This is a genomic window from Paraburkholderia sabiae, assembly GCF_030412785.1.
In the GTDB taxonomy this organism is placed as follows: domain Bacteria; phylum Pseudomonadota; class Gammaproteobacteria; order Burkholderiales; family Burkholderiaceae; genus Paraburkholderia; species Paraburkholderia sabiae.
This window is the reverse complement of record NZ_CP125295.1, coordinates 3787501-4018186: the sequence shown is the minus strand read 5'-3', so window position 1 is coordinate 4018186 and position 230686 is coordinate 3787501. Positions and strand designations below refer to the sequence as shown.

Here is a 230686-nt window from a genome sequence, read left to right as displayed (position 1 = left end):
TGGGCGCCAGCGCGACCACCGTGAATCTCGCGCTCGAAGGGTTCGTGCGCGGCGCGGCGATCGAACTGCCGCGCGGCATCCGCATCAACGTCGTCAGTCCGACTGTGCTGACGGAATCGATGGACAGCTACGCGCCGTTCTTCCGCGGCTTCGAGCCCGTCGATGCGAAGAAAGCGGCGCAAGCGTATTTGCGCAGTGTGGAAGGTGCGCAGACGGGGCGCGTGTATCGCGTCGGGGAATAGAAGTTTTGCTGCAAGTCAGTTGGCGAGCGCACGTTTCGCATACGCTCGCCGACCTTTCTTCGTTCAGTGGATTTCCGGCTCTTCTGTCGAAGCGCTCGCGCCGCCTGCGCCGTCGCGTTGCAGGAAATCGAAGTCACAACCCTTGTCCGCCTGCAGCACGTGCACCTGATGCATCGCGCCGTAGCCACGCGAAAACCGCGGCGCGGGCGCGATCCACGCGGCCTTGCGGCGCGCGAGTTCTTCATCCGATACCAGCACGTTCAGCTTGCGCTGCGGCACGTCGAGTTCGATCAGATCGCCGTCGCGCACCAGCGCAAACGGCCCGCCGATAAACGATTCCGGCGCCACGTGCAGCACGCACGCGCCATAGCTCGTGCCGCTCATGCGCGCGTCGGAAATGCGCAGCATGTCGCGCACGCCTTTCTTCAACAGCTTCTGCGGGATCGGCAACTGGCCCCACTCGGGCATGCCCGGCGCACCGACGGGGCCCGCGTGCTGCAACACGATCACGCAGTTTTCATCGATATCGAGTTCGTCGCTATCGATGCGCGCAGCCATGTCGTTGTAGTCGCTGAACACCACCGCGCGGCCCGTATGCACGAGCAGGTGTGGTTCAGCCGCGCCCGGCTTGATCACTGCGCCATCCGGCGCGATGTTGCCTCTCAGCACGGCAAGTCCGTTGTCCGGCATCAGCGGATTGGCGCGGCGACGAATCACGTCGTCGTTGAAAATCTGCGCGCCTTCGAGGTTTTCGCCGATCGTGCGTCCGTTCACCGTCTTCTGCGAGCGGTCGATCAGGTCGCCGAGTTCCGCCAGCATCGCCTGCAAACCGCCTGCGTAGAAAAAGTCTTCCATCAGATACGCGCCCGTCGGCCGGATGTTGGCCAGCACGGGCGTGTGGCGCGAAATGCTGTCGTAACGGTCGAGCGTGAGATGGATGCCGGCGCGACGCGCCAACGCAATCATGTGCACGATCGCATTCGTCGATCCCGACAGCGCGAGGCACGTCGTCACGGCGTTATCGATCGATTTCGCCGTGAGAATGTCCGACGGCTTCAGGTCTTCCCACACCATGTCGACGATACGCATGCCCGTTTTCGCGGACATCTGCGCGTGGCGCGAATCGGGTGCGGGAATCGACGCGAAACCCGGCAGCGTGAAGCCGAGCGCTTCGGCGGCGCTTGTCATCGTCGAGGCCGTGCCCATTGTCATGCAGTGGCCGGGCGAGCGCGCGATGCCGCCTTCCACGCCATGCCAGTCTTCTTCCGTGATCTTGCCCGCGCGCAGATCGGCCCAGTACTTCCACGTGTCGGAACCGGAGCCGAGCGTCGCGCCGTTCCAGTTGCCGCGCAGCATCGGTCCGGCGGGCAGGAAAATGGTGGGCAGATCCATCGAGATCGCGCCCATCAGCAGCGCGGGCGTGGTCTTGTCGCAACCGCCCATCAGCACGACGCCATCGGCAGGATACGAGCGCAGCGTCTCTTCCGCTTCCATCGCGAGGAAGTTGCGGTAGAGCATCGTCGTCGGTTTCTGGAACGGCTCGGACAGCGTCTGCACGGGCAGCTCGATCGGGAAGCCGCCCGCCTGCCAGATGCCGCGCTTCACTTCTTCCACACGCTGCTTGAAATGCGTGTGGCACGGATTCATCTCGCTCCACGTATTGAGGATCGCGATGACCGGCTTGCCCGCGTACTCTTCACGGCTGTAGCCCATCTGCGCAGTCCGCGAGCGATGGCCGAACGACCGCAGATCGTTCACGCCATACCAGCGGTGGCTGCGCAGTTCTTCGGGGGTTTTGCGTTTCTTCGTCTGATCGTTCGACACAACCTCTCCTACCGGCGCTGCTCCTTCACGCGCGACACGATCTGCGTCGGGCTCACGAACTGCAGCGCGATCAATACCCAGATGAGCGTGATCGCCATATAGATCATCGCCATTGCGTCGATCGATTGCGGCGCACGCACGCCCGTTGAAAACACAGCGTAATACAACGCGACGACGAGCGTCTGCGTCGCCGGTCCCGCCGTAAAGAACGTCAGCTCGAACATGCCGATCGTGCGCACCAGCACCAGCAGACCCGCAGCAAGCATGCCCGGCACCAGCAGCGGCAGCAGGATGTAGCGGAAATAGCGGAACGTGTTCGCGCCGAAGATGCGCGCCGCCGATTCGAGATTCGGATCGATCTGCTCGATGAACGGCGTCATCACGAGAATGACGAACGGCAGTGCGGGCACGAGGTTCGCGAGTATCACGCCGCTCAACGTGCCGGCGAGCCCGATCTTGTACATCACGGTCGCCATCGGAATGCCGTACGTGACGGGCGGCACCATCAGCGGCAGCAGGAACGCGAGCATCGCGAAACGCTTGCCGCGGAACTGCACGCGAGCGAGCGCATACGCGGCGGGCACGCCCAGCAGAATGGACAGCAGTACGACCGCGCCGACCACTTCGACCGTCACCCACAGCACGGACGCGAGCTGGAAATCACTCCATGCCTGCGCGTACCAGTGCAGCGTGAAGCCCTGCGGCAGCAGCGTGCCGAACCAGCGCGTCGCAATCGAGTTGACCGCGACCGTCGCGATCAGCAGCACGATATTGAGCAGGAAGAAAATCATCGCGCCCCAGACGAGCGCCTTGTACACGCGATCGCGCAGACTGACGTGCGGTTTCATCGATTTCACCGTTTGCCCTTGCGGCGCAGCGGGCCACGGATGCGCGACTTGATGATCGGATGCCATCAGCCCTTACCTCCCGTCGCCGGTCCAACATAGAAGAAGCGGCGCGCGCCGAGCATCGCGGCGACGATCACCAGTTGCACGAATCCCATCACGATTGCGATCGCCGAAGCCATCGAATAATCGTAGCTTTCGAACGCGGCCTCGGCGGCGGCGATCGATATCACCCGCGTCGGTCCCGCTGGCGCACCCAGCAGCACCGCCGACGGAAACACCGAAAACGCCTGCACGAACGACAGACACGCCGCCATCGTCAGCCCCGGCAATAGCAGCGGCAGATAGATCTGACGGAACTGCTGCCACGGATTCGCGCCGAGCGTCGCGGCAGCGCTTGCGAGTGTCGGATCGATACCCGTCACGTACGAAAGCGTCAGCAGAAACGCGAACGGAAAGCCCGACACGATGAGCGAAATCAACACGCCCCAGAAGTTGTGCGTGAGGCGCACTTCGTCGCTATAAAGATGCAGTCCGAGCACCGTCTGCGAAAACCAGCCGTTCGGACCGAAGTACGTGAGCATGCCGTCGGCGATCAGCACGGTGCCGAGCGTGACGGGAATCACGAGCAAAGTTGTGACGAACTTCTGGTACGGCGACGGACGCCGCAGCGCGAACGCCACGGGCACCGACACACCGACATTGATCAACGTAGCGGGCACGGCGAGCTTCAACGTGACGATGATGGTTGGCCACATCGACGTGTCGCTGAAGAACTTCGCGTAGTTCGCCCACATGCCGCCGCCTTCCATCGGGCTGAAAGACAGCACGAGGCCATAGGCGAACGGATAGACGAACAGCGCAAGAATGAACAGCAAGGCGGGCGACACGAGCCACGCCTTGCCGTCGCGCGGCGCGGCGGGCGCCGACGCGGCAGCGGGCGTCAGCGTGCTCATGACGGCTCTCCGTCGTAGACGAGCGTACGCGCCGGCGGCACGCGCAGCGTGACGCGCTCGCCTTCCGCAAACTCGCCGGCGACGCGCGCCCACAGTTCGCCGAACGCGCTCTTCACGCGGATCAGCGAATCGCGGCCGCCGTATTCGACGGTCGTGACCTGCGCGTCGAACGCATTTTCCGAACCGGGCGCGGCGCGCTCCATATCTTCGGGACGCAGGGCAACGGATACACGCTTGCTATTGAAGCCTTCCATGGCCATGCCGATCAGGCGCACGCCGTTCGCTTCCACAGCAACGCCTTCGCCCTGCGTGCCTTCGAGCGTGAACGGCAGCACATTGCGATAGCCCATGAAGCGCGCGACGTGCAGATTCTTCGGACGTCCGTAGACTTCCTTCGGCGTCGCAACCTGCTGCACGACACCTTCTTTCATCACGACGATGCGATCGGCCATCGACAGCGCTTCGTCCTGGTCGTGCGTCACATAAATGGTCGCGCGATCCAGTTGCGTATGGATACGGCGAATCTCGGCGCGCATTTCGATGCGCAGCTTCGTGTCGAGATTCGACAGCGGCTCGTCCATCAGGATGAGCGGCGGCTCGATCACGATTGCGCGCGCAATTGCGACGCGCTGCTGCTGGCCGCCCGACAGCTGGCCGGGGAGCTTCTTCTCGTGACCGACCAGTTGCACGAGTTGTAGTGCTTCGCGTGCGCGTTTCGCCGTTTCCGCCTTGCCGACGCCGCGCATCTTCAGACCGAAGCCGACGTTGTCGAGCACGGACATATGCGGAAACAGCGCGTAGTTCTGGAACACCATGCCGAAGCCGCGCTTTTCGGGCGGCAGCACGTCGATACGCTTTTCGTCGAGCCAGATGCCACCGCCCGTCAGCGGCTGCAAGCCCGCAATGCAGTTGAGCGCCGTCGATTTGCCGCAGCCCGAAGGCCCCAGCAGCGCGATGAATTCGCCACGGCGGATATTCAGATCGAGGCCCTGCAACGCAGCCACGGAATGCCCTTCGGTATTCACGAAACTGCGGCAGACCGATTCGAGGCGCAACTGTTCAAAGTGATGCTTCATGATCGCTTCCCTACGATGTTGCATGGCCGCGCCGACGTGCGGCCCGTCGATACAAATCCAGTCACAAACCCAGTCACAAGCACCGATGCGCACGCGAGGCGTGGCATCGGCTGATCCGCTTTGCGCGGCGACGGGTACGCGTTGAGATGACCTTACTTGGTCTTTTGCGCGCCCACTTCGCGGTCCCATTTCTGGAACGCGGCCACCATCGCCGCGGCGCTCAGCGGCTGAACGTGCGGACGGTCGGCCAGCAGTTTCGCGTATTCCGGGCGGCCGAATTTCTTCAGCACTTCCTGGCTGTGCTCGGGCGCCTGCGCTTCCGTCACGCCCTTGATGGCCGGCCCCGGATAGAAGTAGCCGTCGTCATAGGTCATGGCCTGCTGCGTCGGCTCGAGCATGAAGTTCATCAGCTTGTAGAGCACGTCGAGCTTTTCTTTCGGCACGCCCTTCGGAATCACCATGTAGTGGGCGTCGTTGACCCACGTCATGTTGTCGAACGATTGCACCTTGAATTCGGCGGGCACGATGCCGAGCGCGCGCGGGTTGATGTCCCAGCCCGTCACGGTCACCGTCATGTCGCGCGTGCCCTCACCCAGTTCCTTCATCACCGCCGACGTGCCGCCCGGATAGTAAGGAATGCAGTCGTTCAGCTGCTTGAGGAACGCCCAGGTCTTGTCCCAGCCGTTGACGGGATCTTTCGGGTCTTTGTCGCCGAGCACGTACGGCAGACCCATCAGGAACGTGCGGCCCGGACCGGAGTTCGCGGGACGCGCATAAATCAGCTTGTTCGGATGCGCCTTGCACCATTGCAGCAGTTGATCCGGCGTCTTGGGCGGATCGCTGACCTTGGCGGGGTTGTATTCGATCAGCGGACCGGCGGGCATATACGCGACTTCAAGACCGAAGCCCTGCGCGAGGTCCTGCATCTTGCGCGGACCGGGCGCGTACTTGTCGAGCACGCCGGGGAACTGCGCGTTGTTCTCGGGCAGCAGCTTGACCCACAGGTTTTGCTCGATACCGGCCGCAAGCGCGTCGGTGCCCGTCAGAACGAGATCGATGTCCGAACGGCCGGCTGCCTGCATTGCCTTGATCTTGCCGGGCAGTTGCGGCGCGGGTGCATTCGTGAAAGTGATGTTGGAAACGAGATTCGGGTACTTGGCCTTGAAGGCTTCGAAGCCCTTTTGCGTCAATTGAAGATCGCCGGCGACGTCGACGATATTGAGCGTGACTGGATCGGCCGCTCGTGCCGTTTGTGCGAAACCTGCGACGGCAGCACCGACTGCCACGCACACTGCCGCTACCCTGACTGACAACTTGCCAGAAAAAGCCATTTCGTCTCCTCGCCTCTTGGTATGGAACGTCCGCCGACGGGATGCGGCGGTGACGCACTACGGGCTGCTAGTGACTGAAACATAACGAACGGGCGCGCATGATGTCAAGCAAATTCTAGCCTGGCGCATATACGGACGAGCAGCCTTTCAGATTCCTCAAGTCCTTTTATGGTAAGGATTTCAGCGGATTTTGCCGACTCGTCCGTTCGACATAGGGAGAACACCGAGAGATCACTTGTTAGGCAACTTTACCGACTACACGTCAGCCGCCCCGGACGCCTTGCGTGTTCACGTAGAGCGAATACAGGCCGTGACTCGCCGCCATGAACAGGCGATTGCGATGCCGGCCGCCGAAGCACACGTTCGCGCAGCGTTCCGGCAACGCGATATGGCCGAGCGCTTCGCCTTGCGGCGAGAACACGCGCACGCCGTCGAGTTCGTCGGTGCCCATGCCCCAGCCGCACCAGAGGTTGCCGTGAATATCGACCCGAAAGCCGTCCGGCGTGCCCTGCTGCGCGTCGATCAGCACGCGGTTGCTGGTAAGCGAGCGCCCATCGCCAGCGACGTCGAACGCGCGGATCGTACGGGGCTTCGAACGCGACTCGACGATATACAACACCGACTCATCCGGTGAAAACGCGAGCCCGTTCGGTCCGATCACTTCGTCGCACACCATCGTCACTTCGCCCGTCTGCCCGTCCACGCGATACACGTTTTGCGGCAACTCAAGCTCCTGCTTCTCGCCCTCGTAGAAACTGTCGATGCCGAACGACGGATCCGTGAACCAGATCGAGCCGTCCGATTTAGCAATTACATCGTTCGGCGAATTGAAGCGCTTGCCTTGGTACGTGTCCGCGAGCACGGTAATCGAGCCATCGTATTCGGTGCGTGTGACACGCCGCGTCAGATGCTCGCAGGTCACGAGCCGCCCTTCGCGATCGCGCGTGTTGCCGTTCGCGTTGTTCGACGGCCGGCGAAACGGCGTCACCGCGCCCGTCTCTTCGTCCCATCTAAGGATGCGGTTGTTCGGGATGTCGCTCCACAGCACATAGCGGCCGTCGCCGAACCAGACGGGCCCTTCGGACCAGCGCGCGCCTTGGTACAGGCATTCGACGGAAGCCGACGCGAGGCGCAATGCATCGAAGCGTGGATCGAAACTGCGGATGGAAGGGTCGGGATAGCGGCGCGTGTTCAGGTGGCTGGGTTCGGTCATGGCGCTGTGAGTGCAAACGCCGGGCGTCGAATCGATCGACGCCCGGCGTGTTGCCGTCGTTACTGGTTGTTGTTGGTTACGTTCTTTTAGACGTTGCTTGCGCTACACGCATCAAGCCTGCGCCGGCTTGCCGTCGCGCAGACGCCAGAGCTTCAGCGGATTCTCGTCGCGCAGCGACTGCGGCAGCAGATCGGCGGGCAAGTCCTGGTAGCAGACGGGACGCAGGAAACGCTCGATCGCCGTCGCGCCGACCGACGTGGCACGCGGATCCGATGTAGCCGGGAACGGCCCGCCGTGCACCATCGCGTACGACACCTCGACGCCCGTCGGAAAGCCGTTTGCCAGAATGCGGCCGGCTTTGCGCTCGAGCGTAGGTAGCAGACGGCGCGCGATGTCGTAGTCTTCAGGCTCGATCTGCAGCGTCGCCGTCAACTGACCTTCGAGGTACTCGGTCACCTTCACCATTTCGTCGATATCGCTGCACGTCACGATCAGCGACGTCGGCCCGAAAATCTCGTCTTCGAGTTCGGCGGATGTCAGGAATTGCATCGCGGAAGTCTGGAACAACGCGGGCAGCGCGGCGCAGGTCGCATCCGACGACGTGCCACGCGCGATGCTCTGCACGCCGCGCTGTTCCGTACGATGCGCAATGCCATCCTGATAAGCGTTGGCGATGCCCGGCGTGAGCATCGTCTGCGCGCTCTTTTGCGCGAGCGCCTTCGCGGCAGCGTCAATGAAAGTCTGCTTGTTCGGCCCGTCGAGAATCAGCACGAGACCAGGATTCGTACAGAACTGTCCGACGCCGAGCGTCACCGATTCGATAAAGCCCGTTGCGATCTGCTCCGCGCGCTTCGCGAGCGCGCCCGGCAGCACGAAGAACGGATTGACGCTGCTCATCTCGGCAAACACGGGAATCGGCTCGCGGCGTTTCTGCGCGAGATTCACGAGCGCGAGGCCGCCCGCGCGCGAACCCGTGAAGCCGACCGACTTGATGGCCGGATGCTGGACGAGCGCTTCGCCGATTTCGTTGCCGGCGCCGACCACGAGCGAAAACACGCCTTCATGCAGGCCGCAATCGGCGACCGCTTTTTGAATGGCGCGGCCAACCAGTTCGGACGTACCGAGATGCGCCGGATGCGCCTTCACGACAACAGGACAACCCGCCGCGAGCGCCGACGCCGTGTCGCCGCCTGCCACAGAAAAAGCCAGCGGGAAATTGCTTGCTCCAAACACGCCGACGGGACCAACGGGAATTTTCTGCAAACGTAGATCGGGACGCGGCAGCGGCTTGCGATCCGGCTGAGCGGTATCGATCGTCGCGGCGAGCCAGCGGCCCTCGCGCACCAGCGACGCGAACAGCTTGAGCTGCCCGACCGTACGCGCGCGTTCGCCTTCGAGTCGCGCCTTCGGCAGCGCGGATTCCGCCTGAGCGCGCTCGATCAGCGTATCGCCGAGGCCGAGAATGTTCTCGGCGACGGTTTCGAGGAAATGCGCACGGATCTCGAGCGACGTTTGACGATAGGTGTCGAACGCGAGCGCGGCCAGCGTGCACGCGCGGTCCACTTCGACCGCGCCGCCCGCACCGAACTCGGGTTCGATTTCCATGTTGTGCGCCGGGTCGAACGCGCGCAGCGTGCCTTTGGTGCCGCGCACCTCGGACGCTCCGATCAGCATGTCTCCGGTAATCTGCATGTCCAGCTCCTGTCGATGGCCGTGCGACGACAACGCATGTCGCGTCGCGCGGCCTGGAATCCAAATAGTGAGTAGTGTGCGACGTCACGAATGGGCGGACGATTCCGCGAGACGGCGCTCGAACCCGAGCAAAGCCGGCGTCGCAACACTGATCTTCGCATGATCTGCCCTTGGTTCGCTGCGGCGCCGTCCGCCTTCGCTCGACGACTCGGGACGAGGACGGGACGCACGCGCGACCGCGTACTTCGCAGCATCCGGTGTGCCCTTTCTCGCGATGCCGTCAGACACACGAACCCCATCGAGACCACTCAGGCAAATTAGCACCGCGCCGCCAATGTTGTCAAACAACCTTAAACGCAGCACGCTACCATGCGTCGCGCATGAAAACGATTTTCTTCATATGAATGAAGGCCGGGCGCGCTGCGATTCGAATCGCGCTTTTAAAAAGGCTCGTATGACAACGACTCGAAAATCGGAGGGTTTGAATCAAACGTTTTGTAATCTGTTCCGATTTTCGAGACTTAGACCGTATTTAATACCGATTCAAAACCGCGCAATAACCTTTCAAAGTGCGGGTTTAATCGATACGCTGACTGGCAGAGCAGGAGCGGATTTGCGGCATTTGATGGAGAATTGCGCGGATGCAATTAAATAGCGGCCCGGCGTGACTCGATTTTGAGCCGAAAATGAAACAGGCTGGAAAATTCTCTATCGCCATTTAGTATTAACCGGCGAATAATAGTGATAAATTGATGCGAAACAAGACGATGAGTAACCGCAGCATCGGCATGGCCACGGCCCCCTCCGCTGCGCACCTCGAGAGATAGCACCTTGCCGCAACATTTCATTGAGCAGATGTCGCCGTTGCTGGAAGCGGAGAACGATGTCACCTGGTTCCGCGAAGTCGCCCGACTGGCAGACAGCTGGGGCTTTGATCGCGTGCTGGTCGGCATTCTGCCGCGGCCGGGCATGCGGCTCGAAGACGCGTTCATCCGCAGCACGTATTCGCCCACCTGGCGGCAGTTCTACAACGAGCAGGGGTTTGCGCACATCGATCCGACCGTCACGCATTGCATGACGAAATCGTCACCGCTGATCTGGTCGCCGGATCTGTTCGACACCAATCCGGCGCAAACCATGTATGAAGAAGCCCGCGCGCACGGCTTGCGCGCAGGCGTGAGCCTGCCCATTCACGGGCCGAGACAGGAATCGGGTCTGATCTGCTTCGTCAACGATCACAACCCGAGCGACGACTTCTGGCGTCATCTCGATGTCGTGTTGCCCAACCTGGTGCTGTTGCGCGACCTCGTCATCGACACGAGCCAGCCTCACCTGAACACGCACACGCAAGCTTTGGTGCCGAAGCTCACGCCGCGAGAGCAGGAGTGTCTGAAATGGACCGCGCGCGGTAAGTCCACCTGGGAAATTTCGCACATTCTCAATTGCTCGGAAGCCGTGGTGAACTTCCACCTCAAGAACATTCGCACGAAATTCGGTGTGAACTCACGGCGCGCAGCCGCCGTGATTGCTACGCAGCTCGGCCTTATTGATCCAGGTTGATGAGCTCACGCGCTTCCGGGTTGTGCAGAACCTTCTCTGCCCTGCCCAGATCGCCGTCAGTGACCGTCTTCGTGAAGTAGAGGCCTAGCAGGATCGAGACGGGTGCCGGAATCTCTGCGCCCGATTCGAAGCGGCTACCGCGCGATTGCGTGACGCCGAAACGCGCCCAGAACTGGCGCTGGCTTTCTTTCTTTTTCTTGCGGTACGCGATGATCAAAACGCGATCCACCCCGGACGAAGCGTCCGGATTGCGGCCCTGTGCGCTCGGTTGAACGTTTGCGTGAACGCCCGCTTGCCAATGATTCTGAAGTTCCATGATGTTTTTCCTGGTGATTGGCTGCCCTCATCTCAATTTTGTAATCTTCAGACCCAATCGCCACCTATCCAGGTGAGTAGGTGTTTTTTTTATCCGAAATGCATACGTTTTCCTGCGTACCTCCACCACGTAAGGAGCACACCATGCATACGGCGATTCGGATTGGCACACGGCAGGAGTTCGACAACAAGCACATCAACGAGATGTACCGACTGCGCGCCCGGGTTTTTCGCGACCGGATGGGATGGGATGTTCCGACCATCGCGGGCATGGAGATCGACGGCTACGACGCGCTGGGACCGTACTACATGCTCATTCAGGACACCGATCGCAACGTGCGCGGCTGCTGGCGGCTGATGCCGACGGAAGGCCCGAACATGCTCAAGGACACGTTCCCGCAACTGCTCGGCGGTCAGGACGCGCCACTCGGGAGGCATATCTGGGAATTGAGCCGCTTTGCTATCGAAACGGATGGCGAGCAAACGTTTGGCTTTGCAGATTTGACGATGCACGCGATCCACGAACTGGTGACGTTCGCCGACCGGATGGGCATCACCCGCTACGTGACGGTGACGACGCTGGCGATCGAACGGATGCTGCGGCGCGCGGGCATCGAGGTGACGCGGCTGGGGCCGCCCGTGAAGATCGGCGTCGAGCGTACGATCGCGCTCGACATCACCGTCGACGCGATCCGCGCGGCGGTATGCAAGCCGATGCCCGTCGCTGCCTGATGTTTCAAACGCCGCGGTTGGCTTGACGCGTTTCAGCCGCGCCGGAACGTGATGTGCGAAATCCGGCGCACGAGGAGCGCGGCTGCCAGCGCGGCGCAGCCCGTCAGCACAACACCGATGTGAATCGACTGCACGAGCACGTGACGCGCCGCGTCGAACAGCGCCGGGCCTTCGAGGCCGGCGCGCTTCAGTTCGATCAGCAGCGAGTCGCGCAGGCTTTCGTCGACGAGAATGCGCGGATCGGCGAGCTTCGGACGCCAGGTCGACTCGACGGATTCGCCGAGCACGCGCAGCGATTCTTCCACGCCCGACGCGTAGCGCCGGTTCACGATCGTCGCGACGATGCTCGTGCCGAGCATGCCGCCGACCATGCGCGTCGATTGAAGCAACGCCGTCGTGATGCCGAAGCGCTCGCGGCCGGCGATCTCCTGTCCGAATATGTTGAGATTGTTGAGGATGAAGCCGAGGCCAATGCCGACGGCCGCCATCGACAGTTCCAGGTACAGATGCGGCGTCGCCGGCGTGGCGAGCGCGATGCCGACCGACGCAGCCACCAGCAGGCTGAAGCCGATCGTCAGAATGGCCGTCGGCCGCGACATGTGGATCACGATGCGCGTGTTGATCAGGCTGCCGAGCGCGATACATGCGGCGATCGGCGTCGCCAGCAGACCGGCCTGCTGCGGCGTCAGCCCGAAGCCTCCCTGCAGCAGCAGCGGCGCGAAAAATATCAGCGAAAACATCACGAAGCCCGACAACACCGACAGCGTGAACAGCGTCACGAGCTGCGGATCCTTGAACAGATCGAGCGGCACGATGGGATGCGTCGCGCGCCGCTCGCAGACCAGCAGCGCCGCCGCGCCGACGATCACCAGCGCGGCGAGGATCAGATTGGCCGTCGTCAGGCCGTCCTTCGGCACGGCTTCGATGAAGGTCTGCAAGCCGCCGAGCACCAGCGCCACCAGCACGGCGCCCGTCCAGTCGATACGCACGTCGCCCGTGCGCTCGCGCCGGTAATACGGCAGATGCGCCCAGATGAAGTACAGCGCGAGCGCGCCGACTGGCAGGTTCACGAGAAACGTCGAGCGCCAGCCGAAGTTCTGGCTCAGCCAGCCGCCCAGCGACGGTCCCGCCGCCGTGCCGATCCCGTAAGCGGCCGCCAGCACGACCTGCCAGCGCACGCGCGTGCGTGGATCGGGGAAAAGATCGGGGATCGACGCGAACGCCGTGCCGACCATCATCCCGCCGCCGACGCCCTGCAGCCCGCGCGCGAACACCAGAAACGGCATGCTGCTCGCCAGACCACACAGCGCGGACGCGACCGTGAAGACGATCACCGCCGTGATCACGAAATACTTGCGGCCGAAGTAGTCGCCGAGCCGCCCGAACACGGGCACCGTGACCACGGACGCCAGCAGATACGCGCTCGCGATCCACGCGTAATACTCGAAACCGTGCAATTCGACGACGATCGACGGCAATGCCGTGCTGACCACCGTCTGATCAAGCGCGACCAGCATGTTGACGAGACCGATGCCGAGCATGGCCAGGAGTGCGTCGCGGAAAGGCAGAGGACGGGAAGGATTCACTTCTTTGCGATGCAACGCATGACGCGCCGCATTTTCAGATGAGGGGAAAAACGAACACGGCCGCGTGTGAAACGACGCGGCCCGGCAAGGCGGGATAAAACGTCAGGAGCCGAACATCCGGTCGCGCGCGTGCTCCAGATGCGAGCGCATGGCCTGTCCGGCAGCCGCGGAATCTTTCCGGCGGATCGCTTCGAGCACGGCGAGATGCTCGGCCTGCACGAGCCGCTGACGTTCGAGCGTCTTCACCAGCGACAGATTGCGCGACAGATTCATGCTGAACACGATCTGCTCTTCGATGAACGACATCATCGTGATGAAGAACTGGTTCTTCGACGCGCGCGCGACGGCAAGGTGGAACGCGAAGTCGTCCTTCGCACCGATGCCCTGCGTTTCGATCACGCGCTCCAGTTCGTCCCACGCGTGCTGGATCGCGGCGATGTCGTCGGCCTCGGCCATCTGCGCGGCCAGCTCGGCGCCGCCCGATTCCGTCACGATGCGGAAGTCGTAGCAGCGGCGAATGTCGGAGAGCGTTTCCAGCGGCGCGAAGCGGCGCACGTCGGGGTCAGGACGGCGCGCGACCGTCGTGCCCGAACCATGCCGCGTGACGATGATGCCGTCCGCGCGAAGCCGCGCGAGCGCCTCGCGCACCGTGGGCCGTGACGTCTCGAAACGTTCGGCGAGCGCGTGCTCGGTCGGCAGGCGTTCGCCTTCCTTGTACTCGCCTTCGAGAATGCGGTTGAGGATGTCGCCGTAGATCTTGTCCGGCAGACCAGTCGGTTTGCGCTCGTTCATCGTCGAGAAAAGCGGCTTGTCAGAATAGATTGGAATTGTAAGGCAAATAATGCGCGCCAACTTACGAAATCTCCGTCTGTCTGGGCGGAAAAGCACGTTGGCGCGCGTGTGCCGCCAGTATGAACGACCCGGCGCGCGACAGCAAAATTTGATAAATCTTTGATTGACATCTGCGCGCCCGCCGTCGAAAACCCGTGTTTTTCGGCGATCATTTAAGCTGCAAGCGGAATCCCGGCGAATTTCCACCGCTCATCATCGGCGGCCCGCGCGCTGAACATGGCGGCGCGCCGCTTTCAACGGCACGGAGGCTTCATGTACACACGCATCCTCGTTGCAGTCGACGGCAGTAACACGTCGCGCCGCGCGTTCGACGGCGCCCTGAATCTGGCCAGCAAGCTCGGCGCGACGCTGCGCGCGTTCTACGCGGTCGAAAACACGCCGATGTACTTCGACGCGCCGGGCTACGATCCGTCCGTCCTGCGCAACCGGCTGGTCGAGCAGGGCAAGGAGTTGACGGCGGAACTGTCGGCGGCGATGCGCGAACGCGGCGTATCGGGCGATATCGCGGTCGGCGAAGCCTCCTCGCTCGACGACGTGCCGACGCTCGTGCTGCGCGCCGCCGCCGATTTCACCGCCGATCTGATCGTGATGGGCACGCATGGCCGGCGCGGCATGCAGCGGCTGATACTCGGCAGCGTGGCCGAGCGCTGCGTGCGCCAGTCGACGCTGCCCGTGCTGCTGATTCCGTCCGCGGCGGGCGGCGACGACGCGGACGAGCCGAAGATCTGACGCGTCGACGCGCGCGAACGAAAGCGTGATATCGCTCAAACGCGACCGGCGCATCGACGCGTCATTTTGCCGCCTGGTTGCATGCGCATCGAGTGGGACAATCGGTTGTCACCCTTTTCAGGCCGGTTGCTACCATGCTCAATCCCACCGCCGTTGCTCCCGTTCGCGCCGCCCGCCGCCCGCCGGCCTCTTCCACGCAGCGCGCCGCGCGCAGCACCGCGCGCTGCTCATCGTGCGCGATGCGGCATCTGTGCATGCCGCAAGGCGTCGCCGCCAATGACATGCCGCAGCTCGAAGCGCTGATCTGCTCGGCGCGTGCAGTGCGTCGCGGCGAGCCGCTCTACCGTGCGGGCGATTCCTTCGACAACCTGTACGCCGTGCGCTCGGGCTCGCTGAAAACGGTGATGGCGCATCGCGACGGCCGCGAGCAGGTCACGGGTCTGCGGCTCGCGGGCGAAGCGCTGGGACTCGACGGCATCAGCAGCGACCAGCACGCGTGCAGCGCGGTGGCGCTCGAAGACAGCTCGGTGTGCATCATTCCTTACGCAGCGCTCAAGCATCTGTGCCGCGAAGTCAGTTCGATGCAGGATCGGCTGCACAAGCTGATGGGCGAACAGATCGTCCGCGAAGCCGCGCAGATGATGGTGCTCGGTTCGCTGAGCGCCGACGAGCGCGTCGCGGCTTTCCTGCTCGACATCTCCGAACGCAACGCGCAGCGCGGCTATTCATCGGCGGAATTCAATCTGCGGATGACGCGCGAAGACATGGGCAGCTACCTCGGCATGACGCTCGAAACCGTGAGCCGCACCTTGTCAAGATTTCAAAAGCGCGGACTGATCGACGCACAAGGGCGCTTCATTCACATCGTCGATCCCGACGGTCTGCGCAAGGTCGGCGCGGTCGCGAACGCCTGATTCTGTCGGGCTCTCACTGATTCTCGCCGGGTCTGACGCTCGGCCTCGCATCGTGCGACGCCGATGCGCATCCGCCTGGCACGTCTCCTGCGGCTGCGGTACAGTTTAAGACTGTCCCGTTCCATGCAAGAAGCTTGCAGCCTCACGAGGAGACCCGGCGAATGAATCGCGACCCCGCTCCGCACCACCCGCTGGTCCAACGGCTCATCGACGCACGCCGCGTTACCGACGCCCTGTTCTCGGTCGTCAAACCCGAATACCTGTATGAACGTCCGATCCGCGAGCGGCACCGGATCGTGTTCTACATCGGCCATCTCGAAGCCTTCGACCGCAATCTGTTCGACGAGCGGCTTTGTCCGCTGCCCGCGTTTTCGCCCGAACTCGACCAGCTGTTCGCGTTCGGCATCGATCCCGTCGACGGCGGCTTTCCGATGGATCAACCTTCCGACTGGCCGTCGCTCGAAGCCGTGCACGACTACGCGACGAGGGCGCGCGAGCAGATCGATGAACGTCTCGCCGAATTCGAATTTGGCAGCGGCGGGATGTCGACGGGCTCGCCCGAGCAGTTGATGCACGTCGCCATCGAACACCGGCTGATGCACGCGGAAACGCTCGCGTACATGCTGCATCAGTTGCCGCTCGAGATGAAGGCTGCGCCTGAGGGCGCGGTATCGAACGCGGTATCGGCGCGCAACGTCGACACATCGCCGATGGTGCGCGTGTCCGCGGGCGAAGCCGTGCTCGGCATGAAGAAGGAAGACGGACGCTTCGGCTGGGACAACGAATTCGGCGAGCAGCGCGTGCAGGTCGACGCATTCGACATGGACCGCTACATGGTGACGAACGCGCAGTTCATGGAGTTCATCGACGCGGGCGGCTACGGCAACCGCGCGTACTGGAACGACAAGGACTGGGCGTGGAAAGAAGCCGAAGGCATCGCGCATCCCGTCACGTGGTCGCAAGGTGCCGAAGGTAGTTGGACCTTGCGCACGATGTTCGAGGATATCGCGCTGCCGCCCGACTGGCCCGTCTACGTGAGCCACGCCGAAGCAGCCGCGTACGCGCGCTGGGCAGGCAAGACGCTGCCCACGGAAGCGCAGTGGCAACGCGCCGCGCAAGGCGTGCCGCACGCGCCATCGGGCAACTACGATTTCCGCAGCTGGGACCCGCAAGCCGTCGATGCCGCGCCCGACAACGTCAGCGCATTCGGCGTCGAAGGACTGTACGGCAATGGCTGGGAATGGACGTCGTCGCTGTTCGACGCGCTGCCGGGCTTCGATGCGTTCCCGTTCTATCTCGGCTACTCGGCGAACTTCTTCGACGGCCAGCATTACGTGCTGAAGGGCGGCTCGGCGCGCACCGCGCAGTGCATGCTGCGGCCGACGTTTCGTAACTGGTTTCAGCCGCGTTATCAGCACGTGTATGCGGGCTTCCGTTGCGTGCAGGCCGTCTGACGAAGCACCGATAACCGAAGTCCACACGAAGCCTGCGCCGCACATCGTCCACGCGGCGCACGCTTCAATCACCTAGCCCGAAGCCAACAGCACCGCGTCTGCACTATCATTTCCGCCAGTCTCACTCGCCGGGAACGGTATGGAACTTCGGCATCTCCGCTACTTCATCGCTGTCGCCGAGTTGCGCAGCGTGCGCGCCGCGTCCGAACAACTACACGTGACCCAGCCAGCCATTTCCCGCCAGGTGCAAGACCTCGAAGATGCGATCGGCGCGGCGCTGTTCGAGCGCACGCCGCGTGGTCTGAAGCTGACGGCGGCAGGCATCGCGTATCTGTCGGAAGCGCGTGAGATTCTCGCGCGCGTCGATGCCGCGAATCGTCTCGCGCGCCGCATTGCGTCGGGCGTGCAAGGTCATCTGCGCATCGGCTTCGTCGAGAACGCCGCGTGGAGCGGCATCGTCTCGCAGGCATTGCGCGCGTTCGAACAGGCAGCGCCCGACGTCGCGCTCGAACTTCAGCCGATGAACACGCCTGAGCAATTCGATTCGCTCGCCGCAGGAAGACTCGACGGCGGTTTCTGCTATCGCGTAGGCGCGCTGCCCGAAGGCATCGCGAGCGTGTCCGTACTCGAGCAGAACGTAGTACTGGCCGTGCCAGACACCTGGCCGCCTGGCGACGCAGGCCCGGTCGCCGCCGCCGAACTCACGGGCAAGCCGTTCATCGCGTTTCCTCGCAACGTGTACCCCGCGTACTACGATCGCCTGATTGCCGCCTGCGCCGAACGTGGCCTCACGCTCGACATCCGCCAGGAAGCATCGACGGAAACGGCTATCCTCTCGCTCGTTTCTGCGGGCATGGGCGCCGCGATCGTCAACGCCGCGAATCGCGACCGGCCGCCCGCGCGCGTGCGCTTCGTCGATCTGCACGACCTCTCGCTGCCGCTGCCGCTCGAATTCTGTTTCGTCGAACACGAAGCCAACCCCGCGCTGAGCCGCTTCATCGAGCAGCTGAAATAGCGGCGATCCACGTCGAAAGCGATGCCTTGAAGGCATCGGCTGCCGCAGAAAACGGCATTGGCCGTAATGCCGTTCAGTTAAGCGACTGAACGGCATTTTTATTGGTAGCTCGAATTGGTTGTAAACGCGGCGTGGCGATGTTAACTTTCATCGCCATGCTGGTCGATGATTTGCGCCTCCTTGTTGAATCACAGCCGCCGCTCGATTGGGACCGGCTAGGCCAGCATCTGCCGTACAAATGGATCGAGTATGCGGTGCAGGCCAGTGGCAGTGCCAGCGTGCGTCGGCGTCGGCTACCCGCACAGCAGGTCGTGTGGCTAGTGATTGCGCTGGCGTTGTATCGGCACCAGTCGATCAGCGAGGTCGTCGATGAACTGGACCTTGCGCTACCCGCACCCGATGCGTCATTTGTCAGCAAGAGCGCCATCGCCCAGGCGCGGCAGCGTATCGGCGCCGCCCCCCTGGCGTGGCTGTTTCATGAATCGGCCCGGAACTGGATCGCGCAGGATCAGGCGAAGTACCTGTTCAAGGGATTCTCGCTATTCGCGATGGATGGCACGACGCTGCGAACCACCGACAGTGTCGCCAACCGCAGGCATTTCGGCGCCTCGGCTGCCGCTCACGGTCGGGTGGGCAGCTATCCCCAACTGCGCGCGGTCACGCTCACCGCCCTGGCGACGCATCTGGTGTGTGATGCCGGGTTCGGCCCTTACGATATCAATGAGATGATCTGGGCGCGTGAGCTCATCCCTCGTGTGCCAGACAACTCCATTACCGTTTTTGATAAGGGGTTCCTGTCGGCCCAGATCCTGTGCAATCTGGCTTCAGGCGGCGAGAACCGGCATTTCATCATCCCGGCCAGATCGAACCTGCGCTGGGAGGTCGTGAGCGGGTGCGACGGTGACCAGATCGTGCGCATGCGTGTGTCGCCGCAGGCCCGCACGAAATGCCCCGAGCTGCCCGAATTCTGGCAGGCGCGCGCCGTGCTGGCCGTCGATGCACGTGGCCGGCAACGGACATTGCTCACGTCCCTGACTGATCGAAGGCGTTTCAAGGCGGCTGACATTGTGTCGTGCTACGAGCGTCGCTGGCAGATCGACACCAGCTACCATGAACTGAAGCAGTCGATGCTGGGCATGGAACTGACCCTTCGCAGCCAGACCGTACAAGGTGTCTATCAGGAGTTCTGGGGGGCTCTGATCGCCTATAACCTGAGTCGCCTGGAGATGGCCAGGGCGGCACTCGACGCCCGGCACGCACCCGACGAGCTGAGCTTCATCCGCGCGTTTCACACCATTCAGTACGAAATGACGTGGGCGGCCGTGACGCGCTCGTACGGCAAACTGCCAGCGCTGCTCAGGCGCCTGCGCGAGCGGCTCAAGCAACTTCCCAACGACAAACGGCCCGGGCGCAGTTGCGCTCGGGCCGTCAAATCCAGACCGTTTCGCTATACCGTTCGGTTCCTCAAAAGAGACCTTAACTGAACGGCATTACGGCATTGGCCGGGCGTTTTATCGTCGGCGATAGTGAAGACAACGAGGCGCCGCCTCGCTCTTTATCGATCGCGCCATGTCCAATCTTCCTTCCCTCATCACCACCGACGTCGAATTCGAACGCACGGGTTTCCAGACAGGCACGCTGCGGCTGCCGTGGTCGCACGACCGCTCCGCTTACGGCCACATTCCGATTCCGCTTGCCGTGCTCAACGCAGGCGCTGGCACAGGCCCGACCGTGCTGCTGACGGGCGGCAATCACGGCGACGAATACGAAGGTCCCGTCGCGCTGTTCAAGCTGATGCAGCGAATGCCGTCGATGTCGATACGCGGCCGCCTCATCGTGATTCCCGCTTTGAACTTCCCGGCCTTCGCCAACGGCACGCGCACGTCGCCGATCGATCGCGGCAATCTGAACCGGCTCTTTCCCGGCGCGCGCAACGGACAGCCAACCGAGATGATCGCGCATTACATCGAAACCGAACTGCTGCCGCGCGCCGACGTCGTGATCGATCTGCACGCGGGCGGCGCTTCGTTCGAGCATGCGCCGACGCTGCTCGCATCGCCGCCCGCGCAAGGCGAACACCGCGCGCTATACGCCGATCTGGTGCGCGCATTCGGCGCGCCGAACACGATGATCATGAATCTGCTCGGCGAGGACCGCACGTTCGCCGCCGCGGCGGAGCGGCACGGCAAGCTCTTTCTGTGCGGCGAATTCGGCGGCCATGCGGGTTGCGATGCAACGAATCTCGCGATCGTCGAAAGCGGCTTGCAGCGCGTGCTGCATCGGCTCGGCGTGACGTCGGACGCGCCGCTCTCGCCTGCGCCCTCGACACGCTACTTCCGTGTCGACGGCGCGCATCACTATGTCTATGCGCCGCACGCGGGCGTGTTCGAGCCGGCCTTCGCACTCGGCGATCAGGTTCGCGAAGGACAACTCGCGGGCCGTCTGTTCGATCCGCATCGTCCGTGGCAAGCGCCTATCGAGATCGCTTTTCGCGGCGACGGCACGGCCATGTGTTTGCGCACGTTCGCACGCGTCGAACCCGGCGATTGCATCGCGCTGCTCGCCGCGGAAACGCACGCCGACTGACGCAGCACACGTCCCGACTCACTCTACGGAGACCGCGCATGAGCGCCCATCTTCCCTTGACGCAGCAAGCCGATGAAGCCGCGCAGACGACTACTCACGACAGCGTGCGCCATCCCGTGTATATCGTGCTGCTGTTCTTCATCTGCTTTGCGTTCTCGTATCTGGACCGGCAGATCGTCAGCATTCTCGTGCAGCCGATCAAGCAGTCGCTGATGCTCACGGATACGCAGATCGGTCTGCTGCAAGGCTTCTCGTTCACTATGTGCTACGCGACGGCGGGCGTGTTCATCGCGCGGCTCGTCGACCGCACGAACCGTGTCAGACTGATCGCGGCATGTATCGCGATCTGGGCGGTCTCGACCACGCTGTGCGGCTTCGCGACGAACTTCTCCGAACTGCTGCTCGCCCGCGCGGGCACGGCCGTCGCCGAAGCCGCGCTGAGTCCTGCTGCGCTGTCTATCTTCAGCGACATGTTCGCGCCGCGTCGCGTGGCGCGCGCGAGCAGCGTGTTCATGCTCGGGCCGTACGTGGGCGGCGGCGTCGCGCTGTTCGGCGGCGGTATGCTGTTGTCGGCGGCGGCGAACGGTCATGGCAACGCGTGGCTCGCTGCGCACGGCATCGCGCCGTGGCAGGCGATCTTCGTGATCGTCGGCCTGCCGGGTCTGGTCCTGGCCGCGCTGGTGGCATTCACGATCCGCGAGCCCGCACGCCTCGACACGTCCGCACATGCAACGCATGCACTGGACGACATGCCTTCGCTGCGCGACGTCGTCCATGAGCTGTTCGTGCGCAACCGCTTCTGTTTGCCCTACTTCGCCGCGTACGTCGCGTTGATCACGCTGTTCTATTCGCATGCCGCGTGGTTTCCGACACTGTTGATGCGCCACTTCCATCTCGCGCCGAAAACAGTCGGACAGATGGCCGCGCCCGCGTACATGATCGGCGGGATACTCGGCGTCGCGTGTGCCGGCATGCTCGCGACGCGCGTCACCGACGACAGTACACTGCGTAAAGTGCTGGCCTTTTCCGCGTGTGCCGTCGCGTTGCTGGTGCCCGCTGCGATCGCGATGCCGCTCGTCGGCGATAGTGCCGTCGCGATCGTGCTCTACGGTATCTGTGCGTTCACGGCGAGCATCGCGATGGGACTCGCACCCGTGCCGTTGCAGATCGCCGTGCCGAACCGCATGCGCGGCCGCTCGCTCGCGCTGCTGGTGTTCATGACGAACGCGATCAGCGGCGGCGTCGGTCCGCTTTCAGTCGGTTACCTGAACGAACGGCTTGGGCAAACGGGCGCGAGTCTCGGCATTGCGCTGGCGATCGTCGGCGGCGTGTCGGCGTTGATCAGCGCCGTGTTGTATGCCGTCGCGACAAGACGCGTATCGACTGCGATCACCGCGTGAATTGACTCGAAGATGAAGCCCCACGACAAGCAAATCATCATGAAAGACACTCCCCTCGTGCATCGCATCGGCGCGGCCACCATTACGCGCGTCGACGAAACCACGTTCGCGCTTGCGCCCGACACCCTCTTCCCAAACTGGGACGAAACGAGCGGACGCATCCTCGAAGAACGCTTCGCAACCGAGAGCCTCGATCTGTCGAACCGGCGCGTGCCGTTGAAGACGCATTTGTGGATTGTCGAGCTAGACGGATTGACGTTCGTCGTCGATACGGGCATCGGCAACGGCAAGCTGCGCCCGTTCAGCGCGCTATTCGACAGGCTCGACAATCCCGTGCTCGAACGGCTCGCAGCGGCGGGCTTCGAGCGCGAGCGGATCGACTACGTGCTCAATACGCATTTGCACGTCGATCATGTCGGGTGGAACACGCACTGGCACGATGGCCGTTGGGCGCCCGTGTTTCCGAACGCGACCTACGTATTCGGCGAGCGCGAACGCGATTTCTTCGCGACGGAACAGGGCGCACCGCGCCGCATGGTCTTCGATGACAGCGTGTTGCCCGTGATCGAAGCGGATCAGGCGCGTGTGGTTCGCGATACGGGCGAAAGCATTCTCGACGGCATCCGTTTTCTGCCCACACCCGGACATAGCATCGGACACATGGCGATCGAAATTCGCTCGCGCGGCGAGACAGCGCTTTTCTCTGGCGACGTGATGCACAGCGCTGTGCAGGTTCATCGGCCCGAATGGAACTCGACGTTCTGTCTCGATCAGGAGCAGGCGCGCGCGTCGCGTCAATGGCTCCTCGCACATGCTGCAGATACGGGAGCGACGGTGTTTGCCGCGCATTTCGCGGAATCTTCGGCGGGTACAGTGCAGCGCACCGGCGATAGTTTCGAATGGCGCTACGCGTAACGCAGACCGCTCACTGCCTGCAACTCACCACGAGCTTGCGCGTGGTGTAGCTTCCATAGTCGGTGTGATTCTTCTTTTCTTCGCGATCCACGACGTCATAGCCGCGCGGGCATGTCTTCCTGGCCGCCCTGTCGCAGATCTTCCAGTTGTAGAGCAGGCCGTCGCAGGAAATCACGGCGCCGTCGCGACCGTTGGTCATCGGCGTCGGCTTTACGGTCGCGCCGCAACCGGCGAGCAACACCGTCAGGAGTATCGCGCTGCGCCGCATGACGTCCCCTCGTCGATGGGTGGATCGTCCGATTATAGGAGCCAGCGAGCGCGCGGAACGGGAGCGAACGCACGCTCCCGTTCACTTCGACGCATTACTGCTGCGGAGTCTTCCCGCCGAGTTCGTCGTCGATAAACGCGCGGACGATGTCCGCAAACGACGCGTCGCCGTGCAGTCCAAGCTGATTCGCGCGCGAGATATCCCAACGCGCCGGCCAGCTGCCGACGATCTTCTCGACGCGCTCGTCCGCTTTCCATTCGATGCGATCCGCGACGGCATCGCCCGCCACTTCGCGCAGCGCGGCGATCATCTCGTCGACCGTCACCGACACGCCCGGCAGATTCACCGTGCGCCTGTTGCCGAGCGCCGCGCCGTCGATCTCGCAGCCCGCGACGAGACATTCGATCGCCTTGCGCGGCGACAGCAGCCAGAGACGCATCGCGCCGTTCACGGGACACACGGCTGCCTCGCCGTTGAGCGGCTCGCGAATGATGCCGCTCGCGAACGACGACGCCGCTGCATTCGGCTTGCCCGGCCGCACGCTGATGGTCGGCAGGCGCAGCACGCGGCCGTCGACGAAACCGCGTCGCGCGTAATCGTTGAGCAGCAATTCCGCGCCCGCCTTTTGCGCGCCATACGACGACTGCGGATTCAGCGCGGTTTCATCGAGCACGATAGCGGGCAGATCGCCGCCATACACTGCGACCGAACTCGTGAACACGACGCGCGGCTTGTGCCCGCGCGCGCGACACACGTCCAGCAGCAGGCGCGACGCGTCGAGATTGATGCGCATGCCAAGCTCGAAATCCGCTTCCGCCTGGCCGCTGACGATCGCCGCGAGATGGAAGATCGCGTCCGTCTTCTCGTCGATCGCACGTTCGAGCACGCTGCGCTCGGCAATATCGCCGACTTCGACGCGCACGCGTTCGTCTTTCGGACCTGGCGCCGCGACGACGTCGAGCAACACCAGTTCTGTGATCGGCTGACGCTGTCCGTCCGCGCCCTTCAGTTCGCCGCGCGCAAGCAGTTCGCGCGCGAGACGCTGGCCGAGAAATCCAGCGCCGCCCGTGATCAGTACTTTCATGTTTCCGTGTTCCTCAGTGAGTCTGTCCTGTCTGTCGAATGCGCCGACGCAATGCTTATCCGCGCGCCTTCACGTATGGCCGGATCCATCCGAGGCCTTCGGATGTGCCCGCGCGCGGCCGGTATTCGCAACCGATCCAGCCGTCGTAACCGAGTTCGTCGATCAGCGCGAACAGATACGGATAGTTCACTTCGCCGATATCCGGTTCGTGCCGCTCCGGCACGCCCGCAATCTGGATATGCCCGATGCCCTTCATGTCGCGCTTGAGCTTCACAGCGAGATCGCCTTCGACGATCTGGCAGTGGTAAAGATCGAACTGAACCTTCAGGTTCGGAGCGCCGACTTCGGCGCAGATCGTCTGCGCGTCGTCCTGACGGTTCAGAAAGAAGCCGGGAATGTCGCGCGTATTGATCGGCTCGATGACGACCGTGATGCCGTCCGCCTGCGCGGTCTTCGCGGCATACGCGAGGTTCTTCAGATACACGTCGCGATGCGCGGCGCGATCCTGCTCGGGCTTGATCAGACCGGCCATCATGTGCAGCTTGTCGTTGCCGAGCACGCGCGCGTACTCGAGTGCCGTGTCGACGCTGCGGCGGAACTCGTCTTCGCGTCCCGGCAACGACGCAATGCCGCGCTCGCCACCCGCCCAGTCGCCCGGCGGCGCATTGAAAAGCGCTTGCGTCAGGGCATTTTCTTGCAGACGCGCCTTCAGTTCCGCGGCGGGAAAGTCATAAGGGAACAGAAACTCCACGGCCTCGAAACCGTCGCGCGCGGCGGCGGCGAAACGGTCGAGGAACGCGTGTTCGTTGTACATCATCGTCAGATTGGCGGCGAAGCGAGGCATCGAAGCTACTCCTTAAAAACGCGTTTAGCGGTTCACGAGCCGTGCGGGCGTCAGCCAGACAGCGAGCGCGCCGATCACGAGCATCGCGGCGAGCACGTACATGCCCGTCTGCGTGCTGTGCGTGAGATCCTTAAGATAGCCGATCATGTACGGGCTTGCGAAGCCCGCCAGATTGCCGATCGAATTGATGATCGCGATACCGGCAGCGGCCGTCGCGCCCGACATGAACGCCGTCGGCAGCGACCAGAAGAGCGGCGCGCAGGTCAGCACGCCCGCAGCCGCAATCGACAGAAACGCGATCGAAACGGCCGTGTTGTTCGCATACGATGCCGCGACGCTAAAGCCAACCGCGCCCGCAAGCGCCGGCCCGATCAGATGCCAGCGACGTTCGCGGCGCTTGTCCGCGCTGTGGCCCATCACGTTCATCACGACGATGGCGACGAGAAACGGAATCGCGCTCAGCAGGCCGATCTGGAATGCGCCCGTTACGCCTGTCGACTTGACGAGCGTCGGCATCCAGAACGTGAGGCCATATTGGCCCGTGACGAACGCGAAGTAAATCAGCGACATCCACCACGTGCGCGGATCGCGAAACACGGCGCCCAGCGAATGCGACTTCGCTTGCTCTTGCGGCTGCGCGGCGATTTCGTCGGCGAGCAGCTTCTTCTCGCGCGGCGTCAGCCACTTTGCGCTCGCGATGCCGTTGTCGAGATACAGAATCGTCGCGATGCCGACGGCGATCGCGGGCACGGCTTCGATCACGAACATCCATTGCCAGCCGGCGAAACCGTGATGAGAATCGAACGTCTGCATGATCCAGCCCGACAGCGGATTGCCGAAAATGCCCGACACCGGAATCGCCGACATGAACACGGCGATGATCTTCGCGCGACGATGCGACGGGAACCAGTACGTGAGATACAGGATCACGCCCGGATAGAAGCCCGCTTCGGCGAGACCGAGCAGAAAGCGCAGCGCATAGAACTGTGTCGGCGTCTGCACGAACACGAACAGCGCCGACATCACGCCCCACGTGATCATGATCCGCGCAATCCAGATACGCGCGCCGAGTCGATGCATCAGGATGTTGCTCGGCAACTCGAACAGAAAGTACCCGACGAAGAACACGCCTGCGCCGAGGCCGAACACGGTCTCGCTGAACGCGAGGTCTTGCGACATCTGCAGCTTTGCAAAACCGACGTTCACGCGATCCAGATACGCGACCACGTAGCACAGCATCAGGAACGGCACGATGCGCCAGAACACCTTGCCGTAGGTGCGTTCAATCTCAGCCGCGCCGGGTTGCCCGGCTGCGTCGGTAGTGGATGCAGGGCGAGCGGATGTCGCCTGATAGCTTGACATGCAGTGTCTCCTTCGATTGGCGCCGGTTATGGACCGTCCGTTCTCTAACAGACGGTGCTCCGGCTTTTTTGCCTGGGTTGGTGATACGGATTGGTTAGCGTCTTACCAGCGTGCGCCGAATACGGTGCGCAGTTCATCGAGCGCGGTGTCGTCGAGCGGTGCGGGACGCGGATTCGTCATCAGCCACAGGCGCGCCGTCTCTTCGAGTTCTTCGATCACATACGAAGCCTGCGATACGGAACGCTCCCACACGACAGGCCCAAGCCGTTCGAGCAGCACGCCGCGCACGCTTTCGGCGAGCGATGCAATCTGTTGCGCGACTTGCGGATCGCCGGGACGTTTGTAGCGAATCAGCGGAATGTGGCCGACTTTCATCACGTAGTACGGCGTGATGGGCGGCAGCACATCGGCGTCGTTCCATACACCCGCGAGCGTCAGCGCGACGAGATGCGTCGAATGCGTATGGACGATGCCGCGCGCTTCACGGTTGCGTTCGTAGACGCCGCGATGCAGCGCGAGCGTCTTCGACGGCTTGCCGCCCGACACCGCGTTGCCGTCGAGATCGACCTTCGCGATTTCTGCGGGATCGAGCCGGCCGAGACACGCGTCCGTCGGCGTGATCAGCCAGCCGTCGTCGAGCCGCGCGCTGATGTTGCCCGCGCTGCCGACCGTGTAGCCGCGCTCATACAGACTCGCGCCCGTCACGCAGATTTCTTCGCGGACTTTCGCTTCCTTGCTGGTGTGAACGGCGAGCGTCATGCGGCGTCTCCGTCGAGATGACGCAGCGCCTTCGCGAAGAAATCGACCGCGCCGAAGTTGCCGGATTTGAGCGCGAGCGCGAGCGGCTCGTCGCCGATGGTCGCGGTCGCGGGCACGCCAGGATCGATCTGTTTACCGATGCGCAGCATGCGGACATCGAGCGCCTGCACGACGGCGCCCGACGTCTCGCCGCCCGCGACGACGAACTTGCGCACGCCCATCTGATGCAGCCCGCGAGCAACCGCAGCGAGCGTGCGTTCGACGAGTTCGCCCGCTTCCGCGACGCCGAGTTCGCGCTGCGTCGACTTCACTTCGTCCGGCGATGCTGTGGCATAGATCAACACCGGTTGCGTTGTTTTCATATGCTCGCGCGCGAACTCCAGCGCCTGTTCAACGACAGGTTCGCCGCGCGCCGCCGCGAGCGGATCGATACGAAACGCCGGACGCGATTCGCGCCACGCGGCAACCTGTGCATTCGTCGCTTTCGATGCGCTGCCCGCCAGCACTGCCGAAGCGCCTTCGATACGCGGCAATTCGCCTGCATCGGCGGCATCGTTCAGCAAGCCGGCGCGGCGAAAATTCGCGGGCAAACCGAGCGCGACACCCGATCCGCCCGTGATCAGCGGCAAGTCGGCGCATGCTTCGCCGAGCGTGTAAAGATCGGCGTCCGACACGGCATCGGCGATCGCCATGCGCACGCCGTCGTGGCGCAACGTATCGATCGAAGCGCGCACGGCCTCAGCACCTTTTGCAACTGCGTCGTATCGCACGAGACCGACTTTCGAACGCGTCTGCCGTTGCAGCACGCGCACGAGGTTCGCATCCGTCATCGGCGTGAGCGGGTGATGCTCCATGCCCGATTCGTTCAGCAGCACATCGCCGACGAACAGATGCCCGCGATAGATCGTGCGGCCATTCTCCGGAAACGCCGGGCACGCGATCGTGAACGGCGTGCCGCCGCCGATCGGCGACAGCGCATCGAGCAGCGCGTCCGTGACGGGGCCGATGTTGCCTTTATCGGTCGAATCGAAAGTCGAGCAGTACTTGAAGAAGAACTGGCGGCAGCCTTGCGCGCGCAGCCATTCGAGCGCGGCGAGCGACTGCTGCACGGCATCGGCGGAATCGATGGTGCGCGACTTCAGCGCGACGACGAGCGCGTCGGCTTCGATGCGCGTGTCGGCAGCGGGCACGCCGATGGTCTGCACGGTGCGCATGCCGCCGCGCACCAGCATGTTCGCGAGGTCGGTTGCGCCTGTGAAGTCGTCGGCGATGCAGCCGAGCAAGGGCTTGCTGGAAGAAGTGGCCATGTCGTCGTGCTCCTCTTTCAGCGCTTTTCCGGCACGTCGATGCCGGGGAAAATCTTGATGACGGCGGAATCGTCTTCGCCGCCGTGCCCGGCCGTCGATGCCATCATGAACATCTGATGCGCGGCCGCCGACAACGGCAGCGGAAACTTCGAGCGTCGTGCGGTATCGAGCACGAGGCCCAGGTCCTTGACGAAGATGTCGACGGCGGACAGCGGCGTGTAATCGCCGTTGAGAATGTGCGGCACGCGGTTCTCGAACATCCACGAATTGCCCGCGCTGTGCGTGATGACGTCGTAGAGCGCGTCGGGGTCGACGCCTTCGCGCAAGCCGAGCGCCATCGCTTCGGCGGCGGCGGCGATGTGCACGCCCGCCAGCAACTGGTTGATGATCTTCACCTTCGAGCCCGCGCCGTGCTGCTCGCCCAAGCGATACACCTTGCCCGCCATCGCCGCGAGCACGTCTTCGCACGCGGCGTAGGCGGCGGCGGGACCGGAGGTCATCATCGTCATTTCACCCGATGCCGCGCGCGCCGCGCCGCCCGACACAGGCGCATCGAGCATCTTCAGGCCGGCTGCTTCCACACGTCGGCCGAGATCGATTGCGAAATCGGGCGCGACGGTCGCGCAGGCGATCACGACGCTGCCCGGCTTCATCGCGCTGATCGCGCCCTGCTCGCCGAACAGCACGGTTTCCGTTTGCGCCGCGTTGACGACGAGCGTGACGACCACGTCGCATTGCGCGCCGAGTTCGGCGGGATTCGCGCAGGCCTTGCCGCCATCGGCGACGAACTGGTCGAGCACTTCGCGACGCACGTCGCACGCATGCACGTTAAGCCCGCCGCGCAGCAACGAGCGCGCGACGCCCATTCCCATCGCACCAAGACCGATCACTCCGACATTTCTGGACATACCTTTCCTCTACGAACAGTGCTTCAGACGATGACGTGCGCGGCGCGGATCAGCAGATCCCCGCTTCGCCGAGGCGCCGCGCCGCGTTGTACATGTGGGTCTGCGCGGCGTTGCGCGCGGCCATCGGATCGCCGGCGCGAATCGCCGCGACGATGGCGGCGTGTTCATCGCGAACCTGGCGCGAGAAGTCTTCGCGCAGCGCCTCGTTGCGGCGCGTGACGACGGTGCCCGCTTCGAGGTACTGGTTGAGGAACGTCAGCGTCTTCAGGAAGTACGGATTACCCGTCACGGAGGCAATCGCGCGATGGAACGCGACATCTTCAGCGACGCCGTCGCGGCCATCGGCGACGGCTTCGTCGATCTTCTTGAGCGCGGCGTCGATCGACATCATGTCGGCGTCGGTGCGGCGCATGGCGGCTTCGGCTGCGACTTCGGCTTCGATGGCGCGGCGCACCGCGAGGATTTGCAGCACCGAGCCGCCTTCCATGGCTTCGGCATAGTCGATGCGCAGCGGGCGAATCGCGCCGTGGGCGGCTACGTAGACGCCGCTGCCCTGGCGAGGTTCGACGACGCCCTCATTCTTCAGACGCGAGATCGCCTCGCGGATGACTGTGCGACTTACGCCGAACTCTTGCGCGAGCACGGCTTCTGTCGGCAGCTTGCCGCCTCTTTCGAAGGTGCCTTTGTCGATTTGCGCTAACAGTTGCTGCGCGACTGTGTCGCTTAGGGCTTTGTTTGGGATCTTTTCGAACATTTTTGCTGTTCGGCAAGGGTGCCGATTTGCCATGTCATCGGGTCATCATACAAATTTGTCTTTGGATGTTGTTATGGGGAATAACCCTGGGCGGGTTGAGCTTGGGTTTGGTTTTTTAGGTTTTTTGGCTTTTTGGTTTTTGGTTTTGGCCTTCGCTGGCGTCCGCGAATTCGTATCCGTACTTCAAACGTTGCCCCTGTGCGGGGCGGCACCTACTTTTCTTTGCAGCGGCAAAGAAAAGTAGGCAAAAGAAAGCCGCTTTTAAACCTCCGGTGCCTGCCAGGATGACGGCACGGCGCGCGTTCTTTGAGCGGTCGCGCAGCGACGCAAACACTCCGTAGAAACCCCGCAGTCAGGCGCGCGCGGCGCGAAAGATGACATCCACTCGGGGCACATTCGGTCGGCTTGTTTTTGTGTATTTGCCGTCGGAGTGATTGCGGTGGTATGTGTTCCGGATTGTGTGTGGATTTTCGCGCCGTGCGCGGTTGACCGCGGGCTCTCTACAGGGTGCGGACGTTGCTGCGCAATGGCTCAACTGCAGCATGCCGATGCGGTATCCTGGCAGGCACCGGAGGTTCAAAAGCGGCTTTCTTTTGCCTACTTTTCTTTGCCGCTGCAAAGAAAAGTAGGTGCCGCCCCGCACAGGGGCAACGCCAGCAAACCGATACGAATTCGCGGATGCCAGCAAAAACCAAAAACCAAAAAACCAAAGCATGACGACTAGCGTCGCAGACAAAAAATCACCCCACCCCATGCTCCTTAAACCAACCAAGAGCCCGCCGCCAGCCATCCTCTGCATCTGCCTGCCGATAACTCGGCCGATAATCGGCAAAAAACGCATGCCCTGCGTCGTCATACACGACAAACTGCGCCCCGCGCCCAGCAAGAGGCCCTTGAGCAATAGCCTGCTTCATCTGCTCGAGCGAATCCTGTGGAATGCTCTGATCCTGCCGCCCATAAAGCCCCAACACAGGCACCTGTAAATCAGAAACACGATCGATCGGATTAGCCGGCGTCATCGGCGTCTGATTTCCGACCACGCGTCCATACCACGCAACCGCAGCCTTGAGCCGCGGATTGTGCTCCGCATATAGCCACGTGATCCGCCCGCCCCAGCAGAAGCCGTTGATACCCACCTTGTTCACGTCGCCGCCATGCTCTCCGGCCCATTTAAACGTTGCGTCGAGATCGGCGAGCACCTGTGAGTCGGGCACCTTGCTCACCAACTGCTCGTTGAGCTGCTGCATCGACTGATATTTGGTCGGATCGCCCTGCCGCACGTAGAGATCCGGCGCGATGGCCAGATAGCCCTGCTTCGCGAAGCGTCGGCAGACATCGGCGATATGCTCGTGCACGCCGAAAATCTCGTGAACCACGATGATCACAGGCAGATGCGTCTTGCCCTTCGGCTGCGCGCGGTAAGCAGGCACCTGCGTGTCGCCCGACTTGATGCTGACCTCGCCCGCCTCCAGGCCGTCGCTGTCCGTGTGGATCGTCTGCGCGGACACGGGCAACACGCATGCCGCAAAGCCGCTGCCGAGCGCCGCCTTGATGAACGTGCGCCGGTCGAAAGGAACGTGGGGAACGAGACTGTCGACTTCAGGCTTCAACATGCGCTGCTCCTTGGAGAGAGGTCAAGGGTGAACGGCAAGGAAGGCCACAGGATACGCGCAAAGCGCATCCCGTTGCAGAAGCATCGAAATCGATCAGTGTGGATCAGTGCAATTTGACGCGCGGAAGCGTCGTGCGCCGCAGCCAGTGTGCAAACGTATCGAGCACCATCCTCGCGTAACCGTGCAGCGCCGCAATATGCAACCGGTACAGCGACATGTACATGAAGCGCGCGAACAGCCCTTCGATCAGCATGTTGCCGCCGATCACGCCGCCCATCAGATTGCCGACCGCACTGAAGTGCCCGAGCGATACCAGCGAGCCGAAGTCGCGATACGTGAACTCAGGCAGCGGCCGGCCTTCGAGGCGGTTGCTGAGCGCACGCAGCAGGAAGCTCGCCTGCTGGTGCGCGGCCTGCGCGCGCGGCGGCACATTGCGCTCGTTGCCAGGCCACGGACACGCGGCGCAATCGCCAAGTGCAAAGACGTTGTCGTCGATGGTGGTTTGCAGCGTGCGGCGCACTTCGAGCTGGCCGAGCCGGTTCACGGGCAAACCGTCGAGCTGGCCAAGCACCGCAGGCGCCTTGATGCCCGCCGCCCACACGGTCAGATCGGCACGCACGGTCTTGCCGCTCGCCGTCCGAACGACGCCCGGCGCGACCTCCGCCACCGTCTCGCCGACCATCAGCTTCACGCCGAGCTTCTGCAGCAACTCGGCCGTCGCCGTCGATACTCGCTCCTGCAACGCCGGCAAAATACGCGGCCCCGCCTCGATCAGCACGATGCCGACGTCGTGGCGCGGATCGAGCTTGTGCAGCCCATACGCGGACAGCACCTGCGCGGTATTGCGCAGTTCAGCCGACAGTTCGACGCCCGTCGCGCCGCCGCCGACAATCGCCACCTGAATGCGCGGCTCCGTCGACGCTACGCCCGGATTCGATTCGACTGGCTCATGCTCCTGATGCTCGGCGCGCATGCACGCCGCGATCAGACGTTTGCGGAAGCGCTCGGCCTGATGCACGGTATCGAGTGCAAGCGAATACTCGGGCGCGCCTTTGACCCCGAAGAAATGCGTCGTACTGCCGATCGCGATAACGAGCGTGTCGTATTCGAGAACACGCTCGGGCAGCAGTTCGGCGCCGTCGTCGTCGAGCACGCGGCCGAGCGTCATCGCTTTCGCCGTGCGGTTCAGACCGATCAGTTCGCCCTGCTGGAATTCGAAGCCATGCCAGCGCGCCTGCGCCGCGTATTCGAGTTCCTGCGTGAACGGGTCCATGCTGCCTGCCGCGACTTCGTGCAGCAGCGGTTTCCAGATATGGGTCGGATTACGATCGACCAGCGTCACCTGCGCGCGCGGCGCGCCGTCGCTCTTCCTGCGCGCGTAACGATCGCCGAGCCGCGTGGCCAGCTCCAGGCCGCCTGCGCCTCCACCTACGACGACAAAACGATGCATCAGAACTCTCCGTATTGACCGATAAAGTTGTGCGTCGATGCGGCCGCGTCGCGCGAGTGCGGCCGCCTAGATTGCGTTCTGTCGATTGTGGCGAGCAAGGGGACAAGTCACAAGTCTGTCAAAACCAAACTGTGACATGCGAGCGACGTTATCCCGTTGACCTGGGGAAGCAACAATGGTGTGTCAGTGTGGCATCAAACGCGCGACTGGCATGCCAGTGTGCCTTCCGCTGAAGTTCGGCTGACACGTCTTGCCGGCTTAGTGCGCCTCCTCCCAGTTCGCGCCCGCGCCCACCTCGGCGACGAGCGGCACCTTCAGTTGCGCAACGCCGCACATCAGTTCCGGCAAGCGCTTACGTACGTCGGAGAGTTCGTCTTCCGGCACTTCGAGAATCAGTTCGTCGTGCACCTGCATGATCATGCGCGTACGAATGCCCGACTCTTCGATCCATTTCTGCACCGCGATCATCGACATCTTGATCAGATCGGCGGCCGTGCCCTGCATCGGCGCGTTGATTGCGGCGCGCTCGGCAGCCTGGCGACGCGGGCCGTTGCCGCCGTTGATCTCGGGCAGCCACAGACGACGGCCGAACACGGTTTCGACGTAGCCCTTCATCTTCGCGCTCGTGCGCGTGTTCTCCATATACGCGGCAACGCCCGGATAACGCGCAAAATAGCGGTCGATATAGAGCTTCGCCGCATCGCGCGTGATGCCGAGGTTCGATGCGAGACCAAACGAACTCATGCCGTAGATCAGCCCGAAGTTGATCACCTTCGCGATGCGCCGCTGATCGTTCGACACTTCGAGCGGCGTCACGCTGAACACTTCCGAAGCCGTGGCGCGGTGAATGTCTTCGCCCTGCTTGAACGCGCGCAGCAGCGCTTCGTCGCCGGAAATGTGCGCCATGATGCGCAACTCGATCTGCGAGTAATCCGCCGACACCAGCTTGTGTCCCGGCGGCGCGATGAACGCCTCGCGGATACGCCGGCCTTCGCCCGTACGCACGGGAATGTTCTGCAGATTCGGATCGTTCGATGCGAGACGCCCCGTTACCGCGACGGCTTGCGCATAGTTCGTATGCACGCGACCCGTGTTCGCGTTGACCATGCGCGGCAGCTTGTCGGTGTAGGTCGACTTCAGCTTCGACAGCCCGCGATGCTCCAGAATCTTCTTCGGCAGCGGATAGTCTTCGGCGAGTTTCTGCAGCACTTCTTCGTCGGTGGAAGGCGCGCCGCTCGGCGTCTTCTTGATGACGGGCAGTTCGAGCTTCTCGAAGAAAATCTGGCCGATCTGCTTCGGCGAGCCGAGATTGAATTCGCCGCCCGCGAGTTCATACGCGTCTTTTTCCAGCTCGACGAGACGCGTCGCGATCTCGTTGCTTTGCACGCGCAGCTTTTCGGTGTCGATCAGCACGCCGTTGCGCTCCATCTTGCGCAGCACGCGCGACGTCGGCACTTCGATGTTGCGGTACACGTGATCGAGCGACACTTCAGAAGCGATCTGCGGATAGAGCGCCTGATGCAGACGCAACGTGATGTCGGCGTCTTCGGCTGCGTATTCGGATGCCTTGTCGAGCGGCACTTCGTCGAAACCGATCTGCGAGGCGCCCTTGCCCGCGACGTCTTCGTACTTGATTGTCTTGAGACCGAGATGACGCAACGCGAGGTTGTCCATGTCGTGCGGACGATGCGATTCGAGTACGTACGACTGCAACAGCGTGTCGTGCTCGATGCCGTCCATAGCAATGCCGTAGTTCGCCAGCACCTGCTCGTCGTACTTCAGATGCTGGCCGACCTTCTTCCTGTCCGCGCTTTCGAGCCACGGCTTGAGCTTCGCGAGCACTTCGTCGCGCGGCAACTGCTCGGGCGCATCCGGCCCGCGATGCGCGACGGGAATGTATGCGGCCTTGCCCGCTTCGACTGCAATGGAAATGCCGACGATCTGCGCGACCATCGGATCGAGCGACGTCGTTTCCGTATCGAACGAGGTGATCTCAGCGGCGTCGAGCTTCGCGAGCCATGCGTCGAACTGTTCCCACGTCTGTACCGTTTCGTACTCGCGCTCGCCGTCCACAGTCGGCGCGGGCGGCACATCCGTTTCCGGACCTTCGACGGCATCGGCGATTTCGACTTCGCGCAGCCACGTCTTGAAGCCATGACGCGTGAACACGTCGCGCAGTTCTTCTCGTGCTTCGGGACGCGTGGCGAGCGTGTCTTCGAACGACGTCACGTGCTCGGTCAGATCGCAATCCGTTTCGACCGTGACGAGCTTTCTCGCCATCGGGAGAAAGTCGAGCGCACGTCGCAGATTGTCTCCTACCGCACCTTTGATCTCGCCAGCATGTGCGACGATGCCATCGAGGGTGTCAAATTGCGTGAGCCATTTGATCGCCGTTTTCGGACCGCATTTCTCGACGCCCGGCACGTTGTCGACGGTATCGCCGATCAACGACAGATAATCGACGATGCGCTCGGGCGTCACACCGAACTTCGCGACGACGCCTTCGCGGTCGAGCTTCTCGTTCGTCATCGTATTGATGAGGGTGACATGATCCGTCACGAGCTGCGCCAGATCCTTGTCCCCGGTGGAGACGATCACGTTCATGCCGCGCTGCTCCGCGCGCTTCGCCAGCGTGCCGATCACGTCGTCGGCTTCGACGCCGTCGATCATCAGCAAGGGCCAGCCAAGCGAGCGCACAGCGACGTGAATCGGCTCGATCTGCTTCGAGAGATCTTCGGGCATCGACGGACGGTTCGCCTTGTATTGCGGATACCAGTCATCACGGAACGTCTTGCCTTTGGCATCGAACACGCACGCGCTATACTCTGCCGTAACCTCCTTGCGCATACGGCGCAGCATGTTGATGATCCCGTAGAGCGCACCTGTTGGCCCTCCATCGGGACCGCGCAAATCAGGCATCGCATGGTAGGCCCGGTACAGATAACTCGAACCGTCAACCAATAGCAGGGTCTTACCTTCCAGGTTCTGTTCTTCAGGCATTATGACTAAGAGAAAAGTGATTCCGAGTCTGCGATCGCTCGCAGATCAAGAGCGCGCAACAGCCAAGAAGGCCCGCGCATCGTGGCAGATGTTCACGATTATGGCAGAGTTTATCGAGGCGACCGAGTACCTGTCGGAGATCCGCCCGGCCGTGAGCATCTATGGTTCGGCGCGTCTGAAACCGAACTCGCCGTACTACAAACTGGCCACAACGATCGCGCGCAAACTCAGCGATGCGGGCTTCGCCGTGATCTCCGGCGGCGGCCCCGGCATCATGGAAGCGGCCAATAAAGGCGCGCATGCGGGCAAGGCCCCGTCCGTCGGCCTGAACATCGAGTTGCCGCACGAGCAGTCGGGCAATCAATGGCAGGACATCTCGCTGCGCTTCCGCCACTTCTTCACGCGCAAGGTCACGTTCGTGAAGAATTCGGATGCCGTGATTGTGATGCCGGGCGGCTTCGGCACGCTCGACGAACTCGCCGAAGTGCTCACGCTCATTCAGACGAAGAAGTCGCGCCATGTGCCCATCATTCTCGTCGGCGCGGAGTTCTGGAAGGGCTTGCTCGCATGGTTCGAATCGCAACTCGTGCCGATGGGCCTCATCAATCCCGGCGACATGAACCTGATGCAGGTCATCGACGAACCGGACCAGGTGCTCGAAGCCGTGCTCGCGTTCTACGAAGAACGTGAAGAGCCGGAAGCGCATCCCTCGAAGTCGGACGAAGACCGGATGTTCTATCTGTGATCGTGTTGTGAGTCTGTTATGAGCCGGTTTCTGCCGCCTGCGCTGCCTGTGATTCCAGCCAGCGGCAGAACTGCTCGACAAGCGGCGCATTCGCGACCTCGCGCCGCGCGACCCACCAGTAGCCGCGCGCATCGATGCGCGGTCCCGCCAGCGGCATGACGAGCCGCCCCGACGCCAGCTCATCATCGAGCAGCGGCATCGGTCCGAGCGCAACGCCCAATCCATCGACAGCCGCCTGCAACGCCAGATAGAAATGGTCGAACGACTGTTTCTTGCGGCACTTCGCCTTGACGCCCGCGGCCTGCAACCAGTGATGCCACGCGTCGGGCCGCGTATCCGAATGCAGCAGCACGTGACGCGCTAGATCGTCGGCGCTGCGAATGGGCATGCGTTGCAGCAGCGCCGGACTGCACACGGGAATCTCGCTCTCTTCCAGGAACTGACCACTCGCGCAATTGGGCCAGTGCGCGGGCCCGCGCCGCACGGCGACATCGAAGCTGTCGAGCGTTTCGACCGGCGCATTCGATGTCGCGAGCCGCAACTCGACGTTCGGCGCCATCCGCTGGAATTGCGACAGCCTCGGTAACAGCCACTTCATCGCGAACGTAGGCAGCGCGTTGACGCGCAGCACATGCACGACGCCCGTGTCGCGAAGCTGGTCAGTCGCGGCGGCGATGCTGTCGAACGCTGCCTGAATCTTCGACAGATAGCGCGCGCCGTCTTCCGTGAGCCGTACACGCTTGCCGTTCCGATGAAACACCTGCACGCCAACCCACGCTTCGAACGCCGCGACCTGCCGGCTGATTGCACCGTGTGTCACATGGAGCTCGTCGGCGGCGGCCGTGAAACTGTTATGCCGCGCCGCGGCTTCGAAGGCGCGCAGCGCCGGAAAAGGAGGAAGCTTGCGGTTCATCCTTGTGATTCTAGATCACAAAGACTTACCCAAGAAATCGTTTTGAGTGCGGCTCGAATAGCGCTAATCTTCACGGCTTGTACTGGATGGTGAACGCAATGGATCAGCACCTTCACGCGCAGGACCCGGCGCCGGAGCATGCGCCCGCTCCGACCACGCGCGAAATCTTCATGGGCTTTCTGGGCCTGGGGCTCACGTCGTTTGGCGGCGCGCTGCCGCTCGCGCGACGCACCATCGTCGATCGGCACCGCTGGCTGAGCGCCGCCGAATTCACCGATCTGCTCGGCCTGTGCCAGTTTCTGCCGGGCGGCAATGTGATCAATCTGTCGGTCGCGCTCGGCATGAAGTTTCGCGGTTTGCGCGGCGCGCTGGCGGGCATTCTCGGACTGATCGCCGGACCGTCGCTGGTCGTGATCGCGCTCGGCGTGCTGTATGAACACACGCAAAACGATCCGCACATCAAGCATCTTTTTGCCGGGCTGGCTGCCGCGGCGGCGGGATTGCTCGTCGCGATGGCCGTCAAGATTCTGATGCCGCTACGTCACGATCCGCGCGCCGCGACGATCGCCGCGCTCGGCTTCGTCGCGATCGCGCTGCTGCGCTTTCCGCTGCTGCCGACGATGCTCGTGCTGACGCCGCTCAGCATCTTCGTCGCGTCGCGCGTGGAGAAGGCGCAGGCGTCAGACGCGAAGACGGACTCGAAGCCGCGCGCAAACGAGGTGTCGAAATGATCGAAACGCTGATCGCGCTCGCTGTCATTTTCAGCCAGCTTTCGCTGCTCGCATTCGGCGGCGGCAACACGATCCTGCCGGAGATGCAGCGGCAGGTCGTCGAAGTGCATCACTGGATGCCCGCCAGCGAGTTCAGCGCGCTCTTCGCGCTCGCGCAGGCCGCGCCCGGACCGAACATGATGGTCGTGACGCTGGTCGGGTGGCACGTGGCCGGCTGGGCGGGGATGCTGGTGACGTCGCTGGCGAAGTTCGGGCCGTCGTCCGTCGTGACGATTCTGGCGATGCACGCGTGGAACCGCTTCAAGGATCGCCCGTGGCGGCGCGTCGCGCAGAAGGGACTCGTGCCTGTGACGGCGGGGCTCGTCGCGGCGAGTGCGCTGCTGATTGCGCAGTCGTCGGATGCGTCGTGGCTTGCGTGGGCGATTACGGGTGCCTGCGCGCTGCTTGCGTTCAAGACGCGCATTCATCCGTTGTGGTTGTTGGGAGGCGGGGCCCTCGTCGGGCTCGTCGCACTCCCGTATGTGTAACGCGCGCGAGCGCGCTTACTGAAACGCCACCTCCGCAAAACTCCGCAGCTTCCGGCTATGCAGCTTATGCAGGCCGTTGGTCCGCAGAATCTCCATCGCCTTCACGCCGATCTGCAGATGCTGATCGACCTGCGCGCGATAGAACTGGTCCGCCATACCCGGCAGTTTCAACTCGCCGTGCAGCGGCTTGTCCGACACGCACAGCAGCGTCCCATACGGCACGCGGAAACGGAAACCGTTCGCGGCAATCGTCGCGCTTTCCATGTCGAGCGCAATCGCACGGCTTTGCGACAGACGCAGCACTGGCTCGCGATGATCGCGCAGTTCCCAGTTACGGTTGTCGACGCTCGCCACCGTGCCCGTGCGCATCACGCGCTTGAGTTCGGCGCCGTCGAGCTGCGTGACCTGCGCGACCGCGCGCTCCAGCGCGACCTGCACTTCGGCGAGCGCCGGAATCGGCACCCACAGCGGCAGATCGTCGTCGAGCACGTGATCCTCGCGCACATAGCCGTGCGCGAGCACGTAGTCGCCGAGGCGCTGCGTATTGCGCAGCCCCGCGCAGTGGCCGAGCATGATCCACGCATGCGGACGCAGCACGGCGATGTGATCGGTGATCGTCTTCGCGTTCGACGGTCCGACGCCGATGTTCACCATCGTGATGCCGCTGCCGTCCGCGCGCTTCAGGTGATACGCGGGCATCTGCGGCAGGCGCGGCGGCGCGTGGCCCTCGTCTTCCTGCTCGCCGAGATTCGCGTTGTACGTGATCACGTCGCCCGGTTCGACGAACGACGTGTACTCGCTGCGGTACGCGCGCAGATCGGCGTCGTCGGTCTTCGTCATCATCGTGCGGCCGAGCTTCACGAATTCGTCGATATAGAACTGGTAGTTCGTGTACAGCACGTAGTTCTGGCAATGCGTCGGCGAAGTCGCCGTGTAGTGCTTCAGCCGATGCAGCGAAAAGTCGACGCGCGCCGCCGTGAACAGCGCGAGCGGATGCGGCTCGCCGGGCAGCGGCTCGTACGTGCCGTTCACGATGCGGTCGTCGAGCAGCGCGAGATCGGGCGCATCGAATACGTCGCGCATCGCGAGCAGGCGTTCGCGGTCGAGATCGCCTTCGAGGTGAATGCCTTCGGCGAATGCGAAGTGAATGGGAATGGGCTGATCGGACACGCCGACTTCCACCGACACATGATGGTTCTTCACCAGCAGCCGCAATTGCTCACGATAGTAATTGCCGAACAGATCGGGCCGCGTGACCGTCGTTTCGAACACGCCCGGACCCGCGACGAAACCGTACGAGCGGCGCGAATCGACATGCGTGTTGGTCTCCGTGCGCACGCGCACGAACGGATAGCACGCGCGCACGCGCCGGTCGAACGGCTCGTTGCGGCGATAGCGCGCGAACGCGTCGCGCAGGAACGACGTGTTCGCTTCATAGATGGCGGACAGGCGCGTGACGGCATCGGCTGCGTCGTCGAAGGCCTCGGTCGGGAACGCGTTGGCGGGCACGTGCACCGCGCGTTGATTGGTCTCGTAGTTCATCTTCGTTCGCCTCGATTGATGCAACGACATTACCACGGAACCCGTGCTTTCCGATGACGTCGTGCCCGCTCACCGGCCGTTTGCGTGGCGTCGCGCACGCAACCGCGCGCTTGCTGCAGGCCGCGCGGGAAGCGCGCAAAATAAGGCGATCGCCCGTTACTCGCGCCCGTGGGCAGCAGTGGATTTGCTAGAATTGGGCCACCTAATCGGAGAAACACCATGAAGCCGCTCTTCCCCGTCGCAGTTGCGCTGATGCTGGCCGTCAGCGGCGTCGCGATGGCTGCCCAGCCTGCCCCGTCCGCGCAAGACAAGGCAGCCGCAGACGCCCAAGCCGAAGCCAACGAACGGGCCGGTCTGCCGGATCTGAGAGCGATCAACCGCCCCGCGGCCGAAGTCAGCTCGAAAGTCGAGATCAACCAGCCGCGCACGCCGAGCTACTACGAACGCAGCGGCAACGGCACCGAAATCACCGAATACCGCGACAAGGGCAAGCCCGTCGAAATCGACGTGCGCTCGAACTTCGGCACGCGCTACCAGATGAGCGCGCCTACCGATACCTCGCCGAAAGTCTACGAATCCGGCAAGCCGCCCGCGCGCCTGCCGTCCGTGAACCTGCATTACTGATCCAGCCGGACCGGCGCGCCGTCGCGAGACGCGCGCCTGTTTTGCTTCAAGCCGAAGCGTCAGCAACGACGCTTTCAACCTGCTTGTTCCGATTTTCCACTGGCATTGCGCCAGCCGACCAACCTGATCCGACGCCCCCACGCATGGCCGTTTTCACCGCTGTCACCGAAGCCCAACTCGCAGACTGGATGCGCCACTACGATCTCGGCGAAGTCGTCGAATTTCGCGGCATTACATCCGGTATCGAGAACAGCAATTTCTTTCTGACGACCACGCGCGGCGAGTACGTCCTCACGATCTTCGAAAAGCTGACGGCTGAACAACTGCCGTTCTATCTCGATCTGATGCGCCATCTGGCGTCGCATCGCGTGCCGGTGCCGGACCCGATGCCGCGCGACGACGGCGCGCTGTTCGGCATGCTCAACGGCAAGCCCGCGACCATCGTCACGAAGCTCGACGGCGCGCCGGAGCTTGCGCCGCACGCCGCGCACTGCGTCGAAGTCGGGCAGATGCTCGCGCGCCTGCATCTGGCGGGGCGCGACTTTGCGCATCATCAGCCGAATCTGCGCAGCCTGCCGTGGTGGCAGGAAACGGTGCCGAGCATCGCGCCGTTTCTGACGGACGCGCAGCGCACGCTGCTCACGGAAGAACTCGCGCATCAGCAGGCGTTCTTCGCGTCGGACGATTACGCGTCGCTGCCCGAAGGCCCGTGCCATTGCGATCTGTTCCGTGACAACGTGCTGTTCGCGCACGCGGCGCCCGGCACGCATCACGAAGTCGAACTGGGCGGCTTCTTCGATTTCTATTTCGCCGGCTGCGACAAGTGGCTCTTCGACGTCGCCGTCACCGTCAACGACTGGTGCGTCGACCTCGCGACGGGCAAGCTCGACGAAGCGCGCGTCGAAGCGCTGTTGCGCGCCTATCAGACGGTGCGCCCGTTCACGCCCGCCGAAACCCGGCACTGGAACGACATGTTGCGCGCGGGCGCGTATCGTTTCTGGGTCTCGCGCCTGTATGATTTCCATATGCCGCGCGCCGCCGAACTGCTCAAGCCACACGATCCCGGTCATTTCGAGCGCATTCTCCGCGAGCGTCTCGCGGGCGCCGCACTCTAAGCACTCATAGCTCATGCAACTGATCGAAGTTCCGGCGAAAACCGGCTACGTGTGGTTCCGGCAAGGCATCTGGCTCTTTCGCAGGAATCCGCTTGCGTTTCTGACGCTGTTCTTTGCGTATCTGCTCGCGATGACGGCGATCTCGCTGATTCCCATCATCGGCGGCGTGCTGCCGCTCATGCTGATTCCGGGCGTCGCCGTCGGCTTCATGGCGGCGTGCCGCGACACGATCGCGGGCAAGCCGGTGCTGCCGACCATACTCGTCGACGGTTTCCGCTCGTATGGCGGCCAGGTCGCGAAACGCCTGCTGCTGCTCGGCGTGCTGTACATCATCGCGATGGCCGTCGTGCTGATGGGCTCCGCGCTCGCGGACGGCGGCATGCTGCTGCATCTGATGATCAGCGGCGAGTCGATGCAGCCCGAAGCCGTCGCCAATAGCGACATTCCGCTGGCCGTGCTGACGGCGCTCGCGTTCTACGTGCCCGTCGCGATGCTGTTCTGGTTCGCGCCCGTGCTCGCCGCGTGGCACGACGTGCCGGCCATCAAGGCGATGTTCTTCAGCATCGTCAGCTGCTGGCGCAATCGCGGCGCGTTCATCGTGTACGGCGCATTGTGGTTCGCTGTCGCGACGACGGTGTCGTTCGGGCTGTCCCAGCTGCTTCAGGCGCTGGGCGCCGGCGAACTCGCGCTGGTCATTCTGATGCCCGCGTCGATCATCGTCACCACGATGCTCTACTGCTCGTTCTACGCCACGTATCGCGGCTGCTTCGGCGTGCAATCGCCCGGTCAGCCGCTGTCGTCGAATTCCTCTTCCTCGTCGTCTTCCTGATCGCTTCCTGAGCGTTTCGTGAGCGGTTTAGCCTGTCGGGTCCACGCTGCGCATGCGGCGCGGGCCTTCGACGCTACGAGGTGAAGCACCGATGCCGCGCGCCGATTTTTTGCGGCACAATAGTTTGCACGCAATCCATTCGCACGCATCGCTTCAAGGGGACGTCCATGACCCAGCGCACCGCCTTTCCCGTCACGCTCGACGAACAGCTCTGCTTCGCGCTCTACTCGACGTCGCTCGCGATGACGAAGGCGTATAAGCCGATTCTCGACCGGCTCGGCCTCACGTATCCGCAGTATCTGACCATGCTGATTCTGTGGGAAACCGACGACGTCACCGTGAAGGACATCGCCGCGCGCCTGAACCTCGATTCGGCGACCGTGACGCCGCTGCTGAAACGGCTCGAAGCGCAAGGGTATATCGAGCGCGTGCGCGGCACGGAAGACGAGCGGCTCGTCTTCATCCGGCTGACGAAAGCAGGCGTCACACTCAAGCGCACCGCGCGCGACGTGCCGGAAGAAATCTTCTGCGCGACCCAGCAGACGCCCGACTTTCTCATGCGGCTGCGCAACGATCTCCAGCAATTGCGCGGCACGCTGAACGACTACCTCGAACGCTACTGAGCAAGCGCACATGCGTGCCTATTGCATCGATAGGCAATTTAGTTTGCACACTAATGATTTGCACGATATATTTCCTCCATGCCAGTTCGACAGCGATCACGCAAAGCACTGGCAAGCATTGACCCAATCACTGGAACCGATCAAGGAGCGTCAAGATGAACGTACTGTACAAGGCAACGGCAACGAGCAATGGCGGTCGCGATGGCCGCGCGGTTTCATCGGATAACGCGCTCGACGTGAAGCTGGCTGCGCCGCGCGAACTCGGCGGCAATGGCGCGCAAGGCACGAATCCGGAACAGCTGTTCGCGGCCGGCTACTCGGCGTGTTTCCTGAGCGCGATGAAGTTCGTCGCGGGACAACGCAAGCAGGCCGTGCCCGCCGAAACGACCGTGACGGCCGATGTCGGTGTCGGTCCGAATGACAAGGGCGGCTTCGCGCTGGACATCGAACTGCGCGTCTCCCTACCCGGCCTGGACGCAGCCGCCGCGCAGGATCTGGTCGACGCGGCGCATCAGGTTTGCCCGTACTCGAACGCGACACGCGGTAATGTCGAAGTGCGCGTGAAGGTCGTTTAAGTCCCTGGGTTTTGTCTTCGAGCAGCGCCCGGCTTTCATGCGAAAGTCGGGCGCTGCTTCATTTTTGCGTCGATTCCCGACGCGCCGGGCATTGGGTTTGCGTCGAACGGACACTATCATCGACGGTCCTTTAATCGCATCGCCATCACATGACCCGCGCCTATCAGATCAACGAACACTTCAGGAACGGACTCGTCTGGTTTCGCCGCGATCTGCGCACAGGCGATAACGCGGCACTGTACTACGCGCTCAAACATTGCGAGCGCGTCTGGTGCGTGTTCGTCTTCGACACGACGATCCTTCAGCCGCTGATCGATTCGGCGCATCAACATGACGCACACAGCGGCAAGGTGCAGGATCGGCGGATCGAGTTCATTCTCGCGTCGGTGGAAGAGCTTGATGGATCGTTGAAAGAAGGCGGCGGCGGACTGATCGTGCTGCACGGCGATCCCGTCGACGCGATCCCGAAGCTCGCCGCACAGCTCGAAGTCGAAGCCGTTTTTACCAACCACGACTACGAGCCTGTTGCGATCGAACGAGATGAGACGATCGCCGATCATCTGCGCGACGACGGACGCCAGTTGCTCACGTTCAAGGACCAGGTGATCTTCGAGCGCGACGAACTGCTCAACGGACAACGCAAGCCCTTCGCCGTATTCAGGCCGTACAAGAACGCGTGGCTCAAGCAGCTGACGCCGTTCGATCTCAAACCGTATCCCGTCGAACGCTATGCGCAAAGTCTTGCGCGGCCGCCGCACAAGCTCGATCACGCATGGCCGACGCTCGCGAAAATGGGCTTCGCGCCTGGCGAGATGGCGGAAACGAAGCTGCTGGCGGGCATGAGCGGCGCGCGAACGCTGCTCGAAGATTTCACGACGCGGATCGACAGCTACGCCAATCGGCGCGACTTTCCCGCCGCGCGCGGCACGAGCCATCTGTCGGTGCATTTGCGCTTCGGCACGGTTTCGATCCGCACGCTCGCACGGCTCGCGCACGAGATGTCGCTGCAACCCGACGGCCAGGGCGCGGCGACGTGGCTATCGGAACTGATCTGGCGGGACTTCTACTTCATGATCCTCACGCATCATCCGCATATCGCGAAGCGCGAGTCATTCAAGCGCGAATTCGATACGCTGCGCTGGGAAACGGGCAAGGACGCCGACGCGCTGTTCGCCGCGTGGTGCGATGGCCGCACGGGCTATCCACTCGTCGATGCCGCGATGCTGCAACTGAACCAGACGGGGTTCATGCACAACCGTCTGCGGATGGTGACGGCGAGTTTTCTAGCTAAGGATCTGGGCATCGACTGGCGACGCGGCGAGCGCTACTTCGAGGAAAAGCTCAATGACTTCGACTTTTCGGCGAACAACGGCGGCTGGCAATGGGCAGCGTCGACGGGCTGCGATGCGCAACCGTGGTTCCGGATTTTCAATCCGGTGACGCAATCGGAGAAATTCGATCCGCAAGGGCTCTTTATCAAGCGATTCTTGCCGGAACTGGAGAAAGTGCCCGCGAAATGGATTCACGCGCCGTGGCAGGCAGATCCCGACGATCTGAAGGATTGGGGCGTGGTGCTGGGGAAAGATTATCCGCAGCCGGTCGTCGATCATGCAAAAGCGCGCCAGCAGACACTGGCGCGCTATGGCGTGCTGCGCTCGCGTTGAGCGACTTTCATGGCCGGCTGGCGCGCCGGCCGCTACTGCTATTTAGTGCTGGCTCATCCACGAAGGCTGACGCAGCTGCGATTCACGGTCGATCTTGCGCATGCGGAACTCGAGGTCGTAAAGATCCGTAGCTTCGGCCAGATAGGCGTCGTTGTGCTCTTTGACGCGTTGGTCGTAGGACTTCGTCAGGAACAGGAAAAGGCGGCTGATCAGATACATGGTGAACCTCGGATTTGGCGTTAGGTGACTGACACCTAGGGATAACCCGTATTATAGGGAAAACCCTAGGTTTGCACCAGCGCTAAATTCGAAGTGTGGCAATTTGTCAACTGGCGCGCTGCCGGGCGCTTTCCGCCGAGCGCGCAGCGGGCCGCGCCGACTCGGTCCGGCGCTGATGCCGGAAAAAGTCCCACAACAAACTGGACGCGTCCGGTCCCTTCGACGAGTGGAACGGCACGGCATCGTCGCCGCCGCTCCACGCATGGCCCAGACCCGCCACGCGACAAAGCCGCACGACGCGCCGTCCGCCGCGCGTGTAATCGCGGGTCGTGACGGTTGCCTTGCGGTCTTCCTTGACGTCGCCGACCCGGCGCAGGCCTTGTGCATCGACGATGCCATTCAGCCGCAGAAACTGCTCGGTCAGCTGCTCGGCGTTGACGGGCGCGACCACGTGATCGGCGTCGCCTTGCAGAATGATCGCGGGCATGCCCGGATAGGAAGTGACGTCCGCGATGGCGTCGACCAGTTCGACGGGCTCCTTCCGCGTGCCGCGCCGCATCACGTCCATCGCGGTGATGCCGGAGTGCGCCTCGCCGAATGCGGGCCCCGAATGCAGCGCGACAGCCGCAAAGTGCTCCGGAAAGTGCAGCGCCAGCAGCGAAGTCAAACCTGCGCCCGCCGAAATGCCCGCCACATACACCCGCTCGCGATCGAAACCATAGGTTTCCACGAGCGCATCGACGAGCGACACCACCGCGCGCGCTTCCGCGCGGCCGGCGCGGTCGGTATCGTCGTACCAATGCCAGCAGCGGTGCGCGTGCGCGTGTTTCGACTGCTCGGGATACACGACCGCGAAGCCATAGCGGTCGGCCAGCAGGTTCATACGCGTACCTTCGGCGAATTCGTCGATCGATTGCGTGCAGCCATGCAGCATCACGATCAGCGGCGCCTGCTTGATGGGCTTGCCTGCGGGCAGATACAGCCCATACTGCAGATGATTGACGAGGCTGCCCGGCGCGGCGGGCGCGGAGTGGAACGAACGCGTCCACGTGCCGCCCGCCCAGGCCGCGGCGCGCGGACGCACCCGCGACTCGCGCGCGCCGCGCTGCGGCACGTCGCGGGTGACGGTCGGACGGACCTTCGCCGACGGCTTCGCGACCGTCGGCGCCGGGCGCGTCGCGTTGCGGGTCGAAGTCCGCTTGGTCTTGCGCTTCAGCGTCGCCTGGGCGTGTTCCGTCTGAATCGCAAAGAGACGTTTCAGGCCGCCTAGCCAGATTTTCGTGAGGCTTTTTGGCATAGGATTTTCTCGCAAATAGGGATCAATGCTCTCTGCCCGATGGCAGACTTGTGCAATGCACAATAACATCAATCTCCATGCGATGCTGACATCGGCAAAGCCCGATTTCGGAGAAAAGCCCGTGCACCGGGCTTTCGATAAGACGATTTCCGAATTGTCCTAGCATCTGTCAGATTTCGCGCTTTTCGGTGGCATCTGCGACAGAACAGCTACCCCTATACTTATAGAATACTCGCGGGTCGAACACGATCGCGCCCTGATACGTCGTCAATCGAATTGCCCATGTCTCATCTGCCATCTCACCTCTGGTATCTGATTACGAACTTCGGCGGCGCCGGACTGACGCTGCCGCTCGCCTTCGCTATCGCGCTGTGGCTGGCCGTCGGCTATTCGTGGCGGCTCGCGGCCGGCTGGCTGTGTCTGCTCGGCGTGGCCGTCGCGCTCGTCACGGCAACGAAGATCGCGTTCCTCGGTTGGGGCATCGGCTTGCGCGTCTGGGATTTCACGGGCTTGAGCGGGCACGCGATGTTCGCCACCGCCGTCTTCCCCGTGGCGGCCTTTCTCGTGCTGCTGTCCGCGCCGCCTGCCGTACGCATTGCCGGCGTAGCGCTCGCGCTGCTGGGCGGCGCGACCGTCAGCCTGTCGCGCGTGATCATCGATGCGCATTCGCCTTCCGAAGCAATCACCGGCTGCATCGTCGGCGCGCTGACTGCGCTCGTGTTCGTGCGCATCGCGTGGAATGCGACGCCGCCGGGACGCCTGCCCGTGGCGCCTGTCGTCGTAAGCCTGATGGTCATCATGCTCGGCCTGCACAAGCTGCATCTGCCTACCCAGCGCTGGGTCACGCATATCGCGCTGAAGGTTTCCGGCCACGACCGGCCGTTCATCCGCGCAAAGTGGAAGACACTGCGCGACATTGAGATCCCGGCTGCACCTGTCGTGCCGTTGCAGAAAACACGCAACGTCGCGATGCCGCTGCCCGATTCCGACGCATAAATCACACGAAACGAGCAATCTTGCGCGCCACATGTTCAACATGTCGACCGCTGTAACCCTACATATATTACGATGGCGTTTTCAACTTCCTTCCGGTCGAACCGGCGCCACCCCATGTCTCTTCCGTCGATGATCCGCTTTCTGAAACCTGCCCTGCTCGTCGCGAGCGCGATTTCGTTTGCCTTCAGCGCGCAGGCACGCGCCGACGAACTCGTCGTGTCCGCAGCCGCCAGCCTGACCAACGCGTTCAAGGCTGTCGGCGACGCCTACGAGAAGGAGCATCCGGGCACCAGGCTGCTCTTCAATTTCGGCGCATCCGACGTGCTGATGCAGCAGATCGTGAAGGGCGCGCCCGCCGACGTCTTCGCGTCCGCCGATCAGAAAGCGATGGACAAGGCCGCCGAGCAAAAAGTGATCGTGCCGTCGACGCGCAAGGACTTCGCCGCGAACTCGCTCGTGCTGATCGTGCCGACGGACAGCAAGCTCGCGCCGTCGAACCTGAACGAGCTGACCTCGGCGAGCGTCAAGCGGATTGCGTACGGCGATCCGGCCTCCGTGCCCGTCGGCCGTTACACGGAAGGCGCGCTGAAGGCAGCGGGCGTGTGGGACGCCGTGAGCGCGAAGGGCGTGCTCGCGTCGAACGTGCGCCAGAGCCTCGATTACGTGTCGCGCGGCGAAGTCGATGCCGGCTTCGTGTTCGGCACCGACGCCGCCGTGATGCCCGACAAGGTCAAGGTCGCGCTGACCGTGCCGACCACGACGCCGATCAGCTATCCGATCGCGCAGGTCGAAGGCAGCAAGCACGCCGCCGACGCGCAATCGTTCATCACCTTCGTGCTGTCGCCGGCAGGCCAGGCTGTGCTGGCCAAGTACGGCTTCAAGCCGGCGCATTAAGCCGCGCACCGTCTTACAAGCGCCAACGCTGACATGGAACAAGCCTGGATTCCGCTGATGCTGTCGCTGAAAGTCGCGGGCTGGGCGACTGCGCTGAACATCGTGTTCGGCGTCGCGCTCGGCTTCGGCCTCGCGCGCTGGCGTTCGGGCGCGCGCGATCTGATCGACTCGCTGCTGACACTGCCGCTCGTCATGCCGCCGACCGTGCTCGGCTATTACCTGCTCGTGCTGCTCGGCCGGCGCGGCGTGTTCGGCGCGTGGCTCGATCGCTTCGATATCCAGCTGGTGTTCACGTGGCAAGGCGCGGTGATCGCGTCGATGGTGGTCGCGTTTCCGCTCGTGCTGAAGTCGGCGCGCGCCGCATTCGAATCCGTCGATCCGCAACTGGAGCGCGCCGCGCGCACGCTCGGCGTGAGCGAAACGGCGATCTTCTTCCGCGTGACGCTGCCGCTCGCGTCGCGTGGCATTCTGGCTGGCGCGTTGCTCGCGTTTGCGCGCGCGCTCGGCGAATTCGGCGCGACGCTGATGATCGCGGGCAATCTCCCCGGCCGCACGCAGACGCTGTCCGTCGCCGTGTACGCCGCCGTGCAGGCCGGCGACGACAGCACGGCCAATTTCCTCGTGCTCGTGACCTCGGTCACCTGCGTCGTGATTCTGGTGCTCGCGGGCCGGCTCGTACCGCAACATTCGCTGATGACGTCCCGCTGACATGCCGCTCACCGTCGATATCCGCAAAACCCTGCGCACAGCCGAACGCGAGTTCCGGCTCGATGTGTCGTTCACGGCGAACTCGCAGCGCATGGTGCTGTTCGGGCCATCGGGCGCGGGCAAGAGCCTGACGCTGCAGGCGATCGCCGGTCTGCTGCGTCCCGACGAAGGCCAGATCGTGCTGCACGGCGACGCGCTGTTCGACAGCGCGCAAGGCATCGACCAGAAGCCGCAGGCTCGCAGGCTCGCGTATCTGTTTCAGGACTACGCGCTGTTTCCGCATCTGAACGTGCGGCAGAACATCGGTTTCGGGATGCACACGGGCTGGCTGAATCCGGGACGGCGTTTTTCGCATCCGCAGATCGATTACTGGCTAGATGCGCTCGATCTGAAGAACGTGGCCGGGCATCATCCTGCGCAACTGTCGGGCGGACAGAAGCAGCGCGTGGCGCTGGCGCGCGCGCTGGTCGCGAAGCCGCGTCTGCTGTTGCTCGACGAGCCGTTTTCCGCGCTCGATCACGCGTTGCGCGCGCGCATGCGGCGCGAGCTGTCGGACCTGCAGACGCGGCTCGATATTCCGATGCTGTTGATCACGCACGATCCCGACGATGTCGCCGCATTCGGCGATCAGGTCGTGCAGGTGTATGACGGCAGCGTGCGTGAGAACGTGCCGTTCAAGGGTTATCCGCGGACGGTTTCCTGACCTGACGATCAGGCCGTCACGCCCAGAATCACGCTCGATGCCTTGAACGCGGCGACGAGCGCCTGTCCTTCGGCAATGCCCAGTGCCGCGACGCTATCGTTCGTGACGACGGATGTCAGAACCGCGCCGCCTTCGAGCGTCAGCGACACCTCCGCATTCACCGCGCCGCGCTGCACGGCCGACACGGTTCCCTTCAGGCGATTGCGAGTCGAGAGCCGGTCCGATGTCCCGTCGTCCGCGACCAGCAGCACCGACGACGCCTTCACGAGCGCCACCGCCTCCGCGCCAACCGCGAGCCCCAGCGTCTCCGTGCTTTCGTGCGTGACGATCGCGACGATGCTCTGCCCGCCCGGCAATGCCAACGAAATCTCGTCGTTGACGGTGCCGCGCTGAACCGCGCTGACCTTGCCGTAAAGCTGGTTGCGCGCGCTCGTTTTCATGCCGATGCGGCCGATCATCTGCCAGTCATCGGAGAAACCGGCGATCGCCGCGCCCGCGCGCTCCAGAAACAGCCGATGCTCGCGATCGACGGCGCGGAACGTGTCGATCAGCGTCAGCGCGCGCGGCGTGAGCGTCGTGCCGCCGCCGCCCTTGCCGCCCGTCGAACGGACGACGAGCGTTTCGCCCGCGAGGTTGTTCATCGCGTCGACGGCATCCCACGCGGCCTTGTAGCTCATGCCGACGGCTTTGGCGCCCGCCGTGATCGAGCCCGTCTCGCCGATCGCCGCCAGCAGCGCGATGCGCTGCGCGCCGCCGAGCGCCTGCTCGCCGGAGCGGAACCAGACGGAGCCGCCAAACTGCAAAGAGTCGTGGGAGGTGTCGTTGTTATCGGAAGTCATGGCTCGCGTGTGCGTCGGATGACGAACGGATGAAGGTGTGGGCCATTATAGCGACGCCCCCCTCGTCCGCCGTCATCCGCGCGGCTCACAGCGCGTACTGCGCAATCCCGTTGCCGAACGACCAGTTTTCCTTCAGCACCTCGACGAGATTGATGAATACGTCCTCGCGCCGCACGCCCGGCGATTCCGCGAGATTGTCGACGATGTGCCTGTACAGCGCCTTCTTCTGCTCCTCCGTGCGCGAGTTGGTCACAGTGAGCTGGATCATCACAAGATCGTCGCTGCGCTGGATGTCGAGGAAGTGGCGTCCATAGAAGAAATTGCTCTCGTCGTGCTCGGTGATGGCCATGAAGATGTCGTCCTCGGGCACGTTGAACTCGGCGATCAGCGCGCGCTGGATGCCTTGCGTGAGCGCCTTGCGATAAGCGGCCGGCTTGCCGGCGCGAAGTGCGATGCGGGTGAAAGGCATGTCGAACTCCTATGAATGAAGAGAAAGTGCATTCAGATTAGTTCGCGTCTATGATGATGAACAGACATAGCTGGATATTTCATCTATTTTCACCTGAAATGAAAGTACTCGATCTCGATGCCGTGCGCGCGTTCGTGCTCGTCGCCGATCTGCGCAGCTTCACGCGCGCCGCCGATGCGCTCGACACCACGCAGTCCGCTGTCAGCCTCAAGCTGAAGCGGCTGGAAGCGCACGTGGGCAAGCAGTTGCTGGAACGCACGCCGCGCGTGGTGCGGCTGTCGGCGGACGGGGAGGCGTTTCTCGAAGGCGCACGCGATCTGCTCCGCGCGCATGACCGGGCGCTCGGCGCGTTATCGGCGGACAGGCGGCGATTCGCGCTCGGTTTGAGCGAGCACGTGGCGGGAAGCGATCTCGCGACGCTGCTTGCGCGCGTGAATGCGCACGATCCGGGGCTCGTGCTGGAACTGCACATGGGATTGTCGGCGACGCTGCTGCAACAGTTCGACGAACGGCGGCTCGACGCCGTGATCGTGCGCTACGAACCGGACGACGTACCGCGCGACGACGGCCAGCTGCTCTTCACGGAACCGCTGTCATGGCTCGCGGCACCCGAATGGCAGCCGCGCGCGGGCGAGCCGTTGTCGCTGGCGCTGCTGGCCGCGCCCTGCAACGTGCGGTCGATTGCGCTGCGCACGCTCGATGGCGCGGGGATCGCGTGGCGCGAGACGTTTGTCGGCGGCGGCGTGCAGGCGGTGGGCGCGGCGGCGGCGGCTGGACTGGCCGTCTCGCCGCTGGCAAGACGTGTCGCGCCGCGTGGACTCGTCGATTCAGGGCCGAGACTCGGCCTGCCTCCGTTGCCGGAATCGCGCGTGACGCTGCATTCGCGTGTTCGCGACGCGCGCTCGATCGAGTCGTTGCGGCTCGTGACGAACGGCTTGAGCGCGCAGTGAGCGCACCCGCGCGGGATTTTTAGTGAAGGATGGGCGGCAGTTCGCGCGGTGTTGCGTGGTTGCCGCTGGTGCCGGGCTGAACGGCTGGACTCGCAGCGACCCGTTGAGGTTTCGCCGCCGCTTCGACAGGCTTTGCATGCGCGACCTTGGCGCTTGCCGTGTGCGGCGTGTGCGTCGCGTGCGTCGCTTTCACTGCGACGCCATGCGGCTTTTTCGCCGTCGGTTTCGCCTTCACGGACGCGACGTGCTTAGCCGGCGCCACCTTCGCCGGATGAGCGTGAGCGTGAGCGTGCGTCGCGCCGCGCGTCGCCTCGGGCGGATTCCACACTTCCTTGTACTCCGCGTGCGCCGCCATCGACGCGCCCAGCAAACCTACCGTCAACCACACCTTCGAACGCAGCGACACCGCAGTCTCCGTGCAAAAACTCGAGGCGCGAATTATACAGGCGTACTTGCAATAATCCACATATAGACTAATATGCATAAAAAGTTCAAAACAGGACTCAGATCATGTCTTCCGCCGCGCACTATTCGAGCGCTGAACGACCGTTGCGACGCCCTTCCGCCGAACCTTCGATGGCGGACATGTCCGCCGCCGGTCTGCGCGCGTTCTTCAACATCGCCCGCGACTGGGAACTGAGCACCGAAGAGCAGATCATCCTGCTCGGCTCGCCTGGCCGTTCCACGTTCTTCAAATGGAAGCAGGAGCCGCAAACGGCACGCCTCGGACGCGACACGCTGGAGCGTCTGTCGCTTCTGCTCGGCATCTATAAGGCACTGCAAATCCTGCTGCCGCAACCCGCCGCCGCAGATACCTGGGTCAAGCGTCCCAACAGCGCGCCGCCGTTCGGCGGCCGCCGCGCGCTCGACCGCATGCTGGCGGGCAACATCAGCGACCTCGTGGCCGTGCGCCAGTATCTCGACGCAATGCGAGGCGGCTGGGCGTGACCGATCCACAATGGCAAGACCGCTGGCGCGCGTGCCCGCTCGTCTGGACGCCGGCGTATCGCGTGATTCCCACGCGTTTTCCCGCCGTCAACCTGTTCGATCGCGTCGCGTCGCCCGAAGATTTCGAGGCGCTCTACGCGCTCGAAGCGATGACCAATGACCGTGTGCGTACCGAAGTCGGCGATCTCGATCTCGTGCCGCGCGAAGAAAGGCGCTTCGGTCCCGGCTACGGACCGATCATGGCCGCGCTCACGCATCTGAACCCGCAGGGCAGCCGTTTCTCGGACGGCACGTACGGCGTGTTTTATTGCGCGCGCTCGCGCGACACCGCGATTGCCGAGACGCGCTATCACTCCGGCCTGTTCCTCGCCGCCACCCAGCAGCCACCGATGCGCCAGCAGATGCGCCTCTACACCGTGATGGCGCAAGGCAACGTGGTGGATCTGCGCGGCGCGGAATCGGTCGATGCATCGGTGCTGTCGCCGAACGACTACGCGCCCGGCCAGGCGCTCGGTCGCGCGGTGCGCGAGGCGGGTGCGCCGGGCATCGTGTATCCGTCGGTGCGGGATGCGGCGGGCGAATGCCTCGCCGCGTTCAAGACGACGCTGCTGCGGGACTGTCATCACGCGGCGTACCTGGAATACAACTGGAACGGCAATGCCGTCGATGTGATCTTCGAGCTGAATCAGGTGGGATGACGGCTGATGATGACGTGAGCCTACGGCAGCGCGAGCGCCGCAGCGCCGACCGAGCGCGCCACGTCGACCGTGACCGACCAGCGATTCGTCGTGTGGGCCTCGACGATCGTCAGCTTGCCGCCGGGACCGAACGCGCCCGTATCGATGAACACCTGCGCGCCGATCTGCTGGACCTCGCGCATCGGCGTGTGACCGCAATAGGTCAGCGACAGGCCGAGTTGGGACATCGGATCGCCCGTGCCCATGGCGAGGCTGCGGCCCCACAGCAGTTGCTGGCGTGTTTCCGCGGAAAAATCGTCGGCGTCGAGGTCGGCGTCCGTGCCGAGAAACTCGGCGTGCAGCACGTTGAAGCGCTGGCTGCCCGAGCCGATCACGCGCACGAGCGGCAGCGCGCGCAGCCGCTGCGCATAGGATTGCAGCTTTTCGGCCGGCAGATGCGCGCTCCACAATCCGCCGATGCCGTACCACCACTGCTTCTTGAGCTTGCCTTCGGCAACCGCGCAGAGCGTGTCCTCGTGATTGCCGAGCACGGCATGGAACCAGGGCTTGTCGAGCAACGCGAGGGCTTCTTCCGACTGCGAACCACGATCGACGAGATCGCCGACCGAAAACAGCCGGTCGCGCGACGGATCGAATTCGATTTCGCGTAGCAGGAAGCGGAGCGCGTCGAGACAACCGTGCAGATCGCCGATGACGAAGTCGCGTCCCGCGCGGTTGAAGGGATGATGTTCGACGACGGTGACAAGTGTGGAATCCATAACAGCATGATAGTGCGGGTGGGGATGCCCTGTATGCGGGGCATCTCGCGTTTCTAGGCCGTTCGTTAGTGTTTTGGGTTTGGTTTTGCTTGCAGCGGCGTTTTGATTTTTGTTCGCAGGTCAGGTTGATGGGGTTCGCGAATTGTCACTTCGCCGGCATCCGCGAATTCGTATCGGTTCGCTAGCGTTGCCCCTGTGCGGGGCGGCAGTTACTTTCTTTGCCGCGGCAAAGAAAGTAACCAAAGAAAGCCGCTTTTGAACCTCCGGTGCCCGCCAGGATGGCGCTGCGGCATGCCGCAGTTGAGCCGTCGCGCAGCGACGTCCGCACTCTGTAGAAAGCCCGCAGTCAAGCGCGCACGGCGCGAAAAGCCCACACAGTCTGGAGCACATACCGCCGCAATCAACCGAGGGCAAATGCAAAAAAAACGTGCCGACCGAATGTGCTCCAGGTGGATGTCATCTTTCGCTCCGCGCGCGGTTAACTGCGGGCTTTCTACGGAGTATTGGCGTCGCTGTGCGACAGCTCAAGGAACCTGTGCCGTGGCGTTATCCTGGCAGGCACCGTAGGTTTAAAAGCGGCTTTCTTTGGTTACTTTCTTTGCCGCGGCAAAGAAAGTAACTGCCGCCCCGCACAGGGGCAACGCTAATAAACCGATACGAATTCGCGGATGCCACAGCAAATCAAACCAAAGCAAAGCAAAGCAAAGCAATAGCCATGACTCAGGGCGTCAAACCCCTCAACCTCCCGACCTCGTCGGCACTAACCCGAGCCCGCGGATTCCCAAACTGCCCGGTCACATAGTTAGCGAGAGCAGCAATTTGCTCATCATTCAAATCACGCTCAAACCCAGGCATCAAAACATCAGCATCCTGAGTCGTACGCCGCACACCGTGCAAAATCACCATCGCGAGATTATTAGCATCACTAGCCCCAACAACACTGTTATGCAGCAGAGCAGGATAAGCACCCGGCGAGCTAGCGCCGACACCTTCCCCAGTCCAGTGATGACAGGAAGCACAATTAGCGAGAAAAAGCTGCGCACCATTGACGCCGCTAACCCGAGTACCCCGCATCGCATCGACATCGCTGGCAGGCGAACCCCATGCAGCACGCATCCTCGATTCACCCCGATCGACAGGCTTGATCGACCGCAAATACGTCGCGATCGAACGCAGATCTTCGCGATTCAAATACTGCGTGCTATCGGAAACGACATCGGCCATCGGTCCGGCCGCATTGGCGCGCCCATGCGCGACGCCCGTCGACAGGTAACTGACGACATCCTGTTCCGACCAGTCGCCGATGCCGCTCGTCTTGTGCGGCGTGATGTTGTACGCATGCCAGCCGGCCTGGATCGCGCCTGAGAATCGTTCGCTGGTTTTCAGGCCCTGCATGAAGTTGCGCGGTGTATGGCACTCCTCGCAATGCGCAAGACCTTCGACGAGATACGCGCCGCGATTCCATTCGGCACTCTGCTTCGGATCGGGCAAGAAACGCCCTTCGTCGAAGTTGAACAGGTTCCACAAGACCATCAGCCAGCGCTGGTTGAACGGGAAGCGCAAGTCGTTCGACGGCGGCGTGTAATGCACGGGCACCACCGTGTTCAGATACGCGCGGATCGCCTGCACGTCCTGATCGGTGACCTTCGTGTACCCGACGTACGGAAACGCCGGATAAAGCCGCTCGCCTTCCTTGCCGATGCCCTCGTGCATCGCGCGCATGAAGTCCGCTTCCGTCCAGCGGCCGATGCCCGTGTCCGGATCGGGTGTGATGTTCGGCGTATAAATCGTGCCGAACGGCGTGGCGATCGCGAGGCCGCCCGCGAATGGACGCCCTTTGTCCGACGTGTGGCAAGCGATGCAGTCGCCCGCGCGCGCCAGATACTCGCCGCGCTTGACGAGATCCGGGCCGCGTCCAGACGCAGCAGGCGCCGTGGCCTGCGCGACGGCTTCGCCGAGCGGCGATTCGTCGTTGCGATGCGGCTCGGCGTCGTACGCTTCGAGCCACGCGAGATACAGCGCGAACACCGAAAACACCGCCGCGAGCGCCGCCATCCTCCAGATGCGCCGGCGGCTCTTGAGCGCCACGCGCCGGCTCGACGAGAAAACCGTTGCGTCGAGATTGCCGCCGTGAACGTCCGACCGTTTCGCGCGGGACAGGTGATCGCTCATCGTCAGATCTCGCTCTTGAGCTTGTCGGCGAGCTTCAGCGACAGCGCCGCAACCGTCAGCGTGCAGTTCACCGACGCCGCGCCCGGCATGACGCTGCTGCTCGCGATGAACAGGTTCGGATGATCGTGCGTGCGGCAGTCGGCATCGACGACGGAATCGGCGGCGTCGTTGCCCATGATCGTCGTGCCCATGATGTGGTTGTTCGGCGCGAAGTTGTCGTCGAACGACACCTCCGTGCCTTCGAACAGACCGGCGATCTGCGCGTAGAGTTCGTGCGTGTGCGCGGCGCTTTTCTTCACGTAGTCGTTGATCGAGTAGTAAATCTCGGGTTGCGGAATGCCGAGCGCGTCCTTGTGATCGGCGGAAGGCACGATGCGGTTCTGCGGTTCGGGCAAATGCTCATGGAAGCTGTTGATCACGACCATGCGCGCGGCGCGATCGCGAATCTGCCGGTCGAGTTCGGCGCCCGTCAGTCCGCTTTTTAGCAGCGAGGCGGCGATCGCCATCGTCGGCACGCCGTTCGATACATGCAGCTTCTTCGACGCGTATTCCGAGCGGAACGCGCCGTCGCGGAAGTTCACGACCGACGTCATCTCCATCGGCCCGCGTCCCGGCCACAGCGATTCGTTCGCGAGAAACGCCACGCCCGTGCCGGGATGATCCATCAGATTGCGGCCCACCTGATCCGAACGATTGCCGATGCCGTGCGGATAGGCATCGGAAGTCGACATCAGCATCAGCTTCGGCGTCTCGATGCCGTTCGCCGCGAGCACGAACAGCTTGGCCGTCACGCGCGTGCTGTTGCCGTTCGGGTCCTTGTAGTGAACGGCCGTGATCAGCCCTTTGTTGTCCGCTTCGATCCGGTAGACGACGGCCTGCGCGATCAGCTTCGCGCCCGCGCGCTCGGCCTTGTCGGCATGCGTGATGCCGTTGTACATCGCGCCGATCGGGCAGATCGGCATGCAGTTGTTGTTGCCGCAACAGGTCGGGCGCGCGTCGTATGGGCGGCTGTTGCGCGCGACGGGCTCGGGCACGACCTTGAAGCCGTTCGCGTTCAGCACGTCGGAAAAGCGCTGATCCATGTACGACAGCGGCAGTCCTTTCATCGGATAAGGCTTCGAGCGCGGCGAACCGAGATCGACGGAGGCATCGGGCCCGGACACGCCCAGTTGCACTTCGGCGGCGAAGTACCACGGCTCGAGCGTCTCGTACGGATACGGCCAGTCGCGGCCCACGCCGTAGCGCTTCTTCAACTCGAAGTCGGACGGCAACAGTCGCCACGTCGCCGCGGCCCAATGCCAGGTCGTGCCGCCAACGAGCCGCAGATACTGCGAGTTATACGGATAGTCGCCCTTCTGGATCAGATAGTTGTTCGCGGGCGAGTACTGCGGATGCGGCGCGTAAGGCGTCGACGGATACGGCGTCGCGAAGTCCGATTTCGCCGGCGAATTGCGGAAGTTCTCGACGATCTGCCCGCGCTGCAGACGCGGCCCCGCTTCGAGCAGGATCACCGACGCGCCCGCAAGCGCCATCTGATGCGCGACGAGACTGCCCGCCACGCCCGAGCCGACTACGACGACGTCGGCGGAATTTGCGTTTGCCATTCTTGCCTCTAGTTTGCCTTCGGCTTTGCGCTCTCTTTCGTTCTGTTCATGCCGTGCGCCACGCAACCATGATGGGCCCGGCGATTACGCGTTCGCGGGCTTCTGCGTCCAGTAAAACGGCACGTCGCGGCAATACGACGGGATCGTGAGAATGTCTTTCACGGGTTCGAACATCAGCGCGCGCTCGTAGGCGATCACCTGCACGTTCGGCATGTCGCCGACGAGCCCGAGATACCACGCGCGCGTGATCGCGCTGACGGTCTTCGCGAGTTGCGGCTGCTCGGCCTGCAAGGCCTGCGTGACGGTATCGGACGGCACGCCGCCGTGCGTCTGGATCCAGCTGTTGAGTGCGGCGACGTTTTGCGCAAACTGCTTGTCGGCGCGTGACAGAGCGTCATAGGCGCGCTTGCCGTGCACGGTGTCGAAGCTGGTGTGCCCCGTGAGCTTGCCCGACAGCGCGAGGAATGCGTCGAAGCCGCCGCCTGCGGGGGCCGGCGTGTCGGCGAATGCGGGCGCGATGCCCGCGAGGCGCGCAACGTCAGGCACAGCGCCATAGCGTGCCGCCGACGCAAACGCGAGACCGGCAGCCGAAGCGAACGCGCCGAGCATCCATGCCCGGCGGCGTGGCGAGCGCACAGCGTGTCGATCAACATCTGTCATGGGGGCTCCAGATGATGTTTGTATTCGCCCGGCGCGCTATGTCCGGCTGTTGGCCGGATCATGCAAGCACACACGGGCGTCCGCCCCAAACCGGTCTTGCGCCGCTGTCTCGCGGTCTCTGATCTTCAGGCGCGGCGCGTGCAACGCCCCGCCGCAGGCGCTCGAATGCGCCGGAATTGCAGCCGCCATTACATGCTCGCGGAGCGCTTCGCGCGAGAACGAAGCAGGCCGTGAAAGCCGCATGCAAGGCCACTGAGTAAAACTGCGGGAAAACTATAACGTCCAGGCACCCATTTCGACAAATCATGCAGCATAGCCACGTAGAATCGCCGCCCTCAAGGGCGCCCCGCGACATACCGTTGTCATATCCCGCTGCCAGGAGCGCTTGCCCATGAGTGTCTATCCGCAGGTACTGCGCAACCGGCCGCGCATGGTCACGGGCCTCGCCGTGGGCGTGGTGATGGGTCTGGTGTTAGCAGGCGCGCACATGCGTCCGATGATCCGCGTGCTTCTCTCATGGGACGTCGCCGTGTGGACCTATCTCGCGCTCATGTGGATCGAGATGGCGCGCGCCGATCACGACCGCGTGCGCGAGATCGCCCAGCGCGAGGACGAGAACGCCGTCGTCGTGCTCGCCATCGTCTGTCTGGCGACGGTGGCGAGCATCGTTGCGATCGTGGCTGAGCTGGCGTCGTCGAAGGGCAGCACGGGCCTGTCACACTACGTCGTCACGGCTGTCACGCTGATCGGCGCGTGGTTCCTGATACCGACCATCTTCACGCTGCACTACGCCCGCCTGCACTTCGCCGCGGGCAAACAGGAAACGGCGCTCAAGTTTCCCGACCACAAGCTCGATCCGAACTACTGGGACTTTCTGTACTTCTCGTTCACGATCGCCGTCGCGTCGCAGACATCGGACGTCGTGCTGCGCTCCAGCGAAGTGCGCCGCGCGACGCTCGCGCAGTCGGTATTGTCGTTCTACTTCAACGTCGCCGTGCTCGGGCTGTGCATCAACATGGCGGCGGGTCTGCTCGGTTCGTAGCGAGTCATCGCGGCGGGCCGGTTGTGCGCAAAGCACTTCATGACCGGCCTCCGCTTTCCGATTCGCTCGACGCATGTATCTCGCGCGCTTCGATGTCGCGCATGCGTGTCTATGGCAACATGCCATGTAACAGCCGCCCGGCGACACGCCCGAATTACACGTCTTCCTTCCGTTTCGCGGCGTCATTCGTATGAACGACGCCGCGTGTGCATCCACTGCATCTTGCCGTACCGGGCTGCGCCAGCCATTGTCGTCCGCATGTCCTCGTTCTTGCTGTGTCCGTCCTGTATCGCTTTCTGGCATAACGCTTGCTCCTAACCCGCCTGTCGACCGGTTTCTGACCGATGACATGCAGCGCGAATCCGCTCGAACCGCCGTCGCTATCGGACAGTTCGCGGCGAGTGTGAACTGACGCGCCGCATGTCGATCAATGCACTACATTGAGCAGTACGCGCCGTCGCAGGACGCATCGCGCGGCATCCGGCTCTGAAGCCTAATAGGCGGTCGTGATCGCACCCATGTGCATCCACGCCGCAAAGCAGGACGAATCTGGAAACGACCGATGGAAGCTCCTCACGCCTATGCGCCGCGGATTTACTTCGTTCATTCTCCCCTTGTCGGACGGCTCGATGCGTGGCCCGCGCAGTTCGAACACGCGGCTGCGCTCGGTTTCGATCATGTGCTGATCGGCGGGCTGTTCCAGCCGGGACAGGCGGGGCATGCGCAGATCGTCAGCGATCACGCGAAACTGCATCCCGCGCTCGCTACCGACCAGCCGGCGCACGAAGTGCTGCAGCGTCTCACCGAAGCAGCGAGTCAGCATGGCCTCACGTTGCTCGTCGATCTCGTGATCGACCGTGCAGCCGCCGACGGCCAGCTTTATCGCGAGCATCGCGACTGGTTTCATCCGTTCGAGCCGGAAGAAGCGCGGCTCGATCCGCGTCATGCGCGTCACGAAGACAACGTCGCGTATGCGGATTTCAGCAACGAGCATGTGGCCGCGCCGTTGATCGACTGGTGGGCGAATACGCTCGATACGCTCGCCGATGCGGGCATCGGCGGATTCCGTTTCGATTCGCCGCATCGCGTGCCCGTGTTCGCATGGCGGCGTCTGCTCGACACCGTGCGTGCGTCGCGCCATCCGTCGACGCGCTTTCTCGCCGCGACGCCTGGCCTGATGCGCTCGGACATCGCCGCGCTCGAAAGCGTGGGCTTCGACGCCGTGTTTTCGTCGTCGCGCTGGTGGGACTTCCGCGCGCCGTGGATGCTCGACGAACACGCCGTTTTGATGCGCGCCGGCTCGCCCATTGCCTTTCCCGAAGCACCGTACGGCACGCGCCTCGCGGCGGATCTCGCACAGGTGCACGACTCCGCCATCGTCGAACGCGCGTATCGCCGCGCGTTGCTGACGGCTGTTTCGACGGGCACCGGCTGGCTGATGCCGATGGGCTTCGAATACGGCATCGCCGAACCGATCTCGCATACGCTCGGCGACGCGGGCCACTACGCGAACCTGCGCAGCGCGGCGCGCTTTGATCTCGCCGAGCGCGTGCGCCATGCAAACGCGATTGCGCGCGATACATGGTCCCTGCAAACGAACGGCGAGTTGCGCTCGCTGTCCGGCCCCGACACGCACGCGGCATTGCTGCTGCGCGGCGATGAGCACGATCTGCGCGATGCCGGCGAAGCCGTGCTGATCGCGATCAATCCCGAACTCGGCACGCCTGTGCGCATCGATCCTGCGCGCTTCCTCGACGGCGTGCCGGGCGGCTTCACGCGTTTCGTGGCGCTCGGCACGGAAGCGCGCAGCGCGCCGCAGCCGCTCGCGGCCTTCACGCTGCCGCCGGGCGCGTGCCGCCTGTTCCGCGCGGTCGCCGAAAAGCCCGTCGTGCTCGCGCCGCCGATCGACAAGCAGAACACGAAGACCTCGGGCCACAAGAGCGTGCTCGACGCGATTGCGATGTCGCGCGTGGCGATCGAGAGCGTGTCGCCTGCCGTCGATCACGGACGCTTCCCGGCGAAACGCATTGTCGGCGAACGCGTGCACGTGACGGCCGCCGTGTTCGCCGAAGGCCACGACAAGATCGCAGCCGCCGTGATCTGGCGCGCCGCCGACGAAACCGCGTGGCACGAAACGCCAATGACGCCCGCGCAGCCCGCCGGCAACGACATCTGGGAGGCGCGCATTCCGCTCGAACGCCTCGGGCGTCACGAGTTCACGGTGATCGCGTGGCGCGACGATTTCGCTTCGCTGGTCGATCACATGCAGAAGAAGCTGAAGGCCGATCAATCCGTCGAACTCGAAGTCGAGGAAGCGAAGCATCTGTTCGCGCTCGCGCTGGCCGAAGCGGAAACAGCGGAAGGGTCGCAGCCGCAACAGCTCGATGCCATCGTCAAGGAGTTCATGAAGGCCGATGTGGGCGAGCGTCTCGCGATCGTGCTCGCGCCGACCACGGCGGAAGCGTTCGCCGCCGCGCGTCACCGGCCAGGGCTGTCGCGCGACCAGATCGTCTATCGCATCGACGCCGAACGCGCGGGCGCACGCTTCGGCAGCTGGTACGAGATCTTCCCGCGCTCGACGAGCGACGACGCGCATCGGCACGGCAACTTCGACGACGTGATCGGCAAGCTGCCGCGCATCCGCGACATGGGTTTCGACGTGCTGTACTTTCCGCCGATTCATCCCATCGGCATCGCGAACCGCAAGGGCCGCAACAACACGCTCACGCCGGGACCGGACGATGTCGGCAGTCCGTATGCGATCGGCGGCGAAGCGGGCGGTCATGACGCCGTGCATCCGCAGCTCGGCACGCTCGACGACTTCAAGCGCATGCTCGCCGCCGCGCACGATCACGGCCTCGAAATCGCGCTCGACTTCGCGATTCAATGTTCGCCCGATCACCCCTGGCTGAAGAAACACCCGACGTGGTTCGCATGGCGTCCCGACGGCACGCTGCGCTACGCGGAGAATCCGCCAAAGAAGTATCAGGACATCGTGAATCCGGACTTCTATGCGCGCGACGCGAAGCCCGAATTGTGGATCTCGCTGCGCGACGTGATCCTGTTCTGGATCGACGCGGGCGTGCGCATTTTCCGCGTCGATAATCCGCACACGAAGCCCTTCCCGTTCTGGGAATGGATGATCAACGACGTGCGTGCGCGGCATCCCGACGTCATCTTCCTGTCTGAAGCGTTCACGCGTCCGCGCGTGATGGCGCGCCTCGCGAAGCTCGGCTTCTCGCAGTCGTACACGTACTTCACGTGGCGCGAGTCGAAGCGCGACTTCACCGAGTATCTGACGGAACTCACGCAGACCAACCTGCGCGATTTCTTCCGGCCGAACTTCTTCGTGAACACGCCTGACATCAACCCGCGTCATCTTCAACGGCAAGGACGTCCGGGCTTTCTGATTCGCGCGGCGCTCGCGACGATGCTCTCGGGACTGTGGGGCGTGTATAGCGGCTTCGAACTGTGCGAAGCGGCAGCGTTGCCGAACAGCGAAGAGTATCTGGATTCGGAGAAGTATCAGATACGCGCGTGGGACTGGAACCGGCCCGGCAACATCGTGCGCGAGATCACGGAGCTGAACCGCATTCGCCGCACGAATCCGGCGCTGCATACGCATCTGAATCTCACGTTCCTGCCTGCGCACAACGAGAACATCCTGTTCTTCGAAAAGGCCACGGAAGCACGCGACAACGTGATCGTCGTCGCGATCAATCTCGATCCGTACAACGAGCAGGGCGCGGATATCGAGTTGTCGTGGTCGACGTTCAACCGCTGGGGCGTGCACGATCACGGCGCTATCGACGTGATCGATCAGATGACAGGCGAGCAGTTTCAATGGCAGGGCCGATGGCAACACGTGCGGCTCGATCCCGGCACACGGCCGTTCGCGATCTGGCGCATCGCGCCCGCGGGCGGCCTGCCGCGCGAAGCCGTTCCCGACGAAGCCGAAGCGCATCGGGCTGCCCATGACACGACATTCAACGAAGGTGCGATATGAAACGTGACGATCCCGCAGAAAGCACGTCGCAGGCCCATATCACCGACACGACGGCGGCGCCCTCGAAGCCGCGCGCGTCGCGGCGCGGCAAGGTGTCGACGCTCAACGACGATCCGCTCTGGTACAAGGACGCGATCATCTATCAGGTGCACATCAAGTCGTTCTACGATGCGAACAACGACGGCGTCGGCGATTTCCCCGGCCTGATGGCGAAGCTCGATTACATCGCGGAACTGGGTGTGAGCGCGATCTGGCTGCTGCCGTTCTATCCTTCGCCGCGCCGCGACGACGGCTACGACATCGCCGATTACCGCAACGTGCATCCCGACTACGGCACGATCTCCGACGTCAAGCGTTTCATTCAGGAAGCGCACGCGCGCGGGCTGCGCGTGATCACCGAACTCGTCATCAATCACACGTCCGATCAGCACCCGTGGTTCCAGCGCGCGCGCCGCGCGAAGCCCGGCTCGAATCATCGCAATTTCTACGTGTGGTCCGACACGGACAAGAAGTACGAGCAGACGCGCATCATTTTCATCGACACGGAGCCGTCGAACTGGACGCACGATCCCGTCGCCGGCCAGTACTACTGGCACCGCTTCTACGCGCACCAGCCGGACCTGAACTTCGACAATCCCGCGGTGCTCAAGGAAGTGCTGCAGGTGATGCGCTTCTGGCTCGATATGGGTATCGACGGTCTGCGGCTGGATGCAGTGCCGTATCTCGTCGAACGTGAAGGCACGAACAACGAGAATCTGCCCGAAACGCACGCCATTCTGAAGAAGATTCGCGCGACCATCGACGCCGAATATCCGAACCGGATGCTGCTCGCCGAAGCGAACCAGTGGCCGGAAGACGTGCAGGAATACTTCGGCAACGAAGACGAATGCCATATGGCGTTCCACTTCCCGCTGATGCCGCGCATCTACATGTCGATCGCGAGCGAGGACCGCTTCCCGATCACCGACATCATGAAGCAGACGCCGGATCTCGCCGAAACGAACCAGTGGGCGATCTTCCTGCGCAATCACGATGAACTCACGCTCGAAATGGTCACCGACTCCGAGCGCGACTACTTGTGGAACACCTATGCGAGCGACCGCCGCGCGCGCCTGAACCTCGGCATTCGCCGACGTCTCGCGCCGCTGATGGAACGCGACCGCCGCCGTATCGAGCTGATCAATTCGCTGCTGCTGTCGATGCCGGGCACGCCCGTCATCTATTACGGCGACGAACTCGGCATGGGCGACAATATCCACCTCGGCGATCGCGACGGTGTGCGCACGCCGATGCAGTGGTCGTCGGACAGGAACGGCGGCTTCTCGCGCGCCGATCCCGAACAACTCGTGCTGCCGCCTGTGATGGGTGCGCTGTACGGCTTCGACGCCGTCAATGTCGAAGCACAGAGCCGCGATCCGCATTCGCTGCTGAACTGGACGCGCCGCATGCTCGCGACGCGCCGTTCGAAGCACACGTTCGGGCGCGGCACGATCCGCTTCCTGAAGCCGAACAATCGCAAGATTCTCGCGTATCTGCGCGAGTTACCCGGCGAGCCGCCTATCTTGTGTGTGGCGAATCTGTCGCGCGCGCCGCAAGCCGTCGAACTCGATCTGTCCGAATTCAACGGCGCGACGCCGATCGAAATGACGGCCGATTCCGTGTTCCCGAGCATCGGCCAGCTGACGTATCTGCTGACGTTCCCGCCGTACGGTTTCCTGTGGTTCCTTCTTTGCGAAGGCCAGGGCCGTCCGACATGGAGCCAGCCGCCGTCCGAGCCGCTGCCCGATTTCGTGACGATCGTGATCCGCGAAGGCCAGTCAGGGCCGACGCCGGAGAACGTGCGGCTGCTCGAATCGGAAGTGCTGCCGTCGTGGCTGGGACGCCGCCGCTGGTTTGCATCGAAGGATCAGAAGATGCACGCCGTGCGGCTCGCCGCGCTCACGACGATTCCCGAAGCAGGCTTCGCGTTTACGGAAATCGAAGCGGATGTCGGCAATCACACCGAACGTTACGTGCTGCCCATCGCGATCACGTGGGGCGCCGATACGACCACGCCGCTCTTCATGCAGCTTGCGCTCGCGCGCGTGCGCCGCGGCCGCAACGTCGGCCATCTGACGGATGCGTTCTCGCTGCCGCAATTCGCGTACGGCACGCTGCGCAAGCTGCGCGAGCGCGCGTCCGTCCCGACCGTGCAGAAGAGCACGATCCAGTTCATTCCGACCGACCGTTTCGCCGAACTCGAACTGGACGATCAACCGGAAATTCGCTGGCTCGCGGCGGAACAGAGCAACAGTTCGCTCGTGATCGCCGACAAGGTGGTGCTCAAACTCGTGCGGCGTCTGTTGAAGGGCGTGCATCCGGAAGCGGAAATGACCCGCTATCTGACGCAGCTCGGCTACGCGAACACAGCGCCTCTGATCGGCGAAGTCGTGCGCGTCGATCCCGACAACGTGCCGCATACGCTGTGCATTCTGCAAGGCTTCGTCGACAACCAGGGCGACGCATGGAACTGGGCGCTCGACACGCTGCGCCGTTCGATCGACGAGCTTGCCCTCGTGATGGATGGCGGACTCGACGCGAACCAGCAGAACCAGGATCGCGTGAACGAGGAAGAAGCGATCGAAGGCTACGCGTCGTACATGGGCACCATCGGCAAACGGCTCGGCGAATTGCACGTCGCGCTCGCGACGCCATCCGACAACCCCGCGTTCAACCCCGAGCCCGCCGACGCGCAGCAGGTGCAGGCGTGGATCGACGGCACGCAAAAGCTGCTTGCCGTCGCGCTCGAACTGCTCGAAAAGAACGTCGATCATCTCGGCGAAGACGCGGCGCTGCTCGGTCGCAGCATTCTCGATCGCAAGGACAAGCTGGTCGAAGCCGTGTCGAATCTCGTGACGCCCGATGCGCATGCACTGCGCACGCGCATCCACGGCGACTTCCATCTGGGCCAGGTACTCGTGGCGCAGGGCGATGCGTTCCTGATCGACTTCGAAGGCGAGCCCGCTCGCGAACTCGAAGAACGGCGCGCGAAATCGAGTCCGTTGCGCGACGTCGCGGGGCTGCTGCGTTCGCTGTCGTATGCGAGCGCCGCCGCGCAATCGACGATGGAAGCCGCGCCGCAAATGACGGCCGACCGCAAGCGCGCGCTGTTCGAGCGCTTCCGCGCCGCCGCCGCCGAGGCATTCCTCGACGAGTACCGCACTGCGACGGAGGCTGCCGCGCAGCCGCTCGTCGCACCGGAGCACGAACAGGCGCTGCTCGATCTGTTCCTGATCGAGAAGGCCGCCTATGAAATCCGCTATGAGGCAGCCAACCGGCCGACGTGGCTCAGCCTGCCGGTGCGCGGACTCGCAGCGTTGACGAGCCGCCTGCTCGGCGACACGGGCGCAGGGCCGCATTCGCCGTCGGCTGGCTCGACGCCGCCGGAAGGATCAGCTGGATCAGAGGGTGACTATGAGTGAGCAACACAACGTTCAACTTGAAGCTGCCGGTCTGAATCGCGTGGACCTGGATGCGCTCGTCGATGCGCGCCATCACGATCCGTTTTCGCAGCTGGGCATGCACGACACCCATAGTGGTCCCGTCGTGCGCGTGATGCTGCCGAATGCGGGACGCGTCTCGGTAATTGCGCGCGACGATAGCCGTCTGCTCGGCGAACTCGAGCAATTGCATCCGGGCGGTCTGTTCGCGGGTCCGGTGAGCGAAGCCGTGCCGTATCGCTTGCGCATCGACTGGCATGGCTCGGTTCAGGAGATCGAGGACACGTATTCGTTCGGCCCGGTGCTCGGCGACGAGCCCTTGCAGCGCGTCGCGTGGGGCGATCCGTATGCGGTGCTCGAATGTCTCGGCTCGCGGCCCTACACGATGGACGGCGTGCCGGGCGTGCGCTTCGCCGTGTGGGCACCGAATGCGCGACGCGTGTCGGTCGTGGGCGACTTCAACTCGTGGGACGGCCGCCGCCATCCGATGCGTATGCGTCATCAGGCGGGCGTGTGGGAACTGTTCGTGCCGCGCATCGGTGCGGGCACGCGCTACAAGTACGAGATGCTGACGCGCGACGGTCATCCGTTGCCGCTGAAGGCCGACCCTTGCGCGATGCAGACGGAGAAGCCGCCCGCGACGGCATCCATCGTCGCGCATGTCGACGAGGTCGAGCGTTATCCGTGGACCGACGGCGACTGGATGCAGACGCGCGCCGGCAAGCAGACGGCGCAATCGGCGATTTCGATTTACGAGGTCCATGCGGAATCGTGGCTGCGCATCGCGGAGGAAGGACATCGCGGCCTGAACTGGTCGGAGCTTGCGGATCGGCTGATTCCGTATGCGAAGGAAATGGGCTTCACGCATATCGAGTTCATGCCGGTGGCCGAGCATCCGTTCGGCGGATCGTGGGGTTATCAGCCGCTGTCGCAATTCGCGCCGTCCGCGCGCTTCGGCACGCCGGAGCAGTTCGCGGGCTTTGTGAATCGCGCGCACGAGGCGGGACTCGGCGTGATTCTCGACTGGGTGCCCGCGCACTTTCCGAACGATTCGCATGGGCTCGTGGAATTTGACGGCACGCCGCTTTACGAGCATGCCGATCCGCGCGAGGGCTATCACCAGGACTGGAACACGATGATCTACAACCTCGGTCGCAACGAGGTGAGCGCGTTCCTGATTGCGTCGGCGCTGGCGTGGTTGAAGCGTTATCACGTCGACGGTTTGCGTGTGGATGCGGTGGCGTCGATGCTGTACCGCGACTATTCGCGCGCGGCGGGCGAGTGGGTGCCGAACATTTACGGCGGCCGCGAGAATCTCGAATCGATTGCGTTTTTGAAGCGTCTGAATCACGAAGTGCAGCATATGCCCGACGTGCATGGCGCGATCACGATTGCGGAGGAATCGACGGCATGGCCGGGCGTGACGGCGCGCACCGAGGATGGCGGGCTCGGCTTCCAGTTCAAGTGGAACATGGGCTGGATGCACGACACGCTGCACTACATGCACGAAGACCCGGTGTATCGGCAATGGCATCACCACAACATGACGTTCGCGATGGTGTATGCGTATTCCGAGAAATTCGTCTTGCCTCTATCGCACGATGAAGTCGTGCATGGAAAGGGATCGCTGCTCGGCAAGATGCCGGGCGACCGCTGGCAGAAGTTTGCGAATCTGCGCGCGTACTTCGCGTTCATGTGGACGCATCCGGGCAAGAAGCTGATGTTCATGGGTGGCGAGTTCGGGCAGATGGCCGAGTTCGATCACGATGGATCGCCGCACTGGCATCTGCTCGACGATGATCTGCATCACGGTGTGCAACGGCTGGTGCGGGATCTGAACCGGCTGTATCGCGAGGAGCCTGCGTTGCATCGGCTCGATACGGAGCCGGGCGGGTTCGAGTGGATCATCGGCGACGACACTGCGAATTCGGTTTTTGCCTGGCGGCGCGTGGATGGCGCGGGGCGTGAGCTGATTACCGTTTGCAACTTTACGCCGGTGCCGCGGCATGGATATCGGGTTGGTTTGCCCCGTGCGGGGCGGTGGGTCGAAGTTTTGAACTCCGATGCGGGTGTTTATGGTGGTTCCAATGTTGGGAATGGTGGTGTCATCTATACAGATGAGATTTCCGCGCATGGGCGGCCGCAGTCTGCTGCTCTTGTTTTGCCGCCGTTAGGGACTGTTGTGCTGCGGGCGGATTAATCTGTTTTGTCTGCGACGCAGTCGCCATTCTGGGTTTTTGTTTTTTGTTTTTTGTTTTTCGTTTTTCGTTTCTGGTTTTTGGGCTGTTGGCTGTTGGTTGTTGGCTGTTGGCTGGCATCCGCGGTTTCGTATCGGTGCTTCAGGCGTCGCCCCTGTGCGGGGCGGCACCTACTTTTCTTTGCCGCGGCAAAGAAAAGTAGGCAAAAGAAAGCCGCTTCAAACCTCCGGTGCCTGCCAGCTTACCGCTACGGCACAGGCTCCTTGAGCTGTCGCACAGCGACGCCAACACTCCGTAGAGAGCCCGCAGTTAACCGCGCGCGGCGCGAAAGATGACATCCACCTGGAGCACATTCGGTCGGCTTGTTTTTGTGTGTTTGCCGTCGTCTGATCGCGGCGGTAGGTGCTCCAGACTGTGTGGGCTTTTCGCGCCGTGCGTGATTGACTGCGGGCTTTCTACGGAGTGTGGGCGTCGCTGCGCGACGGCTCGACTGCGGCATGCCGCAGCGCCATCCTGGCGGGCACCGGAGGTGTGAAGCGGCTTTCTTTTGCCTACTTTTCTTTGCCGCTGCAAAGAAAAGTAGGTGCCGCCCCGCACAGGGGCGACGCCAGCAAACCGATACGAAATCGCGGACGCCAGCGAGAGTAAATCAAAAACAGGCGAAGCAATAACCAAGAGCACTATCGAGAGAAATGTGGAGATGTTGGGGGCCCATGGGTAACAACAAGGACTAGCGGTGTTAGCGGCTTGATTTGCAAGCGAAAGCAGAAAGCCAAGAACCAGGTCCAGCGAAAGCAGAAAAAACCAACACCAACACCAAGCCCGAAGGCAAAACGAACATGCCACACGTACTCCCTGACCGCCTGCTGCCAGGCAACCCGTACCCATTGGGCTCAAGCTGGGATGGCTTAGGCGTGAACTTCGCCGTCTTCTCGGCAAACGCGCAACGTATCGAGTTGTGCCTCTTCGAGCCGACAGGCAGAAAAGAACTGAAACGTTACGCGCTTCCGGAATGCACCGACGAGGTCTGGCACGGCTACCTGCCGCATGCACATCCAGGCACGGTCTACGCCTTCAGAGCCCACGGCCCCTACCAGCCCCAGCACGGGCACAGATTCAACCCGCACAAGCTGCTGCTCGACCCGTACGCAAGAAAACTCACCGGCCAGTTCCGATGGTCGGACGCACTGTTCAGCTATCGCGTGCACTCGAACAGAATGGACCTGTCGATCGATCGCCGCGACTCGGCGCCCGCCATGCCGAAATGCGTCGTCGTCGACGAAGCCTTCGACTGGTCGCACGACACACGCCCCAACGTGCCGTGGAGCGAAACCGTCATCTACGAAACCCACGTGCGCGGTGCATCGATGTTGCGCAAAGATCTGCGTGCCCCCGAACGCGGCACGTTCGCCGCACTCGCGTCGCCGGAATTCATCGAGCATCTGCTGAAGCTGGGCGTCACGGCCGTCGAACTGCTGCCCGTGCACGCGTTCCTCAACGACCGCTTTCTCGTCGAGCGCGGGCTGCGCAACTACTGGGGCTACAACACGGCCGCGTTCTTCGCGCCCGAGCCGTCGTATCTGTCCGCGCACCGGCTCGATGAAATGCGCATCGCCGTCCGTCAACTGCACGCGGCAGGAATCGAGGTGATACTCGACGTCGTCTACAACCACACATGCGAAGGCAATGAAATGGGCCCCACCGTGTCGTGGCGTGGACTCGACAATGCCAGCTATTACCGCCTGATTCCAGGCGACGAGCGCCATCACATCAACGACACGGGCTGCGGCAACACGCTCAATCTGCCGCATCCCCGTGTGCTGCAAATGGTGATGGATTCGCTGCGCTACTGGTCGACGGCTTTCAATATCGACGGCTTCCGTTTCGATCTCGGCGTCACGCTCGGTCGCGAGCATTCCGGCTTCGATCCCGGTTCGGGTTTCTTCGACGCGCTCCGGCAAGACCCCGTCCTGTCGCAGCGCAAGCTGATCTCCGAGCCATGGGACATCGGTCCCGGCGGCTATCAGCTCGGCAATCATCCGCCCGGCATCGGCGAATGGAACGACCGTTTCCGCGATTCGGTGCGGCGCTTCTGGCGCGGCGACGCAGGCATGCGCCCCGATCTTGCCGCGCGGCTGACGGGTTCCGCCGATCTCTTCAACCGGCGTTTTCGCAAGCCGACGGCGTCGGTCAATTTCGTCACATCGCACGACGGCTTCACGCTGTCCGATCTCGTCTCGTATTCGCAGAAGCACAACGAGATCAACAACGAAAACAACAACGACGGTCACAACGAGAACTACGGCTCGAACTGGGGCGTCGAAGGTCCGACCGACGAACCCGCCATCGCCGAAACGCGCGAGCGCGTGTCACGTTCGCTGGCCGCGACGCTGTTCATCGCGCTCGGCACGCCGATGATGCTCGCCGGTGACGAAATGGGCCGCACCCAGCGCGGCAACAACAACGCGTATTGCCAGGATAACGAAATTTCCTGGATAGATTGGGAACGTGCCGCGCTCCCACACGGGCGCAAAATGACTATGTTCTTCGCGCGCATCATCGCGTTGCGAAAACAGCATCCGCTGCTGCGCGAAAACCGCTTCCTGTTCGGCGATCGCGAAGTGCTGCCGGGCCTCTACGATGTCGGCTGGTTCGACGAGCACGGCGAAGCGCTGACCATCGAAGCCTGGCAGGATCCCGAAGGCCGCGCCTTCACGCTGCGGCGCGCAGGCGCAGGCCTGAACGGAGAAACGGAAGTATTGTTGATGATGTTGAATGCATCCGCGACGGCGTTGCGTTTCACGCCGCCTCCGCCGCACCTGGAATGGCATGTGCTGCTGGATACGGCGGACCCGGAGGCGCCGCCCGCGCCGCTCGCGACGCCCGATCTGGAAGTCGCCGCGCACAGCATGGTCGTGCTCGCGGCGCAGCCCACGGGCGACGCGGACTGGCAGGCGAGCTGGCGCGCGGGTGCGCAATATGGGCCACGGCTGTTGACCGCGCTGCCGCCGGACCCGGGCACGTCGATGCCGGACACGGAACAGTCCGGCTAGGCGCGCGTCCGACTATCAATGGAATGCCGATGCTGAAAGCACAAATGAATCCGCCAGTCAGCATGGCGACGAATGGTGACAATCATGCATGAACGTCCGATCGACCCTCACGCGCATCATTACGCGCACTGCCTGCCGTTCGGCGCGCAGCTGCTCGGCGCGGCGAGCGCGAAGCCGCGCACGCGCTTCCGGCTGTGGGCGCCTTCGTGCGAAAAGGTGCAGGTCGCGATTGAAAATGGCCAGGGCCAGCAGGCCGCCGGCACGCACGACATGAGCCCGACGGGCAACGGCTGGTTCGAGGCGGAAATCGACTGCGGTGCGGGCACGCTGTATCGCTACAAGCTCGATGGCGCGCTGCTGATTCCCGACCCTGCATCGCGCTTTCAGCCGCAGGACGTGCACGGTCCGAGCGAGGTGATCGATCCGCGCGCGTACATGTGGGCGCACACGCACTGGTGCGGCCGGCCGTGGGAAGAAACGGTGCTGTACGAGCTGCATGTCGGCGCGCTCGGCGGCTATGCGGGCGTGATGAAGCGCCTGCCCGCCATCGCCGCGCTCGGCGTCACGGCAATCGAACTGATGCCGCTCAACGATTTTTCCGGCACCCGCAACTGGGGCTACGACGGCGTGCTGCCGTACGCGCCCGATTCCTCGTACGGACGCCCCGACGAACTGAAGGCCCTGATCGACGCCGCGCATGGTCACGGGCTCGCCGTGTTTCTCGATGTCGTCTATAACCACTTCGGCCCGGACGGCAACTATCTGCAGCAGTATGCGAAGCCGTTTTTCCGCGAAGGCACGCACACGCCGTGGGGCCCCGCGATCGATTTCGAGCGTAGCGAAGTCAGTGAGTTCTTCTGCGACAACGCGCTGTACTGGCTCAACGAATTCCGCTTCGACGGATTGCGTATGGATGCCGTGCATGCAATCGACAACGACACGTGGCTGCGCAGTTTCTCCGATCACGTGCACGCTCATGTGCAACATGGTCGCCATGTGCATCTCGTGCTGGAAAACGAGCGCAACACGGCGAACCTGCTCGACACGCATTTCACCGCGCAATGGAACGACGACGCGCACAACACGCTGCACGTGCTGCTGACGGGCGAACACGAAGGCTATTACGCCGCCTACACCGATCAGCCGATCCAGAAGCTCGCGAAGATACTCGGCAGCGGCTTCGGCTATCAGGGCGATCCCTCGCCGATCCACGACGGCAAGCCGCGCGGACAGCCTAGCGGCCATCTGTCGCCGGCATCGTTCGTCGCGTTCCTGCAGAACCACGACCAGATCGGCAATCGCGCGATGGGCGAGCGTCTGCGTACGCTCTGTTCCGACGACGCGCTGCGCGCCGCGACAGGCCTGTTGCTGCTGTCGCCGCAGATACCGCTGCTGTTCATGGACGAAGAGTACGGCTCGAAGCAGCCGTTCCTGTTCTTCACCGACTACACCGGCGATCTCGCGAATGCCGTGCGTGAAGGGCGCCGCAAGGAGTTCGCGCGCTTTTCCGCATTCGCCGACGAAAAGCGCCGCGCGCAGATTCCCGATCCGAACGATCCACAGACGCTCGTCATGTCGTCGCCGCCCGAACGTCACGGGGATTCGCTCGACGAAGACGCACTCGACTGGATGCACTTCTACAAGTCCGCGCTCGCCGTGCGCGCCAAGCTGATTGCGCCGCGTCTCAAGCAGGCAAAGCCGCTCGGCGCAACCGTACTTAAAACGTCCGGCGCGCAGGACGCGAACGCGCTCGTCGCGCGCTGGACGCTCGCCGACGGCGAAACGCTGTCGATTGCGCTGAATCTCGGCAAAGACGCTGTGCGGCTCGACGAACGTCCGGCAGGCAAGCTGATTTTCGAAACGCCGCCACGCGTGCGCGATCGCATCGACACGGGCGAGTTGCCGTCGAATGCATTCGTCGCGTGGCTGACGGGCGACGTCAGCGAATACGCGATCGGTCACGACGCGCGCAAGCACGTTCAAGAGGAGTAACACGCGTGGCCACGACCCGACGCCCCGGCATTTCCATCGACACGCTCGCCGCGCGCGCAGGCTTCGAAGTCGAATGGGAAGACGCGCATCACAACAAAAAGCGCGTGCCCGACAGCACGCTCGCCGCGCTGCTCGAACGCATGGGCCTGCCGTGCGGCAACGCCACGCAGATCCGCCAGAGCGCCGCGGCGCTCGAAGCCGAACTGTCCGGCCGCAAGCTGCCACCGTTGATGACGGTCGAATGCGGGCGCGGCATCGCACTGCCCGCTGCCGCGATCAAATCGGGCAGCCACTACCGGATCGAACTGGAGAGCGGCTCGCTGATCGACGGACGCTTCACCGCGCCCAAGGGCGAAGCGGCCCTGCTCTCGCCGATCGACGAGCCCGGCTACCACACGCTCGTGCTCAACGATCACCGGATGACGCTCGCCGTCGCGCCCGCGCGCTGCTACACGGTCGCCGACGCGTGGCGCGCGCTGCACGGCGACGACAAAAAGACGCCGCCGATGTGGGGCATCGCCGCGCAAATCTACGGGTTGCGGCGCGTGGGCGACGGCGGTATCGGCGATTACACGGCGCTGACCACGCTTGCGATCGAAAGCGCGAAACGCGGCGCGAATGCACTCGCGATCAGCCCGACGCACGCGATGTTCAGCGCGTTGCCGGGATCGTTCAGTCCATATTCGCCATCGTCGCGTTTGTGGCTGAACGTCACGCATATCGATCCCGCCGCCGTGTTCGGCGCGCAAGCCGCACAGGCCGCGCTCGATGCGGCGGGTGGTCTCGACACCTGGACGAAGCTCGAAGCGGAACCGCTGATCGACTGGAAGACGGCGACGCCGCTCAAGCTAAAGACACTGCGCGTGCTGTTCGAGCGCTTCTGCGCGAACGACCGCGCACAGGACTCGCCGCGCGCGCTGGAATTTCACGGCTTCTGCGAGCGCGGCGGCCGCGCGCTCGAAGACCACGCGCGCTTCGAAGCGCTGCATGCGTTCCAGTTGCAGCACGACGGCGAAGGCTACTGGCGCAAGTGGCCCGACGCGCTGCAAGACCCGCGCAGCCCCGAAGTCGAAGCGTTCGCGAACGAGCATCGGCATGAAGTCGAATTTCATCTGTTCCTGCAATGGCTCGCGTCGAAGGGACTGTCGCACGCGCAACATGCGGCGCGCGATGCGGGCATGGCGGTCGGACTGATCGCGGATCTCGCCGTCGGTTGCGATAGCGCAGGCTCGCATGCGTGGTCGTACCGCGACGACATGCTGCATGGCGTGTCCGTCGGCGCGCCGCCCGATCTGTTCAATCAGGCGGGTCAGGCGTGGGGACTCACCACCTTCTCGCCGCGCGCGATGCGCACGCAGGGCTTCTCGGCGTTCATCGACATGCTGCGCGCCGCATTCGCCAGCGCAGGCGGCATCCGCATCGACCACATTCTAGGGCTGCGGCGTCTGTGGCTCGTGCCCGAAGGCGAGCCCGCGAAGAACGGCGCGTATCTGCGCTATCCGCTCGAAGACATGCTGCGCCTGATCGCGCTCGAATCGTGGCGGCATCGCGCGATCGTGATCGGCGAAGACCTCGGCACCGTGCCGCCGGGTTTCCGCGAGCGACTCAGCGAACATGGACTCGCGGGCATCCGCGTGCTGTGGTTCGAACGCACGAAGGACGGCAAGGCCTTCATGGCGCCGGCCGAATGGGACCGCGGCGCCGTCGCGACGACGACCACGCACGATCTGCCGACCGTCACCGGCTGGTGGCGCGGCGAAGACATCGTGTGGCGCCATCGCGTCGGGCAAACGGCTGCGCGCGCCGATGGACGCGACCCCGTCGCGCTCGCGCAGGCCGAACGCGACAACGACCGCGCCGCGTTGTGGCAGGCGTTCCAGAAGGCGGGCATCGCCGCGTCCGACGTCGACCCGCCGCCGCCCGATGAAGCGCCCGTCGACGAAGCGCTCGCATTCGTCGCCGCAACGCCATCGCCGCTCGTCACGTATCCGCTCGAAGACCTGCTCGGTCTCGCCGATCAGCCGAATCTGCCCGGCTCGATCGACGAACATCCGAACTGGCGCCGTCGAGTGGTCCAGCCCGTCGACGCGCTGTTCGCCGACGAAACGTTTTGCGACCGTCTGCTCGCGATCGAGCGGGCACGCACCGACTCAACCTCTGCTTCTTCGTTGTCCGATACGCCATGACTGTTCCGCGCGCCACGCTCCGACTCCAGTTTCATCGCGACTTCACATTCGACGATGCGCTCGCGCACGTCGACTATTTCGCCGCGCTCGGCGTGAGCCATCTGTACGCTTCGCCGATCACGACAGCCACGCCGGGCTCGATGCACGGCTACGACACGGTCGATTACGGCCAGGTGAGCGCCGAATGCGGCGGCGAACACGGCCTGCGACGCCTCGCCGACAAGCTGCACGAACTCGGCATGGGCCTGATCGTCGACGTCGTGCCGAACCACATGGGCATGAGCAAACACAACGCGTGGTGGCAGGACATACTCGAATGGGGCCGCCATAGCGCGTTTGCGCGCTACTTCGATGTCGATTGGCACTCGCCCGACCCGGCGTTGCGCGGCAAGGTGCTGATGCCCGTGCTCGGCGCGTCGTATGGCGACGAACTGTTCGCGGGCCGCATCGCGCTGCGTTTCGATGCCGACAACGGACGCTTCAACATCGTGTATGCCGAGCACGAGTGCCCCGTGTGCCCGATCGATTACGCGGCTATCCTGCAATCGGCGGATCGCGCCGATCTGAGCGCGCTCGCCGACCGTTTCGCGCCCGTCACGACCCAGCCCGCCGACCACCCGCGCGCCGCCGAAGGCCGCGAAGCGTTGCGCGAGTTCGTGCGGCAGAACGGCGCGTCGGCGCTCGAGTTCGTGCTCGAAGCGTATTCGCCGGACGATCCTGTCACGCGCGACCGTCTGCATCGGCTGATCGAGCGGCAGCATTTCAGGCTCGCGTGGTGGCGCACGGCATCGGACGAAGTGAACTGGCGGCGCTTCTTCGATATCAGCACGCTCGCGGCGGTGCGCGTCGAGCGCGCCGAGGTGTTCGACGCCGTGCACGCGCTGATCTTCCGGCTCTATGCAGAAGGCGTGATCGACGGTTTGCGCATCGATCACATCGACGGGCTGGCCGAGCCGCGCGAATACGCGCAGCGGCTGCGTCAGCGGCTCTCGGAACTGCGCGAAGGCACGACGCCGTATATCGTCGTCGAAAAGATTCTCGCGCGCGGCGAAGCGCTGCGCGACGACTGGCCCGTGGACGGCACGACGGGCTACGACTTCATGAACGATGCGGGCGCGCTGCTGCACGATCCCGCGGGCGCCGCGCCGCTCGCCGACGCGTGGGCGGAACTGAGCGGCCGCCCCGCGAATTTCGCCGACGAAGCGCTGCCCGCGCGGCGCAAGATTCTCGCCGAGAATCTGCCCGCGGAACTCGACCGCGTGTCGCGCGCACTGCATCGGCTGGCGCGCGACAGCATCACCACGCGCGATTTCACTTACACGGCCATTCGCCGCGTGACCAATGAACTGGCCGCGCACTTTCCCGTCTATCGCATCTATCCGCAAAATGGCCTGCGCAGCGCCGCCGACAACGTGTATTTCGACGTCGCGCTCGATGCCGCGAGACAGACGCTGTCGCGTGCCGATCATGGCGTGCTCGCGCGCGTCGATGCGTGGCTCGGCAGCGGCGTGGACGAGAACGGCAACGGACGCGGCGCGGCATATTCAGCGCAGGCAAACGGCAATGCTAATCCGTTCAATCACACGGCGTCGGCGCGACGCACGGTGCAGACGCTGTTCTCGCAGCTGACGGCGCCCGTCGCCGCGAAGGCGATCGAAGATACCGCGTGCTATCGCTATGGACGTCTGCTGTCGCGCTGCGAAGTGGGCGCAGATCCGGGCGAGTTCGCGCTGTCGGTCGAGGCGTTTCATGCGGGCAATCAGGAACGCGCGCGGCGCTTTCCACACGCGATGCTCGCGACGGCGACGCACGATCACAAGCGCGGCGAAGACACGCGCGCGCGGCTTGCCGTGCTGAGCGAAATCGCCGATGAGTGGGTCGCGACGCTGCGCGCATGGACGACGTTGAACACGCCGCATCGCCGTGCTTTGAACGGCAATGCCGATGACTGGGCGCCCGGCCCGGCGGCGGAGGCGATGCTGTATCAGACGCTGGTGGGCTGCTGGCCGCCCGGTCTTTCATCCGACGACGAAGCGGGCATCAAGGCACTCGCCGAGCGCGTCGCGCAATGGCAACTGAAGGCGCTGCGCGAAGCGAAGCTGCGCACCACCTGGCTCGCGCCCGACGAAGCCTTCGAAGACGGTTGCCGCGAGTTTCTGTTCGACATACTCGCGCCGCAGCGCCGCGACGGATTTCTGCGCGAACTGAGCGATTTCGTTGCGCGTATCGGTCGGGCAGGTGTGGTGAACAGCTTGCAGCAGACGGTGTTGCGTCTTGCGTCGCCGGGTGTGCCCGATCTTTATCAGGGCACCGAACTATGGGACTTCAGCCTCGTCGATCCTGACAACCGGCGTCCCGTCGATTTTTCACAGCGTCAGCGGATGCTCGCGGAAGCGCGGCCTTCCGACTATCTCGCCAACTGGCGCGACGGCCGCGTGAAGCTCGCGATCAATCAGCGAATGCTCGCACTTCGGATGCAGATTCCGGAATTGCTTAGCAACGGCAGCTATCTGCCGCTTACGGTGCAAGGCAAGCATGCGGAACGCGTGATCGCGTTCGCGCGGCGTCAGGGCAACTGCTGGGCTGTCGTGATCGCAACGCGTCTTTCGATGGCGCTGCTCGATGCGGACAGCGCTTTGCCGCTGGTCGACCCCATCGCGTGGGACGAAACGGCCGTGCAGATGCCCGAAGAACTGTTCGGGCGCGCGCTGTTCGACTGGCTGAGCCCCGCCGCGCCGAAGGTCGAGGATACGGGGCTGCTCTATTTGCGCGAAGCGCTGACGACGATGCCCGTTGCCGTGCTCGTCGAGGATGGTGTGCCGCGCGTGTGAACGCTTCACGACCGCGTGTGAAGATCAGCCGCCTTCGTCGTCAAAGACCTTCGGATAGACGCGCACGAGCACGATACGCGGCCCCTTCATTCGCTTGACGACCACGTCGAAACGGTCGAACTCCACGCGCTGCCCTTCTTCGGGCAGATCGCCGAGCGCGTTGATCACGAGACCGCCGACCGACTCCGCGCTGCCTTCGTCGATATCGATACCGAGAGCGCGCTCCAGCGACACCACGGGCAAACTGCCCTTGCCCATCAGCGTGCCGTCGTCCATGCGCGTCCAGTCGGCATCACCTTGACGGAATTCGTCGTGAATCTGACCGACCAGCGCGCCGAGCAGGTTGTCGAGCGTGAGAAAGCCGATCGGCTTCGCATTCTTCCTGCCGACCAGCGCGAGATGCGGCGCGCCCTTGCGAAAGCGCCGGAACAGTTCGAGCGCGGGCATTTCCGGCTTCACGTACTGCACGGGACGCACGTAGCGCGACAGGTCGTCGAGCGTGCTGCCCGCGTGGCGCGCGAGCAGCAAGTCCTTCAGATGGATCGTGCCCGCGACACGTTCGCCCGTCGCATCTTCGAGCAGCGGATAACGGCTGAAACGATGGCGCGCGACGATCTGCATGTTGTCGCGCCACGGCAGATCGCGGCGCAGGCTCACGAGTTCATGTGCCGGCCGCATCAGGTCGGACACGGTCATGCGCGAGAAATCGAGCGAATGCGCGATCGTGTTCCATTCGTCCTGTGAGTAGGCGTCTTCCGGCGCGTCGAGTTCGTTCGTCACGCTCGCGCGGCGGCCGCGCAGAATCAGCTTGAGTTCTTCCGTCGAGTAATGCGTGTCGCCGCCGTGATCGGACGCGAGACCGGCGATGCGCAGCACGGCGTTCGCGCTGGTGTTGAGCACCCAGATGGCCGGATACATCGCCCAGTAGAAGCCGTAGAGCGGCATCGCGACCCACAGCGAAATCTGTTCGGCCTGGCGGATGGCCAGCGACTTCGGCGCCAGTTCGCCGACCACGATGTGCAGAAACGAAATACACGTGAACGCGAAGAACAGCGAGATGCCGTGTATCAGGTTCTCGTTCTGGATGCCGAGCACATGGAACACCGGGTTCAGCAGTTCGGCAAACGCCGGTTCGCCGATCCAGCCTAACCCGAGCGACGCGAGCGTGATACCCAGCTGGCACGCGGACAGATAGGCATCCAGCCGGCCATGCACTGTTGCGAGCAGCTTGCCGCGCAAGCCATGCTTCTCCGCGAGCGTTCGCACGCGTGTCTGCCGCAGCTTCACGAGACCGAATTCGGCAGCGACAAAGAAACCGTTGAGGGCAACGAGCAACAACGCGCCAATGAGGGCGACGACCTGGATCAAAGCGAAGGACTCCGGCAACAAAAGCCGTCAGTATAGAGTGCGAAAGGCACCCGAAAGAGATGAGCGCGCATGAACTGGCCATCCGGCCAGGTCACGCGCGTTTCGACGTGTGCGCTCACGCGCCGGCGAGCGGCACGCGCAGCTTGAGCGTGGTCGGTTGGCCGTCCGCCCATTCGCCCTGCTCGAACGCGCCGTCGTGTGCGTCCGACACGCGCTTGCAGAGACTCAGCACCCATGAAATGCGGCTGGCTTCGCGCGGGTGCGTGGCTTGCGCACGCGCGAAATTTTCGAGCACGTGAGGCAACGACGGGTCGGTCAGTGCGGCGGGCGACGCCTGCCAGGAAACGGTGGCGCAGAACTTCGAGGCATCGATATCGGCGTCGAGCGTCACGGTCGTGCCATTCGCGCTCGCTTCCACTGCGAACGTGACGAGCAGCCACAGCGCGGCGGCGAGGCGCTCGCGGTCGCCGTCCATCTGCTGGTCGGCGAGCGGTGTGTTCAGCGCGAGCGTGACACCGCGCCGCGCCGCGAGCCCTTCGCGCACATCGCCGAGCGTTTCGTCGAGCAATGGACGCAACGCGAACGGCGCGCGGTTCAACGCGAGCGCTTTGGTTTCGGCGCGCGTCGTGTCGACGATCGATTCGAGTAGCTTCACCTGCTGGTCGACACCATTCCGGATACCTTCGAGCGCGCGTTGCGCGGTGGCGTCGTTTGCATCGATCTTGCGGTCGAGCACATAGGCCCAGCTATGAATCGCGTTCAACGGGCTGCGCAGGTCGTGCGACACCAGCGACAGCACATGATCGCGCATGAAGAGCGCCGTTTCGGCGCTGCGCCGCGCGGTTCGCTCGGTGATGGCAGGCATCTCCTCGCTGCGGCCGGAAGAAGACGGGGTAGATGTGCTCACGATCGACATCCTTGTTGACGGTTCAGCGTTGGTTGCGGTCTGGACATTATAGGCATGGCCGTTCGGCCAATCTTCGCGAAGGTATGACAACACGCCTACAATAGTGGTTTCGAACGATTACAAGGAGCATCGCATGACTACTGTCACCACTGAATCGGGCCTCAAGTACGAAGACCTGAAGGAAGGCACGGGCGCGGAAGCGAAGGCCGGCCAGACCGTCAGCGTGCATTACACCGGCTGGCTGACGGACGGCCAGAAGTTCGATTCGAGCAAGGACCGTAACGACCCGTTTGCGTTCGTGCTGGGCGGCGGCATGGTCATCAAGGGCTGGGACGAAGGCGTGCAGGGCATGAAGGTCGGCGGCGTACGCAAGCTGACCATTCCGCCGCAACTCGGCTACGGCGTGCGTGGCGCAGGCGGCGTAATTCCGCCGAACGCGACGCTCGTGTTCGAAGTCGAATTGCTCGACGTCTGAGCGTTTCTGCGTTTTAGCGAAGTTGCGTGACATGAGCCACGTCGTCGTCGACGCGCCCAGCGTTTCCCTGCGCCGTTACGGCGCGGTGGAAGCGTCGGACGTTCACGACTTTCATCAGATCGTGCTGGGTCTCGACGGTTCGATGGTGATGGCCGTCGATGGCGTCGCGCATGAAATCGACCGGTCGGCTGCATGGCTCATTCCAGCGGGTTCGCGGCACGACTACGCGGGTGTCGGCGAGAACCGGCAGCTTGTGCTCGATCTGCCGGCGTTGTCGGTCGCGGTGCCACAGCGTTTGTTTGATCGGGCGCGTGCGGTGTCGATCGATGGATCGCTTACGCAACTCGTATCGCATATCGCGGGTCGCGCGACGGGGCATATCGACGGCGATGCCGCGTGGCGCCGGTTCAATTGGGATGCGGCTGCGAGGTTGTGCGCGGCGATACTCGAAGATTCGGGTACGTCGGATGCTGTGCCGGGCGGCGGTTTGGATTTTGCGCGTATCGATGCGTGGTTGCGGGCGAGATTGTCCGAGCCTTTACGCATTGCCGATCTCGCCGCGCATTGCGGGTTTGGGATGCGGCGGTTTCATCAGCTGTTTATCGAGGCGTTTGGTGAGACACCCCATCGGTATTTGCAGCGGGTTCGGCTTGATGTGTCGTTGACGTTGCTTTTGGATTCGCGTCGGTCGTTGACGGATGTTGCGCTTGAGGTTGGGTTCGGCGATCAGAGCGCCTATACGCATGCGTTTACCCGGCGGTTTGGGATTGCGCCGGGGCAGTGGCGCGGAGTGCACTGAGGTTTTATCGTTTTTGCTTTTGTCTGCGACGCTAGTCGCTGTTCTGGCTTTTTGCCTTTTTTGGTTTTTGCGTTTTGTCTTTCGCTGGCGTCCGCGAATTCGCATCCGTGCTTCACTCGTTGCCCCTGTGCGGGGCGGCAGTTACTTTCTTTGCCGCGGCAAAGAAAGTAACCAAAGAAAGCCGCTTTTGAACCTCCGGTGCCTGCCAGGATAACGCTACGGCATGCGTTCTTTGAGCTGTCGCGCAGCAACGCGAACCTCCGTAGAAAGCCCGCAGTGAGGTGCGCGCGGCGCGAAAGTTGACATCCACTTGGGGCACATTCGGTCGGCTTGCTTTTGTCCGTTTGCCTTCGGTCCAATTGCGGCGGTTTGTGCTCCAGACTGTGTGTGGATTTTTCGTCGTGCGCGGTTGACTGCGGGCTTTCTACGGAGTGCCGACGTCGCTGCGCCACAGCTCAAAGAACGCATGCCGTAGCGTTATCCAGGCGGGCACCGGAGGTTTGAAGCGGCTTTCTTTTGCCTACTTTTCTTTGCCGCTGCAAAGAAAAGTAGGTGCCGCCCCGCACAGGGGCGACGCTAGCAAACCGATACGAAATCGCGGATGCCAGCGAAAGACAAAAAGCAAAAACAAAAACAAAAACAGCGACTATCGTCGCAGACAAAAAACTACAAACCCCTGGCGAGATCCCCGCGAATATCATCTACATTCTCAAGCCCAACAGCCAGCCGAACCAAACCCTCAGTAATACCAGCCGAAGCGCGAGCTTCAGCAGAAACACGCCCATGCGTCGTCGTAGCAGGATGCGTAATGGTCGTCCGCGTATCACCAAGATTCCCGGTGATCGAGCAGATCTTGGTGCTATCGATCACCCGCCAGGCATTAGCGCGCATCTCCTCGGGCGTGTCGCCCTTGAGTTCGAACGACACAATCGCACCACCCGCCTTCTGCTGCCGCTTCGCGATCTCATACTGCGGATGCGACTCCAGCCCGGGATAGAACACACGCCCAACAGAAGGATGCTGATCGAGCCAACGCGCGATCTCCAGCGCATTCGCCGACTGTCGCTCGACGCGCAGCGACAACGTCTCCAGGCCCTTCAGCAAAATCCACGCATTGAACGCAGACAACGTCGGCCCCGCGCTGCGCACGAACGGAAACACCTTTTCCATGATGAACTGCTTCGAGCCGACCAACGCGCCACCAAGCACACGTCCCTGCCCGTCGAGGAACTTGGTCGCCGAATGCATCACGACGTCCGCGCCGAGTTTCAGCGGCTGTTGCAGCGCCGGACTGCAGAAACAGTTGTCGACAACGAACAGCGCATTCGCCGACTTCGCGATCCTGCTGATCGCCTCGATATCCGCGATCTCAGTCAGCGGGTTCGACGGCGTTTCGAGGAAGAACATCTTCGTCTCGGGACGCACCGCGTTCTTCCATGCGTCGAGATCGGTCGGATCGACGAAGGTCGTCGTAATGCCGAACTTGCTGAAAATCTGCGAGAACATGCCGAGCGTCGAACCGAACAGACTCCGCGAGCTGACAAGATGATCGCCTGCCTGCAACGCCGACATCACCACTGACATGATCGCGCTCATCCCCGACGCCGTCGCCATGCACGCCTCGCCGCCTTCGAGCGCCGCCAGACGTTCCTGGAACATCGTCACAGTCGGATTCGAGAAGCGAGAGTAGGTGTAATAGTCTTCGGAATTCTTAAAGCGCTCGGCGGCTTCTGCGGCGCTCGCAAAGACAAAGCTCGACGTCAGAAAGAGCGCCTCGGAATGTTCGCCGAATTCGCTGCGCAACGTGCCCGAGCGGACTGCGAGTGTGTCGAAGTTCAGGGAATCGTCCATGTTCGTTTCGTTCCGTTTTCAGATCGCACGCAAGAGCAACCAGCGAGAGCAACAAAAAAGCCCGCTTTGCATAAGCATAAGCGGGCTTCGTGTGGGCTGCGAGCCAATGCTCGCGCGCTGACGTCGTGTTACTCGACCGACAACTGCAGGTGCAATTGCGAACGCGCAGCGCCACCGTCGATCGCTTCGCTTGCCGCGTCGCGGTCCGACTGCGCCGACGGCGCGAGGCGCGCGGATTCGATGCGATCGAGATATTCCGACGTCACATCGCCCGTGATGTAGTTGCCGTCGAAGCACGAAGCCTCGAACTCCTTCAGCGCCGGGTTGATGTCACGCACCGCGTTCTTCAGCGCGTCGACGTCCTGATAGACGAGGAAGTCGGCGCCGATCAGACGCGCCACTTCTTCGTCCGAACGGTCATGCGCGACGAGTTCGCTGCGCGTCGGCATGTCGATGCCGTACACGTTGGGGAACTTCACGGGCGGCGCGGCCGACGCGAAAATCACCTTGCTCGCGCCCGCATCGCGCGCCATCTGCACGATTTCATGCGAGGTGGTGCCGCGCACGATCGAATCGTCGACGATCAGCACGTTCTTGCCCTTGAACTCGATGCCCATCGCGTTCAGCTTCTGGCGCACCGACTTCTTGCGCACCGCCTGGCCCGGCATGATGAAGGTGCGGCCCACATAACGGTTCTTGAAGAAGCCTTCGCGATACTCGACGCCGAGCTTCGCGGCAACCTGCATCGCTGCAGGACGCGACGAATCGGGAATCGGCATCACGACGTCGATCTTCACGTCCTTCGGCAGTTCGCGCAGGATCTTCTCGGCGAGATAGTCGCCCATGCGCAGACGCGCGTTGTAGACGGGCACGCCGTCGAGCACCGAATCCGGACGCGCGAGATACACGAGTTCGAAAATGCACGGGTTCAGGCTCGCGTTCGGCGCGCATTGCTGCGCGTGGAAGTTGCCTTCGAAGTCGATGAAAATCGCTTCACCCGGCGCCACGTCGCGCACGAATTCGAAGCCGATGCCTTCGATCGCCACCGATTCCGATGCGAGCATCCATTCGGTGCCCGACGCCGTTTCCAGCTTGCCGATACACAGCGGACGAATGCCGAACGGGTCGCGGAAGCCGAGCAGACCGTAGCCGGAGATCAGCGACACGATCGCGTACGAGCCGCGCACGCGGCGGTGCACGCCCGACACGGCCTTGAACATCGCCGCCGGATCGAGTTGCAGGCCCGAGCTGGCCGTCTGCACTTCGTGCGCGAGCACGTTGAGCATCACTTCCGTGTCGGAATTCGTATTGATGTGGCGGCGATCGACGCGGAACATCTCGTCTTTCAGCTGCTGCCAGTTGGTCAGGTTGCCGTTGTGCGCGAGGATGATGCCGAACGGCGCGTTCACGTAGAACGGCTGGGCTTCTTCTTCGCTCGACGCGGAACCCGCCGTCGGATAACGCACCTGGCCGATGCCGCTCGTGCCGGGCAAGCTGCGCATGTTGCGCGTGCGGAACACGTCGCGCACCATGCCGTTCGCCTTGTGCATGTGGAAAGTGCTGCCGTTCGCCGTGGCGATGCCGGCTGCGTCCTGACCGCGGTGCTGCAGCAGCAGCAGGCTGTCATACAGCAACTGGTTGACGGGAGACTGGGAAACTACGCCTACGATGCCGCACATGGCATGTCCTTCAAAGGGTACGAAATTCGAACAGTGCGGCCTGCCTGGGAGACAGCCGCGCGCGCCGTGGTCCTGCATGCTTCACCATCGGCCCGCCTTGTCATCCGCCTTCGCCCCTTGCGTGCAACGCGATCGTTACACGTGGACGTAGGCGGCGAGCGTTTCGGGAAGCAGAGGCTTCAACTCTCGCACGCCCTGCTCGGCGTAGGGCCGTAGCAGCGCGTTGCGCCAGAATTCCTGTTTGGGCAGTTCGGTCAAGCCAGCGAGGGCGACCAGAATCAGCACCAGTATGACCCCGCGTACGAGGCCGAACATCAGTCCAAGCGAGCGGTCCACTCCGCCCAGGCCGGACACCTGCACCAGCCGGCTCAATAGCGCGTTCGCCACGCTCGCCACCAGAATCACACCGATGACGATGGCCGCAAACGCGATCAGCCACTGCGTCAGCGCGCCGCCCGGCCAGTTAGACGGCACGAAGGGCACCAGCAGCCCCACGAAGCGCGCCGCTACCAGAAACGCGACGACCCAGCCGATCAGTCCGAACACCTCGGACAAAAAGCCGCGCCAGCCGCCGCGCAGTGCCGACAGCCCGATCACCGCCATTACAGCGTAGTCGAACGCGGTGAACATCGCCGGATTACTGCGCAGTGCCGTTGTTCGCACCCGACGACAGCCCAGCCTCGCGAACCTTCGCGATGGCCGCCGACGCCGCCGCACGATCCGCGAACGGACCGGCGCGCAACATGGTGCGGGTAGAGCCGTCAGCCTGCTTGCGACGCTCCGTATATGCGGGCACGCCCGCCGCTTTCAACTTGTTCGCCCACGTGTGCGCGCTCGCGTCGTCCTGGAACGCGCCCAACTGCACCGCAAAGCGGCTGCCGGGAGGCGCCGCGGGCGTGCCCGTTTCAGTGCCGGAGGCAGCTGCTTGCGCCGTCTGGGTTGCTTGCGTCGATGCGGGTTTCTGTTCCGGTTTTGCCGCTGGCTTCGTTTCCGGTTGCGGCTTCGCGGCGGGTTTCGCCGCCTGCGCCGGCGTGTTATTCGCGACGACGGCGGGTGCCTGCGGCTTCGCCGGGGTCATTGCGATGGGTGCGTTCTTGCTGTCGCCGCTGCGCTGGGAAGCAACGGCGCCCGTCGCCGCCGCGCCCGATGCTGCGGGTGCAAGACCCGAAGCGGCCAGCGCCGCTTCCGGTGCGGCCGGATTGTCCGGTGCGACGCCCGCCTGCGTGTCGGCGTCTTCAGACGCACGCGCTTTCGGCGCGGGACGGTTCGGAATGTCGATGGAAATGTCGTCGGTGACGGGCTTCGGATGTGAATCCAGCACCATCGGGAGAATCACGACGGCTGCGATCACCAGCGCGATTGCACCGACGAGGCGGCGACGTGCGCGCTGCTTTTCGGGAAGCGTGGGGTCGAGCAGCATCGCGTCGGCGTCGCCGGAACGCTCCGTGCGACGGCTGCGCCGTTCGACCCGCTCCGCGCGTTCTGCGCGCTCGGCACGACTACCGCGACTGGAACTGGATTTTGCGCCGCGCCGCGTAGGTGCGTCGTCTTTCTTGCCGAACGAAAAAATACCCATGAATGGCTTGGTTCGAGGCCCGCGCGTTCAGTGCTGCTGCGATTTACGGTAGGCCATCACGCCTGCAACCGTATAGAAACTGCCGAAAACCACGATTCTATCATTTTCGGAGGCTCGTTTTAGCGCATCCTGGAAAGCTTCTGCAGGTGTTGCAAAACGCTTGACGCCGCCGTCCGGCCCATCCGTGACGCCCGCATCGCGCAACGCGGCATCCAGTTCTTCGGCGCTGGCCGCGCGCGGCGTCGGCAGATCGGTCACGTTCCAATGATCGATTTCGCCCGTCAGATGGCTCAGCACGCCCGCGATGTCCTTGTCGCGCATCGAGCCAAAAACTGCGTACGTGTACGGAAAATAGCCCATATTGCCGAGATTTTGTCCCAGCACAGCGGCTGCGTGCGGATTGTGACCGACGTCCAGCACGATCGACGGCTTGCCGGGCAGCACCTGGAAGCGTCCCGGCAATTCGACATTCGCGAGCCCCAGACGGATGTCCTGCGCCGACACAGGAAGCCGGTCGCGCAGGGCTTCGAGCCCGGCCAGCGCCGCCGTCGTATTGATCAGCTGATTCGCGCCGCGCAGCGCGGGGTAAGCCAGCGCGGAGCGGCGCATCGACGGGCCGATGTAGCTCCACTGCTGCCGCTCGTTGCCTGGCTGCGCTTCGTAGCGGAAATCGCGTCCAAAAAGCCACAAATCGGCGCCGATCTTCTCGGCGTGATCGATCAGTGTTTGCGGCGGGACGGGATCGGCGCAGATCGCCGGCTTGCCCGCGCGGAAGATACCCGCTTTCTCGAACGCGATTTTGTCGCGCGTATCGCCGAGGAAGTCGGTGTGATCGATGTCGATGCTGGTGATAATCGCGCAGTCGGTATCGAGGATGTTCACGGCGTCCAGCCGCCCGCCCAGTCCCACTTCGAAAATCACCGCGTCGAGGCCGCGCTCTGCGAACAGATGCATGATCGCGAGCGTCGTGAACTCGAAATACGTCAGCGAAACGGGCTCAGGCAGCGAGCGACGCGCCTTTTCGACCGCTTCGAAATGCGGCAGCAGCGCCGCGTCCGTCGCCATTTCGCCGTTGATCCGCGCGCGCTCGTTGAACGACAGCAGGTGCGGCGACGTATGACAGCCAACGCTGTAACCGGCGCGCAGCAGGATCGATTCGAGAATCGCGCAGGTGGAACCCTTGCCGTTCGTGCCGCCGACCGTGATCACCGGGCACGCAAACGACAGTTGCAACGCGTCGCGCACCTGGCTGATGCGCGCAAGGCCCATGTCGATGCCGACGGGATGAGCGGATTCCAGGTGCGTGAGCCACGCGTCGAGAGTGGGGAAAGTGGTCATCTGAGAAACTGGCAGTGCGGATCGGAATTATCCTAGAAATGACAACGCGCCGCTTGAAACCTTCTCGCGGCGCGTTGGCTTTTTCCGACTCACCGCGCGGCGTAAAGCGCGGCGTCAAGACGTTCAGGCGACTGCGTCCGCCGGCTGGCGCGTCAGCAGCGCCATCAGTTGCGCGAGTTCTTCACGCAGCTTGCGACGGTCGACGATCATGTCGATCGCGCCCTTTTGCAGCAGGAATTCGGCACGCTGGAAGCCTTCCGGCAGCTTTTCGCGCACAGTCTGCTCGATCACGCGCGGGCCGGCGAAGCCGATCAGCGCCTTCGGCTCGGCGATCACGACGTCGCCGAGGAACGCGAAGCTCGCCGACACGCCGCCCATCGTCGGGTCGGTCAGCACGGAGATGGACGGCAGCTTGGCTTCGGCGAGCTTGGTCAGCATCGCGGTGGTCTTGGCCATCTGCATCAGCGACAACAGGCTTTCCTGCATCCGCGCGCCGCCTGAAGCGGTGAAGCAGATGAACGGCACATGCTGCTCGATCGCGTTCTGCGCGCCGCGCGCAAAGCGCTCGCCGACCACGGAACCCATCGAGCCGCCCATGAACGCGAACTCGAAGCACGCAACCACCACGGGCAACGTGTGGATCGAGCCGCCCATCACGACCATCGCGTCGGTTTCGTCGGTCTCGTCCATCGCCTCTTTCAGGCGATCGGGGTACTTGCGGCTGTCCTTGAACTTGAGCGCGTCGACCGGCAGGATTTCCTGACCGATCTCGTAGCGACCTTCCGGATCGAGCAAGCCGTCCAGCCGTTCGCGCGCGCCGATCCGCATATGGTGGTCGCACTTCGGGCAGACGTGCAGATTCGCCTCGACGTCGTTGCGGTACAGGACCGCTTCGCACGACGGGCACTTGATCCACAGCCCTTCCGGAATGCCCTTGCGGCTCTTCGGGTCGGTTTGCTTGATTTTCGGCGGCAACAGTTTGTCGAGCCAGCTCATGATGATTCCTTCCAGGATCCGCGATACGAACGACGGCGCAGCAGAAACTGCGCCGCCATACTAACCGCGACAAAAATGATGTTTATCGGGCAGTCGCGCCGATGCTGTCGAGCGCCTGGCGAATCTCGCTGATGAAATTCGTCAGTTTGCCGGCAGCGGACTCGGGTGCTGCTTCTTGGAGCAATTGCACGATACGGCTGCCGATCACGACGGCATCGGACACTTCGGCCACAGCGCGCGCGGATTGCGCGTCACGGATGCCGAAACCGACGCCCACCGGCAGCGGTACGCGCGACTTGATGGCCGGGATTTTACCCGCGATGCTCAAAACGTCCAGATTTGCAGCGCCCGTCACACCCTTGAGCGATACATAGTAGACGTAACCGGACGCGATTTTACCAACCTCCACGATGCGTTCGTCCGTCGACGTAGGCGCGAGCAGAAAAATCGGGTCGATCCCGGCCGCCTTCATCTTTTCGGCGAAGTTAGCCGATTCTTCCGGCGGATAGTCGACGACCAGCACGCCGTCGACGCCCGCGTCCTGCGCAGCCGCGGCGAACGCGTCGGCGCCCATGCGCTCGATCGGGTTCGCGTAGCCCATCAGCACGACGGGCGTCTTGTCATCGGTCTCGCGGAAGCGCTTGACGTCGGCGAGCACGTGTTTCAGCGACACACCCTTCGCCAGCGCGCGCTCAGACGACTGCTGGATCACGGGACCATCGGCCATCGGGTCGGAGAACGGCACGCCGAGTTCGATGACATCGGCGCCGCCTTTCGCGAGCGCATGCATGAATTCGACAGTGCGTGCCGGATCGGGATCGCCGGCGGTCATGAATGGAATCAGACCTTTCTTGCCCTGCGCGGCCAGCGCCGCGAACGTGGATTGAATACGGGACATGGAATTTTCTCGAAGTCGATGACTGCGCTTTGTCAGGCCTGCGCCGTTGGATCGGCAATCGCGGCCTTGCTGCGACGGGGAACGGGCGGCGGCGGATTTGCCGCCAAACTGACCCGTTCTCGCGCTATCGCGCAGTAACTTTCATTGATCTCATAGCCGACGAATTCGCGTTTCTGACGGGCGCAAGCGACGGCCGTCGTGCCGCTTCCCATGAAGGGATCGAGCACGCGGCCGCCCGGCGGACAACTTGCCAGGACCATCCGCTCGACGATTTCGAGCGGTTTCTGGGTCGGATGGTCGACCCGCTCCGCGTGCTGCCGATGCAGGCGGGACACCGACCAGACGTCCTTGGGGTTGTAGCCGAGCTCCAGCCACTTGCTTCCTTCGAACAACTTACGCGAACGCGCCTTCTTCGTGACGGCATCGTACGGGATGCGGACGGGATCGAGGTCGAAAAAATAGTCTTTCGACACCGCGAAATAACCGATGTTGTCGTGCACCGACGTAAAACGGCGCGTCGTGCCGCCCATGCTCGGCACGCGCCGGTCCCAGATGATCTCGTTGATCATCAGGAGCCTGCTCTTCAGAAACACGAAGATTTCCGGCGCGTACTGCCACGTGCAGAAGATGTACAGCGAACCCGACGGCTTGAGCTTCGGAATGGCGAGATCGAGCCAGTCACGCGTCCAGGCGAGAAAATCCTCGCCCGAGCGCATGTCGGAATCGTTGCCATAGTCCTTGCCCAGACCATAAGGCGGATCGGCGACGATCAGATCGATCGAGCCGTCCGGCAGATTCGCTGCATCGGTCAAAAAATCGCGGTTGAGGAGCTGGATGCCGGCCGGCACGGCCAGCAACGGCGAAGCTTCCGTCCGTTGCGCGGCCTCGGCGACGCCAGCTTCGGCGTCACCCTTCAGCGCGGGCGGCTGCGGCTCCTCGAACTCGTCGCGCATCGTCGCGGCGCTCAGAACTGGATGCCCGATCGCTCGGCGACCGTGTGCATGTCCTTGTCGCCGCGGCCCGACAGGTTCACCAGAAGGATTTTGTCCTTCGGCAAGGTCGGCGCGAGCTTCGCCGCGTACGCGAGCGCGTGGCTCGACTCCAGCGCGGGAATGATGCCCTCGATGCGGCAGCAGTCGTGGAACGCCTTGAGCGCTTCTTCGTCGGTGATGCCGACGTATTCGGCGCGCCCGCTGTCCTTGAGCCACGCGTGCTCGGGACCGACGCCCGGATAGTCGAGGCCCGCCGACACCGAATGCGTCTCGATGATCTGGCCGTTCTCGTCCTGCAGCAGATACGTGCGATTGCCGTGCAGCACGCCCGGACTGCCGCCGATCAGCGATGCCGCGTGACGGCCCGTATCGATGCCGTCGCCGGCTGCTTCCACGCCGATCAGCTTCACCGATTTGTCGTCAACGTACGGATAAAAGATACCCATCGCATTCGAACCACCGCCAACACACGCGATCACAGCATCCGGCTGACGCCCCGTCAGTTCCGGCATCTGCACCTTGCATTCGTCGCCGATCACGCGCTGGAAGTCGCGCACCATCATCGGATACGGATGCGGACCGGCCACCGTGCCGATGATGTAGAACGTGTTTTCGACGTTCGTGACCCAGTCGCGCATCGCTTCGTTCAGCGCGTCCTTCAGCGTGCGCGAGCCCGATTCGACGGGCACGACGGTCGCGCCGAGCAACTTCATCCGGTACACGTTCGCGGCCTGGCGGCGCACGTCTTCCGCGCCCATGTACACGACGCACTCCATGCCGAAGCGCGCCGCGATGGTCGCCGTCGCCACGCCGTGCTGGCCCGCGCCCGTTTCCGCGATCACGCGCGGCTTGCCCATGCGTTTCGCGAGCAGCGCCTGGCCGATCACGTTGTTCACCTTGTGCGCGCCCGTGTGATTCAGGTCTTCGCGTTTCAGATAAACCTGCGCGCCACCGAGCAGTTCGCTCCAGCGTTGCGCGTGATAAACGGGGGAAGGACGACCGACGAAGTACTTCAGTTCGCGCTCGTATTCGGCGATGAAGTCCGGGTCTTTGGAGTATTTCTCGTACGCAACGCGCAGTTCGTCAATCGCCTGCACGAGGGTTTCGGCGACGAACACGCCGCCATATTGGCCGAAGTGGCCACGTTCATCGGGTAAGTTGTACATATTCCGTCACTCTTCTCAGCTGGCCGCGCATCGCATCAGATGCACAGCGCGGCCTGGAAATCACCGGGCGTCCGCTTCGCGCACTGCGCGCACGAACGCCGCCATCCGGGCGTGATCCTTCACGCCCTTTGCGCCAGACACTTCGATGCCGCTCGAGACATCGACCGCGTACGGGCGCACACGATGAATCGCATCACGTACGTTTTGCGTGTTCAACCCACCACTCAAAACGGCCCGACGCGCGAGCTCTTCTGGAATAAGTGACCAATCGAAGACCTTCCCGCCGCCGCCATAGCCCTCGACATGTGTGTCGAACAGGAGACCACTGGCGGCCGAATAGTTAAGCGCCGATTTTACCAAATCGGCCGGCTCAGTATCTGCCGCAATGCGCAATGCGCGCAACCAAGGCAAACCCGCAACGCCCGCGAGCTTTTCGCACTGCTCGGGAGTTTCGTCGCCGTGAAACTGGAGCATCGTCAGCGGCACGTTGCAGATGACGTCGCTGAACCACTCGGGCGTCGGATTCACGAACAGACCGACCACCGACACGAACGGCGGGATATCGCGCGTCATCTCGACGGCCTGTGCCACGCTCAGCGCGCGCGGGCTCGGCGGATAGAACACGAGGCCGATCGCATCGGCGCCAAGGTCGATGGCATGGGCGACGTCGGCGGCATTGCCGAGTCCACACAGCTTGATGCGCGTGCGGCGCGGCACGGCGCTGTCGGCAGACGAAACGCTTTCGGCTTGGGTGTCGGCGGAAGTCATGAGTCGGTCCAAACGGTACTCCACGGAACGCTGCCCGCCTGCGGCGCAGGCACGGCAAACGTCTCAGGATAGCCCACCTGAGCGAGATACAGCCCGTCGGGCATGAAAGTGGGCGCGGCGCGACTCCGGTCGCGGCCTTCGAGCACTTCCGCAAGCCATGCCGCGGGATAACGCGCTCGGCCCACGGCGACCAGACAGCCCATCAGATTCCGCACCATATGATGCAGGAATGCGTTGGCCCGGAAGCGGAAGTGAATGAAGTCGCCTTGCGGCCGGATATCGATCTGATACAAATGCTTGACGGGCGTCTTCGCCTGGCATTCCGACGAACGGAACGCCGAGAAATCGTGCTCGCCGATCAGACAGGCGGCCGCCTCGCGCATCGCGTCGACGTCGAGCGGCGTGTGGATCCAGCCGGCGCGGCTCGCGAGCATCGGCGAGCGCACGGGATGCACATACAGCGCGTAGTAATACGTGCGCTCGAACGCCGAGAAGCGCGCGTGGAATGCCTCGGGCATCGGCTTGGCCCATTGCACGGCGACCGTGGACGGCAAGAACGCGTTCGTGCCGCGCACCCACGAAAACTCTGCGCGGTCGAGTTCCGTATCGAAATGCACGACCTGCCCGAGACCGTGAACGCCCGTATCCGTGCGCCCTGCGACGACCGTCTGCAGCGGCGTCAACGCGAACTCGCGCAGCGCCCGCTCGAGCGTGTCCTGCACCGTCTTGCCGTGCGGCTGCGACTGCCAGCCGCAAAATGCCGCGCCGTCGTACTGGATGCCAAGCGCGATCCGCGTCATCACGAAAGCGGCGCGAGCGTCGACAGCAACGCGCGCGCGTCGGCGCGCGTGTCGGCATCGTTCGACTCGATGACTTCGTTAATCAGCGTGCGCGCACCGACGACGTCGCCGAGATCGATATATTCGACGGCCAGATCGAGCTTGTTGCGCGCAATGCGTGCGATCTCGTCCGGCGAGAACGACGGCACGGCCTGCGCCGGCGACGGCGGCAGTTCGAGATCGAAATCGAGCTTCAGCGCGCCGAAGCGCGACGCGCCCAGACCCGCGACAGCCGCCGCGCCCGCCGTGCCAGCGATGATTTCATCGCCGGCGGCACGGGCTTGCGTCAGATGCGAGGGCACCGCCTGCTGCGCGGTGATTTCCGGCGCGACGACGGGCTGCGTCGCCAGCGAACCGGGCGCCGTCACTGCGGGTGCAGCCGACGCAAACGGCTCGGTGCGCGGCGGCAGCGCGAATTCGTCGATGCTGTCGAGCGCGCGCATCGCCTCGCGCGGGAATTCGTCCGGCACAGCCGGTTCCAGCGGCGGCGGCGCGCCGAGCGGCAGCGACGTCGCGGCATGCGGTTCCGCGTCGTCTTCTACGTGAGTTTCGTCGATGGCCTCGGGTAGCGGCTCGATCAACTGCTCGTGCTGAGCGGCCGGCTCGACATGGCTCAGCTGAATGGCAGGCGCGGCGGGCGCGCTGGGTTGCTCGAACGTCGGTTCGATCTGTTCCGAAGCGGGCGCGGGACCGAGATCGAGCACGAACGGCTTGGGCGTCGCGCCCGACTCGCCGTGCGGCGCGCCGATCGGCTCGACGAAATGCGGCTCGACGGGTTCGTGGATCGGCGTTTCATCGAGCGACAAGTCGGCGGCAGGGGCGACGGCAGCGGCTTCGTCCGGCGTCAGCTCCTGTTCGCGCGCGGCCTGCTCGAGCTCGGCCGCTTCGGCGGCGCGCACTTCTTCGCGAGCCGGATCGAGCGATTCGCGCGGCAGCGCATCGGCGCCGAGCGTCGCGGCGGCGTCGAGCGCGGCCTCGGCGGACGCGGCATGGAACGTTTCCGGCTCGGGCTTGAGTTCGGCCTCATGCTCAGGCGCGGCCGAGATTTCTTCATAAGCAGCGGCGGCGGCAACTGCGCTGACATCGTGCGATTCCGGTTCCGGCTGCGTCTGAGCCGTCGAAGCCGCTTCGTCACGCGGCGTGGAGGCAAACGGTTCTGCGGCAGCGGGCGCGACAGGCGGCGTCTCTTCTTCGCGGTCAAGGTCCGCGCTGGCCGCTTCCTGCGCACGCGCGGCCTTGCGGCGGCGGCGCATCGTCAGGCCGGCCAGCAGCGCCACGAGCGCAGCGCCGGCGATGCCGGCGGCAGCGAGATATTCCTGCGGAATTCCGGCGGGCTGGCTGGCGGCCGGCGCCTTCGACGGCGCGGCGTGCGCCGGTGCGCTCGCGCCCGGAGCCGCGTTCGAAGGCTGCGTCGCGGTCGTTGCAGGCGCGCCGTTTTCGTTCGCGTCCGGCTGTTTGCCGATGCCGTGCTTCTGCAACTCCATCAGCACGCGATTCTTCAGCGCCAGCAACTGCTGCAAGCTCGACGGACGCGTCTGTGAGGCAGGCTGCCCGTTGTTCGCAGCGGGCGCACTGGGCGGCGTTGCCGCGGGCTCGCTGTTTTGAATCGATCCGGAATATGAAGAGCCGCTCGCAGTCGAAGCCGACGGTGCGGCGGTCCCGCTCGTCGGCTGCGCGCCTGCTGCGGGAGCGGACGTTGCCTCGGCTGTCGCAGGTGCGCTGGCGCCTTGCGTCGCGGGCGTTGCGTTTGTCGTCGCTGCCGCCGACGATGCACCCGCGCCAGCCGTCGCAGCCGGTGCCGCAGCCGAAGTCGTCGCGGAAGCGTTGTTGTTGCCCGCCGCCGCCTGCGCCGTCGGATTAGACGCCGCGGAAGCCGGTGCCGCCGCCGATGCCGCGACGACGGGCGCACCCGTCGCGTCGACGGAAGGCAGGTTCAGCACAGCGCCCAGCCGTAAACGGCTCGGATCGTGCCCCATGAACGCGTTGGGATTCGCGTCGAAAATCGCCTTCGCCGCGCGCGCCAGCACAGTGTGGTCGTGCGACTGCGTCATCGCGATCGCGGCGTCGTTCAGCGATTGCCCCGGCTGAACGGTGAATTGTGCGCCTCCTGCGTTGGCACCCGCCGGTGCGCTCGCGGCCGCAGCGGCGCTGGCCGCCCCCGTGGTCGCCGTCTGCGCGTAGGTCGGGACCGACAGCGCGCCGAGGAAGACGATTGCGACAGCCGCCGCAATCTGCTGCGAGCCGCTACGTGTGGCGGCTTGAAGAATAGGGAATCGGGCCGTCATCGGGACCTTTCGTGCGCGGTCGTGCGGCGCATGCGTAGAAGTGTTGGCGACAAGATTCTGAAATGCACAATAAAAAAGCGCCGCGAAATCGCGACGCTTTTTGGAGTTTTGAACGCGTCGTTCAGCTAACGCGTTAGTTTACTTTACTTGTCGAGCAGAATGCGAAGCATACGACGCAGCGGCTCTGCAGCACCCCACAGAAGCTGATCGCCGACCGTGAATGCGGACAGATATTCGCCACCCATCGCCAGCTTGCGCAGACGGCCGACGGGAACCGTCAGCGTGCCCGTCACGACAGCCGGCGACAGATCGCGGATCGACGCTTCGCGCTCGTTCGGCACGACCTTCACCCAGTCATTCGCCGACGCGAGGATGCCGTTCACTTCGTCGAGCGGCACGTCCTTCTTCAGCTTGATGGTCAGCGCCTGCGAGTGGCAGCGCATTGCGCCGATACGCACGCACAGACCGTCGACGGGAATCGAACCCGGCTGGCCCATCGCGGGCTTGCCGAGAATCTTGTTGGTTTCCGAGCCACCCTTCCACTCTTCCTTCGACATGCCGTTGCCGAGATCCTTGTCGATCCACGGAATCAGCGAGCCGGCGAGCGGCACGCCGAAGTGGTCCGTCGGCATGCGGTCGCTGTTCATTGCGGCCAGCACGCGGCGGTCGATGTCGAGAATCGCCGACGACGGATCGGCCAGATCTTCCTTCGCCGAACCGTACAGCGTGCCCATCTGCTGCAGCAGTTCGCGCATGTTTTGCGCGCCCGCGCCCGATGCGGCCTGATACGTCATGGCCGTCATCCAGTCGACGAGGTTTTCGCGGAACAGGCCGCCCAGCGCCATCAGCATCAGGCTGACCGTGCAGTTGCCGCCGATGAAATTCTTCTGGCCCTTGACCAGCGCGTTCTTGATCACGTCGAGGTTGACGGGATCGAGAATGATGACGGCGTCATCCTTCATGCGCAGCGCCGAAGCTGCGTCGATCCAGTAACCGTCCCAACCCGCTGCGCGCAGCTTCGGGAACACTTCGTTCGTGTAGTCGCCGCCCTGGCAGGAGATGATGGCGTCGCACTTCTTCAGGTCGTCAATGCTTGTCGCATCTTTGAGCTTGGTCTCGTTCTTGGCGAACGACGGCGCATCGCCGCCCGCGTTACTGGTGCTGAAAAACACCGGTTCGATCAGGTCGAAATCGCGTTCTTCCTGCATGCGTTGCATGAGGACGCTGCCGACCATGCCGCGCCAACCTACGAGACCTACGTTCATGACTTACCCTTCGAGTGGAAACTTCCCCGCATCTTTGCCCGCAGTGACCGCGCGGGGAAGATGGGCGGGCACGACGGACGATCAGCGCTTCGTGATCGTTTTCGGGGTAATCGTTTTGATGGTAATGGCGAGCGCAACCACGCGGGCCGTTTTGCCGCGCAGTGTCGAAATCGAGGTGATTTGAGGAATCGTCGCCATCAGCAGAGTCTACACGAAAACCCGTTTTGTGCGGCGCGCACGCCACGATTCGCGTGAATCGAGCCCAAAACGGGGCGATTCACGCGCATTACTCAACAATTACAGCGCGGCAATCACGGCGTCGCCCATCGCTTCCGTGCCGACCTGCTTGCAGCCCGGCGTGAGGATGTCGCCCGTACGATAGCCCTGCTCCAGCACCTTCTTCACGGCGCTTTCGATGCGGTCGGCCTGTTCGGCGCGGTTCAGCGAATAACGCAGCATCATCGCGGCGGACAGGATCGTAGCGAGCGGATTCGCGATGCCCTTGCCCGCGATATCCGGCGCCGAGCCATGCGACGGCTCGTACAGACCCTTGTTGTTCTTGTCGAGCGAAGCCGACGGCAGCATGCCAATCGAGCCCGTCAGCATGGCCGCCTCGTCCGACAGAATGTCGCCGAACATGTTGCCCGTGACGATCACGTCGAACGACTTCGGCGCCTTCACCAGCTGCATCGCCGCGTTGTCGACGTACATGTGCGACAGCTCGACGTCCGCATATTCCTTCGACACATCGATCATGATGTCCTTCCAGAATTGCGACGTTTCGAGCACATTGGCTTTATCGACCGACGTCAGCTTCTTGCCGCGCTTTTGCGCCGCCTGAAACGCGACGTGCGCGATGCGGCGCACTTCCGGCTCCGCGTAACGCATCGTGTCGAAACCTTCCTTCGCGCCTTCGAACAGGCCGTCCGGCGCCTGACGCACGCCGCGCGGCTGGCCGAAGTAGATATCGCCGTTCAGTTCACGCACGATCAGGATATCGAGGCCCGAAACGATCTCTTCCTTCAGCGACGACGCGCCCGTCAGCTGCGGATAGCAGATGGCCGGACGGAAGTTCGCGAACAGCTGCAGATGCTTGCGCAGGCCGAGAATCGCCTGTTCCGGGCGCAGCGCGCGCTCGAGCGAATCGTATTTCCAGTCGCCGACTGCGCCGAACAGGATCGCGTCCGCCTCCTTCGCGAGCTTGAGCGTGGCTTCCGGCAACGGATGGCCCGCCGCCTCGTAGCCCGCGCCGCCGACGGGCGCTTCTTCGAGCTCGAACTTTTCGCCGAGCACGTTCAGCACCTTGACTGCTTCCTTGACGATTTCCTTGCCGATGCCGTCGCCCGGCAACACTGCGATCTTCATGCTTGTTCCTTGTTGGTTTCTAGCTGGCTTCAGACGCGCGATAAACGTTCAGCGCACGAGGCGATTGTTCAGCCACGGCTGCTTCGCGATGCGCTCGGCTTCGTACTGACGGATCTTGTCCGCGTGACGCAGCGTGAGGCCGATATCGTCGAAGCCGTTCAGCAGGCAGTATTTGCGGAACGCAGCGACGTCGAACGGATATTCGGTGCCCCCGTCCGTCGTGCGCACGACCTGCTTTTCCAGATCGACGGTCAGCTGGAAGCCGTTGAACGCGAACGTTTCGTTGAACAGATGGTCGACCTGCTGTTCCGTCAGCACGATGGGCAGCAGACCATTCTTGAAGCAGTTGTTGTAGAAGATGTCCGCGAAGCTCGGCGCGATGATCGCGCGGAAGCCGTACTGCTGCAGCGCCCACGGCGCATGCTCGCGCGAGCTGCCGCAGCCGAAGTTCTGGCGTGCGAGGAGCACAGACGCGCCCTGATAGCGCGGCTGGTTCAGCACGAAATCGGGATTCAGCGGACGCTTCGAATTGTCCTGACCGGGCTCGCCGTGATCGAGATAACGCCATTCGTCGAACGCATTCGGACCGAAGCCCGTTCGCTTGATCGACTTGAGGAACTGCTTCGGAATGATCGCGTCCGTGTCGACGTTTTCGCGATCGAGCGGCGCCACGACGCCGGTGTGTACAGTGAATTTATCCATGACGCTTTAGCCTGTTCGAAGCCGGAAGACGCGTTTTACGCTTACGTGACCGGGCAGGTCACTCACGCCGTCCGGCGAATCAAAAACCGCTTACTTTGCCGCCTTGTCGCTGATCGACCCGCCCAGATGCTGCAGGTCTTCGCCAAAGCCGTGCACCGTGTTGCATCCGGCGAGGCCGAGCAGAAGCCCGGCGAGCGTCGCGAGTGCGAATCGGCGCAGAAGTGCGATGCGATCGATGTTCATGTTGGGCTTATCCCAGCTTGCGAATGTCGACGAAATGCCCTTCGATGGCGGCAGCCGCAGCCATTGCCGGGCTGACGAGGTGCGTGCGTCCGCCCGCGCCTTGACGGCCTTCGAAGTTGCGGTTCGACGTGGACGCGCAACGCTCGCCCGGTTCGAGGCGGTCGGCGTTCATCGCGAGACACATCGAGCAGCCCGGCTCGCGCCATTCGAAGCCCGCTTCCGTGAAGACCTTGTCGAGCCCTTCACGTTCGGCTTGCGCCTTCACGAGACCCGAGCCCGGCACGACCATCGCGAGACGGATGTTCGACGCGACGCGGCGGCCAAGCTTCTTCACGACCCACGCGGCAGCGCGGATGTCTTCGATGCGCGCGTTCGTGCACGAGCCGATGAAGATCTTGTCCGGCTTGATCGATTCGATGGGCAGGTTCGGTTCGAGCGCCATGTATTGCAGCGCGCGCTCGATAGCGTCGCGCTTGACGGGATCTTTCTCTTTTTCCGGATCCGGCACGCGTCCGTCGATGGACGTGACCATTTCCGGCGACGTGCCCCACGTGACTTGCGGCACGATCTCGGCGGCGTTCAGTTCGACCACGCGATCGAAATGCGCGCCTTCGTCGGACTTGAACTGCTTCCAGTATTCGACGGCCTGATCCCACTCGACGCCTTGCGGCGAGTACGGACGACCCTTCAGATATTCGACAGTCGTATCGTCGACGGCGACCATGCCGGCGCGCGCGCCCGCTTCGATCGCCATGTTGCAGACGGTCATGCGGCCTTCCATCGACAGCGCGCGAATGGTCGAGCCGCCGAATTCGATCGCGTAGCCCGTGCCGCCCGCCGTGCCGATCTTGCCGATGATGGCGAGCACGATGTCCTTCGCGGTACAACCGCGCGGCAATGCGCCTTCGACCTTCACGAGCATGTTCTTGCTCTTCTTCTGCAAGAGCGTTTGCGTGGCCAGCACGTGCTCGACTTCCGAGGTGCCGATGCCGTGCGCCAGCGCGCCGAACGCGCCGTGCGTCGACGTGTGCGAGTCGCCGCAGACGATCGTCATGCCCGGCAGCGTCGCGCCCTGTTCCGGCCCGATGATGTGCACGATGCCCTGGCGCAAGTCGTTCATCTTGAACTGCGTGATGCCGAAGGCGTCGCAGTTCGCGTCGAGCGTATCGACCTGCAGCTTCGAGACGGGATCAGCGATGCCGTGGCTGCGATCCGTGGTCGGCACGTTGTGGTCCGACACCGCCAGATTCGCGCTGATGCGCCACACGGGACGCTCCGCCATCTTCAGACCTTCGAAGGCCTGCGGGCTGGTCACTTCATGCAGCAGTTGACGGTCGATGTAGAGAATCGTCGTACCGTCTTCTTCCGTGTGGACCACGTGCGTGTTCCACAATTTGTCGTAGAGAGTCTGTGCCATGGTATGCGGGGGTTGTAATCACAACGGGCAGTTCGTGTCCGGTCGATTATGCCACGCAGTTGGCTTTGCGCGCGCACCAAACATCGAGAAAACCGATAAAAAACAGGGAGTTGGCTGGTAGTGCCGATACCTGTATCGACACTACCAGCGGTGATGCAAGACGCAGGGACGCGCCAAAAACAAAACACCCCAACGGCGAACCGTTGGGGTGTTTTATTCGATGCGTTTAACGCAAGCGTAGAGCGCTCACGCGCCCTGCTGCCTAGCGCTTCGCGATCGGCTTTGCTTCGCGCGGCGATTCGCCGATGAAAAGCTGACGCGGACGGCCGATCTTCTGTTCGGGGTCGGCGATCATTTCGTTCCACTGTGCGATCCAGCCGACCGTACGTGCCATCGCGAAGATACACGTGAACATCGACGTCGGGATGCCCAGCGCGCGCTGCACGATGCCCGAGTAGAAGTCGACGTTCGGGTACAGCTTGCGCGACACGAAGTATTCGTCTTCCAGCGCGATCTTTTCGAGCGCCATTGCGAGCTTGAACAGCGGGTCGTCGTGCAGGCCCAGTTCGTTCAGCACTTCGTGGCACGTTTCGCGCATCAGCTTCGCACGCGGGTCGTAGTTCTTGTAGACGCGGTGACCGAAGCCCATCAACTTCACGCCCGAGTTCTTGTCCTTCACCTGCTTGATGAACTCAGGAATGTTGTCGACCGAGCCGATCTCTTCCAGCATGTTCAGCGCGGCTTCGTTCGCACCGCCGTGCGCCGGGCCCCACAGACACGCGATACCGGCAGCGATACACGCGAACGGATTTGCACCCGACGAACCGGCCAGACGCACCGTCGACGTCGACGCGTTCTGCTCGTGGTCTGCGTGCAGGATCAGGATGCGGTCCAGTGCGCGGACCAGCACTTCGTTGACCTTGTACTCTTCGCACGGGTTCGAGAACATCATGCGCATGAAGTTTGCGCTGTACGACAGATTGTTCTGCGGATACACGAACGGCTGGCCGATCGAGTACTTGTACGCCATTGCGACCAGCGTGGGCAGCTTCGCGATCATGCGGATCGCCGAGACTTCGCGGTGACGCGGGTTCGTGATGTCGAGCGAGTCGTGGTAGAACGCCGACAGCGCGCCGACTGCGGCGACGAGGATCGCCATCGGGTGCGCGTCACGGCGGAAGCCACGGAAGAAGAACTGCATCTGCTCGTGAACCATCGTGTGGTTCGTGACCGTCTTCACGAACTCGTCCTTCTGCGCCTGGTTCGGCAGTTCGCCTTTCAGCAGCAGATAGCACGTTTCGAGGAAGTCGGCGTTTTGCGCGAGGTTGTCGATCGGGAAGCCGCGGTACAGCAGCTCGCCCTTGTCACCGTCGATGTAGGTGATCGCCGAGTTGCACGACGCCGTCGACATGAAGCCCGGATCGTACGTGAACTTGCCGGTCTGACCGTACAGTTTACGGATGTCGATCACATCCGGGCCCATCGTGCCCTTGTAAATCGGCATTTCAACGCTCGGCGAGTTGTCGCTGAACGATAGCGTGGCTTTAACATCTGACGGGGTCATAGCACATCCTCAATCGAAGTATGGAAACAGGGTTTCGATAATTGCACGCCTGGATCAAACTCACCTGCATACGGGCAAAGCTCACACCGTACGCAGCATCTCCAGCACCCGCCTGACATCTGCGTCGGCGAGGTCGCCTTCCGGTTCCTTGCGTGCGAGCAGCAAGTCCATCAGGTCGTTATCGCTCAGTTCGAGCAGGCGCGTGAGCGCGCCCACGTCCGCATCACTGAGTTCATGCTCATATCGGCTGAAAAAACGTTCGAAGATCAGATCGTTTTCCAGCAGGCCGCGCCGTGCGCGCCAGCGTAGGCGCGCGCGGCGAAGGGGGTCGGTCTGATGTGACGCGTCGTCCATCTCAGACCGTCCGGCGCACCATCAATTCCTTGATCTTGCCGATCGCCTTCGTCGGGTTGAGCCCCTTCGGGCACACGTCGACGCAGTTCATGATCGTATGGCAACGGAACAGACGGTACGGATCTTCCAGGTTGTCCAGACGCTCGCCCGTCGCCTCGTCGCGGCTGTCCGCGATGAAACGGTAGGCCTGCAGCAGGCCCGCCGGGCCGACGAACTTGTCCGGATTCCACCAGAAGCTCGGGCACGACGTCGAGCAGCTCGCGCACAGAATGCACTCGTACAGACCGTCGAGTTCGTCACGCTGTTCCGGCGACTGCAGACGCTCCTTCTCCGGCGGCGGCGTGTCGTTGATCAGGAACGGCTTGATCGAGTGATACTGGTTGAAGAACTGCGTCATGTCGACGATCAGGTCGCGCACGACGGGCAGTCCCGGCAGCGGACGCAGCACGATCTTCTGCGGCAGATCGTTCAGGTTCGTCAGACACGCCAGACCGTTCTTGCCGTTGATGTTCATCGCGTCCGAGCCGCACACGCCTTCGCGGCACGAACGGCGGAACGACAGCGTTTCGTCCAGCGCCTTCAGTTTCACCAGCGCGTCGAGCAGCATGCGCTCGTGCGAGTCGATCTCGATCTCGTACGACTGCATGCGCGGCGCGGCGTCCTTGTCCGGATCGTAGCGATAGATTTCAAATGTACGCTTGGCCATTGTGTGGGGTCCTTTTTGTGCGTGTGCCTTAGAAGGTCCGTGCCTTCGGCGGCACCGATTCGACCGTCAGCGGGTTCATGTGTACCGGCTTGTAGTCGAGGCGGTCGCCTTCGCTGTACCACAGCGTATGGCGCAGCCAGTTTTCGTCGTCGCGATGCTCGAAGTCGTTCTGCGCGTGCGCGCCGCGGCTTTCCTTGCGTGCTTCCGCCGACACCATCGTCGCGCGCGCCACTTCGATCAGGTTCTCCACTTCGAGCGCTTCCACGCGCGCCGTGTTGAACACCTTCGACTTGTCCTTCAGATGGATGTGGCCTGCACGTGCGGCCACTTCGCGAATGCGCTCGACGCCTTCAGCCAGCAGCGCCGACGTGCGGAACACGCCTGCATGCTTCTGCATCGTCGAACGGATGTCGTTGGCGACGTCTTGCGCGTATTCGCCCGAGCTGGAATTGTCGAGCTTCGCCAGACGCGACAGCGCGAAATCAGCGGCATCGGCCGGGAGCGGCTTGTGATCCTTGATCTCTTTCACGTGCTTGACGATGTGGTTGCCGGCCGCGCGGCCGAACACCACCAGGTCGAGCAGCGAGTTCGTGCCCAGACGGTTCGCGCCGTGCACCGACACGCACGAGCATTCGCCCACCGCGTAGAAACCGTTGATCGGGTCTTCGTGGCCCTTCGCGGTGCCCACGACCTGACCGTGGATGTTCGTCGGAATGCCGCCCATCTGGTAGTGGATGGTCGGCACGACGGGGATCGGCTCCTTGATGCAGTCGACGTTCGCGAACTTCAGCGCGATTTCGCGGATCGACGGCAGACGCTTCATGATCGTCTCGGCGCCGATGTGCGACAGGTCGAGCAGCACGTGGTCCTTGTTCGGACCGACGCCGCGGCCTTCCTTGATTTCCTGGTCCATCGAGCGCGAGACGAAGTCGCGCGGCGCCAGATCCTTCAGCGTCGGTGCATAGCGCTCCATGAAGCGCTCGCCGTTCGAGTTGCGCAGAATGCCGCCCTCGCCGCGCACGCCTTCCGTGATCAGCACGCCGGCACCGGCGACGCCCGTCGGGTGGAATTGCCAGAATTCCATGTCTTCGAGCGGGATGCCTGCGCGTGCAGCCATGCCGAGGCCGTCGCCCGTGTTGATGAACGCATTGGTCGACGCCGCGAAGATCCGGCCCGCGCCGCCCGTGGCGAACAGCGTGGTCTTGCCTTCGAGGATGTAGACGTCGCCCGTTTCCATTTCGAGCGCGGTCACGCCGAGCACGTCGCCTTCGGCGTCGCGGATCAGGTCCAGCGCCATCCATTCGACGAAGAACGTGGTCTTCGCCGCGACGTTCTGCTGGTACAGCGTGTGCAGCAGTGCGTGGCCCGTACGGTCAGCGGCAGCGCACGCGCGCTGGACCGGCTTCTCGCCGTAGTTCGCCGTGTGGCCGCCGAACGGGCGCTGGTAGATCGTGCCGTCCGCGTTACGGTCGAACGGCATGCCGAAGTGTTCCAGTTCGTAGACGGCGTTCGGCGCTTCGCGGCACATGAACTCGATCGCGTCCTGGTCGCCGAGCCAGTCGGAGCCCTTGATCGTGTCGTAGAAGTGGTAGTGCCAGTTGTCTTCGCTCATGTTGCCGAGCGAGGCGCCGATGCCGCCCTGTGCGGCGACGGTGTGCGAACGCGTCGGGAACACCTTCGAGAGCACGCACACGGAGAGGCCCGCGCGCGCGAGCTGCAGCGAGGCGCGCATCCCGGAGCCGCCCGCGCCGACGATGACCACATCGAACTTGCGACGCGGCAGAGAATTCTTGATTGCAACCATTCTTTTACACTCTCCAGAGAATCTGCGCAGCGTAGCCCGCACACGCGAGCAGCCAGACGATCGTCAGCGCCTGCAGCAGAAGCCGCGTGCCCACGGGCTTGATGTAGTCCATCCAGATGTCACGGATGCCGACCCACGCGTGATAGAACAGCGACAGCAGCGCGACGAAGGTGGCGAGCTTCATCCACTGCGTGGCGAAGATGCCTGCCCAGCCGTCGTAAGAGAATGCCTGCGCGCCGAAGAACCACGCGAGCAGGATGACGGTGTACACAGCCATGACGACGGCCGTGATGCGTTGCGCGAGCCAGTCGCGCAGACCGTAGTGCGCGCCCACGACGAGGCGCTTCGAGCCAACCCGGTTATTAGCGGACATGTTTTAGAAAGCTCCGAACAGTTTGAGCGCGAAGGCAATCGTCAGGATCGACGACACAACGAGCACGACCACCGATGTGCTCTTGCCGCGTTCCTTCGTGACGGCGTCATGGTTCGTGTCCATCAGCAGATGGCGCACGCCCGCGCAGAAGTGGAACAGGAACGCCCATGCGAGCACCAGCGTGATCAGCTTGACGATGATGTTCGACAGGAAGCCCTTGAACACCTCGAAGCTCAGTTCGGAAGTCAGGCTCTGGTCGAAGAGGTAAAGCAGGAACGGAAGGAAGATGAACAGCAGCCCGCCGCTCACGCGGTGGAGAATCGACACGCGTCCCGCCAGCGGGAGACGGTATGCCGCCAATATCTGCCCGATACCGATGTTCCGGAATTCCGGCCTCGGTTTTTTTACGGCTTCTGCCATGCTAGACCCCTACTATGTAGTCACACTAATCCGCAATTTTAGCGCCTTTTCTTTTCGCGCTGCAGCGTAACACTGCTCGAGAAAGCGCGCCGCGAAGCACGCATCAAGGCACTCGCAAGCCTTGCCGCAAGCCCACGGCAATGCTTCTTCGTTCAACTCAAATCGTTTTGATAGTAATACCCGGTTGTGACATACCATCCCCGGCGCACTTCAACGGGACGGTCACCATAGGTATAGGACACGCGTTCCACCGACAGCAACGGAAATCCCGTCGGCACGTGCAAAAGATCCGCAACGGATGGATCGGCGGCGACAGCGCGAATCTTCTCCGACGCCCGGATCATGCGCGTGCCGAACTCCGTTTCGAACATCGCATAGAGCGGGCCCTTGTACTCCGACAGGCGCTCGAGCGTCAGTCCGCGAAACACGCCGCCCGGCAGCCAGATTTCGTCGAGCACGGTGTCTTCGCCGTCGAATGTCAGAAGACGCTTGATCAGCACGACGGGATCGGCCGGCTTCAGATCCAACTGCCGCGCGATGTCCGCCGACGCACGCAAACGCCGGCATTCGAGTAGCCTGCTGATATGCGGATGTTCGGCGCCGTCGTCGGCGAGAAGTCGGAGAAAGCGAAACTGCGCGCGCTCTTCGTTGTGCGTAGCAACAAAGGTGCCTTTACCCTGACGGCGTACCAGCAGGTTGTCGGCGGCGAGTTCGTCGATCGCCTTGCGCACGGTGCCCTGGCTGACCTTGTAACGAGCGGCCAGTTCGACTTCACTAGGAATGATCTCGCCCGGCTTCCACTCACCCGATTCGAGGCTCTGCGTGATGAGCGCCTTGATCTGCTGATAGAGAGGGCTGAATGTCGGCGACGGAGCCGGCGCGGCGGCAGGCGCAGCGTCACCCGCGCCGGGCGCGCCGGGAGGGTTTGCTGTGCTGGCCGGGTTCGAATTCATGCGCGCATTTCAACACAAAGCGCCTCGCGTCGTCCAGATTTTTCCCGCAATAGTTATGTCTTATATAAGACATAAGATACTGTTGACTTTGTGTCGCCCGACTCCTACACTCCTTGTCGAGCAAGGGTTTGCGGGTTGTGCCACGCATTTTTGACACCGCTTTATGTCAACAGCGTGATGCACCGAAAGGCCACCCTGCATCACGCTGTTCCCTCACGCAGTTCAGGTTTCGCTCCGCCCTGCATTGCCCGACACGTACGCCGCAATGCCCGCCGAAACGCGCTGTTTGCTGGAGCCCGCGCCATGCAGCGGCCCGAAAGTTTCGTCGATCGTGGTATCGCCACGGCGGCACACAGGCAAGCATCTTCCCGTCCCCACGCTCGGCAGCACAGATTATTCCGGCACGGCGGCTTCGCCGGCTGCGTGTCTTCTGGCCTTCTCCGGACCGCCTGCAGGGCTCGCGCAAACGAATTCGCCGTGCTTAAACCACGCTTCGCTTAACGCGCATATAGAATGGCGTTTTCCCTAGCGTTCAACGCATCGTCCTGGAGATTTCTCAATGGCTAAGCCCGCAAAGCGCGTTGCCGTCACCGGCGCCGCAGGTCAAATCGGTTACTCCCTGCTGTTCCGCATCGCCAATGGCGACATGCTCGGCAAGGATCAGCCGGTCATCCTGCAACTGCTGGACCTGCCGCAAGCGCAAGGCGCCGTCAAAGGCGTCGTGATGGAACTCGAAGACTGCGCGTTCCCGCTGCTCGCGGGTGTCGTGGTCACTGACGATCCCAAGGTTGCATTCAAGGATGCCGACGTCGCGCTGCTGGTCGGTGCACGCCCGCGTTCGAAAGGCATGGAACGCAAGGACCTGCTGTCGGCCAACGCCGAAATCTTCACGGTGCAAGGCAAGGCGCTGAACGAAGTGGCGAGCCGCGACGTGAAGGTGCTGGTCGTCGGCAACCCGGCGAACACGAACGCCTACATCGCGATGAAGTCGGCACCGGATCTGCCGAAGAAGAACTTCACGGCCATGCTGCGTCTGGACCACAACCGCGCGCTGTCGCAACTGGCTGCGAAGTCGGGCAAGCCGGTTTCGTCGATCGAAAAGCTGGTCGTGTGGGGCAACCACTCGCCGACGATGTACCCGGATTTCCGCGTTGCAACGGCAGAAGGCCAGGATCTGACCAAGCTGATCAACGACGAAGAATGGAACCGCAACACGTTCATCCCGACGGTCGGCAAGCGCGGCGCGGCGATCATCGAAGCGCGCGGCCTGTCGTCGGCGGCTTCGGCAGCGAACGCTGCAATCGACCACGTGCGTGACTGGGTTCTGGGCACGAACGGCAAGTGGGTCACGATGGGCATCCCGTCGGACGGCTCGTACGGCATCCCCGAAGACATCGTCTACGGCGTTGCCGTGACGTGCGAAAACGGCGAGTACAAGCGTGTCGAAGGCCTGCAGATCGACGCGTTCGCGCGCGAGAAGATGGACAACACGCTGAACGAGCTGCTCGAAGAGCGCGACGGCGTTCAGCACCTGCTCGGCTAATCGCCGGATGCAGAGAGACCGGGACTCCGTTGCGACGCGACGGGTTCCGGTTTTTTGCGTTTGACAGCCCGCATGACGGCTTGCGCGACAAGCCGCATGCGGCTGTGCACCACTGATCCGAGCGCGTTTTGATTCGATCTGCGACACTTCGCAGCCGGGAAGCAGCAGAACGCGCCCGAATCGGAATATCCAGACAGTACCCACGCCCCTGACGCCGAGAATGCGTGCATTGACTCCCGCCGAAGTCCTGTTTGACGGCGAAGCGCCGCCCAAAGTGCTGCCTGCCTGCGACCACTACTCGGGCAGCGAGAAGCTGATGCTCAAATCGCTCGCGTTGCAGCAGGAACTCGGGCCCGTCTTCGACATCACGCTCGATTGCGAAGACGGCGCGCAGGTGGGCCGTGAAGCGGAACATGCCGAACTCGTCGCGTCGCTGCTTGGCAGCGAGCACGACCGCTTCGGCCGCGTCGGCGTACGGATTCACGACTTCAACCATGCGCACTGGCGCGAGGACGTGCGCCTCATCCTGCGCGCCGCGAAGCGTGCGCCTGCGTTCATCATGTTGCCGAAAATCCGCAACGTGCCCGATGCCGCCGAAATGTGCGCGTTCATCGAGGCCACGCGCCGCGAACTCGGCATCGCCAAACCCGTTCCCGTTCAATTGCTCGTCGAAACGCATGGCGCATTGACGCGTGTGTTCGATCTCGCCGCGCTGCCCGCCGTCGAGTCGCTGAGCTTCGGCCTGATGGACTTCGTGTCCGCGCACGACGGCGCGATCCCCGACACGGCCATGCGCTCGCCCGGCCAGTTCGATCACCCGCTCGTGCGGCGCGCGAAGCTGGAGATTTCGGCGGCATGCCATGCGCATGGCAAGGTGCCGTCGCACAATGTGTCGACGGAAGTGCGCGACATGAACGTGGTCGCGAACGACGCGCTGCGCGCCCGCAACGAATTCGGCTACACGCGCATGTGGAGCATCCATCCGGCGCAGATCCCCGCCATCGTGTCGGCCTTCGCGCCGCGCGACGAAGAGATCGCGACTGCGACTGAAATCCTGCTCGCCGCGCAGTCCGCGCAATGGGGGCCGACGCGCCACCACGACACGCTGCACGATCGCGCGAGCTATCGCTATTACTGGTCGGTGCTGCGCCGCGCCCGCTCGACGGGCCGCAGCGTGCCCGCCGAAGCCGCGCCGCTGTTCGGGCCGAACGACACGACCGCAACGGAGACATCCGCATCATGAGCACGAGTGCAAACACGTCCGCGGGCGCAGCATTCCGCGCAGCCGTCGCCGCCGAGAAACCGTTGCAGGTGGTCGGCGCTATCAACGCGAATCACGCGCTGCTCGCGCAACGCCAGGGTTTCAAGGCGATCTACGTGTCGGGCGGCGGCGTCGCGGCGGGCTCGCTCGGCTTGCCCGATCTCGGCATCTCGACGCTCGACGACGTTTTGACCGATGTGCGCCGCATCACCGACGTCTGCGATCTGCCTCTGCTGGTCGATGTCGACACGGGCTTCGGCCCGTCGGCGTTCAACATCGCGCGCACTGTGAAGGCGCTGACGAAGGCCGGCGCAGGCGCGATGCATATCGAGGACCAGGTCGGCGCAAAGCGCTGCGGGCATCGGCCGGGCAAGGCGATCGTGTCGCAGGGCGAGATGGTAGACCGCATCAAGGCCGCCGTCGACGCGCGCACCGATCCCAACTTCGTCATCATGGCGCGCACGGATGCGCTGGCCGTCGAAGGGCTGCAATCGGCGATCGACCGCGCGATGGCCTGCGTCGAAGCGGGCGCCGACATGATCTTCCCCGAAGCGATGACGGAACTGCCGATGTACAAGCAATTCGCCCAGGCCGTGAAGGTGCCGATTCTCGCGAACATCACCGAGTTCGGCGCGACGCCGCTGTTCACCGTCGACGAACTGCGCGGCGCGGATGTGTCGCTGGTGCTGTATCCGCTGTCGGCGTTCCGCGCGATGAACAAGGCCGCCGAAAACGTTTACACGGCGATCCGCCGCGACGGCACGCAAAAAGCCGTCGTCGACACGATGCAGACGCGCGAAGAACTGTACGATCGCATCGGCTATCACGCGTACGAGCAGAAGCTCGACGCGCTGTTCAGCCAGGGCACGAGCAAAAACGAACAGGACAAGTAAGCGGCACAACAAGGAGACGCGTGGAATGAGCGATACGACGCAAGCGGCTGCACCGGAAACAACAAGCGGCTTCAAGCCGAAGAAATCCGTGGCCCTGTCGGGCGTGACGGCGGGCAACACTGCGCTGTGCACGGTCGGCAAGACGGGCAACGACCTGCACTACCGCGGCTACGACATTCTCGATATCGCAGGCGCCTGTGAATTCGAAGAAGTCGCGCATCTGCTGGTGCACGGCAAGCTGCCGAATGTCGCCGAACTCGCGGCCTACAAGACCAAGCTGAAGGCGCTGCGCGGCCTGCCCGCGAACGTGAAGGCGGCGCTCGAATGGATTCCCGCCGCCGCGCATCCGATGGACGTGATGCGCACGGGCGTGTCCGTTCTGGGCACCGTGCTGCCGGAAAAAGACGATCACAACCTGCCCGGCGCGCGCGATATCGCCGACAAGCTGATGGCCTCGCTCGGCTCGATGCTGCTGTACTGGTATCACTACTCGCACAACGGCAAGCGGATCGAAGTCGAAACCGACGACGATTCGATCGGCGGCCATTTCCTGCATCTGCTGCATGGCGTCGAACCGTCGAAGTCGTGGGTCGATGCGATGCACGTGTCGCTGAATCTGTATGCGGAGCACGAGTTCAATGCGTCGACCTTCACGGGCCGCGTGATCGCGGGCACGGGTTCGGACATGTATTCGGCGATTACGGGCGCAATCGGCGCGCTGCGCGGGCCGAAACACGGCGGCGCGAATGAAGTCGCGTTCGAAATCCAGTCGCGCTACCAGACGCCGGATGAAGCGGAAGCCGACATCCGCCGTCGTGTCGAAAACAAGGAAGTCGTGATCGGCTTCGGCCACCCGGTGTACACGATCTCCGATCCGCGCAACAAGGTCATCAAGGACGTCGCGAAGAAGCTGTCGAAAGAGCAGTCGAACATGAAGCTGTTCGACATCGCCGAGCGGCTCGAAAGCGTGATGGGCGACGTCAAGAAGATGTTCCCGAACCTCGACTGGTTCAGCGCCGTGTCGTATCACATGATGGGCGTGCCGACGGCCATGTTCACGCCGCTGTTCGTAATCTCGCGGACCTCCGGCTGGGCCGCGCACATCATCGAACAACGCATCGACAACAAGATCATTCGACCGAGCGCGAACTACACGGGACCGGAGAATTTGAAGTTCGTGGCGCTAAATAGGAGAAAATAGCGTCCGCTGTGCGCTCTCGGGGCGCGTGCAGTACCCCGGCGGTCGCAATTTCGCAACCGTGCACTGTTAAATTTTTGAAATTAGATAGAAAGGTTCCATCCCATGAAAAAACTGCTGATCGCTACCGTTATTGGCGCTCTGTCTTCGACACTGCTGGTGACGGCGCCCAGCGCGTTCGCACAAACCACGACGCACGCCAAGCCGAAGGCACCGCAGCCCAAGCGCCTGATCAAGCGCAAGCCGAATCCGGCCAAGGAAGCCAAGGTCGATCCGATTCCGGAAGGCGCAGAAAAGTGGTCGTGCAACGAAGGCCTGTCGTTCGAAATGAAGGGCGACATGAAGCGCGACCAGATCGTCACCGTCCACTGGGGCAACAAGAACTACAACCTGCCGCGTGAAGCCACGACGACGGGCGCAGACCGTTTCCACGACGCAGCCAGCGGCATGGATCTCGTCGTGATCCCGACCAAGGCCATGTTGTTCTCGGACAAGGACAGCTCGCGTCTCGCCGACGAGTGCAAGACGGCTGCCATGACGGAAGGCGCACCGGCGCCGACGCAGTCGAACGCCATCAACAAGGCTCAGTAAAACGAGCCTGACAGGACAACCTCGATGTCCGCACCGATCTCCAACGTCCGGCCTGAGCCGGACACAGTACTGGTCGATATCGTCGACTACGTACTGAATCACAGGCTCGAGAGCGATCTTGCGCTGGAGACGGCGCGTAACTGCCTGATCGATACGCTCGGCTGCGGACTCGAGGCCCTGTCCTACCCTGCCTGCACCAAGCTGCTGGGGCCCGTCGTGCCAGGCACGATCGTCCCCAACGGCGCAAAGGTGCCGGGCACGTCGTTCCAGCTGGATCCCGTGCAAGCCGCGTTCAACATCGGCGCAATGATCCGCTGGCTCGACTTCAACGACACCTGGCTCGCAGCCGAATGGGGCCATCCGTCGGACAACCTCGGCGGCATTCTGGCGACGGCCGACTGGCTCTCGCGCACCGCCATCGCCAACGGCAAAAAGCCGCTGGTCATGAAAGACGTTTTGATCGGCATGATCAAGGCGCACGAAATTCAAGGCTGCATCGCGCTCGAAAACTCGTTCAACAAGGTCGGCCTCGACCATGTGCTGCTCGTGAAGCTCGCTTCGACGGCCGTGGTCGGCCAGATGTTGGGCCTGACGCGCGATGAGCTGATCAACGCAGTCTCGCAGGCGTTTGTCGATGGACATGCGCTGCGCACCTACCGCCATGCGCCGAATACGGGCTCACGCAAGTCCTGGGCAGCAGGCGATGCCACCTCCCGCGCGGTACGTCTCGCGCTGATCGCAAAGACGGGCGAAATGGGCTACCCGTCGGTGCTGACGGCGAAGACGTGGGGATTCTACGACGTGCTGTTCAAAGGACAGCCGTTCAGCTTCCAGCGTCCGTACGGTTCGTATGTGATGGAGAACGTGCTCTTCAAGATCTCCTTCCCCGCCGAATTCCACGCGCAAACGGCTGCCGAAGCGGCGATGACGCTGCACGAGCAGCTGCGCGCGAGCGGCAAGCGCGCCGAAGATATCGCGAAGATCACGATCCGCACGCACGAAGCGGCGATCCGCATCATCGATAAAAAAGGCCCGCTGAACAATCCCGCCGACCGCGATCACTGCATCCAGTACATGATCGCCGTGCCGCTGATTTTCGGGCGCCTCACCGCGGCGGATTACGAAGACGACATCGCGCGCGATCCGCGCATCGACGTCTTGCGCGCGAAGATGCAATGCGTCGAAGACCCGCGCTTCACGAAGGATTATCACGACCCCGACAAGCGCTCAATCGCAAATGCGCTGACAATCGAGTTCTCCGACGGATCGAAGTTCGACGAGGTGGTGGTCGAATATCCGATCGGTCACAAGCGTCGTCGCGCCGAAGGCATCCCGCTGCTGGTCGAGAAGTTCAGGACCAACCTCGCGCGGCGCTTTCCGGCGAAGCAGCAACAGGCAATTCTCGATGTGTCGCTCGATCAGGCACGGCTGGAAGCGATGCCGGTCAATGAATACGTCGACCTGTACGTCATTTGAGTAGAAACGTAGCAACGTCATTTCCTCGAAAACCCCAGGAAAATTATCATGGCCCACAACCTCCACAAAACGCTCAAGGAATTCGACAGCGGTTCCGGCAAAGGCAAGTTCTATTCGCTGCCGCAGCTCGGCAAGGCACTGAACGTGAAGATCGACCGTCTCCCCGTGTCGATCCGCCTCGTGCTGGAATCGGTGCTGCGCAACTACGACGGCAAGAAGATCTCGGAAGAACACATCGAGCAGCTCGCGAACTGGAAGCCGACGGCATCGCGCGTCGATGAAATTCCGTTCGTCGTGGCGCGTGTCGTGCTGCAGGACTTCACGGGCGTGCCTCTGCTGGCCGACATCGCAGCCATGCGCGGCGTCGCGCAGCGCTCGGGCAAGAACCCGAAGTCGATCGAACCGCTGGTTCCCGTGGATCTCGTCGTCGACCACTCGGTGCAGATCGACCATTTCCGCGAAAAGGGCGCGCTGGACCTGAACATGAAGCTGGAATTCCAGCGCAACAACGAGCGCTACCAGTTCATGAAGTGGGGCATGCAGGCGTTCGACACGTTCAAGGTCGTGCCGCCGGGCGTCGGCATCGTGCACCAGGTGAACCTCGAATACCTCGCGCGCGGCGTGCACAAGAAGGCTGAAAACGGCGACACCGTCTACTACCCGGACACGCTCGTCGGCACGGACAGCCACACGACGATGATCAACGGCATCGGCGTGGTCGGCTGGGGCGTGGGCGGCATCGAAGCGGAAGCGGGCATGCTCGGCCAGCCGGTGTACTTCCTGACGCCGGACGTCGTCGGCGTGCATCTGAAGGGCAAGCTGCGCGAAGGCGTGACGGCGACCGACCTGGTCCTGACCATCACCGAACTGCTGCGCAAAGAGAAGGTTGTCGGCAAGTTCGTCGAGTTCTTCGGCGAAGGCACGCGCTCGCTGTCGCTGCCGGACCGCGCGACGATCGGCAACATGGCGCCGGAATACGGCGCGACGATGGGCTTCTTCCCCGTCGACGAAAAGACGATCGACTACTTCAAGGGCACGGGCCGCACGGACGCCGAAATCTCCGCCTTCGAAAACTACTTCAAGGCGCAGGACCTGTTCGGCATTCCCGACGCGGGCGCCATCGACTACACGAAGGTCGTCACGCTCGATCTGGGCACGGTTGCGCCGTCGCTGGCCGGCCCGAAGCGTCCGCAAGACCGTATCGAGATCACGCACGTCAAGTCGACGTTCCAGGACCTGTTCTCGAAGCCCGTCAACGAAAACGGCTTCGCGAAGAAGGCCGCCGATCTCGACACGCAATACACGACGACCAACGGCGTCGACGTGAAGAACGGCGACATCCTGATCGCCGCGATCACGTCGTGCACGAACACGTCGAACCCGAGCGTGCTGCTGGCAGCCGGCCTGCTGGCGAAGAAGGCCGTCGAAGCCGGTCTGGAAGTTGCGCCGCACATCAAGACGTCGTTGGCGCCGGGATCGCGTATCGTCACCGAATATCTGACGAAGACGGGCCTGCTGCCGTACCTCGACAAGCTCGGCTTCACGCTGGCCGCTTACGGCTGCACGACCTGTATCGGTAACGCGGGTGACCTGACGCCGGAACTGAACGAAGCGATCACGAAGAACGACATCGTCGCGGCAGCCGTGCTGTCGGGCAACCGCAACTTCGAAGCGCGTATCCACCCGAACATCCGCGCGAACTTCCTGGCTTCGCCGCCGCTGGTCGTCGCTTACGCGATCGCGGGCACCATCACGCGCGACCTGATGACGGAACCCGTCGGCAAGGGCAAGGGCGGCAAGGACATCTACCTCGGCGACATCTGGCCGTCGAGCGACGAAGTCAACGCGCTGCTCAAGTTCGCGCTGGACTCCGACGCGTTCCGCACGAACTACGCGCAGCTCACGAAGAAGGGCGATCTGTGGAGCAAGATCGAAGGCGAAGAAGGTCAGGTCTACGACTGGCCGAAGTCGACGTACATCGCCGAGCCGCCGTTCTTCGGTTCGGACTTCTCGATGCAGCCGGCTTCGAGCATCGCCGCCGTGAAGGGCGCGCGCGCACTGGGCATCTTCGGTGACTCGGTGACGACCGACCACATCTCGCCCGCCGGCTCGATCAAGGAAGACTCGCCCGCAGGCAAGTGGCTGAAGGAAAACGGCGTGCAGAAGGCCGACTTCAACAGCTACGGCTCGCGTCGCGGCAACCACGACGTGATGATGCGCGGCACGTTCGCGAACGTCCGGATCAAGAACCTGATGATCCCGGCGAAGGCAGACGGCACGCGCGTCGAAGGCGGCCTGACGATTCACCAACCGAGCGGCGAACAGATGCCGATCTACGACGCAGCGATGAAGTACATCGACGCGAACACGCAGACGGTCATCTTCGCGGGCGAAGAGTACGGCACGGGCTCGTCGCGTGACTGGGCAGCGAAGGGCACGCAACTGCTGGGCGTGAAGGCCGTGGTCGCACGCAGCTTCGAGCGCATCCACCGTTCGAACCTGGTCGGCATGGGCGTTCTGCCGCTGCAGTTCAAGGGCTCGGACAGCATCCAGTCGCTGAACATCACGGGCGAAGAAACGTACGACGTCGAAGGCCTTGGCGACGACTTCAAGCCGCAACAGGAAGTCACGCTGGTGATCCATCGCAAGGACGGTTCGGAGCAGCGCGTGCAGGTGCTGCTGCGTATCGACACGCCGATCGAAGTCGACTACTACAAGCACGGCGGTATCCTGCCGTTCGTGCTGCGCTCGCTGCTCGCGGCGTAAGTCACTGTTTTGCAGGTGCTGCGTTCTCTTTGAGGACGCAGTGACTTTTAGAAGCCCGGTTATCCGGGCTTTTTTTTATGTTCTGGTAATGACATATCAAGGCGGAGCGCTCGTCTTCGTTTAGACGACAAAAGTCTCGCGTATCAAGCGTGTGCCATTTTCAGGCTACCCAGGACCAAACCAAAAGCGCTTGCGTAGGCTATCCCGTAACCTCGGCTTTAAATGCTGAGGCTTCGGGACGTGCAAACCATCAAGACGAATCTGCGCCAGGTGATTCTCGCCCGTTAAACCCAAGGCAAGCGACGATCCGATCGAATACCAATGAATTGCGTCGCCCCACGAAAGGTAAAGCGTCCCCCGTCGCGGCTCATAGATAACCTCCGGCTCGCCCATATCGTCGCCGTGTCCATTCTCATCGAATGCTGCGTCGATATGTAGCGTTGCAGATGTCGCCTCCGCGAAATGCAATGGACGTTCAGACCAACGCGTCGGGTTAGTGAAAATATCCCAATCGACAATTCGCTTCCGTGAATCAAGGGCCATCGAAAACGTCCCGCCCGTCAGAACGAAATTTGGTGGAGCAATACCGAATTGCTTGTCGAGTTCTGTGCTCAATGTCATCCGCCCTTCGTCAGAGAACGGAGCCGATGTGTACTCGATATCGCAGGATACTGTCAGGCTGTCCGCGTCCCAATTCGCACGAACAAGAGGGGAATTATCTGGTGGTTCTACGCGGACAATGATTGCGCTCATTTTCTTACCGGTTCAAATACGAAGTGCAATATGGTGTAGTCCCTTTCGCGGACCAGAATCTCAAGAACATAGGATTTGCCATTCCGCATCATTGGATAGGTGTACATGAACAGCCCCTTCGTGCCTTGCGGATCCGGCGTCCGCTTTCCATATTTGATTGCGAGGCGAAGAACGTGAACAGGCACGTATCGTCCCGGATTCTGCATGTGTACGAGCGGCTTTGTTGCGAACTGCAGAGGCCGCTGCATTAGTGCATAGTACCTCGCGCGCAAGCCGAAAAGCGTGGCCCGCCTCATGGACGAACCTACGCCCTTCATCCCCCATTCCGTTAGACCTCGAAGACCTTCACGCCAGATACCGCCCACGATAAACAACACATCGAGCGGATCGATCAAAGGACTTTCCAGCGGCTTTTCGCTTACAGAAATCGTTCCATCGAGCGAATAAACGCGGGATACGCCGCCGAACTCCCGCTGGTAGCCTATGATGCAGTCCAGATCAGCGTCGTAGATAGGCTTCGCGTCAAACGGCACACTGGGAGGCCGTATATCGAACAGGCCAGTGCCGCTCGGTTTCAAGGCAGCATCCCAGGCAAACGAAGGCTCGTCTGCCGTATCAGGTAATGACATCGCCATGTTAGTTGCTCTTGTTGACCTTGACGTCAATAAGCGCTGTCACTGTGCCACCTGTACCACCTATCGAATTCTGCACAATGTATTCATTTTTCATTCTTGCGAACGAGAGGCATACATGCTCCTGGCAACCGATTTCGTTCGCAACCGGCCCTACGTATGTAATCACAACGTCGTACAAAGTAATTCGTGCATACTCGTGAGGGACCGATCCCGCCTTGCGCATCGTAAGTACTGCCTTGGGGATATGCTTTCCAGTAAAGCAATAACTCGCAAGGTTGGGACTTGCGCGATCCATAGTGTGCGTAAATCCCAGATCGGCGACCGTGGCCTTGACCGCCCCTCCGCCAGACCCCGAATGCATTGACGACTGCTGCGAGACGTTCCAACTCCATTCGGTTACATCGATTTCATCTGTGTGCGTTGCGTCTCGCGACTCCCCATGAATGCCGTCAATCTTGATGAACATATCGCAGCCCATTGCCAACTTCTCCTTAAGGAATACTCCGCTTTTTCGACAGGATTCGCTCGTACGTTCCTAGCTACCCGTAACGGCAACGGACCGCGCGTAGCGGCCCGATCAGCAGCCGGCTACGACAGACAGACGAGCGAATTCTCGCACCGGCTTTTATCGTCGGTTGGTGTGCAAAGCATGTGAATGAGGAGACTCTTAAAAGAACACCATCCATGCGAATAGCATGAAATTACTGAAGTGCGCCCACGACACGACGCTCGCCGCTCAACGCCGATAAGCCGCCACCCGCTCCATCACCCGCCGCACATAGCGCTGCGTCTCCGCATACGGCGGAATCGCGCCACCATACTTGCGCACCGCGCCCTCGCCCGCGTTATACGCGGCTAGCGCCAGCGACAGATCGCCGAACGTGGCGAGCAGCGTATCGAGCAGCCGCGCGCCCGCCACGACGTTCTGATACGGATCGAACGGGTCGCTTGCGCCTTGTGCGAGGGCTGTTTGCGGCATCAGTTGCATCAGGCCTCGCGCGCCCTTCAGCGACACGGCGACAGGATTGCCGCCCGATTCGACGTCGATGACGGCCATCAGCAGCGCCTGATCGACACCGATGCGCTTCGCTACCTGCTCGACAAGCGGTGTCCATGCGAGCACTTTCGAACGCGCGCCGGGCTCGCCGAATTCGACGATCAGCGGTTGATCCGCCGCATCGTCTGCATCGGCTTCATTCGATCCGCCGATCAGCATCTCCACATGCGCCGCCACTTTCGCTTCGCAGACATGGCAGCTCGCGCCCCACACCAGCACCGCGGCCAGCATCGCGCGATGCATCAGCGCGCCGCCGCGCGAAACGGCGACTGCATCCGTACGATCGCCTCCGATTCCAGCGCCACAGGCCAGCGCTGGCTGCGCAGTCCGTCCGCGAGCGTCGTCCTGCACAAACTGTCGGGACGCTTCGGCGAGCCGTACACATCGACATTCGCGTCCGCCGGTTCGCGCGAGAACACGCCATTGGCCGCGATATTGCCGATCACATTCGTCGCGTAATACAGCACCTTGTTCGCCACGGGCACGATGAGATCGAAGCAGTAGTGAACGCGCAGCTTCAGCAGATTCGCGTCCTGCACATCCACGTCCGATTCCAGGCCATGCGCGGTGTCGCGATACATCAGCGTGTCGTTGGGAATTTCATCGTGCGCGATGCCTTCGCCGGGATAGAAGCGCGGCCGCGCAAAGTCGCGCACCATTGCAGCCGTCGGGCTGACGATCTCGATCGACGACGCCTCCGACACCGCACGTTGCCCGGCAATCAGCGCAGCCTGCGCGCCCGTTGCATCGGCGCGGTGCGCATACAGCGGCGCGAGTCCGCGCGCGAGCCCCGCCTGCATCGCCTGTATCGAGCCGTGATTCACGGCGCCTTCGCGCGCGGCTTCGAGCACGGCGACATCGAGCGTCGATTTCGCCTGATACAGCAGCACGAACTGCACGGTCACGAAGCCGAAGAACAACAGCAGCGGCGCGACGACGAGAAACTCCGTCATGCCCTGCCCCTTCATCCGGCTTTTGCTTGAGAAGCGCCTCGTCACGCCGACGCCCTCCATTCAAGCGAATCGCCCACCTCGATCTGTAACGCCTTCGCCGCATGCGCGCGCATTTCGAGTGTGCTTCTCGCTCGCCAGCAAACCAGCATGCGCGCACGGCTCACATTGCAATGAACGGACAGCACGCAGCCGCGTTTGTCGATGAACACCACGTCGATCGGAAAGCGCATGCCGAACGTGTGCACCGCATTGCACGGTTCGAGCCACAGCGCACGATCCGCGTCGAGCGCCGAGCGGCCGAGCAAGCCACGCATGCGTTCGATTGACCTGTCGGCGACTTCGACCCCAATGCGGCTCTCTTCGCCGCGATGGATCAAACGCCCGTGCTTCACAGCAGCCCCTCCTGCATGAACTTCATCGCAATCGGAAAGCAGAGCACGATGAACGTCACAGGAAAAATGAACACGAGCAACGGAAACACCAGCTTGACGGGCGCTTCCATCGCCTGTTTTTCCGCGCGCTGGAAGCGTTCCGAGCGCCGCTGTTCGGACTGGAAGCGCAACGTTTTCGCGAGCCCGGAACCCATCCGATCCGCTTGCGCGATCGTGCGAACGAGGTTCGACACTTCGCCGATCCGCTGGCGCTCATCGAGACGCCGCAACGCATCGGCGCGATTCAGGCCCGACTTCAGATCTCGCAGCACGTGTTCGAATTCGCGTCGCAGCGGACCATCGGGACCCTTCTCGACGGCCTTCTGAATAGCGCCGTTGATGTTGAGGCCCGCTTCGACGGCAAGCGTCAGGAAGTCGAGATAAATCGGCAACTGGCGCCGCATCGTCGCGACGTGACGCCGCCGCACGTCGCGCATCCAGAGACGGGGATAGAAAAAGCCCACGCATATCGTCAGAAGCAGAACGGCTGCTGAAAACAGCCCGCTAGCCAGCATCGTCATCAAAGCAAGCAGCAAAGCGCTGATCGACGACACCATCGACAACGCCAGAAACTGCCGCGCGTTCATCAGAAAGTTAAGCGACGTCAGACGCAGTTGTGCATCGGTGCGCGAGATCAGGCGCGCGCTGAACCAGTCGGCACAGTAGTACGCAACGAAATTGACGGCGGGCCAGATGAAGCGCAGCAGCGGCGGCAACGGATCGAGCCACGTTCGATCTTCCTGCGGCACGTTGCGCATCAGGCGGTGAGCCGCATTCAGCGCGAGCACGCAGATCAGCACGAAGCCCACTCCAATCGCAATCGACACTATCAGCATGGCCGTCTACACGTTGATGCGCACGATGCGCGAAATCGATACATAGCCGAGCAATTCCATCACCGCAATCACGGCGAGCGTCGTCCAGCCGATCGGCGACGTGAAGAGCGGCGCCATCGCGACGGGCTCCATCGCGCGCAGCACCATCATCAGGAAGAGCGGCAGACAGGTCATCACGATGCCCTGCATGCGTCCTTGCGAAGTGAGCGCGCGAATCTTGCCCTCCATCTGCAGCTTGTCGCGCAATGTACGCGCAACGGATTCGAGCGCTTCGGCAAGATTACCGCCGACCTCGCGCGATATCGTCACGGCCGCCGTCACCATCATGAAGTCGGGTACAGGTATGCGTTTTTCGATGTTGCGCATCGCGTCGTCGAGATCGATACCGAGGCGAATCTCGCGCAGCAGCAGATCGAATTCCTGCGAGATCGGCGGCGACGATTCCTGCACGCCGCTTTCGAGCGCGATCGGAAAACTCGCGCCGGCACGCACCGCGCCCGCGATCATCAACAGCATGTCGGGCAACTGGCGCTCCAGCGTGCGGATGCGCCGCGCGCGCATCCACGCGAGCATCCTTCGCGGCACGAACCACACGAAGGGCAGCGACGCGAGCGCGACCAGCACGCTGCCGCTCAGCAGTAGCGCAAGAACAGGCGGTACGATCATGGCGGCCAACGTCGCGGCGGCGGCCTTCTGGCGGTTCACGAATACGAAGGCATCGGCGAGCGATCGTTCGACTTCGCTGGCGAGATGACGCGTGCCGTTCGCAAGCGCGGTCCGCACAGCGTATGCAACCAGCCAGAGCGCGATCGACGCGCCGCAAAACACGGATACGAGAAGCAGAGTCATCAGCCGAGCCTCACTCTCTGTGCGTGAAAATCGAGGTATCGACGGGAATGCGGCGACGTATCAGATCCTGATAGAAATCGGGGATATACGACGTCGGCACGAATTGCCCGAGAATCTTGCCGTTCTCGTCGAGGCCGGCCTCTCTGAACACGAACACATCCTGCAACTGGATCACGCCCGACTCGATGCCGCTTACTTCCGTGACGTGCGTCACGCGCCGCGAGCCGCACGAGAAGCGGGTCTGCTGCACGATGATGTCGACGGCCGCGCAAACCTGTTCGCGTATCGCCTGTACGGGCAGATCGAGTCCCGCCATCAGCGTCATCACTTCGAGACGCGCGATGCAATCGCGCGGCGAATTCGCGTGCGCCGTGGTCAGCGAACCATCGTGGCCCGTGTTCATCGCCTGCAGCATGTCGAGCGTTTCGCCGCCCCGACATTCGCCGACCACGATGCGATCAGGCCGCATCCGCAAACAGTTGCGCACCAGTTCGCGGATCGTGACGGCACCCTTGCCTTCCAGGTTCGCCGGTCTCGTTTCGAGCGCGACGAGATTGGGCTGCGATAGCTGCAATTCGGCAGCGTCTTCGACAGTCACGATGCGCTCGTCATCGGGGATATAGTCGGACAGCACGTTCAGCAGCGTCGTCTTGCCCGAACCCGTGCCGCCCGAAATCACGATGTTCGCGCGATGCTCGACCGCCTTGCGCAAGAACGCGAGCATCGCCGGCGACATCGAGCCGAACGACAGCAGATCGTTGCCGCGCAGCTTGTGCTGCGGAAACTTTCGCACCGTCATGCTCGGCCCTTTCAGCGCAAGCGGCGGAATCACTGCGTTCACGCGCGAGCCGTCTCTGAGACGCGCGTCGACCATCGGCGAACTCTCGTCGATACGCCTTCCAATCGGCGCGACGATGCGCTCTATCGCGCCGAGCACCGCGCGTTCGTCGGTGAAAATCACGGGCGAGCGCAGCAAACGCCCTTGCTGCTCGATGAAAATTTCATCGTGCCGATTGACCATGATTTCGGAAATCGTCGGATCGGCGATCAGTTCTTCGAGCGGACCGAGTCCAATGATTTCGTCGAACACGCTCTTCTTGAGCGTCGGCAATGGGATGTCCGTGCGATGAAAACCGGCGTCGCGCGCGAGGATGTCGTCGAGCGCGTCGCTGACCGTGGTGCGCAATTCGTCATCGGCCATCCGCGCGACGTTCAGGCGGCGCAGATCGAGCGCATCGATCACCTTCATGTGCAGCAGCTTGCGCAGCTCGATGCCTTCCGTGCTGTTGATCGGGGCGATACGTTGCGGCGCGGCTGCACGCGAAGGCGCGATATTTACCGACATGTCGGCATCGACAGAAGCGCGTTCGCCCATCGCAGGCTGCGTGTCGTGTCCCAGACGATCGGCGCGCGCCACCTGCATCGCTTCGACTTTCAGCACCGTCATGCCGATCTCGATCTGATCGCCCTCGACGAGCGGACCATAGCGAACGACTGGCGCACCGTTCACCGTCGTCGCGACGATACCGCCCTGATCCTCGACATACCACGCATGAAAGTCCTTCACGATGCGCGCGTGCGTGCGGCCCACCAGCATGCCCTTGATCACGATATCGCTGGTGGCGTCGCGGCCTATCGTGCACATCCCGTCGACGTGGACGGAACGTGCGGGCGCATTGCGCGATTGCACTTGCAGTTTCAGCATGTTGTTCGTCAGTGTGAGGGAAGAAGCGGCGCGGTCTGCGGCGTAGGCGCTGCAACGGGCGCATCGAGCGGGCTGCGCGCGCCGTACTGATCCGCATAGCGCCGCGCGCCTTCCTGCGCGCGCGCCAGCAGCGCGGTATTCGGTTCGCGCGAAGGGTCGGAAATCAGCGGCGTCACGAAGATCACGAGATCGCTGTTCTTCGCGCGAAAATTGTCCGAGCGGAACAGTTGCCCGATGATCGGCAGGCGGGCGAGAAACGGCATGCCCGCCGATGCGCTCACCGCGTCCGCGCTGACAAGGCCCGAAATAGCGATCGTTTCGCCAGCACGCAACGAGATATCCGAACTGGCGCTGCGCGTGAGGAAACCCGGAAAGCCGCCATACGACACCGACGGATCGAGCTGGCTGATCTCCGTCTGCACGGTTGCCGAGATGATGTCGTTCGCGTCCACCACCGGCTTGATGTTCAGCCGGATGCCATACGGCTTGTATTCGACATCGGTCGTGCCGAGCGCGCCCGCCTTCGGAATCGGCACTTCGCCGCCCGCCAGAAACGATGCCGTGCCGCCGCTCTTCGTGTTCAATTCGGGCGCAGCGAGTATGAAGGCGTCGCCGTTGTTGATCGCGAAGTTGATGCGCGAGGTGATCGTCGATGCAATGCCCGCAAACAGGAAGTTCGCGCCGCTCGTCACACCGGACCCCACGACGCCCTGCCCCGACACTTGCGGTCCCGCGAACTGGCTGTCCCACGCGATGCCGATATCCTTCTGCCCGGTGCGCGTCACTTCCATGATTTGCACCTTGAAATGCAGGGTTTTCTTGAGCGCGTCGCCTTCGTCGATCGTCGTCGTATCGATCACGTTCGTCATGTCGGCGATCGCGGCTTTCACGGCGGACGCCATGTCGCGATGCACGCTGCCCGTCAAGACGATGTTCGGCCCGACTTCCTGCACCCGCAAGCCTTGCACCGGCGCAAGCACGCTGCGCAATTGCGCCGCCGACGTGCCGACGTCGCCTTTCGCGACGCGCACGGTCGTCTGCAACGCGACGCCGCGTTCGTTCCACACGACGAGCGACGTGATGCCCGCGCTTTCCGCAAGCAACATCAAGCGTCCATCGACGACATTCGCCGTCACGAGCTTGCCGTTGCCGATCGCGATGCGTTTGATCGTGCCCGGCACGTTCAGCATGCGCACCTCGCCTTTGTACAGATCGAGCACGGCGGCGCTTTGCGCTGCGCTTTCAATGATGCTGCGCTGCGCGGCGTTCGCATCGAATGCGACTACGCCAATGAAGAGTGCTGCGCTCGCGAAGCATCGCAGCGCGATCGAATGGAAACCTGCTTTCATGAATGTTCTGCTAGTTCTGGCCGCTGACGCGGCGCGTGTCGTGTTGCTGCAGTTGCTTCGCGATGACGGCGGCGCTTTCGAATAGCGTCGACGACGCGGAGGCGGGCTCGCTCGCGGCGCCCGATGACATCGGCGCGACCTGCGCGACGTTCGCCGTAGCCGCGCCCGAGCCGCCGCCCGCGATCACTTCGACAGCCTCGTGTTTCGCTACGCGCGCCGTCGAAAACACATCGCTTTCGGTCAACGCGACGGGCGGACCAACTGCGTTGTCTTCCGCGTTGCGAAGAATGAGACGCAGCGAGCCCATCTTTTGCGCGAGCACGATGCGCGGCGCGTCGGCGGCAGGGACTTGCATGGTCACGGTGTCGTAGCGTGAGGCGTTGCCTGCTTCATCCGCGTCGCTTGCATTGCGCGCTTTCACGCTCTGGCCTGTCGCGAGCACCTGAACATCGGGCAAGAGCAGCCGCACGGCCTTGCCGTCGCCCGCCGATGCATCGGCTTGCGTGCCGACCCAATACAGATCGACGCGATTGCCCGGCCGCAGCATCGATGCCGTCGAATTCACCGCGTCGATTTCGAGCGTCAATGCGCGTTGTCCCGCGGGCAGCGTGTCGGAGAAATCGCGCCCGCGCAGCGCGTCGATATCGCTCATGCGCAGCGGCCGTCCGTGCATCACGGCGCGCACGAGCTTCGCCTTGCGGAATGCGTCGAAGGCATCGACGCGCACCATGTCGTCGTAGACGAGATCGGCGGCAATCTCACGCGATACGAACGCATCGCTCGACAGCGGCGTGCCGACCGGCACATCGCGGCGCGGCACGACGACTTCGACGCCGCGCTGCGTGAGCTTGCCCGTCACTTCGGCGCGCACATGCGCCTCGCGTTCGCCGAGATAGCGATAAACAAACCACGTCAGCGCGCACGCCGTCAGCACGGCAACGAGCAGCAGGAGCCAGGCATTGCCCAGCAGCGAATGAATCTTGATCTTCCTGAACATCTGATTCGAAGCGAAGTGGTTAAGGTAAGGAAAGTACGAAGCTGTACGCGCGATAAAGCGACTTGAACGCTGCGCAAAGCTGGCTGACGATCGACTCATCGCCGCCGTGAACCAGCTCCCACACGATCACGGCCGTCACGACGAGATACTCGACGGCCGCCTGACCGCGCTGCCTGCTGTTACGCAAACGCCTGTTTTCAAGGGCTCGTTGTCGCATGGATCACGGCCTCCGTCTGTCCGTTGCGGTTGGAGAACACGGCATCGATCCGCTCGCCGACGCGCTGCATCGCGAGCGCGTGGCCCTTTGCGCGCTGCGATCCGTCGAGTTGCAGCGCGGGCATCTGCGCGACGACGCGCCAGCCTGTTTGCTCCAGCTGGCGCGCGTAACGTCGCGCGTTGTCGTTCGCTTCGCCTGATAGCTCAAGCAGCCGCGTGCGCCCTGCCTGCCGCCCGTCACGGCTTTCGATGTCCGACACCGTCCGCGCCCCTGAAGGCAGCGGAACACGCGAAGCATCGACGCGATGTGCCGCACCCGTGCCATCGAGACGCATGACGCTCATCAGCCCTTTTGTCGGGCCGCTTTCTCCACGCGACGGAATGACGAGCACGTAATGACACGCACCATCGAGCGCGGCGAGCAGCAGGCCCGACGCGTCGCGGCGTCCCATCGCGGGCACGTGTGCGCGGGTCCAGAACGCGCGGAATTCGCTCGACACATCGTCGGACGTCCCGTTGAATTCCATGCCGTACACGGACGCCGGCACGCCTTCGACGAGCATGTCGCGTCCGATCATCTGCACGCGTTCTGCGTGGACGGGCTGACGGTCGCACGACGGTCCGGCCGCCAGAACTTGCAGCGGCATGAATGCGACGACAAGAGCCAAGCAAAGAACGTTCATCGCGACAACCTGTCCGCAGGAACCACATCGGCGCGAATGCGGCCGAATTCGAGCGTATCGATTTCAGGTGCATACACGCGCAACGGCTGATACAGCGAAGGCGCGATCAACGGCGCGTTTGCAGCGGGCACGGCCTGCGCGAACAACGCTTGAGCGCGCGACGCGCCTTCGGGTGACCATGTGTTGGTAAGCAGCGCATTCGTATCGTCGACAGCGAAGCCGTCGAAGCCCTTCCACAGACGCCGCAGCGCATCGCTATGCATGCCCGTCGCGATGCGCAAGCTCGCCGATTGCAGCGTGCGCGACGGCAGATCGAGCGTCGCGGCGAACGGCGCGCCGCCTACAGCCGTGGGCATCGAACCAAAACCGTTCGACGTATAAGCATCGAGCGACGAAGACAAATCGGATTGCCCAGTGCTGACGACGACATCGCGCGCATCGTCGAGCAACGCTGCGCCGCTCGCGTCTTTCCACATCGAGGGCTGCGAGAGGTTCTTGCCCGCGACCACACGCGACAGCAACTCGCTTTGTATCTGCTGATCGCTTTTCTGCACCTGCAACGCGTCGCTGCCGAAACGCGCGTACCAGTCGCGCGTCGTCGAGTCATTCGCGGCTCCGTCGATCCACACGGTGCGTTCCCACGCCGCGTAGCGCGATCCCATCAGCGTGCGGTTGCGGATGTCGTTGAACTTGCCGAGCATGACGACGGCCATCAGCAACACGCTCGTCGCGAGCATCGTAGCGACGAGAAATTCCACCAGCGCCTGGCCGGATTGCGCACGGACACGCCGTTTCATGTGCTGCGTCATGGCGTTGTCGCGCGTGCCGCGTCCGATGGAAGCTGCGCGGCCTGCGCAGCGGCGCGCTCCTCCGCGCGGACGGGCGCAAGCGATGCCTGCCAGTAAGGGCTGAACGTGCTCGGGTACTCGGTCTTGCCATCGTCGCGCTGCCACGCGCCCGCATCGAGCAACGCGCCTGCGAGCCTGTCGCCCAGCGAGTCCGCCGACGGACGCACGAAGTACGCATGCGCGCTCGCCAGCGTGCGCATCGCGCCACTCGCGCTGCCGTTGTCGACACGCATGCGACCCGCGCCGCCAAGACCCGGGGCCTTCACGAGCCTGCCCGCGTCACGCTCCACTTCGATCGTGATACGCGGCGCTTCGCTTGCGAGCGGCGCGAGCACGATGTCCTGATACGGCAGCAGGCCGCCATTAGCTGTATCGAGCGAAGCGCCCGGGCCTAGCGTGAACTGCTCGGCCATTGCAGCGGGAACGTTCATGCCCGGTTGCGTGCTGTCCGGATCGCCGAAGTTCATATAGCCGCCGTAGCCCTTCCAGTCGCTCCACGCGACGAACGGCGGATGCGTCATGTAGCTGTCCACGTCGCCGTTCGTGCTGCCGCCGTGGCCCGCGATGGCGTCGAACGTATCGACGCAGGTGATCGTGATGTGCGCAGTGCTCGCGTCCATCGACTGCCAGCCCTTCTTGTCGCTGCGCAATTGCGTGCCGCCGACATGCGCGACGCGAATCGCGATGCGTCCGCCGCCAGGACAGCGCGCGCTCGAATCGTCGAGCTGCTGATAGTTCGGCGCGACGCTGCGCGACGACACACGCGCTTTCACGAAGTTGTCGAGCGTCGTCGGATCGGTGACGACGTCGGCGAAATGATCGGCGTCGAGATTGCCTGCGGGCGTAACGACGCGCGTATACGTCTGCCACGTCGCCAGCTGTGCGGCGTTGCGTGGGCTCGTGAAGTAACCGGACGTGACGTGCGTGTCAGGCTGATTGCGTTGCGCGACGTCGTTCGCGACATCGGGCACGGCCGCGAAAATCGCGGCGTGATAGTTGGTCTGCGCGTCGCTGAGCGCGCGCGTAATGCCGCCGATGCCTTTCGCGACGGCGGGCAGCAGTGCATCGAGCGTCGCGCGCACGGGCGCGATGTCGGCGCGCCCGCGTTGGTTCGGCGTGCGCCACAGCGCCGGATGATCGGCGAAGGTCGTCACGAGTTGCTCGGTGTCGGGATTGCCCATATACGTGTTGTCGAGTTCGTCGATCCACGACTTCAACGCGACCACCTGCGCGGCGCTCACCTGATTGGCGACCATCGCGCGATTCGTGTAGGCGGAGAAGTTGTAGTCGCGTGCCTGCAGCACGGCCGCGCTGTACGCAGCGGCGTCGGCCGTGTTTTGCAGCTTGATCTTTGCGCTCGTCATCTGGAACGACCCGAAGGCGACATACAGACCGATCCCGCCGATCAGCAGGAACAGCAGCACCGGCACGAGTGCCTGGCCGGCATGCATGCTCTTTCGGTTATCCGGTCGCCGACGGGCCGTGCGTTTCATGATGACGAGCCGCGCGACGCTTACTTGTTGCCCGTCGTCAGGCTGCCGTCGCTGCCGTACGCGCCCATGCCCTTGTTCTTGTCGGCCTGGCTCTTGCCGTCCGTGGCTGCGGCGCGTGCGTCGTTGATATCGGACGTGCTATCCGTGCCCGACATTTCGTGCGTGAGACCGGCCGTCTGCTCGCGGATCGTCTTGCCGAACGACGCATACACGGCAATCGCCGAAACCGCGATCAGCGCCACGATGATGATGTATTCGGTCATGCCCTGACCGGCCTGTTTGCGAAGACGCTTAATAGAGATTTTCATAGCAATAAAATCAGAATCGATTAAAGGAAGTGACCGGTACGACTTTCAATTCATCGCCTCGTTATTCGATATTTCCTAACCAGGCAGGTGGCCAGTATAAAAACGTCAAACTGAATATGGAGTGAGAAATTTCCGCATCCATATCACCCATTTTCCGAATAGAGCACGAGATTAATCTGGCGTCTCACCCATACCACACAAGGCCCTGACCGACAGATTGCGCTTCGCCTTTCACGAAAACGCATGAAGGCATTACAACCTTCCATTTTCCCTGCAAAGAGCCGGTAAATTCCTACACGCGACGCCTTTTCCACTGATATTTAAATGGATCGCTCGCGACTAGATTTCCCAGACGAACCCGAATCGGCAACAGCGTTTTAAAGCGGCCTTGTCATCCGATTCGATTCGATTCATCGTCCATTCAAGGGAAAACGCGAGGCATGAATAAAACCTATAAGTCTGTGTGGAACGAGGCGTCAGGCACCTATGTCGCCGCAGCGGAAAACACGCGCGCGCATGGCAAGAAATCGAGCCGCTGCGCGCTCAACATTGCATCGGCGGCGCTGGCGTCGGCCGTCACGTTCGGGTCATACGGCGCGGCGTGGGCAGCCGATCCCGCGCTGACGCCGAAGCCGACTTCGAGCGCCGCGAATCTCGCGGCGCCCGCACCGAAGAGCGACTGGTTCTGCTTTCTGATCTTTTGCGGCGGCGCCGACGGCGGAGGCGGAAGTACGACGAACATCACGTACAACGGCGTCAACGCGCAGGATGCGTACGCGTACACCTACGACCGCAACAACCTGAAGTACTTCCACGTCGCGTCGAATCTCGGCGACTCGTCGGCGAGCGGCGGCGACGCCATCGCAATCGGCGGCGGCGCGCAAGCCAATGGCGTCAGCGGCGACGGCGCCACGTATGGCTCGGAAGGCTCCAACACCGGTAACGGTCCTGTTGCGATCGGCGGCGCAGCGCTCGCGAAAGGCGCGGCCAACGTCGCGATGGGCGTGAACGCGAAGGCCGATGGTCTCTATCATGCCGTCGCCGTGGGCGGCGACGCGCAGGCTGCGGATATCTACACCGTCGCCATCGGTGGACACGCGCTCGCGTCCGCGCAGACATCGACCGCGATCGGCTCGCATGCGGCCGCGCTCGCGGGCGGCTCGGTTGCGCTCGGCGAAAGCTCGGTCGCGACGCGCAGCAACACGGTGTCCGTGGGCCGGCAAGGCGCCGAGCGGCAGATCGTCAACGTCGCGGCGGGTTCGGCGGGGACGGACGCCGTCAACGTGAACCAGCTGAATGCAGCGCTTGCGGGCGTCAACGGCGGCGGTGGTGGTGGCGGAGGAGGCGGAGGCAATGGCGGCAACAACGTCGTGCTGCCGACAGACCTCAAATATTTCCACGCGAAGTCCGCTCTCGCCGATGCCTCGGCAGCGGGTCAGGAAACGGTTGCGATCGGCGGCAATGCGACGGCGCTCGCCAACGGCTCGGTCGCGCTCGGCTCCAATTCGATCGCCGATCGCGCGAACACGGTTTCCGTGGGCAACGATCTGACCAACCGGCAGATCACGCATCTGGCGGCGGGCACGTCGGACAACGACGCCGTCAACGTCGCGCAGTTGAACACGACGGTGCAGAACGCGCTGACGGGCGGCGTGCTGCCGAATGCCGTCGTCTACGACTCGGCGTCGCATGCTGCGCTGACCTTGGGCGGCGTCGGCGCGGCGCATCCCGTGCAGCTGATGAACGTCGCTGCCGGCGCGATCACGCAAAACAGCACCGACGCGATCAACGGCTCGCAGATGTTTCAGCTCGCCCAAGCGACACAGCAAGGTTTCAACGACATCGGCAGCGGCGTGAGTGCGCTGGCTCAGAGCACGGCGGCGGCGCTCGGCGGCAATGCGAGCGCCAGTACCGCCGATGGCTCGATCACGTCGCCGAGCTACACGATCGGCGGCCAGACTTATCACAACGTCGGGCAGGCGCTCGACGCACTCGCGGCGGGCGGCGGCAACGGCGGCGGCTCCGCGAACAGCGTGAATTACGACACGGCTGCGCACAACAGCGTGACGCTCGGCGGCACGCTCGCGAACGCGCCCGTTGCACTGACGAACGTCGCGAGCGGCGCGATCAGCGCGAGCAGCACCGACGCGATCAACGGCAAGCAGATGTTCGCGACGACGAACAGCATCGCGGGCGCGATCGGCGCGGGTGTTTCCGTCAACCAGGACGGCACGCTCACCGCGCCTACCTATGTGATCTCGGGCGTCACCTACAACGACATGGGCAGCGCGATCAACGCGATCGGCGCAGTCGGCAAGGACGTGCAGGTCACGGCGAAGTACGTGAAGGTGACGTCGACGGCTTCGCAGGCGCTGTCCAACGGCGTCGAAACGACGGCTATCGGCGGCGCGGCGTATGCGTCGGGCGATCGTGCCGTCGCAATCGGCTCGGGTGCGCGCGCGCAGTTCGACGACTCGGTGGCAATCGGCTCGAATGCGCAGGTGTATGACCCCAACACCGTGTCCGTCGGACGCAAGGGCGGCGAGAAGCGCGTCACCAACGTCGCAGACGGCATCAACTCAACGGACGCCGCGACAGTCGGTCAGTTGACCGCGCTGCAGAAGTCGCTGTCGGTGCAGTCGCAGCCCGCGCTGCGCTCGGCGCTGCTCACCGATACCTCGGCGCTCGACTACATCAAGGTCAGCCCGAACGTGATGGCAGGCTCGCCGACCCAGGTATCGAACGATCTGAACGCGATGGCGATCGGTCCTTCGGCGAATGCGTCGGGCGCGAATGCCGTCGCAGTGGGCGCAGGCTCGGGCGCCGCGCGCGCAGGATCGACGGCTGTCGGTTCGCGCGCCGCCGCGCTTGCGATCAACTCGACCGTGGTCGGCCAGAGCGCGTCGACGGGTTTCAACGCGCAGAACGGCGTGTCGATCGGCTACATGGCGGATGCGGAAGGCGTCAACTCGATGGGCTTCGGCTCGTACTCGATTGCGGGCGGTGCGGGCTCGGTGGCGCTCGGCTACAACGCGCTCGTCCTCAACTCCGCCAGCAACGCGATGGCGTTCGGCACGGGCGCAACGGCGGCAGCGGCGAACTCGATCGCACTGGGCACCAATTCGGTCGCGGATCGCGCGAACACGATCTCCGTCGGCAGCGCAACGACGCAGCGCCAGATCGCCTATGTCGCGGCGGGCACAGCGAACACCGATGCCGTCAACGTCTCGCAACTCAAGGGCGTCACAACGGCGCTCGGCGGCGGCGCGAGCGTCGGTGCGGACGGCTCGGTTGCACACCCGTCGTATGTGATCGGCGGAACAACGTATAACGACGTCGGCACGGCGCTCACGGCGGCAGCAGGCGCAAGCTCGCCCGATGCCGTCCGATACGACACGAGCGCGCACAACAAGGTGACGCTCGGCGGCACGAGCGCAACGTCGACTGTGAAGCTGACAAACGTCGCGGCAGGCAGCGCGAACACCGACGCTGTGAACGTGAAGCAGCTGAAGGATCTGGGCGCTTCGCTCGATACGAACGGCAACGTGACAAGCGCATTCGTCGCGTACGACGATGCCTCGAACGCGAGCGTTTCGCTCAAGGGCACAGGCGGCACGAAGATCAAAAACGTCGCGGCGGGCAACCTGAGCGCGTCGAGCCTCGAAGCTGTCAACGGCTCGCAGCTGTATCAGACGAACCAGAACGTCGCGAACGTGATCGCCGGTTTGAACAACGCGAACAGCACGCTCGACAACATCAACGGCGGCGGCGGCATCAAGTATTTCCACGCGAACTCGTCGCTCAACGATTCGCAGGCGGGTGCGGAATCGGTGGCGATCGGCGGCAATGCGCAGGCGACGACATCGAACGCCGTTGCAATCGGCAGCAACTCGCGCGTGACGGCGAATAGTGCCGTCGCGCTCGGCGCGGGTTCGCTCGCGGATCGCGCGAACAGCCTGTCCGTCGGCGCGAGCGGCGCGGAGCGGCAGATCACGAATGTCGCGGCGGGCACGCAGAACACGGATGCCGTCAACCTGAAGCAGTTGAAGGACCTCGGCGCTTCGTTCGACAACAACGGCAACGTGTCGGGCGCGTTCGTCGCGTATGACGATGCGTCGAACGCGAGCGTCTCGCTCAAGGGCGCAAACGGCACGAAGATCCGGAACGTCGCCGCAGGCACCGCGAACAGCGATGCCGTGAACCTCAAGCAGTTGAAAGACCTTGGCGCATCCTTCGATAACAACGGCAACGTGACGAGCGCATTCGTTGCGTACGACGATGCGTCGAAAGGCACGGTCACGCTGAAGGGCACGAGCGGCACGAAGATCGCCAATGTGGCCGCGGGCGCACTGAACGCGGCGAGCAAGGAAGCTGTCAACGGTTCGCAGCTGTACCAGACGAACCAGAACGTCGCGAACGTCGCGGGCAACGTGCTCAATGTGACGAACACGATCAACAACATCGCGCTTGGCGGCGGCATCAAGTATTTTCACGCCACCTCTGAACTCGACGATTCGAGCGCGAGCGGCAGCGATTCGATTGCGATCGGCGGCGCGGCGCAAGCGGCGGAAGCGAATGCGATCGCGCTGGGCGCGAATGCGCGCGCCAGTGCGTCGAACGCGATTGCGCTCGGCAGCGGATCGGTGGCAGATCGTGTGAATACCGTGTCCGTCGGCGCGAGCGGCGCGGAGCGTCAGATCGTCAATGTCGCGGCGGGCACGTCGAATACGGATGCCGTCAACGTGTCGCAACTCAAGGGCGTGACGAGCACGCTCGGCGGTGGCGCGGCCATCGGCAGCGACGGTTCGGTGACGAAGCCGTCGTATGTGATCGGCGGGCTCACGTACAACGATGTCGGCGCGGCTATCGACGCTGCATCGCGCGTCGGCCCCAATATCACCGACGCTGTCAAATACGACTCCAGTGCGCATAACAAGGTGACGCTGGGCGGCGTGGGTTCTGCTTCGGCCGTGAAGCTGTCGAACGTTGCGGCTGGCCAGAGCGACAACGACGCCGTAAACCTGAGGCAGCTGAAGGACCTCGGCGCATCGTTCGACACGAACGGCAACGCGACGGGCGCATTCGTCGCGTATGACGATGCGCAGAAACGCACGGTCACGCTCAAGGGCGCGGGCGGCACGAAGATCACAAACGTGCTGGCAGGCGCCCTGAACGCCAACAGCACGGATGCCGTCAACGGTTCGCAGCTGTATCAGACGAATCAGGATGTCGTGAATCTGTCCGGCTCGCTCAACAACATGGGCGACACGCTGAACAATCTGAACGACGGCGGTGGACTGAAGTACTTCCACGCGAACTCGGCGCTTGCCGATTCGCAGGCAGGCGGCACGAATTCGGTGGCGATCGGCGGCAATGCGCAGGCGACGATGGACGACTCGATCGCAATCGGCAGCAACGCGCGCTCGACGGCTTCGAACGCGGTCGCGCTCGGCACGGGTTCGCTCGCGGATCGCGCGAACACGGTGTCCGTCGGCTCGGGCGGTGCGGAACGTCAGATCACCAACGTCGCAGCCGGCACGCAAAACACCGACGCCGTGAACCTCAAGCAGCTGAAAGACCTCGGTGCGTCGTTCGACAACAACGGCAACGTGTCGGGCGCGTTCGTCGCGTACGACAACGCGGCGAAGAACAAGGTCACCTTCGGCGGCGCGGGCGCAACGTCGGCGGTGAAGCTCTCGAACGTCGCGGCAGGCAGCGCGAACACCGATGCCGTGAACCTTAAGCAGTTGAAGGACCTCGGCGCATCGTTCGACAACAACGGCAACGTGACGGGCGCGTTCGTCGCGTATGACGACGCGTCGAAGGGTACGGTCACGCTCAAGGGCGCGAGCGGCACGAAGATCACGAACGTGCTGGCAGGCGCGCTGAACGCCAACAGCTCCGACGCGGTCAACGGTTCGCAGCTGTACCAGACGAACCAGAACGTCGCGAACGTCGCGGGCAATGTGGCGAACCTCGCGGGCAACGTGAACAACATGAGCGACACGCTCAACAATCTCGCGGGCGGCAGCGGCCTCAAGTATTTCCACGCGACTTCGGATCTCGCCGACTCACAGGCAGGCGGCGCAAATTCGGTGGCGATCGGCGGCAATGCGCAGGCGACGATGGACAACTCGATCGCGATCGGCAGCAACGCGCGTTCGACGGCGACGAATGCCGTCGCGCTCGGCACGGGTTCGCTCGCGGATCGCGCGAATAGCGTGTCTGTGGGCGCGGGCGGTGCGGAGCGGCAGATCACGAATGTCGCGGCCGGCACGCAGAACACGGATGCCGTGAACCTCAAGCAGCTGAAGGACCTCGGTGCATCGTTCGACAACAACGGCAACGTGTCGAGCGCGTTTGTCGCGTATGACAGCGCGGCGAAGAACAAGGTCACGTTCGGCGGCGCGGGCGCAACGTCGGCCGTGAAGCTGTCGAATGTCGCGGCAGGCAGCGCGAACACCGATGCCGTGAACCTGAAGCAGCTGAAAGACCTCGGTGCATCGTTCGACAACAACGGCAACGTGACGGGCGCATTCGTCGCGTACGACGATGCGTCGAAGGGCACGGTCACGTTGAAGGGCGCGAGCGGCACGAAGATCGTCAATGTGGCTGCCGGCGCGTTGAACGCCAACAGCACCGACGCCGTCAACGGTTCGCAGCTGTACCAGACGAACCAGAACGTCGCGAACGTTGCTGGCAATGTGCTCAATGTGACGAATACGATCAACAACATCGCGCTTGGCGGCGGCATCAAGTATTTCCACGCCAATTCGGCACTCGACGATTCGAGCGCGGCGGCAAGCGATTCGATCGCGATCGGCGGCGAAGCGCAGGCGAGCGACACGGGTGCCGTGGCGATCGGCGCGCACGCGCAGGCGGCGCAGGCAGGCTCGATTGCGCTCGGCAACAACGCGCAGGCCAGCGCTGCGAATTCGGTGGCACTGGGCGCGGGCTCGTCGACGAACGCCAATCTGATTGCATCCGCGTATCAGCCCGGCACATCTACGCTGGAAGGCACGGCGCCCGTCGGCGAAGTGTCCGTCGGATCGGCGGGCAACGAACGGCGCGTGACGAACGTTGCAGCGGGCGCAGCCGCGACCGATGCCGTCAACGTGAGCCAGCTGAAATCGGCCGTCGATGCTTCGTCGAGCGGTGTGCTCGCGTCTGCCGTGCTGTACGACAATGCAACGCAACGCAACATCGTGACGCTGGGCGGCACGACGGCGACCTCGCCTGTCGCGTTGAAGAACGTCGCGGCAGGTTCGATCGCCGCGAACAGCCGCGATGCCGTGAACGGCTCGCAGCTCTTCAACGTCGCGAATTCGACGGCGGCGGCGCTCGGCGGCGGTGCGGCGCCCGGCAGCGACGGGACGATCGGAGCGCCGACTTACGTGGTCGGCGGAACGTCGTACAACGATGTGGGCAATGCGTTGTCGGCAATGGACAAGTCGGTGGTCGGCCTGACGGGGTATACGAAGTACATCAAGGTGTCCGTGAAGGATCCCGCCGATGACCCTGAAGCGCACGCTCTGGGCGATTTCTCGATCGCCATTGGCTCGGCCTCCGCAGCGCAAGCGAATCTTGCGCTGGCGTTCGGAACGGGCGCGCGCGCAGCCGGTGAGGAAGCCGTGGCAATCGGCTACGGTGCCTATGCGCGATCCGCGAAATCCGTTGCACTCGGTTCAGGCTCCTATACGAACGACGAGAATGTCGTGTCGGTCGGCGCGATAGACCTGAAGCGTCGTATCACCAACGTGGCCGACGGCGTCGATGCCAATGACGCCGTCACCGTGGAACAGCTCAACGCGATGCAGGACAAGCTGGCGCGTTCGAGCAATGCGCCACGTTCCACGCTGCTCGGTGCGGCGAACGCGCTGGACTACATCGCGATCAGTTCGAACGTCGCGGCGGGCAGTGCCGCGCAGGCGTCCGACGATCCCAACGCGATGGCTATCGGGGCGGGCTCGAGCGCAGCGGGCACCAACTCGTTTGCGGTCGGCGCGATGTCGGCTGCCAACGGCAGCAAGACGACGGCGGTCGGCGCGGGTGCGGCAGCAGCGCGCGACAGCACCACAGCCGTCGGCCAGAGCGCTGCTGCCCTCGCCATCGGTTCGACTGTGATCGGCGCAAGCGCATCGACTGGGTTCGGCGCGACCAATGGCGTGTCGCTCGGCTTTATGGCGGATGCGGAAGGCGCCGGGTCGTTGAGCTTCGGTGCGAAGTCGATCGCCAACGGGGGCAACTCGATTGCGCTCGGCGCGGAGGCGGCGACGACCACCTCGGCCTCGAACGCCGTCGCCCTCGGCGCAGCGTCGATCGCCTCGCGGGCAAACACGATCTCCGTCGGCAGCGACACGTTGCAGCGGCAGATCGTCAACGTCGCGGCGGGCACGTCGAACACCGACGCAGTGAATGTCTCGCAACTGAAGGGCGTCACGAATGCGCTCGGCGGCGGCGCGGACATCGCCAGCGACGGCTCGGTCAAGAAGCCGGTCTACACGATCGGCGGGAAGACGTACTCCGACGTCGGCAACGCGCTCGCGGCGGCCGCGGCATCCGGTTCCGCTTTGCCCGATGCCGTTTCCTACGACACGTCCGCGCACGACAAGCTCACGTTGGGCGGCACGAGCGCAACCTCGCCAGTCAAACTGACGAACGTCGCGCAAGGCCTGCTCACGTCGGGCAGCACGGACGCAGTGAACGGCGCGCAGCTGTACAACACGGCCAGCACGGTCGCGGGCGCGCTCGGCAACGGCGCGTCGGTCGGTGCGGACGGCAAGGTCAAGGCGCCCACTTACGCGATCGGCGGATCGACGTACAGCAGCGTCGGCGGTGCACTTGCCGCCGTCGATTCCGCGCTCGCTACAGGCGGCAATCCGAACGGGCTCGTGTACGACTCGTCGGCGCGCAACAAGGTCACGCTCGGCGGCGCGAGCGCGAGCACGCCCGTCACGCTGACGAACGTCGCCGACGCGAAAGCGGACAGCGACGCCGTCAACCTGAAGCAGCTGAAGGCGGCGGGCATTTCCGTCGATCCGTCGACGGGTCTCGTGACCAACGCCTTTGTCGGTTACGACAACGCGTCGAAGTCGAGCGTCACGTTCAACATGGGCGGTTCGCCGACGCAGCTGAAGAACGTCGCCGATGCCACCGACGCGCTCGATGCCGTGAACCTGCGGCAAATGCAGAGCTATATGTCGTCGCAGATCACGAACTTCGCGCCGGCGGCGATCACGCCTGCGGCTGTCGTTCACGATCTGCCCGTGGGTACGGCGACGGGCGCGGACGCCATCGCGATCGGCAACGGCTCGAGCGCGTCCGGCGACGCGGCGATCGCAATCGGCGCTCGCACGTCGACGGCGGGCGATCAGTCGGTCGCGCTCGGCGTGGCGGCATCGGCGCCGGCGGGGAACGCTGTCGCGCTCGGTGCGAACTCGGTGGCCGATCGCGACAACAGCGTGTCGGTGGGCGCTGCGGGAAGCGAGCGGCAGATCACCAACGTCGCGGCAGGCACGGCGGCGACCGACGCGGTCAACGTCGGTCAGATGAACAGCGCGATCGGCGGCGTCTACAAGAGCATGCAGGACATGGACCGCGACAACCGCCGCGGCATCGCGTCCGCATCGGCGCTGAACATCGTCACGCCATATCTGCCCGGACGCACGACGCTCAACGCGGGCGTAGCCGGCTATCGCGGCACGGCGGCGCTCGGCGTGGGTGTTTCGCGCTGGAACGAGAAGGGCACGGTGAACTACAACCTCGGCGTGTCGAGTGCGGGCGGCAACAGCACGATCGTCCGCGCGGGCGTCGGCATCGTGTTCGGCAACTGATCCGCTGACCTGACCGGGCTGCGCGGCTGAAACGGCCGCGCAGCCCTTTTCTGATGGAATCACACATGAAGCATTCATTGATGACGCGGACGTGCATCGCGTTGTCGGCGCTCGTCGCCGGCTGCACGTCGACTGCGTCGCGCGACGCGTTGCAGGTGCAGAACCCGACGGTTCTGCTGCGCGGCGTCGACACGACGCAGGACAACGCGGCGGGCGCGGCCACGCCGGCATGGCTCGATCAGTATCGAACCGCCGACAATACGCACGCGCCCGATTCGATCCAGAAGCGTCTGGACGCACTCGGTCCGCACAAGGACAACTATTTCGGCTTCAAGGCGCAATGCTGGCTCGACGCCGCGCGCGAAGAGCGCTCGCACTGGAACCACTGGGGATTCGTCGAAGAAGCGCTGCGCGAAGCGAGCCGTCTCACGACGGCGCTGGAAACGGGCGGCGGGCTTTATGCCGAGAATCCCGACTTGCGCACGGCGGCTGTCGTGCGGCCGGATATATGGAAGCAGATTCTGACGGCGAAGGCAGCGCCGGCGTTCGCGTCGTGTTCGCAAGCGCAGCGCCTGACGGCCTGCTCCGAAGTCGAAATGATTCACGCGGGCCACGAAGCGTGGACGCGCGATTTCAAGGGCAGCACGCAGCGCGTCGACGACGTGACGAAACGCTTGCCGCAAATCGACGCCGCGCTCGCCGCATGTACGCCGCCTGTCGTGCCGCAGACAGCGGAACCCGCGCCGAAAGTGACGCTGCAAAGCGACGCGACCTTTGCTTTCGATCGCGGCGATATCGCGGGCCTGTTGCCTGAAGGCAGAGCCAGACTCGATCAGCTGATACGCGAGGTCAAACAGGCCGGTGACGTGACGGCTATCCGCGTCGATGGCTACACGGACAGGCTGGGCAGCAGCACGCATAACGCGCGGCTTTCCACGATACGCGCCGAGACCGTGAAGCGCTATCTCGCCGCGGGCGGCGTCGACGCGCCGATCAGCGCGCGCGGCATGGGCGCGACGAATCCGCTCGCGCAATGCGACGAGCGCGAACGGGAGTCATTGATCCGCTGTCTTGCGCCCGACCGGCGCGTCGAACTGAGCATCAAGCGCGGCGAGTCCGCTCGCTGAGCTTTTTTCGAGTCGCGCGGCTCACGTTCATTGCGGGCCGCGCGCAGTGCTGAATGCGCGCTCGAGCGTCATCAGAAACAGGCGCGCACGTTCGATCTCGCCCGCCTGCCCCGCCGCTTCTAGTGCAGCGCATAGCGCAGTCGCGGCTTTGTCGTCCGATAGCCGCGCCGAACCCTTCAAACGATGCGCCAAAAACGCGACGCGCGCCGCGTCACCAACAGCGAGTGCATCGAAGGCTGCCTTCAGATCATCGCGTATGGTCTGAACCAGCATCGCGTGCAGATTGTGCGGACCTTCGGCCAGGAGATGCGCCCAGCCGTCCGTCATCGCGGCCATTCCATATCGGCTAGCTCGTCAGTCCGTTCGTCTTCGCGTACTCGACGAGATCGACGACATTTTGCAAATCGAGCTTTTGCATAAGACGCGTCTTGTACGTGCTGACGGTTTTGGGACTCAGATTAAGCGATTCAGCGATATCGACATTGCTCTGTCCGCGAATCAGCCGATGCAACACAGACGTTTCCCGCCGCGAAAGCGCGATGCCCGACGGTTCGACGAGTTCGGCAGCGAAACAGGTGTAGCCGATCATCACCAGTCTCAGGCTGGCGAGCAGTTCTTCCGGATCGCGAAGCTTGCTCACGAAACCATGCGCGCCGGCCTTGCGGACATGCATCGCATTGAGCCGCTCGTCGACCGATGAAAAAACCACGGTTCGCAAGCCGGGCTGCGCTTCGCGCAACTGGGCGATCAGATCGAGTCCGTCGCCATCGGGCAAACGCAGATCGACGATGGCAAGCGCAGGCTCGTGCTCCGCTGCCGCCGCCAATGCGTCGGCGACGGTTCCGGCTTCGGCGACCAGTTCGAAATCGGTGGATTCGTCGAGCACGTAACACAGCGCGCGCCGCATGACCGGATGATCGTCGACGACCATCGTTCGAAATGGTTTGGAGTTTTGATGAATGTGGATTGGATTCACTGTAAGAATGTAGGATTTTTCTTACTACATAAACTGAGCGGTCTCAATACTTAATCAGCAATCCGTAGTTCGCCGCCTTGCTAGAATCGTACCTTAGTTTTCTCCCAGTGAACCCTTGAAAAACAGCATGTTTTCGGTTCACGATGATAAAGAACGGGCCAAGAATGAAAAGAATTGTCATCGTCGACGATCACCCGATGATTCGCGGCGCAATCGCAAGCATTCTGAGTTCAGATTCGGAGTTGCGGATCGTAGGCGAATCTGGCGACGGAGAAGAAGGACTGAGAATGGTCCTATCGCTGAATCCGGATCTCGTCGTGCTCGACCTCGATTTGCCGAACCTGGACGGGCTATCGATGATTCGACGCATTCGCGCACAAGACGACGGCATCCGCATCCTGGTGTTATCCGCGAAGCCCGATCACGTGATGTCGCTCCACACCCAGCAGGCCGGCGCGAACGGTTATGTCAGCAAGGGCCGCGAACTGACCGAAATGCTCACGGCCGCGCGGACCGTGCTGCTGGGTTTCGACTGCTTTCCGGCTAGCGCGCCGCATACGGGCAAGGCAGGCGGTCTCGATGTGTTGTCGCCGCGCGAAATGGAAGTGCTGCAATATCTCGCGCGCGGCGTCAGCAACAAGGAAATCGCGAGCCGGCTCTTTCTCAGCGACAAGACAGTCAGCACTTACAAGACGCGGCTGTGCGAAAAGCTGGGGCTGTCGTCGCTCGCTGCGTTGATCGAGTTCGCCACGCTGCACAAGCTGATCGACTGACGCGGCGGCTGCATGAATTTGCGCTCGTCCGGTACTGCATCGTTACTCGCTCGCACGTTCGGCTTGCGCGCGCCCATCGGCGCACTCGCGCTATTCGGCTCGTTCGCGGCATACGATGCGCCGCTCGCGGGTTCGACGGCGGCGGCGCTGCTTTTGCTCGCGCACGGTCTGCGGGCAGCCGCTCTTTCGCGCGACGCGCAGCGTGCGCTCGAATTTCGCGTCGAGCAACTCGAAACACTGCTGCGCACCGAACAGCAGAACCACGCGACGCGCGAAGCCGGGTTCGCGCAAGCGCAGCAAAAGGCGATCGCGACGCTCGATGAAGCTCTCGGCGTGTTGCACAGCGCGCAGCGCAGGATCGTGTCGTGCGCGCGGGCTTTGGGCGATGCGCTCGATCCCGAAACGTCGTCGCTCCATCCACTGCGCAGCGCGGCCGAAACGTTCGCGCACATTGCGCACGAAGCGCTCGATCACATCCCGCCTGCGGACCGAGCTATCGTTTTCGATGAAGATTCCGTCGATCTGCGCGAACTGATCGACGGCGTCGCACTGCTCGTTGCGCCCATTGCCGCGCGTCAGCAGGCGCGGCTGCAGATATGCATCGACCGCTCGGTTGCAGCGCTCGTACTTGCCGATCGCGCAAGGCTCGGGCAAACCTTGTTCAACCTGCTCGTGCATGCGACGGAAGCGTCTGGCCAAGGCGTCGTTACGCTCTCTGCACGCGCCGAATCGCTGAACGCGGGCGCGCAACGCATCGTGATCGGCATCAACGGCACGGCAACGGCAGCCGGTACGATCTGCGAGCATCCCGACCTCACACTCGCTCGCGTGATCGCGAGAAAAATGGGCGGCGACATTACAATCCTCGAAGGCAAGCGCGTGGGCGTTTGCATCGCGCTGCATGCGCCGTTCACGATCGAGCGGCACGAATGGTCCGTGCACGGCAACGAGCGCCGCTGGGCCTGCGTCGACGTCGACAACTACACGGATCGCCAGGCGATCTGCGAGGCGTTGAGAAAGCTCGGCATCACCACGTTGCCGTCCGACGCAAAGCCTCCCGTGCACATCGACTATCGCTTTGTCGAACGAGGCCAGATGCCGTCTGCGCATGGCGAGAAGCACCTGATCGTCGTGACGCGCGATGCGCTGCCGGGCGGTATCCGCGAACGCGACGGAAGCATCGAGTTGTCGCTCAACCCGCTGTCGTGGACGGCGCTCCGACAACTATGCGACGCACGCGGCGACGTGGCTGACATCTCCGCCGAACGTCCCGTGCCGTTGCAGCCGGCGCAATTTCGTCCCGCTTCGCAGCGGCAAAACGTCCTTGTCGTCGACGACAACGATGTGAATCGCAAGGTGCTCGCGCGGCAACTCGACGTGCTCGGTTATCGCTGTGTCAGCGCGAGTTCGGGCGAAGAAGCGCTTGACGTGCTGGGCCGCGAAAGCATCGATCTGCTGATCACCGACCTGCAGATGCCTGGCATGAACGGCGTCGACCTCGCGCGTCAGGTGCGCGGAGCGGCTGACGGTTCCAGCCATGCCGTGCCGGTCATCCTGCTGTCGGCGAATCACGATACGAAGATGAGCGAGCGCGACCGCGCGCTATTCGGCGTCATCCTCGTCAAGACATCGGGACTGAACGCACTCGACGACGCCCTCAAGCGCCTGCTTCCCCCGTCGACGCGCCTCGAGAAATACGATTTCACCGCGCTCGATTCGCTCGCCGAGCAAGGCGTGGACATCGACGCCTTGCTGCGCGACTGGCAGCAGTCGATGAGCGACGACCTTGCCGATCTCGCCCGGCGCCGTGCGTCACACGACGAGCCCGGCATGCGGCGCGCGTTGCACAAGCTTGCGGGCGCCGTGGGCATCGTCGGCAATCATGGCCTCATGAACGCGCTGCAGCGCGCGAGCGCCGCGCGAGGGCCCATCGATCATGCGCTGCTCGATGGACTCGTCACGCGTATCAGCGCGCAGATGAACGACCTCGACAGCCGTGGATCTCAGCGGCAATCCGGCACTTGAAGATAAAAGGCCCGCAGAACGCGGGCCCAAACACCGCGAGACACGGTGGAGACGATCTGAGAACCGTGTGCGGTTTGCGCGGCTGGTCGATGCAGCCCCGGGGAAGGCTGCACAGCCGCGCTATGGATCAGTATAGAGCGTGGATTCGTCAGTGCAGGAGAAAATGCCTGTTTTGGCGCTAACAAGTATTAATTGCCGCCGCACCAACGATAGATACAACATGCCCTGCTCAGACAAGCAGCGCACTGAGTTCCTCGTTCAGGCAAGCAACCGCCTTCGCGACGACGGGCAGCAATTCGGCAATAGCCGGCGCGTCGTGCTCGAGCGCCGCCCGCTCCAGACGTATTGCCAGCGCGATTTCGGGCCTGCATTGCAGCATGCTCAACGAACCCGCGAGACGGTGCGCCGCGCGCGCCAGGCCGTCCCAGTCGGTAGTGTCCCGGGCGTCCGTCATGTAGCGCAGCGTTGCGCGGTTCGTATCAATCAGCGCGCTGGTCACGTCCAGTGCAACGGCGCGATCGCCGAGCGCGAGCGCGTCGATTCTTTCCTGCAACCCATTCGCTTGCACGGCGAGGCCGAAGGCGGTCCGCACGCAGACGGCCGTCATTGCTGGGCCGTGGCGATGCCACAGCGTCGCGCAAAGTCGACGAGTTCGACGAGCGTTTCGACGCCGACCTTGCTCATCAAACGCGTCTTGTGACTGCTGACCGTCTTGTTGCTGATGAAGAGCGCATCGCCGATGGTTTTGTTCGACATGCCTTTGGCAAGCATTTGCAGAATGACGAGTTCCTTGTCGGAGAGCAGCTCCAGCCTGCTCTGTTCGGCGCCGCTTTGCGCGCTCGGGCCAGCGCTCGCGGGCGCGACGGGAAACACGCTATAACCCGACATCACCGCCTCGACGCTGCGCATGATTTCCTTTACGTCCTGCGACTTGCTGACGAACCCTTGAGCGCCCGCGCGCATTGCGCGAGAAATGAAGGTGGCTGCATCGTGACTCGACAGGATCAGCACGCGCATGCCGGGAAATATGGCTTTCAGACGCGCGAGCACATCGAGACCATTTATGCGCGGAATATCCAGATCGAGAATGGTCAGGTCAGGCACGAATTGACGTGCCATTTCCATCGCGGATTGGCCATTGTCTGCTTCAAACACTTCCTGAGTGCCGAGCAATTGCAGCAGATGAGTCTTGATAACCAGGCGGAAAGCCGGATGATCGTCCACGATGAGTATAGAAGCCAACTGCCGTTCTCCAGATTTTCTTCCTGATTCGCGTTGCAGCTGCCGATGCGCACACGAATTGCCTGTCGATTACAGATCCTTTGCATCGATTATTCTAAGTCATTACCGCGCCATTTATTCTGCGGAATATTCTGCATTGCCAATCTTTTTTCAGGTCGTTTTTCATGATTGATTTGTTATTCGGCTTCGGATAATGCTCGCGACATCAATCAGTAAATCGGCCAGGCGAAGACTTGCTCCCGTGAGACACGCGAATGGCCGGCATCCATCCGGCGCGAGGCGGCTTGCCGCACCTCAGGTAAACCCGCTTGAATTTAACTAACTCGTCAATTAGCATTTCGTTCCATGGATCCGAAACGTCAACCGGCCAAACCTCGCGGCCGCCGCCCCGTCGTCGAGAATTTCGATGTGCGCGAACACCTGCTCGACGCCGCCACGCGTCTTTTCTCCGAGCGCGGCATCGCGGCCACCACGGTCGCGCAAATCGCCGCCGCCGCGGAGGTCACGTCGGCGCTGGTGCACTACTACTTCACGAATCGCGAGACGCTGCTCGATGCGATCGTCGAGGAACGGCTCGCACCCTCCGTCGGTTTCGTGTGGAGCGCCGCCGCGGATGACTCGAACGACGATCCGTTCGTGATGGTCGGCGAATTCGTCGCGCGTCTGTTCGACGTGACAGGCCGCATGCCGTGGCTGCCGCCGCTGTGGCTGCGCGAAGTCATCAACGAAGGCGGCATGCTGCGCGACCGGATGATCACGCGCATTCCGTTCGATAACATCAAACGCTTCGGCGCGCGCATCAAGAAGGCGCAGCAGGCGGGCGCGGTCAATCCCGAACTCGATCCGCTGCTGATGTTCAACTCGATCATCGCGCTCGTGATGCTGCCGCAAGCGGCTGCGAAGGTGTGGCAAAGCGTGCGCGGCTTCCCGGCCATCGAACGCGAGACACTACAGCAACACGCGACGGCATTGCTGCTCGGCGGCATGCGTGCGCCGGCGGCGAGCCCCGCGCGCAAGATGGCACGCAAAGCCACGCGCCGTCCTACGACGAGGCCCAGCACATGAAGCCCTTCCCTTTCTTCGCGCGCGGCGCGCGGCTCGTCACTGCGCTCGCCGTCTGCGCTGTGCTCGGCGCGTGCTTGCAACATGCCGGCAACACCTGGCAAGGTTATGTCGAAGGCGAATTCGTGTATCTCGGCTCGTCGCAATCGGGCAAGCTCACGCAACTTCAGGTTGCGCGCGGCGATCAGGTCACGGCGGACGCGCCCGTGTTCGCGCTCGAATCCGTCGACGAAACGGCGGCCTTGCAGCAGGCCCAGCAACAGCTCGCCGCGGCCCGCGCGCAGCTCGCGGATATCCAGACGGGCAAGCGTCCGCCCGAAGTCGACGTGACGAAGGCGCAACTCGCGCAGGCCATTGCGAATGCGCGCAAGGCCACGCTGCAATTGACGCGCGACGAGGCGCAGTATCGCGTCGGTGGCATTCCGAAGGGACAGCTCGACGATACGCGCGCCGCCGCCGATGCCGCCAATGCACAAGTGCGCGAACTCACGCACGAAGTTCAGGTCGCGCGATTGCCGGGCCGCTCGCAGCAGTTGCTAGCACAGTCCGCGCAGGTTGAAGCGGCGCAGGCCGCCGTCGCGCAGGCGCAATGGAAGCTCGACCAGAAGCGCGTGAGCGCGCCCGCCAAAGGCCGCATCTACGACACGCTGTACCGCGTCGGCGAATGGGTGCAAGCGGGCAGCCCCGTCGTGCAGATGCTGCCGCCGCAAAACGTGAAGGTGCGCTTCTTCGTCCCGGAAACCGTGGTCGGCTCGCTCGCACCCGGTCGCGCACTGACGATTCACTGCGACGGCTGCGCGTCGGATGTGAACGCGAAGATCACTTACGTATCGAGTTCGGCCGAATACACGCCGCCCGTCATCTACAGCAACGAGAGCCGCGCGAAGCTCGTGTTCATGGTCGAAGCGCATCCTTCCGTCGACGATGCGCCGCGCCTGCATCCCGGCCAGCCCGTTTCGGTGACGCTGCAATGAGCGCACAAAACGACACGCAGCAAGGCTCGCTCGCGATCGACGTGCACAACCTGAACAAGCATTTCGGCGACAAGCACGTCGTCAACGACGTGACGCTGCAGGTCGCGCATGGCGAAATCTTCGGCTTTCTCGGCCCGAACGGCAGCGGCAAGACGACGTCGATCCGTCTGATGTGCGGCCTGCTCACGCCCGATTCCGGCAGCGGTACCTGCCTCGGCTACGACATCGTGCGCGACAGCGCGCAGATCAAGCGCAATGTCGGCTACATGACGCAGCGCTTCTCGTACTGGGAAGACATGACGATCCGCGAGAACCTCGACTTCGTCGCACGCATCTATCAGATGCGCGATCGCAAGGAGAAGGTCGACCGCGCGCTCGAAAACCTCGGCTTGCAGACGCGCGCGGATCAGATGACAGGCGCGCTGTCGGGCGGCTGGAAGCAGCGGCTCGCGCTCGCCGCCTGCATGCTGCACGAACCGAAACTGCTGCTGCTCGACGAACCGACAGCGGGCGTCGATCCCACCGCGCGCCGCGACTTCTGGGAAGAGCTGCATCGGCTTGCCGCGCAGGGAATATCGGTGCTGGTCAGCACACACTACATGGACGAAGCGGAGCGCTGTCACAAGCTCGCGTATATCGCGTATGGGAAGCTGCTCGCGCAAGGCACTGCGCAGGAAGTGATCGATTCGCAGGCGCTTGCGACATGGGCGATTCACGGCGGGCGCCTGACCGAACTGTCGGAACGGCTGCGAAAAACGCCTGGCGTCGATCAGACCGTCGTGTTCGGCTCCGCGCTGCACGCGAGCGGCCACGACCACGCGGCGCTCGAAAAAGCCATCCGGCAGATCACCTCCGGCCTGCCCGTGCGGATCGAACAGATCGAAACCGGTCTCGAAGACGTCTTCATCTACATGATGAGCCGCTCGGCCGACAACTACGGAAAACCATCGTGAGCCGCTTCTTTTCCGTGACGCGCTGGTGGGGCATCGTGCTCAAGGAGTTCATCCAGTTGCGGCGCGACCGTATCACGTTCGGCATGATCGTCGGCTTGCCGATCATGCAGCTCGCCCTGTTCGGTTTCGCGATCAACACCGATCCGAAGCATCTGCACACGGCCGTCATCATCGGCGATGAGAGTCAGTTTTCGCGCAGCTTCGTCGCGGCGATGAAGAACTCCGACTACTTCCGTGTCGTCGATACGCTGCCCAACGACGAGGCCGGCCGGCAAGCGCTGGCGCGCGGCGACGTGACCTTCGTGGTGTCGATTCCCGTCGATTTTTCGCGGCGTCTCTTGCGCGGCGAGCACCCTTCGCTGCTGGTCGAAGCCGACGCCACCGATCCCACCGCGACGCAGGCGCCCCTCGCCGCGCTGCCCGGACTCGTGCAATCCGTCGCAGACAAGGACATGAAGGGGCCGCTCGAGCGTCTGACCGGCAAGCCCGCCCCGTTCGACGTCGAGATTCACAGACTGTACAACCCAGAGGGGATCACGCAGTACAACGTCGTGCCGGGCCTGATGGGCACGATCCTCACGCTGACGATGGTCATGATGACGGGCCTCGCGATGACGCGCGAACGCGAGCGCGGCACGATGGAAAACCTGCTCGCGACGCCCGTACTGCCGCTCGAAGTGATCGCGGGCAAGCTGGTGCCGTATATCGCGATCGGGCTCGTGCAATCGTCGATCATTCTGGCGGCGGCGCGATTCGTGTTCAATGTGCCGTTCGTCGGCAGTCTGGTCGCACTGTATGTCGCGGCGCTGCTGTTCATCGCGGCGAATCTGACGGTCGGCATTACGTTGTCGTCGATTGCGCAGAACCAGTTGCAGGCGATGCAGCTGACCATTTTCTACTTTCTGCCGAGCCTGCTGCTGTCGGGCTTCATGTTCCCGTTCGCGGGCATGCCTGTGTGGGCGCAATGGATCGGCAATCTGCTTCCGCTTACGTATTTCAACCGGCTCGTGCGCGGCATTCTGCTGAAAGGCAATGGCTGGGCGGACTTGTGGCCGTCGGTTTGGCCCGTCGCGATCTTCACGGTTGTCGTGATGGCCATTGCCGTGCGCTTCTATCGGCGCACGCTGGATTAGGAGCTTCGACGATGAAACGCTATGCGCCGTTGTTTGCACTCGCGCTGTGCGGCTGCGCCGTCGGCCCCGACTTTCAAGCGCCCGCCGCGCCCGATGCCTCGTCGTACACGCGCGAAACTCTGCCCACTTCGACGCAGGCCGCGGGCGCCGCGCAAACGCTCGTCGCCGCGGACCATGCGCTGCCGATGTGGTGGACGCAGTTTCAGTCGGACGCGCTGACCCGTCTCGTCGATACAGCGCTGCAACACAGCCCGACGCTCGATGAAGCACGCGCGAAACTCGTCGAGGCGCGCGAGAACTACATCGCGCAAGCGGGCGCGACCGAGTTTCCCGCTATCGATGCCAAGCTGTCCGGCACGCGACAAAAGGTCGATCCTGCGGCGTTCGGCATTCCGAACGTGCCGAACACGGGGCCGTTCACGTTGTTCAATGCATCGGTGAGCGTGTCGTATGCGCTCGACGTGTTCGGCGGCAACCGGCGCGCGCTCGAAGCGCTGCTCGCGCAAACCGACTATCAGACTTATGAACTCGACGCCGCGCGGTTGACGTTGGCGGGCAATGTCGTATCGACGGCGATCCGGCGTGCGTCGCTGCAACAGCAACTCACGCTGACGCAGCAACTCGCCGATGCGCAGGCGCGGCAACTGGCGATCGTCGAAGGACGTTACGCAGCGGGCGGCGTCGCGCAACTCGATGTGCGCACGCAGCGCACGTTGGTCGCGCAGACGCGCGCACAGATTCCGCCGCTCGCGACGCAACTCGCGCAAGCCGATCATCAGCTCGCGATTCTGCTGGGCGTCGCGCCGTCGCAAGCGGATTTCGACGACGTCACGCTCGATACGCTGCATCTGCCCGACACGGTGCCCGTGACGCTGCCGTCGACGCTCGCTCGCGAACGGCCCGACATTCGCGCGTCGGAAGCGCTGCTCCATCAGGCGAGCGCGAATGTCGGCGTCGCGACGGCGAATCTTTATCCGCAGTTCATTGTGTCGGCGGGAATCGGTTCGGAGCGCACGAGGATCGAGGATGTCGTGAATGGATTGAATGTCTGGAATATCGGCCTGAATCTGACGCAGCCGATCTTTCATGGCGGCGAATTGCACGCGAAGAAGCGCGCTGCCGAGGCGGCCTATGATGCCGCTTTCGCATCGTATCGGCAGACGGTGCTGCAGGCGCTTCAGCAGGTCGCTGATACGCTGCATGCATTGAACAACGACGCGCACGCATTGGAGGCGCGCGACGAAGCGGACAGCGAAGCGCAAGCGAGTGTGAAGATCGCACAGGCGCAATATGCGGCGGGCGGCGTCAGTCAGTTCGGTTTGATCGATACGCAACGCCAGGCGTTGCAGACGGCGCTCGACAGGACGCGCGCACAGGCCGATCGGCTAGCGGATACAGCGGCGCTGTTTCAGGCGCTGGGTGGGATGACGCCGGCTGGGTCGGCGGATCGGACTGCGGGGCGTTGACCTTCAATGCATGAAAAAACCCGGCCGGAGCCGGGTTCGTTTTGAGCGCCGCTGTTATCCGCGCCGGAAGAGCCGGATCACGAACAGCAGGATTACCGCGCCGATCACCGCCGTAATGATCGAGCCGATAAAGCCGCTGCCAAGCGAGATATGCAGCGCGCCCGACAGCCAGCCGCCGATGAACGCGCCCGCAATGCCGACCACGATGTCGATGATGACGCCGAAGCCGCTGCCTGCAACCAGCACGCTCGCGAGCCAGCCCGCGATGCAGCCGATGATCAGCCATGCAATGATTCCGTGTTCCATGGTTTTCAGATTTCCAACGTGAGTTATGGGAACGGTAGTTTTAACGCACTGCTCGACGACGAATGTCAACGTTTGTCATACGCAGGCGGGTGCGCAAGCCAGGCGGCAAACGAAGCGCCTTCCTCGTGATCCAGATACAGCACCATGTGCTCTTCATCGAAGTACCGGCCGTTCACGCACATCGCGCGTCGCTCGACGCCATAGCCCGAAAAGCCGCTCGTCACATAGAGCCGCCGCGCACGATGGTTTTCGGTATTGACGCGAAGATGTACCTGCTGAAGGTGCATGCGCCTCGCGTGCATCAACGCGGCCCCGAGCAATTCGCGCGCGACGCCCACGTTCCGGTACAGCGGATGCACGAACACGCCCCACAGCACGCCCTTGTGCCGCAGTTGCGTAAAGGGTTCCCGCTTGAGACCGGCGATGCCCACCAGCATGTGCAGATCGAATACGCCAAATACGATCTGTTCCGGCGTCTCGGCGATTTGCGCGGCAATCGCGTCGAGCGGCCGCGCAGTTTCTTCTTCTAATGTCGGCCAGACGCTGGACGGAGAATCGTCGATAGCCTTGCGACGCAACTCCGAAAAAGCGGCAACGTCGGTTTTGGTCAACGGGCGAAGTGTCAGAGCTTCACACAGCATGCTTCGTGCTTCCAGAAAATTTCCTGTAGCGAGCTATACAGGAACTCTCAGGTCAACCAACGAAGCTCTGACAACTTATGACAAATGTGCGCAAGCGGCGCACCAAAGCAAGCGAATCTGCCTACGCCGCCACCGCCCGCGCCGCATTCCTCCCCCGCAGCCATTCCAGCGCAAGCAACAGACAAGTCGAGAACACAATCAAGATCGTCGCCAGAGCAGCAATCGTCGGACTGATATTTTCACGAATGCCTGTGAACATCTGCCGAGGCAACGTCGTCTGATCGGCGCCCGCGAGGAATAAAGTGACGACCACTTCATCGAACGAAGTCGCAAACGCGAACAGCGCGCCCGAAATCACGCCCGGCGCAATCACCGGCAACGTAATGCTGAAGAACGTTTTAACGGGGCTCGCGCCGAGCGACAAACTCGCGCGAACCAGGTTGTAGTTGAACCCCTGCAAAGTCGCCGCAACCGTCGTCACGACGAACGGCACGCCCAGCGACGCATGCGCCATGATCAGCCCGATATACGTATTCGCGAGCCCCAGCGGCGCAAAGAACAGATACATACCGACGCCGACCACAACGACGGGCACGATCATCGGCGAAATCAGGATCGCCATCAGAAGCGCCTTGCCCTTGAAATTCGCCTTCGTGAGACCGATCGCCGCGAGCGTGCCGAGCACGGTAGCCAGCACCGTCGCCGACGGCGCGACGATAAAGCTGTTCTTTGCCGCCATCCGCCATTCGTCGGAGGCGATCAGGTTCTGATACCAGCGCATCGACCAGCCCGGAATCGGATAAACCAAAAACGTACTCGACGAGAACGACAGCGGCACGATCGCGAGCACAGGCAGGATCAGATACAGCAACGTCAGCACCGCGAGCCCGCGCAGCGTGAAGTACCAGATGCGTTCGATCGTCGACGTGTGCGGCGCGAACATCGGTTTGGCCATTTTCATCGCGCGCTCCTCAACCCAGGCTCACGTTCGAACGCGTGAAGCGTCCGTAGATCACATACAGCACGAGCGTCGCGGCGAGCAGCAGGCCGCCGAGCGCACACGCCATGCCCCAGTTGATCGTCACGTTGGTGAAGTACGCGACGTAGTAGCTGACCATCTGATCGTTCGGGCCGCCGAGCAGCGCGGGCGTGATGTAGTAACCAATCGCCAGAATGAACACCAGCAGCGCGCCCGCGCCGATGCCCGGATACGTCTGCGGCACATACACGCGCCAGAACGCGGCGAACGGATGCGAGCCGAGCGAAATCGCCGCACGCTGATAACTCGGCGGAATCGACTTCATCACGCTATACAGCGGCAAAATCATGAACGGCAAAAGGATGTGCGTCATCGAGATATAAACGCCGACGCGATTGAACAGCAGCGCAAACGGATCGTGAATCAACCCCGCGCCGATCAGCGCCTTGTTCACGAGCCCTTCGCTCTGCAAGATCACGATCCATGCAGCGACACGCACGAGAATCGAAGTCCAGAACGGAATCAGCACGAGGATCATCACGAGATTCGCGCGCCGTTCGTTCAGCGTCGAAATCCAGTACGCCAGCGGATAACCCAGCAACAGCGCGAACACCGTCACCGCAAAACCGATCACGAACGTGCGGCTGAACACAGCGAGATAGATCTGCTGCTCGGGATCGGTCGGAATGATGTGGCCGAACGCGTCCTGCTTGTGATCGAGCGAAGCAAGCAGATAGAACGGCGAATACGCGCTGCCGTTCTTCGCAATCGCCTGCCAGTACTTTGCGTCGCCCCAACGTTCGTCGACTTCGAGAATCTTCGCCTTCACCTGCGCGGGCGGCAGCGCATGGCCCGCGTCGTCGTTGAGCGGCATCGCGCGCGCCGTCTTCGCGACCAGCGAGCGATAACCCGGAATTTCCGTATTCAGACGCCGTGCGAGCGCGCCCATCGCTTCACCGTCCGCGACCGCGGTGAGATCGGTCGCGAGCGCGGCGTACGCGGCATCCGTCGGCGCCGACTTGCGATCCCAGTCGCGCAACGCCGTCACCGTATGCGGCAAAGCGGTCGCGATTTCAGGGTTCTGCACCGCGCGCGTCAGCAGCGCGCCGATCGGCACGACGAAAATCATCAGCAGAAAAATCGCGAGCGGCGCGATCAGCAGCAGCGCCACCGCGCGCTTCTTTGCTTCCGCTGCCTTCAGTTCGCGCTTGAGTTTACTGGTCGACTCGGGGGCCGGGTCGGCGGCGATCGTGATCGTCGTCACACTGTTCTCCTGCCTTTAATGCAAGCCAAGCATGCCGTTGCTCTGACAGCGACGATGCGGCTTCCTTCTGCAACGAGAGAAAGCCGCATCGTTCAACGCAAAACGCTTACTTCGACGCCCACGACGCGAAACGCTGCTCCAGTTCGTCGCCGTGATCGGTCCAGAACGTCAGGTTCTGCAGCACGGCGTTCTTGCCGTTCGCGGGCGAGTTCGGCAGATTGGCGAGCGTCTTCGCATCGAGCGACTTGATCGCCGACTCGTTCACCGGACCGTACGCAATGTGCTTCGCGTAGTCCTGCTGCGGCTTCGACGAAATCGTGTACGCGATGTACTTCTCGGCCAGCGCCTTGTTCGGCGTGCCCTTCGGCATTGCCCAGTAGTCGAGGTCGTAGATGCTGCCGTTCCACACCACTTTCAGGTTCTTGCCTTCCTTCTGCGCGGCATCGATACGGCCGTTATACGCCGTCGACATCACCACGTCGCCCGCAACCAGGAATTGCGGCGGCTGCGCGCCCGCTTCCCACCACTGGATATTCGGCTTCAGTTCGTCGAGCTTCTTGAACGCGCGGTCCTGGCCTTCCTTCGTGCCGAGTACCTTGTAGACGTCCTTCGGCGCGACGCCGTCGGCCATCAGCGCGAATTCCAGGTTGTAGCGCGCGCCCTTGCGCATGCCGCGCTTGCCCGGGAATTTCTTCGTGTCCCAGAAGTCGGCCCAGCTTGCCGGCGCCGTTTTCAGCTTGTCGGCGTTATATGCCATCGCCGTCGACCACACGAAGATGCCGACGCCGCACGTTTGCGGCGCTTCGGGAATCAGATCCGACTTCTTGCCGAGCTTCGACCAGTCGAGCTTTTCGTACAGGCCCTCGTCGCAGCCGCGGCCGAGGTCGCCCGATTCGACTTCGACGACGTCCCAGTTCACGTGCTTCGCTTCGACCATCGCCTTCACTTTGGCCTGCTCGCCGTTGTATTCGACGGCCGTCACCTTCGAGCCGCTGCTCGCTTCGAACGGCTGGTTGAATGCCGCCTTCTGCGCGTCGCCGTTCGCGCCGCCGAAGTTCACGACCGTCAGTTCCGCCGCGTTCGCCTGAGCAACGGCGCCGAGCGCGAGGACGAAAGCGCCGACAGCCACGGCACAGCGCGATTGCACGATCTTCTTCATGATGGTTCCTCTATGGTGTGATGGACTGCTTACGACGTTGACGTTGTTGTGTTTCTTCTTACGCGAACACGCGCAGATGCTCGGGCGCGAACTCCAGCGCGACGGGCACGCCCGGCGCGAAGCCATTGAGCACTTCCGTGCCGAGCGGCACCTTGACGAAGCACTCGTCCTGTTGCGGCAGACCGCAGCGCATGCGCACGTGATCGCCGAAATAGATGAGACCACGCGCTTCGCCCGCCAGCGCGTTCGCGCCCGGCTTCGACGCGCCCGCCGCGAGCTTCATGCGCTCCGGACGGATGCACGCGATGCCTTCCGCGCCCGCCTGTGCGCCACCGATATTGCGCCCGACCAGCCGCGTGCCGTCGATCAGGTGAAACTCGCAGTAGTCGCCGTCGACATTGGCGACGGTGCCGCGCAGCCGGTTGCTGTCGCCGATGAAGTTCGCGACGAACTCGTTGCACGGCGATTCGTAGAGGCTGTCGACGGTATCGAGCTGCTGCACGATGCCTTTGTCGAACACGGCGACTCGATCCGACATGGTCAGCGCCTCGCCCTGATCGTGCGTGACGTACACGAAAGTCACGCCGAGCTTTTCGTGCAGCGACTTGAGTTCGTATTGCATGTGCTCGCGCAACTGCTTGTCGAGTGCGCCGAGCGGCTCGTCCATCAGAACGAGCTTGGGTTCGAACACGAGCGCGCGCGCCAGCGCGATACGCTGCTGCTGGCCGCCCGACAGCTGCGCGGGATAGCGCTTCGCGAAGCCTTCCATGCGCACCATCTTGAGCGCGTTATTGACCTTGTGCGCGCGTTCATCGGCGGGAAGCTTGCGTACGGTCAGCGGATACGCGACGTTCTGCTCGACGGTGAGATGGGGAAACAGCGCGTAGTTCTGGAACACCATGCCGATGTTGCGCTTGTGCGGCGGCACGTTGTTGAGCAGCTGGTCATCGAGCCAGATCTCGCCGCCCGTCGGAAACTCGAATCCCGCGAGCATCATCAGGCAGGTCGTCTTGCCGGAGCCGGACGGCCCGAGCAGCGTGAGGAACTCGCCTTGATAGATGTCGAGATCGAGTTGCTTGACGACGAGCGTCTCGCCGTCATAGGTCTTGCGCACACCCCGAAAGCTGACGATTACGTCTTCGGTTTTCATGTGTCGGTCTCCTCTACACCTGAGTTTGCGCCTCGGCGCTCACGGGTCGCATGCAAGGCAACTACGGGTTTCTACCCACATTTGGTTCCACCCGTTTTGAAGAATCGCATTGATTGCGTGATCCACTATAGCCCGTTACGGTTCTACAATAGGGAACCATTTCATAATTCCGGATAGAACCACTTGGACACCGTCATCCTGTCGGACTGGCTTGCCGCGCGGCTCGACCGGACGGCTGCCGAACCCGTCTACCGGCAAGTGCTCGAACTGATGCAGCAGGCCATCCTGACGGGCCAGCTGCTGCCCGGCGCGAAGCTGCCCAGCTCGCGCGTGCTGGCGTCGGACCTCGGCATCGCGCGCAATACGGTGCTGCACGTGTACGACCAGCTCACGGCCGAAGGCTATGTGATCTCGACGACGGGCAGCGGCACCTACGTCGCCGACACGCGGCCGGACACGACCGCCGTCAACGCGCGCAAGGTGCCACCGGCGGCGAGTGGCTCCATCGGCGCGTCCGGCGTGGCCGGTACGATTGCCACGGCCGGCGTCGCGCAATCCGCTGCGCCCGCGCAAGGCGGCCTGTCGACGCGCGGCGCGCGGCTCATCCGGCAGGCGGGCGTGTCGGCCAAACAGTGGGGCGCGTTCATGCCCGGCGTGCCGGATGTCGCCGAGTTTCCGGCGCGCACTTGGAGCCGCCTGCAAGCCAAGCTGTGGAAGGAAGCGAACCCCGATCTGCTGACTTACGCGCCGGGCGGCGGCTATCGTCCGTTGCGGCGCGCGTTGTCGGACTATCTGCGCGTAGCCCGTTCGGTGAAGTGCACGCCGGACCAGATCATCATCACGACGGGCATTCATCAGTCGATCGATCTCGCCGTGCGTCTTCTGACGGACGTCGGCGATCGCGCGTGGGTCGAGGAGCCGTGCTATTGGGGCGCGCGCAGCGTGCTGCAATCGTCGGGGCTGACGCTCGCGCCCGTGCCCGTCGATGAAGAAGGTCTGAATCCGCGCGAATCCGATTTGCAGTCGCCGCCGCGTATCGCGCTCGTCACGCCGTCGCATCAATATCCGCTCGGCATGGTGATGAGCCTCGCGCGCCGCCGCACGCTGCTCGAATACGCGCGCCAGCACGGCGTGTGGATCATCGAAGACGACTACGACAGCGAATTCCGCTACGGCAGCCGGCCGCTCGCGTCGCTGCAAGGACTCGACGACGCGGGCCAGGTGATCTACGTGGGCAGTCTGGGGAAGATGCTGTTTCCCGGTTTGCGGATCGGCTACATGATCGCGCCGGAGCATCTGGTCGATACGTTTCGCACGGGCGTCGCCGAGCTGTATCGCGAAGGACAGCTGATGCAGCAAGCCGTGCTGACCGAGTTCATCATGGACGGCTATCTGACGTCGCACGTGCGGCGCATGCGGGCGCTGTACGGCGAGCGCCGCCAGATTCTGATCGACGCGATCACATCGCGTTTCGGCGACACGCTGCCTGTCATGGGCGACGAAGCGGGTCTGCATCTGGTGCTCGGCCTGCCCGACGATGCGAATGACCGCGAGGTCACCGCTGCTTCCTACGATGCCGGCGTGATCGTGCGTCCGCTCGCGTCGTACTACAACAGCGAAACGCCCGAACGGCGCGGCTTGCTGCTCGGCTATGCGTGTGTGCCGAACGAGCGCATCGGCCCGGCATTCGACACGCTCGCCGGCGTGATCGAACGGACTGCGTTGAAGAAATCGACGGCCATGCCGACGCGCGCCGCCTGACGCTGCAAAACGAGCGTCAGCCGTGCGATTAGCCGTGCGTCGTCAGTTGCATCTGACGATGCGCGATGCGCTCCACCTGCGGCTTGTCGACGCGCTCGATCGCCACCTTCGTCACGCCCGCGCGATGCATGCCGAGCGCCGACGCCGCCAGATACGACAGGTCGATCACGCGACCGCGCGCGTACGGTCCACGGTCGTTGATCCGCACCACCACCGATTTCGAATTTGCCAGCGACGTCACGCGCACATATGAGCCGAGCGGCAACGTGCGATGCGCGGCCGTCATCGCGTACATGTCGTAGTGCTCGCCGTTTGCGGTGCGGTGTCCGTGAAAACCGCGTCCATACCAGGACGCGAGTCCCAGTTGCCGGAAGCGCGACGCGTGCCCTTTCGCGCTCGCCGCATGCGCGACGTGCGCGGCGCGATTCGGCTGATGTCTGGCGTTGGCGTGTGAATCGGGATGCGGCTCGACCCGGACGCCGTGCTGCGCATGCTTCGCTCGCTGACGCGACCGGGGATCGGCGGACTTATGTTTCGCGGCAGCAGCAGCCGACGCAGGCAACGCACTCGCGAGCAGCAGAAACGATACGGAAGCGCCAAGCCGCAGCAGCAAGGGATTTTTCTTCAAGCGATAGCTCGTCTTCGGAACGCATAGCCAGGTGCTCTGGTTAGCCGGAATCGTTGCGCCGGGCGGCGCAAAGCTTGGCATCCTAAACGAACGTCGCGGCGATGCGTCGCCCGCACGTGCCCGATCCGTCATCCTTGACGATTGTTGACATGCGCGCGCCTGAACGCGGCAAACATGTGAAGAAGCGTGAGCGCGGCGCCGCATGTAGGGCGCCGCTTCCGCAGGCAAAGGGGGCGTTACTTCAAACCGAAATCTACCCGCGTCGTCGCGCCCTTGTCGCTGATACCCGACGCATCGAGCTTCGGCGCAACGATAAACACGCGCCCACTGTCGATCTTGCCTTCGAAGTATTGCTGCACCGCTTGCGCGCGGCGCTGCGCGAGATCGCGCAGGCTCGCGTCGTTGACGGGCGCGTGCTCGGCGAGCGCGGACTTCATCTCGTCGTCGGGCAGCGTCTTCGTCAGGCCGATGAAATTGCTCGGCTTCTTGAAGTCCGAATCCTTATAGACCTTGGTCAGATACTTGTCGTATTCCTTGTCGTCGACTTTGATCGTCATCGGATCGACGCTCTCGCCGTTGCCGACGGTGTCCTTGATCTTCTGCTGACGCACGAGCCGGTCGACATACGCGGTGCGCAGCGCCGGCGTATCGACGGCCGGATCGACGCGCCCGATGATGTCGAGGCGAATCGACGGCTTGTCGGAAAGCGCCTTGACGATCGTGTCGAGCTTCTTCTGCGACGCGTCGGACAACGCATACGAACCGGGATCGAACTCGACGTAGCCAAGTTCCTCGCCGTTGCCGCCGAACGCGTGCGCGAGCAGCGAGAACGGCGCCGTCACCGCCTTTTGCAGCAGATTCAGCACGGCATGCCAGATCAGCCCGCCGATGCTGAACTCCGGATTCGACAGCGAACCCGACACGGGAATGTCCACATCGATCTCGCCGCGCGAATTCTTCAGCAGCGAAATCGCGAGCTTCACGGGCAGCTTCGTCGCGGTGTCGTTGTCGACGTGATCGCCGAACGTCAGCTGGTCGATGAAGATGTGGTTGTTCGCCGTCAGCTGGTCGTTCGCAAGCTGATAGTGCAGATCGACGTTCAGCTTGCCCTTCGTGATCGGATAGCCCGCGTACTTCGCCGAGTACGGCGTCAGGTTGGTCAGTTCGATGCCGTGCGCCGTCGCCGTCAGATCGAGCGCCGGCTTCGCGATTAGCGGATTGACCGAACCGCGGATCGTGATCGGACCGTTCGCCGCGAGTTTCGCTGAGACATCGACGGGCGCCGACTGTTTCGACTCCGTGCCGAACGCGCCGACCGTGCCCTGAATCGCGACCAGGTTCGCCGTGTAGTTCGGCTTGATGAAGTTGTCGGTGTACGTGACGCGGCCGTTTTGCAGCACGAGTTGACCGAAGTGCAGACGCACGGGACTTTGCGGCGGCGTCGCTGCCGTCACAACCGCTGCGTTCGTAGTGGAAGTGCCAGACGCCGCGGATGCGGGCGCTGCCGCTTGCGCCTCGGATGCGGCCGGCGGGCTCAGCGGAATCGGCTCCCTGCCCTTGCCGCTCTTGTCGCGCGTCAACGACTGCGGCGCGCCCGATTCGTGCGCGACCACGTCCTTCAGATTCAGTTTGCCTTGCGCGTCGAGCAGCACACGGCCATAGAAGTTCGCGAACGTGACCTTGGCGGCGTCCACGTCGGTGCCGCGCTCGTCGTAATTCGCCTTGATGCCCGTCAGCGCCAGCGAGCGCCAGCCGGCAAACGGGTCTTGCGTGGCCTTGTCGATCATCCGCACGTCGACGAGCGCCGCGTCGCCGTGGTACGTCGCGCGCAAGCCCTTCGCCTTGTCGGCTTGCGCGAGCGTCACGTCGCCGCTCGCATTCAGCAGCGCGCTCGCGACGGTCGCGTTCAGCTGGCTGCCGAAGTACGGCTCGAACGCGGCCGCGTCGAGCCGGTTCGCGTCGATCTTCACGGCGAGCTTGAGCGGCGTCGCCGTCACGTCGCCCTTCACGCCGAGCGTGCCCTTGCCGTTCACGGTTGCCTGCAGATCGACGGGCAGCGCGCGGCTCAGGTCGTCAGTGATCTTCTGGACCTTGAGGTTCAGCGGCGTCACGGCGACCTTGACGGGGCGTGCGGTCGTGTTGTCGGTGAAAGTGGCCGCGCCGTTCTTCAGATTCAGTTCGCCGATGCTGTAATGCCACGCCGGACCTTCCTGCGTCGCCTTCTTCGCCGCGTGGATCACGGTGCGCTCGTGCGCTTCCTCGTGCGGCGGACCGGCGAGCGCGGCCAGATCGATCGTGCCGTCTTTCAGGCGCTGCGCATCGACCGACAGGCCCGTCACGTCGACACTGTCGAGTTCCGCCTTGCGCGCCGCCAGATCCACATGCTTGATGCTCGCCTTGCCGTCCGCAATTGCGATGGCAGGCTGCTTCGCGCCCGCCGCCGCCAGCTTCAGCGATTGCAGATCGAGCTGGCTTTCGCCGATCTGCAGATCGACGGGATCTTTCGACCAGTTCGCGCTCAGGTTCGACTGCATGCTGAGCTTACCGTCGAGCACCTTCGCCGCCGTCACCGTGTCGAGATACGGCTGCATGATGGGCAGTTGCGCCGACTTCAGATCGATCTTCGCGTCGGCCGTTTTCGCGGCGAGCGTCAGGTTGCCCGTCACGCCGAGCGCGCTTTGCGGCTGGTTCTTGACGTTCGTGTTGAGCGTGTAGCGCGCGGGCGTCTTGCCGAGCGTCGTGAAGTCGTCGAGCGTGACGGCCAGGTTGTTGAGCCCTGCCGACACCGGACGCGACGCCGCTTCGTCCTGCACTTCGACCACACCGTTCGACAGCGCGAAATGCTTGATCTGCAGATCGAGCGGCGGCGGCGCGGCCTGTTCTGCCTTGGCCTTCGCAGCATCCGAAGCCGCCGCGCCGGACGCCGCAGCGGGCGCGCTCGCCGCCTGCGGCTGACTCGCAGCCGGAGCGGCGGGCGCGGGCGCGAACGTGCGCTGCACGCTCAGCACGCCGCTCTTGTCGCGCGCGAGATGCACGGTCGGCGAGTCGAGGCGGATGTCGTCGAAACGATAAACGCTCTTCAGCGGTTCCAGCGTCTGCGCTGCCACATGCAGCGAACGCGCGGCGAAGAACGGCGCCTTGTGCTCGTCGAGCACGTCGACGTCGGCGAGATCCGTCGTGCCCGTGATGCGCAGCGTCGGCGCGTCGTCGGTCATCACGAAGGTCACCTTCAGATCGCTCGACAGCTTGCCTGCCTGCACCGTGACGGGCAGCTTCGACGGCGAGTACGACAGCAGCCTGGGCACGTCGAGCCCGTCGAAACGCAGCGACACTTCCGATTCGCGCGACTTCGAGAACGGCTTCGTGCGCCCGTCGATGGCGAGCGGACTGCCGTCGATGCGCGCGCGCAGCAGCGGTTCGACGAAGATGTCTGTCTTGGACGGCAGCGTGGCGATGAACGGAATGCCGAGCCGCCATTGATCGATGGTATGCGTGACGCCGAGCAGACGGTCGTCGAACGTGACCTTGCCGTTCTCGAGGCGAATGTTCGACACCGAGAACTGCGCGGGCTTGCTGTCGGGCTTCGACGGCTGCTTCGAGAACTTTTCGATCAGGTCGGTGAAATTGAAACGCTGCGCGTCGTAACGGACGATCGTGAAACGCGGCGAATCGATATGCACTTCATCGACGACAGGCGCGAGCCGGAAAATCGAACTCCACGACGTGCGCACCACCAGCCGTTCGATATCGACGAAATCGCCTTTACCGCCGCGCTCGCCGATATGCACGTGGTCCGCTTCGAAATTGAGCGTGTACGGATTGAGCGAGATCCGGCCGATGCTCGCGGGCCGGTCAAGTTGCTGGCTCAGCTGCTGCTCGGCGATGTGACGGATCAGCGGCGGCGCCGCGAAGAAACCAAGCAGGCCGAATACGACCAGCACGGCAAACAGGATGAGAACGATGCGTCTTGCGCGCCGTCCTTGCGCAACCTGGCGGACGGTCTGAAAGGAGGATGCGAGTGTTGCTTTGGTGGGGCTTGCCATGCTCGGTCGCGGGTAGGGCGGCGCAAAGCTCGCCGCTGTGACGAAGATCCAGCTTGCCGGAAGTATACGTCTTGAACTTCCGGCAAACCATCAAATGTCATGGGAATGACGACCGTTGAAGGCAAATAAACGTTAGAAAGTGTAAGCGGCCCGATTTCAGTTGTGCGAACGTGTCGCGCTGTCATGCAGCGGACACGTCCTGCACTTATCGAGTCGCTTATTGACGCACCTGCTGACGCACTTATTGACGCACAACCGCAGGCGGCTGCCAGGTGCCGTCGCTGGCTTCGGGCTTCGGTGCGTAGAGTCGCAGCACCATCTGGAAATCGCCGCGCGGCGCAGGCAGCCAGTTCGACGCCTTGCGCGGTTTCGCCGCCGACACCGTCACGTCGACCGAACCATCGCGGTTGCGCCGCACACCCGTCTTGTCGCCGACGGAAGCACGCGCCGGCGTGCTGTCGCCGAGCGCGCCGTCCTTCGTGTACGCGGTGACCGACCAGAAGCCGCGCACGGGCGGCACCTGGTTCGGCGCGAAGTGCATCACGTAGCGGTTCGCGCCGTTCAGCGCATGACCGTCGCTGTCGAGCGCGACGCTGCCGCGCACTTCGTCGTCCTTCGTGCCGATGCCCGGTTGCGCGTACGCCGCGTAGGCGCGCAACGCGTAGTCGGGACCGTAGTTGCCGACGCCTTCGCCGAACCAGCTCCAGCCGTTCGCGCTCAACATGTTGTTGGGTGGCGTCGCAACGCGCGTGCGGCCGTCGGCGAGACCGCCTGAGATTGCATCGGCAGCTTTCGGGGGCAACTCAACGGGTTCGTCCGGTTTGACGCCGAGGTCCGACAGAAACTTGAGCGCGTGCGGATCGTCGGGCGAGGGCGGATTGTCGGGCAGCAGTTGCGCGACGCGATCGAAGAAACCTTTCGCGTCGAGCGCCGCGACCTGTTCGGTCGGCGTGCCGGGATTCGCGTCGGCGGGCATGCTGCGCGGCGCGACGGACGCAGCCGATTCGTCGCCCACATACACCGACAACGGCACCACGCGCACGCCGCGTTGCAGCTTGCGAATGGCCGTCAGGTCACGTCCGCCGTTCGACTGGATGCGCACGTCGAGCCAGATGTTGCGCGTGGGCGCGTCGATACGCTTCACGCCCTTCGGCAGATCGCCCTTCCAGCCGGGCTTCGCGAACGCGACCGTCTGCGCCTTGATGCCCGACACGCGCGCCGTGCCCGGCGTGGCCGTCGACCACAGCACGTTGCTCCACATGTCGAGCGCGCGCGCATCCATATAGCGCCCCGCCGACGAAGGCAGCGACACGATCACCGGTTCGTCGCCGACGTCGAGCCACGCCGTTGAATTCAGCGTGTCGATGCCGGGCGTCGGCGGATTGTGCGCGCCGACAGGCGGCAGCGCCGACGCGTGACGCAGCGTGTTGACGGGCGCCTGGCCGGGCCCGGTGCCGACGGCGGCATCGCGCGCCGCGCCCATCAGCACGAGCGGATACGCAAACACATAGGAATCGGCGACTTCGTCCTTGATCCAGCCCGTGGGCTTGGGCGCCACGATGGGCGTCGACGAGCAGCCGGAGAGGAAGGCAATGCCTGCAAGCGCCGCGCAGGCCAATTGAAACGGAAACTGTTCTCGGCGATTTTTTATCATTCGATGAACCGCGGTCCTGGATGTCATCTCGAGCCAGGACGGGCCCGATCCGCCGAGCCCCCGCCCGCGCCAGACTTGCCGAAATGTCCTGACATTCCTTTTCTGATCTCGGGTTTTAACTTATCCGCGACGCCTCGGCAAGCGATAAGGCGAGAAGATGAGCGCTCATGCGAATTTTGCGGTACGGTTGGCGGTTTCGCGCCGGCAAAGCCGCCCGTTTTACTCCCTGGAGCCGAGTCATGTATGTCCCCGCTCATTTCGAAGAAAGCCGTCCGGAAACGCTCCATCGGCTGATCGCCGACCATCCGCTCGGCGCGCTCGTGACCGTCGGCCCGAACGGGCTCGATGCGAATCACATCCCGTTCGAGTTCGACGCCGACAAAGGTCCGCACGGCACGTTGCGCGCACACGTCGCGCGCGCCAATCCCGTCTGGCAGGAAGCGGCCGGGCGGCCCGATGCGCTCGTGATCTTCCAGGGTCCGACCGCCTACATTTCGCCGACGTGGTATCCGAGCAAACACGAAGCGCATCGCCAGGTGCCGACCTACAACTATATGGTGGTGCACGCGCATGGCCGGATCGCCGTGCGCGACGACGAAGCGTTCGTGCGCGGGCTCGTCGCGCGGCTCACGCGCAAGATGGAAGCGGGCGAACCGGTGCCCTGGAAAATGGGCGACGCCCCCGCTGACTTCATCTCGCAGATGCTCGGCGCGATCGTCGGCATCGAAATCGAGGTGACGAAGCTGACGGGCAAATGGAAACTGGGCCAGAACAAGGCATCCGCCGACCGCCGCGGCGCCGCCGATGCTTTGGCCGAGCGGGACAGCGACGCTCAGCGCGCGGTGTCGGAAGCGATGCTGGCAGCGCCGCCCGCGATGGACTGACGCTTTTCGGCCGCTTTTTCGCACGCCAGCGGGCGAATCTGAAAACGCCCCCTTGACCTTCCCATCATGGGAAGGTCAATACTGGTTCCAACGATGCGCCCTCGCGCGAACTGGAGCCTCGCAGCCATGACCGAACTCGCCACACCCCGCCCCGCCGATACATCCCGCCCGGCGGCCTTCCCGGAACTCGACATTCAGGGCATGACGTGCGCGTCATGTGCGCTGCGCGTCGAGAAGGCGCTCGCCAAGGTGCCGGGCGTCGCGCGGGCGTCGGTGAATCTGGCGACGGAAAAGGCGACCGTCGACGCCGACGCTTCCGTCGCCGTCGATACGCTGATCAACGCCGTGCGCAAGGCAGGCTACGAAGCGCAGCCGGTTTTGGGCACCACGCCGCCCGCGAGCGTTGCGGGATCGAGCGCCGATCTGGCCGAGTTAGCAATCGGCGGCATGACCTGCGCGGCATGCTCCGGCCGGGTGGAAAAAGCGCTCGCGCGCATCCCCGGCGTGACCTCCGCGACCGTCAATCTGGCCACCGAAAAAGCGACCGTGACGACCAACGGCGCAGTCGGTGTAGATCAGCTGATCGCGGCCGTGACGAAAGCGGGCTATCAGGCGACGCCGCTTTCCGCCGACGACGCCACGCCCGCCGCCACGGAAGACAAGGACGCGGCCGCGCGCCGGGCCGTGCGCCGCGAACTCGGCGCCGTCGTGATCTGCGCGCTGCTGACATTGCCGCTGATCGTCCCGATGTTCGCCGAACCGCTCGGCCTGCACGCGATGCTGCCCGCCACGCTGCAGCTCGCGCTCGCCACCGTCGTCCAGTTCGTGTTCGGCGCGCGCTTCTACCGCGCCGCGTGGAAAGCGGTGCGCGCGTGGTCGGGCAACATGGATCTGCTGGTCGCGCTCGGCACGTCGGCGGCGTATGGCGTGAGCGTCTATCAAATGGCGCTGCATCCCGGCGACACGATGCATCTGTACTTCGAAGCGTCGGCGGTCGTGATTACGCTGGTGCGCTTCGGCAAATGGCTCGAAGCCCGCGCTAAACGTCAAACCACCGACGCGATCCGCGCGCTCAACGCGCTGCGGCCGGACCGCGCGCGCATCGTTGTCGGCACGGAAGAACATGAAGTGCCGCTCGCGCAGGTGCGCGTCGGCATGACGGTCGCGGTGCGGCCGGGCGAGCGCGTGCCCGTCGACGGAACGGTGCTTCAAGGCCGCACGCATATCGACGAATCGCTGATTACGGGCGAAAGTCTGCCCGTGCCGAAACAGCCCGACGACCGCGTGACGGCGGGCTCAATCAACGGCGAAGGCGCGATCACGGTGACGACGACGGCCATCGGCGCGGAAACGACGCTCGCGCGCATCATCCGGCTCGTCGAAACGGCGCAGGCGGAGAAGGCGCCCATCCAGCGGCTGGTGGACCGCGTCAGCGAAATCTTCGTGCCGGCCATTCTGGCGATTGCGCTCGTGACGGTGATTGGATGGCTCGTCACGGGGCACAGCGCCGAAACCGCGATTCTCAACGCGGTCGCCGTGCTGGTGATCGCGTGTCCGTGCGCGCTCGGCCTCGCGACGCCGACGGCGATCATGGCGGGCGCGGGCGTCGCCGCACGCCACGGCGTGCTGATCAAGGACGCGCAGGCGCTCGAAATCGCGCATCAGGTCCGCGTGGTCGCGTTCGACAAGACAGGCACGCTGACGGTCGGCCAGCCGTCCGTGACGGCGTTCGAGGCGGTGCAAGGCATCGATCGCACGCATGCGCTCGCGCTTGCGGCGGCCGTGCAGCGGCATAGCGAGCATCCGCTGGCGAAGGCCGTCGTGAAAGCGTTCGATACACGAAGCAGCGGCTCTTCGCTTCCCGTCGCCGGTGACGCACGCGCCGTCGCAGGACGCGGCGTCGAAGCGGATATCGACGGCGAGACGTTCGCAATTGGCAGCAGCCGCTGGCTCGCAGAACTGAACGTCGCGCCGCCGCCCGCCCTCGCCGACCGCGCGCGCGAACTCGAAGCGCAAGGCAATACGGTCTCGTGGCTTATCAAGCGAGGCAAAGCAGAAGCGAAAGCGGAGTCAAAAACGCAAGCACTCGCGCTGATCGCGTTCGGCGACACGCTGAAACCCGGCGCGCGCGCCGCGATCGAACGGCTGTCGCGGATGGGCGTGAAAAGCGCGCTCGTGACGGGCGACAACGAGGGCAGCGCGAAAAGCGTCGCGGCTGCGCTCGGCATCGACGAGGTTCACGCGCAGGTGCTGCCGTCCGACAAGGCGCGCGTCGTGCACGATCTGAAGATCCGCACGTCCAGCGTGGTCGCGATGGCGGGCGACGGCATCAACGACGCGCCCGCGCTCGCCGCCGCCGACATCGGTATCGCCATGGCGACGGGCACCGACGTCGCGATGCACGCGGCAGGCATCACGCTGATGCGCGGCGACCCGACACTCGTCGCCGACGCCATCGACATCTCGCGCCGCACGTGGAGCAAGATCCGCCAGAACCTGTTCTGGGCCTTCGTCTACAACCTGATCGGCATTCCGCTGGCCGCGTTCGGTCTGCTGAACCCGATGATCGCGGGTGCGGCGATGGCGTTCTCGAGCGTCAGCGTCGTGACGAACGCGCTCTTACTACGAACCTGGCGGTCTTCGCATTGATTTGAATCAAGACTCTACCTTTCAAAATTAAAGGAAAGCCTCGGTCTTGCCGATAACAGGAATCAGGCTGCCCTTGCGCGTCGTCGCGGCGCGTCTGCGCAGCTCCCTTCCCAATATCTGCAAGACCACACATGGATATCCTTTCTTTGCGCCGCGCCAGCGTGGGTGCCAGGCTCGCCATGCTTTCGTGCGCGCTCGTGGCTGTCATTTTTGCCGCATTTACATTTGCGGTGACGCGCACCGCCGGCACGCTGATCAGCGACCAGGTGCTGTCGCGCATGACCGAGAAAGATCGCTCGATCGCGGCGATGATCTCGTTGTTCGACAAGGCGCTCAGCGCCGAAGTCGGCCGTTCGATGACGCTCTTCGCAAGCTTCCTGCCGCCGAACTACGCGCTCGACGAGACGCAGAAGATCGACGTCAGCGGCACGCCGACGCCCACCTTCAAGGCCGGCGACAAGGTGCTGAACAACGACTTCTCGATTCCCGACCAGTTTCTCGCGCAAAGCGGCGCGATCGCATCGATCTTCGCCCGCACGGGCGACGACTTCGTGCGCGTGACGACCTCGCTGAAGAAGCAGGACGGCACCCGCGCAATCGGCACGCTGCTCGATCGCAAGGGGCCCGCTTACGGTCCCGTCGCGGCGAACAAGACCTTCACGGGTCTCGCGACGCTGTTCGGCAAGCGCTACATCACGCAGTACAAGCCGATCACCGACGTGAACGGCAAGGTGATCGGCGCGCTGTTCGTCGGCGTCGACGTGGACGCGCAGATCAAGTCGGTCGAAGACGGCATCCGCCAGCTGAAGATCGGCGACACCGGCTACTACTTCGTGATGAACGCGGCGAACGGCGCGGATCGCGGCAAGCTGATCGTGCATCCGGGCGCAGCGGGCCAGATGGGCGACGAACACGCCGCGCCGTACAAGCGCATGCTCGACGAGAAGGAAGGCCAGATCGAATATTCGGGCGCGGATACGGCGCTCGGCGAAACGGGCGCACAGGACAAGTTCGTGTCGTTCGTCACGGTGCCGGAGTGGAACTGGCTGGTCGGCGGCGTCGCGAGGCGCGACGAAGTGATGGCCGACGTCGTCAGCACGCGCAACCGCTTCATGCTGATGGGCTTCGTGCTGGTCGGCGTGTTCGCTGCCGTGTTCCTGATCGCCGTGCGCCGCCTCGTGTCGCGCCCGCTCGACGAAGCAGCGAAGGCGTCGGAGCGTTTCGCTTCGGGCGACCTGAGCGTGCGCGTGTCGGCGAGCCACGACCGGCGCGCCGATGAAATCGGCCGTCTGATGCAGGCGATCGACGGCATCGGTGAAGGTCTCGCGCGCATCGTCACGCAGGTGCGCAGCGCGTCGACCGACATGACCGAGGGCACCGTGAAGATCGCGGCCAGCAGCGAAGAGATCGCGTCGCGCATCGGCACGCAGGCCGCGAGCCTCGAAGAGACGGCGGCGAGCATGCAGGAAATCACGTCGACGGTGCAGCAGAACGCCGGTCACGCGGCGCAGGCGAACACGCTGGTGACGAGCGCATCGGAAGCGGCGCTCGACGGCGGCCGCGCGGTCGAACGCGTCGTCTCGACGATGGGCGAGATCAGCCAGTCGTCGAAGAAGATCGCGGACATCACGACGGTGATCGAAGGCATCGCGTTCCAGACCAACATTCTCGCGTTGAACGCGGCCGTCGAAGCGGCGCGCGCGGGCGAGCACGGCAAGGGCTTCGCGGTGGTCGCGTCGGAAGTGCGCGCGCTCGCGCAGCGCAGCGCGGCGGCGGCGAAGGAAATCGAAGCGGTGATCGCGGAATCGACGGCGACGGTGTCGAGCGGTTTCCGCATCGCCGAAGAAGCGAGCACGACGATGCGCGCGATCGTCGACCGCGTCGGCCAGGTGCAGACGATCATCGGCGAAATCAGCGTCGCGTCGAAGGAGCAGTCGAGCGGCATCGAGCAGGTGAACACGGCCGTCACGCAGATCGGCGAAGTAACGCAGCAGAACGCGGCGCTCGTCAGCGATGCCGAACAGGCCGCCGCCGATCTGAGCGCGCAGGCCGACAAGCTCGCGGAAGTCGTCTCCGTGTTCAAGCTCGGCGGTCACAGCTAAAAGCTGTAGAAACAGCGCGGCGCTCCGTGCGCCGCGCGCTAGAACTCGACGTCGAGTTCGTCGATTTCGTCGACTTCCTTCTGTGCTTCGGCGATCCACTGTTGCATCTCGGGCAGCGCGAGAATGCGCTCCCCGTAGGCGACGATATCGGGATCGAGCTGCACGTCATAGGTAACGAAGCGCGTGACGACGGGCGCATACATCGCGTCCGCGGCGCTTCGCTCGCCGAACAGATACGGCCCGCCGTATTCCTCCAGACACTCGCGCCAGATCGTCACGATACGGTCGATATCGGACTGCGCGCGCGCCCATACCTTGAAGCCCGGAAAGTGCGCTTTCAGGTTCATCGGCAGCGCCGAGCGCAACGAACTGAAACCCGAATGCATTTCGCCGCAGATCGCGCGGCAATGTGCACGCGCCTTGCGGTCTTTCGGCAACAGCCCCGCTTCAGGGCGCACTTCATTCAGATACTCGGCGATCGCCAGCGTGTCCCACACCTTGATACCGTCGTGCACGAGACACGGCACAAGTATCGACGGCGACAGCAGCAACAGTTCGGCGCGCGCGGCGGGATCGTCGACGGGCATCACGATCTCTTCGAACGGCAGGCCGCTGAACTTCGCGAGCAGCCAGCCGCGCAGCGACCACGAAGAATAGTTGCGGCTACTGATGGTCAGCGTGTTCGCCATTGCTTCGCTCCTTGAAGGATCATCGCGCCGCCGTTCGCAGCCCGCGATGCACGATGCCGTGCATGGACGCACCAATACGCGGCACGACAGGCACCTCGCGCATTGAAGCGCAAGGGCTATGCCAATGCGGGTTCGTGGCGCACCATTCCGTCGAGGCCGCTTGCCGCTTCACTGGCATATGACTTGCCTCATATCGCGCCAGGTTCTCATCTTGTGCGAAGCCATGAATCCGCTCGCTTATCCGGCGTACCAGGCGTTCGCCAACTTCATGATGCCGCTGCGTCACGGCGCGTCGCTAGTGCGCGGCGCGCTCGACGCGTGGCCCGAATACGCAGCCACGCCGTCCGGCCGGACGTTGCGCGCATCGGCCGATTTGCTGACGCTCGCGGGCCTCACGCATGTGCGTCCACCGTTCGGCATTGGCAGCGTCGATGTCGAAGGACAGCCGGTCGACGTGCATGAAGAAGTCGTGCAGTCCACGCCCTTCTGTTCGCTGCTGCATTTCCGCAAGCACGCGTCGTTCGACGTGCCGCAGCCGCGCGTGCTCGTGATCGTGCCGATGTCGGGCCACTTCGCGACGCTTCTGCGCGGCACCGTTCGCACGATGCTCGCCGAGCACGACGTCTATATCACCGACTGGCACAATCCGCGCGACGTGCCGTTAGCGGCGGGACGCTTCGGTTTCGACGAGTTCGTGCAGCACGTGATCGATTTCACCGACACGATCGGCCAGGGCACGCATCTGCTCGCCGTCTGTCAGCCGACCGTTGCCGCGCTCGCTGCCGTCGCGTTGATGGCCGCCGACGATCATCCCGCGCAGCCCGCGAGCATGACGCTGATGGCGGGCCCGATCGACACACGCGTGAACCCGACGCGCGTCAACGAGCTTGCGAAGAGCAAACCGATCGAATGGTTCGAACAGAATCTGATCAGCGCTGTGCCGTTCGGCTTTCGCGGCGCGTTCCGGCGCGTCTATCCGGGCTTCGTGCAACTGAACGCATTCATGTCGATGAATCTCGAACGGCATCTGGAGTCGTTCGAAACGATGTATCACGAGCGCTCGAAAGGCGACCCGGAAAAGGCCGAGGCCATTCGCGTGTTCTATGAAGAATACTTCGCGACGATGGACCTGACAGCGGACTTTTACCTCGAGACCGTCGATACCGTCTTTCAGCGGCATGCGCTGCCGCTGCATGAACTGGAAGTGAAAGGACGGCGCGTCGAGCCATCGAAGATCAGGCGCACTGCGCTATTCACAGTGGAGGGCGAGCGCGACGATATCTGCGCCGTCGGACAGACGCTCGCTGCCCAGGATCTGTGCGACAGGCTTCGGCCGTATCTGAAGACGCATCATGTGCAGACGGGCGTCGGGCACTACGGCGTGTTCAACGGACAGCGTTGGGAGCGGCAGATCTATCCGCGCATTCGCGCCGTGATTCACGACAACGAGCCGCGCGCCGTGCCCGTTGCCACGCGCGGCAAGCGAAGCTCGTTGACGCTCGCGCCTGCTGCGGCATCGAGCGCCGCGTCGCCGGCGGGCACGACGCCCGCCGCCGCGGAAGCCGCCGACATCGATCTGTCCTCCGACGAAGCCGCGACCGAATGAACAACGGAGTCGGGCGATAGTCAGGATGTCGGACGAATCATCTGGAACATCTCGCCGATCTGCGCGTAGTCGGCGCGATAACCCGCGCGCATGATTGGCTGCGCGGCGTGGGTGTCGAACAAACCATCCTTCAGATACGCGTTCTGGATATGCACGCCGACCACCTGGCCAAGCGCGAGCCAGTTGTCCATCGGCGTGCCGTTCAGGTCGTGAAGCTGCACGACCTGCAGCAGCTTGCATTCGAGCGCAGCCGGCGATTCGCCGACATGCGGCACCGCCACGTTGCGCCCTTCGACGGGCGTGAGGCCCGACAACGCGAATTCGTCGACTTCGGGCGCGACGGGCGCGGACGAGCGGTTCATCTGTTCGGCGAGCGGCCGCGTCGCGAGATTCCAGACGAACTCGCGCGTCTCTTCGATGTTGCGGATGCTGTCCTTGCGGCCCTCGCTGGAGAAACCGATGATCGACGGAAACGTGGCAAACGCGCCGAAGAAACTGTATGGCGCGAGGTTCAGCCGGCCGCTTGCCGAGCGCGTCGAGACCCAGCCGATCAGGCGCGGCGCGACGATCGCCTTGAACGGGTCGTGGGGCAGGCCGTGGCCTGCGGCGGGATCGTAGAAATAGACATCCGACATGGTGTGTGCCGCTATGGAGTGGATGACGATGGGCGGCAGCGCCGCCTTCCTTGCCCACGATAACATGCGTGCCTGCTCGCCACGGCGAGCAAGCACTGTGCACGGCTATCGTTGCGTTAGGCATTGCTTGACGCGTTCATCGGTGCTGCGCCTACCGGCTGTGTGACTCGCAAGGTATCGTCCAGAACTGTCAACATTCTGTGACGGGAAGACAACATGGAAGCGCCAGAGCCACCATTCGGGTATTTGTATCCGCCGCCGACAGCGAAGTCGGCTTCGCATCCGTTGAGACCGAATTGCCGTCGAGCTAGTGAACCTCATCGGGAATCAGAAAGCGTTCGCGCGTTGCTGTAAATACATCGCGATCCGCCGTCACGATTGCAATCTCTCGCGCCTTCCGTGATGACGGCTGTGCCGATTGCGTCCGGCGCGCTCGCCGGCTTTTCGTGTGCAAGCAGCAACGGGATGTCGGCGAGCAATGCGCCGATGGTGAACGCGACATACATCACGTTCAGTTTGCAGGCAGTCGATAAACGCATACGTGGCTCCTTTCTTCTCATGTGCAGGTAAAAAAAAATGCACGCAGATCAGGGGAATCTGCGTGCACAAAAGACGACGCGAGACGCTGACGCTCACTTCGTCGGGAGATTGCTGATGCCCAGTCCCTTCGATCAGGACAAGGCCAAGAATAAAGAACTCGTATGTTGTCCGAAAGCAAAGCGCGAGTGAACGTGTTCAGCAATGGCTAACGGTTCATGCGCTCGTGCGTTGCGTCCTGATGTTGTGGACCGAACGGTCTCTTATCACCGATCAATCTGGTTTTTCCGACGCCAGATACAACAAGGGCCGGCGCGCTCTTGCGAGCGGGCCGGCCCTTGTTCGTCCTGGCAGCGTCTTTCCCAGACGCCGCCAGGTTTGCCGTCAGCGCATTAGTAGTAACGCGGCGGCGGCGGACGGTGGCCGTGATCGTGGTACGGATCATGGTCGTGCGGGTGATGACGCATCCAGTCGTCATGCGCCCAGTAACGGTGGCCATCCCAGTAACGGTCGCCGTGCCAGCCGATATTGACCTGCACGCCGACGGGCATCATGTGCGGCTGCGCATAAACGGGGGCGTGTTGCGCGAAGGCGCTGCCGGCGCCGAGCAGAGCGCCACCGGCGATCAGGGCGGCGACGATCGAACGCGAAGTCTTCTTGAAGGCATTCATGGCTATTCTCCCTTTCGAGTTTCGTTGCGAGCGACGGCTGGATCGACCAGGACGGTCTTGAGATTTACGCCGTTCGCTTGAGACCCACTTTAGCGGCGCAGAACTTTCACAGACGTGAGGACTTGTAAGCGCACATTTCATAGATCGTCGGCGTCGAATGGCGGCTCGTCCGGGGAATCCCTGTGATTTCAGAAGGCCTTATGCGTGCCGGCTAATCGCGGCGGCGGGTTTCCGTTAAAGCGGCTGTTACATTCATTTCGGCCGAGAAATAATGCGCGGCCGATTATGACGACGCGCGCAACGGCGAAATCCTGATTTCCACGCCGCCGCGCGGCGTGCAGCAGCCGAAAAAACAAAAGCCCGGCAAGCCGGGCTTTTCAGTTTCGCCGCTTCTGGATGGCGGCGAGATGCGCAGTGCAACGTCTTTTTGTTGGACGTCTTGCCGATTTAGTCGGTCAGACGGATGCCGAACAAGGTTGCTTGCGACTTGCGAACACGCTCCGCTTCGCGATGACGTGCTTCGAACGAATAATCCGAATCCAGAGGCAAGTGAGGCGACGCGAAGAGGTCGCTAACCTTTTGGAACAGCGCGAAAAGATAGTTCATGGCGACTCCCGGTTTGGTTGGTGATTCAGGGTTTTCCCTTAAGAAGAAGTATAGGGTTTTCCCTAGATTCGCGCTAGTGCATTGCAGCAAATTTTTGGTGTGGTGGTTCGCCGCAGGTTCGATTCATTCATATTGCATCGCAACATGTCCGTAGAATGCGGCATCCAGACCTGCCCCTGTTTTGCAGAACATCGATGCGTGAATACAACAACGCCGCTTGCGCCTTCGGGGAGGCGAGGAATCAGACAGTTAGTTGCTTATTTGACGCGACATTTGTTCGATAAGACCAGCCGCATGGAACAGCGGCTGGCATCGAGAGACTTAGTGAGTGTGTGCTGACTTGCGCCGTTGAGCGTGATGCGCGTGGCTGGCGTGCGCTTCGGCGGGCTTCGCAGCCGGCGGCGCTGGCGTCGGAGCCGCCGCCACGGGTGCGGGAGTTTGAACGGCGCTAACGGGAAGGCTGGTCGTCGATGAATCGGTGTCGAGCAGCGTCGCCAGCGTGGCCTGCTGGTTCAGCAACATCTGTTCGATGCGCTGTTCGTGCGCGGTCGACTGACGCGCGAGGCGGAACAGCAGCATTGTCTGCGTGATGCCGATCGCGATGGTCATCAGCAACGCGCACACGACGATCGTCAACATCCATTTCATGCGCCGCGTATGGTCTACGGCGGCGCGGCGCTGGTCGGCGATCACGCCGTAGAGTGCATCGACGGTGTCGGCGAACGCGGTCGCGCGCGCGTGATCCAGTTCGGGCGTGGCGCGCGGCGTATGCGTCGGAGGCGGCGGCGCGAAGTGCGAGGCGGCAGGCGCGGGCGCATCGGCCAACGCAACCGGCACATCATCGGCGTCACTTGCCGCAGGACGCTGCTGCGCGACCGCATCTGCGACATCAGCGGCATCGCTCGGCGGGGGCATCTGACGCAACGCCGTGACACTGCGCACGACGCTCGCGGCAGCCAGCGATGCAGCTTGCGCCGGCGCATCCGGCTTCTTCGCGGCGGCTTCGCCATCGCTATCGACGGAACCCGCCTGCGCTTCTCCTTCAGCAACGTCCGTATCGATCACCATCTGCCCGTGATGCGGATCGGCTTGATCTTTCGCCACCGCCGCTCCGCGCGCCGCCCGCGTGCCCGCCTTCCCTTCCGGCGCCCCAGCCGCCGCCAGCACGACATGGGGCAATTCGAAGCCTTGCAGCGTGCCTTGCCGCACGTCGATGTTCAGCGCCTGCTGCTCGGCGCGCGCGATGTCGTCGGGAAAGAGGTCGAGCGTGCTGTGGTCGCGCGCGGCGTCGCTCAGTTGCGCGAGGCGCTGCGCCGAGCGCGCGGCGCGCGCCAGCTTGCTTTCGGTTTCGGGTGAAACAGTCGATGCGCGCGGCTTTTGCGAACGGGCGCGCGCCGGACGGGCAATCGTGGATTCTGCGGAATCGGCCATGTAGGAAAAGCGGGAACGCAGCGTTCGTCGCCTTTCGGGGCGCCCGTCATCACTGCCGTCGGTGTTTTTCTAGAGCCCGCATTGTCTCACGCAAACAGGGACACAGAAACGAAGCCGGCCCCGCAGCCCGCGCGGACCATGTCACGCCGGTTCTCCGGCGTCCCGAAACTCCTTCACGCCCGGCAGCGCGCGCAACTGCTCGCAAATCGCCTTGAACTCCAGCGACGACACGCGATGCAGCGTGATCATCACCTCGTCCATCTGCGGATCGTCGTCGCTCTGCTGCATCACGAACTGCTTGACGCGCGGGCTCGCCGGACCGAGCGCTTCGTGCAGCGAATGGAACGTCATCGTGCCGCGCTCGACGAGCAGCGTCAGCTGGCGCCGCTGCTTGACCGTGATGAAGCGTTTCTCGATCGGTTTGATCCCGGCCAGGATGATCAGCACGATGATCGTCGCGGCTATCGACGCCGTGTACAATCCGCCGCCAACGGCCAGCCCGACGGCTGCGACGGACCAGAGACTCGCGGCTGTCGTCAACCCGCGGATGATCTCGCCGCGCAACAGGATCGAACCGGCGCCGAGAAAGCCGATGCCGGACACGACCTGCGCGGCGACCCGCGACGGATCGAGCACGACGTGATCGTTGCCGAGCACATCGGCGAAACCGAATGCCGACACGAGCATGATCAGCGTCGAGCCGACGCACACGAGCATATGCGTGCGCAGGCCCGCGGCCCATGAAAGCCGCTCGCGCTCGAAGCCGATCACGCTGCCGAGTATCGCCGCGAGCACGAGCCGGGAAATGAGTTCCATATTGGTGATCAAATCGTTCTCCCTGTGATGTCGCCGGTTGACCTTGCCTTACGGCGCTGCGTCCGCGCTGCCCGGCGTGCGCGGTTTGCCTTATGCTGAAAGCCCGGCGCGAGCGCCCTTCATCCCTATTTCAACCTCCGCACCATGAACGCAACCGCAACCACGCCTGAACTTGCAGCCGCGCTGCGCGACCACTTCGGGCGCGTCATCCTGCCGATCTGGCGCGGACCGGGGTTCAACGCAGCGCTCGGACTGCCGTACGAAGCCGTCGCCGCCGATGGCCGCACGCCCATGCCTGTCACCCGCTATCGCGCGATGGCGTGCGCGCGACAGATGTTCGTGTTCGCGCTCGCAGGCGAGATACAGCATGCGCAGCGCCTGTTCGAATCGCTGAACCGTCTGTTTCGGGACAGCAAGCACGGCGGCTGGTTCTACAGCGTAGACGCACACGGCGTGCCGCTCGACACCACCAAAGACCTCTACACGCATGCATTCGTCGTGTTTGCGTGCGCCGAGTACGGTGCGCGTTCGGGCGATCGCGATGCGTTGAGCATCGTGCATGAAGCGTCGTCGCTGATCGAAGACCGCTTTGCCGCCGACAACGGCCTGCTGCACGCCGCCCTCGCCGCCGACTTCTCGACGACAGGCGGCATGCCCTTGCAAAACCCGCTGATGCATCTGACGGAGGCATGGCTCGCGGCACGCGCAGCCACGGGTGACGCCGCCTTCGATGCAGCGCTCGCAAAACTCGGTGGCGCGATCGAACGCACTTTCGTGCACGAATCGACAGGCTGTATTGCCGAATTGCCCATGGGCAGCGCGGACAACCGGCTCGAACCGGGTCATCAGTTCGAATGGTTCTGGCTCGTGCAGCAGGCGGGCGACGTGCTCGCCGGTTCGGGACTGCGCGATGCGCTTGCGCGCGCATTCATGTTCGCGCACGAACGCGGCATCGACGCGGCGACGGGCGGCGTGCACGCGGCGCTCGACGAAGCAGGCAACATCAAGGATTCGACGCAGCGCATCTGGGCGCAGACGGAGTATCTGCGCGCGCTCGCCGTTCACGACGACGCGGCTATACGCGCCGTACTGCCGCAGCAGATCGAACGTTTCCGGCCGCGCTTTCTGAATGCGCAAGGCTGGATCGAATGCAAAACGCAAACAGGCGATGTCGCGCGCGAAGACATGCCGTCGACGACGCCGTATCACCTCGCGACCGCGTACGCCGCGTTGCCCTGATCGAACGCCACGGAGCACAAAAAGACAAAAGCCCGCGAAGCATGACGCTTCGCGGGCTTTTTCATGTACGTTTGATGCGTGACGCTGCCGGTCAGACCGTCAGCGGCGCACCCATTGCAGGCTGCATCGCGGCGCGCGCGCGGTGCGAATTCAGCACGACGTCCGAGATTTCGAACGACGACACGGCGTCCTTCAACTGACGCGTCTGCTGATGCAGCGAAGACGCCGCCGCCGCCGCTTCCTCGACGAGCGCCGCGTTCTGCTGCGTCATCTCGTCCATCTGCACGACGGCCTGATTGACCTGCTCGATGCCCGTGCTCTGTTCGAGCGACGACGCGCTGATCTCGGCCATCATCTGCGTGACGCGCGAGATCGAATCCGATACGTTGCGCATCGCTTCGCCGGCGCGCTCGACGAGCACCGAACCGCCCTGGATTTCCGCGACCGACTCGCTGATCAGTTCCTTGATTTCCTTCGCCGACTGCGCGCTGCGCTGCGCGAGCCCGCGCACTTCGCCCGCGACGACCGCGAAGCCGCGACCCTGCTCGCCTGCGCGCGCCGCTTCGACGGCCGCGTTCAACGCGAGGATGTTGGTCTGGAAAGCGATACCGTCGATCACCGTGATGATCTCGGCGATGCGGTCCGAACTCTGCGCGATGCCCTGCATCTTCGCGACAACCTGATTGACGACATTGCTGCCGTGCGACGTCGCGTCGAGCGCCGTTTCGGCCAGCGCGTTCGCTTCGCGCGCGTGGTCGGCATTCTGGCGAACAGTCGCGGTCAATTCTTCCATGCTCGACGCCGTTTCTTCCAGCGACGCCGCCTGGTTTTCGGTGCGAGCCGACAGATCGGCGTTGCCCGTGGCAATTTCGTCGGCGCCGATGTAGATCGAATCCGCTGCTTCGCGCACGGTTTTCACGGTGCGCGCGACGCTCGCCTGCATCACGGACAGACCCGAGAACAGACGACCGATTTCGTTCGTGCCGCGCTCTTCGATCGGCTGGTTCAGGCGGCCTTGCGCGATGCGTTCGAAATGGCGCCCCGCTTCTTCCAGCGGACCGACGACGCCGCGCCGCAGCGCCACATACACGCCGGCGGTACCCGCGAGCAGCATCACGATGATCACGATGCCGACCGTGCGGAACAGCGTCTGATGCGCGTCGATGGAATCGAGCGATTCACGGCCCGTCGCATCGCCGAATTGCGTGAAGGTGTGCAGTTCGGCCAGATATGCGTCCTGCATGCCTTGCGTCGGCTGGTCGAGGAACGCCTGGATGTTGCCGGCGTCGAGGTACTGCGCCAGTTCGCCGAGTGCCGTGTGAATTTTCTGGTACTTCTCGTTGAGCGCGGAAGCGCGCGCGCTGTTTTCGTCGTTGAGTTTGGGGGCGTTCATGAACGCCGTGAACGAGCGGTCTGCGGCTGCGAGCTGCTCACGCGCGTGCTGGACCATTTCGGTCGGCTCGGCGCCGCCGCGCACCATACGCGTGCCGGCGCGCGACAGGTTGATACGCGCGTCCATCAGGTTCTGCGTCGTCTCATTGACGGCATTCACCTGATGCAGCGCGACGTTCGCGAGATCCTTGACGTCATCGTGCGTACGGGTCATCGACCAGAAACCGAGCCCCTCCGTCACCAGCTGGAAAATACAGAACGCGGCCAGAACGCATAACAAGCCGGAAGCGACTTTGATCTTGCTGAACATCGAGACACCTGAATTGCTGAATTGCTGATGGAGGACGGGGATGCATCCGGGTTTACGGCAGTGCCTGGCAGAGGCTTGAGCGTCGAACGAGAAAATTCCTGGCATGTAAGCATTTCGGAGGCTTACGCGGGGCGTTTGCATCGTTTTGCACAATAATCGGTGCGGGAACCTTCGAATTTCCCTTGACGCGCTGCATTTGCGCTTCCTAGAGTGGGGACATCGCCACGCGGGCTGTGCCCGAAGGAACGACGATGACAGATCTACTCGACCGGGCGCGCGGCGCGTTGCACGCCCAGCCGTTCAGCGTGTTGCTCGGCACGGAGCTGATGTATGTGGGCGCGAACGAGCTGACGCTGTGTCTGCCGATCCGCGACGAGTTGCGGCAACAGCATGGTTTCGTGCATGGCGGGGTGATCAGTTATCTCGCCGATAATGCGCTGACTTTTGCGGGTGCTCTGGCGCTTGGGCCTAGGGTTGTCACGGGCGAATATAAGATTAATTATTTGCGGCCCGCTGTGAATGGGGTTTTGATGGCTCGTGCTGAAGTGGTTTATGTTGGGCGGCAGCAGGCTACTTGTCAGTGCAATGTGTTTGTCACAGACGGAGATAAGGAGAGGCTTGTTGCCGTCGCGCAGGGGACTATTAATCGGATTGGGGATGGGGTGGAGTAGGTTTTTTTTGTCTGCGACGCTAGTCGCCATTACTTGGTTTTGTTGTGTCTGCGACGCTAGTCGCTGTTCTGGTTGATTCGCTTTTTGTTTTTTTTGCTGGCATCCGCGAATTCGTATCGGTTTGCTAGCGTTGCCCCTGTGCGGGGCAGCAAAAGAAAACACCAGCAAAAACTCAATCTCCCATAGAGAGCGCAGCGACGACCTCCCGCAACATCCCAGTCACCTCATCGAGCGAAGGCGCCACATACTCATCGATCCGCTTAAGAAACGGACAAGTCAGAGCCGCAATAGCCTGACCCGAAGCGGTCAACAGAGGAAACGTCAAATCGGTAACACCAAAAATCTGCTGACTATCCTTCTGCGAGAACCCGGCAGACCGAATCGCCGCGCAAGCGGCCTCAAGCGCATCATGATCGATCGTCACCTCGCCCTTAACCTTCGTATGCTCAGCGAGCATATGCTCGCGCTGCTCATACGTCTGGAAGGCCAGCATCGTGCGCCCCGAACTCGTATCGATCAAACCGACCCGCGAGCCGAGCCGCACCGAAATGCCCCACGTCCCCGGTCCATCCACCTGAGCAATCACCAGCAGATTGCCACGGTCATAGACAGCAAGATGACACGACTGCTCGGCATCAGCGGCGAAGCGCTGCATCAACGGTAAGGCTTCGGAAATCAGCCGGTTCATCGGCGGATGCCGATGCGCCAGCGCATACAGCTTCAAACTCAACGAATAACGGTCGCCCCCATCCGATCGCACCACGTACTGACGCGCCACCAGCCGCTCCAGCATCCGGTACATCTCGCTCGCGTTGCGCCCCAATAGCTTCGTGATCTCCGCGCGCGTCAGCCCGCTCTTCTGCTCGGCAAGCAGTTCGAGTATGTCGAGACCCTTGTCGAGCGCAGGCGCGCGATATCGGTCGGCGTCGTCCTTCTCTTCTACGTCCATCGTCAGCAGTCGGTTGGTGATTGGCTTTCGCATCGATTATCGGCCGTCAAAGGACTGTCACACAGGGCACCACGCTCCAGGGAAAACACCCACGCCCATCACGTTGACTTGTCAAAGTTCGTATATGAATAATACGTTCATTGGTGAATGAGTGCACCAATACCCATAAGAAAGAAAGCGAAGGTCGATGTACCCGGTTCGCCGGTTCCTCTTCCCACAACGCAGACCGCAGCCCGCGCCAGAGCGCAAAGGCCGGTCGCCATTGGAGACAAGCATGGGTTTCGCCAAGGAGCCGCGCGCGGCTCGCCGTTTCGTTCAGGGTGCATTGACGGCGGCAGTGGCCGCCGCGTGCGTCGCCGGTATCGGCTTCAGCACGGCCGCGCAGGCCGCCGATTCGTCCAAGGTCGGTCTCGGCCTGCCGCTTCTCACGTCGCCGTTCTGGCAGTCGTACAACAACTATCTGCCGAAGTACGCGAAGGAAATGGGCATCGACATCCTCGCGCCCGTCAATTCGAACAACGACCCCGCGCAGCAGATCACCGACATGAACAACATGGTGAATCTCGGCGCGAAGGGCATCGTCGTCGGGCCGATCGATTCGGCCGCGATCAGCCGCGCGCTCGATTCGGCTTCGGCGAAAGACGTGAAGGTCGTCGCCGTCGACGTTGCGCCGACGCAAGGCAAGGTCGCGATGGTCGTGCGCGCCGACAACCGCGCGTACGGCACGAACGCGTGCAAGTACATCGGCGAGCATGTGAAGTCGGGCAAGGTCGTGCAGATCATGGGCGATCTGGCGTCCGTCAACGGACGCGACCGCTCGGAAGCCTTCCGCGCGTGTCTGAAGAACTACCCGGCGCTGTCGCTGCTGGAGATTCCCGCAGGCTGGAAGGGCGATGTCGCGGCTAGCTCGCTCGACAGCCTGCTGACCGCGAATCCCGACGTGAAGGCGATCTACATGCAGGCGGGCGGCGTCTATCTGTCGCCGACGCTACAGACGCTGCGCCGCAAGCAGATGCTGTTCCCTGCAGGCGATGCGAAGCATGTTGTGATCGTCAGCAACGACGGCATTCCGCAAGAGTTCGACGCGATCCGCAAGGGCGAAATCGACGCAACCATTTCGCAGCCCGCCGATCTCTACGCGAAATACGGCCTCTATTACATGAAGGCCGCGCTCGCGGGCCAGACGTTCAAGCCGGGTCCGACCGATCACGGCAGCAACATCGTCCAGTTGCAGCCGGGCGTGCTCGAAGATCAGCTGCCTGCGCCGCTCGTGACGAAGGCGAATGTCGACGACAAGAACCTCTGGGGCAATACGTTGAAATGAGCGCTGAAATGACCCACGACGCGAACGCATCCACGCGCGCGGTCGTCGAAGCGCTTGGCGTCGGCAAGCGCTTCGGCAGCCACGCGGCGCTGAGAGACGTGAGCATGCGCGTGATGCCCGGCGAGTCGCATGCGCTCGTCGGGCGCAACGGCGCGGGCAAATCGACGCTCGTATCGATCCTCACCGGCTTGCGCAAGTCCGACACGGGCGAAGTGCGCTTCGGTGGCGAAGCTGCGCCGCCGATTGCCGACCGCGATGCGTGGCGCGAACGCGTCGCGTGCGTCTATCAGCATTCGACGATCATCCGCGAGCTGTCCGTCGCGGAGAATCTGTTCATCAACCGGCAGCAGACGCGCAATGGCGTGATCGACTGGCGCGCGATGCGCCGTGATGCGCGCGCGCTGCTCGATCACTGGAAGATCGACGTGCGTGAAGACGCGCGAGCGGGCGATCTCTCCGTCGAAGCGCGGCAGCTCGTCGAGATCGCGCGGGCGCTGTCGTATGGCGCGCGCTTCATCATTCTCGACGAACCGACCGCGCAACTCGACGGCGACGAAATCAAGCGGCTCTTCACACGCATCGAAGAGTTGCAGCGCGAAGGCGTGACGTTCCTGTTCATCTCGCATCATCTGCAGGAGGTGTACGAGATTTGCCAGGCCGTCACCGTGTTGCGCGATGCGCGGCATATCGTCAGCGCGCCTGTTTCTGCGTTGCCGCGCGACAAGCTGATCGAAGCGATGACGGGCGAGCGCGGCGGACTGAACGTCACCGATGCCGCGACGCGCGCGCCGCTGCCTTCGGATACGGCCGTCGCGTTGCAGGTCGAAGGACTCGCGGGCGCGGACTACGACGACGTGTCGTTCGAAGTGAAGCGCGGCGAAGTCGTCGGCATTACGGGCGCGACGAGCAGCGGACGCACGAGCGTCGCGGAAGCGATCGCGGGATTGCGCAAGCCGCAGCGCGGCAGCATCCATGTCGACGGCAAAGCGCTGCCGCCCGGCGACGTGCCCGCTGCATTGAAGCGCGGTATCGGCTGCGTGCCGAAGGATCGCCATCACGAAGGACTTGTGCTGACGCAATCGGTCGCGGAAAACGCATCGATGACGATTGCGCGCGTGCTCGGCAAGTTCGGCATTGCGCCGCCCGCGAAGAAGAACGCGTTCGGCAAGAAGATGATCGACGCGCTCGGCATCGTCGCGCAAGGGCCGGAGCATGTGGTGTCGGGTCTGTCGGGCGGCAATCAGCAGAAGGTGGTGATGGCACGCGCGCTCGCAACCGATCCCGATGTGCTCGTGCTGATCGATCCGACAGCAGGCGTCGACGTGAAATCGAAAGAAGCGTTGCTGTCAGTCGTCGATCGCGTGCGCGACGAAGGCAAGGCGGTGATCGTCGCATCGGGCGAGCTCGACGATCTGCGCACATGCGACCGCGTGCTCGTGATGTTCCGTGGCCGCATCGCGGCCGAGTTTCCGGCGGGTTGGGAAGACAACGACCTGATCGCATCCGTTGAAGGAGTCAGTCTCCATGAAGAATAGTGTGCCCGCGTTTGCCGCGGCTCAAGGAGTGGGCGCCGGCGCCGCGCGTCCGCGCATCGAGTTCGCGCGCCTGCGCGATCTCGCGCTGGTGCCCGCGCTCGCGCTGCTGATCGTGATCGGCGCGTTCGTCAGCCCGAGCTTTCTGACGAAGGCGAATCTGATCAGCGTGCTGGGCGCATCGGCAGCATTGGCGCTCGTCGTGCTGGCCGAATCGCTGATCGTGCTGACGGGCAAGTTCGATCTCTCGCTCGAATCGACGGTCGGCATTGCGCCCGCAATCGGCGCGATGCTCGTGATGCCCGTGGCGTCGGCGGGCTTCGGGTTCGAATGGCCCGCTGCTGCCGGCTTGCTGGCGATCGTCGTGGTTGGCGCGCTGATCGGTTTCATCAACGGCTTTCTCGTCGTGCGGCTGCGACTGAACGCGTTCATCGTCACGCTCGCGATGCTGATCGTGTTGCGCGGTATGCTGGTTGGCGCGACGAAGGGCGGCACGCTGTTCGATATGCCGCCGTCGTTCTTCGCGCTCGCGACGACCATCGTGCTCGGCTTGCCGCTGTCCGTGTGGCTCGCTGCGATTGCGTTCGGCATTGCTGCGTTCATGCTGCGTTATCACCGCTTGGGCCGCGCGCTGTATGCGATTGGCGGCAATCCGGAAGCGGCGCGCGCTGCAGGCATTCGCGTCGAGCGCATCACGTGGGGCGTGTTCGTGCTCGGCAGCGTGCTCGCGTCGATCGGTGGACTCGTCGTGACGGGCTACGTCGGCGCGATCAACGCGAATCAGGGCAACGGCATGATCTTCACCGTGTTCGCGGCGGCCGTGATCGGTGGCATTTCGCTCGACGGCGGCAAGGGCACGATGCTCGGCGCGCTCTCCGGCGTGCTGCTGCTCGGCGTCGTGCAGAACCTGCTGACGCTTGCACAGGTGCCGTCGTTCTGGATTCAGGCCATTTATGGCGCCATCATTCTCGGCTCGCTGATGGTCGCGCGACTCGCCAGCGGCGAAGGACAAAACTGACATGACGGATCGCCGCCTCATTCTTCTGAGCCCCGACGACAACTGCCTGATCGCCGCCGCGCGGCTCGAAGCTGGCACGCAGATCGAGATCGAAGGCGAGCACGTGACGCTCGCGAAGACGATCGAACTCGGCCACAAACTCGCGCGCCGCGCGTTGCACGCCGATGAAAAAGTGCTGCGCTACGGCGCGGTGATCGGCCACGTGAATGTCGATGTCGCGCGCGGCGAACATCTGCACACGCACAACCTCGAAAGCGATTACCTGCCGACGTACACGCACGACGCAGGCCACGCATTCGTTCATCACTGAGCGGGCCAAACGAACATGACCGACCTGACCGTAGCAAATGGGACCTCGCCTGTGCTCGAAGGCTATCTGCGCAGCGATGGACGCAAGGGCATCCGCAACGTGGTCGCGGTGGCGTATCTCGTCGAATGTGCGCATCACGTGGCACGCGAAATTGTTGCGCAGTTTCGTCCGTCGCTCGATGCATTCGGCGATGCTTCCGCGGAACTCGAATCGCCCGTTCATCTGATCGGCTTTCCCGGCTGCTATCCGAACAGCTACGCCGAAAAGATGATGGAGCAGCTGACGACGCATCCGAACGTCGGCGCGGTGCTGTTCGTGTCGCTCGGTTGCGAGAGCATGAACAAGCACTATCTCGTCGACGTCGTGCGAGCGAGCGGCCGTCCCGTTCATGTGCTGACGATTCAGGAAAAAGGCGGCACGCGCAGCACGATTCAATACGGTGTCGACTGGGTGCGCGAAGCGCGCAGCGAAATCGCGAAGCAGAAGAAGGTGCCGATGGCGCTCTCGGAACTCGTGATCGGCACGATCTGCGGCGGCTCGGACGGCACGAGCGGCATCACGGCGAACCCGGCCGTGGGCCGCGCGTTCGATCATTTCATCGAGCACGACGCGACCTGCATTTTCGAAGAAACGGGCGAGCTGGTCGGCTGCGAGTTCCATATGAAAAGCCGCGCCGCGCGTGACGATCTCGGCGATGAGATCGTCGCGTGTGTCGCGAAGGCTGCGCGCTATTACTCGATACTCGGTCACGGCAGCTTCGCCGTCGGCAACGCGGACGGCGGACTGACGACGCAGGAAGAGAAGTCGCTGGGCGCATATGCGAAGAGCGGCGCATCGCCGATCGTCGGCATCGTGAAGCCGGGTGACGTGCCACCGACGGGCGGGCTCTATCTGCTCGACGTCGTGCCCGACGGTGAGCCGCGTTTCGGCTTTCCGAACATCAGCGACAACGCAGAGATTGCCGAACTGATCGCGTGCGGCGCGCATGTGATCCTGTTCACGACGGGACGCGGCTCCGTGGTCGGCTCGGCGATTTCGCCCGTCATCAAGGTCTGCGCGAATCCGAATACGTATCGCAATCTGTCGGGCGACATGGATGTCGATGCAGGGCGTATCCTTGAGGGCCGCGCGACGCTCGACGAAGTGGGCCGCGAAGTGTTCGATCTGACGCTCGCCGTCGCGCAGGGCGCGGCGTCGAAATCCGAGTCGCTCGGGCACCAGGAGTTTATCCTTACGTACAAGACCTTCGAGCCCGTCGGGCCGGCGTGCCTGCCTGCGAATGCGGCGCTGCCGCATCGGGTGGTCAACGTGGCCGCGCGGTGAGCAGATCAAAGAACAGGGGAGCGAGACGATGACGGATGCGGCAGGATCAAACGTGCGCAAGCGGCGCAGCATCGGACGACGCTCGCTCGAAGTCACGGGTTTGGGTCTCGGCACCGCGCCGCTTGGCGGGCTCTATCGCGATCTGACCGACGAAGAAGCGTTCGGCGCCGTTCAGGCCGCGTGGGACACGGGCGTGCGTTACTTCGATACGGCGCCGCACTATGGACACACGAAGGCCGAGCATCGTCTCGGCGATGCGCTGCGGCGTTATCCGCGCAGCGAGTTCGTGCTGTCGACCAAAGTGGGCCGTCATTACGTGCCGCGCAAGAACCCATATGACGGCAGCGAAGGCTGGCAAAACCCGCTGCCCTTCGAAGCAATTTACGACTACACGCACGACGGTATCCTGCGTTCGTTCGAAGACAGCCAGCAGCGTCTGGGCATCATCGATATCGACATCCTGCTCGTGCACGACATCGGTGTGACGACGCATGGCGAGCGCAACGCGCACTACTGGCAGCAACTGACGCAAGGCGGCGGCTTTCGCGCGCTCGACGATCTGCGTTCGCAAGGCGTCGTGAAAGCGGTGGGTCTCGGCGTCAACGAAGGCGCGGCGATTCTCGATGCGATGCGTGACTTCGATATCGACTGTGCGTTGCTCGCGGGCCGCTACACGCTGCTGGAACAGGCCACACTCGAAGACCTGCTGCCCGAATGCGAAAAGCGCAACGTCAGCATTCTGCTGGGCGGTGCGTTCAATTCGGGGATTCTCGCGCGCGGCGTCGAAGGCGATCTGAAGTTCAACTATGGCGAGGCGCCGAAGGAAGTCATTGAACGCGTCGCGCGTCTCGAAGCCGTGTGCAAGGTGCATGGCGTGCCGCTTGCTGCGGCCGCGCTGCAGTTTCCTTATGCGCATCCCGCTGTCGCCACGGTGTTGACGGGCGCGCGCAATGCGGCCGAACTGCGCGAGAATGTGGCTTCGTTCGACAAGCCCATTCCCGCCGAACTCTGGCACGCGCTGCGCGATAAAGGGTTGCTCGATACGCGCGCACCTGTGCCGAAGGACTAGCGGTTCGAACACATCATGCAAATCGACGCACACCAGCATTACTGGAACCCCGAGCGCGGCGACTACGGCTGGCTCACGCCCGAACTCGCGCCGCTCTATCGCACGTTTGGCCCCGACGATCTGGCGCCGCTGCGCGAACGCGCGGGCGTGTCGCGCACAGTCGTCGTGCAGGCCGCGCCGACCGTCGACGAGACGCGCTATCTGCTCGATCTCGCGAGCAATGAGGATTCGATTGCGGGCATCGTCGGCTGGGTGCCGATGCTCGATCCCGACGCCCCCACACTGATTGCAGAACTCGCGCAGAAGCCGAAATTCAAGGGTATTCGGCCGATGCTGCAAGACCTGCCCGACGACGACTGGATCGCAAATCCCGTACTCAAACCCGCTGTCGATGCATTGATCGCTCACGACCTCGCGTTCGATGCGCTGATCTTCACGCGTCACGTCGATGCGCTCGACACGTTCATCGAACGCTTTCGGCAGTTGCGTATCGTGATCGATCACGGCGCGAAGCCGCCGATCCGCGACGGCAGCGCGGGCTGGCATGCGTGGGCCGAGGGCATCACGCGGCTCGCGAAGCATCCGCACGTGCACTGCAAGATCTCCGGGCTCGCGACAGAGGCCGCGCAAGGCTGGACGGAAGCGACGCTGCGTCCTTATGTCGATCATCTGCTCGCCGCGTTCGGACCGAAGCGCCTGATGTGGGGCAGCGACTGGCCTGTGCTGAATCTGAACGGCGACTATCTGCTGTGGCATTCGATCGCGACGCTGCTGCTGTCGTCGCTTGCCGATGGCGAGCGCGATGCGATATTCGGCGACAACGCGGCAGCGTTCTATCGCCTGTGACCGGTTTGTGATTGCATCGAGATTTCCACGTTCGCGCCGGTGAGCAGCCGTTGCAATACCCGGTATGACCAAAACGCCAATCCAATGGGAGCCTTAAATGGTACAAAGACTGGCCGGGAAGACGGCCCTGATCACGGCAGCGGGACAGGGCATCGGCCTTGCGACAGCCGAGCTTTTCGCGCGTGAAGGCGCGCGCGTCATCGCGACCGACATTCGCATCGACGCGCTCAAGGACAAGCCCGTCGAAGCGCGCAAGCTCGATGTGCTCGACGGCGCGGCGATCAAGGCGCTCGCGCAGGAACTCGGCCCGATCGACGTGCTGTTCAATTGCGCGGGCTATGTGCACGCGGGCTCGATTCTCGAAGCGAGCGAAGAGGACTGGGACTTCGCCTTCGATCTGAACGCGAAGGCGATGTACCGGATGATCCGCGCGTTCTTGCCCGCGATGCTGGAGAAGGGCGGCGGGTCGATCATCAATATGTCGTCGGCGGCGTCGAGCGTGAAGGGCGTGCCGAACCGCTTCGTGTATGGTGCATCGAAAGCCGCTGTCATCGGTCTGACCAAGGCCATCGCCGCGGACTTCGTGACGCGCGGCGTGCGCTGCAACGCGATCTGTCCTGGCACGGTACACTCGCCTTCGCTCGAACAGCGCATTGCAGAACAGGCGAAGGCGCAAGGCGCAACGGTCGACGCGGTGCATGCCGCGTTCGTCGCGCGTCAGCCGATGGGTCGCGTCGGCAAGCCGGAGGAGATCGCGGCGCTGGCGTTGTATCTGGCGTCCGACGAGTCGGCGTTCACGACGGGCCAGGCGCATGTGATCGACGGCGGCTGGTCGAACTGAGCGCGCGGCATCGACATTTATGAACCACGGAATCACTGAACAGAGGAAACTGCAGCGATGAAACTGCTTCGTTATGGACCGAAGGGCCAGGAAAAGCCGGGCTTGCTGGATGCGCAAGGCAAGATTCGCGATCTGTCGAACGTGGTCGCCGATATCGACGGCAGCGCGTTGTCGGACGCGTCGCTCGCGAAGCTGCGTGCGCTCGATCCGGCGTCGCTGCCGGTGGTCGAAGGCAATCCGCGTATCGGGCCGTGCGTCGGCAAGATCGGCAAGTTCGTGTGTATCGGTCTGAATTACGCGGACCATGCCGCTGAATCGAATCTGCCCGTGCCGACCGAGCCAGTCGTGTTCAACAAGTGGACGAGCGCGATCGTCGGTCCGAACGACGGCATTGAAATTCCGCGCGGTTCGAAGAAGACCGACTGGGAAGTGGAACTGGGCGTGGTGATCGGCAAGGAAGCGAAGTACGTCGACGAGGCTAATGCGCTCGATTACGTCGCGGGCTATTGCGTGATCAACGACGTGTCCGAACGCGAATGGCAGATCGAGCGAGCGGGTCAGTGGGACAAGGGCAAGGGCTTCGATACGTTCGGGCCGATCGGGCCGTGGGTCGTTACTCGCGACGAAGTGGCCGATGTCCAGAACCTGAAGATGTGGCTCGAGGTGGATGGGCATCGGTATCAGAACGGCAGCACCAAGACCATGGTGTTTGGCGTTGCCAAGCTGGTTTCTTATCTGTCGCAGTGTATGAGCTTGCAGCCGGGGGATGTGATTTCTACCGGCACGCCGCCAGGGGTTGGGATGGGCGTGAAGCCCGAGGCTGTGTATTTGAAGTCTGGGCAGACAGTGCGTTTAGGAATTGAGGGGCTTGGGGAGCAGACGCAGAAGACTTATTCGGCGGATTGAGTTTTTTGTCTGCGACGCTAGTCGCCTGTTTGGGTTTTTTGCTGCGCTGGCATCCGCGTGTTCGTTTTGGTTTGCTAGCGTTGCCCCTGCGCGGGGCGGCACCTACTTTTCTTTGCAGCGGCAAAGAAAAGTAGGCAAAAGAAAGCCGCTTCAAACCTCCGGTGCCTGCCAGGATACCGCTACGGCATGTGTTCTTTGAGCTATTGCGCAGCGACGTCCGCACTCTGTAGAAAGCCCGCAGTCAACCGCGCACGGCGCGAAAAACCCACACACAGTCTGGAGCACATGCCGCCGCAATCAGACCGGCGGCAAACGCACAAAAAACAGGCCGACCGAATGTGCCGCAAGTGGATGTCATCTTTCGCGCCGCGCGCGCCTGACTGCGGGCTTTCTACGGAGTGTTGGCGTCGCTGCGCGACAGCTCAAAGGATGCCAGCGAAAACCAAAACCCAAAGCATGGCGACTGCGTCGCAGACAAAAACCATAGGCTAAAATACGGCCCCTCGCAAAAAAGCACTTTGCGCCCACGCGCAATCGATATGGCAAAACTCCTCTCCGACTCCGAATTCCACCGTTTCTCCGACCTCCAGCAAAAGCAGGCGAACTTCACCATCACCAGCGAAGAAGCCGACGAACTCCGCGAAATCGTCTCGCGCGCGCAGCAAAAACGCGATGACCGCGCCGCCGCGATGAAGCAGATCGAAACCTTCATCGCCCAGTTCGACATCACGCCCGACGAACTCTTTTCCGCCGATCAGATCGGTGACGCCGCGCGTAACTTCGGCCTGATTCCCGCCGCGAAAAAAGAACGCGTGCTTCCGCCGACCGTGACGTTCAACGGCAAGCCGTATCAATGGACCCGTGCGCTGCCCGACGAAGTGCGCGTGCCGCTCTTCGAAGCGTTCACGGCAGGTCAATCGGTGAAGTCGTTCATCGCGACGCCCAAGGACGCCATGCGCTGCGCCGCGACGATCGCGCGTCTCGAACGCGAAACGGGCGCAACGTATGCGCCCGAATGGCTCGACGAACTGGCTGTCTCGCGCGAGCAGGTGGACGCGGCCTCGACAAAACTCGCGGCCTGAGCGCATTCACCCGAACATCGAGCGCGCGATCTAGCGCGTGTTCGGAGAACATGCAGGCGACGCGCCGAACCCCGGTGCGCCGCCTTTTTGTTTGGCGTCGTCCGGCTGTTCGAGCGCCATTCTGAAGCCGACGACGCCCGGATCCTCGGTGCGCGCCGTCGTGAAACCAACGGCCGTCGCGAGGCCGATCATCGCGGAGTTTTCGCGCAACGCCTCGCCGACGATCCAGTGCGTGCCGCGCGCCCGCGCGTACGCGATGATGCGCTCCATCAACAGCCGCCCCAAGCCTCTTCCCTTCTGATCCGAACGCACGGCCATCGCGAATTCGGCCGTTTCGTTGTCCGGGTCCGCGACGGCGCGCACCACGCCGAGCGTGCGTATCGAGCCGTCGTCGTTCCGCGTCGTCGCGATCAGCGCCATCTCGCGGTCGTAGTCGATCTGCGTCATGCGCGCGAGTTGCGAATGGTCGAAGCTGCCGACCGCACCGAAAAAGCGCAGACGTAAATCGTCGGGCGTCATCGATTCGACGAACTCGCGATGCGCTGCCTCGTCTTCGGGACGAATCGGCCGCACCGTGATGCGCTGACCGCGCCAGTCGAGCGTTTCTTCGTAGCGCCGCGGATACGGCATGATCGCGAAGCGCGTGCGGCTCGCCGACAGCCGCAAACGCGGCGCGACGATCGCCGCGCCGTTCTTCATCACGCGCAACGCGAGTTTCAGCGACACGATCTCGCGTATCTCCGACACCGCCTGCGAGATCGCCGTGAACGCGCCCAGCACAGGCTCGGGCGCGACCGCGCGGAAATACGCGGAGTTCGACAGGATGTCGCGCGACAACACGGGATTCAGCGGAGGCAGGCCGAACACGCACATCGGCCGCGCTTCGTCGTGCTCGGGCGGCGCGGTGAAGCGGAACACCGGGCCGAAGTTGTCGTCGTCGCGCAGTTCGACTGAGATATCGACGACGGCTTGTTCGCGCGCAACGTCGGGAATGGTGCGAAGGCCGAAGTGCGCGAGCAGCCGCGCCGCGTCGTCGCCTTCGAGTTCCGTCACGCCCGACGACAGCGCCGCGCACGCCTGCGCCTGCGCGGCATCGATCGCTTCGGGCACGCGCGCGGGCTGGCCTTCGGGCGTCTGCATCAGCAGTTCGCGCACGAGGCGATATTCGACCAGACGCTCGAACGCGCGCGCGAGCCGCTGCGGCGTCGTGTGGACGGGAATGCCGTGTTCGTGCAAGGCGTCCCGCGTTTCACGCTTCACGCCGCCGAAAAAGCACGCGAGCAGTCCGCGATACGCGTAGCGCTGATTCGCGATCAGCGCCTGCGCGACTTCTTCGACGGGCGCGCTGTGCGTCGACGCGTGCACGACGAAAGCCGTGCCCGTCGAACGCTGGTCGGCGAGCACCTTGAGCGCCGTGCCGAAATGCTCGGCGCGCGCGTCGCTGCCGAGCAGCAGCGGATTGCCCGGTCTGGCACGCGGCAGCGCCTGCGCGAGCGCATCGACGGCGCCCGATGGGCATGGCGCGAGCGTGTCGCCGGCCGCCTTGAAGGCGTCGGTGGCGAGCGTCGCGACGCCGCGGTCGCTCGTGATCAGCGTCGCCGTCGCGCCCGCTGCAACGCGGCCCACGCCGAGCGTTTCGATTTCGTCGAGCAGATCGTCGAGCGCATCGACGCGCACCATGCCCGCGCGGCGGAAAGCGGCCGTGTAGAGCGCGTCGTCGGGATCGCTGCGGCCCGAGCGGAGCGCCAGCACCGGCTTGTTGCGCGCCGCCGCCCGCGCCGCCGACATGAACTTGCGCGCCGCCTTCACCGAATCCACTTCGAGCAGGATCGCGCGCGTGGCGGGATCGCTTGCCAGATAGTCGAGCACGTCGCCGGCATCGACGTCGGCTTCGTCGCCGAGCGCGAGCGCGTGCGAAAAACCGAGGCCGCGCGCGTGCGCCCAGCCGAGCACCGCGTTCGTCAGCGCGTTCGACTGCGACACCCACGCGACGCCGCCCGGCCGCACCGTCACGGACGGCGCGCCGAGATGCGCCTTGAGCGCGGGCGTCACGATGCCGAGGCTGCCCGGCCCGACGATCCGCAACAGATGCGGACGCGCGGCGGCGAGCATATGACGCACGTCGGCGCGGCCTTCCTCGCCGCGCACTTCGCCGACGATGATCGCCGCCCGCGTGCCGCGTCCGCCGAGCGTGTGGACGATACCGGGCCACGTCGACGATGGCGTGCAGACGATCGCGACCGTGGGCGCGTCGGGCAGATCGCCCGCATTGCCGACGCACGAGTGGCCGTCGAGCATGTCGTACTTCGGATTGACGGCCCACACGGGGCCGTCGAAGCCGCCTTCGATCAGCCGCTTCCAGACCATCGCGCCCGTGCTGCCGGGGCGGTCCGAGGCGCCGATCACGGCGACGGATTTCGGGCGAAACAACGCGTCGAGATTGCGTACGGTCACGGGCGCTCCGCGAATGAGGTGAGTGCGCGCGCCGGGCATCTGGGCGCATCGGGCGCGCGCGGTTTCATCAGTCATCAGGATAGGCGATGCGCGAAGACGCCGCGATGTCGGTCTCATGCATGCGATAGGCCAGTCCCCGCTGCCGCTTTCCATCCGATGTTAGCGCATGGTTTCCGCGGCCAGCGCACGCCGCGTCTGGCGCAGCATGTAGAATCGCCGCACAGCTCGCGGCGCCGCTTCCCGCCGCGGCGCGACGGGCGACGCGATGGCGTGCCGCATGTCGAATGCACGGGGAGCATGCCCGCCGGCCATCTACTGCCGGCGAGTCAGAGAAGAAGATGAGACTGAAGGAAGATTTATGCGGCGTTTGCCCTCGCTGATCGCGTTGCGCTTTTTCGAAGAGACGGCACGGCACATGAGTTTCAACCGCGCGGCCGTAGCGCTGTGCGTGACGCAGGGCGCCGTCAGCCGGCAGATCAAGATTCTCGAAGAGTCGCTTGGCGCGAAGCTTTTCGAGCGCGATCACAAGGGCATCCGGCTGACGAAGGCTGGTCAGCAGCTTTTGCCGTGCGTGTCGGAAGCCTTCGATACGCTCGAACGCGGCACGCGCCAGGTCACGACGGCGAAGGGCCGCCGACGCCTTGTGCTATCCGTGCCGCCTACTTTTGCGACGCAATGGTTTTCGCCGCGGCTCGGCTCGCTGGCCGTCGAGTTGCCGGACGTCGAGCTGTCCGTGCGCACTGGACCCACCGACGATTGTCACTGCAACATCCGTTTCGGCCGCGACGCGTTGCCCGATGCGCATTCCGAGCTGCTGATGATCGAGCGTCATACGCTGGTTGGTTCGCCGCGGTTCGGCGGCGAGGCGCTCGACAAGTTGCTGGAGACGCTGCCCGCGCTGCATGTGCTGCACAACGATGCGCGGTTGAATCTTTGGCCGGATTGGCTCGATAAGGCTGGCTTGCCTGCGCGGTATAGCGAGAACGGGATCGAGTTTTCGACACTCGAGCAGGCTATTCATGCTGCGCGCAAGGGTGTTGGGCTGGCGATCGTTGATCGGAATATGATTGTTGAGGAATTGGCTGAAGGCAGCCTTGCGCCTATGTCTGATATCGAGGTTAGTGGTCCCTACGGGTATTGGCTTGATATCGCTGCGCGGCATGCTGGGCTCGAGCATGTGCAGGCTTTTGCTAGTTGGATGCGGGAGCAGGTTTTGAGTATGTCTTGATTTTTTGTCTGCGACGCTAGTCGCCATTTTGGTTTTTGATTTTGGGTTTCTGCTTTTTTGGTTTTTGCTGGCATCCGCGAATTCGTATCGGTTTGCTAGCGTTGCCCCTGTGCGGGGCGGCACCTACTTTTCTTTGCAGCGGCAAAGAAAAGTAGGCAAAAGAAAGCCGCTTTTGTACCTCCGGTGCCTGCCAGGATACCGCTACGGCATGTGTTTTTTGAGCTATTGCGCAGCGACGTCCGCACTCCGTAGAAAGCCCGCAGTCAACCGCGCACGGCGCGAAAATCCCGCACACAGTCCGGAACACATACCGCCGCAATCCGACGGCAAACGCACAAAAACAAGCCGACCGAATGTGCCCCAAAGGGATGTCATCTTTGGCGCCGAGCGCGCCTGACTGCGGGCTTTCTACGGAGTCCGGACGTCGCTGTGCGAAAGCTCAAGGAACGTGTGCCGTGGCGTTATCCTGGCCGGCACCGGAGGTTTGAAGCGGCTTTCTTTTGCCTACTTTTCTTTGCCGCTGCAAAGAAAAGTAGGTGCCGCCCCGCACAGGGGCAACGCTAGCAAACCGATACGTCAACGCGGATGCCACCGCAACAAAACCAAAAATCGCGACTAGCGTCGCAGACAAAAAAAACCTACATAGCCTTCCTGAACGGCGCCCCCGAATGCTCGCGCAGCTCATTAAACACGATCTTCGGCCAGGCCTTCTGCGCAACCTCAATCTCAGAGACATGCGAAGCAAGGTAGGTAGGCGCATCAGCCGCATCATAAGCAATACGCGGAGCGTAAGAATCACAGAACCGCCGCAATTCACCTGCGTCATCGCAGGTAACCCACCGTGACATCCGATACCGCGCAGGCCCCATCCGCACGTCGACCTTATATTCGGTCGACAACCGATGCGACACCACTTCGAACTGCAGCTGTCCAACAGCGCCCAGAATCGTCAGCCCGCCGACGACCGGCTTGAACACCTGAATCGCGCCCTCTTCGCCAAGCTGCTTCAGCGCTTCGCCGAGCTGCTTGGAACGCATCGGATCGACCACTTCGACCGTCTGGAAGATTTCCGGCGCAAAAAACGGCAGACCGACGAACTGCAGCAGTTCGCCTTCCGTCAGCGTGTCGCCGAGACTCAGCGTGCCGTGATTCGGGATGCCGATGATATCGCCCGCATACGCCTCGCTGACCGTCTCGCGGCGCTGCGACAGGAACGTCACCACGTTGTTCGCGCGGAACGTCTTGTTGTTGCGCGTGACCTTCAGCGCCATGCCGCGCTCGAAACGCCCCGAGCACACGCGGATGAACGCGACGCGGTCGCGGTGCGCGAGATCCATGTTCGCCTGCACCTTGAACACGACGCCCGTGAACTTCGGCTCGTCCGGCTGCACGGGACGCTGCACCGTCAGTCGCGCGGACGGCGGCGGCGCGAGGTCGACGAGCGCATCGAGAATTTCCTTCACGCCGAAGTTGTTGATCGCCGAACCGAACAGCACGGGCGATTGCTGGCCCGCGAGGAACTCGTCGCGATCGAAGGTGGGCGTCGCGCCCGTGATCAGGTCGATTTCTTCCTTTGCGCGCACCCATGCGTGGCCGAAGCGGCGCTCGCCTTCCTCGTCGCTGAGCGCCTGGATCGTCTCGACCGCGCCGCCGAGCGTGTCCTGACCCGCGCGGAACACGCGCACCTGATCGTTCTGGATGTCGTAGACGCCCTGGAAGTCCTTGCCCATACCGATCGGCCAGGTGAACGGCACGGCCGACACGCCCAGATGCTGCTCGATTTCGTCGAGCAGATCGAGCGGCTCGCGCACTTCGCGGTCGAGCTTGTTGATGAACGTGACGATCGGCGTCTTGCGGCTGCGGCACACTTCGAGCAGCTTGAGCGTCTGCGCTTCGACGCCGTTCGCGCCGTCGATCACCATCACGGCGGCATCGACGGCCGTCAGCACGCGGTACGTGTCTTCCGAGAAGTCTTCGTGGCCCGGGGTGTCGAGCAGATTGATCACGCAGTCGCCGTATTCGAACTGCATCACCGAACTCGCGACCGAAATGCCGCGCTGCTTTTCGATTTCCATCCAGTCGGACGTCGCGTAGCGATTGCTCTTGCGGCCCTTCACGGTGCCCGCGATCTGGATCGCGCCCGAAAACAGCAGCAGCTTTTCGGTCAGCGTGGTTTTACCCGCGTCAGGGTGGGAAATGACCGCGAACGTGCGGCGACGTTTGAGTTCGGAGACTGACATCGTGTGAGGCGGAAATTAGGGTTCGGGCGAGCGGCGCGGCCCGGTGCGTCCTGGTCGGGCGGTGCAATGCGCCTTTGCTTCATGGCGGCGATGGTTCGCAGGCGCTGAACGGCTGAATCGTCGGCCAGGACAAGTGTGGGACGAATGATACACGTCATCGCGACGGTGAATGGAATTCCGCCTCGGGCGGGCGTCCGGCGGACGTCCTATTGGTAGGACATCGTGAACGTCGCGACGCCCGACACGCTGCCCGGCGTGAGCTGCCCACTCGTGCGGACGTAGCGCGCCGTCAACGGAATCTGCATCGCGCCGCCCGTCGCGGTGCCCGCGGACCATTGATTCGTCGTTCCCGCCACCGCCGAATCCGGGCCATATGCGATTACCGTGCTGCCATTGAGCAACTGGAGGCCGACGCCCGAGGCGGAGCCTCTGGGCAGAGTCAGAGTGGTCGACCGGTTGGTGGGTGTCGTGGCATCGGTGATCGTCACGGCGACCTTGACGCCTGCCGGGCAGTTGAGCGTCAACGGCAGCGTCGTATCGTCGGCGGTTGCGCCGGTATTTGCAAGATCCTTCGGGTACACCTTGGGCAAATTAAACGTGAGCTGCGGCGTTGTCACGCTGCAGCTACTGACGGTGATGGCGGTGCCGGTCGTCAGCGTCAACGTTCCCGACACGGTCGTGATGCAACTACCCGAGAAGGTCACCGTCATGCTCGGTAGGGAAACGACTGTTCCGGGAGAGACGGCGCCGCTGACCACCAGGTCGGCCCGCAGATAATGCGCCGTCGAGCCGGTCGGAGTCGTCAACGTCTGGGAAACCGGAGCGTCGACCCAGCTTCCGTTCCACCCGCTCGTGATGTAGAAATGCACGCCGATGCCGTGAGCCCCAGTCTGGTATATCAGCGGATTGCCGGGAACCGGCATGCCATTTACCGTAACGTCCTTTTGCACGTTGCACGTCACGCCGCTAGCAGACAAACCGACGTTCACCGCCTGGCTGGACAGCACGGTGCCTACGGGCATGTCGCGCGATACGGCTATCGACGCTGGAAACGTCAGGTTCGCACTAGCCGGGAAGGTGATCGTCCCTGCAGCCATCGCCTGGGAGCCGACGAGCATCAGCAGTAGCACGGCCGTCATTCTGGTAACGCAAGCGGCAGCCATCGCGGACCTCGTTCGCACCCCGCGGGATGCGCTGAAAAACACGTTCATCAAATGCTTCATTCGACACTCCTGCGCCGCGCGCATCTGGGCCATCGACGCGTTGCCCGCGACGGATTCAGAACATCCCGCTTTACGCTTACTGATACGACATCGTGAACGTCGCAGCGCCCTTTACTGAGCCCGGAACCAGTGTCCCCGTGGTTCTGATGTATTGAGCCGTAAGTGGAATCTGCATTGCCCCACCGGCCGCCGTTCCCGCCGACCACTGATTGGTATTCCCGGCAGTCGCCGAATCCGCGCCATAGGAAATCGGCGTCGATCCATACAATATTTGAATGCCGAGACCCGATGCAGACGAACCCGACGCCAAACTCAGCACGTTCGTACGATTGGACGGGGTCGTAGCGTCCGAAAGCGTAACGTTGACCTTCACACCGCTCGCGCAGTTGAGACCTATCGCCAGCGGCAACGCGCCTGTCGTTGCACCAGCGGTTTTCAGATTGGTCGAAAGCGCCTTGGGCAATGTGACCTGGATCGCGCCCGTGGTCACCTGGCAAGTCGCAGCGACGATTTGCGAGCCCGTGTTGACGTACTGAGTGGCGGAGACTGTTGGGAAGCAGCTTCCAGAATATGTGACGGTGAGGCTCGGAAGCGTTGTGAGCGTGCCCGTCCCGATCGGACCGGTAACGACCAGCACTGCCTGCATGTACATCGGGTAGGTGCCTGTGGTACCCGTAAGCGTCTCGGAGTACGGCGCGTTTGCACCTGAGCCGGTCCAGCCGTTGGTCAGGGCAAACTTCACGCCGACGCCCGGTACGTTCGTCTGAAACAATGTGGTGCTTCCGGGAACCGGGGTTCCGTTGACCACTGCGCTCTTCTGGATGTCGCAAGTCACGCCACTTATCGAAACGCCGACGTTCTGATTGACCGCCTGAAGCACCGTGCCAACGGGGGCGTTCTGTGCGCCTGTAGTTGACGCGGGAAACGACAGATTCGCCACGGATCCCACGTAAGCCGGAAAAGTGACCGTAGCCGCGATTGCGTTCGCTCCTGCGACCATCAGCAACACGGCTACAGCCCCGAGTAACGATTTTTTCGCGACCACCCTGAATCGCGCTTTGAGTCGCTCGATAAATGTCTGCATTTGCGTAATCCCTCCAATCCTGACTTCACCCGATGTTCCCTGCACCACTCGACGCAGCGTGACGCCGACATTAGTCACGGGCCATCGCGCTGCTCGCGCCGATGCAATGCTCTTCCAGCGAGACATAAGCACTCGCCTCACGGCCTTTCGCGGGCAACGCATATCGGATCCGACAAATTTCCCCTTGCTCGTCTCCGAGCGTCACAACAAGCGTCCCGCTGTCTTCCAGCCCGCGCGCAAAAATCCGGCTGTCCTGCGCGACAACGCCGACATGTCGCCCGCTACCATCCACCACCTCCGCGCCGAACGGCAACGCTTCTCCGCCCAGACGCGGCGCACGGATCAACGCCGCGCGTCCTGTCACCGTCTTGTACTTCAGCATCGCAACCGATCCCAGCCGCGGCGCGACATGCTCGGCCGTCGACTCGAACTCCACATCCGTCGACGTGCCCTTCGGATCGAGATCGACCGCGTTCATCGCGTACGGCGTCAGATACGGCACCACGGCATAGCCGTGCGAATCGACCTTCACGCCCGTCGCGCCCAGAATCGTCGCGCCTTCCGCGCCTTTCGCCTCGACCACGCCGAACGTGTCGCCGACCGTCTGCGAGAACGTGACGCCGCCCGGATGCGCGACGATCGAGCCGCTCACGCCCGCCGACACCTGTGACGAATGCGCGCCGCCGCTCGCCGAGGCCGTCACCTGCGCAACCGGCGCGCGCCAGCTGCCGCTCGCGCCGGCATTCCCGTTGACATCGGCGGAGGCCGACTGGCTCGCCGAGCCGTATGCGTTGTACGAGAACTGGTTGTGCTCGCCCGCCGCGCCGCCGATGCTCGTCTGCATGCTCGTCGCGCCCGTGCCGCTACTGAGGTTCGTCGACAGCATCGGCGCGTGCGGCGTATGGCCGAGCGGAATCGTCGTGCTCAGCATGATTTCGTTCGACAGCGTGCCATCCGCGCTGCGCGTGCGTCCCGCCGTCACGCTATACGTGCCGTATTTGAAGCCGTTCGAATAGCCCAGTTGATAAAACACGTCGCGACCCGGCCTGTTCCAGTAGTGCTGCGACGAAACCGTCGCGAACACCGATCCGCGGTTGCTCAGGTTCTGGTTCACCGTCAGCTGCAGACGGCCGCGTTCGCGGTCGGCCGCAGCGATATCGCCACCGTGCAGCGCGGCGTCGCGCACGCGAGCCGCATCGGCGAGACCGAGATAACCGGCATCCGAATAACGATAAGCGCCGAGCGCGATGTTGGTATCCGTCGAATCGATGAACTTGCTGTAGCCGATGTGCAGGCTTTGTCCCTGATGCGTCGCGTCGCCGGGAATCTCCGTGCGCGCCGTCGTCACATCGGCTGCGACTGCGCCGTACTTCGTATTGAAGGCTGCGCCGAGATTCGCCGCAAGGTAGCCGTTCGAAACGATCCCGCCGCCATACAACGTGATCAGGTTCGTCAGCCCGCGCTGCATCGTGAACTGTGTGAAGCCGGGCTTGGTCTGCAGCGAGTCGTCGCGCAGCTGGCCCGCCGTGAATGCGAAGCGCGTCGAGCCGGGACGCAGCGATTGTGCGACGGCTGCATAAGGCACCGAAAAGCTTTTCGCGCGGCCATCGGCTTCCGTCACGGTCACGTCGAGATTGCCGCCGTAGCCGGTCGCGTACAGATCGCGGATTTCGAACGGTCCCGGCGACACATTCGTTTCGTAGATCACCTGGCCGTTCTGCCGCACCGTCACGCGTGCGTTCGATTCCGCCGTGCCGCGCACGACAGGCGCATAGCCGCGCAGCGATTCGGGCAGCATGCGGTCGTCGGTTGCGATCTGCGCGCCGCGGAACGACACGCTGTCGAACACGTCGCCCGTCGTTTGCGCGTCGCCGAGCGTGACTTGCGAACGCAGCTTCGTGATGTCGTGCTGAACATACGTGGCGATGTTGTCGAACTGCGTGGCCTGGCCCGTCGCCGCCGTCGTCGACGACTGATGCCGGAAGTGCCAGCCGCCGACATTCACGCCCGCATTCAGACCGAGATACTCCTGCGTCGAGCGGAAGCCGTTCGCGTTGGTCTGGTACACGTTCGCGTTGTAGCTGAGAAAGCCCGCGTTGACGCCGCTGTCCCACAACTCGGGAGCAACGTAGCCGCGCGCCATGCTGCGCATGTATTTCTGCGGAACTGAAATGGACAGCTTCTGTTCGGCGAAGTCGAAGTCAGCGGTCGCGTCAGGCACGAGCGCGGCGAGATCGATGCATTCGCCGGCCGGTTGTTCGTGGTCGCTCGCGAGCTTCGAAAAATCGACGCCGAAGCCTTCGAGCATCTTGCGCGTGAAGCATGCGCGCGCGTTTTCGCCTTCGCGCGTCGCGACGAAGCGGACGCTGTCGCGTGCGACGCGATTGCCGTTCACGACGATGTCGACCGTGTAGTCGCCGGGCGTCACGACATTGCCGCGCGCGAGACGCGCGATATCGACGCGTTGTGTGTCGATCTGCAGGAACGTCGTATCGAACTGGACTGCGCCACTCTGTTCGTCCGCATGCGCGCTGCTCACGCCCAGGCTGCTTGCGATCGCAAACACCGACAGCACGACAGCCGTGACGGGATTCAACACGAACGGCCGGGGTGTCGCGCCGGCGCGATCTTGCGCTTGATGTGAACGTGAGGGCTTCATGATCCGATAACTTCGATTGCGTGAAACGTCGGCCTGTTGATCAGGTACAAATCGATGTTATGGATTTGTGAGATAGAAGTACCTCAGACAACTCCTATTTATGAGATGCCGGAAAGCCTTGCGCGACAAGGCTCAGCGCGGAGCACGCGAAGTGGCGCGTCCGCGTTTTTGAGATCGGAAGGGGTATGCGGAAAAGCTCGGACCGAACGTTCAGAATGACGCGAAGAGGATCAAGGCGCGATCGACGCGTCGCCCTCGATGGCGCCGCCGAAATCGTTGATCGCCATGTAGTGGACCTTGCCGGACTGCACGCCGCTCATTTGCGGCACGTCGATGATCTGCTTGCCGTGCGGCGGAACCATGCCGCCCTGGTCGTTCTTGTACGTCCTGCCGTTGGCCGACACGGCGATCTCGCTGAACGACACGTAATACGCGGTCGGATTCGACACCGCGAGCGCCTGCCCCTTGCCTTGCGGCGCCGGGACGACCTTCCAGTCGAGCTGTCGAGGCGCGTCGTCCGGCTTGCCTTGCAGCTTCGGCGGACGCACGAACACCTTGACTCGCGTGCGGTAGGCGAATTGCAGCGTATTCGTGTCGGGCGCGACGTCGGCCTTCGGCGGCACGTCCAGCACGTTGAGCCAGTACACCGACTCGCGATCCTGCGGCAATGCCTCGCCCGTGAACATGACGCGCAGCGTCTGCGACTTGCCCGCGTCCATGCGGAAGATCGGCGGCGTGATGACGAAGGGCGTCTTGCTGTCGGCGGGTTTCGTATCGGCGTTGCCGTCGTCCATCCACACCTGCACCAGCGACGGCGTGCGGCTGTCGTTGTCCAGCTTGACCGTCACCTCGCGCTGATCGAGCGGATACACGACCCGCGTGCCGCCGATCGTCACGCTCGCGTGCGCCGCGCCAGCAAACAGCGCGCAAGCCATACCGAACCCCGCCAGCAACCGACCCATCGTTTTCATCGTCATCACCTTTGAACGTGCTCTCGGCACGCGTTACAGCTGTTCTTCGAAACAATTCCGTACGGCAAGACGTTTGTCGAAACAAACGTCTTGCCAGGCATCGCTTACTGATACTGCATTGTGTATTGAACCGTCGAGTTCACACTGCCCGGCTGCGCCTTGCCCGTCGCGTAGTACTGCGCGAAGTAGTTCAGCACCGCTGCGCCGCCCGAAATCGCCGCGCCGTTGGTGGCGACGTCGTTGTTCGCGTTGCTCAGAATGTTGATCGGTTGCATCTGCGCGTTCAGCAGACGCACTTCGACGTTCTGCGCGGGCGAGCCAGCCGACTGGTTGAGCAGATTGCCGCTGCTCTGGTCGACGGTCGGGCCGTTTTCGAAGCGTGCGACCGCTTTCGTCGCCGCGCCCGAGCAGCCGCTCAGCGTCAACTGGATGTCGCCGAGGTTCGACGTGCCGGCCGTTGCGCCAGCCGTCGACAGCGAGCCCGTCGGAACGGTCGGCAAGGTCGCCGTGATGTTGGCGGGCGAACCTGCTGCGACGCCGTTGATCGAGCAGGTCGTGTCCGACACCGCGCCGTTGATCGTGATCGTGCCGTCGGCGGCATGCGCCTTCAGCGAGACGAGGCTGACGAGGCCCATGGCGACGAGGACGGCTGCGGAAATGATGCGCTTTTGCATGGCGATGCTCCTAAGAATCTGAATGATGAAAAAAAAGCTGTTTCGTGGAATGTCGCGGCGCGTTCGTGTTCAGAACTCGCACCGCTTGCGCCGATCGCTACTGCCCGGTCCGTTTTTTCGTGTCGTCCGCGTTGGCGTTCAGCATGTAGAGAATCTTAAAAACTTCGCCCTTGAGAATCTTTAAGACGACTCCCAAAGTTATGAGATAGGCGATCAGCGGACGATTTCGCGCGAAAGCAGGCGGAATAACGGATCGAAGGAGGCCATCCGTCTTTCTGAGAGACGTGACGTAAATACGAGATCGGCGCGGCATCATCCGAGCACCGTCGTCATTTCTCAGAATTGGCGCGCGGGCATGTGCAAACGAAAAAAGCCCGAAGCACCCATAGGGCGCTTCGGGCTTCAGCCGAAGAGAAGAAACGCGACGGGCGCTACGCCCCGCTCGCCTGATTCAACGTCAGATGCTTCGTTTCAGGCGCCCACGCAATCGACACGATCATGCCGACCAGCAGCACGGCAGAGAGCGCGAGCATCGTCGAATGAAAGCCGAGTTGCGCGATGCCGAGCGGCAGCAAAAACGTACCGACAGCCGAACCTAAACGGCTGCACGCGATCGCGAGGCCGACGCCGCACGCGCGCACTTCCGTCGGGAAGCATTCGGGCGGGAACACGCCAACCAGGTTCGAGAACGCCGACATCGTCAGCGTGAAGACCGCGAACGCGACGATCATCCACAACGCCGCCGATTCCGGCAGCACGGCGAGCGCGAACAGCGACACGCACGTCACCGCGAACGAGCCGATCAGGAACGCGCGACGCGACAGCGCGATCGTTAGCCAGATGCCGAGCAGCGCGCCGACCACGAGAAAGCCGTTCAACAGGAAGTCCGCGCCCGAGCCGTTGTCGAGATGAATCGCTTTGAGGATCGACGGCAGGAACGTGTAGATCGCGAAGTACGGAATCACGAGGCACACGAAGAACGCGCAGTTGAAAACCGTGCGGCGGATCAGATCGCGCTGGAACAGCCGCGCAAAACCGCCGTGGCCGCTGTGCGCATGATCGTCGTGCGCGCCGTCGAGCGTCACGTTCGGGCCGAAGTATTTCAGCACGACGGCTTTCGCTTCTTCGATGCGTCCCTTGCCGTGCAGCCAGCGCGGCGATTCCGGCGTGCCGATGCGCAGGAACAGCACGGCCAGAGCCGGCACGCCCGCCGACGCGAGCAGCCAGCGCCACGCATCGGGCGATGCATCGGCGTAGTACAGACCGAGCACGTTCGCGACCACGTAGCCGATCGTCCAGATCACGCTGAACGAGCCGAGCAGCGTGCCGCGATGCTTGCGCGGCGAGAACTCCGCGAGAATCGCGTGACCGACGGCGAAATCGCCGCCCATGCCGAAGCCGATCAGCACACGCAGCGCGCACAGCATCGCCGGCGACGACACATAGAACTGCGCGAACGCCGCGAGCGTGATGATCAGAAAGCTCAACAGGAAAATGCGCTGGCGGCCCATGCGGTCCGACAGCCAGCCGAAGATCAGGCTGCCGACGAAAATGCCCATCAGCGCCGAGCTGCCGATCATGCCTTGCCAGAACGCATCGAGCGGCATCTGCCTGTTCAAAGTCGCAAGCGCATAGCCGATCGTGCCGAGCGCGTAGCCTTCCGTGAAATGCGCGCCGAACGTCAGCCCGGCGATCTTGATGTGAAAGCCGTTGAGCGGAACGTCGTCGAGCGAGATGGTGTTGGCGTCGGCGCGTGGCGCGTGAGCCGGCGCGGCGACGCGCGGGGATGGGGACGCGAGACCGGACGGCCGCGCGAGCAGGTCTTGATCGCTCAAGATGTCTCCTTCGTTATGTCGCGCGTCCCGTGGTGCGCGCCGGGACGCGTACTCCCTTGCCATCCGCCGCGCGTGGCGGACGAAGTACCGGCGATCAGCGGCCGAGGCCGCCCATCATCATGTACTTCAGCTCGACGTACTCATCCATGCCGTACTTCGAGCCTTCGCGGCCGAGGCCCGACTGCTTGACGCCGCCGAACGGCGCCACTTCCGTCGAGATGATGCCTTCGTTGATGCCGACCATGCCGCTTTCGAGCGCTTCCGCGACACGCCACGCGCGGCCGAGGTCGCGCGTGTAGAAGTACGCGGACAGACCGAACGGCGTATCGTTCGCGGCCTTGATCGCTTCGTCTTCCGTCTTGAAGCGGAAGCAGGCTGCGACGGGGCCGAAGGTTTCTTCTTCGGCGATCAGCATCGGTTGCGATGCATCGACGAGCACGGTCGGTTCGTAGAACGTGCCGCCGAGCGAATGACGCTTGCCGCCCGTCAGCGCGCGGGCGCCATGTTGCAATGCATCCGCGACGTGCGCTTCGACTTTCATCAACGCTGCTTCGTTGATCAGCGGACCTTGCTCGACTTCGCCCTTCAGCGCATCGCCGACGCGCATCTTCCTGACGGCTTCCGTCAGCGCCTTCGTGAACGCATCGTAGATGCCGTCCTGTACGTAGAAGCGGTTCACGCACACGCAGGTCTGCCCCGTGTTGCGGAACTTCGACGCCATCGCGCCCTGCACGGCGGCGTCGACATCGGCGTCGTCGAACACGATGAACGGCGCATTGCCGCCCAGTTCCAGCGACAGCTTCTTCAGCGTATCCGCCGACTGCTTCGCGAGCAGCTTGCCGACGCGCGTCGAGCCCGTGAACGACAGCTTGCGCACGACGGGCGATTCCGTCAGCACACCGCCAATCGCCACGGCATCGCCCGACACGATGTTGAACACGCCCGCCGGAATGCCCGCGCGTTCGGCGAGCACGGCCAGCGCGAACGCGGACAGCGGCGTTTCTTCCGAAGGCTTCAGCACCATCGTGCAACCGGCCGCGAGCGCGGGACCGGCCTTGCGCGTGATCATCGCGAGCGGAAAATTCCACGGCGTGATCGCCGCGACCACGCCGACGGGTTCACGCGTGACGATGATCTTCGAATCGGGCTTCGGGCTCGGAATCACGTCGCCGTAGCTGCGCTTCGCTTCTTCGGCGAACCACTCGAAGAAGCTGGCCGCGTAGCCGACTTCGCCTTTTGCTTCGGCGAGCGGCTTGCCCTGCTCGCGCGTCAGCAGTTCGGCGAGTGCATCGCGATGTTCGAGCATCAGCTCGCCCCAGCGCTTCACGCGTGCGCCGCGCTCTTTCGCGGTCAGCGCGCGCCAGGCGGGGAATGCGCGCTCGGCGGCGTCGATGGCCTGCTGCGTTTCCTGCGCGCCGCCCTTCGCGACGTTCGCGATCACGTCGCCCGTCGCCGGATTGCGAACCGCATACGTGTTCGCGCTTTCGTACCACTCGCCGTTGATGTAGTGGCCTGTGCGGAGAAATTCGCTCATGCTGCTTTATCCATGTTGGCGGCATCGGCGAACACGCCTTGCGCCAGGCGTGCTTCGCGCGCGATGCGCTTGCCTGCCGTGTAGTCGTTGATCAGATCGCACGGCGTGTAGTTGCGCTCCAGCTCGTGCAGTTCGTCTGCGTCGAACTTCGTGTTCAGTGCGGCCAGCGCGCTGTCGAATTGCGCCGGCGAATCCGCGCCGACCAGCATGCTTGCGATGCCTTCGCGCTGCAGCACCCACGCCTGCGCGATCTGCGCCGCCGACACGCCGCGCTTCGCCGCCACACGCGCCACCGATGCCGCGATTTCGCGCGAAGCCACATCGCCATACATCTGTGCGGTGAAGAAGTCGGTCTGGTTGCGAGTGGATTGCGCGTCGCTCGTCAGCAGGCCGCGTGCGAGCGGGCTGAACACCGACACGCCGACGCCCTGATCCTGGCAATACGGAATCATTTCGCGTTCTTCCTCGCGATACGCGAGGTTCAGCTGCAGCTGCATGTTGATCGGCTTGTGCCAGCCATTGCGCTCGCAGACCTGCATGATCTTCGCGAACTGCCACGTGTACATCGTCGATACGCCGATGTAGCGCGCCTTGCCCGCGCGCACGATGTCGTTCATCGCGCCCATCGTTTCCTCGACGGGCGTGTTCACGTCGAAGAAATGCAGCATGAAGATATCGACGTAGTCCATATCCAGACGCTTCAGCGAGCCGTCGATGCCGTCCATGATGTGCTTGCGCGAATGGCCGCCCGCGTTCTGGTACGTGCCCATGTCGTAGCCGACCTTGGTCGTCACGACGATTTCTTCGCGGCGCGCGAGGCGCTTCAAAATGCGGCCGACCACTTCTTCGCCGACGCCCGTCGAGTAGAAGTCGGCGAGGTCGATGAAGTTGACGCCGGCTTCGAGCGCGTGACGCACGATCGGCTCGCTTTGCGCTTCATCGAAAATCCACGGCTTCCATTGCGGCGTGCCCATGTTCATCGTGCCGAGGCACAGACGCGAAACCTTCAGGCCCGACTGGCCGAGGCGAACGTATTCCATGTTTGTCTCCTGTGTCGACGGGAGTTAGCGCTTTAGCGCTTACTCCCGTCCCATGCGGTATCGGCCTGAGTTGGCGCTTCAGCGCCTACTCGGGCCCCACTCGCGGTCGACGCAAGTTAGCGCTTCAGCGCTTACTCCCGTCCCATGCGGTGTCGGCCTGAGTTGGCGCTTCAGCGCCTACTCGGGCCCCACTCGCGGTCGACGGAAGTTAGCGCTTCAGCGCTTACTCCCGTCCCATGCGGTGTCGGCCAGAGTTGGCGCTTTAGCGCCTTACTCTGGTCCCATGCCCGTAAGGGCACGCTCATTAATCGGTTTTCGTGTTGGCTTAGCGCTTCGGCGTATAGAACGGGTTCGACACTTCACGCGCGGCGGCGAACACTTCTTCCTTGTGCGGCAAGCCCTTCATCGCTGCGAGAATCGCGTTCTTGCACGCGCGGTAGTTGTTCTCGAAGACGGCGTCGAGATCGTCGGTCTTCGGGTTGACCCAGTTCGCCGACACGACGACCCAGTCGTTTTCCGCTTCGGGCGGCAGCGTGCCGTTTTCGAGCGACTCGGCGACCGCCTTCGCGATGCCTGCCTGCGATGCGCCCCACGTCGCGTTGCCGTGGAAGTCGCCGTCGATCTGCGCCTTGTTCACGTACAGCGTCAGCGGCTTGGTCGGCACGCCCGGACGCGCGATCACGACGAACGGCGCGTGGCCGGCGGACGGCGTCGCCAATGCGGTTGCGAATGCCTGGCCAGCGGGGCCGTTGCGCGGGCCGACCAGCACGTTGATGTGCGCGAGGTTGACGCCGGGGCCTTCGAAGCCTTCGCCGATAAACAGGTTCTTTTCAGTTGCGCTCATGTCAGGTTCCATCAGGTTCGAGTTGGATGCGCTGATTGTGCTGGCCGAAAAGCAGGACGATGAAGCGATGTTTTGTGATCCGGGGTATGAGGCGCACTCAACTCCGGGTTTCCACTGAGTGATCGCCGACGTGCGTGCGAATGGTTTAGGTGAGCGTTTTCGGGAAGGGAGAAAGACGACACTTAACGCGCCGCTTTTCGCGGGTGCGGTATCTGCAAGATATGAGCGAGCAACGCCGCCAGCCGTAAGTGCGAAGGTGGGAGACTGCTTCGCATCGAAGCCCGCAAACCCTTGCCGTATAAGGATCTCGCGCCGTCATTGAAAAGCAGGATAAAGCGTCCGGCACTACGTCGAGCGAAGATCCGCGTGCACGCGCCAGCGAACGCGCCGCGATCCCGCGAAGGATCAGCGCGAGGAAAAGGTGAGAGTTTTCGGGATTCGCGCGACGGTGCGCTTAAGAGACGCGACCTGGCTCACCGCCTGAAGCCGGCCGCCATCGCAGACAAAGAGAAAACAGGAAGAAGCGCCATCGCGCCCATCGTTCATCGAAGGACGCGGCAGTCTCGCTTCACTCTTCGATCAGAAACTTCTCGCGATTCTTACCCGCAAGCCAGCCCGGCGCGCGGCCACGTCCGCTCCAGGTTTCGCCCGTCTTCGGGTTGCGGTATTTCGGCGGCAACGCGGGCTTGCGCGGCGCGCGCGTTTTGGTCGAGAACCCGAGTTCTTCGGCAGTGATGCCGTAGTCAGCGATCTTCTGTTTGATGTCAGCGATCGCCTGGGTCACTTCCTGTTCTCGTGCCTGTTCCATCTCTTTCTGAAGCTTTTCGAGCTGGGCGGTCAGCTGTCTGTATGTGGCCATCTGGCGAGGTCTCCTTGGAAGGCGGTACGGCAACTGAGACCGTACCAGACCTAAAAAGTGCCGGGTAGCAGTGCTGTGCTGTCAGAGATTCACGAGCACTGCGCCTGGTCAATCAAGCGGCCGTCAATCGTCGATCGCGTCGTAAAGACGGCGCTCGAAATCGACGACCATGTCGAACGGTTCGACGGATCGCCGCTGGATCAGCATCTGTCCGATCAGGTTTTCGACGGGATCGGCGAACCAGCTGGTGCCGTAGGCGCCTGGCCATCCGAACGATCCCGCCGACCGGTAACCGAGCGGCAATTGCTGCGCGGGATCGTCGACGATGGAAAGCCCGAGGCCGAAGCCCTGCCCCGACCACTGCACGTGTCCGATGGATGGCATGCGCCGCTGGTCGCGCGCGAGAAAGTTGCTGCGCATCAGATCGACGGAACGGTGCGACAGTAGACGCACGTCGTCGACGCGGCCGCGCCCGAGCAGCAGCCGCGCGAACTGCAGATAGTCTTCCGCCGTCGATACGAGCCCGCCGCCACCGCTATGAAAGCGCTTCGGATTCGCCCAGCGGCTCGCGGGCGGACGGTCTTCGACCACGCGCCGGCGCGTGTGAGGATCGATCGAATAGGCGGTCGCGAGGCGCGCAAGCTGCGCGTCGGGCACGACGAACGCCGTGTCGCGCATGCCGAGCGGCTCGAAAATGCGCGTGCGGAAAAAGTCGCCGAGCGAGAGGCCGCTGATCCGATGGATCAGCATGCCGAGCACATCCGTCGCGATGCCGTAGTGCCAGCGCGAGCCGGGATGGAACATCAGCGGCAGCGTCGCGATGCGTGCAAGCCATGCGTCAGGCTTGTCGCCCGATTCGAAGCCGTTGAACACCGATGCATACGCGCCCGCAAGCGGCCCCGTCGATGTGAAGTGATACGCGAAACCCGCACGATGCGTGAGCAGATCGAGCACGGTGATGGGCGCGCGCGCCGGCTCGGTGTTGTCGAGCGAACCGGTCGGATCGCGCAGCACGCGCGGCGCGGAAAGCTCCGGCAGCCATTGCGCGACGGGCGCATCGAGTGCGAGGCGGTCTTCTTCGGCGAGCATCATGATCGCGGCGCTCGTCACCGGCTTGGTCATCGACGCAATCCGGAACAGCGTGTCGCGCTGCATCGGCAGACGCTCGCCTTCATCGCGCCAGCCGCGCGCGTCGAACAACCCGATCTCGCCGTTGCGCCATGCAAGCGTGACGACGCCGGCCACTTCGCCGCGATCGATGTAGCCTTGCATCGCATCCGTCAGTCGTGTGAGGCGCGCGGCCGAGAACCCTGCTCTATGCATAGACGATCCAGGTGAGCGATGCGCGCGCCACGCGGCCGCGCTCAACGCTTGTAACGGACTTCGAGTGCGTGCAGTGCGTCGCTCAGCCTCTGGACGCGCCTGATCTGCGACGGCACGAGCGCAGCAAGCGACACCGATTCGATGCGGCTGCGCCAGTATGACAGCGGAATGCCGTCGGCAGCAGAGATGCGCGAGATGACGTGTTCCAGATGCTCGATGTCTTTCTCGATCTGCTCGTGGTTCATTGCCTTCCCCGTCGTCCCTCGCAAGGCGTCATCGGTTAGCACGAAGTGTGCCGCCGGAATCGACTGCCGCTCTCTCAATGTCGTTGTGTGCATGCACGCTTCCCGAAAGCGAATGAAGTCTCGCATTCGCCTGTCTGGACAATCTATACGAGGATATCGACGCGTTCCGTTGGCCGCCGCACGGAAGCGCCTCGCGCGATGCGTCAGCGCAACGCTTCGACGCAACGCTTCGACGTCGCGCGAAGCGCATGCATCGGCGGTTGTTCAATGACGCGGAGAAATCGGCAGATGGATCAACCGATCTGCGAGAAAGCTGCAACGTTCAGGTCGATGCGTCGGCATCGACCTCGACGTGCAGCGTGGGATATATCGAAGCGATATGTTGGGCTTCGACGGGCCTTCGAAGCGTTGCCGGCCGCGAACGCGGTCCGGCATGGCGAATGCCGTGGATGCAGCGCCGCTTACTTTCCGCGGCAGGCGTACAGGAGACTGCGCACACCGTTTTCGGTCGTCGTGCGCATGGCGTCGAACGCGCCGCCGCACATGGCCTGCGCCTGCTGTTCGCAGTTATCCGAGCCCGCCGGGCATTGCACGAGCGTGGTGGGCCGCCCGTCCGGCGAGAAAAGCGGCGGCGCGCTGCTGCACGCGGCGAGCGCACCCGTCATCGCGACGACGGCGGCAAGCGATGCCCCGCGAACCCAGTGCGTCTGACGCGCGGCGGATGTTTGACTGCGTTTCATGGAAATCCCCGTTGGCCTTTGTTTTTTCGACGAACGGGATTGTGCCATGGCCGCCTTGCATTGCGTTTATCAGGTATTGAATGCGTGTCGCTTGCCTGTTATCGGGCTATTGCGGCTGGCGGTCGGGTTCCGCAAGCGTCTTGTAGGGCATCGCTCCATGCGTGCTCGCACCGATGCGCACGAACACCTGCTCGACGTCGGGAATCGCTTCGAGTTGCTGCTGCAACGCGTGTCTGTCGAACGACGCATTCGCGCAGCCTTCCGCGTAGACGAAGCGGCGCTGCACCGTGATCCACACGCTCGAGCCGTCGAATGCATGCGGGTCCGTGAAGCGCGCGCGAATCGCTTTGGCGATGTCCGCGTCGTACATATACGAGTTCGGCTTCGTGCATTTGTGCGCGAGCCAGCAGGTCGTGCCGCGCTCGGCGCGATAGTGCGCGTCGTCTTCCATCTGCGCGCGGGTCATCATCGGACCGAGCGGCACGGGGCAATCGGCGAGCGTGTGCGAGAGCGTGAAGAACGGATCGCTGTACCAGTTGCGGCGCTCGTTCGGCCCCGCCGCCGACGACGCTTCCTGCGCATGCAGCGACACGCAGGCCGCGCTTGCGATGAACAGCACGATCGCATTGATCCAGCTTCTCATGTCCGCGTCTCCTTCGGGTTGCCTCGCTGATCGTACTGCGCCGCGTCGCGCGCGGCGAGCGCTTCGCAGTTCGTGCGACGGTCACACGTCGATGCCGTACGCAGCGATCTTCTTGTAGAGCGTCGCGCGCCCCATGCCGATGCGCGCCGCCGCTTCTGTCACGCGTCCATCGCACGCACGCAAAGCATCGTCGATGAAGCGCTTTTCGAACGCGGCCATCGCGTCCGCCCACTGTTGCGGCTGCGCATCCGTCGATGCTTTGGCCGCTGCATGTTGCACGGCTGCGGGCGCGTCGAATGCGGCCTGGCCGCGCACGGGTCCGATGAACGGCGCCAGCGCGCGCGCATCGATGCGCTCACTGTCCGACAGCATCACCGCGCGCTCCAGCGTGTTGTGCAGTTCACGCACGTTGCCGGGCCAGCCGTACGAGCACAACAGCCGCAGCGCGTCGTCCTGCAATTCGAAGTGACCGCCGCGCACCTGCGTCGACAGATCTTCGAGGATCGTATAAGCGAGCGCCTCGATATCCGTTTGCCGTTCGCGCAGCGGCGGCGCGTGAATCGTCAGCACGTTCAGACGATAGAACAGGTCGGGACGGAAGCGCCCTTCGGCGACGAGTGCGGGCAAATCTGCCGAAGTCGCCGCGATGATCCGCACGTCTGCGCGCACGATGCGGTTCGAGCCGAGCGGCTCGAACTCGCGGTCCTGCAGCACGCGCAACAGCTTGCCTTGCAGCGGCAACGGCATATCGCCGATTTCGTCGAGAAAGAGCGTGCCGCCGTCGGCGAGTTCGAATTTGCCGACGCGTCCTTTACGGTCCGCGCCCGTATAGGCGCCCGCCGCCGCGCCGAAGAATTCGACTTCGAGCAGCGTATCGGGGATCGCGGCGACGTTGACGGTAACGAGCGGTTTGGTCGAGCGCGCCGACGCGCCGTGGATCGCGTGCGCGAGCAGTTCCTTGCCGGTGCCCGTTTCGCCGAGCAGCAGCACGGGCGAATCGACTTGCGACGCGCGCCGCGCCTGGCGCTTCACTTCGAGGCTCGCGGCGCTCGTGCCGACGAAGCTCGCGAACGTGTACTTCGCGCGGCGCGCCTGCGCGAGCGACTGACGCGTCGCGATCAGTTCCTGCTGCACACGCGAGTAGTGCGAGAAAAGCGGCGTGAGCGCCTTCATCTCGTCGAACAGCGCGAAGCCGACAGCGCCGACCGTCTTGCCTGCGTCGTCCTTCAGCGGCAGACGCGTGACGACGAGCGGCTCGCGGTCGGTTTCGAGTACATCGAGCAGGATCGGCTTGCCCGTCATCACGACTTCGCGCATCAGGCTGTTCGGGATCACCGCTTCGCAGTCGCGGCCGATTGCCTGCTGCGGATCGGAAAAACCGAAGCGGGCCGCGTAGCGCTTGTTGATCCACACGACACGCGCGTCGGCATCGACGATAAACGTGCCTTCGCTGAAGTTTTCGAATGTGCGGAAAAGCGAGTCCATCGCTCGGCGCAGGACATCGCTGTAGGTCGCGGGCAGGCCCGACCAGTCGTTCATCATTTTCGAAGCTGTCTCCGGTCCCATGCGGTGTCGGCCTGAGTTGGCGCTTCAGCGCTTACTCGGGTCCCACTCGCGAGTGTTGGTTTTATGCTTTTTGTCTCAATTAGTAGACAGCTTATCTCATGGACGAGACCTGCAACAAGCCCGTCAAATCGGTTATGCTTCGCCGCATCGAGTTCGGCGGACATAATTTTGTCTCAATTTTGAGACTATTCTGTACTGTCGTTCGAATCGAAGCGTGACTTCCCGGCTGCCCAGGCCGGAGAAACCCGCGCGACGGTCATGGCACGGAACCTGCATTCAAGGGCGCCGATCGCCGCGGGCCGCTCGCGCGCGTCAACGTAGAACAACCAAGTATTGGAGACTCAATTGGCTTTTGTCATCGTCCTCGCCGCCCTGGCGTTCCTGATGTTCGCCGCCTATCGCGGCTACAGCGTGATTCTCGTCGCGCCGATCGCCGCGCTCGGCGCAGTGCTGCTGGTCGATCCCGCTGCCGTCGCGCCCGTGTTTTCGGGCATCTTCATGGAGAAGATGGTCGTCTTCGTGAAGCTCTACTTCCCTGTGTTCCTGCTCGGCGCCGTGTTCGGCAAGGTGATCGAACTGTCGGGTTTCGCCGCGTCGATCGTGCATTCGGCGATTCGCTATATCGGCCGCTCGCGCGCGAACGCGGTGATCGTCGCGGTGTGCGCGCTGCTGACGTACGGCGGTGTGTCGCTGTTCGTGGTGGTGTTCGCGGTGTATCCGTTCGCCGCCGAGCTGTATCGCCAGAGCAATATTCCGAAGCGCCTGATGCCGGGCGCGATCGCGCTGGGCGCGTTCTCGTTCACGATGGATTCGCTGCCGGGCACGCCGCAGATCCAGAACATCATCCCGTCGACGTTCTTCAAGACGACGGCATGGGCCGCGCCGGGTCTGGGTATCGCCGGTTCGCTGTTCATCATCGTGGTGGGTCTGTCGTTTCTCGAATGGCGCCGCCGTTCGGCGATGGCGAAGGGCGAAGGCTACGGCACGTCGCTCCTCAACGAGCCGGAAACCGTCGAAACCGACAGGCTGCCGCATCCGCTGCTCGCGATTGCGCCGCTGGTTCTGGTCGGCGTCGCGAACTTCGTGCTGACGCGCATGATTCCCGACTGGTACGGCGCGAGCTACACCGTTTCGCCCGACGTGCTGCCGGGCAACCACGGCGCGCCCGTGACGGCGACGGTCAAGGCTGTCGTCGCGATCTGGTCGGTGGAAGGCGCGTTGCTGCTGGGCATTCTGCTCGTCGTGCTGACCGCTTTTGGTCGCGTGAAGGAGCGCTTTGCGTCGGGCACGAAGGCGGCTGTCGGCGGCGCGCTGCTCGCTTCGCTGAACACCGCTTCGGAGTATGGCTTCGGCGGCGTGATCGCTGCGTTGCCGGGCTTTATCGTGGTGAGCGATGCGCTCAAGAGCATTCCGAATCCGCTCGTGAACGCGGCTGTGTCGGTGAGTTCGCTGGCGGGTATCACGGGTTCCGCGTCGGGCGGCATGAGCATCGCGCTCGCGGCGATGTCGGATCTGTTCATCAAGGGCGCGGAAGCCGCGCACATTCCGATGGAAGTGCTGCATCGCGTGGTCGCGATGGCGAGCGGCGGCATGGATACGCTGCCGCACAATGGCGCTGTGATCACGCTGCTGGCCGTGACGGGTCTCACGCACCGCGAGTCGTATCGCGACATCTTCGCCGTGACGATCATCAAGACGCTGGCCGTGTTCTTCGTGATCGGGCTGTATTACGCGACGGGTCTGGTTTAAACAGTCTTCGCTGAAACAACAACGGCGCGCTGCCCGAAGGCAAGCGCGCCGTTTTTATTTGTTCTTGTTAGAGAGCCTGAACGGACGGACCATCGTGCTTCGCCGGTTCGGCCACGATGTTTCCCCGATCGTGTTCGGCCATCGCATTGCGAATCGGGTCGGCGCAGACATCACGCGCGCCCGAAGAGGCCGATACAGATTCCGTCATGGTGTCCTGGGAAGGCGTGAGATAAATAACGACAGATCGCACATAAACTCCGATTGGCACCAGGCGTTTATTTTAACGCATGCAGCGAGGCCATCCGTGTTTGCAAGAGCAGCATGCGAACGAAAACAACGCGCCGCTACAAACGGCGCGTACTCTCAACGATCGACACATCGACGAAACACGGCGACGCTAGTGGCGCATCGACTCCGGCAACGACATCATCAATGCCATCACGTCCATGTCCTCGTCGAGTTCAGGCCAGAACAGCTGCTGCTTGTCGAGCGAAATGGCGAAGTGTTCGCGCTCCGATTCGGTCGCAGCGGCGAGCGTGGGAAACCAGTTGAGCGGAAATTCGACGGCGCGGCCGTCTGACAGATCGAGAAACAGGTGTGCATGATCGAAATGCACATCGACGGCATCGGCACGCATGATCGCCTCCCGCGGGGGTCCAATCAAACGATAGGCGTGCCAGCAGCGTGCTTCAAGCGCAATGCACGGGGCCCGAACAGAAAAACGCGGACCGCAAACGGCTTAAAGCTCGGGGCGTGCGAGATCGTGTTCGACGATATGCTCGCCATACACCTGCGCCGCTGCCAGCGCTTCCTGCCTGGTCGGATACGGACCGAGATCGGGCGCGCCGTCGAACGGAAAAAGCAGACGCCCGTCCGTCTTGCGCACGACGCGCAGCACGCCGTAAAAGCGCCGGTAGCCGGCGAGCTTCGAGCCCGCGCTCACTTCGAAATCGCCCTCGCTCTTGCCGGGCACACTGGGGATGAAACCGCTCATGATGACTTCTTGAATGCGTGAAATGGCGTGCCGAATGGCATGCGAAAAACGCTATTTTCGCACGCTCATTGTGTGCGGTTCATGTCGGCGCACACCGGCGCATTCATCGCGCATTCGTCGCACATTCACCGATGCGTCGGCGAGTCTCCCGGCCGTTCGTTGATGTACGTCGCGACATCGCGACGTTCGAGCGCGTCGCCGAGTTTCATCCTCAGGAAACTGCTCGTCGTATAGCGCGTCACGCCGGCATAGAACTGGTTGACGAGCTTCGTGACGGTCGCCGAGTACACGTCGATCAATTCCGGGTTGATCGAAAAGTTGTCGTAGTTGACGATCGCCTGCGGCTTGATCCGCACGCCGGACAGACGCGATTCGACCTCTTGCCAGATGCTGTCGATCTGTTCCTGCGTCGTGACCTGAAAGCCCTCGAAGTTGACGAAGAACATGTTCTTCTCGGCGTCGTAATTGAAGCGCTCTTCCAGCGGCAGACACAGCAGCAACGTGCGCAAGCCCATCGGCGCCGCGCGGAAAATGCGTTCGTCCATCAGACGCGGCGGCTGATCGATGATCGGCGTGAAGCCCATCTGCGCGACGATATCGTTCTGCACGTCGACGCCGGGCGCCACTTCCGTCAGTTCGAGTCCGCGCGGCGTGAGCGCGAACACGCAGCGCTCGGTGATGTACAGCACGTGCTGCCCGCGCTTCGCCGCATATTCGCCGCTGAACGTGCGATGCTCGACTTCATCGACGAACTTCTGGCACGTCCCTTCGCGATTGATCTTCAGCCGCCCGTCTTCGATCGACACATCGAGCTTGCCCGCGTTGAACGTGCCGACGAACACCACGCGCTTCGCGCTCTGGCTGATGTTGATGAAACCGCCCGCGCCCGCGAGCTTCGGCCCAAACTTGCTGACGTTGAGATTGCCCTGACGGTCGGCCTGCGCGAGTCCGAGAAACGCGACGTCGAGGCCGCCGCCGTCGTAGAAGTCGAACTGATACGGCTGATCGATGATCGCCTGCGTGTTCGTCGCCGCGCCGAAGTTCAAGCCACCCGCCGGAATGCCGCCGATCACACCCGGCTCCGTCGTCATCGTGAAGAGATCGATCACGCCCTCTTCGTTCGCGACGCTCGCGATGCCTTCGGGCATGCCGATGCCCAGATTCACGACGCTGTTCGCCATCAGCTCCATTGCCGCGCGCCGCGCGATCACCTTGCGCTCGGTCAGTTCCATCGGCGCCATCGAACTCGCCGGCACGCGCAGTTCGCCCGCGAACGCGGCCGAATACGGCTCGGCAAATGTCTGCCAGTGATGCTCGGGCCGCGCGACCACGACGCAATCGACCATGATGCCGGGTATCTTCACGTCGCGCGGATTGAGTGTGTTCGTATCGGCGAGCCGCTCGACCTGCACGATCACCACGCCGCCCGAATTGCGCGCCGCCATCGCGATCGCCAGCGCTTCGAGCGTGAGCGCCTCGCGTTCCATCGTGACGTTGCCGTTCGCATCGGCCGTGGTGCCGCGAATGATCGCGACGTCGATCGGAAAGGTCTTGTAGAACAGATGCTCGCCGCCGTCGATTTCCATCAGCCTGACGAGATCTTCCGTCGTGCGGCTGTTCAGCTTGCCGCCGCCGTGACGCGGATCGACGAAGGTGCCGAGGCCGATAGTGGACAGATGTCCCGGCTTGCCCGCAGCGATGTCGCGGAACAGATGCGAGATCACGCCTTGCGGCAGGTTGTAGGCCTCGATGCGGCCTTCGATGGCGAGTTGCTGCAGCTTCGGCACCAGTCCCCAATGCCCGCCGATCACGCGCCGCACGAGCCCTTCGTGCGCGAGATGGTTCAGCCCTTTCGACTTGCCGTCGCCCTGACCCGCCGCGTAGACGAGCGTGAGATCGAGATGCGCGCTCGATGCGTCCGGCGTTCCCAGCGCGCCCGGTCCGCCCGATGTCGCCGCGTTCGCATCGAAGAAACGTTCCTCCAGCGCGATCGCCACTTCTTCGGCGAAACCGACGCCGACGAAACCGCCCGTCGCGATCGTATCGCCCCGGCGAACCAGTTCGACCGCGGCGCGCGCGCTCACGACCTTGTTGCGCCCGACCTTGCGCTCGGTGACGGGGAACGGGTATTGGAATACGGCGCGCATGGTGTCTCCTGGTTGCTGCTGTCCGTCCGAGCAATTGCACTGCGGGTTGCGACGCACGAGGTGCAACCCGCAGCGGTGGATGTGTTTTTTGCGGTGCCTGAACACGCAATTTAACAAGCCGGGAAAGCGACGTCAGCATTTATCGGCGCGCGGCGTGAGCGCGATGCGATTCACCGAACCCGCGGTCGTTTAACAATGCACCCTTATTTTCAGGCTGCATTTTGCATTCGATTGCGAAAGCTTAGGTAAGCAGAGCTTTTCCATCGCGCGTCGAATTTTTGTTAAAACGATGCGTCGCGCATTCGTGTAAACCATTCCGCATGCGCGCTGTTGCGCGGACAACGACCGGATGGTTCGACCCCATGAAAACAGGCACAATCGCTCAGGCTAAACAAAAATCGCGGCGCGCCGTAAACTCAGAGAGCAGCGCCGTCCGCATGCGCAGCAATAATTACCGCCAAAGCGGCTGGCCACCATGAAAGGCAATACTTTTCCCCATCCGATCAACGCACGATGCGCAACACGCCTGAGCCCGCTCATGCCGTCGACGCACGCAGCGTTCGTCGTCGCGCCGCATCGGCGCGTCCATCGCGCAGCGTTGCGCGCGCAATGAGGCAAGTCCGCCTATGCCGACGAGCCTTCCATTGAAATGGCGCCGCGCACTGCGCCGGCGCGCCGCGAATTCATCGCAGCAGGATCAGCACTTTCTTTCGCTTCTGCTCGACGCGTGGTCGAGCCGCCGCCCTGTCGGTCCCATCGGCTTCGCGATCAGCGTCGCCACAGGCATCGGCACGGGCACTGCGTGCATCGCGCTGCAAATGGCGTTGCGCGGACCCTTGAGCGCGCCGTTCAGCGCGCAGGTCGCAATCGGTGCGACAGCGGGTGCAGTCGCGATGATCGCGACACGTCAGCGTTTTGCCGCGCAGAAAGCACGGCATGCTGCAGCGACGGCGCTCGCCAGTTCGTTCCTCGACGCAAGCCGCGATTGCCTCAAGCTGCTGGACCTGCAAGGTCACATGCTGCGTATCAACGACTACGGCGCGACGCTGATGGAAGCGTCGTCGCCCGTGCAGCTTGCGGGCGCGGACTGGCTCAGTTTCTGGAAAGGCGGCGACCACGATGCCGCGATGACGGCATTTCACAGCGCATTGAACGGCACGCCCGCTTCATTTCGCGGCAGTTGCACGACGACGACGGGCCAGCCGAAATGGTGGGATTCGCAGCTGATTCCCGTGAAGGATCATGGCGGCAAGGTCGTCGCCGTGATCTGCGCATCGCTCGATATCTCGAACCAGACGCAACTGCTCCAGCAACTGCGCGCGAAAAGCGAGCTGATGTCGGAAATGGAAGCGCACGTGCAGCTCGTGTTCTTCTCGTACAGCGCGAATTTCGAGTACTTCCATTACATCACGGCGGGTTCGTCGAACGTGTTCGGCATCGAGCCGGAAGAGTTCATGCGCAACCCGAACGGCTGGCGCGAACTCGTGGTGCCGGAAGACCGCGCCACGCTGCAGGCCGAAATGGCGCGCATCCTCGCGGAATCGACGGAAGGCCGCGTGCAGTACCGCATCCGCAAAGCCGATGGCTCGGTGCGGTGGCTGCGTAGCACGGGCTATCCGGTGATCGGCGACGACGGCGACGTGCTGCGCATCGTCGGCATTACGGAAGACGTGACGATCGAGCAGGAGCGCATCGCGGAACTCGACCGGCTCGCGTATACCGATTCGCTCACAGGTCTCGCGAACCGCGCCGCGCTGCTGCGCGAAATCGAAAATCGCTGCGCGGCGGGCAGGCCGTTCGGCCTGATGTTCGTCGATCTCGACCGCTTCAAGGTGCTCAACGATACGCTCGGCCATCTCGCCGCCGATCACCTGCTGCGTCATGTCGGCGGCATCATTCGCCGCTCGCTGCCCGACGACGCCTATGTCGCTCGGCTGGGCGGCGACGAATTCGCGGTGCTGATCGGCAGCGTCGTCGATCAGCCGGGGCTCGAAGCGCACGCGAAGGCGCTGCTCGGCGGGCTGGCGGAGAACCGGCTGGAAAACCGCGCGGGCGCGTTCATCACGGCGTCGATCGGCATTTCGATTTATCCCGAGCACGGCAGCGGGCACGACGCGCTGCTGTCGAGCGCCGACGTCGCGATGTACGCGGCGAAGAAGACGGGCCGCAACGGCTACCGGTTCGCGGGCACGGAAGCGGCGCGGACCATCGGCGATTTCAAGCTCGAACGCGACGTGCCCGAGGCGCTCGCGACCAACCAGTTCTTCCTGCACTTCCAGACCATTCACGAGCCGCATTCGCTCGAGGTGCACAGCGCCGAAGCGCTGATCCGCTGGCAGCATCCTGTGCGCGGCCTGATTTCGCCGGGCGATTTCATTCCGCTGCTGGAAGAAACCGGCTTCGTCGAAGATGTCGGCGTGTGGGTGCTCGACAACGCGCTGCGCCAGCTCGCCACATGGCGTCAGACGGGCGCGATGAATCTGGGCGTGTCAGTGAACGTGTCGGCGCGGCAGCTGGGCAGCGAACGGATCGTGCGCGAGGTGGACCGCGCGCTCAAGCAATACGGCATTCCGCCCGGCAAGCTCGAAATCGAGCTGACGGAAACCGCGCTGATGCAGAACCCGAGGCAGGCGCAGAAGTCGATCATCGAACTGAAGCGGCTCGGCGTGCGCATCGCAATCGACGATTTCGGCACGGGCTATTCGAGCCTCATGTATCTCGCCGATTTCGAGCCGCACACGCTGAAGATCGACCGGCATTTCACGTCGAAGATCGAACACGATCCGACGACGCAAACCATCGTCGAAGGCATCATCGGGCTCGCGCGCAAGCTGGGCATCAAGGTGATTGCGGAAGGCGTCGAGGAGACAGCGCAACTCGACATCCTGCGTCAGGTGAACTGCGACTACGTGCAGGGCTACCTGCTCAGCCAGCCGCAGGCGCCCGAAGGCCTGATGACGCAGGCGTAAGGCCCGAGGCGCCCGGCGGCGCGGATCAGAAGCGGTGCCGCAAGCCCGCACCGATCAGCACCTGGTTGTGGCTCGACGACGGATCGGCCGTATTGATGACGGCCGGTGCGCCCGACGACGAGCGCTGGTAGATCGCCTCCAGATACGTGTCGGTGCGCTTCGAGAACTGGTAGTCGGCCTGCACGCCGCCGTTGTGCCAGTGCGCGCCCGAACCCTTCGTGTACGTGTACGAACCGGCCAGCGCGACAGTCGGCGTCAACTGGTAGATGCCGTTGAGTTCGTAGTTGGAAAAGCCGGCGGACGGCGCGAGGCCGCCCGTATCGATCACGGTGACGCCGGTGAACGTCGAGCGCGACCACGCGGCCGCCATCGTGAAGTCGCCGATCGCGTAGCTCACGCCGACGCCGTACGTGTTCTGCGTCTGCACGGCGGCATCGAAGACATCGGTGCTGGTCGGTAGCACTACCGCCTCGTACGCGCCCGCCGACGAATTGCCCCGCCCGTTCGCATGCAGATACGCGGCGCCCGCGTTCAGCGCGCCCGACTGATAGTTCATGCCGAAGCTATACGCACGGTTGTTCGAGAACTGCCCCGCCGTGTTCGAGAACGCGTACATGCCGCCGAACGTCAATCCGCCGAACGACGGGCTCGCGTACTTGACCGAATTGGCGGCGAGGTAGGTGTTGTTCGCGTTGTCGTTGTCGAACGGATGGGCGAACGCGGTGCCGCCCGTGCCGCCCGTCAGCGTGAATGGCGCGAGATAGTCGTGGACGAGATCGTACTGATGGCCGAGCGTCAGCGTGCCCGCCTGCTCGTTGCCGATGCCGACGTAGTACGGGTGATCGTTGAACATTTCGCCCGACGTGACCGAAAAGCCGCGCTCGAGCCGGAAGATCGCGCGATAGCCGCCGCCCAGATCCTCGATACCCTGCAAGCCCCAATAGCTGCCGTCGACGAGACCCGTCGTGGCCTTCCATTGCGAATGTCCGCCGACGTTGCTGATATACGCGAGACCCGTGTCGAGTTCGCCATACATCGTGACGCTGCTTTGCGCATGTGCGCCCGTGCCGAGCGAGAGAAGTGCGGCGCTGGCTGCGACCGCCGCGGCTGTCTTGTTGATCTTGTTCGCGGACATGCTTGGCTTCCCTGAGTTGAGTCGATTCGTGTTCGAAACGCGACTTTTTATAGGAACAACAGCCACACGCACAAGTGGAGCGCGTCATATATCACGCGCAACCGCTCCGTAATCTAGCTTACTAAATGCAAACGAATCCCATTATTGGACTCGCGGGAAACGGAAGTAAAGCGAAAACAATTTGCCGCGTTGCCTGCCGCACGGCGCGATGCGCGCGCGTCCGGCGGGACGGCCCCGTTCGAAGAAGCGTACGCTCAATATCCCGCGCCAGGCGTTGTTTTCCTGCGACGCCGCCGCTCATTGAATCGACGCTACGTCGATCTCGAACGCGCTGCGCAGGCGGTCGTGCAGCGCGGCGGCATGCGCGGCATGAGCGGCGGTCCATTCGGACTGGCCGTCGCACAGGTACTGGAGTTCGCAGCATTGCGCGGCGAACCCCGTCTCCTGCGCAACGAGGAAGCCGCCCGCTGCGCTATGCGCCCATTCGCGCAAGCCTTTCACGTCCTTGCTGTCGACGATCGATGCGAGTCTCGGCAGATCCGTCGCCAGGTAGTCGCGCAGCATCTGCATGAAGCGGGCTTTATCGGCGGGATCGAGCGCGGGCGCGGTGTCGGCGGGCTGCTGCATGGGGGCGGCGGGTGATTTTGGCGGAACGTCGTCGTTCGAAGCTTCTTCGGTTTCCTCTTCTTGCGCCGCTGTGTCGGCCGGTTCGGGCCGCGCGGTGTCGATGTCCGTGTCGGCCGGTTCGGGCCGCGCGCGCAAGCCGAGCGTCAGCAGCGCCGCTTCCACCTGTTTCAGCGACGCCGGCTTCGGCACGTAAGCGGCAAAACCACGCCGCCGCCATTCGTCGATCTGCTCGGCAGCCGCGACCGCGCTGAACGCGAGCACGGGCAGATGCGGATGCGATTGCCGCAGCGCTTCCATCAGCGCGTAGCCGTCCATGATCGGCATGTGGATGTCCGTCAGCACGAGATCGGCCTCGGTCTGCTTCAGCAACAGCAGCGCCTCGCGGCCATCGCCGGCCAGGACCGGCTCGCAGCCGAGCGCAGTCAATTGCTCGACGATGAGCGTCTGGTTCAGCGGATTGTCTTCCGCGACGAGCACGCGCAACCCTTGCAGCGCGGGATCGACGGCGCGTTCGTCGCCTGCCGTCGCGGCGGACGGCGTTTCGACGGGCGGCGCGCCGCCCGTCAACTGCTCGATGCACGCGAAGATCGCGTCGTGGCTGAACTCGGTCACTTCGAACACGCCTTCAGCGCGCTGCGTCGGCCGATGCTGCCCGACGCGCGTCAGCCACACGACGGGTACGGGCTGAAGCTCACGCAACGCCGAGACCGTGTCCAGATCATATTCGCCGGTGACGATCACGAAGCCGGGCCGGTGCACGCGCAGCCACGCTTCCGCCGCCGCCACCGATGTCGCGCTGCTCGCCGTCCAGCCCACGTATTCGAGCATCTCGCCGAGCACTTTCGCCGATGCCGCTTCCTGGCACAGCACGAGCGCGCCGCCGCGCTGCCGCGGCGGCAGCGCGGCGGAAGCGTCGGCGAGCGCCTGCGCGGTCGGTTCGAGCGGAATCGACACGGTAAACGCGCTGCCCAGCCCCGGCACGCTCTCGACGCCGATCTTGCCGCCCATCAGCTCGCACAGCCGCGCGCAGATGGAGAGGCCAAGGCCCGTCCCGCCGATCCGGCTCGATGTGCTCGACTCGGCCTGCACGAACGGGTTGAAAATCCGCGCGACGAGCGACGAATCCATGCCGATCCCCGAATCGATCACGCGGCAGGTCAGCACCGGACGGTCGTGCAGGTCGGGCTCGACGTGCGCCGTCAGCGTGATCTTGCCGCTCGACGTGAACTTGAACGCGTTCGACAGCAGGTTGTTGACGATTTGCACGACCCGCGCGCGGTCGCCTCGAATCGGCCGGTAGAGCGACGGCGACAGATGCGCATAGAAGCGCAACGGCCTGCCCGACGCGAGCGGCGCATACGACAGCGCGAGATTTTCGAGGTCGTCGATCGGCTTGAACGACTCCGGCAACAGCTTCATCTTGCCCGCGCCGATCTTCGAGAAATCGAGGATGTCGTTGACGATGTGGCGCAGCCCGTCCGCTGCCGCGCCGACCGCGCGCAGACGCTGCTGGTGGACGTCGAGGCCGGGCGTCATCGACAGCAGTTCGAGATTGCCGAGCAGCGCGTTCAGCGGCGTACGGATCTCGTGACTCATCGCGGCGAAGAAGCTGTTCTGCGCGTTCATCATCGACTCCGTCTCGCGCTGCGCCGCGCGAATCTGCTGGCCGAGCGCATGCCGCACGGTGACGTCCAGCAGCGCGCAGAACAGCACGTCCTCGCCGCGATAGCGCGCCGCGCCGTAGCTGATCTGCAGATATTGCGTGTCGGGATGATCGGCGGCGACGGGTTCGACGGGCAGCGCGCTCACGATGAACTCCGCGAACTTGCCGAGCCGCGACGCGCCCGCTTCGTGCGCGTTGCGCTCCTTGAATGCGGCGGCGATATGCGCGGGCAGGCTGTCGGGCGCGTCGCCGAGATGCAGCAGTTCGCGGGCGAGCTGGTTCGACGTCAGGATATGAAAATCGCGCTGCCGCACGATGCACAGCCCGACGGGCGTCGCCGCGACGAGGATGTGGTTGATGGTCTCGCTTTCGAGCGCGCGCATCGCCTCTTCGTTCGAACGGCGCAGCAGCTTCAAACCCCAGAACTTCGCCGTCAGGATCACGCCGAGCGCCGCCAGCAGCACCACGCCGACGATCGCGCCGAGCTGCCAGCGCAGCGCGCCGATGATGTCGCCCCAGGACAGATGACACAC

General features: G+C 63.3%; 192 protein-coding genes (2 of these 192 running past the window's edge). 74 read left to right on the top strand and 118 right to left on the bottom strand.

Going from position 1 to position 230686, the window contains the following annotated elements; translation table 11 throughout:
- Window positions 1-242 carry the 3' end of a short chain dehydrogenase gene (locus QEN71_RS18045; RefSeq protein ID WP_201661780.1) on the top strand. It extends 364 nt beyond the left edge of the window, so 242 of the gene's 606 nt are visible here — the last part of the coding sequence; its start codon lies beyond the left edge, outside the window; it ends in the stop codon at window positions 240-242.
- 63 nt (window positions 243-305) lie between these two features.
- Here QEN71_RS18045 and araD read toward each other — a convergent pair whose 3' ends face one another.
- From araD to QEN71_RS18010, 7 genes are all read right to left on the bottom strand, one after another.
- The gene (gene araD, locus QEN71_RS18040; protein ID WP_201661778.1) at window positions 306-2066 is read right to left on the bottom strand and encodes an L-arabinonate dehydratase; all 1761 of its coding nucleotides are present in this window, start codon (window positions 2064-2066) and stop codon (window positions 306-308) included.
- A gap of 8 nt (window positions 2067-2074) precedes the next feature.
- On the bottom strand, window positions 2075-2980 hold the full coding sequence (locus tag QEN71_RS18035; protein WP_201661774.1) for an ABC transporter permease: 906 nt from the start codon (window positions 2978-2980) through the stop codon (window positions 2075-2077).
- Window positions 2980-3867, bottom strand: coding sequence for an ABC transporter permease (locus QEN71_RS18030; protein WP_201661771.1), 888 nt, complete (start codon window positions 3865-3867; stop codon window positions 2980-2982). The genes QEN71_RS18035 and QEN71_RS18030 overlap by 1 nt, the downstream gene beginning before the upstream one ends.
- Complete coding sequence (locus QEN71_RS18025) at window positions 3864-4943, bottom strand: ABC transporter ATP-binding protein (protein ID WP_201661768.1); 1080 nt, start codon at window positions 4941-4943, stop codon at window positions 3864-3866. Before QEN71_RS18025 ends, QEN71_RS18030 begins: the two co-directional genes overlap by 4 nt.
- Window positions 4944-5095: 152 nt before the next feature.
- Window positions 5096-6274, bottom strand: coding sequence for an ABC transporter substrate-binding protein (locus tag QEN71_RS18020; RefSeq protein WP_201661765.1), 1179 nt, complete (start codon window positions 6272-6274; stop codon window positions 5096-5098).
- Between the two features lie 262 nt (window positions 6275-6536).
- Window positions 6537-7487 (bottom strand): SMP-30/gluconolactonase/LRE family protein, encoded by a 951-nt coding sequence (locus tag QEN71_RS18015; RefSeq protein WP_201661762.1) that lies wholly within the window; start codon window positions 7485-7487, stop codon window positions 6537-6539.
- Window positions 7488-7598: 111 nt separating this feature from the next.
- Complete coding sequence (locus QEN71_RS18010) at window positions 7599-9179, bottom strand: aldehyde dehydrogenase (NADP(+)) (protein WP_201661759.1); 1581 nt, start codon at window positions 9177-9179, stop codon at window positions 7599-7601.
- Between the two features lie 855 nt (window positions 9180-10034).
- Between QEN71_RS18010 and QEN71_RS18005 the strand changes: the two genes are divergently transcribed.
- On the top strand, window positions 10035-10739 hold the full coding sequence (locus QEN71_RS18005) for a helix-turn-helix transcriptional regulator (RefSeq protein WP_201661819.1): 705 nt from the start codon (window positions 10035-10037) through the stop codon (window positions 10737-10739).
- Here QEN71_RS18005 and QEN71_RS18000 read toward each other — a convergent pair.
- Window positions 10723-11055: a helix-turn-helix domain-containing protein gene (locus tag QEN71_RS18000; RefSeq protein WP_201661756.1), complete on the bottom strand. Its 333-nt coding sequence runs from the start codon at window positions 11053-11055 to the stop codon at window positions 10723-10725. The two genes, QEN71_RS18005 and QEN71_RS18000, sit on opposite strands and share 17 nt — an antisense overlap.
- A gap of 143 nt (window positions 11056-11198) precedes the next feature.
- On the opposite strand from QEN71_RS18000, the gene QEN71_RS17995 reads away from it, so the two are divergent.
- Window positions 11199-11786: an acyl-homoserine-lactone synthase gene (locus QEN71_RS17995; protein ID WP_201661753.1), complete on the top strand. Its 588-nt coding sequence runs from the start codon at window positions 11199-11201 to the stop codon at window positions 11784-11786.
- Between the two features lie 32 nt (window positions 11787-11818).
- Here QEN71_RS17995 and QEN71_RS17990 read toward each other — a convergent pair whose 3' ends face one another.
- Both QEN71_RS17990 and QEN71_RS17985 read right to left on the bottom strand, forming a co-directional pair.
- Entirely contained in the window at window positions 11819-13327 is a 1509-nt protein-coding gene (locus QEN71_RS17990; protein WP_201661750.1) for an MFS transporter, read from the bottom strand.
- A 147-nt stretch (window positions 13328-13474) separates the two neighbouring features.
- Window positions 13475-14164 (bottom strand): FadR/GntR family transcriptional regulator, encoded by a 690-nt coding sequence (locus QEN71_RS17985; RefSeq protein WP_201661746.1) that lies wholly within the window; start codon window positions 14162-14164, stop codon window positions 13475-13477.
- Between the two features lie 312 nt (window positions 14165-14476).
- On the opposite strand from QEN71_RS17985, the gene QEN71_RS17980 reads away from it, so the two are divergent.
- The 8 genes from QEN71_RS17980 (at window position 14477) to QEN71_RS17945 (ending at window position 23237) form a co-directional block, all read left to right on the top strand.
- The gene (locus tag QEN71_RS17980) at window positions 14477-14953 is read left to right on the top strand and encodes a universal stress protein (RefSeq protein ID WP_201661743.1); all 477 of its coding nucleotides are present in this window, start codon (window positions 14477-14479) and stop codon (window positions 14951-14953) included.
- Between the two features lie 134 nt (window positions 14954-15087).
- Window positions 15088-15867: a helix-turn-helix domain-containing protein gene (locus tag QEN71_RS17975; RefSeq protein ID WP_233472166.1), complete on the top strand. Its 780-nt coding sequence runs from the start codon at window positions 15088-15090 to the stop codon at window positions 15865-15867.
- 161 nt (window positions 15868-16028) lie between these two features.
- Complete coding sequence (locus QEN71_RS17970; protein ID WP_201661740.1) at window positions 16029-17321, top strand: SUMF1/EgtB/PvdO family nonheme iron enzyme; 1293 nt, start codon at window positions 16029-16031, stop codon at window positions 17319-17321.
- Window positions 17322-17460: 139 nt separating this feature from the next.
- Window positions 17461-18336 carry a LysR family transcriptional regulator gene (locus QEN71_RS17965; RefSeq protein WP_201661723.1) on the top strand — a complete coding sequence of 292 codons (876 nt, stop codon included), beginning with the start codon at window positions 17461-17463 and terminating at the stop codon, window positions 18334-18336.
- A gap of 155 nt (window positions 18337-18491) precedes the next feature.
- The gene (locus QEN71_RS17960; protein WP_456093885.1) at window positions 18492-19820 is read left to right on the top strand and encodes an IS4 family transposase; all 1329 of its coding nucleotides are present in this window, start codon (window positions 18492-18494) and stop codon (window positions 19818-19820) included.
- An 85-nt stretch (window positions 19821-19905) separates the two neighbouring features.
- The gene (locus QEN71_RS17955) at window positions 19906-20922 is read left to right on the top strand and encodes a succinylglutamate desuccinylase/aspartoacylase family protein (RefSeq protein WP_201659822.1); all 1017 of its coding nucleotides are present in this window, start codon (window positions 19906-19908) and stop codon (window positions 20920-20922) included.
- A 38-nt stretch (window positions 20923-20960) separates the two neighbouring features.
- Complete coding sequence (locus QEN71_RS17950; protein WP_201659825.1) at window positions 20961-22322, top strand: MFS transporter; 1362 nt, start codon at window positions 20961-20963, stop codon at window positions 22320-22322.
- A gap of 39 nt (window positions 22323-22361) precedes the next feature.
- Window positions 22362-23237: an MBL fold metallo-hydrolase gene (locus QEN71_RS17945; RefSeq protein ID WP_201659827.1), complete on the top strand. Its 876-nt coding sequence runs from the start codon at window positions 22362-22364 to the stop codon at window positions 23235-23237.
- A 10-nt stretch (window positions 23238-23247) separates the two neighbouring features.
- Here QEN71_RS17945 and QEN71_RS17940 read toward each other — a convergent pair whose 3' ends face one another.
- The 8 genes from QEN71_RS17940 to QEN71_RS17905 all read right to left on the bottom strand — a co-directional run bounded on the left by QEN71_RS17940 (window position 23248) and on the right by QEN71_RS17905 (window position 30523).
- On the bottom strand, window positions 23248-23505 hold the full coding sequence (locus QEN71_RS17940; RefSeq protein WP_201659831.1) for a hypothetical protein: 258 nt from the start codon (window positions 23503-23505) through the stop codon (window positions 23248-23250).
- A gap of 94 nt (window positions 23506-23599) precedes the next feature.
- Complete coding sequence (denD, locus tag QEN71_RS17935) at window positions 23600-24589, bottom strand: D-erythronate dehydrogenase (RefSeq protein WP_201659834.1); 990 nt, start codon at window positions 24587-24589, stop codon at window positions 23600-23602.
- Window positions 24590-24644: 55 nt separating this feature from the next.
- Window positions 24645-25433: a 2-oxo-tetronate isomerase gene (gene otnI, locus QEN71_RS17930; protein WP_201659837.1), complete on the bottom strand. Its 789-nt coding sequence runs from the start codon at window positions 25431-25433 to the stop codon at window positions 24645-24647.
- A 24-nt stretch (window positions 25434-25457) separates the two neighbouring features.
- A complete protein-coding gene (locus QEN71_RS17925; RefSeq protein ID WP_201659840.1) occupies window positions 25458-26795 on the bottom strand; it encodes an MFS transporter in 1338 nt (445 codons plus the stop codon).
- 102 nt (window positions 26796-26897) lie between these two features.
- The gene (otnC, locus tag QEN71_RS17920) at window positions 26898-27554 is read right to left on the bottom strand and encodes a 3-oxo-tetronate 4-phosphate decarboxylase (RefSeq protein ID WP_201659843.1); all 657 of its coding nucleotides are present in this window, start codon (window positions 27552-27554) and stop codon (window positions 26898-26900) included.
- Window positions 27551-28861: a 3-oxo-tetronate kinase gene (otnK, locus tag QEN71_RS17915; RefSeq protein WP_201659846.1), complete on the bottom strand. Its 1311-nt coding sequence runs from the start codon at window positions 28859-28861 to the stop codon at window positions 27551-27553. Before otnK ends, otnC begins: the two co-directional genes overlap by 4 nt.
- A 17-nt stretch (window positions 28862-28878) precedes the next feature.
- The gene (gene ltnD / locus QEN71_RS17910) at window positions 28879-29769 is read right to left on the bottom strand and encodes an L-threonate dehydrogenase (RefSeq protein WP_201659848.1); all 891 of its coding nucleotides are present in this window, start codon (window positions 29767-29769) and stop codon (window positions 28879-28881) included.
- A gap of 49 nt (window positions 29770-29818) precedes the next feature.
- Window positions 29819-30523, bottom strand: coding sequence for a FadR/GntR family transcriptional regulator (locus QEN71_RS17905; protein WP_201659849.1), 705 nt, complete (start codon window positions 30521-30523; stop codon window positions 29819-29821).
- A gap of 526 nt (window positions 30524-31049) precedes the next feature.
- Between QEN71_RS17905 and QEN71_RS17900 the strand changes: the two genes are divergently transcribed.
- Window positions 31050-31247, top strand: coding sequence for a hypothetical protein (locus tag QEN71_RS17900; RefSeq protein ID WP_201659851.1), 198 nt, complete (start codon window positions 31050-31052; stop codon window positions 31245-31247).
- A gap of 16 nt (window positions 31248-31263) precedes the next feature.
- Here the strand turns inward: QEN71_RS17900 and QEN71_RS17895 are convergent, their stop codons facing one another.
- The 3 genes from QEN71_RS17895 to polA all read right to left on the bottom strand — a co-directional run bounded on the left by QEN71_RS17895 (window position 31264) and on the right by polA (window position 36586).
- Window positions 31264-32136 (bottom strand): dienelactone hydrolase family protein, encoded by an 873-nt coding sequence (locus QEN71_RS17895; protein ID WP_201659853.1) that lies wholly within the window; start codon window positions 32134-32136, stop codon window positions 31264-31266.
- A gap of 103 nt (window positions 32137-32239) precedes the next feature.
- A complete protein-coding gene (locus QEN71_RS17890; RefSeq protein ID WP_201659855.1) occupies window positions 32240-33586 on the bottom strand; it encodes an NAD(P)/FAD-dependent oxidoreductase in 1347 nt (448 codons plus the stop codon).
- 258 nt (window positions 33587-33844) lie between these two features.
- On the bottom strand, window positions 33845-36586 hold the full coding sequence (polA, locus tag QEN71_RS17885; protein ID WP_201659857.1) for a DNA polymerase I: 2742 nt from the start codon (window positions 36584-36586) through the stop codon (window positions 33845-33847).
- A 1-nt stretch (window position 36587) separates the two neighbouring features.
- Between polA and QEN71_RS17880 the strand changes: the two genes are divergently transcribed.
- On the top strand, window positions 36588-37331 hold the full coding sequence (locus tag QEN71_RS17880) for an LOG family protein (protein ID WP_201659859.1): 744 nt from the start codon (window positions 36588-36590) through the stop codon (window positions 37329-37331).
- Between the two features lie 16 nt (window positions 37332-37347).
- Here QEN71_RS17880 and QEN71_RS17875 read toward each other — a convergent pair whose 3' ends face one another.
- Window positions 37348-38244 carry a transcriptional regulator GcvA gene (locus QEN71_RS17875; RefSeq protein ID WP_201659862.1) on the bottom strand — a complete coding sequence of 299 codons (897 nt, stop codon included), beginning with the start codon at window positions 38242-38244 and terminating at the stop codon, window positions 37348-37350.
- A gap of 98 nt (window positions 38245-38342) precedes the next feature.
- Between QEN71_RS17875 and QEN71_RS17870 the strand changes: the two genes are divergently transcribed.
- Together QEN71_RS17870 and QEN71_RS17865 are read left to right on the top strand one after the other, a co-directional pair.
- Window positions 38343-38975 (top strand): chromate transporter, encoded by a 633-nt coding sequence (locus QEN71_RS17870; protein ID WP_201659864.1) that lies wholly within the window; start codon window positions 38343-38345, stop codon window positions 38973-38975.
- Complete coding sequence (locus QEN71_RS17865; RefSeq protein WP_201659866.1) at window positions 38972-39502, top strand: chromate transporter; 531 nt, start codon at window positions 38972-38974, stop codon at window positions 39500-39502. The genes QEN71_RS17870 and QEN71_RS17865 overlap by 4 nt, the downstream gene beginning before the upstream one ends.
- A gap of 15 nt (window positions 39503-39517) precedes the next feature.
- Here the strand turns inward: QEN71_RS17865 and QEN71_RS17860 are convergent, their stop codons facing one another.
- Entirely contained in the window at window positions 39518-41044 is a 1527-nt protein-coding gene (locus QEN71_RS17860) for an AMP nucleosidase (RefSeq protein ID WP_201659868.1), read from the bottom strand.
- A 219-nt stretch (window positions 41045-41263) separates the two neighbouring features.
- Here QEN71_RS17860 and QEN71_RS17855 point away from each other — a divergent pair, with 219 nt between their 5' ends.
- The 6 genes from QEN71_RS17855 to QEN71_RS17830 all read left to right on the top strand — a co-directional run bounded on the left by QEN71_RS17855 (window position 41264) and on the right by QEN71_RS17830 (window position 46474).
- Window positions 41264-41668: a hypothetical protein gene (locus tag QEN71_RS17855; protein WP_201659870.1), complete on the top strand. Its 405-nt coding sequence runs from the start codon at window positions 41264-41266 to the stop codon at window positions 41666-41668.
- Between the two features lie 143 nt (window positions 41669-41811).
- Entirely contained in the window at window positions 41812-42783 is a 972-nt protein-coding gene (locus QEN71_RS17850) for a homoserine kinase (RefSeq protein ID WP_201659872.1), read from the top strand.
- A 13-nt stretch (window positions 42784-42796) separates the two neighbouring features.
- Window positions 42797-43612: a BPSS1780 family membrane protein gene (locus tag QEN71_RS17845; RefSeq protein WP_201659874.1), complete on the top strand. Its 816-nt coding sequence runs from the start codon at window positions 42797-42799 to the stop codon at window positions 43610-43612.
- Window positions 43613-43779: 167 nt separating this feature from the next.
- A complete protein-coding gene (locus tag QEN71_RS17840) occupies window positions 43780-44235 on the top strand; it encodes a MarR family winged helix-turn-helix transcriptional regulator (protein WP_201659876.1) in 456 nt (151 codons plus the stop codon).
- 155 nt (window positions 44236-44390) lie between these two features.
- On the top strand, window positions 44391-44810 hold the full coding sequence (locus QEN71_RS17835) for an organic hydroperoxide resistance protein (RefSeq protein WP_201659878.1): 420 nt from the start codon (window positions 44391-44393) through the stop codon (window positions 44808-44810).
- A gap of 149 nt (window positions 44811-44959) precedes the next feature.
- On the top strand, window positions 44960-46474 hold the full coding sequence (locus QEN71_RS17830) for a cryptochrome/photolyase family protein (protein ID WP_201659881.1): 1515 nt from the start codon (window positions 44960-44962) through the stop codon (window positions 46472-46474).
- Between the two features lie 42 nt (window positions 46475-46516).
- On the opposite strand, the gene QEN71_RS17825 is transcribed toward QEN71_RS17830, so the two are convergent.
- Both QEN71_RS17825 and QEN71_RS17820 read right to left on the bottom strand, forming a co-directional pair.
- Complete coding sequence (locus QEN71_RS17825; RefSeq protein ID WP_201659884.1) at window positions 46517-46693, bottom strand: DUF3563 family protein; 177 nt, start codon at window positions 46691-46693, stop codon at window positions 46517-46519.
- A 106-nt stretch (window positions 46694-46799) separates the two neighbouring features.
- Window positions 46800-47990 (bottom strand): extracellular catalytic domain type 1 short-chain-length polyhydroxyalkanoate depolymerase, encoded by a 1191-nt coding sequence (locus QEN71_RS17820; RefSeq protein WP_201659887.1) that lies wholly within the window; start codon window positions 47988-47990, stop codon window positions 46800-46802.
- Window positions 47991-48272: 282 nt separating this feature from the next.
- On the opposite strand from QEN71_RS17820, the gene QEN71_RS17815 reads away from it, so the two are divergent.
- From QEN71_RS17815 to QEN71_RS17800, 4 genes are all read left to right on the top strand, one after another.
- Complete coding sequence (locus tag QEN71_RS17815; protein ID WP_201659890.1) at window positions 48273-48986, top strand: phosphatase PAP2 family protein; 714 nt, start codon at window positions 48273-48275, stop codon at window positions 48984-48986.
- A gap of 114 nt (window positions 48987-49100) precedes the next feature.
- Window positions 49101-49880: a molybdate ABC transporter substrate-binding protein gene (gene modA, locus QEN71_RS17810; protein WP_201659893.1), complete on the top strand. Its 780-nt coding sequence runs from the start codon at window positions 49101-49103 to the stop codon at window positions 49878-49880.
- 33 nt (window positions 49881-49913) lie between these two features.
- Window positions 49914-50588 (top strand): molybdate ABC transporter permease subunit, encoded by a 675-nt coding sequence (modB, locus tag QEN71_RS17805; RefSeq protein ID WP_201659896.1) that lies wholly within the window; start codon window positions 49914-49916, stop codon window positions 50586-50588.
- Window position 50589: 1 nt separating this feature from the next.
- Window positions 50590-51291: an ATP-binding cassette domain-containing protein gene (locus QEN71_RS17800; RefSeq protein ID WP_201659899.1), complete on the top strand. Its 702-nt coding sequence runs from the start codon at window positions 50590-50592 to the stop codon at window positions 51289-51291.
- A gap of 8 nt (window positions 51292-51299) precedes the next feature.
- Here QEN71_RS17800 and QEN71_RS17795 read toward each other — a convergent pair whose 3' ends face one another.
- Both QEN71_RS17795 and QEN71_RS17790 read right to left on the bottom strand, forming a co-directional pair.
- Entirely contained in the window at window positions 51300-52130 is an 831-nt protein-coding gene (locus QEN71_RS17795; RefSeq protein ID WP_201659902.1) for a TOBE domain-containing protein, read from the bottom strand.
- Window positions 52131-52215: 85 nt separating this feature from the next.
- Window positions 52216-52599, bottom strand: coding sequence for a tautomerase family protein (locus tag QEN71_RS17790; RefSeq protein ID WP_201659904.1), 384 nt, complete (start codon window positions 52597-52599; stop codon window positions 52216-52218).
- Between the two features lie 98 nt (window positions 52600-52697).
- Between QEN71_RS17790 and QEN71_RS17785 the strand changes: the two genes are divergently transcribed.
- A complete protein-coding gene (locus QEN71_RS17785) occupies window positions 52698-53549 on the top strand; it encodes a LysR family transcriptional regulator (protein WP_201659907.1) in 852 nt (283 codons plus the stop codon).
- Window positions 53550-53568: 19 nt separating this feature from the next.
- Here the strand turns inward: QEN71_RS17785 and QEN71_RS17780 are convergent, their stop codons facing one another.
- Entirely contained in the window at window positions 53569-53955 is a 387-nt protein-coding gene (locus tag QEN71_RS17780; RefSeq protein ID WP_201659910.1) for a hypothetical protein, read from the bottom strand.
- A 104-nt stretch (window positions 53956-54059) separates the two neighbouring features.
- On the opposite strand from QEN71_RS17780, the gene QEN71_RS17775 reads away from it, so the two are divergent.
- Both QEN71_RS17775 and QEN71_RS17770 read left to right on the top strand, forming a co-directional pair.
- Window positions 54060-54497, top strand: a complete 438-nt coding sequence (locus QEN71_RS17775; protein WP_201659913.1) for an MbcA/ParS/Xre antitoxin family protein — start codon at window positions 54060-54062, stop codon at window positions 54495-54497.
- On the top strand, window positions 54494-55195 hold the full coding sequence (locus QEN71_RS17770) for an RES family NAD+ phosphorylase (protein ID WP_201659916.1): 702 nt from the start codon (window positions 54494-54496) through the stop codon (window positions 55193-55195). The genes QEN71_RS17775 and QEN71_RS17770 overlap by 4 nt, the downstream gene beginning before the upstream one ends.
- A 20-nt stretch (window positions 55196-55215) precedes the next feature.
- Here the strand turns inward: QEN71_RS17770 and QEN71_RS17765 are convergent, their stop codons facing one another.
- The 4 genes from QEN71_RS17765 to QEN71_RS17750 all read right to left on the bottom strand — a co-directional run bounded on the left by QEN71_RS17765 (window position 55216) and on the right by QEN71_RS17750 (window position 60389).
- Window positions 55216-55953, bottom strand: coding sequence for a metallophosphoesterase (locus tag QEN71_RS17765; protein ID WP_201659919.1), 738 nt, complete (start codon window positions 55951-55953; stop codon window positions 55216-55218).
- Between the two features lie 720 nt (window positions 55954-56673).
- Window positions 56674-58125 carry a cytochrome c gene (locus QEN71_RS17760; RefSeq protein ID WP_201659921.1) on the bottom strand — a complete coding sequence of 484 codons (1452 nt, stop codon included), beginning with the start codon at window positions 58123-58125 and terminating at the stop codon, window positions 56674-56676.
- Between the two features lie 2 nt (window positions 58126-58127).
- On the bottom strand, window positions 58128-59729 hold the full coding sequence (locus QEN71_RS17755; protein ID WP_201659924.1) for a GMC family oxidoreductase: 1602 nt from the start codon (window positions 59727-59729) through the stop codon (window positions 58128-58130).
- An 84-nt stretch (window positions 59730-59813) separates the two neighbouring features.
- Window positions 59814-60389 carry a sugar dehydrogenase complex small subunit gene (locus QEN71_RS17750; RefSeq protein ID WP_201659927.1) on the bottom strand — a complete coding sequence of 192 codons (576 nt, stop codon included), beginning with the start codon at window positions 60387-60389 and terminating at the stop codon, window positions 59814-59816.
- A 391-nt stretch (window positions 60390-60780) separates the two neighbouring features.
- On the opposite strand from QEN71_RS17750, the gene QEN71_RS17745 reads away from it, so the two are divergent.
- From QEN71_RS17745 to treY, 8 genes are all read left to right on the top strand, one after another.
- Window positions 60781-61431: a DUF1345 domain-containing protein gene (locus QEN71_RS17745; RefSeq protein WP_201659929.1), complete on the top strand. Its 651-nt coding sequence runs from the start codon at window positions 60781-60783 to the stop codon at window positions 61429-61431.
- Between the two features lie 562 nt (window positions 61432-61993).
- Window positions 61994-65437 (top strand): maltotransferase domain-containing protein, encoded by a 3444-nt coding sequence (locus QEN71_RS17740; RefSeq protein WP_201659932.1) that lies wholly within the window; start codon window positions 61994-61996, stop codon window positions 65435-65437.
- Window positions 65434-68898, top strand: coding sequence for a maltose alpha-D-glucosyltransferase (gene treS / locus QEN71_RS17735; RefSeq protein ID WP_201659935.1), 3465 nt, complete (start codon window positions 65434-65436; stop codon window positions 68896-68898). Before QEN71_RS17740 ends, treS begins: the two co-directional genes overlap by 4 nt.
- Complete coding sequence (gene glgB / locus QEN71_RS17730; protein WP_201659938.1) at window positions 68891-71116, top strand: 1,4-alpha-glucan branching protein GlgB; 2226 nt, start codon at window positions 68891-68893, stop codon at window positions 71114-71116. The genes treS and glgB overlap by 8 nt, the downstream gene beginning before the upstream one ends.
- An 837-nt stretch (window positions 71117-71953) precedes the next feature.
- Window positions 71954-74167, top strand: coding sequence for a glycogen debranching protein GlgX (glgX, locus tag QEN71_RS17725; RefSeq protein WP_201659941.1), 2214 nt, complete (start codon window positions 71954-71956; stop codon window positions 74165-74167).
- 84 nt (window positions 74168-74251) lie between these two features.
- Window positions 74252-76159 carry a malto-oligosyltrehalose trehalohydrolase gene (treZ, locus tag QEN71_RS17720; RefSeq protein WP_201659944.1) on the top strand — a complete coding sequence of 636 codons (1908 nt, stop codon included), beginning with the start codon at window positions 74252-74254 and terminating at the stop codon, window positions 76157-76159.
- 5 nt (window positions 76160-76164) lie between these two features.
- The gene (gene malQ, locus QEN71_RS17715; protein ID WP_201659948.1) at window positions 76165-78345 is read left to right on the top strand and encodes a 4-alpha-glucanotransferase; all 2181 of its coding nucleotides are present in this window, start codon (window positions 76165-76167) and stop codon (window positions 78343-78345) included.
- Entirely contained in the window at window positions 78342-81176 is a 2835-nt protein-coding gene (gene treY, locus QEN71_RS17710; protein WP_201659951.1) for a malto-oligosyltrehalose synthase, read from the top strand. The genes malQ and treY overlap by 4 nt, the downstream gene beginning before the upstream one ends.
- A 24-nt stretch (window positions 81177-81200) precedes the next feature.
- Here treY and QEN71_RS17705 read toward each other — a convergent pair whose 3' ends face one another.
- Both QEN71_RS17705 and QEN71_RS17700 read right to left on the bottom strand, forming a co-directional pair.
- The gene (locus QEN71_RS17705) at window positions 81201-82544 is read right to left on the bottom strand and encodes a hemolysin family protein (protein WP_201659954.1); all 1344 of its coding nucleotides are present in this window, start codon (window positions 82542-82544) and stop codon (window positions 81201-81203) included.
- Window positions 82545-82659: 115 nt separating this feature from the next.
- Window positions 82660-83460 carry a sensor histidine kinase gene (locus QEN71_RS17700; RefSeq protein WP_201659956.1) on the bottom strand — a complete coding sequence of 267 codons (801 nt, stop codon included), beginning with the start codon at window positions 83458-83460 and terminating at the stop codon, window positions 82660-82662.
- 124 nt (window positions 83461-83584) lie between these two features.
- Between QEN71_RS17700 and QEN71_RS17695 the strand changes: the two genes are divergently transcribed.
- Together QEN71_RS17695 and QEN71_RS17690 are read left to right on the top strand one after the other, a co-directional pair.
- Window positions 83585-83926 (top strand): FKBP-type peptidyl-prolyl cis-trans isomerase, encoded by a 342-nt coding sequence (locus QEN71_RS17695; RefSeq protein ID WP_028371069.1) that lies wholly within the window; start codon window positions 83585-83587, stop codon window positions 83924-83926.
- Window positions 83927-83957: 31 nt separating this feature from the next.
- Window positions 83958-84725 carry an AraC family transcriptional regulator gene (locus tag QEN71_RS17690; protein WP_201659959.1) on the top strand — a complete coding sequence of 256 codons (768 nt, stop codon included), beginning with the start codon at window positions 83958-83960 and terminating at the stop codon, window positions 84723-84725.
- Window positions 84726-85391: 666 nt separating this feature from the next.
- Here the strand turns inward: QEN71_RS17690 and QEN71_RS17685 are convergent.
- From QEN71_RS17685 to QEN71_RS17570, 24 genes are all read right to left on the bottom strand, one after another.
- Window positions 85392-86576 (bottom strand): O-succinylhomoserine sulfhydrylase, encoded by a 1185-nt coding sequence (locus tag QEN71_RS17685; RefSeq protein WP_201659961.1) that lies wholly within the window; start codon window positions 86574-86576, stop codon window positions 85392-85394.
- Between the two features lie 128 nt (window positions 86577-86704).
- Window positions 86705-88255, bottom strand: a complete 1551-nt coding sequence (gene purF, locus QEN71_RS17680) for an amidophosphoribosyltransferase (protein ID WP_201659963.1) — start codon at window positions 88253-88255, stop codon at window positions 86705-86707.
- Window positions 88256-88390: 135 nt separating this feature from the next.
- The gene (locus QEN71_RS17675) at window positions 88391-88885 is read right to left on the bottom strand and encodes a CvpA family protein (RefSeq protein WP_201659965.1); all 495 of its coding nucleotides are present in this window, start codon (window positions 88883-88885) and stop codon (window positions 88391-88393) included.
- 7 nt (window positions 88886-88892) lie between these two features.
- A complete protein-coding gene (locus QEN71_RS17670; protein WP_201659967.1) occupies window positions 88893-89831 on the bottom strand; it encodes an SPOR domain-containing protein in 939 nt (312 codons plus the stop codon).
- A 27-nt stretch (window positions 89832-89858) separates the two neighbouring features.
- Window positions 89859-91169: a bifunctional tetrahydrofolate synthase/dihydrofolate synthase gene (gene folC / locus QEN71_RS17665; RefSeq protein WP_201659969.1), complete on the bottom strand. Its 1311-nt coding sequence runs from the start codon at window positions 91167-91169 to the stop codon at window positions 89859-89861.
- A gap of 123 nt (window positions 91170-91292) precedes the next feature.
- Complete coding sequence (gene accD, locus QEN71_RS17660; RefSeq protein ID WP_201659972.1) at window positions 91293-92165, bottom strand: acetyl-CoA carboxylase, carboxyltransferase subunit beta; 873 nt, start codon at window positions 92163-92165, stop codon at window positions 91293-91295.
- An 82-nt stretch (window positions 92166-92247) separates the two neighbouring features.
- A complete protein-coding gene (gene trpA / locus QEN71_RS17655; protein WP_201659975.1) occupies window positions 92248-93063 on the bottom strand; it encodes a tryptophan synthase subunit alpha in 816 nt (271 codons plus the stop codon).
- Between the two features lie 32 nt (window positions 93064-93095).
- Complete coding sequence (locus QEN71_RS17650; protein ID WP_201659977.1) at window positions 93096-94016, bottom strand: DNA-methyltransferase; 921 nt, start codon at window positions 94014-94016, stop codon at window positions 93096-93098.
- 11 nt (window positions 94017-94027) lie between these two features.
- Complete coding sequence (gene trpB / locus QEN71_RS17645; protein ID WP_201659980.1) at window positions 94028-95221, bottom strand: tryptophan synthase subunit beta; 1194 nt, start codon at window positions 95219-95221, stop codon at window positions 94028-94030.
- Window positions 95222-95281: 60 nt separating this feature from the next.
- A complete protein-coding gene (locus QEN71_RS17640; RefSeq protein WP_201659983.1) occupies window positions 95282-95989 on the bottom strand; it encodes a phosphoribosylanthranilate isomerase in 708 nt (235 codons plus the stop codon).
- Complete coding sequence (gene truA, locus QEN71_RS17635; RefSeq protein WP_201660003.1) at window positions 95986-96789, bottom strand: tRNA pseudouridine(38-40) synthase TruA; 804 nt, start codon at window positions 96787-96789, stop codon at window positions 95986-95988. The genes QEN71_RS17640 and truA overlap by 4 nt, the downstream gene beginning before the upstream one ends.
- On the bottom strand, window positions 96789-99113 hold the full coding sequence (locus QEN71_RS17630) for a FimV/HubP family polar landmark protein (protein WP_201659985.1): 2325 nt from the start codon (window positions 99111-99113) through the stop codon (window positions 96789-96791). The genes truA and QEN71_RS17630 overlap by 1 nt, the downstream gene beginning before the upstream one ends.
- A 143-nt stretch (window positions 99114-99256) precedes the next feature.
- Window positions 99257-100378, bottom strand: a complete 1122-nt coding sequence (asd, locus tag QEN71_RS17625; RefSeq protein WP_201659988.1) for an aspartate-semialdehyde dehydrogenase — start codon at window positions 100376-100378, stop codon at window positions 99257-99259.
- Window positions 100379-100675: 297 nt separating this feature from the next.
- On the bottom strand, window positions 100676-101743 hold the full coding sequence (gene leuB, locus QEN71_RS17620) for a 3-isopropylmalate dehydrogenase (protein WP_201659991.1): 1068 nt from the start codon (window positions 101741-101743) through the stop codon (window positions 100676-100678).
- A gap of 48 nt (window positions 101744-101791) precedes the next feature.
- On the bottom strand, window positions 101792-102445 hold the full coding sequence (gene leuD / locus QEN71_RS17615) for a 3-isopropylmalate dehydratase small subunit (RefSeq protein WP_201659994.1): 654 nt from the start codon (window positions 102443-102445) through the stop codon (window positions 101792-101794).
- A gap of 90 nt (window positions 102446-102535) precedes the next feature.
- The gene (locus QEN71_RS17610; RefSeq protein WP_007579623.1) at window positions 102536-102688 is read right to left on the bottom strand and encodes an entericidin A/B family lipoprotein; all 153 of its coding nucleotides are present in this window, start codon (window positions 102686-102688) and stop codon (window positions 102536-102538) included.
- 7 nt (window positions 102689-102695) lie between these two features.
- Window positions 102696-104105 (bottom strand): 3-isopropylmalate dehydratase large subunit, encoded by a 1410-nt coding sequence (gene leuC, locus QEN71_RS17605; protein ID WP_201659997.1) that lies wholly within the window; start codon window positions 104103-104105, stop codon window positions 102696-102698.
- Window positions 104106-104367: 262 nt separating this feature from the next.
- Window positions 104368-105669 (bottom strand): citrate synthase, encoded by a 1302-nt coding sequence (gene gltA / locus QEN71_RS17600; RefSeq protein WP_201660000.1) that lies wholly within the window; start codon window positions 105667-105669, stop codon window positions 104368-104370.
- Between the two features lie 81 nt (window positions 105670-105750).
- Window positions 105751-106023 (bottom strand): FAD assembly factor SdhE, encoded by a 273-nt coding sequence (locus tag QEN71_RS17595; protein WP_223957607.1) that lies wholly within the window; start codon window positions 106021-106023, stop codon window positions 105751-105753.
- 1 nt (window position 106024) lies between these two features.
- On the bottom strand, window positions 106025-106729 hold the full coding sequence (locus QEN71_RS17590; RefSeq protein ID WP_201649727.1) for a succinate dehydrogenase iron-sulfur subunit: 705 nt from the start codon (window positions 106727-106729) through the stop codon (window positions 106025-106027).
- A 28-nt stretch (window positions 106730-106757) separates the two neighbouring features.
- Window positions 106758-108533 carry a succinate dehydrogenase flavoprotein subunit gene (gene sdhA / locus QEN71_RS17585; RefSeq protein WP_290468211.1) on the bottom strand — a complete coding sequence of 592 codons (1776 nt, stop codon included), beginning with the start codon at window positions 108531-108533 and terminating at the stop codon, window positions 106758-106760.
- Between the two features lie 4 nt (window positions 108534-108537).
- Window positions 108538-108906 carry a succinate dehydrogenase, hydrophobic membrane anchor protein gene (gene sdhD / locus QEN71_RS17580; protein WP_201662969.1) on the bottom strand — a complete coding sequence of 123 codons (369 nt, stop codon included), beginning with the start codon at window positions 108904-108906 and terminating at the stop codon, window positions 108538-108540.
- 3 nt (window positions 108907-108909) lie between these two features.
- A complete protein-coding gene (gene sdhC / locus QEN71_RS17575; RefSeq protein ID WP_290468210.1) occupies window positions 108910-109326 on the bottom strand; it encodes a succinate dehydrogenase, cytochrome b556 subunit in 417 nt (138 codons plus the stop codon).
- Window positions 109327-109478: 152 nt separating this feature from the next.
- Entirely contained in the window at window positions 109479-110279 is an 801-nt protein-coding gene (locus tag QEN71_RS17570; protein WP_201648118.1) for a GntR family transcriptional regulator, read from the bottom strand.
- Between the two features lie 559 nt (window positions 110280-110838).
- On the opposite strand from QEN71_RS17570, the gene QEN71_RS17565 reads away from it, so the two are divergent.
- The 7 genes from QEN71_RS17565 (at window position 110839) to acnA (ending at window position 120007) form a co-directional block, all read left to right on the top strand.
- Window positions 110839-111822: a malate dehydrogenase gene (locus QEN71_RS17565; RefSeq protein ID WP_201648120.1), complete on the top strand. Its 984-nt coding sequence runs from the start codon at window positions 110839-110841 to the stop codon at window positions 111820-111822.
- A 220-nt stretch (window positions 111823-112042) separates the two neighbouring features.
- Window positions 112043-113065 (top strand): HpcH/HpaI aldolase/citrate lyase family protein, encoded by a 1023-nt coding sequence (locus QEN71_RS17560; protein WP_201648122.1) that lies wholly within the window; start codon window positions 112043-112045, stop codon window positions 113063-113065.
- Entirely contained in the window at window positions 113062-113976 is a 915-nt protein-coding gene (gene prpB / locus QEN71_RS17555; RefSeq protein ID WP_201648123.1) for a methylisocitrate lyase, read from the top strand. Before QEN71_RS17560 ends, prpB begins: the two co-directional genes overlap by 4 nt.
- A 25-nt stretch (window positions 113977-114001) precedes the next feature.
- Entirely contained in the window at window positions 114002-115177 is a 1176-nt protein-coding gene (gene prpC / locus QEN71_RS17550) for a bifunctional 2-methylcitrate synthase/citrate synthase (RefSeq protein WP_201648125.1), read from the top strand.
- Window positions 115178-115279: 102 nt separating this feature from the next.
- A complete protein-coding gene (locus tag QEN71_RS17545; RefSeq protein ID WP_201648127.1) occupies window positions 115280-115765 on the top strand; it encodes a hypothetical protein in 486 nt (161 codons plus the stop codon).
- Window positions 115766-115789: 24 nt separating this feature from the next.
- The gene (locus QEN71_RS17540) at window positions 115790-117241 is read left to right on the top strand and encodes a bifunctional 2-methylcitrate dehydratase/aconitate hydratase (RefSeq protein WP_201648129.1); all 1452 of its coding nucleotides are present in this window, start codon (window positions 115790-115792) and stop codon (window positions 117239-117241) included.
- Between the two features lie 48 nt (window positions 117242-117289).
- Window positions 117290-120007 carry an aconitate hydratase AcnA gene (acnA, locus tag QEN71_RS17535; RefSeq protein ID WP_201648131.1) on the top strand — a complete coding sequence of 906 codons (2718 nt, stop codon included), beginning with the start codon at window positions 117290-117292 and terminating at the stop codon, window positions 120005-120007.
- Window positions 120008-120172: 165 nt separating this feature from the next.
- Here acnA and QEN71_RS17530 read toward each other — a convergent pair whose 3' ends face one another.
- The 16 genes from QEN71_RS17530 to QEN71_RS17455 all read right to left on the bottom strand — a co-directional run bounded on the left by QEN71_RS17530 (window position 120173) and on the right by QEN71_RS17455 (window position 133120).
- Complete coding sequence (locus QEN71_RS17530; RefSeq protein ID WP_201648133.1) at window positions 120173-120760, bottom strand: hypothetical protein; 588 nt, start codon at window positions 120758-120760, stop codon at window positions 120173-120175.
- Entirely contained in the window at window positions 120757-121395 is a 639-nt protein-coding gene (locus QEN71_RS17525) for a hypothetical protein (RefSeq protein WP_201648134.1), read from the bottom strand. The genes QEN71_RS17530 and QEN71_RS17525 overlap by 4 nt, the downstream gene beginning before the upstream one ends.
- A 1-nt stretch (window position 121396) precedes the next feature.
- On the bottom strand, window positions 121397-121873 hold the full coding sequence (locus tag QEN71_RS17520; protein ID WP_201648136.1) for an Hcp family type VI secretion system effector: 477 nt from the start codon (window positions 121871-121873) through the stop codon (window positions 121397-121399).
- Window positions 121874-122131: 258 nt separating this feature from the next.
- The gene (locus QEN71_RS17515; protein ID WP_201648138.1) at window positions 122132-122695 is read right to left on the bottom strand and encodes a lytic transglycosylase domain-containing protein; all 564 of its coding nucleotides are present in this window, start codon (window positions 122693-122695) and stop codon (window positions 122132-122134) included.
- A complete protein-coding gene (locus tag QEN71_RS17510; protein ID WP_233471671.1) occupies window positions 122695-123405 on the bottom strand; it encodes a TadE/TadG family type IV pilus assembly protein in 711 nt (236 codons plus the stop codon). The genes QEN71_RS17515 and QEN71_RS17510 overlap by 1 nt, the downstream gene beginning before the upstream one ends.
- A gap of 41 nt (window positions 123406-123446) precedes the next feature.
- Complete coding sequence (locus QEN71_RS17505) at window positions 123447-123797, bottom strand: DUF192 domain-containing protein (protein WP_201648142.1); 351 nt, start codon at window positions 123795-123797, stop codon at window positions 123447-123449.
- Window positions 123794-124672, bottom strand: coding sequence for a type II secretion system F family protein (locus QEN71_RS17500; protein ID WP_201648144.1), 879 nt, complete (start codon window positions 124670-124672; stop codon window positions 123794-123796). The genes QEN71_RS17505 and QEN71_RS17500 overlap by 4 nt, the downstream gene beginning before the upstream one ends.
- A gap of 6 nt (window positions 124673-124678) precedes the next feature.
- The gene (locus QEN71_RS17495; RefSeq protein WP_201648152.1) at window positions 124679-125521 is read right to left on the bottom strand and encodes a type II secretion system F family protein; all 843 of its coding nucleotides are present in this window, start codon (window positions 125519-125521) and stop codon (window positions 124679-124681) included.
- Window positions 125522-125531: 10 nt separating this feature from the next.
- Window positions 125532-127226, bottom strand: coding sequence for an ATPase, T2SS/T4P/T4SS family (locus QEN71_RS17490; protein ID WP_201648161.1), 1695 nt, complete (start codon window positions 127224-127226; stop codon window positions 125532-125534).
- An 8-nt stretch (window positions 127227-127234) separates the two neighbouring features.
- Window positions 127235-128575 carry a type II and III secretion system protein family protein gene (locus QEN71_RS17485; RefSeq protein ID WP_201648163.1) on the bottom strand — a complete coding sequence of 447 codons (1341 nt, stop codon included), beginning with the start codon at window positions 128573-128575 and terminating at the stop codon, window positions 127235-127237.
- A gap of 10 nt (window positions 128576-128585) precedes the next feature.
- The gene (gene cpaB, locus QEN71_RS17480) at window positions 128586-129572 is read right to left on the bottom strand and encodes a Flp pilus assembly protein CpaB (protein WP_201648165.1); all 987 of its coding nucleotides are present in this window, start codon (window positions 129570-129572) and stop codon (window positions 128586-128588) included.
- A gap of 19 nt (window positions 129573-129591) precedes the next feature.
- The gene (locus QEN71_RS17475) at window positions 129592-129789 is read right to left on the bottom strand and encodes a hypothetical protein (RefSeq protein ID WP_201648168.1); all 198 of its coding nucleotides are present in this window, start codon (window positions 129787-129789) and stop codon (window positions 129592-129594) included.
- On the bottom strand, window positions 129770-130435 hold the full coding sequence (locus QEN71_RS17470; RefSeq protein WP_233471673.1) for a hypothetical protein: 666 nt from the start codon (window positions 130433-130435) through the stop codon (window positions 129770-129772). The genes QEN71_RS17475 and QEN71_RS17470 overlap by 20 nt, the downstream gene beginning before the upstream one ends.
- A gap of 32 nt (window positions 130436-130467) precedes the next feature.
- On the bottom strand, window positions 130468-131268 hold the full coding sequence (locus QEN71_RS17465; RefSeq protein ID WP_233471675.1) for a hypothetical protein: 801 nt from the start codon (window positions 131266-131268) through the stop codon (window positions 130468-130470).
- An 8-nt stretch (window positions 131269-131276) separates the two neighbouring features.
- Window positions 131277-132812: a pilus assembly protein TadG-related protein gene (locus QEN71_RS17460; protein WP_201648173.1), complete on the bottom strand. Its 1536-nt coding sequence runs from the start codon at window positions 132810-132812 to the stop codon at window positions 131277-131279.
- A gap of 20 nt (window positions 132813-132832) precedes the next feature.
- On the bottom strand, window positions 132833-133120 hold the full coding sequence (locus QEN71_RS17455; protein ID WP_201648175.1) for a Flp family type IVb pilin: 288 nt from the start codon (window positions 133118-133120) through the stop codon (window positions 132833-132835).
- A gap of 440 nt (window positions 133121-133560) precedes the next feature.
- Between QEN71_RS17455 and QEN71_RS17450 the strand changes: the two genes are divergently transcribed.
- On the top strand, window positions 133561-142953 hold the full coding sequence (locus QEN71_RS17450; RefSeq protein ID WP_201648183.1) for an ESPR-type extended signal peptide-containing protein: 9393 nt from the start codon (window positions 133561-133563) through the stop codon (window positions 142951-142953).
- A 65-nt stretch (window positions 142954-143018) separates the two neighbouring features.
- Complete coding sequence (locus QEN71_RS17445) at window positions 143019-144080, top strand: OmpA family protein (RefSeq protein ID WP_201648185.1); 1062 nt, start codon at window positions 143019-143021, stop codon at window positions 144078-144080.
- Window positions 144081-144107: 27 nt separating this feature from the next.
- On the opposite strand, the gene QEN71_RS17440 is transcribed toward QEN71_RS17445, so the two are convergent.
- Both QEN71_RS17440 and QEN71_RS17435 read right to left on the bottom strand, forming a co-directional pair.
- Window positions 144108-144407, bottom strand: coding sequence for an Hpt domain-containing protein (locus QEN71_RS17440; protein WP_201648186.1), 300 nt, complete (start codon window positions 144405-144407; stop codon window positions 144108-144110).
- Between the two features lie 19 nt (window positions 144408-144426).
- Window positions 144427-145011 (bottom strand): response regulator transcription factor, encoded by a 585-nt coding sequence (locus QEN71_RS17435; protein ID WP_201648188.1) that lies wholly within the window; start codon window positions 145009-145011, stop codon window positions 144427-144429.
- A gap of 188 nt (window positions 145012-145199) precedes the next feature.
- Between QEN71_RS17435 and QEN71_RS17430 the strand changes: the two genes are divergently transcribed.
- Both QEN71_RS17430 and QEN71_RS17425 read left to right on the top strand, forming a co-directional pair.
- Complete coding sequence (locus tag QEN71_RS17430; protein WP_322791175.1) at window positions 145200-145829, top strand: response regulator transcription factor; 630 nt, start codon at window positions 145200-145202, stop codon at window positions 145827-145829.
- A gap of 12 nt (window positions 145830-145841) precedes the next feature.
- Window positions 145842-147854 carry a response regulator gene (locus QEN71_RS17425; protein WP_201648192.1) on the top strand — a complete coding sequence of 671 codons (2013 nt, stop codon included), beginning with the start codon at window positions 145842-145844 and terminating at the stop codon, window positions 147852-147854.
- A 229-nt stretch (window positions 147855-148083) separates the two neighbouring features.
- On the opposite strand, the gene QEN71_RS17420 is transcribed toward QEN71_RS17425, so the two are convergent.
- Both QEN71_RS17420 and QEN71_RS17415 read right to left on the bottom strand, forming a co-directional pair.
- Window positions 148084-148461 carry an Hpt domain-containing protein gene (locus QEN71_RS17420; RefSeq protein ID WP_201648194.1) on the bottom strand — a complete coding sequence of 126 codons (378 nt, stop codon included), beginning with the start codon at window positions 148459-148461 and terminating at the stop codon, window positions 148084-148086.
- The gene (locus tag QEN71_RS17415) at window positions 148458-149096 is read right to left on the bottom strand and encodes a response regulator transcription factor (protein ID WP_201648196.1); all 639 of its coding nucleotides are present in this window, start codon (window positions 149094-149096) and stop codon (window positions 148458-148460) included. Before QEN71_RS17415 ends, QEN71_RS17420 begins: the two co-directional genes overlap by 4 nt.
- Window positions 149097-149441: 345 nt before the next feature.
- On the opposite strand from QEN71_RS17415, the gene QEN71_RS17410 reads away from it, so the two are divergent.
- The 5 genes from QEN71_RS17410 to QEN71_RS17390 are packed head-to-tail and all read left to right on the top strand — an operon-like array spanning window position 149442 to window position 154684.
- Complete coding sequence (locus tag QEN71_RS17410) at window positions 149442-150161, top strand: TetR/AcrR family transcriptional regulator (RefSeq protein WP_201648198.1); 720 nt, start codon at window positions 149442-149444, stop codon at window positions 150159-150161.
- Entirely contained in the window at window positions 150158-151132 is a 975-nt protein-coding gene (locus QEN71_RS17405; protein WP_201648200.1) for an HlyD family secretion protein, read from the top strand. The genes QEN71_RS17410 and QEN71_RS17405 overlap by 4 nt, the downstream gene beginning before the upstream one ends.
- Entirely contained in the window at window positions 151129-152085 is a 957-nt protein-coding gene (locus QEN71_RS17400; protein ID WP_201648202.1) for an ABC transporter ATP-binding protein, read from the top strand. Before QEN71_RS17405 ends, QEN71_RS17400 begins: the two co-directional genes overlap by 4 nt.
- Window positions 152082-153218: an ABC transporter permease gene (locus tag QEN71_RS17395; protein WP_201648204.1), complete on the top strand. Its 1137-nt coding sequence runs from the start codon at window positions 152082-152084 to the stop codon at window positions 153216-153218. The genes QEN71_RS17400 and QEN71_RS17395 overlap by 4 nt, the downstream gene beginning before the upstream one ends.
- Window positions 153219-153229: 11 nt before the next feature.
- Window positions 153230-154684, top strand: a complete 1455-nt coding sequence (locus QEN71_RS17390; protein WP_201648206.1) for an efflux transporter outer membrane subunit — start codon at window positions 153230-153232, stop codon at window positions 154682-154684.
- Window positions 154685-154738: 54 nt separating this feature from the next.
- On the opposite strand, the gene QEN71_RS17385 is transcribed toward QEN71_RS17390, so the two are convergent.
- The 6 genes from QEN71_RS17385 to QEN71_RS17360 form a co-directional block, all read right to left on the bottom strand.
- Window positions 154739-154990 carry a GlsB/YeaQ/YmgE family stress response membrane protein gene (locus tag QEN71_RS17385; protein WP_201648208.1) on the bottom strand — a complete coding sequence of 84 codons (252 nt, stop codon included), beginning with the start codon at window positions 154988-154990 and terminating at the stop codon, window positions 154739-154741.
- 65 nt (window positions 154991-155055) lie between these two features.
- Window positions 155056-155631, bottom strand: coding sequence for a GNAT family N-acetyltransferase (locus tag QEN71_RS17380; RefSeq protein WP_201648210.1), 576 nt, complete (start codon window positions 155629-155631; stop codon window positions 155056-155058).
- A gap of 121 nt (window positions 155632-155752) precedes the next feature.
- Window positions 155753-156592, bottom strand: a complete 840-nt coding sequence (locus QEN71_RS17375) for an ABC transporter permease (RefSeq protein ID WP_201648212.1) — start codon at window positions 156590-156592, stop codon at window positions 155753-155755.
- Between the two features lie 10 nt (window positions 156593-156602).
- Window positions 156603-157874, bottom strand: a complete 1272-nt coding sequence (locus QEN71_RS17370) for an ABC transporter permease (RefSeq protein ID WP_201648214.1) — start codon at window positions 157872-157874, stop codon at window positions 156603-156605.
- A gap of 106 nt (window positions 157875-157980) precedes the next feature.
- Entirely contained in the window at window positions 157981-159033 is a 1053-nt protein-coding gene (locus QEN71_RS17365; protein ID WP_201648216.1) for an ABC transporter substrate-binding protein, read from the bottom strand.
- Between the two features lie 58 nt (window positions 159034-159091).
- Window positions 159092-160183, bottom strand: coding sequence for an ABC transporter ATP-binding protein (locus QEN71_RS17360; RefSeq protein WP_201648218.1), 1092 nt, complete (start codon window positions 160181-160183; stop codon window positions 159092-159094).
- A 183-nt stretch (window positions 160184-160366) separates the two neighbouring features.
- Here QEN71_RS17360 and pdxR point away from each other — a divergent pair, with 183 nt between their 5' ends.
- Window positions 160367-161944, top strand: coding sequence for a MocR-like pyridoxine biosynthesis transcription factor PdxR (gene pdxR, locus QEN71_RS17355; protein WP_201648220.1), 1578 nt, complete (start codon window positions 160367-160369; stop codon window positions 161942-161944).
- A 28-nt stretch (window positions 161945-161972) separates the two neighbouring features.
- Here pdxR and QEN71_RS17350 read toward each other — a convergent pair whose 3' ends face one another.
- The 3 genes from QEN71_RS17350 to QEN71_RS17340 all read right to left on the bottom strand — a co-directional run bounded on the left by QEN71_RS17350 (window position 161973) and on the right by QEN71_RS17340 (window position 168269).
- Window positions 161973-162572, bottom strand: coding sequence for a septal ring lytic transglycosylase RlpA family protein (locus QEN71_RS17350; protein ID WP_201648222.1), 600 nt, complete (start codon window positions 162570-162572; stop codon window positions 161973-161975).
- A 236-nt stretch (window positions 162573-162808) separates the two neighbouring features.
- Window positions 162809-166615, bottom strand: a complete 3807-nt coding sequence (locus QEN71_RS17345) for a DUF748 domain-containing protein (protein ID WP_201648224.1) — start codon at window positions 166613-166615, stop codon at window positions 162809-162811.
- 241 nt (window positions 166616-166856) lie between these two features.
- Window positions 166857-168269 (bottom strand): DUF1254 domain-containing protein, encoded by a 1413-nt coding sequence (locus QEN71_RS17340; RefSeq protein ID WP_201648226.1) that lies wholly within the window; start codon window positions 168267-168269, stop codon window positions 166857-166859.
- A 239-nt stretch (window positions 168270-168508) separates the two neighbouring features.
- On the opposite strand from QEN71_RS17340, the gene QEN71_RS17335 reads away from it, so the two are divergent.
- From QEN71_RS17335 to QEN71_RS17325, 3 genes are all read left to right on the top strand, one after another.
- Window positions 168509-169153, top strand: a complete 645-nt coding sequence (locus tag QEN71_RS17335; RefSeq protein WP_201648228.1) for an FMN-binding negative transcriptional regulator — start codon at window positions 168509-168511, stop codon at window positions 169151-169153.
- Between the two features lie 126 nt (window positions 169154-169279).
- The gene (locus QEN71_RS17330) at window positions 169280-171802 is read left to right on the top strand and encodes a heavy metal translocating P-type ATPase (protein WP_201648230.1); all 2523 of its coding nucleotides are present in this window, start codon (window positions 169280-169282) and stop codon (window positions 171800-171802) included.
- 131 nt (window positions 171803-171933) lie between these two features.
- Window positions 171934-173904, top strand: a complete 1971-nt coding sequence (locus tag QEN71_RS17325; protein ID WP_201648232.1) for a methyl-accepting chemotaxis protein — start codon at window positions 171934-171936, stop codon at window positions 173902-173904.
- 38 nt (window positions 173905-173942) lie between these two features.
- Here QEN71_RS17325 and QEN71_RS17320 read toward each other — a convergent pair whose 3' ends face one another.
- Complete coding sequence (locus QEN71_RS17320; protein ID WP_201648234.1) at window positions 173943-174593, bottom strand: glutathione S-transferase family protein; 651 nt, start codon at window positions 174591-174593, stop codon at window positions 173943-173945.
- A 223-nt stretch (window positions 174594-174816) separates the two neighbouring features.
- On the opposite strand from QEN71_RS17320, the gene QEN71_RS17315 reads away from it, so the two are divergent.
- Window positions 174817-176199 (top strand): polyhydroxyalkanoate depolymerase, encoded by a 1383-nt coding sequence (locus QEN71_RS17315; RefSeq protein ID WP_201648236.1) that lies wholly within the window; start codon window positions 174817-174819, stop codon window positions 176197-176199.
- A 20-nt stretch (window positions 176200-176219) separates the two neighbouring features.
- Here QEN71_RS17315 and QEN71_RS17310 read toward each other — a convergent pair whose 3' ends face one another.
- The 6 genes from QEN71_RS17310 to QEN71_RS17285 all read right to left on the bottom strand — a co-directional run bounded on the left by QEN71_RS17310 (window position 176220) and on the right by QEN71_RS17285 (window position 180907).
- Window positions 176220-176834: a flavin reductase family protein gene (locus tag QEN71_RS17310; protein ID WP_201648665.1), complete on the bottom strand. Its 615-nt coding sequence runs from the start codon at window positions 176832-176834 to the stop codon at window positions 176220-176222.
- A 317-nt stretch (window positions 176835-177151) separates the two neighbouring features.
- A complete protein-coding gene (locus QEN71_RS17305) occupies window positions 177152-177373 on the bottom strand; it encodes a hypothetical protein (protein WP_201648238.1) in 222 nt (73 codons plus the stop codon).
- A gap of 390 nt (window positions 177374-177763) precedes the next feature.
- The gene (locus tag QEN71_RS17300; protein WP_201648240.1) at window positions 177764-178042 is read right to left on the bottom strand and encodes a hypothetical protein; all 279 of its coding nucleotides are present in this window, start codon (window positions 178040-178042) and stop codon (window positions 177764-177766) included.
- 447 nt (window positions 178043-178489) lie between these two features.
- Complete coding sequence (locus tag QEN71_RS17295) at window positions 178490-178648, bottom strand: hypothetical protein (protein WP_201648242.1); 159 nt, start codon at window positions 178646-178648, stop codon at window positions 178490-178492.
- Window positions 178649-178969: 321 nt separating this feature from the next.
- Complete coding sequence (locus QEN71_RS17290; RefSeq protein WP_201648244.1) at window positions 178970-180079, bottom strand: hypothetical protein; 1110 nt, start codon at window positions 180077-180079, stop codon at window positions 178970-178972.
- Window positions 180080-180220: 141 nt separating this feature from the next.
- Entirely contained in the window at window positions 180221-180907 is a 687-nt protein-coding gene (locus QEN71_RS17285) for an MgtC/SapB family protein (RefSeq protein WP_201648246.1), read from the bottom strand.
- 132 nt (window positions 180908-181039) lie between these two features.
- Between QEN71_RS17285 and QEN71_RS17280 the strand changes: the two genes are divergently transcribed.
- The gene (locus QEN71_RS17280; RefSeq protein WP_201648248.1) at window positions 181040-182134 is read left to right on the top strand and encodes an AGE family epimerase/isomerase; all 1095 of its coding nucleotides are present in this window, start codon (window positions 181040-181042) and stop codon (window positions 182132-182134) included.
- Window positions 182135-182225: 91 nt separating this feature from the next.
- On the opposite strand, the gene QEN71_RS17275 is transcribed toward QEN71_RS17280, so the two are convergent.
- Window positions 182226-183836 (bottom strand): methyl-accepting chemotaxis protein, encoded by a 1611-nt coding sequence (locus QEN71_RS17275; protein ID WP_201648250.1) that lies wholly within the window; start codon window positions 183834-183836, stop codon window positions 182226-182228.
- Between the two features lie 251 nt (window positions 183837-184087).
- Between QEN71_RS17275 and QEN71_RS17270 the strand changes: the two genes are divergently transcribed.
- Complete coding sequence (locus QEN71_RS17270) at window positions 184088-184507, top strand: PaaI family thioesterase (protein ID WP_201648252.1); 420 nt, start codon at window positions 184088-184090, stop codon at window positions 184505-184507.
- A 172-nt stretch (window positions 184508-184679) separates the two neighbouring features.
- Here QEN71_RS17270 and QEN71_RS17265 read toward each other — a convergent pair whose 3' ends face one another.
- Complete coding sequence (locus QEN71_RS17265) at window positions 184680-185456, bottom strand: IclR family transcriptional regulator (RefSeq protein ID WP_201648666.1); 777 nt, start codon at window positions 185454-185456, stop codon at window positions 184680-184682.
- A 274-nt stretch (window positions 185457-185730) separates the two neighbouring features.
- Between QEN71_RS17265 and QEN71_RS17260 the strand changes: the two genes are divergently transcribed.
- The 10 genes from QEN71_RS17260 to QEN71_RS17215 all read left to right on the top strand — a co-directional run bounded on the left by QEN71_RS17260 (window position 185731) and on the right by QEN71_RS17215 (window position 195707).
- The gene (locus QEN71_RS17260; RefSeq protein WP_201648254.1) at window positions 185731-186780 is read left to right on the top strand and encodes a sugar ABC transporter substrate-binding protein; all 1050 of its coding nucleotides are present in this window, start codon (window positions 185731-185733) and stop codon (window positions 186778-186780) included.
- Between the two features lie 8 nt (window positions 186781-186788).
- A complete protein-coding gene (locus tag QEN71_RS17255; protein ID WP_201648256.1) occupies window positions 186789-188315 on the top strand; it encodes a sugar ABC transporter ATP-binding protein in 1527 nt (508 codons plus the stop codon).
- On the top strand, window positions 188305-189330 hold the full coding sequence (locus QEN71_RS17250; protein ID WP_201648258.1) for an ABC transporter permease: 1026 nt from the start codon (window positions 188305-188307) through the stop codon (window positions 189328-189330). Before QEN71_RS17255 ends, QEN71_RS17250 begins: the two co-directional genes overlap by 11 nt.
- Window position 189331: 1 nt before the next feature.
- On the top strand, window positions 189332-189640 hold the full coding sequence (locus QEN71_RS17245) for a UxaA family hydrolase (protein WP_201648260.1): 309 nt from the start codon (window positions 189332-189334) through the stop codon (window positions 189638-189640).
- A 15-nt stretch (window positions 189641-189655) separates the two neighbouring features.
- Entirely contained in the window at window positions 189656-190963 is a 1308-nt protein-coding gene (locus tag QEN71_RS17240) for a UxaA family hydrolase (RefSeq protein WP_201648261.1), read from the top strand.
- A 28-nt stretch (window positions 190964-190991) separates the two neighbouring features.
- Window positions 190992-192032, top strand: coding sequence for an aldo/keto reductase (locus QEN71_RS17235; protein ID WP_201648262.1), 1041 nt, complete (start codon window positions 190992-190994; stop codon window positions 192030-192032).
- A gap of 15 nt (window positions 192033-192047) precedes the next feature.
- Entirely contained in the window at window positions 192048-192878 is an 831-nt protein-coding gene (locus QEN71_RS17230; RefSeq protein ID WP_201648263.1) for an amidohydrolase family protein, read from the top strand.
- Window positions 192879-192975: 97 nt separating this feature from the next.
- On the top strand, window positions 192976-193719 hold the full coding sequence (locus QEN71_RS17225; RefSeq protein ID WP_201648264.1) for an SDR family oxidoreductase: 744 nt from the start codon (window positions 192976-192978) through the stop codon (window positions 193717-193719).
- A gap of 57 nt (window positions 193720-193776) precedes the next feature.
- Entirely contained in the window at window positions 193777-194625 is an 849-nt protein-coding gene (locus tag QEN71_RS17220) for an ureidoglycolate lyase (protein ID WP_201648265.1), read from the top strand.
- A gap of 539 nt (window positions 194626-195164) precedes the next feature.
- The gene (locus QEN71_RS17215) at window positions 195165-195707 is read left to right on the top strand and encodes a hypothetical protein (RefSeq protein WP_201648266.1); all 543 of its coding nucleotides are present in this window, start codon (window positions 195165-195167) and stop codon (window positions 195705-195707) included.
- Between the two features lie 30 nt (window positions 195708-195737).
- On the opposite strand, the gene QEN71_RS17210 is transcribed toward QEN71_RS17215, so the two are convergent.
- On the bottom strand, window positions 195738-198161 hold the full coding sequence (locus QEN71_RS17210; protein ID WP_201648267.1) for a bifunctional acetate--CoA ligase family protein/GNAT family N-acetyltransferase: 2424 nt from the start codon (window positions 198159-198161) through the stop codon (window positions 195738-195740).
- A gap of 358 nt (window positions 198162-198519) precedes the next feature.
- Between QEN71_RS17210 and QEN71_RS17205 the strand changes: the two genes are divergently transcribed.
- Window positions 198520-199389, top strand: a complete 870-nt coding sequence (locus tag QEN71_RS17205) for a LysR family transcriptional regulator (protein WP_201648268.1) — start codon at window positions 198520-198522, stop codon at window positions 199387-199389.
- Between the two features lie 638 nt (window positions 199390-200027).
- Here QEN71_RS17205 and QEN71_RS17200 read toward each other — a convergent pair.
- From QEN71_RS17200 to QEN71_RS17125, 16 genes are all read right to left on the bottom strand, one after another.
- Window positions 200028-201629, bottom strand: a complete 1602-nt coding sequence (locus QEN71_RS17200; RefSeq protein WP_201648269.1) for a peptide chain release factor 3 — start codon at window positions 201627-201629, stop codon at window positions 200028-200030.
- Between the two features lie 206 nt (window positions 201630-201835).
- Window positions 201836-202852: a fimbrial protein gene (locus QEN71_RS17195; RefSeq protein ID WP_201648270.1), complete on the bottom strand. Its 1017-nt coding sequence runs from the start codon at window positions 202850-202852 to the stop codon at window positions 201836-201838.
- A gap of 76 nt (window positions 202853-202928) precedes the next feature.
- A complete protein-coding gene (locus tag QEN71_RS17190; RefSeq protein WP_201648271.1) occupies window positions 202929-203936 on the bottom strand; it encodes a fimbrial protein in 1008 nt (335 codons plus the stop codon).
- A 70-nt stretch (window positions 203937-204006) separates the two neighbouring features.
- Complete coding sequence (locus QEN71_RS17185) at window positions 204007-206595, bottom strand: fimbria/pilus outer membrane usher protein (protein ID WP_201648272.1); 2589 nt, start codon at window positions 206593-206595, stop codon at window positions 204007-204009.
- 230 nt (window positions 206596-206825) lie between these two features.
- Entirely contained in the window at window positions 206826-207566 is a 741-nt protein-coding gene (locus QEN71_RS17180) for a fimbrial biogenesis chaperone (RefSeq protein WP_201648273.1), read from the bottom strand.
- A gap of 104 nt (window positions 207567-207670) precedes the next feature.
- A complete protein-coding gene (locus QEN71_RS17175; RefSeq protein WP_201648274.1) occupies window positions 207671-208240 on the bottom strand; it encodes a fimbrial protein in 570 nt (189 codons plus the stop codon).
- 431 nt (window positions 208241-208671) lie between these two features.
- Window positions 208672-210075, bottom strand: a complete 1404-nt coding sequence (locus tag QEN71_RS17170) for an MFS transporter (RefSeq protein WP_201648275.1) — start codon at window positions 210073-210075, stop codon at window positions 208672-208674.
- A 94-nt stretch (window positions 210076-210169) separates the two neighbouring features.
- Complete coding sequence (locus QEN71_RS17165; RefSeq protein ID WP_201648276.1) at window positions 210170-211609, bottom strand: NAD-dependent succinate-semialdehyde dehydrogenase; 1440 nt, start codon at window positions 211607-211609, stop codon at window positions 210170-210172.
- Window positions 211606-212649: an aldo/keto reductase gene (locus QEN71_RS17160; RefSeq protein ID WP_201648277.1), complete on the bottom strand. Its 1044-nt coding sequence runs from the start codon at window positions 212647-212649 to the stop codon at window positions 211606-211608. The genes QEN71_RS17165 and QEN71_RS17160 overlap by 4 nt, the downstream gene beginning before the upstream one ends.
- Window positions 212650-212974: 325 nt before the next feature.
- On the bottom strand, window positions 212975-213493 hold the full coding sequence (fae, locus tag QEN71_RS17155) for a formaldehyde-activating enzyme (RefSeq protein WP_201648279.1): 519 nt from the start codon (window positions 213491-213493) through the stop codon (window positions 212975-212977).
- A gap of 568 nt (window positions 213494-214061) precedes the next feature.
- The gene (locus QEN71_RS17150; RefSeq protein ID WP_201648280.1) at window positions 214062-214352 is read right to left on the bottom strand and encodes an H-NS histone family protein; all 291 of its coding nucleotides are present in this window, start codon (window positions 214350-214352) and stop codon (window positions 214062-214064) included.
- 123 nt (window positions 214353-214475) lie between these two features.
- Window positions 214476-215675, bottom strand: coding sequence for a serine hydrolase domain-containing protein (locus QEN71_RS17145; RefSeq protein ID WP_201648282.1), 1200 nt, complete (start codon window positions 215673-215675; stop codon window positions 214476-214478).
- A 41-nt stretch (window positions 215676-215716) separates the two neighbouring features.
- Window positions 215717-215920 carry a hypothetical protein gene (locus QEN71_RS17140; RefSeq protein WP_201648667.1) on the bottom strand — a complete coding sequence of 68 codons (204 nt, stop codon included), beginning with the start codon at window positions 215918-215920 and terminating at the stop codon, window positions 215717-215719.
- A gap of 461 nt (window positions 215921-216381) precedes the next feature.
- Window positions 216382-216660 carry a hypothetical protein gene (locus QEN71_RS17135; protein WP_201648283.1) on the bottom strand — a complete coding sequence of 93 codons (279 nt, stop codon included), beginning with the start codon at window positions 216658-216660 and terminating at the stop codon, window positions 216382-216384.
- Window positions 216661-216766: 106 nt separating this feature from the next.
- On the bottom strand, window positions 216767-217303 hold the full coding sequence (locus tag QEN71_RS17130) for a BON domain-containing protein (protein ID WP_201648284.1): 537 nt from the start codon (window positions 217301-217303) through the stop codon (window positions 216767-216769).
- Between the two features lie 81 nt (window positions 217304-217384).
- The gene (locus QEN71_RS17125) at window positions 217385-218845 is read right to left on the bottom strand and encodes a sigma-54 interaction domain-containing protein (RefSeq protein ID WP_201648286.1); all 1461 of its coding nucleotides are present in this window, start codon (window positions 218843-218845) and stop codon (window positions 217385-217387) included.
- Between the two features lie 369 nt (window positions 218846-219214).
- On the opposite strand from QEN71_RS17125, the gene QEN71_RS17120 reads away from it, so the two are divergent.
- A complete protein-coding gene (locus QEN71_RS17120) occupies window positions 219215-220618 on the top strand; it encodes a GntP family permease (protein WP_201648288.1) in 1404 nt (467 codons plus the stop codon).
- Window positions 220619-221015: 397 nt separating this feature from the next.
- Here the strand turns inward: QEN71_RS17120 and QEN71_RS17115 are convergent, their stop codons facing one another.
- The 3 genes from QEN71_RS17115 to QEN71_RS17105 all read right to left on the bottom strand — a co-directional run bounded on the left by QEN71_RS17115 (window position 221016) and on the right by QEN71_RS17105 (window position 223759).
- A complete protein-coding gene (locus QEN71_RS17115; RefSeq protein ID WP_201648289.1) occupies window positions 221016-221255 on the bottom strand; it encodes a DUF2442 domain-containing protein in 240 nt (79 codons plus the stop codon).
- A 102-nt stretch (window positions 221256-221357) separates the two neighbouring features.
- Window positions 221358-221612 carry a DUF6723 family protein gene (locus QEN71_RS17110; RefSeq protein WP_201648291.1) on the bottom strand — a complete coding sequence of 85 codons (255 nt, stop codon included), beginning with the start codon at window positions 221610-221612 and terminating at the stop codon, window positions 221358-221360.
- 125 nt (window positions 221613-221737) lie between these two features.
- Complete coding sequence (locus tag QEN71_RS17105; RefSeq protein ID WP_201648293.1) at window positions 221738-223759, bottom strand: acyl CoA:acetate/3-ketoacid CoA transferase; 2022 nt, start codon at window positions 223757-223759, stop codon at window positions 221738-221740.
- Between the two features lie 644 nt (window positions 223760-224403).
- On the opposite strand from QEN71_RS17105, the gene QEN71_RS17100 reads away from it, so the two are divergent.
- A complete protein-coding gene (locus QEN71_RS17100) occupies window positions 224404-226728 on the top strand; it encodes a sensor domain-containing protein (protein WP_233471680.1) in 2325 nt (774 codons plus the stop codon).
- A gap of 25 nt (window positions 226729-226753) precedes the next feature.
- On the opposite strand, the gene QEN71_RS17095 is transcribed toward QEN71_RS17100, so the two are convergent.
- Both QEN71_RS17095 and QEN71_RS17090 read right to left on the bottom strand, forming a co-directional pair.
- Window positions 226754-227863, bottom strand: coding sequence for a porin (locus QEN71_RS17095; protein WP_201648295.1), 1110 nt, complete (start codon window positions 227861-227863; stop codon window positions 226754-226756).
- 297 nt (window positions 227864-228160) lie between these two features.
- Window positions 228161-230686, bottom strand: the 3' portion of a protein-coding gene (locus QEN71_RS17090; RefSeq protein WP_201648297.1) for an ATP-binding protein. It continues 1005 nt past the right edge of the window; 2526 of the gene's 3531 nt are visible here — the last part of the coding sequence; the start codon falls outside the window, past its right edge; its stop codon occupies window positions 228161-228163.

Excerpts from the sequence above, each read along its gene's own strand:
- truA (WP_201660003.1), bottom strand. The coding sequence starts at position 96,789 with ATGACGCGGATCGCGCTTGGCATCCAGTACGACGGCGCGGCATTTTGC.
- QEN71_RS17815 (WP_201659890.1), top strand. The coding sequence starts at position 48,273 with ATGTCTCATCTGCCATCTCACCTCTGGTATCTGATTACGAACTTCGGC.
- QEN71_RS17570 (WP_201648118.1), bottom strand. The coding sequence starts at position 110,279 with ATGAATTCGAACCCGGCCAGCACAGCAAACCCTCCCGGCGCGCCCGGC.
- QEN71_RS17845 (WP_201659874.1), top strand. The coding sequence starts at position 42,797 with ATGCAACTGATCGAAGTTCCGGCGAAAACCGGCTACGTGTGGTTCCGG.
- QEN71_RS17960 (WP_456093885.1), top strand. The coding sequence starts at position 18,492 with ATGCTGGTCGATGATTTGCGCCTCCTTGTTGAATCACAGCCGCCGCTC.
- QEN71_RS18005 (WP_201661819.1), top strand. The coding sequence starts at position 10,035 with ATGTCGCCGTTGCTGGAAGCGGAGAACGATGTCACCTGGTTCCGCGAA.
- QEN71_RS17390 (WP_201648206.1), top strand. The coding sequence starts at position 153,230 with ATGAAACGCTATGCGCCGTTGTTTGCACTCGCGCTGTGCGGCTGCGCC.
- QEN71_RS17545 (WP_201648127.1), top strand. The coding sequence starts at position 115,280 with ATGAAAAAACTGCTGATCGCTACCGTTATTGGCGCTCTGTCTTCGACA.
- QEN71_RS17890 (WP_201659855.1), bottom strand. The coding sequence starts at position 33,586 with ATGCATCGTTTTGTCGTCGTAGGTGGAGGCGCAGGCGGCCTGGAGCTG.
- QEN71_RS17225 (WP_201648264.1), top strand. The coding sequence starts at position 192,976 with ATGGTACAAAGACTGGCCGGGAAGACGGCCCTGATCACGGCAGCGGGA.
- trpB (WP_201659980.1), bottom strand. The coding sequence starts at position 95,221 with ATGTACAACTTACCCGATGAACGTGGCCACTTCGGCCAATATGGCGGC.
- QEN71_RS17745 (WP_201659929.1), top strand. The coding sequence starts at position 60,781 with ATGAGTGTCTATCCGCAGGTACTGCGCAACCGGCCGCGCATGGTCACG.
- QEN71_RS18010 (WP_201661759.1), bottom strand. The coding sequence starts at position 9,179 with ATGCAGATTACCGGAGACATGCTGATCGGAGCGTCCGAGGTGCGCGGC.
- QEN71_RS17670 (WP_201659967.1), bottom strand. The coding sequence starts at position 89,831 with ATGGGTATTTTTTCGTTCGGCAAGAAAGACGACGCACCTACGCGGCGC.
- QEN71_RS17365 (WP_201648216.1), bottom strand. The coding sequence starts at position 159,033 with ATGAAGAAGATCGTGCAATCGCGCTGTGCCGTGGCTGTCGGCGCTTTC.
- QEN71_RS18015 (WP_201661762.1), bottom strand. The coding sequence starts at position 7,487 with ATGACCGAACCCAGCCACCTGAACACGCGCCGCTATCCCGACCCTTCC.
- QEN71_RS17630 (WP_201659985.1), bottom strand. The coding sequence starts at position 99,113 with ATGACGGCCCGATTCCCTATTCTTCAAGCCGCCACACGTAGCGGCTCG.
- QEN71_RS17180 (WP_201648273.1), bottom strand. The coding sequence starts at position 207,566 with ATGAAAACGATGGGTCGGTTGCTGGCGGGGTTCGGTATGGCTTGCGCG.
- treY (WP_201659951.1), top strand. The coding sequence starts at position 78,342 with ATGACTGTTCCGCGCGCCACGCTCCGACTCCAGTTTCATCGCGACTTC.
- leuC (WP_201659997.1), bottom strand. The coding sequence starts at position 104,105 with ATGGCACAGACTCTCTACGACAAATTGTGGAACACGCACGTGGTCCAC.
- QEN71_RS17900 (WP_201659851.1), top strand. The coding sequence starts at position 31,050 with ATGGCTCAACTGCAGCATGCCGATGCGGTATCCTGGCAGGCACCGGAG.
- glgX (WP_201659941.1), top strand. The coding sequence starts at position 71,954 with ATGCCACACGTACTCCCTGACCGCCTGCTGCCAGGCAACCCGTACCCA.
- QEN71_RS17455 (WP_201648175.1), bottom strand. The coding sequence starts at position 133,120 with ATGAAAATCTCTATTAAGCGTCTTCGCAAACAGGCCGGTCAGGGCATG.
- QEN71_RS17125 (WP_201648286.1), bottom strand. The coding sequence starts at position 218,845 with ATGATGAACGACTGGTCGGGCCTGCCCGCGACCTACAGCGATGTCCTG.
- QEN71_RS17245 (WP_201648260.1), top strand. The coding sequence starts at position 189,332 with ATGACGGATCGCCGCCTCATTCTTCTGAGCCCCGACGACAACTGCCTG.
- QEN71_RS17695 (WP_028371069.1), top strand. The coding sequence starts at position 83,585 with ATGACTACTGTCACCACTGAATCGGGCCTCAAGTACGAAGACCTGAAG.
- prpC (WP_201648125.1), top strand. The coding sequence starts at position 114,002 with ATGAGCGATACGACGCAAGCGGCTGCACCGGAAACAACAAGCGGCTTC.
- QEN71_RS17740 (WP_201659932.1), top strand. The coding sequence starts at position 61,994 with ATGGAAGCTCCTCACGCCTATGCGCCGCGGATTTACTTCGTTCATTCT.
- QEN71_RS17430 (WP_322791175.1), top strand. The coding sequence starts at position 145,200 with ATGATAAAGAACGGGCCAAGAATGAAAAGAATTGTCATCGTCGACGAT.
- QEN71_RS17750 (WP_201659927.1), bottom strand. The coding sequence starts at position 60,389 with ATGACAGATGTTGATCGACACGCTGTGCGCTCGCCACGCCGCCGGGCA.
- QEN71_RS17205 (WP_201648268.1), top strand. The coding sequence starts at position 198,520 with ATGCGGCGTTTGCCCTCGCTGATCGCGTTGCGCTTTTTCGAAGAGACG.
- QEN71_RS17105 (WP_201648293.1), bottom strand. The coding sequence starts at position 223,759 with ATGCGCGCCGTATTCCAATACCCGTTCCCCGTCACCGAGCGCAAGGTC.
- leuD (WP_201659994.1), bottom strand. The coding sequence starts at position 102,445 with ATGGATAAATTCACTGTACACACCGGCGTCGTGGCGCCGCTCGATCGC.
- ltnD (WP_201659848.1), bottom strand. The coding sequence starts at position 29,769 with ATGTCCAGAAATGTCGGAGTGATCGGTCTTGGTGCGATGGGAATGGGC.
- QEN71_RS17160 (WP_201648277.1), bottom strand. The coding sequence starts at position 212,649 with ATGGAATACGTTCGCCTCGGCCAGTCGGGCCTGAAGGTTTCGCGTCTG.
- QEN71_RS17410 (WP_201648198.1), top strand. The coding sequence starts at position 149,442 with ATGGATCCGAAACGTCAACCGGCCAAACCTCGCGGCCGCCGCCCCGTC.
- otnI (WP_201659837.1), bottom strand. The coding sequence starts at position 25,433 with ATGCCTCGCTTCGCCGCCAATCTGACGATGATGTACAACGAACACGCG.
- QEN71_RS17380 (WP_201648210.1), bottom strand. The coding sequence starts at position 155,631 with ATGCTGTGTGAAGCTCTGACACTTCGCCCGTTGACCAAAACCGACGTT.
- QEN71_RS17970 (WP_201661740.1), top strand. The coding sequence starts at position 16,029 with ATGAATCGCGACCCCGCTCCGCACCACCCGCTGGTCCAACGGCTCATC.
- QEN71_RS17435 (WP_201648188.1), bottom strand. The coding sequence starts at position 145,011 with ATGGTCGTCGACGATCATCCGGTCATGCGGCGCGCGCTGTGTTACGTG.
- modA (WP_201659893.1), top strand. The coding sequence starts at position 49,101 with ATGTCTCTTCCGTCGATGATCCGCTTTCTGAAACCTGCCCTGCTCGTC.
- QEN71_RS17195 (WP_201648270.1), bottom strand. The coding sequence starts at position 202,852 with ATGAAGCATTTGATGAACGTGTTTTTCAGCGCATCCCGCGGGGTGCGA.
- QEN71_RS17240 (WP_201648261.1), top strand. The coding sequence starts at position 189,656 with ATGACCGACCTGACCGTAGCAAATGGGACCTCGCCTGTGCTCGAAGGC.
- QEN71_RS18030 (WP_201661771.1), bottom strand. The coding sequence starts at position 3,867 with ATGAGCACGCTGACGCCCGCTGCCGCGTCGGCGCCCGCCGCGCCGCGC.
- asd (WP_201659988.1), bottom strand. The coding sequence starts at position 100,378 with ATGAACGTAGGTCTCGTAGGTTGGCGCGGCATGGTCGGCAGCGTCCTC.
- denD (WP_201659834.1), bottom strand. The coding sequence starts at position 24,589 with ATGAAAGTACTGATCACGGGCGGCGCTGGATTTCTCGGCCAGCGTCTC.
- QEN71_RS17565 (WP_201648120.1), top strand. The coding sequence starts at position 110,839 with ATGGCTAAGCCCGCAAAGCGCGTTGCCGTCACCGGCGCCGCAGGTCAA.
- QEN71_RS17540 (WP_201648129.1), top strand. The coding sequence starts at position 115,790 with ATGTCCGCACCGATCTCCAACGTCCGGCCTGAGCCGGACACAGTACTG.
- QEN71_RS17640 (WP_201659983.1), bottom strand. The coding sequence starts at position 95,989 with ATGACTTCCGCCGACACCCAAGCCGAAAGCGTTTCGTCTGCCGACAGC.
- QEN71_RS17470 (WP_233471673.1), bottom strand. The coding sequence starts at position 130,435 with ATGCCGCTGCAAGTTCTGGCGGCCGGACCGTCGTGCGACCGTCAGCCC.
- QEN71_RS17865 (WP_201659866.1), top strand. The coding sequence starts at position 38,972 with ATGATCGAAACGCTGATCGCGCTCGCTGTCATTTTCAGCCAGCTTTCG.
- QEN71_RS17965 (WP_201661723.1), top strand. The coding sequence starts at position 17,461 with ATGGAACTTCGGCATCTCCGCTACTTCATCGCTGTCGCCGAGTTGCGC.
- QEN71_RS17300 (WP_201648240.1), bottom strand. The coding sequence starts at position 178,042 with ATGAATGCCTTCAAGAAGACTTCGCGTTCGATCGTCGCCGCCCTGATC.
- QEN71_RS17265 (WP_201648666.1), bottom strand. The coding sequence starts at position 185,456 with ATGGACGTAGAAGAGAAGGACGACGCCGACCGATATCGCGCGCCTGCG.
- QEN71_RS17320 (WP_201648234.1), bottom strand. The coding sequence starts at position 174,593 with ATGGCGAACACGCTGACCATCAGTAGCCGCAACTATTCTTCGTGGTCG.
- sdhD (WP_201662969.1), bottom strand. The coding sequence starts at position 108,906 with ATGTCCGCTAATAACCGGGTTGGCTCGAAGCGCCTCGTCGTGGGCGCG.
- QEN71_RS17330 (WP_201648230.1), top strand. The coding sequence starts at position 169,280 with ATGACCGAACTCGCCACACCCCGCCCCGCCGATACATCCCGCCCGGCG.
- QEN71_RS17425 (WP_201648192.1), top strand. The coding sequence starts at position 145,842 with ATGAATTTGCGCTCGTCCGGTACTGCATCGTTACTCGCTCGCACGTTC.
- QEN71_RS17385 (WP_201648208.1), bottom strand. The coding sequence starts at position 154,990 with ATGGAACACGGAATCATTGCATGGCTGATCATCGGCTGCATCGCGGGC.
- QEN71_RS17880 (WP_201659859.1), top strand. The coding sequence starts at position 36,588 with ATGACTAAGAGAAAAGTGATTCCGAGTCTGCGATCGCTCGCAGATCAA.
- QEN71_RS17835 (WP_201659878.1), top strand. The coding sequence starts at position 44,391 with ATGAACGTACTGTACAAGGCAACGGCAACGAGCAATGGCGGTCGCGAT.
- QEN71_RS18020 (WP_201661765.1), bottom strand. The coding sequence starts at position 6,274 with ATGGCTTTTTCTGGCAAGTTGTCAGTCAGGGTAGCGGCAGTGTGCGTG.
- QEN71_RS17315 (WP_201648236.1), top strand. The coding sequence starts at position 174,817 with ATGAATCCGCTCGCTTATCCGGCGTACCAGGCGTTCGCCAACTTCATG.
- QEN71_RS17595 (WP_223957607.1), bottom strand. The coding sequence starts at position 106,023 with ATGGACGACGCGTCACATCAGACCGACCCCCTTCGCCGCGCGCGCCTA.
- QEN71_RS17335 (WP_201648228.1), top strand. The coding sequence starts at position 168,509 with ATGTATGTCCCCGCTCATTTCGAAGAAAGCCGTCCGGAAACGCTCCAT.
- QEN71_RS18025 (WP_201661768.1), bottom strand. The coding sequence starts at position 4,943 with ATGAAGCATCACTTTGAACAGTTGCGCCTCGAATCGGTCTGCCGCAGT.
- QEN71_RS17175 (WP_201648274.1), bottom strand. The coding sequence starts at position 208,240 with ATGCAAAAGCGCATCATTTCCGCAGCCGTCCTCGTCGCCATGGGCCTC.
- glgB (WP_201659938.1), top strand. The coding sequence starts at position 68,891 with ATGAGTGAGCAACACAACGTTCAACTTGAAGCTGCCGGTCTGAATCGC.
- QEN71_RS17950 (WP_201659825.1), top strand. The coding sequence starts at position 20,961 with ATGAGCGCCCATCTTCCCTTGACGCAGCAAGCCGATGAAGCCGCGCAG.
- cpaB (WP_201648165.1), bottom strand. The coding sequence starts at position 129,572 with ATGTTCAGGAAGATCAAGATTCATTCGCTGCTGGGCAATGCCTGGCTC.
- QEN71_RS17185 (WP_201648272.1), bottom strand. The coding sequence starts at position 206,595 with ATGAAGCCCTCACGTTCACATCAAGCGCAAGATCGCGCCGGCGCGACA.
- QEN71_RS17520 (WP_201648136.1), bottom strand. The coding sequence starts at position 121,873 with ATGGGCTGCGATATGTTCATCAAGATTGACGGCATTCATGGGGAGTCG.
- QEN71_RS17760 (WP_201659921.1), bottom strand. The coding sequence starts at position 58,125 with ATGAGCGATCACCTGTCCCGCGCGAAACGGTCGGACGTTCACGGCGGC.
- QEN71_RS17975 (WP_233472166.1), top strand. The coding sequence starts at position 15,088 with ATGCTCAATCCCACCGCCGTTGCTCCCGTTCGCGCCGCCCGCCGCCCG.
- QEN71_RS17230 (WP_201648263.1), top strand. The coding sequence starts at position 192,048 with ATGCAAATCGACGCACACCAGCATTACTGGAACCCCGAGCGCGGCGAC.
- QEN71_RS17310 (WP_201648665.1), bottom strand. The coding sequence starts at position 176,834 with ATGTCGGATGTCTATTTCTACGATCCCGCCGCAGGCCACGGCCTGCCC.
- trpA (WP_201659975.1), bottom strand. The coding sequence starts at position 93,063 with ATGTCCCGTATTCAATCCACGTTCGCGGCGCTGGCCGCGCAGGGCAAG.
- QEN71_RS17795 (WP_201659902.1), bottom strand. The coding sequence starts at position 52,130 with ATGACTTCCGATAACAACGACACCTCCCACGACTCTTTGCAGTTTGGC.
- folC (WP_201659969.1), bottom strand. The coding sequence starts at position 91,169 with ATGACCACTTTCCCCACTCTCGACGCGTGGCTCACGCACCTGGAATCC.
- treZ (WP_201659944.1), top strand. The coding sequence starts at position 74,252 with ATGCATGAACGTCCGATCGACCCTCACGCGCATCATTACGCGCACTGC.
- QEN71_RS17995 (WP_201661753.1), top strand. The coding sequence starts at position 11,199 with ATGCATACGGCGATTCGGATTGGCACACGGCAGGAGTTCGACAACAAG.
- QEN71_RS17295 (WP_201648242.1), bottom strand. The coding sequence starts at position 178,648 with ATGAACTATCTTTTCGCGCTGTTCCAAAAGGTTAGCGACCTCTTCGCG.
- QEN71_RS17850 (WP_201659872.1), top strand. The coding sequence starts at position 41,812 with ATGGCCGTTTTCACCGCTGTCACCGAAGCCCAACTCGCAGACTGGATG.
- QEN71_RS17990 (WP_201661750.1), bottom strand. The coding sequence starts at position 13,327 with ATGCTCGGCATCGGTCTCGTCAACATGCTGGTCGCGCTTGATCAGACG.
- QEN71_RS17800 (WP_201659899.1), top strand. The coding sequence starts at position 50,590 with ATGCCGCTCACCGTCGATATCCGCAAAACCCTGCGCACAGCCGAACGC.
- QEN71_RS17115 (WP_201648289.1), bottom strand. The coding sequence starts at position 221,255 with ATGCGTGCCGATGCCGTCGATGTGCATTTCGATCATGCACACCTGTTT.
- leuB (WP_201659991.1), bottom strand. The coding sequence starts at position 101,743 with ATGAAGATCGCAGTGTTGCCGGGCGACGGCATCGGCAAGGAAATCGTC.
- QEN71_RS17445 (WP_201648185.1), top strand. The coding sequence starts at position 143,019 with ATGAAGCATTCATTGATGACGCGGACGTGCATCGCGTTGTCGGCGCTC.
- polA (WP_201659857.1), bottom strand. The coding sequence starts at position 36,586 with ATGCCTGAAGAACAGAACCTGGAAGGTAAGACCCTGCTATTGGTTGAC.
- QEN71_RS17440 (WP_201648186.1), bottom strand. The coding sequence starts at position 144,407 with ATGACGGACGGCTGGGCGCATCTCCTGGCCGAAGGTCCGCACAATCTG.
- QEN71_RS17925 (WP_201659840.1), bottom strand. The coding sequence starts at position 26,795 with ATGTCAAGCTATCAGGCGACATCCGCTCGCCCTGCATCCACTACCGAC.
- QEN71_RS17200 (WP_201648269.1), bottom strand. The coding sequence starts at position 201,629 with ATGTCAGTCTCCGAACTCAAACGTCGCCGCACGTTCGCGGTCATTTCC.
- QEN71_RS17855 (WP_201659870.1), top strand. The coding sequence starts at position 41,264 with ATGAAGCCGCTCTTCCCCGTCGCAGTTGCGCTGATGCTGGCCGTCAGC.
- QEN71_RS17790 (WP_201659904.1), bottom strand. The coding sequence starts at position 52,599 with ATGCCTTTCACCCGCATCGCACTTCGCGCCGGCAAGCCGGCCGCTTAT.
- otnK (WP_201659846.1), bottom strand. The coding sequence starts at position 28,861 with ATGGCCACTTCTTCCAGCAAGCCCTTGCTCGGCTGCATCGCCGACGAC.
- QEN71_RS17340 (WP_201648226.1), bottom strand. The coding sequence starts at position 168,269 with ATGATAAAAAATCGCCGAGAACAGTTTCCGTTTCAATTGGCCTGCGCG.
- QEN71_RS17260 (WP_201648254.1), top strand. The coding sequence starts at position 185,731 with ATGGGTTTCGCCAAGGAGCCGCGCGCGGCTCGCCGTTTCGTTCAGGGT.
- QEN71_RS17220 (WP_201648265.1), top strand. The coding sequence starts at position 193,777 with ATGAAACTGCTTCGTTATGGACCGAAGGGCCAGGAAAAGCCGGGCTTG.
- fae (WP_201648279.1), bottom strand. The coding sequence starts at position 213,493 with ATGAGCGCAACTGAAAAGAACCTGTTTATCGGCGAAGGCTTCGAAGGC.
- QEN71_RS17875 (WP_201659862.1), bottom strand. The coding sequence starts at position 38,244 with ATGAACCGCAAGCTTCCTCCTTTTCCGGCGCTGCGCGCCTTCGAAGCC.
- QEN71_RS17905 (WP_201659849.1), bottom strand. The coding sequence starts at position 30,523 with ATGTTCGAAAAGATCCCAAACAAAGCCCTAAGCGACACAGTCGCGCAG.
- QEN71_RS17940 (WP_201659831.1), bottom strand. The coding sequence starts at position 23,505 with ATGCGGCGCAGCGCGATACTCCTGACGGTGTTGCTCGCCGGTTGCGGC.
- purF (WP_201659963.1), bottom strand. The coding sequence starts at position 88,255 with ATGTGCGGCATCGTAGGCGTAGTTTCCCAGTCTCCCGTCAACCAGTTG.
- QEN71_RS17560 (WP_201648122.1), top strand. The coding sequence starts at position 112,043 with ATGCGTGCATTGACTCCCGCCGAAGTCCTGTTTGACGGCGAAGCGCCG.
- QEN71_RS17130 (WP_201648284.1), bottom strand. The coding sequence starts at position 217,303 with ATGAGAAGCTGGATCAATGCGATCGTGCTGTTCATCGCAAGCGCGGCC.
- QEN71_RS17765 (WP_201659919.1), bottom strand. The coding sequence starts at position 55,953 with ATGGATTCCACACTTGTCACCGTCGTCGAACATCATCCCTTCAACCGC.
- QEN71_RS17490 (WP_201648161.1), bottom strand. The coding sequence starts at position 127,226 with ATGCTGAAACTGCAAGTGCAATCGCGCAATGCGCCCGCACGTTCCGTC.
- QEN71_RS17270 (WP_201648252.1), top strand. The coding sequence starts at position 184,088 with ATGACAGATCTACTCGACCGGGCGCGCGGCGCGTTGCACGCCCAGCCG.
- QEN71_RS17895 (WP_201659853.1), bottom strand. The coding sequence starts at position 32,136 with ATGTTGAAGCCTGAAGTCGACAGTCTCGTTCCCCACGTTCCTTTCGAC.
- sdhC (WP_290468210.1), bottom strand. The coding sequence starts at position 109,326 with ATGGCAGAAGCCGTAAAAAAACCGAGGCCGGAATTCCGGAACATCGGT.
- QEN71_RS17150 (WP_201648280.1), bottom strand. The coding sequence starts at position 214,352 with ATGGCCACATACAGACAGCTGACCGCCCAGCTCGAAAAGCTTCAGAAA.
- QEN71_RS17870 (WP_201659864.1), top strand. The coding sequence starts at position 38,343 with ATGGATCAGCACCTTCACGCGCAGGACCCGGCGCCGGAGCATGCGCCC.
- QEN71_RS17675 (WP_201659965.1), bottom strand. The coding sequence starts at position 88,885 with ATGTTCACCGCGTTCGACTACGCTGTAATGGCGGTGATCGGGCTGTCG.
- QEN71_RS17235 (WP_201648262.1), top strand. The coding sequence starts at position 190,992 with ATGACGGATGCGGCAGGATCAAACGTGCGCAAGCGGCGCAGCATCGGA.
- QEN71_RS17955 (WP_201659822.1), top strand. The coding sequence starts at position 19,906 with ATGTCCAATCTTCCTTCCCTCATCACCACCGACGTCGAATTCGAACGC.
- QEN71_RS17450 (WP_201648183.1), top strand. The coding sequence starts at position 133,561 with ATGAATAAAACCTATAAGTCTGTGTGGAACGAGGCGTCAGGCACCTAT.
- QEN71_RS17460 (WP_201648173.1), bottom strand. The coding sequence starts at position 132,812 with ATGAAACGCACGGCCCGTCGGCGACCGGATAACCGAAAGAGCATGCAT.
- QEN71_RS18000 (WP_201661756.1), bottom strand. The coding sequence starts at position 11,055 with ATGGAACTTCAGAATCATTGGCAAGCGGGCGTTCACGCAAACGTTCAA.
- QEN71_RS17590 (WP_201649727.1), bottom strand. The coding sequence starts at position 106,729 with ATGGCCAAGCGTACATTTGAAATCTATCGCTACGATCCGGACAAGGAC.
- QEN71_RS17775 (WP_201659913.1), top strand. The coding sequence starts at position 54,060 with ATGTCTTCCGCCGCGCACTATTCGAGCGCTGAACGACCGTTGCGACGC.
- QEN71_RS17165 (WP_201648276.1), bottom strand. The coding sequence starts at position 211,609 with ATGAGCGAATTTCTCCGCACAGGCCACTACATCAACGGCGAGTGGTAC.
- QEN71_RS18035 (WP_201661774.1), bottom strand. The coding sequence starts at position 2,980 with ATGGCATCCGATCATCAAGTCGCGCATCCGTGGCCCGCTGCGCCGCAA.
- QEN71_RS17825 (WP_201659884.1), bottom strand. The coding sequence starts at position 46,693 with ATGTATCTGATCAGCCGCCTTTTCCTGTTCCTGACGAAGTCCTACGAC.
- QEN71_RS17690 (WP_201659959.1), top strand. The coding sequence starts at position 83,958 with ATGAGCCACGTCGTCGTCGACGCGCCCAGCGTTTCCCTGCGCCGTTAC.
- QEN71_RS17830 (WP_201659881.1), top strand. The coding sequence starts at position 44,960 with ATGACCCGCGCCTATCAGATCAACGAACACTTCAGGAACGGACTCGTC.
- QEN71_RS17700 (WP_201659956.1), bottom strand. The coding sequence starts at position 83,460 with ATGTCGATCGTGAGCACATCTACCCCGTCTTCTTCCGGCCGCAGCGAG.
- QEN71_RS17530 (WP_201648133.1), bottom strand. The coding sequence starts at position 120,760 with ATGAGCGCAATCATTGTCCGCGTAGAACCACCAGATAATTCCCCTCTT.
- QEN71_RS17860 (WP_201659868.1), bottom strand. The coding sequence starts at position 41,044 with ATGAACTACGAGACCAATCAACGCGCGGTGCACGTGCCCGCCAACGCG.
- QEN71_RS17840 (WP_201659876.1), top strand. The coding sequence starts at position 43,780 with ATGACCCAGCGCACCGCCTTTCCCGTCACGCTCGACGAACAGCTCTGC.
- QEN71_RS17755 (WP_201659924.1), bottom strand. The coding sequence starts at position 59,729 with ATGGCAAACGCAAATTCCGCCGACGTCGTCGTAGTCGGCTCGGGCGTG.
- QEN71_RS17500 (WP_201648144.1), bottom strand. The coding sequence starts at position 124,672 with ATGCTGATAGTGTCGATTGCGATTGGAGTGGGCTTCGTGCTGATCTGC.
- QEN71_RS17475 (WP_201648168.1), bottom strand. The coding sequence starts at position 129,789 with ATGCGACAACGAGCCCTTGAAAACAGGCGTTTGCGTAACAGCAGGCAG.
- QEN71_RS17140 (WP_201648667.1), bottom strand. The coding sequence starts at position 215,920 with ATGAACCACGAGCAGATCGAGAAAGACATCGAGCATCTGGAACACGTC.
- QEN71_RS17275 (WP_201648250.1), bottom strand. The coding sequence starts at position 183,836 with ATGTTCAGCAAGATCAAAGTCGCTTCCGGCTTGTTATGCGTTCTGGCC.
- treS (WP_201659935.1), top strand. The coding sequence starts at position 65,434 with ATGAAACGTGACGATCCCGCAGAAAGCACGTCGCAGGCCCATATCACC.
- prpB (WP_201648123.1), top strand. The coding sequence starts at position 113,062 with ATGAGCACGAGTGCAAACACGTCCGCGGGCGCAGCATTCCGCGCAGCC.
- QEN71_RS17095 (WP_201648295.1), bottom strand. The coding sequence starts at position 227,863 with ATGTCCGCGAACAAGATCAACAAGACAGCCGCGGCGGTCGCAGCCAGC.
- QEN71_RS17110 (WP_201648291.1), bottom strand. The coding sequence starts at position 221,612 with ATGAGCGGTTTCATCCCCAGTGTGCCCGGCAAGAGCGAGGGCGATTTC.
- QEN71_RS17420 (WP_201648194.1), bottom strand. The coding sequence starts at position 148,461 with ATGACGGCCGTCTGCGTGCGGACCGCCTTCGGCCTCGCCGTGCAAGCG.
- modB (WP_201659896.1), top strand. The coding sequence starts at position 49,914 with ATGGAACAAGCCTGGATTCCGCTGATGCTGTCGCTGAAAGTCGCGGGC.
- QEN71_RS17650 (WP_201659977.1), bottom strand. The coding sequence starts at position 94,016 with ATGCGCGACGAGTTCGAGGAGCCGCAGCCGCCCGCGCTGAAGGGTGAC.
- QEN71_RS17250 (WP_201648258.1), top strand. The coding sequence starts at position 188,305 with ATGAAGAATAGTGTGCCCGCGTTTGCCGCGGCTCAAGGAGTGGGCGCC.
- QEN71_RS17610 (WP_007579623.1), bottom strand. The coding sequence starts at position 102,688 with ATGAACATCGATCGCATCGCACTTCTGCGCCGATTCGCACTCGCGACG.
- QEN71_RS17360 (WP_201648218.1), bottom strand. The coding sequence starts at position 160,183 with ATGAAAACCGAAGACGTAATCGTCAGCTTTCGGGGTGTGCGCAAGACC.
- QEN71_RS17685 (WP_201659961.1), bottom strand. The coding sequence starts at position 86,576 with ATGGACGATTCCCTGAACTTCGACACACTCGCAGTCCGCTCGGGCACG.
- otnC (WP_201659843.1), bottom strand. The coding sequence starts at position 27,554 with ATGACGCTCGCCGTTCACACCAGCAAGGAAGCGAAAGTCCGCGAAGAA.
- QEN71_RS17290 (WP_201648244.1), bottom strand. The coding sequence starts at position 180,079 with ATGGCCGATTCCGCAGAATCCACGATTGCCCGTCCGGCGCGCGCCCGT.
- QEN71_RS17345 (WP_201648224.1), bottom strand. The coding sequence starts at position 166,615 with ATGGCAAGCCCCACCAAAGCAACACTCGCATCCTCCTTTCAGACCGTC.
- QEN71_RS17375 (WP_201648212.1), bottom strand. The coding sequence starts at position 156,592 with ATGAAAATGGCCAAACCGATGTTCGCGCCGCACACGTCGACGATCGAA.
- gltA (WP_201660000.1), bottom strand. The coding sequence starts at position 105,669 with ATGACCCCGTCAGATGTTAAAGCCACGCTATCGTTCAGCGACAACTCG.
- QEN71_RS17325 (WP_201648232.1), top strand. The coding sequence starts at position 171,934 with ATGGATATCCTTTCTTTGCGCCGCGCCAGCGTGGGTGCCAGGCTCGCC.
- accD (WP_201659972.1), bottom strand. The coding sequence starts at position 92,165 with ATGAGCTGGCTCGACAAACTGTTGCCGCCGAAAATCAAGCAAACCGAC.
- QEN71_RS17945 (WP_201659827.1), top strand. The coding sequence starts at position 22,362 with ATGAAAGACACTCCCCTCGTGCATCGCATCGGCGCGGCCACCATTACG.
- QEN71_RS17985 (WP_201661746.1), bottom strand. The coding sequence starts at position 14,164 with ATGAACGAGCGCAAACCGACTGGTCTGCCGGACAAGATCTACGGCGAC.
- QEN71_RS17400 (WP_201648202.1), top strand. The coding sequence starts at position 151,129 with ATGAGCGCACAAAACGACACGCAGCAAGGCTCGCTCGCGATCGACGTG.
- QEN71_RS17510 (WP_233471671.1), bottom strand. The coding sequence starts at position 123,405 with ATGACGGAGTTTCTCGTCGTCGCGCCGCTGCTGTTGTTCTTCGGCTTC.
- QEN71_RS17980 (WP_201661743.1), top strand. The coding sequence starts at position 14,477 with ATGTACACACGCATCCTCGTTGCAGTCGACGGCAGTAACACGTCGCGC.
- QEN71_RS17820 (WP_201659887.1), bottom strand. The coding sequence starts at position 47,990 with ATGCCAAAAAGCCTCACGAAAATCTGGCTAGGCGGCCTGAAACGTCTC.
- QEN71_RS17525 (WP_201648134.1), bottom strand. The coding sequence starts at position 121,395 with ATGGCGATGTCATTACCTGATACGGCAGACGAGCCTTCGTTTGCCTGG.
- QEN71_RS17215 (WP_201648266.1), top strand. The coding sequence starts at position 195,165 with ATGGCAAAACTCCTCTCCGACTCCGAATTCCACCGTTTCTCCGACCTC.
- QEN71_RS17405 (WP_201648200.1), top strand. The coding sequence starts at position 150,158 with ATGAAGCCCTTCCCTTTCTTCGCGCGCGGCGCGCGGCTCGTCACTGCG.
- QEN71_RS17145 (WP_201648282.1), bottom strand. The coding sequence starts at position 215,675 with ATGCATAGAGCAGGGTTCTCGGCCGCGCGCCTCACACGACTGACGGAT.
- QEN71_RS17135 (WP_201648283.1), bottom strand. The coding sequence starts at position 216,660 with ATGAAACGCAGTCAAACATCCGCCGCGCGTCAGACGCACTGGGTTCGC.
- sdhA (WP_290468211.1), bottom strand. The coding sequence starts at position 108,533 with ATGGTTGCAATCAAGAATTCTCTGCCGCGTCGCAAGTTCGATGTGGTC.
- QEN71_RS17255 (WP_201648256.1), top strand. The coding sequence starts at position 186,789 with ATGACCCACGACGCGAACGCATCCACGCGCGCGGTCGTCGAAGCGCTT.
- acnA (WP_201648131.1), top strand. The coding sequence starts at position 117,290 with ATGGCCCACAACCTCCACAAAACGCTCAAGGAATTCGACAGCGGTTCC.
- QEN71_RS17305 (WP_201648238.1), bottom strand. The coding sequence starts at position 177,373 with ATGCGTTTATCGACTGCCTGCAAACTGAACGTGATGTATGTCGCGTTC.
- QEN71_RS17485 (WP_201648163.1), bottom strand. The coding sequence starts at position 128,575 with ATGAAAGCAGGTTTCCATTCGATCGCGCTGCGATGCTTCGCGAGCGCA.
- QEN71_RS17465 (WP_233471675.1), bottom strand. The coding sequence starts at position 131,268 with ATGAAACGGCGTGTCCGTGCGCAATCCGGCCAGGCGCTGGTGGAATTT.
- QEN71_RS17785 (WP_201659907.1), top strand. The coding sequence starts at position 52,698 with ATGAAAGTACTCGATCTCGATGCCGTGCGCGCGTTCGTGCTCGTCGCC.
- QEN71_RS17495 (WP_201648152.1), bottom strand. The coding sequence starts at position 125,521 with ATGACTCTGCTTCTCGTATCCGTGTTTTGCGGCGCGTCGATCGCGCTC.
- QEN71_RS17515 (WP_201648138.1), bottom strand. The coding sequence starts at position 122,695 with ATGCATCGCGCGATGCTGGCCGCGGTGCTGGTGTGGGGCGCGAGCTGC.
- QEN71_RS17280 (WP_201648248.1), top strand. The coding sequence starts at position 181,040 with ATGAACGCAACCGCAACCACGCCTGAACTTGCAGCCGCGCTGCGCGAC.
- QEN71_RS17190 (WP_201648271.1), bottom strand. The coding sequence starts at position 203,936 with ATGCAGACATTTATCGAGCGACTCAAAGCGCGATTCAGGGTGGTCGCG.